The sequence below is a fragment of the Photorhabdus thracensis genome (assembly GCF_001010285.1).
Classification (GTDB): Bacteria; Pseudomonadota; Gammaproteobacteria; order Enterobacterales; family Enterobacteriaceae; genus Photorhabdus; species Photorhabdus temperata.
Window position 1 is genome coordinate 4,782,465 of the sequence record NZ_CP011104.1, and the last position, 230,686, is coordinate 5,013,150.

General features: G+C 44.1%; 189 protein-coding genes, 5 tRNA genes and 20 pseudogenes (1 of these 214 running past the window's edge). 92 read left to right on the forward strand and 122 right to left on the reverse strand.

The features are described 5' to 3' along the window. A protein-coding gene (locus VY86_RS20840) for an ISAs1-like element ISPlu17 family transposase (protein ID WP_046973755.1) crosses the window boundary here: on the forward strand, nucleotides 1-481 show its end. The gene continues 650 nt to the left of window position 1, outside the view; the window shows 481 of its 1,131 coding nt (coding positions 651-1,131); its start codon lies beyond the left edge, outside the window; it ends in the stop codon at nucleotides 479-481. Between the two features lie 21 nt (nucleotides 482-502). Here VY86_RS20840 and VY86_RS20845 read toward each other — a convergent pair. The 3 genes and pseudogenes from VY86_RS20845 to VY86_RS20855 form a co-directional block, all read right to left on the reverse strand. After that, a pseudogene (locus tag VY86_RS20845) lies at nucleotides 503-928 on the reverse strand (tail fiber protein); the annotation flags it as partial. A 355-nt stretch (nucleotides 929-1,283) separates the two neighbouring features. Continuing rightward, nucleotides 1,284-1,655 (reverse strand): DUF4431 domain-containing protein, encoded by a 372-nt coding sequence (locus VY86_RS20850; RefSeq protein ID WP_046976402.1) that lies wholly within the window; start codon nucleotides 1,653-1,655, stop codon nucleotides 1,284-1,286. 149 nt (nucleotides 1,656-1,804) lie between these two features. Further along, on the reverse strand, nucleotides 1,805-2,026 hold the full coding sequence (locus VY86_RS20855; RefSeq protein WP_046976403.1) for a type II toxin-antitoxin system Phd/YefM family antitoxin: 222 nt from the start codon (nucleotides 2,024-2,026) through the stop codon (nucleotides 1,805-1,807). Between the two features lie 447 nt (nucleotides 2,027-2,473). Here VY86_RS20855 and VY86_RS20860 point away from each other — a divergent pair, with 447 nt between their 5' ends. From VY86_RS20860 to VY86_RS20870, 4 genes and pseudogenes are all read left to right on the forward strand, one after another. Then, nucleotides 2,474-3,061 carry a LuxR C-terminal-related transcriptional regulator gene (locus tag VY86_RS20860; RefSeq protein ID WP_082111279.1) on the forward strand — a complete coding sequence of 196 codons (588 nt, stop codon included), beginning with the start codon at nucleotides 2,474-2,476 and terminating at the stop codon, nucleotides 3,059-3,061. Between the two features lie 42 nt (nucleotides 3,062-3,103). Continuing rightward, complete coding sequence (locus VY86_RS20865; protein ID WP_046976665.1) at nucleotides 3,104-4,135, forward strand: IS630 family transposase; 1,032 nt, start codon at nucleotides 3,104-3,106, stop codon at nucleotides 4,133-4,135. A 1-nt stretch (nucleotide 4,136) separates the two neighbouring features. Next, nucleotides 4,137-4,241, forward strand: a pseudogene (locus tag VY86_RS26090) (helix-turn-helix transcriptional regulator); the annotation flags it as partial. A gap of 132 nt (nucleotides 4,242-4,373) precedes the next feature. Next, nucleotides 4,374-5,069 carry a helix-turn-helix transcriptional regulator gene (locus VY86_RS20870; protein WP_046976404.1) on the forward strand — a complete coding sequence of 232 codons (696 nt, stop codon included), beginning with the start codon at nucleotides 4,374-4,376 and terminating at the stop codon, nucleotides 5,067-5,069. Nucleotides 5,070-5,400: 331 nt separating this feature from the next. Here VY86_RS20870 and VY86_RS20875 read toward each other — a convergent pair whose 3' ends face one another. Further along, nucleotides 5,401-6,978 carry a phage tail protein gene (locus VY86_RS20875; RefSeq protein ID WP_046976405.1) on the reverse strand — a complete coding sequence of 526 codons (1,578 nt, stop codon included), beginning with the start codon at nucleotides 6,976-6,978 and terminating at the stop codon, nucleotides 5,401-5,403. Between the two features lie 914 nt (nucleotides 6,979-7,892). Here VY86_RS20875 and VY86_RS26095 point away from each other — a divergent pair. Continuing rightward, a pseudogene (locus VY86_RS26095) lies at nucleotides 7,893-7,967 on the forward strand (helix-turn-helix transcriptional regulator); the annotation flags it as partial. Nucleotides 7,968-8,176: 209 nt separating this feature from the next. On the opposite strand, the gene VY86_RS20880 reads toward VY86_RS26095, so the two are convergent. From VY86_RS20880 to VY86_RS20915, 8 genes and pseudogenes are all read right to left on the reverse strand, one after another. Next, nucleotides 8,177-8,644 (reverse strand): DUF6392 family protein, encoded by a 468-nt coding sequence (locus tag VY86_RS20880; RefSeq protein ID WP_046976406.1) that lies wholly within the window; start codon nucleotides 8,642-8,644, stop codon nucleotides 8,177-8,179. Nucleotides 8,645-8,809: 165 nt separating this feature from the next. Then, a complete protein-coding gene (locus tag VY86_RS20885; protein ID WP_238591518.1) occupies nucleotides 8,810-9,154 on the reverse strand; it encodes an S-type pyocin domain-containing protein in 345 nt (114 codons plus the stop codon). A 355-nt stretch (nucleotides 9,155-9,509) separates the two neighbouring features. Further along, on the reverse strand, nucleotides 9,510-9,761 hold the full coding sequence (locus VY86_RS20895) for a hypothetical protein (protein WP_193386959.1): 252 nt from the start codon (nucleotides 9,759-9,761) through the stop codon (nucleotides 9,510-9,512). 96 nt (nucleotides 9,762-9,857) lie between these two features. Continuing rightward, nucleotides 9,858-10,316, reverse strand: a complete 459-nt coding sequence (locus VY86_RS20900; RefSeq protein WP_046976408.1) for a DUF6392 family protein — start codon at nucleotides 10,314-10,316, stop codon at nucleotides 9,858-9,860. Further along, the gene (locus VY86_RS20905; protein ID WP_046976409.1) at nucleotides 10,313-11,989 is read right to left on the reverse strand and encodes an S-type pyocin domain-containing protein; all 1,677 of its coding nucleotides are present in this window, start codon (nucleotides 11,987-11,989) and stop codon (nucleotides 10,313-10,315) included. Before VY86_RS20905 ends, VY86_RS20900 begins: the two co-directional genes overlap by 4 nt. A 720-nt stretch (nucleotides 11,990-12,709) precedes the next feature. Beyond that, nucleotides 12,710-12,856, reverse strand: a pseudogene (locus VY86_RS26630) (DUF6392 family protein); the annotation flags it as partial. A gap of 159 nt (nucleotides 12,857-13,015) precedes the next feature. After that, nucleotides 13,016-13,483 carry a DUF6392 family protein gene (locus tag VY86_RS20910; RefSeq protein ID WP_046976410.1) on the reverse strand — a complete coding sequence of 156 codons (468 nt, stop codon included), beginning with the start codon at nucleotides 13,481-13,483 and terminating at the stop codon, nucleotides 13,016-13,018. Then, nucleotides 13,483-15,159, reverse strand: a complete 1,677-nt coding sequence (locus VY86_RS20915) for an S-type pyocin domain-containing protein (RefSeq protein ID WP_046976411.1) — start codon at nucleotides 15,157-15,159, stop codon at nucleotides 13,483-13,485. The genes VY86_RS20910 and VY86_RS20915 overlap by 1 nt, the downstream gene beginning before the upstream one ends. A gap of 1,099 nt (nucleotides 15,160-16,258) precedes the next feature. Between VY86_RS20915 and VY86_RS20920 the strand changes: the two genes are divergently transcribed. The 4 genes from VY86_RS20920 (at nucleotide 16,259) to VY86_RS20935 (ending at nucleotide 19,238) form a co-directional block, all read left to right on the forward strand. Further along, complete coding sequence (locus tag VY86_RS20920) at nucleotides 16,259-16,957, forward strand: PAS domain-containing protein (protein ID WP_046976412.1); 699 nt, start codon at nucleotides 16,259-16,261, stop codon at nucleotides 16,955-16,957. A gap of 49 nt (nucleotides 16,958-17,006) precedes the next feature. Next, on the forward strand, nucleotides 17,007-17,690 hold the full coding sequence (locus VY86_RS20925) for a helix-turn-helix transcriptional regulator (protein ID WP_046976413.1): 684 nt from the start codon (nucleotides 17,007-17,009) through the stop codon (nucleotides 17,688-17,690). A 30-nt stretch (nucleotides 17,691-17,720) separates the two neighbouring features. Further along, nucleotides 17,721-18,392, forward strand: coding sequence for a helix-turn-helix transcriptional regulator (locus VY86_RS20930; RefSeq protein ID WP_046976414.1), 672 nt, complete (start codon nucleotides 17,721-17,723; stop codon nucleotides 18,390-18,392). Nucleotides 18,393-18,542: 150 nt separating this feature from the next. Further along, nucleotides 18,543-19,238, forward strand: a complete 696-nt coding sequence (locus VY86_RS20935) for a helix-turn-helix transcriptional regulator (RefSeq protein WP_046976415.1) — start codon at nucleotides 18,543-18,545, stop codon at nucleotides 19,236-19,238. A gap of 224 nt (nucleotides 19,239-19,462) precedes the next feature. Here VY86_RS20935 and VY86_RS20940 read toward each other — a convergent pair whose 3' ends face one another. From VY86_RS20940 to fruB, 9 genes are all read right to left on the reverse strand, one after another. Next, nucleotides 19,463-20,560, reverse strand: a complete 1,098-nt coding sequence (locus VY86_RS20940) for an aminotransferase class V-fold PLP-dependent enzyme (RefSeq protein WP_046976416.1) — start codon at nucleotides 20,558-20,560, stop codon at nucleotides 19,463-19,465. Nucleotides 20,561-20,624: 64 nt separating this feature from the next. Next, on the reverse strand, nucleotides 20,625-21,980 hold the full coding sequence (locus tag VY86_RS20945) for a YhfT family protein (protein ID WP_046976417.1): 1,356 nt from the start codon (nucleotides 21,978-21,980) through the stop codon (nucleotides 20,625-20,627). Nucleotides 21,981-21,990: 10 nt separating this feature from the next. Then, nucleotides 21,991-22,350, reverse strand: coding sequence for a DUF2620 domain-containing protein (locus tag VY86_RS20950; protein ID WP_046976418.1), 360 nt, complete (start codon nucleotides 22,348-22,350; stop codon nucleotides 21,991-21,993). 11 nt (nucleotides 22,351-22,361) lie between these two features. Further along, a complete protein-coding gene (locus tag VY86_RS20955; RefSeq protein ID WP_046976419.1) occupies nucleotides 22,362-23,252 on the reverse strand; it encodes a phosphotriesterase-related protein in 891 nt (296 codons plus the stop codon). Continuing rightward, the gene (locus tag VY86_RS20960) at nucleotides 23,245-24,426 is read right to left on the reverse strand and encodes a YhfX family PLP-dependent enzyme (protein WP_046976420.1); all 1,182 of its coding nucleotides are present in this window, start codon (nucleotides 24,424-24,426) and stop codon (nucleotides 23,245-23,247) included. The genes VY86_RS20955 and VY86_RS20960 overlap by 8 nt, the downstream gene beginning before the upstream one ends. A 103-nt stretch (nucleotides 24,427-24,529) precedes the next feature. Then, nucleotides 24,530-24,907 (reverse strand): hypothetical protein, encoded by a 378-nt coding sequence (locus VY86_RS20965; protein ID WP_046976421.1) that lies wholly within the window; start codon nucleotides 24,905-24,907, stop codon nucleotides 24,530-24,532. A gap of 24 nt (nucleotides 24,908-24,931) precedes the next feature. Then, nucleotides 24,932-25,837, reverse strand: coding sequence for a GntR family transcriptional regulator YhfZ (yhfZ, locus tag VY86_RS20970; protein ID WP_046976422.1), 906 nt, complete (start codon nucleotides 25,835-25,837; stop codon nucleotides 24,932-24,934). Nucleotides 25,838-25,984: 147 nt separating this feature from the next. Beyond that, complete coding sequence (gene fruA / locus VY86_RS20975; protein WP_046976423.1) at nucleotides 25,985-27,652, reverse strand: PTS fructose transporter subunit IIBC; 1,668 nt, start codon at nucleotides 27,650-27,652, stop codon at nucleotides 25,985-25,987. Next, nucleotides 27,652-28,779: a fused PTS fructose transporter subunit IIA/HPr protein gene (gene fruB / locus VY86_RS20980; protein ID WP_046976424.1), complete on the reverse strand. Its 1,128-nt coding sequence runs from the start codon at nucleotides 28,777-28,779 to the stop codon at nucleotides 27,652-27,654. The genes fruA and fruB overlap by 1 nt, the downstream gene beginning before the upstream one ends. A 1,135-nt stretch (nucleotides 28,780-29,914) precedes the next feature. Here fruB and VY86_RS20985 point away from each other — a divergent pair. The 15 genes and pseudogenes from VY86_RS20985 to VY86_RS21055 all read left to right on the forward strand — a co-directional run bounded on the left by VY86_RS20985 (nucleotide 29,915) and on the right by VY86_RS21055 (nucleotide 45,352). Continuing rightward, nucleotides 29,915-30,124 (forward strand): hypothetical protein, encoded by a 210-nt coding sequence (locus VY86_RS20985; protein ID WP_046976425.1) that lies wholly within the window; start codon nucleotides 29,915-29,917, stop codon nucleotides 30,122-30,124. A 22-nt stretch (nucleotides 30,125-30,146) separates the two neighbouring features. After that, nucleotides 30,147-30,770 (forward strand): annotated as a pseudogene (locus VY86_RS20990) (lipase family protein); the annotation flags it as partial. Nucleotides 30,771-30,930: 160 nt separating this feature from the next. Further along, nucleotides 30,931-31,683: a hypothetical protein gene (locus VY86_RS20995; protein ID WP_046976426.1), complete on the forward strand. Its 753-nt coding sequence runs from the start codon at nucleotides 30,931-30,933 to the stop codon at nucleotides 31,681-31,683. A 20-nt stretch (nucleotides 31,684-31,703) separates the two neighbouring features. Further along, a pseudogene (locus VY86_RS21000) lies at nucleotides 31,704-31,925 on the forward strand (hypothetical protein); the annotation flags it as partial. An 847-nt stretch (nucleotides 31,926-32,772) separates the two neighbouring features. Continuing rightward, a complete protein-coding gene (locus VY86_RS26335) occupies nucleotides 32,773-32,883 on the forward strand; it encodes a PAAR domain-containing protein (protein WP_324251575.1) in 111 nt (36 codons plus the stop codon). Between the two features lie 88 nt (nucleotides 32,884-32,971). Beyond that, entirely contained in the window at nucleotides 32,972-33,148 is a 177-nt protein-coding gene (locus tag VY86_RS23790; RefSeq protein WP_082111280.1) for a PAAR domain-containing protein, read from the forward strand. 12 nt (nucleotides 33,149-33,160) lie between these two features. Then, nucleotides 33,161-34,909, forward strand: coding sequence for a type VI secretion system baseplate subunit TssF (locus VY86_RS21015; protein WP_238591519.1), 1,749 nt, complete (start codon nucleotides 33,161-33,163; stop codon nucleotides 34,907-34,909). A 22-nt stretch (nucleotides 34,910-34,931) separates the two neighbouring features. Then, on the forward strand, nucleotides 34,932-36,845 hold the full coding sequence (locus VY86_RS21020) for a lipase family protein (RefSeq protein ID WP_046976430.1): 1,914 nt from the start codon (nucleotides 34,932-34,934) through the stop codon (nucleotides 36,843-36,845). Next, the gene (locus tag VY86_RS21025) at nucleotides 36,842-37,594 is read left to right on the forward strand and encodes a hypothetical protein (protein ID WP_046976431.1); all 753 of its coding nucleotides are present in this window, start codon (nucleotides 36,842-36,844) and stop codon (nucleotides 37,592-37,594) included. Before VY86_RS21020 ends, VY86_RS21025 begins: the two co-directional genes overlap by 4 nt. Before the next feature lie 198 nt (nucleotides 37,595-37,792). Beyond that, nucleotides 37,793-37,975, forward strand: a pseudogene (locus VY86_RS21030) (hypothetical protein); the annotation flags it as partial. A gap of 55 nt (nucleotides 37,976-38,030) precedes the next feature. Beyond that, a complete protein-coding gene (locus VY86_RS21035) occupies nucleotides 38,031-40,010 on the forward strand; it encodes a type VI secretion system Vgr family protein (protein WP_046976433.1) in 1,980 nt (659 codons plus the stop codon). Continuing rightward, nucleotides 40,007-40,786 carry a DUF4123 domain-containing protein gene (locus VY86_RS21040; protein WP_046976434.1) on the forward strand — a complete coding sequence of 260 codons (780 nt, stop codon included), beginning with the start codon at nucleotides 40,007-40,009 and terminating at the stop codon, nucleotides 40,784-40,786. The genes VY86_RS21035 and VY86_RS21040 overlap by 4 nt, the downstream gene beginning before the upstream one ends. A 1,903-nt stretch (nucleotides 40,787-42,689) precedes the next feature. Further along, nucleotides 42,690-43,499: a hypothetical protein gene (locus tag VY86_RS26340; protein ID WP_338012138.1), complete on the forward strand. Its 810-nt coding sequence runs from the start codon at nucleotides 42,690-42,692 to the stop codon at nucleotides 43,497-43,499. A 57-nt stretch (nucleotides 43,500-43,556) separates the two neighbouring features. Beyond that, complete coding sequence (locus VY86_RS26345) at nucleotides 43,557-44,606, forward strand: lipase family protein (protein WP_338012139.1); 1,050 nt, start codon at nucleotides 43,557-43,559, stop codon at nucleotides 44,604-44,606. Next, entirely contained in the window at nucleotides 44,603-45,352 is a 750-nt protein-coding gene (locus VY86_RS21055; protein ID WP_046976436.1) for a hypothetical protein, read from the forward strand. The genes VY86_RS26345 and VY86_RS21055 overlap by 4 nt, the downstream gene beginning before the upstream one ends. A gap of 186 nt (nucleotides 45,353-45,538) precedes the next feature. On the opposite strand, the gene VY86_RS21060 is transcribed toward VY86_RS21055, so the two are convergent. From VY86_RS21060 to VY86_RS24310, 3 genes are all read right to left on the reverse strand, one after another. Further along, on the reverse strand, nucleotides 45,539-46,159 hold the full coding sequence (locus VY86_RS21060; protein ID WP_046976437.1) for a tyrosine-type DNA invertase: 621 nt from the start codon (nucleotides 46,157-46,159) through the stop codon (nucleotides 45,539-45,541). After that, the gene (locus VY86_RS21065; protein WP_023046484.1) at nucleotides 46,159-46,353 is read right to left on the reverse strand and encodes a hypothetical protein; all 195 of its coding nucleotides are present in this window, start codon (nucleotides 46,351-46,353) and stop codon (nucleotides 46,159-46,161) included. Before VY86_RS21065 ends, VY86_RS21060 begins: the two co-directional genes overlap by 1 nt. 570 nt (nucleotides 46,354-46,923) lie before the next feature. Continuing rightward, nucleotides 46,924-48,525, reverse strand: a complete 1,602-nt coding sequence (locus VY86_RS24310; RefSeq protein WP_082111281.1) for a transposase — start codon at nucleotides 48,523-48,525, stop codon at nucleotides 46,924-46,926. A gap of 426 nt (nucleotides 48,526-48,951) precedes the next feature. On the opposite strand from VY86_RS24310, the gene VY86_RS21075 reads away from it, so the two are divergent. The 3 genes and pseudogenes from VY86_RS21075 to VY86_RS26105 form a co-directional block, all read left to right on the forward strand. Then, nucleotides 48,952-49,212 (forward strand): hypothetical protein, encoded by a 261-nt coding sequence (locus tag VY86_RS21075; RefSeq protein ID WP_046976438.1) that lies wholly within the window; start codon nucleotides 48,952-48,954, stop codon nucleotides 49,210-49,212. An 8-nt stretch (nucleotides 49,213-49,220) separates the two neighbouring features. Beyond that, a complete protein-coding gene (locus VY86_RS21080; RefSeq protein ID WP_046976439.1) occupies nucleotides 49,221-49,892 on the forward strand; it encodes a helix-turn-helix transcriptional regulator in 672 nt (223 codons plus the stop codon). A gap of 54 nt (nucleotides 49,893-49,946) precedes the next feature. Beyond that, nucleotides 49,947-50,078 (forward strand): annotated as a pseudogene (locus tag VY86_RS26105) (helix-turn-helix transcriptional regulator); the annotation flags it as partial. 170 nt (nucleotides 50,079-50,248) lie between these two features. On the opposite strand, the gene VY86_RS21085 reads toward VY86_RS26105, so the two are convergent. From VY86_RS21085 to VY86_RS21095, 3 genes are read right to left on the reverse strand one after another with little or no spacing between them, the layout of a single operon-like run. Then, the gene (locus VY86_RS21085) at nucleotides 50,249-51,505 is read right to left on the reverse strand and encodes a PTS ascorbate transporter subunit IIC (protein ID WP_046976440.1); all 1,257 of its coding nucleotides are present in this window, start codon (nucleotides 51,503-51,505) and stop codon (nucleotides 50,249-50,251) included. 12 nt (nucleotides 51,506-51,517) lie between these two features. Then, nucleotides 51,518-51,805, reverse strand: coding sequence for a PTS sugar transporter subunit IIB (locus tag VY86_RS21090; RefSeq protein WP_021324706.1), 288 nt, complete (start codon nucleotides 51,803-51,805; stop codon nucleotides 51,518-51,520). A 29-nt stretch (nucleotides 51,806-51,834) separates the two neighbouring features. After that, nucleotides 51,835-52,278, reverse strand: a complete 444-nt coding sequence (locus VY86_RS21095) for a PTS sugar transporter subunit IIA (protein WP_023046490.1) — start codon at nucleotides 52,276-52,278, stop codon at nucleotides 51,835-51,837. Nucleotides 52,279-52,520: 242 nt separating this feature from the next. On the opposite strand from VY86_RS21095, the gene VY86_RS21100 reads away from it, so the two are divergent. Together VY86_RS21100 and VY86_RS21105 are read left to right on the forward strand one after the other, a co-directional pair. Beyond that, entirely contained in the window at nucleotides 52,521-53,561 is a 1,041-nt protein-coding gene (locus VY86_RS21100) for a LacI family DNA-binding transcriptional regulator (RefSeq protein WP_046976441.1), read from the forward strand. A 224-nt stretch (nucleotides 53,562-53,785) separates the two neighbouring features. Further along, nucleotides 53,786-54,955 (forward strand): RNA-guided endonuclease InsQ/TnpB family protein, encoded by a 1,170-nt coding sequence (locus VY86_RS21105; RefSeq protein ID WP_046976442.1) that lies wholly within the window; start codon nucleotides 53,786-53,788, stop codon nucleotides 54,953-54,955. 23 nt (nucleotides 54,956-54,978) lie between these two features. Here VY86_RS21105 and VY86_RS21110 read toward each other — a convergent pair whose 3' ends face one another. From VY86_RS21110 to VY86_RS21120, 3 genes are all read right to left on the reverse strand, one after another. Continuing rightward, nucleotides 54,979-55,458 (reverse strand): Rrf2 family transcriptional regulator, encoded by a 480-nt coding sequence (locus tag VY86_RS21110; RefSeq protein ID WP_021325935.1) that lies wholly within the window; start codon nucleotides 55,456-55,458, stop codon nucleotides 54,979-54,981. A 204-nt stretch (nucleotides 55,459-55,662) separates the two neighbouring features. After that, nucleotides 55,663-56,058: a nuclear transport factor 2 family protein gene (locus VY86_RS21115; RefSeq protein WP_046976443.1), complete on the reverse strand. Its 396-nt coding sequence runs from the start codon at nucleotides 56,056-56,058 to the stop codon at nucleotides 55,663-55,665. A 180-nt stretch (nucleotides 56,059-56,238) separates the two neighbouring features. Beyond that, nucleotides 56,239-57,294 carry an alkene reductase gene (locus tag VY86_RS21120; protein WP_046976444.1) on the reverse strand — a complete coding sequence of 352 codons (1,056 nt, stop codon included), beginning with the start codon at nucleotides 57,292-57,294 and terminating at the stop codon, nucleotides 56,239-56,241. Between the two features lie 369 nt (nucleotides 57,295-57,663). On the opposite strand from VY86_RS21120, the gene VY86_RS21125 reads away from it, so the two are divergent. Then, on the forward strand, nucleotides 57,664-59,385 hold the full coding sequence (locus tag VY86_RS21125; RefSeq protein WP_046976445.1) for a phospholipase D-like domain-containing protein: 1,722 nt from the start codon (nucleotides 57,664-57,666) through the stop codon (nucleotides 59,383-59,385). Nucleotides 59,386-59,724: 339 nt separating this feature from the next. Here VY86_RS21125 and VY86_RS21130 read toward each other — a convergent pair whose 3' ends face one another. Together VY86_RS21130 and dsdX are read right to left on the reverse strand one after the other, a co-directional pair. Next, nucleotides 59,725-61,056, reverse strand: coding sequence for a D-serine ammonia-lyase (locus VY86_RS21130; protein ID WP_046976446.1), 1,332 nt, complete (start codon nucleotides 61,054-61,056; stop codon nucleotides 59,725-59,727). A 292-nt stretch (nucleotides 61,057-61,348) separates the two neighbouring features. After that, nucleotides 61,349-62,686 carry a D-serine transporter DsdX gene (gene dsdX, locus VY86_RS21135; protein ID WP_046976447.1) on the reverse strand — a complete coding sequence of 446 codons (1,338 nt, stop codon included), beginning with the start codon at nucleotides 62,684-62,686 and terminating at the stop codon, nucleotides 61,349-61,351. Between the two features lie 242 nt (nucleotides 62,687-62,928). On the opposite strand from dsdX, the gene dsdC reads away from it, so the two are divergent. After that, nucleotides 62,929-63,867, forward strand: coding sequence for a DNA-binding transcriptional regulator DsdC (gene dsdC / locus VY86_RS21140; protein ID WP_046976448.1), 939 nt, complete (start codon nucleotides 62,929-62,931; stop codon nucleotides 63,865-63,867). Nucleotides 63,868-64,616: 749 nt separating this feature from the next. After that, entirely contained in the window at nucleotides 64,617-65,156 is a 540-nt protein-coding gene (locus VY86_RS21145) for an Ail/Lom family outer membrane beta-barrel protein (protein ID WP_046976449.1), read from the forward strand. 262 nt (nucleotides 65,157-65,418) lie between these two features. On the opposite strand, the gene VY86_RS21150 is transcribed toward VY86_RS21145, so the two are convergent. Then, nucleotides 65,419-65,494 (reverse strand) — tRNA-Lys (locus VY86_RS21150). Nucleotides 65,495-65,745: 251 nt separating this feature from the next. Here VY86_RS21150 and cycA point away from each other — a divergent pair. Then, the gene (gene cycA, locus VY86_RS21155) at nucleotides 65,746-67,152 is read left to right on the forward strand and encodes a D-serine/D-alanine/glycine transporter (protein ID WP_046976450.1); all 1,407 of its coding nucleotides are present in this window, start codon (nucleotides 65,746-65,748) and stop codon (nucleotides 67,150-67,152) included. 65 nt (nucleotides 67,153-67,217) lie between these two features. Here the strand turns inward: cycA and putP are convergent, their stop codons facing one another. Then, nucleotides 67,218-68,702 (reverse strand): sodium/proline symporter PutP, encoded by a 1,485-nt coding sequence (gene putP, locus VY86_RS21160; RefSeq protein ID WP_046976451.1) that lies wholly within the window; start codon nucleotides 68,700-68,702, stop codon nucleotides 67,218-67,220. Nucleotides 68,703-69,188: 486 nt separating this feature from the next. Here putP and putA point away from each other — a divergent pair, with 486 nt between their 5' ends. Beyond that, nucleotides 69,189-73,169 (forward strand): trifunctional transcriptional regulator/proline dehydrogenase/L-glutamate gamma-semialdehyde dehydrogenase, encoded by a 3,981-nt coding sequence (putA, locus tag VY86_RS21165; RefSeq protein ID WP_046976452.1) that lies wholly within the window; start codon nucleotides 69,189-69,191, stop codon nucleotides 73,167-73,169. Between the two features lie 80 nt (nucleotides 73,170-73,249). Here the strand turns inward: putA and fliZ are convergent, their stop codons facing one another. The 3 genes from fliZ to VY86_RS21180 all read right to left on the reverse strand — a co-directional run bounded on the left by fliZ (nucleotide 73,250) and on the right by VY86_RS21180 (nucleotide 75,855). Further along, on the reverse strand, nucleotides 73,250-73,762 hold the full coding sequence (gene fliZ, locus VY86_RS21170; protein WP_021324063.1) for a flagella biosynthesis regulatory protein FliZ: 513 nt from the start codon (nucleotides 73,760-73,762) through the stop codon (nucleotides 73,250-73,252). Nucleotides 73,763-73,815: 53 nt separating this feature from the next. Further along, a complete protein-coding gene (locus VY86_RS21175) occupies nucleotides 73,816-74,538 on the reverse strand; it encodes an RNA polymerase sigma factor FliA (RefSeq protein WP_046976453.1) in 723 nt (240 codons plus the stop codon). A 246-nt stretch (nucleotides 74,539-74,784) separates the two neighbouring features. Then, nucleotides 74,785-75,855, reverse strand: coding sequence for a flagellin FliC (locus VY86_RS21180; protein ID WP_046976454.1), 1,071 nt, complete (start codon nucleotides 75,853-75,855; stop codon nucleotides 74,785-74,787). 270 nt (nucleotides 75,856-76,125) lie between these two features. On the opposite strand from VY86_RS21180, the gene fliD reads away from it, so the two are divergent. The 5 genes from fliD (at nucleotide 76,126) to VY86_RS21200 (ending at nucleotide 79,780) form a co-directional block, all read left to right on the forward strand. Then, nucleotides 76,126-77,559, forward strand: coding sequence for a flagellar filament capping protein FliD (gene fliD, locus VY86_RS21185; protein ID WP_046976455.1), 1,434 nt, complete (start codon nucleotides 76,126-76,128; stop codon nucleotides 77,557-77,559). 12 nt (nucleotides 77,560-77,571) lie between these two features. Beyond that, entirely contained in the window at nucleotides 77,572-77,982 is a 411-nt protein-coding gene (fliS, locus tag VY86_RS21190) for a flagellar export chaperone FliS (RefSeq protein ID WP_021324066.1), read from the forward strand. Continuing rightward, the gene (gene fliT, locus VY86_RS21195) at nucleotides 77,982-78,356 is read left to right on the forward strand and encodes a flagella biosynthesis regulatory protein FliT (RefSeq protein ID WP_046976456.1); all 375 of its coding nucleotides are present in this window, start codon (nucleotides 77,982-77,984) and stop codon (nucleotides 78,354-78,356) included. The genes fliS and fliT overlap by 1 nt, the downstream gene beginning before the upstream one ends. Before the next feature lie 1,047 nt (nucleotides 78,357-79,403). Beyond that, nucleotides 79,404-79,487, forward strand: coding sequence for a hypothetical protein (locus tag VY86_RS23800; protein ID WP_420800632.1), 84 nt, complete (start codon nucleotides 79,404-79,406; stop codon nucleotides 79,485-79,487). Nucleotides 79,488-79,498: 11 nt separating this feature from the next. Beyond that, nucleotides 79,499-79,780, forward strand: a complete 282-nt coding sequence (locus tag VY86_RS21200; RefSeq protein ID WP_046976457.1) for a HigA family addiction module antitoxin — start codon at nucleotides 79,499-79,501, stop codon at nucleotides 79,778-79,780. An 89-nt stretch (nucleotides 79,781-79,869) separates the two neighbouring features. On the opposite strand, the gene fliE is transcribed toward VY86_RS21200, so the two are convergent. Then, nucleotides 79,870-80,181 (reverse strand): flagellar hook-basal body complex protein FliE, encoded by a 312-nt coding sequence (fliE, locus tag VY86_RS21205; RefSeq protein ID WP_046976458.1) that lies wholly within the window; start codon nucleotides 80,179-80,181, stop codon nucleotides 79,870-79,872. A 284-nt stretch (nucleotides 80,182-80,465) separates the two neighbouring features. On the opposite strand from fliE, the gene fliF reads away from it, so the two are divergent. From fliF to fliR, 13 genes are all read left to right on the forward strand, one after another. Beyond that, nucleotides 80,466-82,169: a flagellar basal-body MS-ring/collar protein FliF gene (fliF, locus tag VY86_RS21210; protein WP_046976459.1), complete on the forward strand. Its 1,704-nt coding sequence runs from the start codon at nucleotides 80,466-80,468 to the stop codon at nucleotides 82,167-82,169. Then, nucleotides 82,166-83,158, forward strand: coding sequence for a flagellar motor switch protein FliG (gene fliG / locus VY86_RS21215; RefSeq protein WP_046976460.1), 993 nt, complete (start codon nucleotides 82,166-82,168; stop codon nucleotides 83,156-83,158). Before fliF ends, fliG begins: the two co-directional genes overlap by 4 nt. Next, nucleotides 83,151-83,855, forward strand: a complete 705-nt coding sequence (gene fliH, locus VY86_RS21220) for a flagellar assembly protein FliH (RefSeq protein WP_046976461.1) — start codon at nucleotides 83,151-83,153, stop codon at nucleotides 83,853-83,855. The genes fliG and fliH overlap by 8 nt, the downstream gene beginning before the upstream one ends. Next, nucleotides 83,855-85,219, forward strand: coding sequence for a flagellar protein export ATPase FliI (gene fliI / locus VY86_RS21225; RefSeq protein ID WP_046976462.1), 1,365 nt, complete (start codon nucleotides 83,855-83,857; stop codon nucleotides 85,217-85,219). The genes fliH and fliI overlap by 1 nt, the downstream gene beginning before the upstream one ends. 44 nt (nucleotides 85,220-85,263) lie before the next feature. Further along, nucleotides 85,264-85,710, forward strand: a complete 447-nt coding sequence (gene fliJ, locus VY86_RS21230) for a flagellar export protein FliJ (protein ID WP_046976463.1) — start codon at nucleotides 85,264-85,266, stop codon at nucleotides 85,708-85,710. Beyond that, nucleotides 85,707-87,011, forward strand: a complete 1,305-nt coding sequence (locus tag VY86_RS21235) for a flagellar hook-length control protein FliK (RefSeq protein ID WP_046976464.1) — start codon at nucleotides 85,707-85,709, stop codon at nucleotides 87,009-87,011. The genes fliJ and VY86_RS21235 overlap by 4 nt, the downstream gene beginning before the upstream one ends. Before the next feature lie 191 nt (nucleotides 87,012-87,202). Then, on the forward strand, nucleotides 87,203-87,679 hold the full coding sequence (fliL, locus tag VY86_RS21240) for a flagellar basal body-associated protein FliL (protein WP_046976465.1): 477 nt from the start codon (nucleotides 87,203-87,205) through the stop codon (nucleotides 87,677-87,679). Between the two features lie 5 nt (nucleotides 87,680-87,684). After that, complete coding sequence (gene fliM / locus VY86_RS21245) at nucleotides 87,685-88,689, forward strand: flagellar motor switch protein FliM (RefSeq protein WP_021324074.1); 1,005 nt, start codon at nucleotides 87,685-87,687, stop codon at nucleotides 88,687-88,689. Then, a complete protein-coding gene (fliN, locus tag VY86_RS21250; RefSeq protein ID WP_046976466.1) occupies nucleotides 88,682-89,101 on the forward strand; it encodes a flagellar motor switch protein FliN in 420 nt (139 codons plus the stop codon). Before fliM ends, fliN begins: the two co-directional genes overlap by 8 nt. Nucleotide 89,102: 1 nt before the next feature. Beyond that, nucleotides 89,103-89,555 carry a flagellar biosynthetic protein FliO gene (gene fliO, locus VY86_RS21255; RefSeq protein WP_046976467.1) on the forward strand — a complete coding sequence of 151 codons (453 nt, stop codon included), beginning with the start codon at nucleotides 89,103-89,105 and terminating at the stop codon, nucleotides 89,553-89,555. 49 nt (nucleotides 89,556-89,604) lie between these two features. Next, on the forward strand, nucleotides 89,605-90,321 hold the full coding sequence (fliP, locus tag VY86_RS21260) for a flagellar type III secretion system pore protein FliP (RefSeq protein ID WP_158020045.1): 717 nt from the start codon (nucleotides 89,605-89,607) through the stop codon (nucleotides 90,319-90,321). A 20-nt stretch (nucleotides 90,322-90,341) separates the two neighbouring features. Continuing rightward, a complete protein-coding gene (gene fliQ, locus VY86_RS21265) occupies nucleotides 90,342-90,611 on the forward strand; it encodes a flagellar biosynthesis protein FliQ (protein WP_021324077.1) in 270 nt (89 codons plus the stop codon). A 2-nt stretch (nucleotides 90,612-90,613) separates the two neighbouring features. Further along, entirely contained in the window at nucleotides 90,614-91,396 is a 783-nt protein-coding gene (gene fliR, locus VY86_RS21270; protein ID WP_046976468.1) for a flagellar biosynthetic protein FliR, read from the forward strand. Nucleotides 91,397-91,713: 317 nt separating this feature from the next. Here fliR and VY86_RS21275 read toward each other — a convergent pair whose 3' ends face one another. Next, nucleotides 91,714-92,823: an ISAs1 family transposase gene (locus VY86_RS21275; protein ID WP_046974065.1), complete on the reverse strand. Its 1,110-nt coding sequence runs from the start codon at nucleotides 92,821-92,823 to the stop codon at nucleotides 91,714-91,716. Between the two features lie 142 nt (nucleotides 92,824-92,965). On the opposite strand from VY86_RS21275, the gene VY86_RS26635 reads away from it, so the two are divergent. The 3 genes from VY86_RS26635 (at nucleotide 92,966) to VY86_RS21290 (ending at nucleotide 94,140) form a co-directional block, all read left to right on the forward strand. Then, on the forward strand, nucleotides 92,966-93,268 hold the full coding sequence (locus VY86_RS26635; protein ID WP_420800633.1) for a cytidine deaminase: 303 nt from the start codon (nucleotides 92,966-92,968) through the stop codon (nucleotides 93,266-93,268). 309 nt (nucleotides 93,269-93,577) lie between these two features. Further along, entirely contained in the window at nucleotides 93,578-93,862 is a 285-nt protein-coding gene (locus VY86_RS21285; protein ID WP_021324083.1) for a CopG family ribbon-helix-helix protein, read from the forward strand. Continuing rightward, the gene (locus VY86_RS21290; RefSeq protein ID WP_046976470.1) at nucleotides 93,862-94,140 is read left to right on the forward strand and encodes a type II toxin-antitoxin system RelE/ParE family toxin; all 279 of its coding nucleotides are present in this window, start codon (nucleotides 93,862-93,864) and stop codon (nucleotides 94,138-94,140) included. The genes VY86_RS21285 and VY86_RS21290 overlap by 1 nt, the downstream gene beginning before the upstream one ends. Nucleotides 94,141-94,232: 92 nt before the next feature. On the opposite strand, the gene VY86_RS21295 is transcribed toward VY86_RS21290, so the two are convergent. From VY86_RS21295 to VY86_RS21390, 20 genes are all read right to left on the reverse strand, one after another. Then, on the reverse strand, nucleotides 94,233-94,439 hold the full coding sequence (locus tag VY86_RS21295) for a hypothetical protein (protein WP_046976471.1): 207 nt from the start codon (nucleotides 94,437-94,439) through the stop codon (nucleotides 94,233-94,235). A 69-nt stretch (nucleotides 94,440-94,508) separates the two neighbouring features. After that, nucleotides 94,509-95,366 carry a hypothetical protein gene (locus VY86_RS21300; protein ID WP_238591520.1) on the reverse strand — a complete coding sequence of 286 codons (858 nt, stop codon included), beginning with the start codon at nucleotides 95,364-95,366 and terminating at the stop codon, nucleotides 94,509-94,511. 59 nt (nucleotides 95,367-95,425) lie between these two features. Beyond that, nucleotides 95,426-97,021, reverse strand: a complete 1,596-nt coding sequence (locus VY86_RS21305) for a hypothetical protein (RefSeq protein WP_046976473.1) — start codon at nucleotides 97,019-97,021, stop codon at nucleotides 95,426-95,428. A 70-nt stretch (nucleotides 97,022-97,091) separates the two neighbouring features. Next, nucleotides 97,092-98,015: a hypothetical protein gene (locus VY86_RS21310; protein ID WP_046976474.1), complete on the reverse strand. Its 924-nt coding sequence runs from the start codon at nucleotides 98,013-98,015 to the stop codon at nucleotides 97,092-97,094. Continuing rightward, entirely contained in the window at nucleotides 98,012-99,607 is a 1,596-nt protein-coding gene (locus tag VY86_RS21315; protein ID WP_046976475.1) for a hypothetical protein, read from the reverse strand. Before VY86_RS21315 ends, VY86_RS21310 begins: the two co-directional genes overlap by 4 nt. A gap of 69 nt (nucleotides 99,608-99,676) precedes the next feature. After that, nucleotides 99,677-100,600: a hypothetical protein gene (locus VY86_RS21320; protein WP_046976476.1), complete on the reverse strand. Its 924-nt coding sequence runs from the start codon at nucleotides 100,598-100,600 to the stop codon at nucleotides 99,677-99,679. Beyond that, nucleotides 100,597-102,192 carry a hypothetical protein gene (locus tag VY86_RS21325; protein WP_046976477.1) on the reverse strand — a complete coding sequence of 532 codons (1,596 nt, stop codon included), beginning with the start codon at nucleotides 102,190-102,192 and terminating at the stop codon, nucleotides 100,597-100,599. The genes VY86_RS21320 and VY86_RS21325 overlap by 4 nt, the downstream gene beginning before the upstream one ends. A gap of 70 nt (nucleotides 102,193-102,262) precedes the next feature. Then, complete coding sequence (locus VY86_RS21330) at nucleotides 102,263-103,123, reverse strand: hypothetical protein (protein WP_046976478.1); 861 nt, start codon at nucleotides 103,121-103,123, stop codon at nucleotides 102,263-102,265. Between the two features lie 59 nt (nucleotides 103,124-103,182). Then, nucleotides 103,183-104,778 carry a hypothetical protein gene (locus tag VY86_RS21335; protein ID WP_046976479.1) on the reverse strand — a complete coding sequence of 532 codons (1,596 nt, stop codon included), beginning with the start codon at nucleotides 104,776-104,778 and terminating at the stop codon, nucleotides 103,183-103,185. A gap of 70 nt (nucleotides 104,779-104,848) precedes the next feature. Next, nucleotides 104,849-105,772 (reverse strand): hypothetical protein, encoded by a 924-nt coding sequence (locus VY86_RS22715; RefSeq protein ID WP_052760884.1) that lies wholly within the window; start codon nucleotides 105,770-105,772, stop codon nucleotides 104,849-104,851. After that, a complete protein-coding gene (locus VY86_RS21345) occupies nucleotides 105,769-107,361 on the reverse strand; it encodes a hypothetical protein (protein WP_046976480.1) in 1,593 nt (530 codons plus the stop codon). Before VY86_RS21345 ends, VY86_RS22715 begins: the two co-directional genes overlap by 4 nt. Nucleotides 107,362-107,431: 70 nt before the next feature. Further along, nucleotides 107,432-108,352, reverse strand: coding sequence for a hypothetical protein (locus VY86_RS21350; RefSeq protein WP_046976481.1), 921 nt, complete (start codon nucleotides 108,350-108,352; stop codon nucleotides 107,432-107,434). Then, nucleotides 108,349-109,944 carry a hypothetical protein gene (locus VY86_RS21355; protein ID WP_046976482.1) on the reverse strand — a complete coding sequence of 532 codons (1,596 nt, stop codon included), beginning with the start codon at nucleotides 109,942-109,944 and terminating at the stop codon, nucleotides 108,349-108,351. The genes VY86_RS21350 and VY86_RS21355 overlap by 4 nt, the downstream gene beginning before the upstream one ends. A 70-nt stretch (nucleotides 109,945-110,014) precedes the next feature. Continuing rightward, a complete protein-coding gene (locus VY86_RS21360) occupies nucleotides 110,015-110,935 on the reverse strand; it encodes a hypothetical protein (RefSeq protein WP_046976483.1) in 921 nt (306 codons plus the stop codon). Further along, a complete protein-coding gene (locus tag VY86_RS21365) occupies nucleotides 110,932-112,527 on the reverse strand; it encodes a hypothetical protein (protein WP_046976484.1) in 1,596 nt (531 codons plus the stop codon). Before VY86_RS21365 ends, VY86_RS21360 begins: the two co-directional genes overlap by 4 nt. A 70-nt stretch (nucleotides 112,528-112,597) precedes the next feature. Next, nucleotides 112,598-113,518 carry a hypothetical protein gene (locus VY86_RS22720; protein ID WP_052760885.1) on the reverse strand — a complete coding sequence of 307 codons (921 nt, stop codon included), beginning with the start codon at nucleotides 113,516-113,518 and terminating at the stop codon, nucleotides 112,598-112,600. Further along, the gene (locus VY86_RS21375) at nucleotides 113,515-114,960 is read right to left on the reverse strand and encodes a hypothetical protein (RefSeq protein ID WP_082111283.1); all 1,446 of its coding nucleotides are present in this window, start codon (nucleotides 114,958-114,960) and stop codon (nucleotides 113,515-113,517) included. The genes VY86_RS22720 and VY86_RS21375 overlap by 4 nt, the downstream gene beginning before the upstream one ends. A gap of 9 nt (nucleotides 114,961-114,969) precedes the next feature. After that, the gene (locus tag VY86_RS21380; protein ID WP_046976486.1) at nucleotides 114,970-115,239 is read right to left on the reverse strand and encodes a type VI secretion system PAAR protein; all 270 of its coding nucleotides are present in this window, start codon (nucleotides 115,237-115,239) and stop codon (nucleotides 114,970-114,972) included. Nucleotides 115,240-115,272: 33 nt separating this feature from the next. Further along, complete coding sequence (locus VY86_RS21385) at nucleotides 115,273-116,106, reverse strand: DUF4123 domain-containing protein (RefSeq protein WP_046976487.1); 834 nt, start codon at nucleotides 116,104-116,106, stop codon at nucleotides 115,273-115,275. Continuing rightward, nucleotides 116,099-118,072, reverse strand: coding sequence for a type VI secretion system Vgr family protein (locus VY86_RS21390; protein WP_046976488.1), 1,974 nt, complete (start codon nucleotides 118,070-118,072; stop codon nucleotides 116,099-116,101). The genes VY86_RS21385 and VY86_RS21390 overlap by 8 nt, the downstream gene beginning before the upstream one ends. 733 nt (nucleotides 118,073-118,805) lie before the next feature. On the opposite strand from VY86_RS21390, the gene VY86_RS21395 reads away from it, so the two are divergent. Beyond that, entirely contained in the window at nucleotides 118,806-119,126 is a 321-nt protein-coding gene (locus VY86_RS21395) for a hypothetical protein (RefSeq protein ID WP_046976489.1), read from the forward strand. A gap of 221 nt (nucleotides 119,127-119,347) precedes the next feature. Here VY86_RS21395 and flgL read toward each other — a convergent pair whose 3' ends face one another. The 11 genes from flgL to flgB all read right to left on the reverse strand — a co-directional run bounded on the left by flgL (nucleotide 119,348) and on the right by flgB (nucleotide 129,401). Beyond that, nucleotides 119,348-120,313 carry a flagellar hook-associated protein FlgL gene (gene flgL / locus VY86_RS21400; protein ID WP_046976490.1) on the reverse strand — a complete coding sequence of 322 codons (966 nt, stop codon included), beginning with the start codon at nucleotides 120,311-120,313 and terminating at the stop codon, nucleotides 119,348-119,350. Between the two features lie 79 nt (nucleotides 120,314-120,392). After that, nucleotides 120,393-122,030, reverse strand: coding sequence for a flagellar hook-associated protein FlgK (gene flgK / locus VY86_RS21405; protein WP_046976491.1), 1,638 nt, complete (start codon nucleotides 122,028-122,030; stop codon nucleotides 120,393-120,395). A 131-nt stretch (nucleotides 122,031-122,161) separates the two neighbouring features. Then, on the reverse strand, nucleotides 122,162-123,103 hold the full coding sequence (flgJ, locus tag VY86_RS21410; protein ID WP_046976492.1) for a flagellar assembly peptidoglycan hydrolase FlgJ: 942 nt from the start codon (nucleotides 123,101-123,103) through the stop codon (nucleotides 122,162-122,164). Continuing rightward, nucleotides 123,103-124,212, reverse strand: coding sequence for a flagellar basal body P-ring protein FlgI (locus VY86_RS21415; RefSeq protein ID WP_046976493.1), 1,110 nt, complete (start codon nucleotides 124,210-124,212; stop codon nucleotides 123,103-123,105). Before VY86_RS21415 ends, flgJ begins: the two co-directional genes overlap by 1 nt. A 13-nt stretch (nucleotides 124,213-124,225) precedes the next feature. Then, nucleotides 124,226-124,978 carry a flagellar basal body L-ring protein FlgH gene (locus VY86_RS21420; RefSeq protein WP_046976494.1) on the reverse strand — a complete coding sequence of 251 codons (753 nt, stop codon included), beginning with the start codon at nucleotides 124,976-124,978 and terminating at the stop codon, nucleotides 124,226-124,228. Nucleotides 124,979-125,050: 72 nt separating this feature from the next. Beyond that, nucleotides 125,051-125,833: a flagellar basal-body rod protein FlgG gene (gene flgG / locus VY86_RS21425; protein ID WP_046976495.1), complete on the reverse strand. Its 783-nt coding sequence runs from the start codon at nucleotides 125,831-125,833 to the stop codon at nucleotides 125,051-125,053. Between the two features lie 23 nt (nucleotides 125,834-125,856). Continuing rightward, on the reverse strand, nucleotides 125,857-126,612 hold the full coding sequence (locus VY86_RS21430; RefSeq protein WP_046976496.1) for a flagellar basal body rod protein FlgF: 756 nt from the start codon (nucleotides 126,610-126,612) through the stop codon (nucleotides 125,857-125,859). 18 nt (nucleotides 126,613-126,630) lie between these two features. After that, nucleotides 126,631-127,845 (reverse strand): flagellar hook protein FlgE, encoded by a 1,215-nt coding sequence (gene flgE / locus VY86_RS21435; RefSeq protein WP_046976497.1) that lies wholly within the window; start codon nucleotides 127,843-127,845, stop codon nucleotides 126,631-126,633. Between the two features lie 27 nt (nucleotides 127,846-127,872). After that, nucleotides 127,873-128,565, reverse strand: coding sequence for a flagellar hook assembly protein FlgD (flgD, locus tag VY86_RS21440; protein ID WP_046976498.1), 693 nt, complete (start codon nucleotides 128,563-128,565; stop codon nucleotides 127,873-127,875). A 12-nt stretch (nucleotides 128,566-128,577) separates the two neighbouring features. Beyond that, nucleotides 128,578-128,982 (reverse strand): flagellar basal body rod protein FlgC, encoded by a 405-nt coding sequence (flgC, locus tag VY86_RS21445; protein WP_046976499.1) that lies wholly within the window; start codon nucleotides 128,980-128,982, stop codon nucleotides 128,578-128,580. A 5-nt stretch (nucleotides 128,983-128,987) separates the two neighbouring features. Continuing rightward, complete coding sequence (gene flgB / locus VY86_RS21450) at nucleotides 128,988-129,401, reverse strand: flagellar basal body rod protein FlgB (protein WP_046976500.1); 414 nt, start codon at nucleotides 129,399-129,401, stop codon at nucleotides 128,988-128,990. Nucleotides 129,402-129,632: 231 nt separating this feature from the next. On the opposite strand from flgB, the gene flgA reads away from it, so the two are divergent. The 4 genes from flgA to VY86_RS21470 all read left to right on the forward strand — a co-directional run bounded on the left by flgA (nucleotide 129,633) and on the right by VY86_RS21470 (nucleotide 132,638). Next, on the forward strand, nucleotides 129,633-130,292 hold the full coding sequence (gene flgA / locus VY86_RS21455) for a flagellar basal body P-ring formation chaperone FlgA (RefSeq protein WP_046976501.1): 660 nt from the start codon (nucleotides 129,633-129,635) through the stop codon (nucleotides 130,290-130,292). Nucleotides 130,293-130,417: 125 nt separating this feature from the next. Then, nucleotides 130,418-130,720 (forward strand): flagellar biosynthesis anti-sigma factor FlgM, encoded by a 303-nt coding sequence (flgM, locus tag VY86_RS21460; protein WP_046976502.1) that lies wholly within the window; start codon nucleotides 130,418-130,420, stop codon nucleotides 130,718-130,720. 11 nt (nucleotides 130,721-130,731) lie between these two features. After that, on the forward strand, nucleotides 130,732-131,172 hold the full coding sequence (locus VY86_RS21465; protein ID WP_046976503.1) for a flagella synthesis protein FlgN: 441 nt from the start codon (nucleotides 130,732-130,734) through the stop codon (nucleotides 131,170-131,172). A gap of 335 nt (nucleotides 131,173-131,507) precedes the next feature. After that, a complete protein-coding gene (locus tag VY86_RS21470; protein WP_046976504.1) occupies nucleotides 131,508-132,638 on the forward strand; it encodes a hypothetical protein in 1,131 nt (376 codons plus the stop codon). Between the two features lie 230 nt (nucleotides 132,639-132,868). Here the strand turns inward: VY86_RS21470 and VY86_RS21475 are convergent, their stop codons facing one another. The 4 genes from VY86_RS21475 to VY86_RS21490 all read right to left on the reverse strand — a co-directional run bounded on the left by VY86_RS21475 (nucleotide 132,869) and on the right by VY86_RS21490 (nucleotide 137,059). Continuing rightward, on the reverse strand, nucleotides 132,869-134,386 hold the full coding sequence (locus VY86_RS21475; protein ID WP_046976505.1) for a hypothetical protein: 1,518 nt from the start codon (nucleotides 134,384-134,386) through the stop codon (nucleotides 132,869-132,871). A 32-nt stretch (nucleotides 134,387-134,418) separates the two neighbouring features. Beyond that, the gene (locus VY86_RS21480; protein WP_046976506.1) at nucleotides 134,419-134,841 is read right to left on the reverse strand and encodes a hypothetical protein; all 423 of its coding nucleotides are present in this window, start codon (nucleotides 134,839-134,841) and stop codon (nucleotides 134,419-134,421) included. Nucleotides 134,842-134,859: 18 nt separating this feature from the next. After that, nucleotides 134,860-136,434 (reverse strand): WD40 repeat domain-containing protein, encoded by a 1,575-nt coding sequence (locus VY86_RS21485; RefSeq protein ID WP_046976507.1) that lies wholly within the window; start codon nucleotides 136,432-136,434, stop codon nucleotides 134,860-134,862. A 118-nt stretch (nucleotides 136,435-136,552) separates the two neighbouring features. Then, a complete protein-coding gene (locus VY86_RS21490; RefSeq protein WP_046976508.1) occupies nucleotides 136,553-137,059 on the reverse strand; it encodes a hypothetical protein in 507 nt (168 codons plus the stop codon). Between the two features lie 1,264 nt (nucleotides 137,060-138,323). Here VY86_RS21490 and VY86_RS21495 point away from each other — a divergent pair. From VY86_RS21495 to VY86_RS21505, 3 genes and pseudogenes are all read left to right on the forward strand, one after another. Beyond that, the gene (locus VY86_RS21495; RefSeq protein ID WP_228940640.1) at nucleotides 138,324-138,989 is read left to right on the forward strand and encodes a DUF4172 domain-containing protein; all 666 of its coding nucleotides are present in this window, start codon (nucleotides 138,324-138,326) and stop codon (nucleotides 138,987-138,989) included. A 59-nt stretch (nucleotides 138,990-139,048) separates the two neighbouring features. Beyond that, nucleotides 139,049-140,218, forward strand: coding sequence for an RNA-guided endonuclease InsQ/TnpB family protein (locus VY86_RS21500; RefSeq protein ID WP_046976509.1), 1,170 nt, complete (start codon nucleotides 139,049-139,051; stop codon nucleotides 140,216-140,218). Nucleotides 140,219-140,262: 44 nt separating this feature from the next. Next, nucleotides 140,263-140,787, forward strand: a pseudogene (locus VY86_RS21505) (Fic family protein); the annotation flags it as partial. Nucleotides 140,788-140,853: 66 nt separating this feature from the next. Here VY86_RS21505 and VY86_RS25020 read toward each other — a convergent pair. The 4 genes and pseudogenes from VY86_RS25020 to flhB all read right to left on the reverse strand — a co-directional run. Beyond that, nucleotides 140,854-140,970, reverse strand: a pseudogene (locus tag VY86_RS25020) (IS481 family transposase); the annotation flags it as partial. 122 nt (nucleotides 140,971-141,092) lie between these two features. After that, a complete protein-coding gene (locus VY86_RS21510; protein ID WP_046976510.1) occupies nucleotides 141,093-141,512 on the reverse strand; it encodes a hypothetical protein in 420 nt (139 codons plus the stop codon). Nucleotides 141,513-141,986: 474 nt separating this feature from the next. Then, nucleotides 141,987-144,068, reverse strand: coding sequence for a flagellar biosynthesis protein FlhA (flhA, locus tag VY86_RS21515; RefSeq protein WP_046976511.1), 2,082 nt, complete (start codon nucleotides 144,066-144,068; stop codon nucleotides 141,987-141,989). Then, on the reverse strand, nucleotides 144,061-145,212 hold the full coding sequence (gene flhB, locus VY86_RS21520; RefSeq protein WP_046976512.1) for a flagellar biosynthesis protein FlhB: 1,152 nt from the start codon (nucleotides 145,210-145,212) through the stop codon (nucleotides 144,061-144,063). The genes flhA and flhB overlap by 8 nt, the downstream gene beginning before the upstream one ends. Before the next feature lie 717 nt (nucleotides 145,213-145,929). On the opposite strand from flhB, the pseudogene VY86_RS26700 reads away from it, so the two are divergent. Together VY86_RS26700 and VY86_RS26705 are read left to right on the forward strand one after the other, a co-directional pair. Next, a pseudogene (locus VY86_RS26700) lies at nucleotides 145,930-146,082 on the forward strand (transposase); the annotation flags it as partial. Between the two features lie 165 nt (nucleotides 146,083-146,247). After that, a pseudogene (locus VY86_RS26705) lies at nucleotides 146,248-146,397 on the forward strand (IS5/IS1182 family transposase); the annotation flags it as partial. Nucleotides 146,398-146,454: 57 nt separating this feature from the next. Here the strand turns inward: VY86_RS26705 and VY86_RS25025 are convergent. Further along, nucleotides 146,455-146,619, reverse strand: coding sequence for a hypothetical protein (locus tag VY86_RS25025; protein ID WP_162200381.1), 165 nt, complete (start codon nucleotides 146,617-146,619; stop codon nucleotides 146,455-146,457). An 11-nt stretch (nucleotides 146,620-146,630) separates the two neighbouring features. Between VY86_RS25025 and VY86_RS25440 the strand changes: the two genes are divergently transcribed. After that, a complete protein-coding gene (locus VY86_RS25440) occupies nucleotides 146,631-146,963 on the forward strand; it encodes a Tn3 family transposase (RefSeq protein WP_046976514.1) in 333 nt (110 codons plus the stop codon). Nucleotides 146,964-147,213: 250 nt separating this feature from the next. On the opposite strand, the gene VY86_RS21535 is transcribed toward VY86_RS25440, so the two are convergent. Then, nucleotides 147,214-147,591 carry a type II toxin-antitoxin system VapC family toxin gene (locus VY86_RS21535; protein ID WP_046976515.1) on the reverse strand — a complete coding sequence of 126 codons (378 nt, stop codon included), beginning with the start codon at nucleotides 147,589-147,591 and terminating at the stop codon, nucleotides 147,214-147,216. After that, nucleotides 147,591-147,794, reverse strand: a complete 204-nt coding sequence (locus VY86_RS21540) for a type II toxin-antitoxin system VapB family antitoxin (RefSeq protein WP_046976516.1) — start codon at nucleotides 147,792-147,794, stop codon at nucleotides 147,591-147,593. Before VY86_RS21540 ends, VY86_RS21535 begins: the two co-directional genes overlap by 1 nt. A 106-nt stretch (nucleotides 147,795-147,900) precedes the next feature. Between VY86_RS21540 and VY86_RS21545 the strand changes: the two are divergent. Together VY86_RS21545 and VY86_RS23815 are read left to right on the forward strand one after the other, a co-directional pair. Next, a pseudogene (locus VY86_RS21545) lies at nucleotides 147,901-148,581 on the forward strand (ISKra4 family transposase); the annotation flags it as partial. Nucleotides 148,582-148,796: 215 nt separating this feature from the next. Then, nucleotides 148,797-150,190, forward strand: a pseudogene (locus VY86_RS23815) (IS5-like element ISPlu14 family transposase). A 330-nt stretch (nucleotides 150,191-150,520) separates the two neighbouring features. Here VY86_RS23815 and VY86_RS21560 read toward each other — a convergent pair. The 4 genes from VY86_RS21560 to VY86_RS21580 all read right to left on the reverse strand — a co-directional run bounded on the left by VY86_RS21560 (nucleotide 150,521) and on the right by VY86_RS21580 (nucleotide 153,487). Then, a complete protein-coding gene (locus tag VY86_RS21560; RefSeq protein WP_238591521.1) occupies nucleotides 150,521-150,904 on the reverse strand; it encodes a hypothetical protein in 384 nt (127 codons plus the stop codon). A gap of 139 nt (nucleotides 150,905-151,043) precedes the next feature. After that, a complete protein-coding gene (locus VY86_RS21565) occupies nucleotides 151,044-151,280 on the reverse strand; it encodes a hypothetical protein (RefSeq protein ID WP_046976517.1) in 237 nt (78 codons plus the stop codon). After that, the gene (locus VY86_RS21570; protein WP_238591523.1) at nucleotides 151,277-151,972 is read right to left on the reverse strand and encodes a hypothetical protein; all 696 of its coding nucleotides are present in this window, start codon (nucleotides 151,970-151,972) and stop codon (nucleotides 151,277-151,279) included. Before VY86_RS21570 ends, VY86_RS21565 begins: the two co-directional genes overlap by 4 nt. Nucleotides 151,973-152,293: 321 nt before the next feature. After that, nucleotides 152,294-153,487 (reverse strand): IS4 family transposase, encoded by a 1,194-nt coding sequence (locus tag VY86_RS21580; RefSeq protein WP_046975214.1) that lies wholly within the window; start codon nucleotides 153,485-153,487, stop codon nucleotides 152,294-152,296. Nucleotides 153,488-153,565: 78 nt separating this feature from the next. On the opposite strand from VY86_RS21580, the pseudogene VY86_RS21585 reads away from it, so the two are divergent. The 3 genes and pseudogenes from VY86_RS21585 to xerC form a co-directional block, all read left to right on the forward strand. Continuing rightward, nucleotides 153,566-155,905 (forward strand): annotated as a pseudogene (locus tag VY86_RS21585) (toprim domain-containing protein); the annotation flags it as partial. An 81-nt stretch (nucleotides 155,906-155,986) separates the two neighbouring features. After that, nucleotides 155,987-156,322 (forward strand): hypothetical protein, encoded by a 336-nt coding sequence (locus VY86_RS25035; protein ID WP_158019887.1) that lies wholly within the window; start codon nucleotides 155,987-155,989, stop codon nucleotides 156,320-156,322. Nucleotides 156,323-156,786: 464 nt separating this feature from the next. Beyond that, entirely contained in the window at nucleotides 156,787-157,815 is a 1,029-nt protein-coding gene (gene xerC, locus VY86_RS21595; protein ID WP_046977026.1) for a site-specific tyrosine recombinase XerC, read from the forward strand. Nucleotides 157,816-157,923: 108 nt separating this feature from the next. Here the strand turns inward: xerC and VY86_RS25040 are convergent, their stop codons facing one another. The 5 genes from VY86_RS25040 to VY86_RS25445 form a co-directional block, all read right to left on the reverse strand. Next, a complete protein-coding gene (locus VY86_RS25040; protein ID WP_158019912.1) occupies nucleotides 157,924-158,067 on the reverse strand; it encodes a hypothetical protein in 144 nt (47 codons plus the stop codon). Nucleotides 158,068-158,440: 373 nt separating this feature from the next. Then, nucleotides 158,441-159,823, reverse strand: a complete 1,383-nt coding sequence (locus tag VY86_RS21605; RefSeq protein ID WP_046973493.1) for an IS4 family transposase — start codon at nucleotides 159,821-159,823, stop codon at nucleotides 158,441-158,443. A 168-nt stretch (nucleotides 159,824-159,991) separates the two neighbouring features. Beyond that, complete coding sequence (locus VY86_RS25045) at nucleotides 159,992-160,135, reverse strand: hypothetical protein (RefSeq protein ID WP_158019888.1); 144 nt, start codon at nucleotides 160,133-160,135, stop codon at nucleotides 159,992-159,994. 47 nt (nucleotides 160,136-160,182) lie between these two features. Further along, the gene (locus tag VY86_RS21615) at nucleotides 160,183-160,443 is read right to left on the reverse strand and encodes a hypothetical protein (RefSeq protein WP_046976519.1); all 261 of its coding nucleotides are present in this window, start codon (nucleotides 160,441-160,443) and stop codon (nucleotides 160,183-160,185) included. Beyond that, entirely contained in the window at nucleotides 160,440-160,775 is a 336-nt protein-coding gene (locus VY86_RS25445) for a hypothetical protein (RefSeq protein WP_238591525.1), read from the reverse strand. Before VY86_RS25445 ends, VY86_RS21615 begins: the two co-directional genes overlap by 4 nt. Nucleotides 160,776-161,188: 413 nt before the next feature. On the opposite strand from VY86_RS25445, the gene VY86_RS21625 reads away from it, so the two are divergent. Next, nucleotides 161,189-161,440, forward strand: coding sequence for a plasmid stabilization protein (locus VY86_RS21625; RefSeq protein ID WP_021326740.1), 252 nt, complete (start codon nucleotides 161,189-161,191; stop codon nucleotides 161,438-161,440). Then, nucleotides 161,437-161,748, forward strand: a complete 312-nt coding sequence (locus VY86_RS21630; protein WP_046976520.1) for a type II toxin-antitoxin system RelE/ParE family toxin — start codon at nucleotides 161,437-161,439, stop codon at nucleotides 161,746-161,748. Before VY86_RS21625 ends, VY86_RS21630 begins: the two co-directional genes overlap by 4 nt. Before the next feature lie 281 nt (nucleotides 161,749-162,029). Here the strand turns inward: VY86_RS21630 and VY86_RS21640 are convergent. The 4 genes and pseudogenes from VY86_RS21640 to VY86_RS21655 all read right to left on the reverse strand — a co-directional run bounded on the left by VY86_RS21640 (nucleotide 162,030) and on the right by VY86_RS21655 (nucleotide 164,944). Next, a pseudogene (locus VY86_RS21640) lies at nucleotides 162,030-162,430 on the reverse strand (ester cyclase). Nucleotides 162,431-162,449: 19 nt separating this feature from the next. After that, entirely contained in the window at nucleotides 162,450-163,430 is a 981-nt protein-coding gene (locus VY86_RS21645; protein ID WP_046976522.1) for a GlxA family transcriptional regulator, read from the reverse strand. 27 nt (nucleotides 163,431-163,457) lie between these two features. Beyond that, nucleotides 163,458-164,234, reverse strand: coding sequence for an MBL fold metallo-hydrolase (locus VY86_RS21650; RefSeq protein WP_046976523.1), 777 nt, complete (start codon nucleotides 164,232-164,234; stop codon nucleotides 163,458-163,460). Between the two features lie 116 nt (nucleotides 164,235-164,350). Beyond that, nucleotides 164,351-164,944, reverse strand: a complete 594-nt coding sequence (locus VY86_RS21655) for a recombinase family protein (protein WP_046977027.1) — start codon at nucleotides 164,942-164,944, stop codon at nucleotides 164,351-164,353. 147 nt (nucleotides 164,945-165,091) lie between these two features. Here VY86_RS21655 and VY86_RS24315 point away from each other — a divergent pair. Further along, nucleotides 165,092-168,116 (forward strand): annotated as a pseudogene (locus VY86_RS24315) (Tn3 family transposase). Nucleotides 168,117-168,174: 58 nt separating this feature from the next. Here VY86_RS24315 and VY86_RS21685 read toward each other — a convergent pair. From VY86_RS21685 to tnpA, 4 genes and pseudogenes are all read right to left on the reverse strand, one after another. Continuing rightward, nucleotides 168,175-169,455 carry an IS4 family transposase gene (locus tag VY86_RS21685; RefSeq protein ID WP_046976527.1) on the reverse strand — a complete coding sequence of 427 codons (1,281 nt, stop codon included), beginning with the start codon at nucleotides 169,453-169,455 and terminating at the stop codon, nucleotides 168,175-168,177. Nucleotides 169,456-169,520: 65 nt separating this feature from the next. Next, a pseudogene (gene tnpC, locus VY86_RS21690) lies at nucleotides 169,521-170,381 on the reverse strand (IS66 family transposase); the annotation flags it as partial. An 82-nt stretch (nucleotides 170,382-170,463) separates the two neighbouring features. Beyond that, entirely contained in the window at nucleotides 170,464-170,730 is a 267-nt protein-coding gene (gene tnpB / locus VY86_RS26640) for an IS66 family insertion sequence element accessory protein TnpB (protein WP_420800617.1), read from the reverse strand. Next, complete coding sequence (gene tnpA, locus VY86_RS26645; RefSeq protein WP_046976528.1) at nucleotides 170,723-171,019, reverse strand: IS66 family insertion sequence element accessory protein TnpA; 297 nt, start codon at nucleotides 171,017-171,019, stop codon at nucleotides 170,723-170,725. The genes tnpB and tnpA overlap by 8 nt, the downstream gene beginning before the upstream one ends. A 921-nt stretch (nucleotides 171,020-171,940) precedes the next feature. On the opposite strand from tnpA, the gene VY86_RS22735 reads away from it, so the two are divergent. Together VY86_RS22735 and VY86_RS21710 are read left to right on the forward strand one after the other, a co-directional pair. Next, entirely contained in the window at nucleotides 171,941-172,366 is a 426-nt protein-coding gene (locus tag VY86_RS22735; protein WP_052760886.1) for a hypothetical protein, read from the forward strand. A 38-nt stretch (nucleotides 172,367-172,404) separates the two neighbouring features. Then, nucleotides 172,405-173,043, forward strand: a complete 639-nt coding sequence (locus VY86_RS21710; RefSeq protein WP_046976529.1) for a hypothetical protein — start codon at nucleotides 172,405-172,407, stop codon at nucleotides 173,041-173,043. Nucleotides 173,044-173,213: 170 nt separating this feature from the next. On the opposite strand, the gene ltrA is transcribed toward VY86_RS21710, so the two are convergent. From ltrA to VY86_RS21740, 6 genes and pseudogenes are all read right to left on the reverse strand, one after another. After that, nucleotides 173,214-174,254 carry a group II intron reverse transcriptase/maturase gene (gene ltrA, locus VY86_RS21715; protein ID WP_338012154.1) on the reverse strand — a complete coding sequence of 347 codons (1,041 nt, stop codon included), beginning with the start codon at nucleotides 174,252-174,254 and terminating at the stop codon, nucleotides 173,214-173,216. A 152-nt stretch (nucleotides 174,255-174,406) separates the two neighbouring features. Further along, complete coding sequence (locus VY86_RS25450) at nucleotides 174,407-174,742, reverse strand: hypothetical protein (RefSeq protein WP_238591525.1); 336 nt, start codon at nucleotides 174,740-174,742, stop codon at nucleotides 174,407-174,409. Nucleotides 174,743-175,164: 422 nt separating this feature from the next. Further along, entirely contained in the window at nucleotides 175,165-177,015 is a 1,851-nt protein-coding gene (locus VY86_RS21725; protein ID WP_046976531.1) for a type I polyketide synthase, read from the reverse strand. Beyond that, nucleotides 177,008-178,522: a biotin/lipoyl-containing protein gene (locus VY86_RS21730; RefSeq protein WP_046976532.1), complete on the reverse strand. Its 1,515-nt coding sequence runs from the start codon at nucleotides 178,520-178,522 to the stop codon at nucleotides 177,008-177,010. Before VY86_RS21730 ends, VY86_RS21725 begins: the two co-directional genes overlap by 8 nt. Before the next feature lie 9 nt (nucleotides 178,523-178,531). Beyond that, nucleotides 178,532-180,529, reverse strand: a complete 1,998-nt coding sequence (locus VY86_RS21735; protein ID WP_052760887.1) for a dehydrogenase E1 component subunit alpha/beta — start codon at nucleotides 180,527-180,529, stop codon at nucleotides 178,532-178,534. 1,278 nt (nucleotides 180,530-181,807) lie between these two features. Continuing rightward, nucleotides 181,808-182,017: pseudogene (locus VY86_RS21740) on the reverse strand (helix-turn-helix domain-containing protein); the annotation flags it as partial. Nucleotides 182,018-182,343: 326 nt separating this feature from the next. Between VY86_RS21740 and VY86_RS21745 the strand changes: the two are divergent. The 7 genes from VY86_RS21745 (at nucleotide 182,344) to VY86_RS21775 (ending at nucleotide 204,852) form a co-directional block, all read left to right on the forward strand. Then, on the forward strand, nucleotides 182,344-183,513 hold the full coding sequence (locus VY86_RS21745; protein ID WP_046976535.1) for an RNA-guided endonuclease InsQ/TnpB family protein: 1,170 nt from the start codon (nucleotides 182,344-182,346) through the stop codon (nucleotides 183,511-183,513). Nucleotides 183,514-183,619: 106 nt separating this feature from the next. Continuing rightward, complete coding sequence (locus VY86_RS21750; RefSeq protein WP_046976536.1) at nucleotides 183,620-185,029, forward strand: carbohydrate porin; 1,410 nt, start codon at nucleotides 183,620-183,622, stop codon at nucleotides 185,027-185,029. A gap of 1,511 nt (nucleotides 185,030-186,540) precedes the next feature. Further along, a complete protein-coding gene (locus tag VY86_RS21755; protein WP_052760888.1) occupies nucleotides 186,541-187,359 on the forward strand; it encodes a 2OG-Fe dioxygenase family protein in 819 nt (272 codons plus the stop codon). Nucleotides 187,360-187,461: 102 nt separating this feature from the next. Further along, nucleotides 187,462-199,953 (forward strand): hybrid non-ribosomal peptide synthetase/type I polyketide synthase, encoded by a 12,492-nt coding sequence (locus tag VY86_RS21760; protein WP_046977033.1) that lies wholly within the window; start codon nucleotides 187,462-187,464, stop codon nucleotides 199,951-199,953. Continuing rightward, nucleotides 199,950-201,215 (forward strand): MFS transporter, encoded by a 1,266-nt coding sequence (locus VY86_RS21765; protein WP_046976537.1) that lies wholly within the window; start codon nucleotides 199,950-199,952, stop codon nucleotides 201,213-201,215. The genes VY86_RS21760 and VY86_RS21765 overlap by 4 nt, the downstream gene beginning before the upstream one ends. 28 nt (nucleotides 201,216-201,243) lie before the next feature. Then, nucleotides 201,244-204,441: a non-ribosomal peptide synthetase gene (locus VY86_RS21770; RefSeq protein WP_046976538.1), complete on the forward strand. Its 3,198-nt coding sequence runs from the start codon at nucleotides 201,244-201,246 to the stop codon at nucleotides 204,439-204,441. Nucleotides 204,442-204,492: 51 nt separating this feature from the next. Then, on the forward strand, nucleotides 204,493-204,852 hold the full coding sequence (locus VY86_RS21775) for a nuclear transport factor 2 family protein (protein WP_046976539.1): 360 nt from the start codon (nucleotides 204,493-204,495) through the stop codon (nucleotides 204,850-204,852). A gap of 575 nt (nucleotides 204,853-205,427) precedes the next feature. Here the strand turns inward: VY86_RS21775 and VY86_RS26125 are convergent. The 16 genes and pseudogenes from VY86_RS26125 to cspE all read right to left on the reverse strand — a co-directional run bounded on the left by VY86_RS26125 (nucleotide 205,428) and on the right by cspE (nucleotide 223,191). After that, nucleotides 205,428-205,817: a class I SAM-dependent methyltransferase gene (locus VY86_RS26125; protein ID WP_338012155.1), complete on the reverse strand. Its 390-nt coding sequence runs from the start codon at nucleotides 205,815-205,817 to the stop codon at nucleotides 205,428-205,430. Further along, entirely contained in the window at nucleotides 205,757-205,981 is a 225-nt protein-coding gene (locus VY86_RS26130) for a class I SAM-dependent methyltransferase (protein ID WP_052760890.1), read from the reverse strand. The genes VY86_RS26125 and VY86_RS26130 overlap by 61 nt, the downstream gene beginning before the upstream one ends. Before the next feature lie 152 nt (nucleotides 205,982-206,133). Continuing rightward, nucleotides 206,134-206,784: a protein phosphatase CheZ gene (cheZ, locus tag VY86_RS21785; RefSeq protein ID WP_046976540.1), complete on the reverse strand. Its 651-nt coding sequence runs from the start codon at nucleotides 206,782-206,784 to the stop codon at nucleotides 206,134-206,136. A 9-nt stretch (nucleotides 206,785-206,793) separates the two neighbouring features. Continuing rightward, entirely contained in the window at nucleotides 206,794-207,183 is a 390-nt protein-coding gene (gene cheY, locus VY86_RS21790; RefSeq protein WP_036848977.1) for a chemotaxis response regulator CheY, read from the reverse strand. A gap of 69 nt (nucleotides 207,184-207,252) precedes the next feature. Continuing rightward, entirely contained in the window at nucleotides 207,253-208,305 is a 1,053-nt protein-coding gene (locus VY86_RS21795; RefSeq protein ID WP_046976541.1) for a protein-glutamate methylesterase/protein-glutamine glutaminase, read from the reverse strand. Continuing rightward, nucleotides 208,298-209,128 (reverse strand): protein-glutamate O-methyltransferase CheR, encoded by an 831-nt coding sequence (gene cheR, locus VY86_RS21800; RefSeq protein WP_193386996.1) that lies wholly within the window; start codon nucleotides 209,126-209,128, stop codon nucleotides 208,298-208,300. The genes VY86_RS21795 and cheR overlap by 8 nt, the downstream gene beginning before the upstream one ends. Nucleotides 209,129-209,191: 63 nt before the next feature. Next, nucleotides 209,192-210,826, reverse strand: a complete 1,635-nt coding sequence (locus VY86_RS21805; RefSeq protein ID WP_046976543.1) for a methyl-accepting chemotaxis protein — start codon at nucleotides 210,824-210,826, stop codon at nucleotides 209,192-209,194. 53 nt (nucleotides 210,827-210,879) lie between these two features. Then, nucleotides 210,880-212,571 (reverse strand): methyl-accepting chemotaxis protein, encoded by a 1,692-nt coding sequence (locus VY86_RS21810; RefSeq protein WP_046976544.1) that lies wholly within the window; start codon nucleotides 212,569-212,571, stop codon nucleotides 210,880-210,882. 180 nt (nucleotides 212,572-212,751) lie between these two features. Then, nucleotides 212,752-213,249 (reverse strand): chemotaxis protein CheW, encoded by a 498-nt coding sequence (gene cheW, locus VY86_RS21815; RefSeq protein ID WP_015834820.1) that lies wholly within the window; start codon nucleotides 213,247-213,249, stop codon nucleotides 212,752-212,754. 52 nt (nucleotides 213,250-213,301) lie between these two features. Continuing rightward, a complete protein-coding gene (gene cheA / locus VY86_RS21820) occupies nucleotides 213,302-215,335 on the reverse strand; it encodes a chemotaxis protein CheA (RefSeq protein ID WP_046976545.1) in 2,034 nt (677 codons plus the stop codon). Between the two features lie 123 nt (nucleotides 215,336-215,458). Then, nucleotides 215,459-216,334, reverse strand: a pseudogene (gene motB / locus VY86_RS21825) (flagellar motor protein MotB); the annotation flags it as partial. After that, nucleotides 216,331-217,218, reverse strand: a complete 888-nt coding sequence (gene motA / locus VY86_RS21830) for a flagellar motor stator protein MotA (protein ID WP_046977034.1) — start codon at nucleotides 217,216-217,218, stop codon at nucleotides 216,331-216,333. The pseudogene motB and the gene motA, both read right to left, overlap by 4 nt. Before the next feature lie 135 nt (nucleotides 217,219-217,353). Further along, complete coding sequence (gene flhC / locus VY86_RS21835) at nucleotides 217,354-217,935, reverse strand: flagellar transcriptional regulator FlhC (protein WP_046976547.1); 582 nt, start codon at nucleotides 217,933-217,935, stop codon at nucleotides 217,354-217,356. 3 nt (nucleotides 217,936-217,938) lie between these two features. Then, a complete protein-coding gene (flhD, locus tag VY86_RS21840) occupies nucleotides 217,939-218,289 on the reverse strand; it encodes a flagellar transcriptional regulator FlhD (protein WP_021326104.1) in 351 nt (116 codons plus the stop codon). Between the two features lie 3,543 nt (nucleotides 218,290-221,832). Continuing rightward, the gene (locus tag VY86_RS21845) at nucleotides 221,833-222,522 is read right to left on the reverse strand and encodes an MgtC family protein (RefSeq protein ID WP_046976548.1); all 690 of its coding nucleotides are present in this window, start codon (nucleotides 222,520-222,522) and stop codon (nucleotides 221,833-221,835) included. Between the two features lie 456 nt (nucleotides 222,523-222,978). Then, a complete protein-coding gene (cspE, locus tag VY86_RS21850) occupies nucleotides 222,979-223,191 on the reverse strand; it encodes a transcription antiterminator/RNA stability regulator CspE (RefSeq protein WP_010847246.1) in 213 nt (70 codons plus the stop codon). A gap of 479 nt (nucleotides 223,192-223,670) precedes the next feature. Between cspE and VY86_RS21855 the strand changes: the two genes are divergently transcribed. Beyond that, nucleotides 223,671-224,186, forward strand: a complete 516-nt coding sequence (locus VY86_RS21855) for a YlaC family protein (RefSeq protein WP_046976549.1) — start codon at nucleotides 223,671-223,673, stop codon at nucleotides 224,184-224,186. A gap of 121 nt (nucleotides 224,187-224,307) precedes the next feature. Beyond that, nucleotides 224,308-224,383, forward strand: a tRNA-Asn gene (locus tag VY86_RS21860). Between the two features lie 121 nt (nucleotides 224,384-224,504). Here the strand turns inward: VY86_RS21860 and VY86_RS21865 are convergent. Beyond that, the gene (locus VY86_RS21865; RefSeq protein ID WP_046976550.1) at nucleotides 224,505-225,575 is read right to left on the reverse strand and encodes a hypothetical protein; all 1,071 of its coding nucleotides are present in this window, start codon (nucleotides 225,573-225,575) and stop codon (nucleotides 224,505-224,507) included. Between the two features lie 727 nt (nucleotides 225,576-226,302). Between VY86_RS21865 and VY86_RS21870 the strand changes: the two genes are divergently transcribed. From VY86_RS21870 to VY86_RS21895, 6 genes are all read left to right on the forward strand, one after another. Then, nucleotides 226,303-226,378, forward strand: a tRNA-Asn gene (locus VY86_RS21870). Between the two features lie 240 nt (nucleotides 226,379-226,618). Continuing rightward, nucleotides 226,619-226,694: transfer RNA gene (locus VY86_RS21875), tRNA-Asn, on the forward strand. 247 nt (nucleotides 226,695-226,941) lie between these two features. Further along, nucleotides 226,942-227,017 (forward strand) — tRNA-Asn (locus VY86_RS21880). A gap of 217 nt (nucleotides 227,018-227,234) precedes the next feature. Beyond that, nucleotides 227,235-228,287: a dihydroorotase gene (gene pyrC, locus VY86_RS21885; protein WP_046976551.1), complete on the forward strand. Its 1,053-nt coding sequence runs from the start codon at nucleotides 227,235-227,237 to the stop codon at nucleotides 228,285-228,287. Nucleotides 228,288-228,488: 201 nt separating this feature from the next. Next, complete coding sequence (gene bssS, locus VY86_RS21890) at nucleotides 228,489-228,743, forward strand: biofilm formation regulator BssS (RefSeq protein ID WP_046976552.1); 255 nt, start codon at nucleotides 228,489-228,491, stop codon at nucleotides 228,741-228,743. 203 nt (nucleotides 228,744-228,946) lie between these two features. Further along, nucleotides 228,947-229,549 (forward strand): LuxR C-terminal-related transcriptional regulator, encoded by a 603-nt coding sequence (locus tag VY86_RS21895; protein WP_046977035.1) that lies wholly within the window; start codon nucleotides 228,947-228,949, stop codon nucleotides 229,547-229,549. 63 nt (nucleotides 229,550-229,612) lie between these two features. On the opposite strand, the gene trhO is transcribed toward VY86_RS21895, so the two are convergent. Further along, the gene (trhO, locus tag VY86_RS21900) at nucleotides 229,613-230,671 is read right to left on the reverse strand and encodes an oxygen-dependent tRNA uridine(34) hydroxylase TrhO (protein ID WP_046976553.1); all 1,059 of its coding nucleotides are present in this window, start codon (nucleotides 230,669-230,671) and stop codon (nucleotides 229,613-229,615) included. Between the last annotated feature and the right edge of the window lie 15 nt (nucleotides 230,672-230,686).

The following is a 230,686-nucleotide window of genomic DNA, read 5'->3' on the forward strand; positions in this document are numbered from 1 at the left end:
CTTAACAACCGAAAAAGCGTTGATAGAACAGGGTCATGGTCGTCTGGAAATCAGAGAAAGCCATGTGCTGAATGCCGATACATTCAAAACCGATTTTCCGGAATGGACGGGATTAAAAACACTGGGTGTCACAATCGGATACAGGCAAGAAAACGGCAAATTGCCCAGTCTGGAGTACCGTTACTACATCAGTTCAGCCAGACTGACAGAAGAACAATTTTCTCAGGCAGTACGCAGCCATTGGCAAATAGAGAATAATCTTCACTGGGTGCTTGATGTGACGTTTAAGGAAGATGATTGTCAAATTTACCGTGAAAATGCGGCGGAAAACATCGCGATATTACGACGTATTTCGTTAAACATGCTGAAAAAAGAAACGAGTCAATTAAGCATTAAAGCGAAGCGTAGACGAATATGGATGAAAACCCAATTTTTGGAGCGAGTATTACAGGCGGGTTTTGCTAATGTGAGTGATATTTAATCATTCATGCGGTTGCCCTGGGTTATCTATCTCTTCGCGGGTATATTCACGTAATGAATTTATTACTTCCTGAACAAGCTTTTGTGTAACCGCCAATGTGTCGCTATTGCCAATCTCATTTGTAAGTTGAACAACACCTTTTTGCGTTAATGAGGCACTGGGAATGTCTGTTGTAATTTTTTGCTCTAACGCTTTATTTAATTGAGCAGTGAGTTTGACTATGTTTCCATCATCCAGAACATCATTACCAGATCGTGTCGCAATAAAATCAGCTACGACAGATGATATTGTTGATGCTTGACGTAATACTTTATTTAACATATGAGTAGAAACATTATTTGGTGGAAACCCAGTCAGCAAACTCTCACTTTCTTCATATTTGCCCTGACTCACTACATTCGCGTTATCATTAATAGAAAAAGCCTTAAAATCATTCTTAGGATTCATATATCCTCCTCGAATTAAATAATATTATTTTATAATTAACATATTGAATTATTATATAGACAATTTCTCGCAATTCATGCTAATTAAAGTCTAGTTCAGAAAAAGGATAATAATATATTCCCATTATTTATAAGGTTAGTTGTTTTTTACATAATCACAGTAATAATAAATTCAACATGTTAGAATCAAAAAGACATCCAAAAATCTATATTTAATCTCTAGAAACTATTTTTCCTTCACCCTTTCCTGCAATTTAATAAATATCTATCATCAACTTCAATGAGTAAAAAAATAAGCCCCAAAGAGGCTTTATTTAATATTGTTCAACAGAACTTCCTGCGTTACCACCTCCAGATTATTTAACAGCTTCAATCCGCTGGGTTTCGAGCATGATTGGAGTATGGTGATGTCCGGAACGCGCATACATAATGGTTCCAGTTACGCTTACACGGTGCCCGACAAGGCTTCGATACTCGTTATAAAATTTGGACTGGACTACCAGCTGCATAAAATTACGCTCCCCCCATTCTGGTGCACCCTTAGCGCATCCTATTGTCTTATCCGGTTGCAACACCCAATAAGTCTCAGGGATATCCCCGTTTTCCACGTTTTCGTAATTTGGTGGGCCAGAATAGGTAATCCTTAATAACGTGCCATCAAGAGTCACTTTTTGCCCTTCTTCATGGCAGTGCTCTGTTGTTTTACCTGCTGCAATTCTTCTGTACATTTCTCACGAAGTTTCCAATTCTGTTTTACCAAAGCTTTAAAGTCCGCGCTGTTGGCCGTAGCCAATTTCGACCATACCCGCAACACCTGCATAGTGCAGCAAAAGATAATCATGCAGAGCGATGACTTCAGCCAAGGTAACGTGCTTAATCATTTATCGGTCAGTTGTTTGTTAGTTACATCAAATTGGCCGATAAGCTGTGAAAACTCCGCATTTAACATTGCCTTACAATACTCTTCAAAACTGGCTTTGCTGATCACAATAGCAGATTCATTGTTACGTCGGGTTATTTCTACTGGTTCGCCAGCAATAGCTTGATCGAGGACTACTCCAAGGTTTTCCCGAGCTCTGCTGTAAGTGACAGTGATCATAATTCAATTCCTTCTCTGGTTAGTTGCACTTATTTTTTGTACATATTTTGTGTACCTAATGCAATCTTTATACTCTATAATTGAACAAAAATAAAACAGCAAGCACAAAAAGACGAATTAGGCTGTCAAAATTTTCAGCGGTTTTAGGTGTACTTCCAAACAGTATTAGAAACGTTCTACTGATGTCGGATTTACGCCCCAAATAACCCGTATCGACCATTGTCCGCTAACGTTTATTTATTAAATAAATAGCTTAACTCCGCAACTAATTTAATAAAAATTTAATCTACAATGGCATATATAATTAAACAATCCTCGTAATAAAATAGCCATAATCATTATGTTCTCAAAAAATTTGTCTTTACTGGTAATAAAGTATTAAACTGACTACACAACTCAAACATACCACGATTAACGTCCGAAAGCTGTAGAAAAAGGAATTATAATATGAATCATCGCACCACCATATCACCTCAAATTATCAACACACTGGCAGCAAGTAATGATCCTTGGGGAGTCAAAGATAAAAATTCATGCTTTATTTACGGCAATCTGGCATTAAAATCTCTTCAGAATTTTTCAAATTCATTTGAATTTGAGGGGTTTTATGAGAACGAACTTCCTTGGGATAGTGCTAAATTTGCAGAAGAATTTATTAAGCATGATAAGAAAGTGATGGAAAAACAACAAAGAATATGTTCAGTTGAAACACATATATTTGGCAGAGAACAAGTTCTGTCATCTTATTTTTTCGAAAAATTCCATTTTTATCATGAAGATGGAAACTGTATAGGAGTCATATATCATGGCTGGAAAGCCCCAAATTATTCATTAACTCATCTGTATCAATATCATGATAAACTACCCGCCTCTATTATGCTCCAACCACCGATTGATCTTTTTACTCAACGTGAATGGGATATCATTTTCCTCTTTCTACAGAAAAATACCAGAAGACAGATCGGGCGGATATTGAATATTGCCTATCGTACTGTTGAATCTTATATAGCTCGGATATATACCCGTAATCATTGAAACTGCTTGATTTTCGCCCAAATGAGGTTCATGGTATCTGTCATGAAAATATTCATTACCGATGAACAAAAAGCCGAACTTGAACATCTCCATCACACCTGCCGTGATAAGAGAGAGTGTGATCGCATCAAAGCGGTCCTCCTGGCCTCTGAGGGCTGGAGTTCTGTCATGATCGCTCAGGCCCTGCGTCTTCATGAAACGACCGTTCATCGTCATATCAGCGATTACCTTAATCACCGTAAAATCAAGCCCGAAAATGGCGGCTCTCAGAGCCATCTCAGCGAAACACAGACTCAGGAACTTATCGCCTATCTGACCGCAAATCTTCTGCCCACCACACAGGCGGTTATCCGCCTTGTCAAAGAAGCGTGGGATATCCGTTACACCGTTCCCGGCATGAATAAATGGCTGCACCACAAGGGATTCAGTTATAAAAAGCCGACCGGCGTGCCACACAAGTTCAACGCGGAACAGCAGCGGGCCTTTATAGAAACCTACGGGAAACTCAAGCAGGAAGCCGGAGACCATGAGCCCATCCTGTTCATTGATGGCGTCCATCCCACGCAGGGGACGAAACTGGCTTATGGCTGGATGCGAAAAGGCCAGAAAACCGCGGTGAAAACCACGGGAAGCCGTACCCGTCTGAACCTGATGGGGGCCCTTAATCTGGCTGATATTAGTAAAACGGTAGTACGCGAGTATGACCGTATCGACAGTTATCACATCGCAGAGTTTTTCATTGCTCTGCGTGAAACCTATCCGGTCAGTCAGAAGGTTCATATTATCCTTGACGGAGCTGGTTACCACCGAAGCAGGCTGGTGAAAGACTGGGCTTATGTGATGAATATTGAGCTTCATTACCTGCCACCGTACAGCCCGAATCTGAACCCGATAGAAAGGCTGTGGAAGGTGATGAATGAACAAGTCAGGAATAACCATTATTTCGCCTCGACGACCTTGTTCAAGCAGGCAATACATCGCTTTTTTACGGAAATATTACCGGAACTGGCCGGGAACCTGTCGTGCCGTATTAATGACAACTTCCAGGTTATGAATACTGCATCTTCAAGTTAAGCGGGTATATAGCAAGATAGGTATTAACTCCAGTCAACAACTGGAAGAATATTGTCGGGCCAATAATTTTAATTACTATATACCGGAAAGATTTTTATTATCTTAAATTAAGTATTTATTCTCGGTTTCATATGTTGTCCTTATCCATAATTAATGGGACAAAATAACCAGTCTTGCTGGAATATATTTTTATTTGCAAATATTATAGTTATATTCAATAATTTTTTAAAGGTTATACATGAAAAAATTTGGATGTAAAAAAGTTCCTTTTATTACCACTCAGTTAACAAATACATGGGATAGAAGCACAGAATCATGGTTCGTAAAAGATAAAGAACTCCGCTTTATTTATGCAAATACTGCCTCTATTAAAGCCAATAAGTTACCTGAAGACTTTAATATTATTGGATATACTGACAAAGAATTACCTACACCATTCAATCATTTTGCTAACTTTTTTGAAGAATATGACCGAAAAGTCTTAGCATATATGCAGCGAATATCATCTATTGGCACTTACCCTCAAGGCAATGGTCAACAACTTAAATCCTATTTTTGTAATAAATATCCATTAATGGGTGCAGATAATCAATGTATTGGAATCATTTCTCACGCCAAAGAAATAGATCATTTCACAGTATCTCATTACATTATGAATAATATGTCTATATCCGTTAGACTTAGACCACCTAACAATATATTGACACAGAAAGAATGGATAATAATATTTTTATTCTGTCGAGGAATCAGTAATAAATGTATTGCTGATGAAATGAAAATCTCATACCATACCGTGGAAAAATATTTTGAAAGTATCTATCATAAACTATCAGTTCGATCATCGATTGAATTAAGGATATTTTGCAAAGAAAATGGCTATGACATATATACTCCACCAAGATATTTTCAACCTATAGGTCAATTTTTATTATAAGCAATCGATTTTATTATTATATATTTCCTCCTCTGATTTATTTAATTAATCTAATTAGCTAAGGAGATAAATATAAATTTTCAAAGTGATTCTATGTCAATAAATATCATTTATTGTGTATAAACCATACTGTTTTTTAGCGCCTTACTGAGCGCTTATTAAATTGATCGTAATAGTTAACTATTTAGTGCCCAGATGTATATTTTTTTGTATACTTTAGCATTAATCTCCCTATGATAAGTAAGCTATTAATTAGCACTTTGACATCAATTACCATTATTCATAATGAATTGCAGTAATACAGGGCTACATAGCCCTGATTACATTATTATTATGGTTTTTCAGGCAATTGCACGCGAACATTTATTACTCTTCCATCTGGAATATCGCATAGGTCACCATCGTTGTAATAAACGATTTCCCCTGTTGCAGTTACGCTTTTGACACGCTTATTTTGAGCAAATTTCGGAGCATCTGTATTTTGACGGTGGTAACATTCAATTGTTATATCACCGTTGGATGTGTCTACCGATTCATAAACCCAAATAAGATTTAACCCGTTGTTGTCTGCTGGGACAATAATACCACTATGGATTCCCCGCGCACCATCTTTAGCAAAACCGTTGCAGCCGCTGATACGATATTTCCCTGTATCTATGTGCTTAACAGTAACGCCTTCAGCTTCGCTAGTTAACTCGTAAGTTCCGTCAGGATGAATATCTACAATTGGGCTGGATACTCTGAGATTGCCATTAGCATCGGGACGCGCATTTTTATCTGTCCAAAGCCGGCTAACTTTTGTATCACCGCCCCCATCATGTCCGTGGATAAAGCTAATACCGGCATGCTCATACTGTGCGATAAATCCAGCCCATACGTCATGCATTCTTGTTACATAGCCGCCTGACCATGGATATCCAACGCCACCATGATTTCCACTAAATCTGAATGCATGGCCGCCCTGCGGCAATGATCTTATCCATGCGGTAAAATCACTTATATTTGCTTGAGTAACATATTTTGCCTGGATAAATTCAGATCCTTCGGATTTTGCATATGCCCCAATATCCGCCGCAGTCGGTTTATTTTTTGTTGTATAAACATCAACCCAATCCTCCTCAAAGCCATAATTATCACGGGCTGAACGATAAGCAATCCCTCCATTTCTGTACCGCACTTTCAACTGAAAAGCTGGACAACTCCCAACGCCATTATTGAAATGAGCAACATGCGCAGAATCTACTCCAGGGTTCAACAAATCATATAATCCTGTATCTGCATTCCAAGGGACTTGATTATTAACAGAGTATTTTCCTGTTAATCCGAGCCTAAATGCTCCCACATCCCCGGCATTCAGAATGACATCCCCGGTCAACACCTTCCCGTTAATTTTTCTACTATTCGGTACAGCATTAGCGGCCTGATTTACCGTCTCCAACAAACCGAGATTTTTCACAAACGCATTTTTATCAGGAATGTCTGCACCATTTTGGTTTTTTACTAATCTGCTGTTAGCATTATTATTGACATCAGAAACAAATTTCTGAGTTGCTGCCAGTGAATGACTATCGCCTGTTTTATCTGTGAGTTGAACTATTCCTTTTTGGGTTAATGAAGCATTTGAAACTGTTGCTGTGATTTTTTGTTCTAAAGCTTTGCTTAATTGTGTGATGAGTTTAGCTATGTCCCCATCATCCAGAACATCATCTCCACACTGTGTAGCAATAAAATTAGCCAGTACAGATGATATCGTTGACGACTGACGTAATACCTTATTGAGCAAATGAGTAGTAATATTCTCTGGTGGAAAACCCGTTTTTAAAGGTGGGCTTTCTTCATATCTCTCTTGACTCGCTACATTAGCATTATTACTAATAGAAAAAGCTTTAAAATCATTCTTAGGACTCATATACTTTCCTCAGATTAAATAATACTATTTTATAATCAATATATTGAATTATTGTAAAAATAATTCCCCCGAAACTTACGCCAATCACAGTCTAGTCCGAGGCAAGAATAATGAAATATTCTTATGACTTAGAAGGTTAACTATTTTTATATAATTGGCGAGAATAAATAGCCCGACAATTTTCAACTGAAAATATATCCAAACCATTTATATTTATCACATGAAATTTATTCTTTTATTTCTTTATTAAACTTTCCGCAATAATATTTACTGAATCTATTGAAATAATTAATACCAAAATACTAACGCATTCTGATTTATTTTTATAAAACCTATAGGCCATTGTTACAGAATATTCAGAAGTGAAGTAAGGCACTGGGTTGTTAAAAATATCTGAGTGGAACTTCAAATGCAACTTTATATCTCTAAATTATACCATTTTAAGTAATTTTTTATTTCATTATTCTTCAAAAAATAAATTAAGCAGAATTTACCTAACCTTAACTTTATTTAAGTTTAGTTATTCCAACAGCCAAAAAACTCAAACCCGGTATTTGGGTTAAAAAGTTCATATATTTGATTATGCTGATAATTCTTAAATATATATTATCGAATTACAATATCTCGCAGACTCTATTTAAGAAACATTCTTTAATTGATCGCACATTATTTCAATTAAATACTATTTTACTCGCATTATTCTGGCCCAGAGATAACACCTTTTCTTTCATCTTATTACAAGTCATCGTTATAAGAGTCGCTCTCTCCATCCTCAGTTTATAATAGAAAATTTTTAACATATGTCACTTAATTACTCATGACTGAAAAATCAAATTCATTAATTTATCTAATTAGTAATCACTCTAAGAATTTTTTCATATAAAATAGTATTATTCATTACATTTACCCACAATTATTGCCGAACAAATGATTATGATCTCTATGTACCAGAAAGATTTGTGCATCCAGAGAGTAAAATGTTTCTTTAAGCCATAGATTATAAAGGATTGCATATGGATATGAAGAAGAAATATACAATATCACCTCAGATTATTGACACAGTAGAAATAAGCAATAAACTGTGGGGATAAAATATAGTTCTTCAAATTTTATTTATTATGGATTGGCCTAAATAAGTTACTGACTCTAGGATATGAAAATAAATTAACTTTTAAAAAAACCTCCCATCTATTATTAATTACCAACCCACTTCTGATGTGGGTAAAAATGTCATATATTCTACACGATCAAGCAAATCATAAGATATCTGCATACTTGTAGGAATACGAAAATCAAGCAGTGTATATAATTCTTTCCAACCAAACTGGTGCTTCATAATCATCTCTGGAGGGTGTGATCTCTCAGGTTCACCAAAATGTTCATGAATCCATTGACGAGACATCATAGGAACTAATGGCGGTGGTAATTCATTACGGAATTGATATGATAATTTATCACTATCAAGCAAGATAATTGTTACAACAAATAAAGCCTTATTATCTCTTCTAAATGCTAGATATACACCTTCTTTGATCATATCTAATGATATATGGTCACTCCCCAAATATCCTTTTGGTTTAGTTTTGTAAGGAATTAATCCCTCATCAAAAATTTCCTGATAGGTTTTCCCTAAATTATTAATTAGGGCTTCAACGTTGATAGTCATTATTTATACAATCCCCGTTCTTAATTGAGTTTATGCATCTTCGATCTGGCTTTTTCAAGCTGCTCCTCTGTTGCACCATAGTTCTTCAACGCCGGCTTTATTGTATTAAAATCACGATCTACAGCGATTCTTAGATCCTTTGCATCCTGTTCTATTTGAGACGGGTTATTTCGTCCCCCAATAAGTTGCACTGAACTTCTGATGAATTTCTGCTGGGATGATAATAGCCGCAACATCTTTTGCCATATCTGCTAACTGACCTTCAGTAAGCCTCGGATTTAATTTTTTAAAATAAGCCTCAACAGCCGCTCCCAACGGCATATGATCCGCATGTGTTCCATTCCTCGGTCGCCCGGCAAAGTTTCTATACAAATCCACTTCGAACAATTTCACCGGCGGTTTACTCAAATACACATACACCGGCGGCATATTCGAGATCGGGAAGATCAGAATATAATCGCGGAAATCCTTCTCTTCCGGCATCGGCAACGATTCAATATCACTGCCCACTTTTTCCAGCACAAATCACAAGAGGTTACTCTTATTTCAGATTCTTTTGAAAGTCAGATTACTTACCCTTTGATCTGCCGAATACGCAAAGATTATTCGTGTATTTGGGTATAACTCTTTAATTTGGTTAATATAAGTATCCCATCCTCCAACCATTCCAATAATTGGTAATTTCACAGCTTCCTTTGCCTCTGACGGTTCCCCTAATATAGCTCTAACCTTCGCTTTATCCATTGCAGGAAAAAATGGTGGTGGTATAAATAACATTTCATAATTTTGCTACACATGGCCTTCTTCAACCCATTGTTATATATAGAATTATGAGTAGTATAAGATGTAGCGCTATTTTGGAATCTTATTTATCACCTCGATAAATCTTCATCTTTGGCCCAGATGCAATTAAAGTCATGCTAACTGATATTAATAACCTTGATTTATCTTCAAAAACCAACGTCAACCCATCTTCTGGTATACAGAGAAACTCATTATCCCCTTTAAACATATACTCAAACCTTCCGGCTGGGATAAGTTGTTTTTCAATTAATAAATCTACTGTCAGCCTCAAACTATTAATTAACTCCTTAATGTTTGTCGCCATTATTTGCATAACCCCGACTCTTGGTTGAGCCAATTCATCTGCGGTTTGGCTTTTCAAACCGCGAATGAAAAAGCTTTTAAGAAAAAATTGCCTCCTTTCTATTAACTACCAACGCACTTCTAAGGTGGGTAAAAAAGTCACTGAGCTAACCTGCTCACGTAAATTATAAGAAATCTGCATACTGATTTCGTCTGTGAAACGATATAAATCTTTCCAACCAAACTGCCTTCTTAAAATTTGCCTTGGTGGTATTGACTTAATCGGATCACCTAAATTTTCTTTAACCCATACCCTATCCATAGAGTGCTTCAATGGTGATGGCAATTCATTCGGGAATATAAATGAAGCTTTATCGTCCCTAAGCAACCTTAAAGTAATTTCGTTTAATATTTTACTACTCCGTTCAAACGATAAAAAAATCCCCTCTTTCACCATATCAATACCAATATTAAGTACACCAAGAGGACCACTTGGTTTACTTCTATAAGGAATTAGTCCTTCATCAAAAATTTCCTGATAAGACTTTCCCAAACTGTTTATTAGTGCATCTATGTTGACAGTCATTTGTATAACCCCTGTTCTTGGTTAAGCCTGTGTATTTTGGCTCTGGCGTCTTCAAGTTGTGCTTTTGTTGCCCCATAATTTCTCAATTCTGGCTCTATCGTACTGAAATCACGATCCACAGCTGCTCTTAAATCTTTAGAATCCTGTTCTATTTGCGTCTGAGAATTCCGGCCTCCATAGGTTGCACTGAACTTCTGGTGAACCTTTGCCGGGATAATGATTGCTGCAACATTTTTTTCAATAAGACTTAACTCATCCGTCTCCAAATCGGGATATAACATTTTTAATTTCGCTCGAACAGCCGCCGCAGAAGGCATATGATCAGCATGTGTCCCATTCCTTGGCCTGCCCGCAAAATTACTGTACAAATCCACCTCAAACAGCTTCACCGGCGGTTTACTCAAATACACATACACCGGCGGCATATTCGGGATCGGGAAGATCAGAATATAATCGCGGAAATCCTTCTCTTCCGGCATCGGCAACGATTCAGTATCGCTGCCCACTTTCTCCGGGATTGGCAATACGGTGATTTGCGACGGAATAAACGGCCGCTCTTCATTCCCGGTATGGACTGGAACCTGAAACTCCTGTTCGTTCGGCGTCCATAAAATTGTCGGCCGGGTTTCTCCCGGTTCCCAGAACTCGTAATTACCGGTGGTCCGATTCAGCGTCATCATACGAACCGGCACTTTATCCAGACCACTTTCCGGGCCGACGTGATACCCCTGAACCGTCATCCTGCCGCTTTTTTCATCTCTTATCCAGCGGAAACGCACACGAGTCGGGGCTTTGCCAAACTGCTCAGCAATCTCACTCAGGCGATAGCGGTTTAAGTAGTCCTCTTCGCCTTCATTCAGCTTCGGTGAATAAAACAATCCCATTAACCCGACCGTCAACGGATTCGGAGCCGCCAGCCAGCGCCCGGAGCTGGCAGCGCCACCGCCAATGTAACGCATCACCAGCGCTTCCCCATCCGCTGCCACGCTGCGGGTGGTGGCCGCCACTGCCGTAGCAGCGGCTTCAGCCTGCTCTTTTCCACCACGAAACCAGCGTTTATACCACGGTAATTTTTTATCCTGCGGTTTATCCGGCTCTGGCGGGTGTTTCTTGCCCTGAGGAGGCTGTTCAGGCTTTTGCGCCGCTACCGGAGCGGGAGATGACGGCACCTGATATATCCCCATTCGCCCGAAGTTATTCGCGGGTTCAGCTTCGGTTCCGGCATCGGTACAACCTTTGCCCCGCTGGCAGGATTTCGTAAACACTGGTATCGGCGGTGGGGGAGCCTGCGTCACTGACGGTGGACCGGGCTGAACGCTTCCCGCTGCCTTCATCGGCGAAGCGACATTCTGCGCCGCCATATTAGTGGGAGCAACAGCCCGATCAGCAGCTTCTTCCTGCTTCTCATAGCTGTCCATCACGGAATTAATCAACCGGGCCCGACAGGGACAGGTGCTGACACTATCTAATGTGCCCGCCAATCGCCGTCCCATGCTAAACATGCTGGGTACGCCCCCGACAATCATGTAAGTACCGGAATGTTTACCGCAGGTGACGTGGTCCCCTTCACGTGCGGTTGCCCGCCCGTTAAATGTGATGGTCTGGTCGCCGGTGATAATGACTCCACCACAGGTCGTTTTATCACCAACGAGCAGATAATAGCCTTTTGCCATTCTATTGACTTCCCCATTGGTTTACAGTGCAAAGAGTGGGTCTAACTAAAATGGTCATCATATTCTTACCACTTATAGGTTAATAGATGATCAATAGTGCAATGAATTTAACTTAAAAAGATATAGGAATATTCCGAAAATTGGAGAAATAAGCTTGATTGATTTTGGTAATTCATCATGTTAATTAACACATTGGATACAATTTTTTATCAAAAGTGGGCATCACAAATGAATCTAAAACCAATAGCGACATCGGTTTTACACACTACATGATGTTTGAGAAGGCATATCAAACTGACAGGATTGCACGGTAAGTTTTCTCAAGTGCTGACCAAAAGACCGGCACTTTGTCATTAATGTGAGATGTATTTGCTAGCTGTCCAGCATCACCATTAACACACATTAATGTTATCAAGTTCAAAGAACCAACACTGTCACCCATTTCTGTTTTTTCCGATAATCATCCCCCTTTTTTCAGGGCTTAAATCCTGCCACATTAACCGTTTTATCCCTTTTTTATTGGGTTATTTTTATAGTTTTCTTCGTAAAATAACCAACGAGAAAGCGCTTTAATACCCATCAGGTCGGATAGTATTATTTTACTCGCGGATTTCTTTTCAACTCTGTATTAATGGTTTATGATTCTCGATTAAACGCAATTCACTCTCCTTTTGGAAAATTGCATTTATTGAATTAAATCCGTCCTTAATATAAAAGCTTTAATAGGGTTAACGTAATTTCTTTTAAATTCCTCCCCTCACTATAAAACGCTAGCCCCCCCTATTTTACCATATCCAGGCATACCACCTCGTCACCAGGAAAACCTGCTGGCTTCGTTTTATAAGGAATTAGTCCTTTATCAAAAATTTCCTGCTAGGTTTTCCCCAAGCGATTAATCAATGCTTTAACATTGATCGCCATTATTTGTATAACCCCGACTCTTTGTTAATCCAATTCATCTGCGGTTTGACCTTTCAAACCGCGAATGAAAAAGCTTTTAAGAAAAAACTTCCTCCTTTTTATTGACTACCAACGCACTTCTGTAGTGGGTAAAAACGTTACTGATTTTACTCGTTCCATCATGTCATAAGAGATCTTCATACTGGTAGGAATGCGGAAATCAAGCAATGTGTATAACTCTTTCCATCCAAACTGACGTTTCATTATTATTTGTGGTTGCTGTAATTTCTCAGGCTTACCAAACTGTTCATGAACCCACTGTCGTGACATCTGAGACACCAAAGGAGATGGCAGCTCATTAGGAAATTGGTATAGAGGTTTCTTTTCATTTAGCAAGGTCAATGTAATCTCTTTTAAACGCTTTTCTTCTCGGTAAAACGCTAGAAATACCCCCTCTTTTACCATATCCAGGCATACCACCTCGTCACCAGAAAAGCCTGTTGGCTTGGTTTTATAAGGGATTAACCCTTCATCAAAAATCTCCTGATAAGATTTTCCTAGACTATTTATTAACACTTCAACATTGACTGTCATTATTTGTATAACCCCTGTTCTTGGTTCAGCTTATGCATTTTGGCTCTGGCATCTTCAAGTTGTGCTTCTGTTGCGCCATATTCCTTCAGTACTGGTTTTATTGTATTAAAGTCCCGATCAAGCGCTGCCCGTAAATTCTTCGAATCCTGTTCTATCTGGGTAGGCGTATTTCTCCCTCCATAGGTAGCACTGAGCTTTTGATGTACCTCTGCGGGTATAATGATAGAAGCGACATCCTCAGATAATTCCTTGAATTCACGTTCATCTAATAATGGATATAACCGTTTAAAATAAGCCTTAACAGCCGCCGCAGAAGGCATATGATCAGCATGTGCCCCATTCCTTGGCCTGCCCGCAAAATTACTGTACAAATCCACCTCAAACAGCTTCACCGGCGGTTTACTCAAATACACATACACCGGCGGCATATTCGGGATCGGGAAGATCAGAATATAATCGCGGAAATCCTTTTCTTCCGGCATCGGCAACGATTCAATATCGCTGCCCACTTTCTCCGGGATTGGCAATACGGTGATTTGCGATGGAATAAACGGGCGTTCTTCATTCCCGGTATGGGCCGGAACCTGAAACTCCTGTTCGTTCGGCGTCCATAAAATTGTCGGCCGGGTTTCTCCCGGTTCCCAGAACTCGTAATTACCGGTGGTCCGATTCAGCGTCATCATACGAACCGGCACTTTATCCAGACCACTTTCCGGGCCGACGTGATACCCCTGAACCGTCATCCTGCCGCTTTTTTCATCTCTTATCCAGCGGAAACGCACACGAGTCGGGGCTTTGCCAAACTGTTCGGCAATCTCACTAAGGCGATAGCGGTTTAAGTAGTCCTCTTCGCCTTCATTCAGCTTCGGTGAATAAAACAATCCCATTAACCCGACCGTCAACGGATTCGGAGCCGCCAGCCAGCGCCCGGAGCTGGCAGCGCCACCGCCAATGTAACGCATCACCAGCGCTTCCCCATCCGCTGCCACGCTGCGGGTGGTGGCCGCCACTGCCGTAGCAGCGGCTTCAGCCTTATCTTTTCCACCACGAAACCAGCGTTTATACCACGGTAATTTTTTATCCTGCGGTTTATCCGGCTCTGGCGGGTGTTTCTTGCCCTGAGGAGGCTGTTCAGGCTTTTGCGCCGCTACCGGAGCGGGAGATGACGACACCTGATATATCCCCATTCGCCCGAAGTTATTCGCGGGTTCAGCTTCGGTTCCCGCATCGGTACAGCCTTTGCCCCGCTGGCAGGATTTCGTAAACACTGGTATCGGCGGTGGGGGAGCCTGCGTCACTGACGGTGGACCGGGCTGAACGCTTCCCGCTGCCTTCATCGGCGAAGCGACATTCTGCGCCGCCATATTAGTGGGAGCAACAGCCCGATCAGCAGCTTCTTCCTGCTTCTCATAGCTGTCCATCACGGAATTAATCAACCGGGCCCGACAGGGACAGGTGCTGACACTATCTAATGTGCCCGCCAATCGCCGTCCCATGCTAAACATGCTGGGTACGCCCCCGACAATCATGTAAGTACCGGAATGTTTACCGCAGGTGACGTGGTCCCCTTCACGTGCGGTTGCCCGCCCGTTAAATGTGATGGTCTGGTCGCCGGTGATAATGACTCCACCACAGGTCGTTTTATCACCAACGAGCAGATAATAGCCTTTTGCCATTCTATTGACTTCCCCATTGGTTTACAGTGCAAAGAGTGGGTCTAACTAAAATGGTCATCATATTCTTACCACTTATAGGTTAATAGATGATCAATAGTGCAATGAATTTAACTTAAAAAGATATAGGAATATTCCGAAAATTAGAGAAATTAGCTTGATTGATTTTAGTAATTCATCATGTCTATTAACATACTAAATACAATTTCTTATCAAAAGTACCGGAATGTTTACCACAGGTGGCGTGATCCCCTTCACGCGCAGTTGCCCATCCGTTATAGGAATATTCTGAATCTTATGAAAATCAGGTTGATTTTTTTATCTCTAATGTTGGTCGCACCTGTTCCATCAAGATAAAAATTCATTGAGACAAATTTCGGCAAATAGGGTAAAGCTCCGGTTGTTACAAATATCTAAGTTGAACTTAAAACACAACTTTATATCTTGTAGCTCTACCATTTTAAGTAAGTTTTTTATTCCATTATTCTTCAAAAATTAAATTAAGCAGAATTTACCTAACCTTAATATTATTTAAGTTTAGTTATTCCAACAGCCAAAAAATTCAAACCCGGTTTTTGGGTTAAAAAGCTCATATAGTTTATTATGCTGATAATTCCTAAATATGTCTTATCGAATTACAATATCTCGCAGACTCTATTTAAGAAGCATTCTTTAATTGATCACACATTATTTCAATTAAATACTATTCTATTCGCATTATTCTGGCCCAGAGATAACACCTTTTCTTTCATCCTATTACAAGTTATCGTTATAAGAGTCGCTCTCTCCATCCCTGGTTTATGACAGAAAATTTTTAACACATGTCACTTAATTACTCATGACTGAAAAATTAAATTCATTAATTTATCTAATTAGTAATTATTCTAAAATGTTTTCATATATAATAGTATTTATTGTTACATTTACCCATAATTAAAGTCCCTATATAAAATAATAATAAGATTTAATTAATAAATATATGTATTTTGACGCGCAAGTTATTATATTCTATTATAAGACCAAGATATTCTAAGTATGGTGAAGGTATAATTAGCAGGCAGACCTTGCAGATAACGGCTGAAATAATCATTCGGGAGTCACAATGCAACAGATAAAAAACAAACCCAATAATATTACCCCACAATTAATTCACACGTGGGAAAGAAGCAGCGAACCTTGGGGAGCTAAAGATCGCCAATCAAGGTTTATCTATGCCAATTCCGCTTTTTATCAACTACTCAATCTACCAGAAGATTTCGATATTACTGGGCTTTCTACAGGTGAATTACCTTCTCCTGTTGCAGAATATGCAGAAGAGTTCCACCGTCAGGATCAGAAAGTTATTCAAACCATGCAACGAGTCACTTCATTGGAAACTCATCCATTTGAAGAACATAGGATTAAGCAAATCTATTTTTGTAATAAATATCCACTTTGTGATGAAGATGGCAATTGTATTGGTATTACTTTTCATATGTGCAAAACTGAAAATTTTTCCGTTGCCTATTATTATGAAAAAACATCGCCGTCGGCACTGCAATTCGTACCACCTAATGACACGCTAACGCAAACTGAATGGGAAGTTCTCTTTCTGGCCCTTCGTTCATTGGATGAAGAGAGTATCAGTGAGGAGTTAATGATAAGTACGGAAGATGTGGTTAATCATATTCAGTCAATTTACCGAAAATTTGATTTGCCGCTGCATGCAGAATTAAAAGATTTCTGCAAAGAAAACAAGTTTGACCTTTATATTCCAGAAAGATTTGTCACTATTGGTAGTATAGAGTTAGATCGGCTATAAACTTAAATATCAGTACCTTAGCCCTAAATTTAAAAAGAGGAATGATACTATGAATAGTAAATTAACCCTTTCATCCCAAGTAATTAATACATTAGAGCAAAGTGATGACCCGTGGGGAATAAAAGATGAAAATTCATGTTTTATTTATGGCAATTCAGCAACAAAAAGATTTATTCATGACTTTAAAAACTCATTTGATTACGAGGGGCTTTATGATGATGAACTCAACTGGGACGGAGCTGAGTTTGCAAAAGAGTTTATTGCTCATGATAAAAGTGTGATGGTAAACGGAAAAAGAGTATGTTCTCTTGAAACACATTTATTTGGTAAAGATAAATTTCTGTCATCTTATTTTTGTGAAAAAACACCTATTTACCATGATAATGGAAATTGTATAGGAATTATGTATCATATGTGGAAAGCTCAGGATTTCTCATTAACTCGTCTATATCATGGAAAACTCCCTGCATCTATTCTGTTCCAGCCACCGACTGATTTATTTACTCAGCGGGAATGGGATATTATTTTCCTTCTTTTACAAAAGTACACCAGTAAGCAAATGGGCAAAATGTTGGATATCTCCTATCGCACCGTTGAAACTCATATCGCACGGATATATAGAAAAATTGGTGTTAATTCCAGTTATCAGTTGGAAGAATATTGCCGGCTGAATGATTATGATCTCTATGTACCAGAAAGATTTGTGCATCCAGAAAGTAGAATGTTCCTTTAACCTTTAGATTAAAAAGGAGTTTTTCTTAACATGAAGAAGAACTATACAATATCACCGCAGATTATTAACACAATGGAAATAAGCAATGAGCCGTGGGGAATAAAAGATAGTTCTTCTAGCTTCATTTACGGTAATTCTGCAACAAAAAAATTCGTTCATAATTTTAAGGAATCATTTGATTACGAAGGACTTTATGATCATGAACTTCCCTGGGATGGAGCTGTTTTTTCAAAAGAATTTATTACCCACGATAGAAATGCAATGACAAAAAGACAAAGAGTATGTTCAATTGAGACTCATGTATTCGGACAAGAGCAAACTCTGTCATCCTATTTTTGTGAAAAATCACCGTTTTATCATGACAATGGTAATTGCATGGGTATTGTGTTTCATATGTGGAAAGTAAGAGAGTACTCATTGACCTACCTACATCAATATCATGAAAAACTACCATCATCCATCATACTCCAACCGCCGACTGATCTTTTTACTCAACATGAATGGGATATCATCTTTCTCTTTTTACAGAAACACTCCAAAAAACAGATTGGGAAAATACTAAATATTACCTATCGTACGGTTGAAACACATATGGCCCGGATATATCGTAAGATCGGCATTAATTCCAGTCGGCAACTGGAAGAATACTGTCTAGCCAACAATTTCAATCACTATATCCCAGAAAAATTTCTATTATCTTAGATTAAGTATTACTTCCCTGTTTCAACATACTACCTTTGTTAGTTATTTGTTGATAAAATGGATAGCCCTGCGGGAATATGGCTCTTATTCATAAATAGAATATACTTATATTCAATAGTTCAAAAATCAAAAACGCCTTAAAGGATATATATGAATAACACAGGATTAAGAAAAGTCCCTTTTATTACTTCCCAGTTAACAAATATGTGGGATAGAAGCTCTGATCCTTGGTTTGTAAAAGATAAAGAATCTCGTTTTATTTACGCAAATAGCGCGTTTATTAAAGCCAATAAGTTACCTGAAAACTCTAATGTTATAGGATATACTGATGAAGAATTACCAACACCGGTTAGTGGTTTCGCTCACCATTTTAAAGAACATGAGCGCAGAGTCTTAGCGTGTATGCAGCGAGTATCATCTATTGGTACTTATCCTCAAGGTAGTGGTCAGCTACCTAAATCCTATTTTTGCGAAAAATATCCACTGATGTGTGAGAATAATCAGTGTATCGGCATTATTTCTCATGCCAAAGAAATAGATCATTTTACCGTGTCTCATTATATTAAGAATAATATACCAATATCTATCTTCCCCAGGCCACCCAATAATTTATTGAAAGATAAAGAGTGGACAATTATTTTTTTATTTTGCTGTGGCATTAGTAATAAAGATATAGCCACTGAAATGAATATCTCATGCCGTACTGTAGAAAAACATTTTGAAAATATTTATGAGAAATTTTCCGTCACATCGGTTTTGGAGTTAAGGTTACTTTGCAAAGAAAATGGTTATGATCTCTATATCCCACCAAGATATTCTGAGTCTATAGGTCATTTCTTATTATAAATGGTCCATTTTACTATTAGCTGTTTCTCACTAAACTATTGATCATTGCAGTAATCATCAGGAATACAATAATGGCATCACAGATTTTTCTACTCCCTCAAACGATAAAGTTTTATGCCAACAAAACATATTGAAAACGTTTTGGATGACTGACGATATATACCGCCCATTGCGGCGGATGTTACTGTGTCCAGAATAATCTTCTGCTTACTTTAGCCTCTTACTTACAGCAAGGCGACGGCCTGCGCACAACTTTGATTCAGAATCCTCATTACCGTCTCCGCCCCACTTCGATTGGGATTTATCCTTATCATTCGTTTCTCTAATGTGGGATCAGACTGACGGAATGTACCGGACACCCGGTAAAACAAGGGCGGTATTTCAAATTTTGATTCGGCCCCTACCGGATAAGGCAGTGCACCGAGTTGATGGGCAAAACAAAGCACCTGTTCTGCAATCTCTTCATAAAATTCCACCAGCAATACTTTCGATTGTGCATTTGCGATAACCGCCTGTTTTACCTGCGGTATGACGCCCTGATTAAGCCAGATAACCAGCGTTTCATTAACCTGAGCCTGTACCGCATGCATCACTGGCGCAAATACCAGTCCACGCAATACTTCTAACGCCTGAAATCCCTGTATCTGACTTCCGCCGGAGTACATGCTACGCCGGATACTGTCTGTTAGCGCTTGTTGGCCGGCCACAACACCAACACCTTGCGGACCGAACAGTTTAAAGCTGGAAAAAGTCGATAATGCCGCACCACATTCACAACCAATATGTTCCACTTTCATAGCCGCATAATTATCGTCAACCAGAACCGGTAGTGACGCCGAGTTCAGCAGTGATATGACAGCTGCCAGCTCATAAGAATCATCAATTTTCTGCCGCGTGTGCTGTACCAGTCCAGCCACCGGACGATGTTGTAAAATCGCAGTCCGTATTTGCTCTGGTTGATTAAAATCCGCCCGAATAAGATGTAATCCCCTCTGTTCAGCAATCATCGCTGTCGTGGGATATAACGGCGCATCATGAATCAGCAGGCTATCGCCCGCGTTAAGTAATGCCGCTAACCCACAACGTATTGCGCCGGTTCCCGCCCCTTGCACCAACACGGCAGCCTCGGCTGAAAAGAAATCAGCAATGACCCGCTCAACCCGCAGTGTCATCTGTGGCTGGTTCAACCCCGGTACCAACCCTAAATCTCCCGTGGTAAGAAAGTCTGCGCCGGGAAAATGGCGGCAGATAATATCAACCAAACGAAACTGTTTTTGCTGTGCCTGCGCCATATTCAGACTATGTAATGGATAAGTGTTCAATATTTGCTCTCCGGCACTCCCCCTCTATTTTTTCATCGCAAAATAAGGGGGGAGATCTCTTCGATTAACCGATGCCTATCAGATGGATAATGTTAGCCAAAATACCAACAACAATCGTTGCAATAGGCCCAATAGCCATTTCAACCAAAGGACGTTTAGACGTACGGTTGAGCAGATAAATGCCCGCCACCACCATAAATCCCATTCCCGGCAGGATAGCGTTGGCAGCAATCATTCCCCCTACCAATAGCGCAACTTCCAGCATACGGGTAATGACAGTACGAATATGGTCGCCACATGCTTTTACGCCAGGGTATTTATCCAGCCAGATAGCAATTTTTGCCAGTAGTTTGATTTCCATAAACATAATCACACTGCCGGCAATGAAGGCGATCCACAGGTTATTCGTGACTAATCCAGCGACAAACACGAACTTCATACCGACCGGGCTATAAACCCCGGTAGCAATTGCCGTCATCCCCACTAACGGAACAAAACTGATCGCTCTGGCAAGCGCAACCAACATGGCGTTAGCCCCTTCTCCCTGTGCCATCAGTTGCAGTGATACAGGACCTTCCGCCAATAAACTGAGTGACATCGAGGCCGCTACCGCCGTTAAACCCCCACTGAGCACCAGTAACCAGAGGTTGTTTTGAATACGTTGGATCCGCGTGGAAAACAAGCCGACCAGCATCTCATTCGCGCCTTTAGCCGGGGCCGGCTCATCGCCTGCTTTGGGCGCACGCTCTTTCATGGCAAAGTAGAACATCACAATCATCGAAATCAGCAGCGCTATCCCGTTAGGATCCAGTTGTACCGGTTTATCCAGGGAACCGCCAAAACTCAGTGAACCGATTGCTTTCGTCGCAACATACCCCACCAATGTCGCAATCAGTACCCATATCCCTTTGCCATATCCGTATTGATAGGCCACCACAATGGCAGGAAACAATGCGAAGCAGGCAACAATGGGATCGCCAACTTTGCTCAGGTTATTCATGAAATTAACCGGCAAATGGGCAAAGATATCGACAACAGATCGTAAACCTGTCATCAAAGCGACGGCATACAGCGCCCCCAGGACACCAGAAAGTATGAAACCTTTTTTACTGTTTGCACACCAGGTACCAATGACGTCGGTTCCCAGCAACAGGCTATGCACCAGAATAATTGGCGCCGTCAGCGAAAACGGGATACCAAAACCGATAACCAGGCCAAAACTTAAAGCAAAACTGGTCGCAGCCAGGGTTTTACGATTCATCCGTCCTTCAAGATGTTCCGGGATTAAAGGGCGCAACCCGTCATGAAACACCGCAATACCACGGTTAGCCATCATGGTGGATATTCCACCAATAACTGCCAGCAAACCGGCTTTAAACGGATCAATTTCCATTAAACGTGTGAAAAACTCATATTCCATCTTCCTGTCCTCATGAAGAAAAAATAGCCCTGATAACCACCGGAATAACCGCGTCTATATCCTGACCGGTAAAACCAAACGCCGTTTTCCCAGCGTTAATATGGGCAATAATTTCTTCATCAGGCAGGATTTTACCTGGCATACTGATGGTAACGCATTGATCAATACCCACGATGGCAATCGCCATTGCCAAAGCGCCTCCACCGGTATTACAAGCACCCAGATAGTAATCCGCATTGCCGCTCTTGAGGGCCATAGCAGCATCAATGTCGCCCATTAAAGTAATGGATGAGACTTTATCCCCAGCCAGACGGCGTAAGGTTTCAGCAATTTTTTCTTTCTCAATTTGTCCTCCAATAACAAATCTCATATGTTTTTCCTTTATTTGAAAAATACAGCAGGGTTATCACGTAACATCAAATCAATTTCTATCTGCGTTAATCCGGCATTGCTCAACATCGGCACAAAAGTGCTGATTAAATATTCAAATCCATTGCCGCCATTGGCCTTCAAATGGGAACGGCGGGTAATATCCATTGATAACATGACGCGGTTAAGCAGGCCGCGTTGGGCCAGTGTCTGTAACGTGGCAATCCGTTTTTCATCCGGGTAGTAATCGTTTTTGCCAATTGTGTCGAACTGTATGTAAGCTCCCTGTTCAATCATGCGCAGGATGCTGTCCAGATTGTCTCTGAGATCACAATGACCAATAACCACCCGTTCAACATCTACGCCCCGCTTTTTCAGTAACGCCAATTGCTCAAGCCCCATCGTGCTTAATGAAGTATGGGTAGAGACAGGACGCCCGGTTTCCAAATGCGCGATAGCCGCGGCGTGAAATATTTTCTCTTCATCAGGCGTAATCACCCCTTTACTGGAACCAATTTCCCCAATGACCCCGGCTTTCAACGTCGTGCCATCAATACCCTGCTCAATCTCAGCGATCATTTCATCCGCCAGTTGCCGGGCTGTGGTGTGCGCCACATGCTGAGGAAAAAAAGCAGACTGGTAATAACCGGTTGAGGCTATTACGTTAATGCCGGAATCCTGCATCAAATCCAGCATAAACTGTGGGTTACGCCCCATGTAGCGATTGGTCATTTCTACAATATTGCGTACCCCCAAGCTGACCAATGTTCTCATCTCATCACAAATCAGGTCGTATTGATCCAGCCGGCAGTCAAGGTTGTTTTTAAATGACGATAAATCAATATGCAGATGCTCATGCGCATAGGTATAGCCCGATGCATCAAACCTGTTTTGCTTAGTCATGAGGGCGCTGCCCATTAGCAGGGATACGATTTCCCTGGCTATCATAAAGCCCTTCCAATACCGGATGTCCTGACTGGATGCCGCTGACCAACGCCACATCACTGCGGGTGGCAAATATCTGAGTGCGAAAACACAACACGACAGCACACCCAACCGGAAACTCACCGCTAAGGGACAAGTGGTAATCAATACTGCTGTCATCCATCGGTAACAGGTGAGTGGATATGATTTGGCCGTTTGGCATGAATATCAGCGCGTTATGAGCTCGCCCACGACGATAATAGCCGCCTCCATAGCAATAGCTGTTGCCGTTAAACCGATGGGATATTTCTGTCAGATACAACATAGCAATACGTTCGGGCTGTTCTCCCTGAAAATTGGCAAGAATTGTTCCGGTTAGTGCATGTCCGGGTTCTGTATGGGTAACACCATATTTTGCCAGTAACGGCAACGTGCTACAGCTTGACGCCGACGGTGCATTTATCTGTGTTACCTCAACCCCTGCCCGCTGTAAAATCTCTTTTGCTTTCAGCAAAGTAAATAAGTTCGGCGCCGGCAGTGTCTGTTGCAGCGCCTCTTGCCACAATAAGCAAGGAAAATGTGTTAATCCCATCAGTTTTACGCCGGGCATCGCCATAATGCGTCGCACAACAGTGTTCAATGCCGATAAATGAAAACCTGCTTCCTGTCCAGGATATAAATGATCATAATCATCATAGATCTTCAGCATAATGCATTGCACATTTCCTGCATGCTGTGCCAGACAAGAAATCTCTTCCGCTTTTTCCAAAGAAAATACCGTGATCACTTCCGGGTGTTGCTGTATCACTGAGGAGATCATGTTACGGGGGATCTGCACCAAATGACCGGCATGGATAACCGGGATCTTCCTGCTCATTAATATCCTGGCTTCTTTAAAATCCACCGCAGTGACACCCTGATAGCCCAGTACTATCAGCTTATGCGCCAACCAAGGGTTGCGCCCAACCTGTTTGGTCATCAGGTACAGCGCAATATCATGGTGCTCCGCTACTGCAAGCAATCGTCCGGCATTTTCCAAAACCTGATCAACGTCAATGACATAGGTATCGGGCAGTAAAGCGCCTTGCGCCCATAATGTATGGGCGGCCTCAATCAGTGCAGGATTTTGTTTTTTTAGTGCGTTAATAAACATGCTGTACCTCCGTGTACGCCTGACAGCGATCAATGCCAAAGCAAGAAATAAATAAATGTTTAAATAATTATTTTTTTGAATATTTGATGGAAAAAAAATTCCTTCACCTCTGTTGCCGTGCTACTCCTGATTCTTTTGCCGCCCAAAGGCTAAACAAGTTCGCCAGCAGATAACCCTCTTCACAGGGATGTAATTGCACGTCAAATTGTGCCAGCAATGAAACGTTAATCGCCTGCAAATATGCAAAAGCATCAGATTGACGTACTTCCATCAGCAGTTCAGCATCCATTGAACCGATTTGTTCTCCCCGGCGCGAGCGCATCAACGCATTTGCCATATGTGTTATTACCATTTCACCCAGCCCGTTCCTGACAGGGATTTCCCAATCATTCTCAAGCTGAGTCACTACTTGCAGCATGCCATCACAGATGTCCTGATCGATGACATTTCCCTGACAGAGCAGATTCAGTCGATTTTCCATTTCATTTACTCCGTCCATTTCAAACTAATAACTTGGATCCTGTTGACCTGTCAGTACACGTTGTTGATGAGCCAACAACTCTGTTTTATTCACTGTAGTACGTAAAAGTTGTTGAATCGGAATGTCATCAACTCTGGTTAAAATCACCGCCTCAGAAGCTTGTATAAAGAACGGATTTCCATGGAGCGGTATCGCGATAAGCTCCCGGGAACTCAGTTCATCCTCTCTGCTAACGTTCCAGATCACTGCATCAATGTCGCCTTTCGCCACCTTGTCCAGGCTTTCGTGGTAAGAGATATCCACCAGCGTGATATCCTGCCCGGCAAAGTACACGTCTGTCATGATCTTCTGGTCGGCAGAATGATTATCCAACCCAACACGACGGATGTTATGTTCACCTCCCTTGCGATAAATCAGTTGATGTGCCCCAACATAGGTATGTGGGCCTAATTCAAGTACAGCGCACACATCATGCTGTTTCAGATAAGTTTGTGCCGCCAGATGAGATACCACCGCCAGGTCATAAACGCCGTTACGCAGACATTCCACCCTGGCGTCTGAACCTCTCATATGAGCGAAATAAAACGGAATACCATTAAATTGCGCTTTCAGACCACTCGCCAGCCCTTCGTACAATCGGGTATAAGGCAGCGGCATTACACAAACCACGTTACCGATATCGGCATGTGCTAACAGCGCCTTGTGATCCAGACTGACCAGGTAACTGCCGTTACGCCCCCGCCGATCCACACAAATTGCACCAGAATTCTCCAATTTTTTTAATGAAAGTTGTACCAACCCAACAGACAACGCATAGTCAGACGACAGCTCTTCAATGGTCCTCAAGCGGTTACCATTGCACTCACCTAGCAGATAACGCGCCAGACATGCCTGAGCAACCCCCTCTTTTTTAAGCAGACCACGACTCATAATTATTCTTCATTTTTTTGAATGTATTTATATCCAATTTAAGGAGATAAATAACAATCTGAAAATAACAAAAATGCGAGTGAGGTCACGATAAAATGAGTTTTCTTTTGCAATTACCAAAAAATTCGGCTCTTCATTAAACTATTTTTATGCTTTGGCTGTGGCTGGCTCCGGACGTTTCAGCATGGCATAAGCTAACCCTCCCAGCAGTGTACCGACAATAATTGACATCAAATAACCCAGTACTGGTGTGATAGCACCTGGGATCAACAACACAAACAAGCCACCATGCGGTGCCATCAGTTGTGCACTCACTGCCATCGAAATCGCCCCGGTTACCGCACCACCGACGATACAGCATGGGAGCACACGCATCGGATCACGGACAGCAAAAGGGATCGCCCCTTCGGAAATAAAGCACAAACCTAACACCAATGCTGCCTTACCGCTTTCCCGCTGAACGCTATCGAATTTCTTCCGGGCAATCAGTGTCGCCACGCCCATGGCCAGCGGTGGGACCATTCCCGCCGCCATAATGGCCGCCATTGGCGCGTAGGTTTGTGAACTGAGCAAACCGACACCAAACGCATAGGCGGCTTTGTTTACCGCTCCTCCCATATCGGCACACATCATCCCGCCCAAAATAGCACCTAACAGTAGCGCGTTGGTTGTGCCCATATTTGAGAGCCAATGCGTTAAACCCGCCATGATGCCGGCGACCGGTTTACCAACAACGTAAATCATAATCAGACCGGTAATCAGGCTGGCGAATAGCGGGATGATCAAGATCGGTTTTAGCGCGGACATACTCTGCGGCAGCTTCACTTTTGCGCTGATCAACTTCGCCGTGTAACCGGCAAGGAAACCGGCAATAATCCCGCCGATAAAGCCCGCATTCGTGCTGGCTGCCAACATACCGCCAATCAGGCCGGGCGTCAGACCAGGGCGATCAGCAATTGAGAAAGCGATATAACCTGCCAGCACAGGTACCATCAAGGCGAAAGCTGAACCACCTCCGATCTGCATCAACGCCGCCGCCAATGTGCCCGGCTCTTTAAATGCGGTGATACCAAAAGCAAATGACAACGCGATACACAAACCACCCGCCACCACCATCGGCAACATATAAGAGACGCCGGTCAACAAGTGACGATAAACGCCGGTACTCTCTTCCCCTTGCCCAGCTTTAGCATCTTGCCTTTCCGGCTCGAAAAGCTTTGCGTCAACCAATGCTTTATCAAACTCTTGAGCCGTTTTCTTCAATACCAGACTGGTTGAGGTGCGGTACATCGGCTTTCCGGCAAATTTCGCCAGATCCACGTCAATATCCGCGACTATCAGCACCAGATCCGCATCTGCCACCTCTTCCGGCGTAATAACATTACCCGCCCCCACTGAACCGCGGGTTTCCACTTTCACCCACCAGCCACGCTTTTTGGCTTCGGTTTCGATGGCTTCGGCGGCCATAAAAGTATGCGCCACTCCTGTAGGACAGGCGGTAACCGCAACAATACGTTTTGTGTCACAACTCAGGTCAGTTGCCGGTATCTGATATGGCTTCGCGTCAGCTTTTGCTTGCCGAAAGAAGTCTTCCGGTGCATGCAATGCCTGTTCCGTGTTGCCAAGATAAACCCGTTTGCCATTCAGGGTGTTATCGGCAGGTATAGTATCGCCGGTCACAACCACCAAATCGGCTTCAGCCGGATTTTTTGTCAGTATCAGCCCATTTTCTGCCGCAGCGGCACTGAGGACGGTTTTCACCAGATAGCTTCCGGCCAGTCCCAACGAAGGATCAACGATAAGCAACGTTTTCATTACATCTCCCCCTCACCCAAACCGGAAGCAATCGCTTCACCAATGGCAGCTATCGCCTGCTGCGCATCGTCACCGTTGGCAGTTACGTGAAGCCGATGACCTTTTTTAACGCCCAGCGCCATGATTTTCATCAGGCTGCGGCCATTTACCGGTTGACCGGTACCATCAAGGTTGATCATGGTAATTTCGCTAGAGAATTGCCGGGCAACGTTGACCAACACAGTACCAGGACGGGCATGCAAACCATGGTCGTTATGCACGACGAATTCCCCGCTAAATATTTCACTTTGCTCTGGTACGTCACTGGTCAGCAACGCCAGCACAGTGGGCGCATCAGCTTGCAACAAACATTCCGCTTTTTGTGCTAATAGCAAGTTACTCAGGCGATTCAACACACTCAGCGGCTGGTCGTCGGTAACCGCAACGGTCAGCAACATCATCACCATCGGTTCATTGTCCCGCGTGAATAACCGGCTGACTGCCACCGCGCTGGTCAAGTTACCCTCGGGGCTGTCGCTCAACCAAATACCTTGTCCGAGATCCAGCGGCTTACTGTTAATCACTTTGCTGACAAAAGTAGCATCTACTGCACCCGCTTGCTGTAACCGCCCGGCATTCAGCGCCTGTAGTGTCATCAGATCGCTGGCATTAACATCCAGCGTAATCAAGCTGGTATCGAATTTAAACGCGACTTGCCGGCCTTCGCCCATTAGCAAGCTGCGTAGTGCCTTCGCTGAATCAATATCTTTTAACTGCCCGGCAATACGATCGTCGCTCAACAAGTGTGCTAACTGACGCAATAGTGACAAATGCTCATCGGAACACGCAGCGATACCGATGACCACATAACATATAGCGCCTTTATCCCATTCCACACCCTGTGGGAAGTGAAATACCTGCACGTCGGTTTCCAGCACCAAATCACGGGTATTGATCGTGCCATGCGGTATGGCGATACCGTTGCCAAGGTAAGTGGAGATTTGCCTTTCACGTTGCAACATACCATCAACATAGGCATCACTGACGTTACCGCTAGCGGCTAGCATGGCCGCCACCTGACGGATGGCATCCTCTTTACTGGTTGCAGTTGCACCAGTGTGGATATTTTGCAAAGCCAACTGGAACATAATTTTCCCCTCTCACTGAAGATAAAATCGTCTCAGTTATGCTGAGAAAAAAGCATTAACATCCACCGTGAAGGAAAAAGCGATAAAACTGAAACGTTTCAATCAGTGTGGGATACGATTGATTTTTATTCAATAGTTGTACTAAATAAGATTGTAATTTTTTGAGATTACGCACATTTTTCCCGGTATCGTTCTTTGAGTATTTCCAGTTCAAGGCATTAGCCAATAGATGACCACCAAGAATATCTACCCAATTGCAAAGAACCTTCAAGAGTTGAGTATCCTGATGGATGAATTGAAACCCGTACCCAAGAAGTCAATTATCAATACATAAAGTAACACCAGAAATAAAGAATCCATATGAACAATGGATGACATATTCTTCGAATCAACGGAGATGAACCATAAATGAAGTAATAATTCGATTGACTTCAAATACTGTTCCTCGTGTCCACGGGGATGAAAATTCATTGGCATTTTATTTTGGCTTATCCCTTCATCCATGACCTTTATTGAAAGCCGGTATTACCGGCCAACAACGGAATACAATCTATTGGGCTAAATGGTAATATCATTATCCCCGGTATTCAATGAAGAATGGGTCATTAGTGAAACAATTAAACAGATAGCGTTATTAGCTATCATAACAAATTGGGGTAAATATATTTTTTGGTTAAAAATCAATACATTATTATGTCGCAATGATAATTAGACGGGATTTAAGTGGATGGGAAGCTGTTTTATCTATCGTGGATTATTTTTCTGAAAAAATGGCATGTCACTATCCGTTTTATCGTTTATTAGATTGAAGATAATTGAATTTATACTGAGTCTGTAATGCTTTCTTACCGTTTGTAACAATTTCTTACAAATTTATATTTTTGTAAATTTATAAAAAACGCTTGCTATCTGATCAAAGTTTAATAATTATTACTTTAAGTTCCATCATATAAGCGGTATGAAAGGAATTTCAACTTCTGTTCCCTTTATTCAAAGGGATTAATCGATTGGGATACATTGCTGTCTTCCTGTCGTTCAATTTGTTATTACTCACTGCATAGCGCTGTGCTTTCTGTCTGTGGTAATCGGATTTTTGCTACCTTATTTTTAAGATCGCCTCGACAAGGGCGTTCCTGTGCGGGACCACCAGCTTATCCTGACCCTGAACCCGGATTGTTTTGCCAATCAGGGTGAGATGTATCAGTTCAGCCTGGTGGTGACACGCCTGCTGACGGTTTTCATCAGCATGGGCGCTTTTTTGATGATGAAAGTGATTGATGGTCAGACAGGAGAAGTCTTGTGGGACTTTCAAGAGATGATGTTCGGACTGCGTCCCTATATTTAATAACAAGCAGAGGAAAACACTGATGAGTAAAATAGATCCGCGTGAATGTCTTGATTGCAGGCGTTTGAAACACTGGGTGGAATTTCAGTTGGTGGATGAACAGGGAAAACCGCTAATCAATGCGCCTTATGGCTTGGTAAGCTGGGGATTACCGGATTATGTGCGCCGGGGGACAACGGATGGTTTCGGGGTGCTCAGGGAAGAAAACCTGTCAGCTCATCCCGTGATATTGTCCATCCATGCCCAATCGTTGGCCGATGAGATGGAACAACGCCCGTTGCGGGAAATACGTGGTGAAGAGGCTTCGGTGGTGAAGCCAAAAGCCGAAGCTGAAGGTCATCAATATCATTATGTGACTATCGGGCAAATTAGTGATGGTTTGCCGGTGATTAAGGATTGGTATGACCCTAAAAAAATTCCACCCCCCTATCATTTTCCAGACCCGGAGCCAAGTGGCTACACGGTTCATCCACTAAATCAACGGTATGTACTGGAAATATGCCCGTTTCGGGCCTGGGTCTTGCAGCTACATCATCAAAAAGAGTATTCCATTGTTAATGCGCATAACCAGTGTTTGATGAGTGTGTTGGCTTATGCCGGCGGGGATGTTGATACTGAAGGCTCGGTGACTCACTTTTTTAATCGGTAGATGGTGGATGTTTCAACGCTGCCCTATAAAGTTGAGGAATTATCGGCAACACCTGTGGAATGGATAAACAGTTAATAACATCATTGGCTGTTAGTCAGCAAACAGAAAAGGGAAAACTGGCTTTACAGCATTACTGCGATGGTAAGGAACTCCCAGTATGAAAATATTAAAAGTTTCGTTGTTATTGTTATTGCTGTCTTTTATTTATTGGGCGTTTGGTGATACCTTTTTTAACTGGCTTTTCCCCTTTTCATCTACTGGAAAGAGTCCGTGGATAACCGTGGAGGGTGTCGCGCCGAAATACACAAAACCACATGTGTCAGCAGAATATATTTCAAAAGATTGTCTTGAATATCGGCTTCATGCCGATATGTCTCCTTATAAGGTACCGACCTATAACGGATTGCGCCTGGATGTAAAGGCCGATCCAAAAACCGGCCATTTTCAGGCGAAATTACCCTTCAGTGGTGGAGGCTGGTGTAAATGGAAAATTGACCGGGCGTTTGTGTCCGTGAGTTATACCGATGTTAGCCACCTGGTGAAAGATGCTATACCCTATGGAGGAACAGGTCTAACCGCCTTTATCAACGATGCAGCGCGAACAAATTATTCTGAAGCCTCTGAGACTCGTGCATTGAATACGATAGATTTCAGCCCAACTATTTACCCTGTTTTGAAAGTAGTTGAGGGACGCCCAAACAGAATTTTCTTACAGGGTATAGTGGATTCATATCCTTTTCGGCTGAAATTAACACCAGGAGCAGAATGGAAAATTACCTTTAAGCCTAAACTGGATGAAACCAAAATGCCGAAGGTCACGGTGACTGACGGGAAGGGAGAATGGGTTGAATATCCCGATGGACACATTGAAACGGATACTCAAATGGTAGATACCCGTTACATAAAGTAATCTCATCAGGAAAACTGACCATGATAAATATCAAACAGTATTTATTGGTTTTGTTAATCACATTAATATCAGGCTGTGCTGACCCAAATGAACCGCTTTCACCCCCGAAAAATAACCAGTGGATCACCGTCGAAGGGGTGGCGCCGAAATACACAAAACCGCATGTGTCGGCAGAATATATCTCAACAGATTGTCTTAAATATCAGTTACATGCTGATATGTCGCCTTATAAGGTGCCAACCTGACCAAGGCCATATTACTCATTTACCTAAACACCAACACCAGAAATAAGGAATCCCTATGAGCGATGGATGACATATTCTTCGAACCAACGGAGATGAACCATAAATGAAGTAATAATTCGATTGACTTCAAATACTGTTCCTCGTACCACGGGGATGAGAATTCATTGGCATTTATTTTGGCTTCTCCCTTCATCCATGACCTTTCTTGAAAGCCGGCATTACCGGCCAACAACGGAATACCATCGATTGGGCTAAATGGTAATATCATTATCCCCGGTATTTAATGAAGAATGGGTCATTAGTGAAACAATTAAACAGATGGCGTTATTAGTTATCATAGCAAATTGGGATAAATATATTTTTTTATTAAAAATCAATACTTTATTATATTGCAATGATAATTAGACGGAATTTAAGTGAATGAGAAGCTGTTTTATCTATCGTGGATTATTTTTCTGAAAAAATGGTATGTCACTATCCGTTTTATCGTTTATTAGATTGAAGATAATTGAATTTATACTGCGCCTGTAATGCTTTCTTACCGTTTGTAACAATTTCTTACAAATTTATATTTTTGTAAATTTATAAAAAACGCTTGCTATCTGATCAAAGTTTAATAATTATTACTTTAAGTTCCATCATATAAGCGGTATGAAAGGAATTTCAACTTCTGTTCCCTTTATTCAAAGGGATTAATCGATTGGGATACATTGCTGTCTTCCTGTCGTTCAATTTGTTATTACTCACTGCATAGCGCTGTGCTTGCTGTCTGTGGTAATCGGATTTTTGCTACCTTATTTTTGGGGTGGTGGGATCAATTATTTCAATTCCTGACGGGATATTTATGCTGAAAAATATCATACGACAAGGGGATAAAACCTCTCATGGCGGCGCTGTTTTAGCGGGTGATGACAGTTTCCAGATTTTGGGTAAAGGGGTGGCACGGATTAAATAAGATTCCAAAATAGCGCTACATCTTATACTACTCATAATTCTATATATAACAATGGGTTGAAGAAGGCCATGTGTAGCAAAATTATGAAATGTTATTTAACGATCCGGTGTCCTGTCCAAAGTGCGGCGGGGAGCAAACTATTGCGGAAGGCACTTCGGCTGCAAGTGGGACTCATCAACAGGGGCTTGCTCTGGAGGGCATGAAAACCTCGTGTGGTGCCACGTTGATCGCCTCACAGACACTTTTTCAGGTAAAAAATAGATAAGGGTAGCGTGTGATGAATAGAAGAATGTCGCTTTTCCTGCAAGAGCTGAATTATATGCGGCAACTGGCGCAGGAAGCTGGAAAAGAACACCCTCATCTGGCCGGTTTTTTGTCCGAAGGGGCGGGTGATCCGGATGCTGAACGAGCAATACAGGTCTATGCCCTGTTAGCTTCCCGTCTTCGCTACAAAATTGAGGATGATTTTCCTGAGGTGACGCTAAATATGTTGACGCATATTTGGCCGCAAGCGTTGCGCCCGTTACCGCCAACGAGTCTCGTTCAATTTTCACCGCAAGAAGGTCATCACCTGGGGGTGGCAACGCTGCCGGCGGGGACGTCGGTTTTTACCGGCGAAGGCGAGCAGGAAATACGTTTTGAAACCTGTTGTCCCCTGCATATCGAACCGCTGACGGTGATCGACCGGCAATTGAGCGCCACCGCCGAGTACAGTGAGATAACGTTAACGCTGCGCTGTTCGGGTAATACCCTGGAATGGCGAAGTCAGCCGCTGCATTTCTTTTTGGGCCGTGACCGTGAGCAGGCGGCACAATTAGCTTTATGGCTTGATTTTCATCTCTGTGATATTCAGTTACGGACGCAGGGTAAAACCGTCACGCTGAATGACAGCTACCCGGTATCGGCGTTGTGGGGGACAGAGCGGCAGGTTGCTATTCTTCCGTCCGGGGAAAACTCACCGTTTTCCATTTTGCAACTGATGACGGAATATTACTATTTCCCGCATGTGCATGATTTTGTGACGATTGATATCACGGAGGGGTGTTCGTCAGTGGCGTTGAACGCGGACCGGACATTCGAGTTGATTTTGCAGTTTGAAAGCAGTCTGGAACTGACTGATATTGCCCAAACCTTTCTGCTGGATTGCGTGCCGGTCAGACAACTGGAGCCGATGACCAGTGCGGCAATCCCGGTGAATAGTGGCATCAGCGATTATGACATCCCATTAAATCCGACAGAACGGCTGTTCAATCTGGATCACGTTTACGTATCGACGGAGCCGAAGCTGGAACGCGGGCAACCCTACCGCTATCTGCCGGTTGAAAAATCTACTCTGACCTCTCATTTCCTGCCGAATGCAGAATTTCTTTATTATTATCAGTTGAATACGGAATGCGATATTTTGCAGCATACCCGCTATCAGCTGCGTTTCTTTGACTGTCATGGTAAAACGGCGGATAACCTGCCGTCGCAATCCATTTTTTGCCAGTTTACCGGCTATCAGTCGCAGGCCACTGACTTGGGTATCGGCGATATCAATCTGGCGGGCGAAAACGCCACGGGGTTGACGGTCAGCAATATCACTCCCGTTTCCGCCTGTTATCCCTCCATGATAGAGGAAAGATCAGCCTGGCCGTTGATTTCCTGCTTTGCCGGCTCGCCCTGGATAATATTTCAAACCCGCTCGTTACAAGAGTTTCTGAAAATATTTGATTTTTCCCCTGACCAGGCATTAAGCCGACGTATCCAGTCACATATTAGCGGTATCGTCCGGCTGGAGAACATCCCGATAGATAGGCTGGACAAGGGTGTTCCTGTGCGGGGTCACCAGCTTATCCTGACCCTGAACCCGGATTGTTTTGCCAATCAGGGGGAGATGTATCAGTTCAGCCTGGTGGTGACACGCCTGCTGACAGTTTTCATCAGCATGGGCGCTTTTTTGATGATGAAGGTGATTGATGGTCAGACGGGAGAAGTCTTGTGGGACTTTCAAGAGATGATGTTCGGACTGCGTCCCTATATTTAATAACAAGCAGAGGAAAACACTGATGAGTAAAATAGATCCGCGTGAATGTTTTGATTGCAGGCGTTTGAAACACTGGGTGGAATTTCAGTTGGTGGATGAACAGGGAAAACCGCTAATCAATGCGCCTTATGGCTTGGTAAGCTGGGGATTACCGGATCATGTGCGCCGGGGGACAACGGATGGTTTCGGGGTGCTCAGGGAAGAAAACCTGTCGGCTCATCCCGTGATATTGTCTATCCATGCCCAATCGTTGGCCGATGAGATGGAACAACGCCCGTTGCGGGAAATACGCGGTGAAGCGGCGTCGGTGGTGAAACCCAAAGCCGAAGCTGAAGGCCATCAATATCATTATGTGACTATCGGGCAGATTAGTGATGGTTTGCCGGTGATTAAGGATTGGTATGACCCTAAAAAAATTCCGCCGCCCTATCATTTTCCAGACCCGGAGCCAAGTGGCTACACGGTTCATCCACTAAATCAACGGTATGTACTGGAAATATGCCCGTTTCGGGCCTGGGTCTTGCAGCTACATCATCAAAAAGAGTATTCCATTGTTAATGCGCATAACCAGTGTTTGATGAGTGTGTTGGCTTATGCCGGCGGGGATGTTGATACTGAAGGCTCGGTGACTCACTTTTTTAATCGGCAGATGGTGGATGTTTCAACGCTGCCCTATAAAGTTGAGGAATTATCGGCAACACCTGTGGTTTACGATGTACCGTTTAGTGAACGTTATACTCAGGTGAAGTTTATTGATTCAAAAACGGCAGATAAACAGGGTGATACCCGGCTGTTTTATGTAGCCAGTAAAAGTGATGTTCTTGTCAGCTGGCGGGGTACCATTAGTCTGGAGAATTACCTGACTGATCTCACCTTTCAGCCGTTAAGTTTGAGTTGCGATGATGAGAAAGCCCTGTGCAGCGGGTTTATTCACAGTGGTAAAGTACATAAAGGGTTCTGGGAAGCGTTCAGTTTGGTTGGGAAGCTAAAAGTCCCCGGTGATAAAAATATAATAGTATTCAATGACATTCTGGACTTGGCTAAAGGAAAAAAGCTATTTATCTGTGGTCACAGCTTAGGCGGCGCTTTGGCATTACTGCACAGTGCACAATTGAAAGAACATAATCCTTGCCTCTACAGTTACGGGATGCCACGAACATTAACCCGTAGTGCAGTACAGGAATTGTCTTCCATTATCCACTATCGCCATGTGAATGAAGATGACGTCATTCCTGCTGTGCCCTTTGAGCAGGATATGGACAATGGGTTTTTCCATTACTGGGTGCCGGCGGGGTACGAGTGGGAAATAATAAAGCTGGTGTCTCCGTCACCGATTGTTAAAGCCATTAAACAAGCGACTGCCAGTCAAGAAATCTATTGGCATCATGGTAAAGTTGTCCATTTTTTTCAAGCCAACAGTTGCCCGGAATGGCTGATTTCCGCCAGGAATCTCTCCCCTATAACAAGCGTGGCTAAAGAAATATTGAATAACACCACAAAGCTCTATTTAATTCCTGAATTAAACCCGGAAACAGAAAAGGATTTTTCTCTGGCCGGTGAGCAGCAAAATGCGTTGTTTAATCAGTTAAGTCAACAAGAAAAAGATCAACTGTTTGTTGAAAACAGAAGTGCTGATTTAAAAGGGGGATTAGGCTTTCTTCATCATAGCTCGTATAAATATGCCGGTTATATTAATGCCCGTCTTAAAGAGCTATGCGAACCGGATAAAATGACGGTTTATCAGGACAGTCAACGTCAATTTAAGGAGAAAATGGATGTTTATAAGAGGCTAATCCCAGATGCTATTTACTACCGTAATCTCTGTTTTCTGGAAATGGATAAACAGTTAATAACATCATTGGCCGTCAGTCAGCAAACAGAAAAGGGGAAACTGGCTTTACAGCATTATTGCGATAGTAAGGAACTCCCAGTATGAAAATATTAAAGGTTTCGTTGTTATTGTTATTGCTGTCTTTTATTTATTGGGCGTTTAGTGATACCTTTTTTAACTGGCTTTTCCCCTTTTCATCTACTGGAAAGGGGCCGTGGATAACGGTGGAGGGTATTGTGCCGAAATACACCGAGCCGTATGTGTCGGCTATGTACAAATCAAAAACTTGTCTTGATTATGAGCTTGATGCGGGTATGTCCCCTCATAAGGTCCCGACCTATAATGTGCTTTACCCAGAGGTAAAAGCTGATCCGCAAACCGGTTATTTTCAAACAAAATTGCCTTTTAGTGGTGGAGGCTGGTGCAAATGGAAAATTGAGCGGGCTTATGTATCAGTGGATTATACCGATGTTAGCCACCTGGTGAAAGATGCTATACCCTATGGGGGAACGGGTCTAACCGCCTTTATCAACGATGCAGCGCGAACAAATTATTCTGAAGCCTCTGAGACTCGTGCATTGAATACGATAGACTTCAGCCCGGTTATTTACCCTGTGTTGAAAATAGTTGAAGGGCGGCCAAAAAGAATTTCTTTACAGGGTGTGGTGCATTTGTTTCCTTTTCGGCTGAAATTAACTCCAGGAGAGGAATGGAAAATCACCTTTAAACCTAAACTGGATGAAACCAAAATGCCAAAGATCACTGTGACTGACGGGAAGGGAGAATGGGTTGAATATCCCGATGGACACATTGAAACTGATACTCAAATGGTAGATACCCGTTACATAAAGTAATATCACCGGAATAGTTGCTTGTTTATTTACTTCAAGCAGAATAAATAGGATATATAGGCACACGCTATACAGATAACGTTGTAGGTATCGAGGAAAACTGACCATGATAAATATGAAATGCGATAGTCAGGAACTCTCAGTATGAAAATACTAAAGGTCTCGTTGTTATTGTTATTGCTGTCTTTTATTTACTGGTCAATGGGTGATACCTTTTTTAACTGGCTTTTTCCTTTTTCATCTACTGGAAAGGGGCCGTGGATAACGGTGGAGGGTGTCGCGCCGAAATACACCAAGCCGTATGTGTCGGCTGTGTATAAATCAAAAACTTGTCTTGATTATGAGCTTCATGCAGGTATGTCGCCTTATAAGGCTCCAACTTGGCTAAGGCCATATTACTCATTCACCTAAACACTAACACCAGAAATAAGGAGTCCCTATGAACGATGGATTACACTTTCTCTGTCAGATTACCGATTTGCCGGAGAAAATATTTGCGGTAGCTGAATTCTCTTTACAGGAGGAATTATCCGAACTGTTTACCCTCTCTTTAACCCTGGTCAGTAAACGGGCCGATATTGATCTGGAATCACTGTTATTACAGTCGGTGAAATTCCGGGTGGTTTTCAACGGCGTTGAGCAACGTCAGGTCAGCGGCATTATTGCACAGGCTGTACTGGGTGATACCCATACTCACCGCACGATTTATTATCTCACCGTCCGGCCTGCGCTCTGGCGGATGAACCTGAATCAGGACAGCCGGATTTATCATCGGCAAAGCGTACCGGAAATCCTCAAAAGTTTGTTGAAGAAACACTATATTCTAGCCGATTCCCAACTGAATGAGTTTCATTACACACGTGAGTATGTGACGCAAAAGCGCGAGTCCGATTATGACTTTTTTGCCCGGTTAGTCGCTGAAGAAGGGCTAAATTTCTGGTTTGAAAACGACAAACTGTTTTTCAGTGACAGCCACTTAGGCATGACGGCCAATTTACCGCTGGTTTACAATCCGCAGGTACAAGTCGCCACTGAAATGAATGTGATCAACCAAGTGCGTCTGGGTGTCTCCATGACCCCGCAACGGGTAATCTATAAGGACCGGAATCCGCAAAACCCCGCTTACCGCCTGACACACCGGGCCAATACCGATCCCCGTGTTGAGGGGCAAGAAACCCTGTTTTCGATCTTTGAAAGCTACGGCCGTTTTCAGAAAGACGCGGAGGCGAAACCGTTTGTCCAGCGCCGTCAGCAGGCCGTTCAGAATCAACGTCAGGCGGGCAGCGGGCAAAGCAACTGCTTTAAGCTGATGCCCGGTAAAATCTTTGACCTCAACGAGCATCCGATTGATGCCATGAACACCCGCTGGCAAATCGTGACCATTCATCATTACGGCAAATGCCCGCAAGTACTGGAAGAAGTCCGTGGCGGATCAGGAAGTTATCTGCATAACGAATTCAGTTTTATTTCCGGCTATAAGGACTGGCGAGCGCTATATCGCTACAAGCCACTGGCAGATGGTGATGAAGTGGCAACCGTGGTGGGCCCGGCAGGGGAAGAGATTTATGTCAACAAAGACGGTTGTATTCGCGTCCATTTTCACTGGGATCGTTATAATAAAGCCGATGAAAACGCGTCTTGTTGGGTACGGTTCGCACAGGGTTGGAATGGCAGCGGTTACGGTTTTATGGCGGTTCCTCGTATCGGTCAGGAAGTGATCGTCTCCTATCTGAACGGCGATATTGATCGGCCGATTGTCACCGGTTGCACCTACAACGGTTTAAACCGGCCACCGCTGAATTTACCCGCCGAGAAAACCCGCACCACGTTTAAAACCCGGACCCACAAAGGTGACGGTTTTAACGAATTGCGGTTTGAGGATGCCAAAGACCAGGAAGAGATTTACCTGCACGGACAGAAAGATCTGACCGCCCATATTCAGCATGATACCTACTGGCATATTAAACACGACCATAAACAGCGGATCGACAATAACCGTTACAGTGAAATCCGCGCTGATGACCACCGGAAAATCGCCGGCTCCGGTAAATACAGTACCGAGGGGGATGTATCGCACCGTATCACCGGCAGTCAGCATTTACAGACCGGGGAAGCGTTAGTCGCTGAAAGCGGTCAGGAAACGCACCTGAAAAGTGGCGGTAAAATTGTGTTGGAAGCGGCGTCAGAAATCACCTTGAAAATCGGCGGCCATTTTATCCGGTTAACTCCCGGCGGTATTCTAACTTCTCCAAACCTATTAGTCGGGCAAGGCTCTGCTGGTGCCGGGCGTGGTTTGTCTCTGCAACTGCCAGAGGGGGTAGAACCGCTGCCTGATGTAAAATCTCCAGTCAAACCGATTTGTGCCTTACAAGCCCAGAGGGATGTTAATTTAACTATTAATAACCAGGAGGATGAATGAACCCTTCCATCAACTGGCAACAATGGCTGACTACGCCTGATAAGCCGCCTGTTTTCTTTATGCTCAATTCATTGGCAGAACCTAACCCAATCGGTCGCTTTTACAAACACGACTGGGTAGAACAGGCTTTTCCGCTATACAGCAGTACACCAATGGATCACCTGCTGGCACAAAGCCCCTGGCTGGTTCAGCCCAGGTCAGGCTATCTGTCAGTAATCGGTCATCTGCTTGATAGCCAAACCCTGAGCGACAACAGTTGGGGCTGGGCTTACCGCAGTGAGGATTTATGGACCCAACAGCTTAATCACTGGCGTTCACGCCAGCAGGTGATATTGCGGGAAAGGCCGGTGATTTTGCGCAGTATGGATCCCCGAATTCTCAGCCAGTTATTACCGGCAATGATTGTCAGCGATTGGTCAGGATTTCTAACGCCGGTGAGTGAATTAATGATCGACGCACCTGATCCCCAGATTTATTCCCGCCCTGAAAATTGCGGAAAAGGTGGCAGTGAACAGCCCTTCGTTCTGGATAGTCATTTATTGTATGCCTGGCATCATTCCGATTATGCCCTGCAAGGGATGGCATCTGTGATTGGTGATAATTTATGGGAAAACCACGGTAAGCTGGCAATAAAGCTGGATAAGCCACGAGGGAAATTACAGGAACAGATTACTCATTGGCTGAAAACACATTTAGGAAACGGCGATGACATTAGCAACCTGACCAGTGCGGATTATTTGCAGATGCTCAATGAGCAATATCCGACCACTGGATAGCGCATGATGGCTAACATTGTCGTGAATTTCTAAACCTGTTATTGTTGCGGCTTGAAATAAAAAGAAATACGGTTAAGTTTTCGTTATTTTGCAATAAGATCAATTTCGTGTTGTAAAATATTAAATTGAAAATGATATTTTGTCTTTATTATAGCCGCTTGTTTTTCAGGTAATTATATTTCTCATAAATAGAAAATAAGATAACTGATCCTTTCATTAGCACTCTTTTATGTGCTGATTTCTTTTCAACTCTCTTTTACTGGTTAATGAATTTCGATTAAACGCAATTTACTATCCTTCTGAAAAGTACGTTTATTGAGTTAAATCCGCCTTTTATTTAAAGGCTTTAATCTCCCTGTATTCGTGCTTTTAAATGGTCATGGCAGGTTAGGTAAATGTGACAGATAGCTGAGTTAATCACCGATAAAAGGCGATTGAGAACACCTAAAAAATGAATGGTTTTCATTAAGCTTTTTTTGTAAATCTTATCGTTTTTTCCGTTTCTTTCTTCGTATTTAAACTTTTCCATTTTCATTAAATTGATATTCAGGTTTTTCCTTTTCCTACATTCGATTTTTCAGGTTTAAAACCAGAGAGGGTAATAAATGTGTCAATGGTATTAAAATCAAAGTTAATTTATTTAATTTAAAATCTGTTTTTCATGATGTTTTCTCTTCCAGTGTCAGTATAATATCGAATCTTTTACCCGCTTTAAAAAATCCTTAATCACTGTATTTTACCTTTGATGATTAAAGTTTTCACTCTTGGTAGTAAACCGGTTAACAACGGAGCGATAACTCAACCCTTATCGAGGTTGTAACACTTTCTTACCAATTTATTTTCGTAAATTAAAAAAATGAAAATTTTTCTTGCTATTTGGTGATTGTTTAATAATTATTGCTCAAGTTCTGTTATATGAGCAATATTAGGGGAAATTCCGAATCCCGTTCCCCTTATTCAAAGGGATTAATCGATTGACTTCAAATACTGTTCCTCGTGTCCACGGGGATAAGAATTCATTGGCATTTATTTTGGCTTCTCCCTTCATCCATGACCTTTCTTGAAAACCGGCTATTACTGTCGGTGTAAATTGTGCTCTGTACAGCAATCACTCGGCCATCGTTTGTCAGGATACATTAAGACGTTTTTACGCCTGACAGGAAACCAGCCAACAACGGAGTATAATCGATTGGGCAAAATAGTAATATCATTATCCCCGGTATTTCATGAAGAATGAGCTATTAGTGAAACAATTAAATTGATGGCGTTATTAGTTATCATAGAAAATTGTGGTAAATATATTTTTATTAAAAATCAATGTGTTATTCTGTCGCAATGATAATTGGACGGAATTTAAGTGAATGAGAAGCTGTCTATCGTGGACTATTTTTCTGAAAAAATGACATTTCACTATCCGCTTTGTAGTTTATTAGATTGAAGATAATTGAATCCATACCGAGTCTGTAATGCTTTCTTACCGTTTGTAACCATTTTTTACAAATTTATATTTTTGTAAATTTATAAAAAACGCTTGCTATCTGATGAAAGTTTAATAATTATTACTTTAAGTTCCGTCATACGGGCAGTATGAAAGGAATTTCAACTTCTGTTCCCTTTATTCAAAGGGATTAATTGATGGGGATACATTACTGTCTTCCTGTCGTTCAATTTGTTATTACTCACTGCATAGAGCTGTGCTTTCTGTCTGTGGTAATCGGATTTTTGCTACCTTATTTTTAGGGTGGTGAGATCAATTATTTCAATTCCCGGCGGGGATCAAACCATTGCGGAAGGCACTTCGGCTGCAATTGGGGCTAATCCCTCTGGAGGGCATGAAAACCTCGTGTGAGCCACTTTGATCGCTTACGTGTCTATATTTAATAACAAGCAGAGGAAAACACTGATGAGTAGAATAGATCCGCGTGAATGTTTTGATTGCAGGCGTTTGAAACACTGGGTGGAATTTCAGTTGGTGGATGAACAGGGAAAACCGCTAATCAATGCGCCTTATGGCTTGGTAAGCTGGGGATTACCGGATCATGTGCGCCGGGGGACAACGGATGGTTTCGGGGTACTCAGGGAAGAAAACCTGTCAGCTCATCCCGTGATATTGTCTATCCATGCCCAATCGTTGGCCGATGAGATGGAACAGCGCCCATTGCGGGAAATACGCGGTGAAGCGGCTTCGGTGGTGAAGCCAAAAGCCGAAGCTGAAGGTCATCAATATCATTATGTGACTATCGGGCAGATTAGTGATGGGTTGCCGGTGATTAAGGATTGGTATGACCCTAAAAAAATTCCGCCGCCCTATCATTTTCCAGACCCGGAGCCAAGTGGCTACACGGTTCATCCACTAAATCAACGGTATGTACTGGAAATATGCCCGTTTCGGGCCTGGGTCTTGCAGCTACATCATCAAAAAGAGTATTCCATTGTTAATGCGCATAACCAGTGTTTGATGAGTGTGTTGGCTTATGCCGGCGGGGATGTTGATACTGAAGGCTCGGTGACTCACTTTTTTAATCGGCAGATGGTGGATGTTTCGAAGCTGCCTTATAAGGTGGAAAAAATATCAGCCACTCCGGTGGCTTATGATGTGCCGTTCAGTGAACGTTATTCTCGGGTAGAGTTTATTGATTCAAAAACGGCAGATAAACAGGGTGATACCCGACTGTTTTATGTAGCCAGCAACAATGATGTTCTTGTCAGCTAGCGGGGTACAATTAGTCTGGAGAATGTCCTAACTGATCTCACCTTTCAGCCGTTAAGTTTGAGTTGCACCGATGAAAAAGCCCTGTGCAGCGGATTTACTCACAGTGGCAAAGTACATAAAGGGTTCTGGGAAGCATTCAGTTTGGTTGAGAAATTAAGCGTACCTAGTGATAAAACCACAGCAGTATTCCTTGATATCAATAACGTATCTAAAAATAAAAGGTTGTTTGTCTGTGGTCACAGCTTAGGCGGCGCTTTGGCATTACTGCACAGTGCACAATTGAAAGAACATAATCCTTGCCTCTACAGTTATGGGATGCCACGAACATTAACCCACAGTGCGGTAGAGGAATTATCTTCTATTACCCATTATCGTCATGTGAATGAAGATGACCCGGTTCCTTCTGTGCCATTTGAGAAAGATATGGATAATGGTTTTTTCAATTACTGGACACCTGCGGGATATGACTGGGAAATTATGAAACTCGTGTCACCGTCACCGATTGTTAAAGCCATTAAACAAGCAACAGCCAGTCAAGAAATTTATCTGCATCATGGCAAAGTGGTCCATTTTTTAAAAGCCAGTGCCTGCCCGGAATGGCTGATTACCGCCAGTAATGTATCGCAGATAACCAGATTAAGTGCAGAGGAAATATTAAGTAATACGACAAAACTGTATTTAATTCCTGAGCTGGATAAAGAAACAGAACACTTGTTCGCGCAGGCAGGTGAACAGCAAAACGCCCTGTTTAACCAGCTCACCCCACAGGAAAAGGGCAAACTGTTTGCTGAAAATAAAAATCCTGAGTTAAAAGACAAATTAAATATTCTTAACCACTTTTCATCTAGATATGCCGGTTATATTAATGCCCGTCTTAAAGAGCTATGCGAACCGGATAAAATGACGGTTTATCAGGACAGTCAGCGTCAATTTAAGGAGAAAATGGATGTTTATAAAAGACTGATCCCAGATGCTATTTACTACCGTAATCTCTGTTTTCTGGAAATGGATAAACAGTTAATAACATCATTGGCTGTTAGTCAGCAAACAGAAAAGGGAAAACTGGCTTTACAGCATTACTGCGATGGTAAGGAACTCCCAGTATGAAAATATTAAAGGTTTCGTTGTTATTGTTATTGCTGTCTTTTATTTACTGGTCGATGGGAGATACCTTTTTTAATTGGATTTTTCCTTCTTCATCTACTGGAAAGGGGCCGTGGATAACGGTGGAGGGTGTTGCGCCGAAATACACCGAGCCACATGTGTCGGCGGTGTATAAATCAAAAAATTGTCTTGATTATGAGGTTGATTCGCAGATGTCCCCTCATAAGGTACCGACCTATCACGGATTGAGTCTGGATGTAAAAGCTGATCCAAAAACCGGCCATTTTCAGGCGAAATTACCCTTCAGTGGTGGAGGGTGGTGTAAATGGAAAATTAACCAAGCCTTTGTATCAGTAAGTTATACCGATGTCAGCCATTTGGTGAAAGATGCTGTTAATGAGGGAGGAGATGGAACCGGTTTAACTGCATTTATCAACAATGCAGCTAAAACAGACGATAAAGAAACGGTAACATTGAATACCTTGGATTATAGACCGGTTATTTACCCTATTTTAGAAATGTCTGAGGGTTTTCCTAAACGCCTATTTGTTCGGGGTGAAGTAGGCACGCGTTTTTTTCAATTGAGATTAACGCCGGGAGCAGAATGGCGAATTATTTATAAGCCCAGGCTGGATGAAACTAAAATACCCAAAATCACTATTACGAACGGGAAAGGTGAGTGGGTTGAATATCCTGACGGGCGAATTGAAACCGGTACCCAAACAGTCGATTTTCGATACATAAAATAATGTTATTAGAGTTTCCAGTAAAATAAACAGGGCAATCTGGCCTTAACACGCTATACGGATAACGCGGTAGGAATCGAGGAAAACTGACCATGATAAACATGAAAACATACTCGCCAGTATTGTCGGCAATATTAATTAATATTGTTTTTATGTATGCGCCTTAACAGGCGCATACATCAGAGCCACTTATTCAACTGAACAGGCAGAAGCCCTTGGGACATAATCGAAGTGTAATTCCCGATGCCGGTTTCTTTTTATACTCCAAACGCCGTGAAAGCGCTCTGCATTACTGGCGGTATACCGCACTGTGTGGCGAATATTACTGTGTCCAAGATAATCTTGTATCAGCCGGGTATCCACCCCCCTATCTGCAAGAGCAAAACCGCAGGCATGCCGCAACATGTGCGGGTGCGAATTTATAGAAATATTAGCCCGTTGCCCTAACTGGCTAATAATTTGATAAATGCGCTGGCGAGTCAACGGGTTCCCGTAACGTGACAAAAATAACCAATCGCTGTCTGCACCCTGAAAGGTTTTACGCACTTTGAGCCAGGCCTTGATCGCCCGAATCTCATAGCCTAAGAGAGGATGATTTGTACAAAATCCACCTTTCAAACGCCGGATGTACAAACTTCCATCTTCCAAATCCAGATCGGATAACCGTAGATACCTAGCTTCACTAACACGTAAGCCATGAACAAAACTCATATATACCAGACAATAGTCGCGCTCCGGATTAGCGCTCTCTTTTGCTACTTCCAGCATACTTTCCACTTCGTGTTGCGTCAGATGTTTTCGTTGACCCATTATGGTCTATCCCAAATATTCTTTGCCTTAACGCATTGAACACACTGCGTTATCTGTAACTGATTAAGACCCGGAACCAACCCTAAATCCCCCATAGTAACTAAATCTGCACCAGGATGGCGGCAGATGACTGAACGAAACTGCTTTTGCTGTGCCTGATCCATGTTCAAGCTGTGTAATAGATAAGTTTTCAATGTCTTTCTCCGGTAGCCCTCCCCTATTCTTACCATCACACAATAAAAAGAAAAATAGTGATTCAATTAACCGTCCCTCAACAAATGCGTCATGCCAGCTTAAAATATCAACAAAAATCACTGCGATAGGCTCAACAACCATTTTAACAAAAAGATCTGTGCCAGATTGATTTTTGGTTCAAATCACAAGGAAGGATGTTGATGTAGTAATACATGTCAGCTGTCGATAAACGTTCCATCTCTCTATTTTTCTGCCGGAGAAATCCGGCAGGCAACAAAATGGCTGGCTGGCCACACTAACACATGCCCCTTTGTGCAAAACGATGCAGTACACCAGCCAGATACGAAATTCGATTTTTTAAATCGTTGTCCAATTTTTACCCATATCGCCATAATAATGCCCTTCACTGCCAAGTGGTGCCTTTGAAGCCCATACATTATGACTCATTATCCCCCTTTTCAGCTAATTATTTACGCAAAAATATGATTTGCGAGTGTACTCACACGTTTAAAGATTACATGTTATTCATTCTATTATTTTTCATTTAAAACAATAAGGTAGATATAATTTCATCTTCCCGTACGGCTATTCTTAATCTGTCTAATGATATCCATGCCAAGGAATAGGTTAGCAAAAACCACCGTAAACCCTCGTCCAGTGCGAGGGTGTCGCAAAAGGGTTGAGGTCACTTTTTCAAGCATCAAGTTAAATTCAATCACTGACTTTGGGCAGCCTGTTATTTGTATGGATAACAGGCTAAAAATAATCCCTAATATCAGAGCCACCGCTCTTGATAAGTTATAGGCCATTGCATGCAGGGAAAACTCCAGCTTTACCGCTGACAATCCCTTACGCCGAAAGCGTTCCAGTCTCTGAATTCCCCGTAATGCCGAAAATACCGGTTCTACCAGGCTCTTCCGTTGACTCAATATCTGTTTTGACTCCGGTCGGGCCATATGCAAACGAAGTGTCTCCCGCTCTTCATCTTCCGGATAACGTTTTATTTTTCTTCCTCCTTTAGCCTTTGTGCAGCCCGCTTTCTTCGGGCATCCGGCACAATTGTCAGCGCGATAAACCCGATAGGTCCGCGTTTTTTCAGTGGCTTTCACTGTACTTTGCAGGGACAATTGGTGATGAGCAGGACAAATATAGCAATCTTGCTCAGCATCATAAGTAAATAAGGATTTAGGATAGATTTTTCGGGCACGCTGTCGGTCTGAATTTTCTGCACAAAACAGCCAGATCTGATGTTTCTTCGCCTCAGCAATCACATCGTCATGGAAATAACCGGCATCCAATAACAGCTTTTCCGGGTGACCTCCCGAGATAGTGAGATTCTGCGCCAATAACGCGGCCATCACTTGGGTTTCACTGGAGGGGTCGACCGTTTGAGCGACGATAATTCGTCTGTTGTTAACTAAAACAGACGGTTTATAGGAAGTTGAAAATCCTCTTCCCCGCTTGAGTTTCTGGACGACGGCTTCGGGTTCTGTTGGATTGATACGCAGTTGGCTGGCATCCTTCCCTTTTTTTTCGCGATTTTCTTGTCGGCGCCGTAATACGTTGGCTCCCTGTTCCAATTGCTTTATGCGTTTTTCTGTCTGCGCTGTGGCAGGGGTAGCCGTGAGAGTATTTTTTTCACGTGAAATCGCTTCCTGAGTTAAAAGGTGGTAATGAGAACAGGCCGCCTCTATCACTGTCCCGTCACCGGCCAGGCACGAGCCGTCCGAACGACTGCGGTGCAAAATGGATAAGGTCAGTGCCTTAAAAAACGGTCCCGTCAGGACGGATTGGTGCTGATAAATAAAACGCCCAAGACTGGCATGATCGGGCGTAATTCCCTGGCTGACAAAAATACAGCCTAAATCTAAACGCGCAAGTCGTTCAAGTTCTCTGAGCGAGCAGTGTCCTTTCATGATCCCATAAAGCAGGATCCCCATCATGGAGCGTGGAGAATAAGGGGCTCTCCCTGTCGAAGCATAATGGCGTTCAAAGGGGCCCCAATCTTGCTCATCAAGAATGTCAGCAACAATAAATGCGCAACGCTCCCCCATTTGCCTGAGATAATCAGAAAGGGAAAGGGAGCCATCCAATACAGGTAAGTGCTGAGCTTTGACAAACTGACGTTTGGTGTAAGCAGACGGTTCCCGTTTTCGAATGAATAAGGTCATAAAAGATCTGCGCCTAAAGGAAGAGCGCAGATTTTAATGGATAACATGACCTTTTGCGACACCCTCTTTACGGCGGGGAGCAGTCACTGAAAAGAATCATTGATGTGTTGCAGAACCCCGGTAAATCTTCATACCGGTCCAGTGTTGATTTCAGCAAACCGAACAATTGATCTCCTGATCCGCCATTTCAGTATAGAGCAACCTGACATGAGTTTTTCCCGTCAAAAGTACCAATGGTTATATCCCCTGCATAAAAGTATTTTTACATCAAATAATAAATTATTTAATTAACACATACAGGTAAAAATAAAAAATCTTATTTTTTAACGAACTAACTGTTGCAATATGTTATATAATCAGGTTATTTTAGTTAGAATCATTAAAGACGCTTCCGATAATTACTTAAATGATAATTAAGGAGTTGCCATGTTAAATATAAGAAGCAAGCCAAATAATATCACCCCGCAATTAGTTTACATGTGGGAAAGAAGTAATGAAGCAGAATATGAAGAAGAATATTACCATCAGGATCAAAAAGTTATTCAAACTATGCAAAAAGTAACCTCAATGGAAACATTGACACAAACTGAGTGGGAAGTTCTTTTTCTCACCCTTCGCTCATCAGATGAAGAAAGCACCAGTGAAAAATTAATGCTGAGCACAGAATATTCAGAATACATTATATAAAAATAAATATGACTAGAAAAAATCCGACTATTTCGTCACAAATAATAAACACCTTGGAAATCAGTAACGAGCCGTGGGGAATAAAAAATAAGTCTTCCTGTTTTCTCTATGGTAATGATGCATTAATTAAACTTCAGAATATAAACAACAATTATAATTATGAAGGTAAATATGATAGTGATATTCCCTGGAAAGGCAATGAGTTTTCTGAAAATTTTATTAAACATGATTTGAAAGTAATGGAAAATGAAGAAAGTATTTTATCATTAGAAACACATGTATTTGGACGAGATAAAGTTCTATCATCCTATTTTCAAGAAAAATTTCCACTCTATGATAATAAAAACAAATGTATCGGCATCCTTTTCCATGCTTGGAAAATTCAGGATAACTCACTAACTCGGTTATTCCATAACAAACTACCCGCTTCTATTATGTTTCAATCGCCGACTCACCTCCTTACTGAGCGAGAGTGGGAGGTCGTCTTCCTTTTTCTGCAAAAATATAGCAGAAAACAAATCAGCCAATTACTTAATGTTGCTGATAAAACCATAGGTAGATACATAAGAAAGATTTATAATAAATTGGAAGTTAGTTCAGATTCACAACTGGAGGAATATTGCCGGCTAAATAGTTTTGATCTCTATGCACCAAAAAGGTTTTTATTGTCTTACTTATAAATGTCGTCTATTTATTCAAATTTTTATAAGGTAATAATGTTATAAAGGTCAAATATGAGTCAATCAGGATGTAAAAAAGTCCCTTTTATTACTCCTCAGTTAACTAATATGTGGGATAAAAGCTCAGAACCGTGGTTTGTAAAAGATAAGGAATTACGCTTTATTTATGCAAATGCAATGTTTATTTAAAATTCCCCCTAATCTGATATATGGAAAACAATAAGAAACCATTCGACCAGCATCAGCACTGATTGAATGCTTATTATGGTCAAATGGTTTGCATTAATATTTTAGTAAGAGAGATCGATACAGGGCATCTATAACCCTGTATTAACCCCAAAATCCCGATATTCCAATCAACGAACAATAACTCCCAACAGAATTCCCAATACGCCAAAATCAGCATCACTGAATGTCGTGTTAGCAATACCGATATCCCCCAGAACAGGTAGCAGGAATACAGGCAGAAAAGTTATCAGCAAACCCTGAGCAAAAGCACCGAGAATAGCACCTCTGCGGCCACCCGTCGCATTACCGAAAACCCCAGCCGCAGCTCCAACAAAGAAATGTGGTACAACACCGGGAATAATTACCGTCATACCCAATATATACAGTATAAACATACCAATGATACCGGCAATAAAACTGCTCAGGAAACCAACTAATACCGCATTAGGCGCGTAAGGGAATACAACCGGACAATCCAAAGCAGGTTTAGCATTCGGAACCAGTTTGTCAGAAATTCCTTTAAACGCGGGGACGATTTCTGCAATCACCATTCTCACACCTTGCAGTATGATATATACACCTGCGGCAAAGGTAATGGATTGCATTAGCGAGAACATAAACCCATTTCTTCCACCACTGACTTCTCTTACAAAATCACCACCGGCAAACAAGCAAGTGACTATGAAAATAATTGCCATCGTGAAAGAGATAGCAACCGGTGTATCACGCAGGAACAGCAAGCTTTTCGGTACATTCATCTCTTCCGTTGAGTGCTCTTTGTTACCCAGTTTACTGCCAATAAAACCGGATAAAACATAGGAGAGCGTGGAAAAATGCCCAATGGCAACGTCGTCAGAACCTGTCACTTTCTTCATATACTGATGAGCGATCGCCGGAAAGAAAACCATAGCAACCCCAACAACCACAGAACCAATAACCACCAGCATAGTTCCGTTGATCCCTGCGGTTGCCAGAATGACCGCGACCATCATAGACATAAACAGTGTGTGATGCCCCGTCAGGAAGATGAATTTCCACGGGGTAAAACGGGCAATCAAGATATTGATCACCATAGCAAAGAACATAATCATTGCCATTTCTTTGCCAAAACTTTTCTGCGCAATGGAAACAATCGCTTCGTTGTTTGGTACTACCCCCTGAATACCAAAAGCATGTTGGAAAATTGCAGCAAAGTCTCCCAATGAAGAGACGATTAATCCGGCCCCAGCCCCCAGGATCACAAAACCCATAATGGTTTTTATAGTGCCTTTGATACATTCAGTCACCGGCTTTTTTTGCGCGACCAGACCAATAAGCGCGATAAATCCCACTAAAATCGCAGGCTCTGACAACACATCACTCATCAGAAAATGGAAGAATTCCATGACAGCCTCCGGTCACAACGCACCAAGTTCGGCTAACGCCACGGACAGACGCGCTTTCATTGCAGCTTTATCCACCATATTGTCCAGCGCAACAATTTTGCCATCGACTGCCTGAGCAACCAGTTGTTCTGCAATATCTTTAGTACCAACAAAAATATCACTTTGAGTTGCTTTTGCTGAACCCAGATCAACATGATCAACGCTGGCATCTATCCCCATCTCTTTCAGAATATTTTTAATGCTCATTTCCATCATCAGGCTGGTACCTAGCCCATTTCCACAAACGACTGTGATTTTCATATGTTTTCCCATAGCAAAAAAATGACGAATTAATATTTGTTAATAACAGCAAGAATCTCTTCTTTACTTTTAGCCTCCATCAGCAACGCTGTATCTTGTTGATTATCAAATAGTGCAGCAAGTTGAGAAATCACTTCAATATGGCTATTGCTGTCAATCGCTGCCAAGACAATCAACAGTTTAACCGGATCATTTTCTTCAGAACCAAACTCAACGCCTTTACTAATAACGGTTAATGCTAAAGACAGCTTATTGACACCTTCCTCAGGTCTGGCATGTGGCATGGCAATTCCCGGTCCGACAACGTAATAGGGCCCAATGGCCTCATGAGAGCAATAAATAGCATCAATATAACGGAGTGAGATTGAATGATTTTCCACCAGAGGCTGGCAAGCAATAGCAATAGCTTCGCGCCAGTCTTTCGCGTCAGAGATAATTTGGATCACATCACTGGTGAGTAAAGTTTTTAGCATCGGCTTCTCCTGAAATTACATTCCGCTTTCTATCCCCTGTTCTCTACCCAGTGATATTAATCACAAATAGTAGCGCTATCTATCACTGCAATTCATTATTGTGATAGCGCTATCATTTGTTATCTGATCGATTTACCTGAATGCGAAAAACACGTCATGGTTTTTTTCCCACGACTTGCCTGAGATAAGGTAGAATCCCACCGTCAAATTCATAGCCGTTAGTTAAAAAAAGAAAAATATTGATGGAAAAGACACGAAAACGCCGTAATTCAGGGCGAGTAACATTACAAGATGTCGCTAAGTATGCTGGTGTCGGTTCAATGACGGTTTCTCGTGCATTGAGAACACCAGAAATGGTATCGGATAAATTACGGGAAAAAATTGAACGGGCCATACAGGAATTAGGCTATATCCCCAATGGCGCTGCCGGCGTACTTGCCTCAGGCCAAAGCAATATCATCGCGGTTCTTGTTCCATCTCTGACAGACAGAGCCAGCGCCACATTTATACAATCCCTGCAACAGGTGCTGAATAAACATTCCTTCCAGGTTTTACTCGGATGTCATGAATATAACCGTAATAAAGAAGCCGAAATTATCATGACATTGCTGCAAAGCAACGCAGCCGCATTGGTTATATTCGGTTCTCAACTGGCAGATAAAATCTATAACAACATTTCTCATATCAATATCCCGATTATCAATGTCGCGGGATCTCATCGACAACAAACAACAATCAATATAGAAACGGATTTTTCCGCAGCAGCTTATACCCTGACTGAACATATGCTGAGTAAAGGTCGGAAACATATTGGTTATATTGGCGCACAAATGGATAATCGTTTGCAAAATCAGCAAATTAATGGCTGGAATAAAGCCATGTTACATCACTATCAGAACGCAGACCAAAATATCACTACACCGGATGCTGCCAGTATGCAATTTGGTTGTCAGGCAATCGCTGAAATGTTATTACGTCAACCGGAATTGGAAGGCGTGATTTGCAGCCATGAAGTGATTGCCTTAGGAGTCATGTTTGAATGTCAACGTCGTCTGCTTAAAATACCGGCTGATCTGGCTGTTGCCTGCCTGGAAGGCTCTGATAACTGCGATCACACACAACCAACACTGACATCAATCCGCATTGACTACCCTAAAATAGGAAAGGACACAGGAAAATGGCTGGTAAAACTGCTTAATAAACAGGGTGAAGATGAGCCAGAATATCAAAATAATCAATATCACCTGTTTTCGTATAAGTTTGAGCCAAGACAAAGTATTTAACGGAGTTGAAAATCCCAGTAAGATGTCACAAACTGCCACAAGAGCCTATAAAAGCGCTAATTATTTAGCAAAAACCGCCGTAAACCCTCGTCCAGTGCGGACGGGGATATCAGGCGAAAAGCCCAGAGGGCTTTAGGGCTGGCGACTCCGACGTCTCCTGACTGAATTGATATCTGCCGGTAAAACAGGCTAAAATGAATGCACTTTATCAATGAGCGCTGAACATGTTAAGAGCGACCAAAGTCCGCCTCTACCCCACACCCGAACAGGCCGAGTATCTTAACGGCCAGTTCGGTGCGGTCCGTTTTGCGTACAACAAGGCGCTGTACATCAAAAAGCATACTTACAAACGTCACGGCGTAAGTTTAAATCCGCGCAAAGACCTCAAACCGTTACTGGCGGTCGCGAAGAAATCCCGCAAGTATGCCTGGCTCAAGACATATGACGCCATCGCGTTACAGCAGGCGGTGATCAATCTGCATACCGCATTTGATAATTTCTTCAATCCGAAGTTGCGCGCCCAATTTCCCACGTTCAAACGCAAACAGGGCAAGCAATCGAGCTATCACTGTGTTGGGGTGAAAGTGCTGGAGGGTGCGGTGAAGCTCCCGAAATTGTCACCGATAAAGGCGCGGATACACCGAGAAATTGAAGGGGAAGTGAAGAGCATTACGCTGTCCCGAACCGCCACGGGAAAATATTTCGCCGCTATCCTGTGTGACGATGGAAAAGATGCGCGGGAAAAGCCGGGCGTTATCACCCACGTGACCGGTTGCGATATGGGTTTGTCCCACTATCTTATCGAGTCGAACGGGGAGAAGGTCAATAACCCGCGTCACCTTATCAACGCCACCCGTAACCTGCGTCGAAAGCAGAAATCGCTGTCCCGCAAACAAAAGGGCAGCGCTAACCGTAGCAAGGCCCGATTACGTCTGGCGGCAGTCCATGAGCGGATAGCCAATGCCCGCGCCGATTTTCAACACAAACTCTCCCGAACAATGGTTGACGAAAACCAAGCGATAATTGTTGAGACGCTGAAATCGGCCAGCATGATGAAGAATCACCACCTTGCCCGCGCTATCGGGGATGCGGGCTGGAATAGTTTCCTGATGAAATTGGAATACAAAGCCGCAGCAGCGGGGGTCCACCTGGTGAAACTGGATCAGTGGTTCGCCAGTTCGAAAACCTGTCATTGTTGCGGTCACAAAGTGCCGGAAATGCCGCTGCATAAGCGGATCTGGTCATGCGCTTTCTGCCGAGTCGAACATGACCGCGATATCAATGCGGCGCTCAACATCCAGAGCAAGGGCACGAGAGAATTACAGGCGGCGGGGCTCGTCGTCTCTGCCCACGGAGGCCAGCGTAAATCCGTCATAAAGACGGTTGCGGCCTGAGAAGTGGGAAGCCTCGCCGTTTTTTACGGCGGGGAGCAGTCACTCTGCTGACAATTTAGATCATGTGGCTTAAAAGGAAAACCCGCGCAGTCTTCAACCCGATTTACTATGTCAGCAATTGTCGTTTCAGCCAGGGTAGCTTCCAATACACAGGTAATACGCGAGAACTCATCTTCCAAAACCGGAGTGATATTGTGTCCGATATAACATTTGGGATTGGGTTTGGAACGGTGCAACGTGAAATATAATGGATCTTCAACTGTACGATAAACATCCAGTAATGAGACCTGCTCCGGTGGCCGGGCCAGTAACGCTCCCCCACCCTGACCCATTTGCGAATAGGTCAACCCGGCCTCGGCAAGGGCTCCCAAAAGCCGGCGAACGACAGTCGGGTTAGTATTCACACTTTTTGCGATATCTTCGGAGCGTACAGCTTGGCCATGATGAAGCGCAATATCAGTGAGAATATGAATAGCCACGGCAAAACGAGTAGATGTCGGCACTGGAAGACCCTGTATATCTTAAGGATGTCATTGAGAATAGCAGAAAATAAGAAAAAAGTTATATGATATGTCACTAATTTCGCCGCATAGTAAATAGTGAAATTCAGGATGTCAATCTGTCTGATTAACATTCCTGCTCCTCCCGATCTGTTACCACATAATCATTATCTGGTTTAGCTAGTGTGGCGAGCTTGATATATCAGGTTAGATACGATCTGCATGGGCGCGTTCAATCTGAAGAGTATCGGCAACCTGCTGTAATTTAATTAACTGACCATCCCGTACTGTCCATATATGGACGAAACGAGAAATAAATCGTTTGCCTTTCTTTATTCGTCCCAAGTAATTACCCAACACAATAACATGATCACCTGACTCGAAATATTCAGAGCCATCTGCAACGAATTCATCAGTATCGTTAAAAAGTGGCACAAAAAAATTGTTTAATATATCTTCAATTCCTTCATAAACTCCACTATATCGGGAACCTTCGGTAATATCCCAAATAACGTCATTCCCCATGATCTGGCGAAGAATATCGACATCACCCATAGAATCGTAAAAACGACGAACAATAGATATATTTAATGAATCTGACATTGATACCTCTCCTTCAAATTACCTCGCGTTGATAATAGGGTCGACTCTGGTAAAACGAGCCGACCTGATATTCTGGGATGTTCAGTAAAAATTCAATAGAACTTTTAATTTACATCCCTGGAAAATAACCCGAACATCTTTCATCTTAGGCTATCCATTGCGGGTAAGATATCCCCTTACCTAGGTAAGCACAGGATAATCGGTATAGCCCACGGGCCCAGGCACCATAAAGGTTTCCGGTTGTTGTTCGTTAAATGGTCCTGCAACTAAAAGCCGGTAAGGTAAGTCTGGATTAGAGATGAACAAGTGACCGAAAGCCACCGCATCAGCCCTACCGTCAGCAAGCGCTTGTGCAGCACTCTCTCTTGTCAGTTCCTCATTGGCAATATAGGTTGACCCAAAGACTTCTTTTATCATCTTGCCCAAATCACCGTCAACAACAGGATCACGCGAGAAAATGAAAGCAATTCCACGTTTACCCAGTTCACGCGCGACGTATCCGAAAGTCACCATAGGATTGGAATCCGCCATGGAGTAATAACCACCACGTGGTGACAAATGCATACCAACACGAGATGCTCCCCAGACTGAAATGCAAGCATCTGTTACTTCAAGCATCAACCGGGCCCGGTTTTCTACTGAACCGCCGTACTGATCCGTGCGCAGATTAGCATTATCTTGCAAAAATTGATCGAGCAAATAGCCATTGGCGCCATGTATTTCCACGCCATCAAATCCTGCCGCTTTCGCATTTTCCGCTCCGCGTCTGAACATCTCAACAATGCCGGGAATTTCATCAGACTCCAGAGCCCGCGGAACGACAAAGGGGCGTTTTGGACGTAATAAGCTGATATGACCATCAACTGCAATCGCGCTTGGAGCCACTGGCTGTTCCCCATTAAGGAAAATGGGATCCGATACCCGCCCCACATGCCAAAGCTGCATAAAAATACGCCCACCGGCAGCATGTACCGCATCCGTAACTAACCGCCACCCAGCAACTTGTTCGTCTGACCAAATGCCAGGAGTATCAGCGTAACCCACGCCCTGTGGCGTTACTGAAGTCGCTTCACTGATAATCAAACCAGCAGATACGCGCTGAACATAGTATTCCACCATCAGAGCATTGGGAATACGTCCTTCTCCCACGGCACGGCTACGTGTCAGAGGAGCCATAATGATACGATTCGGCAAGTCGAGATCACCAATGCGAATTGGGTCAAAAAGTGTAGGCATATTTTTTTCTCTCATATGGACTAAATAAATGCACTTCGTTGCAAATCATCAATAGGTACATAATCAGGTAATACCACCAGCAAACAACATCGGTCAGGGAATGTATTCATTCGCAAACCTTCAGCAACGGGGGGATCCGCCGATATGAATTAATGTAACTTACACAGTTACATTAAACAAGAGGGATCTGATGTCAGATGTCAGGATATCTGCCAAATGATAATGCATGGATAGAAGTTGTATGCCAGCCCAATTTTATCTTTTTTAGCCCTCCCCCCTCAAAAATTAGCTATGATTACAAATGGCTTGCCTGATGCTGGCAGGCTGTTGATTGATATGTAAGAAAATTATTGCGAGGAGGATACCTATATGAATTTATTGGATGGTTTACAAAAAAAACTGGACGGTTACTTTAATAAAACAAGTGAAATCAACTATGTAAAAATATTTGATACTCCCAAAATATGGGGGCTTCCTTTTGGAAAAGAGATAATGCCACAGGCGGTTAAAAGAGCAGCGGAATTTGAAGATGCTATTGTAAACATTCTGGAAAACATGCGTTATCGCTGCGATATTTCTTCCTTAAATGCCCCGGATGCAGAGTGGAGAAAAGTTATCCTATCAGCTATTGATAGCGCATTTACCAAAAAAATAAACAGGAAGGATAGAACTCAGATAAGGTTCTTATTCGCTCAAACACCGACATCTTTGTTAAACGGTGTGAATTCATACTTTGAAGGTACCCCTGAATATCTGGCATTGAAGAGTGATATTATTAAATTAATTCAAGAAAGGAGAGATCATTGGGAGTGTATACCTGAAATATGGATTGGTCGGTTTTACAGGATAGTAGACGGACTTAAAGTATCATTAGAGAAGAAAGTACTACCAGAGGAAATGTTTCCAGAAGATGATACCAGAATGACATGGAATCATACAAAAATTATCGCAGTTGATGGAATTGAGTCATTTGTCGGCGGCCATAATTTAAATATGGATCTTTTTAAAAATTACCCTCCAGTTCATGATGTCTCTGTTAAAGTTATAGGAACGGCATCATTAAGCTCACAATTATTTTTAAATAACATGTGGGAGGCTAATACAGACCTCTTAACTAAAGAATTCTTTGATATAGATGAAAATAGATGGGTTAATGCAAATGGTCTTGTGGGAAGGCCGGAAGATCCATTAAAAAAAGAGCGCGTTACTGAATATATCGATAGAAAAAAAGAAGAGAGCCTAAAAAATCCACCTAAGGACCCAGAATATAAAAAAACAAGCAGGATATTATCCGTAGGTAAATATTGGTCTGGGCCTGATATGCGAACGGATTATAAAAAAGGCTCTGAAATAATGAAAGAGTTTATAATAAAGAATGCAAAGAAAAAAATCCGCATGTCCCAACAGGATCTTGTCAGTGCATGGAAAAAACAATGGCGAGATCACCATGTGTGCCGATGGTTGATCGAAGCATTACTCTCCAACCCCGAGCTAGAAGTTCAAATTGTTGTATCGCCACTTGATGCAGCAGCAGGTGCTGCCGGTGATCAATATTCTTTTGGTTCTGGAGCCAAAAGAACGTTTGAAATATTTAAATACTATTTGACACATGATGAACATACCGATAGGAAGCTCGAAGATCCAGATGGAATCAGGCAAGCCGCACTGAAAAGAATAGAGGTTGCCCCTTTTTTCTTTACAGACAAAGTCCCTGAAGATCTTTTGATTGAAGGTACTACATACAAATGGCCAACCCCAGATGAGAATTCTTATACTGCTACGCTAAAAGAACCATCTCTTTCTGAAAGACCTCCACAGATAGGTGCTATAGGACGCCCATTCCGATCCTTAATTAAAGCAAGTGGTCCGGTATATCCCAAAGTTCCCCCCGCTCCTGGGAATCATGCAAAAGTGACAATAATTGATGATGAACTTTACGTGGTTGGTTCTGATAATCTCTATCCGGGTTATCTTTCGGAGTTCAACTATCTTATTGAGGGAGAAGATGCGGTGAAAGCTTTCATAGAATCCTACTGGGAACCACTGTGGAAATACTCAAGAACACATGCATTTAATCACAAAAATACTTGATGTAAGTAACAAGTGTATTGATATATTCCCGCCAAATGCGGGCGGGAATATAACTGAAAAAACATTAAGGAGATGACTTTTCAGAGTGGGACACCAAATCAAAGCGTTTTTCAGCAATAGCCTAGAATACGGCAAGACATCGACCGGATTGCCCCTGTGAAAGATGCCATTTTCAAATAATTTGGGTTTGAAGCCCGATGAAAATCACTTAATGTGGATTGAAAACCGCTGTTGATTGCAGGTCATGACTAATACAGATAAAAAGACCCGATTTTGAACAGATTCACCAACGAATCACATTCATAATACAAACATCGGGTACTTTCAAATCATTTACGATTAGATTTTAGCTGCATCCAGGTATTTTATCATTTCATCATCAGGCACCATACCGCCGCCGGTTGCCCAGACCAGATGTGTAGCCTGTTTCATCTTGTCCACCGAAAGGTTTTTACTATTCAGGTAATCAAGGTTTTCACTAACACGAGCAGGACCAGCCATCCCAACTAACGCCGAAGGCTCCAACCGGATACCCTCATCACGATTAAGTAAGCCCAACAAGTTATACATTTCCTGATCATGAACGGTATAAAAACCATCCAGCAAGCGTTCCATAGCACGCCCAACAAAGCCGGAAGCCCTTCCTACCGCAAGACCATCAGCAGCAGTAATATTGTCGATGCCAATATCCTGTACACAAATACTGTCGTGCAGACCGGTATATACACCCAACAACATACAGGGGGAATGGGTGGGTTCAGCAAAAATGCAATGCACATGATCACCAAAAGCCAGCTTCAATCCGAACGCGACACCGCCAGGACCACCACCAACGCCACACGGCAGGTAAACGAATAATGGGTGATCTTCATCAACTACTCTATTCATTTGCTCAAGCTGTGCTTTTACCCGTGCACCCCCGACAGAATACCCCAAAAACAACGTTTGGGAGTTTTCATCGTCGATAAAGAAACAGTTGGGGTTAGATTCCGCTTCTTTACGGCCCTGGGCCACGGCCACCCCATAATCTTGTTTATATTCCACGACATTAACCCCATGTGAACGTAGCTTTTGCTTCTTCCATTCACGGGCATCGGCAGACATGTGCACACTGACATTAAAACCCAGCTTCGCACTGATAATACCTATGGATAACCCCAAATTACCGGTGGAGCCTACAGCAATGCTGTATTGATTAAAAAACTGCCTGAACTCTTCTGAAAACAGTTTGCTGTAATCATCGTTTTCAGAAAGCAAACCAGCTTGTAATGCTAATTTTTCCGCGTGAGTCAATACTTCATAAATTCCACCACGGGCTTTAATCGAACCAGAAATGGGCAAGTGGCTATCTTTTTTGAGCAAAACTTTTCCTGCGATATCCACACCATAATGTTGCTCCAGTGTTTTCTGCATCGCAGGAATAGCGACTATCTCTGATTCAATAATGCCATGTGTAGCTTCTATTTCTGGGAAAGCTTTACATAAATAAGGTGCAAAACGATTCAGGCGTGCTTCAGCATCCCCGACATCATTAGCATCCAAACCCACGAAAGGTAATCCCTCTTTAAAAGTAGTGTTACAAGGGTTAAACCAGAAGATTTCCTCCAATTCCATTAAATTTTTTACTAACGGATACTCATTTAGTAATTGTTGAATTTCAGTACTTTTCATTTATGTGTTAACCCAAGATTGGTGTTTCCCTGGTATATAAAAAAACAACTCTTACTTTTTTAATTATTAAAACTATTATATTCAATATGTTATGGTTACTACGATTTTCTACAAAACATCAGCACATCACAGTTTATCTATTTTTTATCTTCCCCTTATTTTGATTACTACGGTTACTGTTTATTTTTTATTATTTTAGCTATAAATCTGCCTATTTTATAGGCTTCCCTGGTACTGACACATTCGCACTTCTTATTCTTATTTTTCAAAACTGAGCTATTATTCCCTCTCATTACACGATGGTAGAAAGAAGAAATGTCCCAGCCAACGCAACAATAGATGCAACAAATGTTGCGGTTGTATAGTATTTAAAAGTTTCACTGAGCGTTGCGCCACAATACTGCTTAACCAACCAAAACAGCGAATCAGTTACAATAGTACAGCCAATAGCCCCGGAACCAATAGCTAACGCAATAATTTCAGGGCTGATATCCGGATATAACGGCAATATTGGTGAAACAATCGCTGTCGCACCCATCATTGCTACAGTTGCTGAACCAACCGCTGCATGCAAAATAATAGCAACCAACCAAGATAAAAGAATTGGATGCATATCCAGGCCCGACAAAACAACGGCCAGCGTATCACTAAGCCCACTTGCTTTCAGAATGCAATTGAATGCTCCGCCTGCGCCGATAATCAATAAGATATTAGCGATAGAGGCGAAACAATCTTCCGTCTTCGTCAACAGTGTACTCATGCCCATATTTTGCCTGATGCCCAAAGTATAATAGGCAACAAACGCGGCAATAAACATGGCTGTAATAGGGTTGCCGATAAATTCCAACATCGTATAAAACGTGGTGCCTTTTTCCATATTTAATTCGGCAGCGGTTTTAATCAGCATTAACCCAATTGGCAATAACACAGTAAATAATGTCATGCCTAAAGAGGGTAAATTTTCTTCCTTGTGAACTTTAATTTCAGAAAATTCAGCCGGAACCGATTTAAAAGGCAGACGGCTACCGAGAAATTTCTGGAATAATGAGCCGCTAATTAAAGCAGCAAACAGAGCAACGACCAGCCCATAAACAATGACTGAACCAATATCCGCACCCAGTTTATTCGTCACAAATAATGCGGCCGGGTGTGGAGGAACAATACAGTGAACCGCCATCAATGCTGTGCATAATGGGATCGCTAATTTCAACAGTGATGTGTTGGTTTTCCTGGCAATAGAAAACGCTAGTGGGATTAACAATACTACCCCCACTTCAACAAACAGCGTAATACCACAAACCAGACCAATCAGTACCATAATGATGTCTGGTGAAAGCCATCGGCATTTTTGCAATGTGATACCAATGCGCTCTGCTGCGCCGGATATCTCCATCATCTTACCAAGAATGGTTCCCAGACCAATCATCGCAGCCAAAAAACCCAGCGTACCACCAATCCCCTTCTCAATGGCACTTACCATCTCAACAGGGTTCATTCCCATCAATGCACCGACATAAAAACTTGCCAACAATAGCGCCAAAAAAGGGTGAATTTTTAATTTAATTATCGTAAATACAATTAACACAATACTTGTGAGTAAGGTACCTATCACCCAAGGTTGTGAATCCATTCAATCATTCCTCACAGTTAGCCTCTGCTCGTTACATGCATTTTTACTATTGAATATGAATATTCAATTTTTGACAAATGATTAATACATAGCCATGCATGAGCCAGATTGAGCCAATTCAGTGATGCAGATCAAATTTTTCACTTTATTTGAGATTTAAATCACTAAAACTATCTGAAACATGCCGCCTTAATGGTACGGTTGCATTATCCCGTCGTCGATGAAACAGAAACATTATAAATATGTACACAGATGATAATTTCATGGTTGTAAATAAGCTACTCAATGGAAACCAGTTATCAAAACTGCATACATTTGAAATAGCGGCCCGTCACTGCTCTTTTGCTCTGGCTGCTGATGAGCTAGCTATCAGTGCCAGTGCAGTCAGCCATCGAATCAGTTCACTGGAACAAGAACTGGGGTTCAAACTTTTCCAACGTTTTCACAGAAAGATTGAATTAACTTGTGAAGGAAAGCGTTTATTTTGGACAATTAAATCAACTCTGGAGCATTTGAATCAAGAAATTCTGGAAATAAAAAATCAGGAGTTATCGGGTAATCTGACGATTTACTCCCGTCCTACCTTTACTCAATGCTGGTTAGTTCCCAAATTAGCTGCTTTTAATCAGCTATATCCGTCCATTAATTTGAACATTCTGGTCGGTAACGAAAATGTGAATTTCCGCGGTTATGGTATCGATCTTGCGATTTACTTTGATGATATTATGTCTAATGAGCTATCACATCAATATCTGATGAGTGAATACATTACTCCAGTCTGTAGTCCACAATATGCAGAAAAGCATAACCTGATGGGAAATATCGATAATCTGCAATACTGTACACTATTGCATGATAAACAAGCATGGAGCTACGATTCTGATACCAAGGAATGGAACACTTGGACAGAACACTTTGGCATTACACTAGACCCATCACAAAAGTGTATAGTCTTCGATCGCTCTGACTTAGCTGCCGTCGCTGCAATGCACCACGCGGGTGTTGCAATGGGAAGAAAAAATATGATTTGGGAAAAAATTGAAAATAACGAATTAGTCGCACCCTTTCCCAACACCGAAGTGCTATGTAAACAGTATTACTATACCTGTACCCTACCCCAACAACAGAATGAGAAAGTCAATGCATTTATTCAATGGTTGAAATCAACCATAAACGAATAAAAATATAGCCAGCCATTAATAGATACATCAATTCATTCTGTTTTAAGTGGCGATTACTCATCGCCACAGAATTTAACAAGGAATTTCAAGCACAATGATAAAGGCTGAACTCCCTCTTCTGCAAAGTCCAGCCCTATTAACGTAAATTTAATCTTTGGTGATGATAATTAAAGCAGTCAGCAACTTGTCGTTCATAAGGTAACTATGAATCTTTATCACAACTTTCGGCTATAAAAATAGACATTCCTATATTATTAGACTATTTAGTTAGCTAACTCAGTAAAATTTATTCATTTTTAACTTGCTTACGTCTGGCAACCATTCTTATCGAATTATATAGAAATAGATCAAATTATTTTTCTGCTAATTGTAATAAACGACCCATATTTAATTTCATTTGTTACAATTGGAATAAAACACATAAATTAGTGTTTTTCTGAATATAGAAATAAGGAATCTTTAGTATGGATAACTTATTGGCAAGAAAAGAGGAAAAAATCCCCAACCAATAATTGATGAATATTACAACAATAAAGAAATTATTTATGTTAATTAAAGTCATCCTTCTCTGCTGCTATCCACTAGGAAAAAATAATAATAATAGTTAGTTAATCTCGTATAAAATATAAAATTCACCAAAAAATATATACTAATAGTCTAAGTTATGATATTTATTATAGTCGTTGGTAAGAAAGTCATTCAAATAGTTATAAATTAGTTTACTTAGAAATTATATAGAGTGTAATTAAATGCAAAAACTTTTATTAAGCTGTGGCGCTATTTTTTCTGTATTTGCAATAACTTTACCTGCTCAAGCTGAACAACATACAGCTTCTATCGGGTATGCCCATGTGAAACCACAAGACGTTAAAGCGCTAAATGGCGCGACACTGAGTTACCGATATGAATTGGATGATCAATGGGGAGTGTTATCATCGTTCACCTTTGCTAAAGGAGATGAAAAGGAAACAACAGAACGCCAAGAGATTGATATTAAATATTATTCTTTGATGACTGGCCCAACTTATAGAATTAACGATTATATCAGTTTATACAGTCAGATAGGATTATCCAGAATGAACCTGAAATGGTCCGATAGCGATGATAATACAAATGGAAAATCAGAAGAAAATGCCTTAGGTTGGGGAGCTGGCTTTATTATAAACCCAACAACGAATACATCGATTACAGCCGGTTACGAAGGCAGCCGCTTTGATATTAAAGACGGTGTAGATAAATATAAAATTTCCACCAATGGCTTTAACATAAGCGTCGGCTATCGTTTCTAATTTAAGCACTCAACAACCACCGACTAAAGTCGGTGGTTGTTGAGTTTGTGAAAAGAATAATTTTTGATATGAGCCTTGAGATTAAAAATGGAGCAATATTTAACCATTTTTAATCTCAAGGTTTTTTTGTTCTTGTATGCTGCTTGTTTTATACAGCAATTACATTAACTCGTTATACTTTCTATTACTTTGAAAGGGTATCCTATAGGTATCCTTGAAAAAGAAAAGGACTCACAATATTAGCGTAAGTCCTTGTTAAATCTGGTGGGTCGTGGGAGGCTCGAACTCCCGACCAATTGATTAAGAGTCAACTGCTCTGCCGACTGAGCTAACAACCCAATGTGAACGATTATTCTCCTATACAAAGCTACCGTCAATATCTTATTACTCTTTTTTGCTAAACGAATAATTCATATTCAATCCCAAGAGTATTAATAAGTTAAATTGTAACCAATTTGTTTTTAACGTGAGATCAAGCTGTTATTATTATAGTAATCTGTGTCACAATATTTTTCGCAAACATCATCACATATAAGGCCACTTAAAGAGCCGTAACAATTTACCTAAGAAAATATTGGACACTTCTATTATGGCAGAAAAAATACACTCTACGCTTTCCACTGAAACCGGGGAAACACAACTACAACGCAATCTAAGCAATCGGCATATACAACTTATTGCTATCGGTGGCGCCATTGGCACGGGCCTGTTTATGGGATCAGGGAAAACAATCTCTCTTGCCGGGCCATCGATTATATTCGTCTATATGATTATCGGCTTCATGCTGTTTTTCGTTATGCGCGCAATGGGCGAACTCCTGCTCTCGAACCTGCAATATAAATCATTCAGTGATTTTTCCGCAGATTTACTGGGGCCCTGGGCTGGTTTTTTTGTCGGCTGGACTTACTGGTTCTGTTGGGTCATTACCGGCATCGCCGATGTCGTCGCCATCACCTCATATATCAGCTATTGGCAACCCGATTTTCCGCAATGGATCACCTCCCTGCTCTGCGTTTCCCTATTACTGGCCCTAAATTTGGCAACAGTGAAATTATTCGGCGAAATGGAATTCTGGTTCGCCATGATAAAAATAGTTGCCATTGTCGCGTTAATTATGATAGGCGTGGTTTTGATTGGCATGCATTTTCAATCCCCTGCGGGTCATACCGCCTCACTGACAAATATATGGAATGATGGTGGATTATTTCCAACAGGGTTAAGTGGATTTTTCGCCGGGTTCCAGATAGCAATATTCGCCTTTGTGGGAATTGAATTAGTGGGTACCGCTGCCGCGGAAACTAAAGATCCAATGAAATCACTTCCCAGAGCAATTAATGCTATCCCGGTTCGTATTATCACCTTCTACGTGCTGGCACTGATAATTATCATGTCAGTCACACCGTGGCGTTCAATCATTGCAGACAAAAGCCCTTTTGTTGAGCTGTTCGTTCTGATTGGTTTACCCGCTGCCGCCAGTATCGTGAACTTCGTAGTATTAACTTCTGCCGCATCTTCAGCAAACAGTGGTGTTTTCTCCACCAGCCGTATGCTGTTTGGACTGGCAAAAGAAGGTGATGCACCACAGCAATTTAGCCGCCTTTCACGCCGTTCCGTGCCCGCGTCAGGATTAATTTTCACCTGTTTATGTTTATCCTGTGGTGTGGTGCTGATTTATTTAATTCCTGATGTAATGCATGTATTTACCTTGGTGACAACCGTTTCAGCCATTCTGTTTATGTTTGTCTGGAGTATGATCCTGTGTTCATATCTGGTTTACCGGAAACGTCGCCCTGCATTACATAAAGCTTCAATATATAAAATGCCGCTGGGGATTATTATGTCGTGGGTCTGTCTGGCATTTTTTGCATTTGTTCTGGTATTGCTCACATTACGGGATGATACTCGCCAGGCATTAATCATCACACCCGTTTGGTTTCTGGTATTAATTATTGGTTTTCAAATTGTAAAGAAACGTAAAACCCGCTTATATAGCTAACTTATTTAAAGGTTAAGGTTAATGTGAAGGCATTTCGCCTTCACAATTTCCGGTTTTACTTTAAATCACTTAGTTTTGTATTGCGCTTCAGCATCAATAAAACGCTGTTGTGTTTCTCTGCTTGGTGCTTTACCCAACAGACTCACAACGACAATCGCAATAGAGGCAAAGATAAAGCCAGGGATAATTTCATACAACGCAAACCACTGGTACTTCATCCACACCAATACGGTTATTGCACCCACCAACATACCCGCCAGTGCGCCATTGCGTGTCATACGCTTCCAGACAACAGAGATCAGTACCACCGGCCCGAACGCTGCGCCGAATCCGGCCCAGGCATTACTTACCAGTGCCAGCACTTTATTATCAGGATTAGTTGCTATTACCATAGCGACGGCTGCCACCAATAGCACCATAAAACGCCCCACCCATACCAGCTCTTTCTGGCTGGCAGATTTGCGGATAAAGGGCTTATAAAGATCTTCAGTCAATGCACTTGCACATACTAGCAACTGGCAACTAAGAGTACTCATCACCGCAGCCAGAATCGCCGACAATAAAATGCCCGCTATCCACGGATTAAACAAAACAACTGCCAGTTCCATAAAGATACGCTCACGATTTGCTGTAACTGGACCTGCCAGATCTGGATGCACTTCAAAATAAGCAATACCAAAGAAACCGACAGAAATCGTTCCTGCCAGGCATAACACCATCCAGGTCATACTGATGCGACGAGCTTTACGGACAGTGTGATGGGAATCTGCCGCCATAAAACGCGCCAAAATATGCGGCTGACCAAAATAACCTAATCCCCAACCCAATAGCGAGATAATAGCGACAAAATTCAACCCCTTAAACATATCCAGATAAGCGGGGTTTTTCGCTGCTATCAAAGCAATAGAAGTATCAATGCCGCCGATAGAGAAAATAACGATAACCGGGGTCAGGATAAGAGCGAAGATCATTAACGATGCCTGGACAGTATCCGTCCAGCTGACAGCCAGGAAGCCACCGAGGAATGTATAGGCAATCGTTGCCGCGGCGCCAAGCCACATGGCTTTCTGATAACTGATACCGAAAGTGCTTTCAAATAACAATCCTCCGGCAACAGCGCCAGAAGCACAATAAATAGTAAAGAAGATCAGGATAACCAGTGCGGAAATAATGCGCAGGATCTTACTGCTATCTTCAAAACGACTGGTGAAATAATCGGGTAGCGTCAGCGCATTGTTATTGACTTCCGTCTGGATCCGTAACCTGCCCGCAACTAATTTCCAGTTCAGGTAAGCGCCTAAAGCAAGGCCAATCGCTATCCAACTTTCTGAAACCCCAGCGAAATAAACTACGCCAGGCAAACCCATTAATAGCCAGCCACTCATATCCGAAGCACCGGCAGACAAAGCCGTTACCACGCTACCTAATCGCCTTCCTCCCAAGATATAGTCATCAAAATTTTTGGTTGAGCGATAAGCCAAAAAGCCTATCAACAACATTCCAGTAATGTAGACAATAAAGGTGATTAGCATTGGTGTATTTACTGTCATGCAGGTTCTCCATAGTGTTATCTGTGTTTTGCAAAGCCGCAGTTCTCCTGGGGACACAGAGTTTTCCCTGTCAGGTTCAGGAACGTTGCACCTGATTGCACCTAAAGATGGTTTATAATTTTAAATTGAAATAATTATTTTTGTAACAAATTAGAAAGTCACAATGAATCCTAGATTAGCATCAGGTAATTTAACAACTAATTAACGCCATTTTTTACAAGAAACGTTTGCTGAATCACATTTATTTGATTTAAAGGTTATACTTTTTAACCGTTTCATGGTTACCCCACTGGTATTAGCCATAAAATGCCGAACCAATATATATCAATTAGATAAAGTTACAAAAATAAATACCCTCTCTTAATTATAATAACTGGATTAATTCCACAAAAATCAAACAAGCAATACACATAAGGTTGCACAAAGTTGCAACATATCGGATATTATCATGTAACTTAGATAAACCTTACCTATTGAGGAGCGAGGATGGGTAGTACAACAATGGGCGTGAAGCTTGATGAAGCAACTCGTGATCGCATTAAAGCTGCTGCACTGCGGATTGACCGCACTCCACACTGGCTGATTAAACAAGCTATTTTCAATTACCTTGAGCGTCTTGAAAATGATGAGCAGATCACTGAGCTATCGACCAATCAGGATCTTAAAGAAGAGAAGATAACCACAGAAGAAACTGTCATAGACTCTTCTCATCAACCTTTCCTCGACTTTGCAGAACATATCCTGCCTCAATCAGTAAAACGTTCAGCAATCACCGCGGGTTATCGTCTGCCGGAAACACAGGCAGTGCCAATGTTGCTGCAACAGGCGCAATTACCGGAAGATCAGGCACAAGCAACGCATAAGCTGGCTTACAGCATTGCAGAAAAATTGCGTAACCAGAAAAACAGTATTGGGCGTTCTGGTTTGGTTCAAGGGTTGTTGCAGGAGTTTTCATTATCATCTCAGGAAGGCGTTGCCCTGATGTGTCTCGCGGAAGCCCTGCTTCGTATTCCAGATAAAGCCACCCGTGACGCGCTGATCCGCGATAAAATCAGCAATGGCAACTGGCATTCCCATTTGGGTCAAAGTTCATCCATGTTTGTCAACGCAGCAACATGGGGCCTGCTGTTTACCGGTAAACTGGTTTCTACCCACAACGAAGCCAAACTCTCTAATTCACTGAATCGCATTATCAGTAAAAGCGGTGAGCCATTAGTCCGTAAAGGCGTAGATATGGCGATGCGCCTGATGGGTGAGCAGTTTGTAACAGGTGAAACTATCGCTCAGGCATTGGCAAGCGCACGTAAGCTGGAAGAAAAAGGGTTTCGCTACTCCTATGATATGCTGGGTGAAGCCGCATTAACTGAGGAAGATGCTCAGAATTATATGGTTTCCTACCAACAAGCAATTCATGCTATCGGTAAGGCATCCAACGGCCGCGGTATCTATGAAGGACCTGGGATTTCCATCAAGCTCTCTGCCCTGCATCCACGTTATAGCCGTGCTCAATATGAACGCGTCATGAGCGAGCTGTATCCGCGCCTGCTTTCCCTGACATTACAAGCCCGCCAATATGATATCGGCATCAATATTGATGCCGAAGAAGCCGATCGTCTGGAAATCTCCCTCGACTTGCTGGAAAAACTCTGCTTCGAACCACAATTGGCTGGCTGGAATGGCATTGGTTTCGTTATTCAGGCTTATCAAAAACGCTGTCCATTTGTTATCGACGCGATAGTTGATTTAGCCCAGCGCAGCCGTCGTCGCCTAATGGTGCGACTGGTAAAAGGCGCTTATTGGGATAGTGAAATTAAACGTGCGCAAATAGATGGGCTGGAAGGCTATCCGGTTTACACCCGTAAAGTTTATACCGACGTTTCCTATCTGGCTTGTGCCCGCAAACTATTGTCAGTACCAAACCTGATCTACCCTCAGTTCGCGACTCATAACGCTCATACTTTATCTGCTGTTTATCATATGGCCGGTCAAAACTATTACCCTGGTCAATATGAGTTCCAATGCCTGCATGGCATGGGGGAACCACTGTATGAACAAGTGGTCGGGAAAATTGCTGAGGGTAAATTAAACCGCCCATGCCGTATTTACGCACCGGTAGGCACTCACGAAACACTGTTAGCCTATCTGGTCCGCCGTCTGCTGGAGAATGGTGCTAACACCTCCTTCGTCAACCGTATCGCCGATACCACGTTGCCACTGGATGAATTAGTTGCTGATCCGGTGAAAAAAGTTCAAAAGATGGCCGAAACCGAAGGGCAAATCGGTCTTCCACATCCGAAAATCCCTCTTCCTCATGACCTGTATGGCAAAGATCGCGCAAACTCAGCCGGTCTGGATCTTTCCAACGAACATCGGCTGGCTTCCCTTTCCTGTGCGTTATTAAGTTCTTCTACTGAAGGACGGTACAGTGAACCACTACTGGGTGGCAATTATTGCCATCAAGGTGAGCTGCCTGCTGCCAAGCCTGTCATTAACCCTGCCGCACCATTGGATATCGTCGGCCATGTTCGTGAAACCACTGAACAAGAAGTCGCTCATGCTCTGGATGCCGCAACAGAAGCCGGAGCAATCTGGTTTGCAACTCCCCCCTCAGAGCGGGCAGCAATTCTGGTTCGCGCTGCTGAATTGATGGAAAGCCAGATGCAACCGCTGTTGGGTATTCTGGCCCGGGAAGCTGGCAAAACCTTTAATAATGCGATTGCTGAGGTACGCGAAGCGGTAGATTTCCTCCATTATTATGCAGGACAGGTCCGCCATGATTTCGCCAATGACACCCACCGCCCACTGGGGCCCGTTGTGTGTATCAGCCCATGGAACTTCCCATTAGCCATTTTTACCGGGCAGATAGCGGCTGCGTTGGCTGCCGGTAACAGTGTGTTGGCGAAACCGGCGGAGCAGACCCCATTAATTGCCGCGACGGCGGTCAAAATATTGCATCAGGCCGGAATTCCCCATGATGTATTGCAACTATTACCTGGCCGGGGTGAAACCATTGGTTCGCTTCTGGTTGGTGATGAGAGAGTACGTGGTGTGATGTTTACTGGCTCCACTGAAGTGGCTGGCCTGTTACAACGTAACATTGCCGGACGGCTTGACGCACAAGGGCGTCCAACCCCGCTCATTGCAGAAACCGGTGGCCTGAACGCAATGATTGTCGACTCTTCCGCTCTCACAGAGCAAGTCGTTACTGATGTGGTCGCCTCTGCTTTTGACAGTGCAGGTCAACGCTGTTCAGCCTTGCGCATCCTCTGTATTCAGGATGATGTGGCAGAACGCACCATCACTATGTTGAAAGGCGCAATGTCTGAATGCCGGATGGGTAATCCTGAACGCCTTTCTACTGATATCGGCCCGGTCATTGACGCTGAAGCCAAAGCCGGTATTGATCGTCATATTCAGGCAATGCGCACCAAAGGACGCGCGATTTATCAAGCAGCGCAAGACAATGTGACTGACAGTAAAGAGTGGGAGCAAGGTACTTTCGTTAAACCGACACTGATTGAACTGGAAAGTTTTGATGAATTGAAACAAGAGATCTTCGGCCCGGTTCTGCATGTTATCCGTTTTAAACGCAATGAATTGGATAATTTGCTGGATCAGATAAACAATTCCAACTATGGCCTGACACTGGGCGTACATACCCGTATTGATGAAACTATCGTACAAGTCACCTCTAAAGCGAAAGTGGGTAACCTGTATGTTAACCGCAATATGGTAGGCGCGGTTGTTGGTGTGCAACCGTTCGGTGGTGAAGGCTTATCCGGTACAGGTCCAAAAGCGGGTGGTCCGCTCTATCTGTATCGCCTGCTCTCTTGTCGCCCTCAGAATGCCATTAATCAGACGCTGGAACGTCAGGATGTTGAATATCCGCTGGATGCCCATACCCGCTCAGTGCTGATGGCGCCATTCGACGCACTGGCAGAATGGGTTGCCACTCAGCACAATGAAGAGCTAAATCAGTTGGTTCAACAGTACAAATTGCTGGCACAAGGTGGCACAACCCGCCTGTTGCCTGGACCAACGGGTGAACGCAATACCTACACCCTGTTACCTCGTGGTCAGGTACTGTGTTTAGCGGATAATCAGCAAGATACATTGATCCAACTGGTAGCAACATTGTCTGTTGGCTGTCAGTTACTGTGGCAAAATGATGAAATACATCAACAACTGTTCCGTCAATTGCCGGAGTGTGTCCGTAAAACAATCACGCTGATCCGGGACTGGCAGAGTGAAGAGACAGAATTTGAAGCTGTTATTTACCACGGCGATTCTGATCAACTCCGTCAGGTTTGTGAACACGTCGCCCAACGTAAAGGAGCTATCATCTCCGTACAAGGTTTTGCCCGTGGAGAAACTAACCTGCTGTTAGAACGTCTGCTGCATGAACGTTCACTGAGCATTAACACTGCCGCGGCAGGGGGCAATGCCAGTCTGATGACTATTGGTTAATTCCAGATAAAGCGAAGGGGAACACACTGAAAATGTGTTCCCCTGAAATTGAACATCTCTTTGCTGTTTATACTTCCAGCTTAGTGGCCGCCCTGCTGCCAGCTCAAGTACTGCTCATACTTCCGCAAAGCAATGTTGTAGTTACTGAATGCTGACTGTGACAGTTTCTCACTCAGTTGTTCCTGAATTTTCTCTGTTGTGAACTCTTTTACAGGGTAATTGCTTGAAGTGAGCAATTCATCCAAACGTCGTAAACGAACCACATACTCACGAATAGTGCTATGACTCATTTCAGTTTGTTCAAACAGGTACTGTTTGAAAGACATGATGTCAAAATAATCTGTCTCGCTATTGCAATAAATCTCACTGCAAAAACGGCATAACGCGACAAATTTATCTTGCAGCTCATCCCAGGTTTTGTCATCAATCAACTCCGTCATTTCGGAGATAGACTCTTTGTTGATCACCTGGCCGTTAAAAACCAAAGAGATGCGGTCAAGAGCTTTGTGACAATGCAAGCAATGAGTTTGACTATGTTTGTAGTCTTTAATGTAACGGCTGAGCGGCCGTTTCTTTTGTGTTGTAACAGACATAAGAGATAAAGCCCTGTGTGTAGTCTTAAACAAAAAACAAAATAAGCAAAAAGTTACTTTTCCGGATTTAAGCGTGCCCGCAAGCATTTAATCGCCTGGCTGTGTAACTGACTTATACGGGACTCCCCGACCTCAAGTACTGCGCCAATCTCTTTCAGATTAAGTTCTTCCTGATAATATAGCGTCAGAACCATCTTTTCTCGCTCAGGTAACGAATCAATAGCATCAATTACCCGCTGACGAACGTCACTTTCCAGTAATTGTTGTAAGGGATTGGTTTCATGCCCTTCTTCAATAACAGGCTCACAGCTTTCACCATGCATTTCATGCCATTCGTCATACGAAAACAACTGACTGTTATTCGTATCTAACAGTATCTGCCGATATTCTACCAGATCAATCTTTAATTCTTTAGCAACTTCCTGCTCACTGGCTGGACGGCCTAAGTCTTGCTCAAGTTTACGGATGGTTTGCGTCACTTCGCGCGCATTACGTCGCACACTACGCGGAGCCCAATCGCGACTCCTTAACTCATCCAACATTGCACCTCTGATGCGCTGTACCGCATAAGTGGTAAACGCGGTTCCCTGTAAGGAATCAAAACGTTCCACCGCATTTAGTAAGCCGATCCCCCCGGCCTGAAGCAGATCATCGAGCTCCACACACGCGGGTAACCTAACTTGTAGCCTTAACGCTTCATGGCGAACTAATGGTACATAGCGCTTCCAGAGGCTGTTTTTGTCCATCACGCCTTCGGCGGTATACAAATCGCTCACAACAACAGACACCTTTGGAATAAGAGACTAACTACCATTATCCAATCCCCTAACAAGGGCAATCGTTTGAACAATGTAATAAAAGCACCTCTTTTTCACCTATGCGAAATTTATTGCCCGCCTAATAGTAACACAAATTTTAGGCTGTTCACGATAAACGACTAAAAAAGAAGGACCGGCGAGCCGATCCTTGATTTATTTGAATTTTTATGTGAATCAGGTTCACATATTGCCCTAGCTGAGAAATTAACGCAGCAGAGACAATACAGTCTGAGGCACTTGGTTAGCCTGAGCCAGAACCGCAGTACCAGCCTGTTGCAGAATTTGACCACGGCTCATGTTAGACACCTCGGTCGCATAGTCAGCATCTTGGATACGGCTACGAGCAGCGCTCAGGTTATTAACGGTGTTGTTCAGGTTGTTAACGGTAGATTCAAAACGGTTTTGGATAGCACCCAGAGAACTGCGCAGTTTGTCAACTTGTGACAGAGCATTGTCTAAATCGCCTAACGGCTTAGCGTTATCGTCAATCTTGGTTGTTTCACCGTGTGCCGTAACTTTACCCTTACCGTTAATAGTGGCTTTATAATATACGTCTTCACCGTCTTTTTGACCGATTACAACGTATTCGTCCTTAATTTTGTTACCTTCTTTATCGAGGGAGTAAACGACTTTGGCACCTTCAACACCCTCAGGAACATCAATTGCTGGGTCTATATTAACATCAGTTGTACCATCGGGACCTTTAACATTCTCAACTGGATCACCAACACGCACTCCAAATAATGAGTTAACATTAAATTTGCCCAGCCCCAGTGTGCCTTTGTCGATTTGTGCCAGATTGATGGTGATAGTTTCACCATCGTTAGCACCAACCTGGATGGTCAATTCGTTCTTTTTACTTAGGACATTAACACCATTAAATTGAGTTTGTTCAGAGATACGATTAATCTCGTCTAAACGCTGAGTCACTTCTTCCTTAATAGAGTTAATATCGCTTTCAGAGTTGCTGCCATTTTGCGCCTGTACCGTCAGCTCACGGATACGCTGCAAGTTGGTATTAATTTCGTTCAGAGCACCTTCGGTAGTCTGTGCAATAGAGATACCGTCGTTAGCGTTACGTGCTGCCTGAGACAAACCTTTAACGTTTGCCGTGAAACGGTTAGCGATCGCTTGACCAGCAGCGTCATCCTTCGCGCTGTTGATACGCAGACCAGAAGACAAACGCTCAATAGCGTTACCCAAAGCACTCTGGGATTTGTTCAGGTTATTCTGAGTCAGCAGGGACAGGCTGTTGGTGTTGATGACTTGTGCCATAGTTAGAGTTCCTTTTTAAATCAAGCAGATATAAGTTTGGGCCTTTGCCCACGGTGTTCATCACCGCCAACAGTTTTATCGGCGTTCCTCAAAGAACCTTTAATTTTTCTTGAAAAAACTTTTTCTTTTTTATCACATTTCCCTTATAAGCCAAACAGCGCCTGTTCTTGACGATTATTCTTACCATCAAAAAATTATTTTTATTAGTAAACTTTTTTCGAAACTTACCGATAACCGGTTCAACAAAGATTTACTAATAAAGGAGTCAATATGGCTAGCATTTCTTCATTAGGGGCCGGGTCGGGGATGGATCTGGGTTCTATACTGGATAAACTTCAGGCAGCAGAACAAAAACGTTTAGAACCACTGACACAACAACAAACCAGTTATAAAGGTAAGCTAACAGCTTTTGGTACGTTAAAAGGCAGCCTGGAAAAGCTGGAAACCGCATCTGAATCACTGAAAAAATTCGATAAACTCAATACAACCACCGCCAGTGAAAAACATGAGGCATTCACGGCCACGACGGATTCTAAAGCCAGCCCAGGTAACTACAGTATCCAAGTTGAACAATTGGCGCAGGCGCAGGCATTACAGACAGGAAAAGTCGATGATCTGAAAACGTATCAAGGAGAATCTCTAGGCGAAGGCAAAACCCGAACAATCACCATCACTCAGCCTGGCGAAAAAAAGCCAATGCAAATCAAGTTGACAGACGGACAAACGTCCATCATTGAGATCCGTGACGCGATTAATAAACAGGAAGGTAATGTCAACGCCAGTATTATTAAGGCAAAAGATGGCGAAAACTATTTAGTTCTGACGGCGAAAAAAGCCGGCACTAAATCAATCATGACCATCAAGGTTGAAGGTGACGAAAAACTGGGTAAGTTTCTGAACTACACTCCGGGTACAGATGGCGGTAAAGGCACCGGTGGGTTAACTCAAACAGTTGAAGCTAAAAATGCGCTCTTGAAAGTTAACAACATCGAAATTGAGCGTCAAACAAACCATATTACTGACGCGCCAGAAGGCGTTAAGCTGGATCTGAAAAAAACGACCCACGATAAAGATAAACCGGGGGAACATAAGCCTGAACTGCTGGTGGTCTCCCGTGATATTGAGCCGACGAAAGAGGCGATTAAAAACTGGGTTGATGCTTATAATGAACTGCAAACGACGTTTGATTCTCTGACCAAATTTAAACCGGTAAAACAGGGTGAAGAACCGTCGAAAGATAATGGTGCTTTATTAGGTGATAGCACCCTACGTGGAATACAGAACCAACTGAGAAGCCAGGTTTTCAGCTTTCAGGCCGTTAATGATATTTCGACCCTGAATAAATTGGGCATTAAACAAAAGCTTGATGGCAAACTGGAAATTGATAACGAAAAGCTGGAAAAAAATCTAAAAGAAAAACCCGCTAATGTGAAAGCCTTCTTTATGGGTGACGGTAAAGAAACAGGTTTTGCCACCCAGACACATAAACTATTAAAAGGCGCCCTGGATAGCCATGAAGGTACATTAGTCACCGCGACTAACGGCATTAATAAGCGTCTGAAAACACTTGAAAAACAAGTGGACAGAACACAAAGCAACATTAACGAAACGATTGAACGTTATAAGCACCAATTTTCACAACTGGATAAGATGGTCTCTTCCCTAAAACAGACCAGTAACTTCCTATTACAACAGATGAGATAATTAAAGGAAATTATGTATCAACGTTCGGCAAGTCAATTATATGCCCAGATAGATGTGGAAAGCGAAATTATGAATGCTTCCCCCTATCAGTTGATTCAGATTTTGTTCAACGGGGCGCTAAGCGCCCTGCGTCGAGCAATTATTCTGATGGAGCAAGGTAATATAGCGGAAAAAGGCGCCGCTATTTCCAAAGCGATCAATATCATTGATAATGGCCTCAAACAGGGGTTAGATAACGAGAAAGGCGGAGAGCTGGCACACAATCTTGCTTCCCTTTACGACTATATGACCCAACGTTTACTCCACGCTAATTTACGCAATGATGAGCCAGCCATTACCGAAGTTATAAAGTTACTCACCGAGATTTCAGAAGCTTGGCGGCAAATTGGCCCTCATTACAACGCCAGTCAGGATATTGTTTAATGGATAATGAAATGGATCTTTTGTCAGCTTACCAACGGATCCTAAGTTTAAGTGAGCAGATGCTTAATTTAGCTAAAAACGAAAAATGGGATGACCTTGTTGATATGGAAATCACCTACCTCAAAGCCGTAGAAGTGATCAGCCAATCTTCAATATCATCTGCCACCTCTGTTTCGTTACAGCAGAAAATGACCCACATTTTGCAGACAATCTTAGATAATGAAAATGAGATAAAAGAACTGCTACAGAGAAGACTTGATGAACTCAGCAAACTCATCAAACAAGCAGGCCGACAGCAACTATTAAATGATAGCTACGGCCAATTCCCTGTTGAACCCTATCATACCCTTATGAGCTCTACGGAACAGAAGTAATTGAGAAATAAAGGTGATGTATTTTCATCACCATTATTTACTCATTTTGTGAGCTTGGTTTAGAACGCGTAGAGCTCAATTCAAATCATAAGAAATAGATAAAAAAATCTTAGTGATAAAATGATACTCTGCTTTTCATTCTCAATATCTTATACGTCAATGAAAGGTATTTTACATCTCTGACGAAAATATAAATAAGATTCCAAAATAGCGCTACATCTTATACTACTCATAATTCTATGTATAACAATGGGTTGAAGAAGGCCATGTAGCAGAATTATGAAACGTTATTTATAGTATCCCGATCTACAAATCAGGATTGTTTTCATATTTCCTCCCATCGTGACCAATGGGTATGAAGGAGCTGTTTGATGTAGCCCTGTGGTTTAATTTGATTGTGAAAAATAAAAAGGCCACGCGGAGTGTAGCCTTAAGTTCAAGTGTCAGTTGTAATTAACGCCAGTTGTAGTAGAAGCGTTTGGTTTGGCCTACTTGTTTCAGAATATTAGCGCTAAAAATTATTAGGCAGCTCCATGCGGAAATTTCAATCTGTATCATTCTGTAAATATCTAACCCAGCGAAACAAGAGTAACCTTACTACCCAATTTCGCATATAAAAAGCTTAATTCAACCTATATTGAACTTCAACGCGCAACATCCAAAATTCATTGTTTGCTAAAACAAAAAAACCACTAATGTGAAGCCAATCTCATTTATTGGATATTTTATACCCAGCGGCTCTTCATCAGATACGGCAGGACCTTATTCGAAAAGCAGATATAGAAGATCATGATATTTATGGCGCGTGGATACCAGAGAATAACTAAGACCAGAATAATCCTTTATGAAAGAAAATTAGGCGGCCTTGCTCCACAGGTGCCCCATAACACCCGCTTATTTCTTATCTGGATGCCATTTACAAAGCGATACTGGATTTCTGCATGTCCACTATGACATCATTCAGGTATATTTTTTCGAAAACCCACTATAGTGAAGTGACCCCACAAATCAGCGCTAAAAGGAGCTGATTTAAAAGGTCATTGGGCTATATCGGTTAATGGCAATTGGCGATTGACATTTAAATTTGAAAATGAAGATGCCATTCTCGTCAACTACCAAGATTATCACTGAGGAATAACAAAATGGGCAGAATGTATAACCCTGCGCATCCCGGATTTGTTTTACGCGAATATCTCGGAGATATATCTGTAACCGACGCGGCAAAATCATTAAGTATCACTCGCGCCGCGTTATCCCGCATATTAAACGGCAATGCCGGTATATCCGCTGATATGGCATTACGTCTAGAGGCAGCATTGGGAACCAGCGCTGAAATGTGGACTGGAATGCAGTCCCAATATGAGCTATGGATTGTATCTCAACACAAAAGACCAGAAATAAAACCGATAGTTGCACATCCATAAAATTAAAAGCCACCTACAAATTCAGGCGGCTATCCCAAAACAGGAAATACAAAAGGTTTATCACAATATATATCAATAAGTTAATATACCTACACCTGCATACTCATAATTTCCTGATAAGAAGCCACCAGCTTATTTCTTACCTGAACGCCCATTTGCAAAGCGATACTGGATTTCTGCATATCCACCATCACATCATTCAACTCAATACCCGGTACATCCAGGGTAAAATCCTGAGTTTGTTTCGTGGCATGCAAACGTGTCTGATTAATTTTACCAACAGCCGCCGTGAGTTGACTGGCAAATCCCCCCTGCAATGGCATGGGTTTTGCAATGCTTGCCGCCTGTAACACCTGAGCCTGCATCTGTTGCAGTACCCCTTCAATTGCCTGAATTGACATAAAAACCTCGTGTTAAACCACCCTATACCTTACACAATTCAATGCCATATTAACCCAAGATTTATACGGCACATTTTCACGCTGCCACCCTAACATAGCCCCCTCAATCTAAAGCGGGTAATTAACGTAAAAAGTCAGGGCTTATTGTGCCATTAAAAGATGAGTAAACAGCGAATAATGACAAGACTGAAAATAGGAAAAATTTTTTCGCTTGCGTATGGGGAGTCTGTTTTGTTACGCCACGCTTTTAGTATTCATGTTGAACAGCAAGGCAAGGATCGTCTATGAGTGCCGCAACAACCGACGTTGAAAATCAAGCTAACGGTTTCAGTGCTATCATTAACCGGATAAAAGCTGATCCTAAAGTACCATTATTAGTTGCCGGCAGCGCAGCCGTCGCGATTGTCATTGCCCTTTTCTTGTGGTTACGCAGCCCAGATTATCGGGTGCTCTACAGTAATTTGAGCGATAAAGACGGCGGCGATATTGTCACGCAACTAACCCAATTAAATATTCCGTTCCGTTTTGCCGAAAACGGCTCTGCGATCATGATCCCTGCCGAGCAGGTCCATGAAACACGGCTAAGGCTGGCACAACAAGGGTTGCCTAAAGGGGGTGCCGCTGGATTTGAACTGCTTGATAAAGAGAAATTTGGTATCAGCCAGTTCAGTGAACAGGTTAACTACCAAAGAGCATTGGAAGGTGAGTTGTCACGGACCATTGAATCACTAGGACCGGTGCAGAATGCCCGTGTTCACCTGGCGTTACCCAAACCTTCCCTGTTTGTCCGCGAACAGAAGTCGCCTTCCGCATCGGTTACCGTCGGGTTACTACAAGGCCGTTCACTGGATGAAGGCCAGATTAACGCCATTGTCCATATGGTTTCCAGCAGTGTCGCCGGGTTGCCTCCCGGCAATGTCACCATTGTTGATCAGACCGGACGTCTTCTGACACAAGCAGATGCTACCGGGCGTGATCTGAATACCAGTCAGTTGAAATACATTCAGGAAGTGGAAAATCGCTTCCAGCATCGTATTGAAGCTATTCTGACCCCGGTTGTCGGTCGTGGTAACGTTCACGCACAAGTGACTGCCCAGGTGGATTTTTCCCGCCGTGAAGAGACCGCAGAGGAATATAAACCTAATCAGCCACCTAATCAGGCAGCCGTTCGCTCAAAACAGTTGAGTGAAAGCGAGCAAAGTGGTGGCTCTCAGGTTGGCGGCATTCCTGGCGCGCTTTCCAATCAACCCAGCCCACCCCCCAGTGCGCCGATTGATAAGCCGAATACCAAAGACGGTAATAAAAATGACAAGAGCGATAAAAAAGCACCCTCTGCCAGTAACAGTAACGAGCGCATAGCGAATAATAATCGCAATAACCGCCGTGACGAAACCACAAACTACGAAGTGGACCGGACTATTCGCCATGTACAGCAGCAAGCGGGCGGTGTTGAACGCTTATCGGTAGCCGTTGTTGTCAATTATGTCACTGTCGATGGCAAAAATGGCCCGGAAACTCAGGCGCTGACACCGGAACAATTGGCAAAAATAGAAGCACTGACCAGAGAAGCGATGGGCTTTTCCAAAGAACGTGGCGACAGTTTAAATGTGGTTAATACACCGTTTACTGAAAGCAAAGAAAATATCGAAGTGATTCCGGTATGGCAGAACCCTATTCTGCTGGAAAAAGCCTTTGATTTTGGTCGCTACCTTCTGTTGATACTGGTGGCTTGGCTCCTGTGGCGCAAAATGGTGGTTCCGCAACTCGCCAAAAAACGGGCCGCAGATAAAGCCGCGCTTAACGCACAGAAAGTTCAGAAAAGACAAGTGACTGAATCCAGTGCAGAAATGGATGAAAGAACCCGCCAGAAACTGACACGTCAACGGGTCAGTGCCGAAATTCAAAGCCAACGTATCCGCGAATTGGCAGAAAAAGATCCTCGCGTAGTGGCGCTGGTGATCCGTCAATGGATGAGTAACGAACAATGAGCCTGAACGGAACAGAAAAAAGCGCCGTCATGTTAATGACCCTGGGAGAAGATCAGGCGGCCGAGGTGTTTAAACACCTGAACTCCAGGGAAGTCCAGCAACTCAGTATCACCATGGCCGGTATGCGTCAGGTTTCCAACCAGCAACTGGTCGATGTATTGGCTGAGTTTGAAGAAGATTCCGGCCAGTATGCGGCACTGAGTATCAATGCCAGTGATTATCTGCGTTCAGTGTTAATCAAAGCGCTAGGTGAAGAACGCGCTTCCAGCCTGCTTGAGGATATTCTCGAATCCCGTGAAACCACTACCGGTATGGAGACCCTCAACTTCATGGAGCCACAAATGGCAGCCGATATGATCCGTGAGGAACATCCACAGATTATCGCTACCATTTTGGTTCACTTAAATCGTGGGCAGGCAGCCGATATTCTTGCGCTGTTTGATGACAAACTGCGTAACGACGTCATGCTGCGTATCGCCACTTTCGGGGGCGTACAACCGGCAGCGCTGGCTGAACTAACAGAAGTGCTTAATAACCTGTTAGACGGACAGCATCTTAAACGCAGCAAGATGGGCGGTATTCGTACCGCAGCTGAGATTATTAACCTGATGAAAAGTCAACAGGAAGAGAATGTTATCGAAGCCATGCGCGCCTACGATAATGAACTGGCACAAAAAATCATCGATGAAATGTTCCTGTTCGAAAACCTTGTCGATGTGGATGACCGCAGTATCCAGCGCCTGTTGCAGGAAATCAGCACCGATTCCCTGCTCATTGCACTGAAAGGCTGCAACCAGCAACTACGCGATCACTTCCTCAACAATATGTCTCAGCGTGCCGCAGAGATTATGCGTGACGACCTGGCAAACCGAGGTCCGGTACGTATGTCTCAAGTGGAAAGCGAACAGAAAGCCATTTTACTTATTGTTCGTCGTCTGGCAGAAAGCGGTGAGATTATCCTGAACGGTGGTGACGATAGCTATGTCTGATAAGTTGAACAATGCTGGCTGGCAACCCTGGAAACCTAATGAACTCACTCAGTGGGAAAAACTGCATGCTAAACCAGAGCCTACTGATGACTCACTGGAAACTTCCGGGCATGATGAAATCCTTCAACAAGCAGCAATGCTGGATAACCTGAAAGAACAGGCCCGGCAGGCAGGCCATGAACAAGGATTTGCCGAAGGCCAGACAGAAGGTTATGAAAAAGGATACCAAGCTGGCTTAGAAGCTGGCCTGGAGCAGGGATTAAAGGATGCCAGTCAGCAGCAACAACTTATCACGGAGCAGTGGCAAAATATGCTGGCTGATTTCCGGCATTCACTTGAAGGACTCGATACCATTATTGCATCCCGCTTGATGCAGTTATCGCTGACCGCCGCGAAACAGATCCTCGGACAACCCGCGATTTGTGATGGTACCGCCCTGCTCAATCAGATCCGTGAATTTATCCAGCAGGAACCGATGTTCAGCGGTAAACCGCAACTTCGGGTTCACCCACAGGATATTCCCATGGTTGAACAGCAGTTGGGCACCACGCTTTCACTCCACGGCTGGCGTTTACTGGCCGATAACAAACTGCATCCTGGTGGTTGCAAAATCAGTGCAGATGAGGGCGATTTGGATGCCAGCCTGGCAACACGCTGGCATGAATTATGCCGGCTGGCAGCACCGGGGGAATTGTAATGACGGCAAGACTCGGACGCTGGCTGGCGACACTGGATGCTTTTGAGCAGAAATTAGCGAAAACTTCGCCGGTTCGTCGTTATGGCCGTCTGACCAAGGCGACAGGTCTGGTCATGGAGGCAACGGGTTTACATCTGCCTCTGGGAGCAACCTGCCTGATTGAACGGCAAAATGGTAGCAATATTGAAGAGGTTGAAAGTGAAGTTGTTGGTTTTAATGGCGAAAAACTTTTACTGATGCCACTTGAAGATCTGGAAGGTATTGTACCCGGCGCCCGTGTTTATGCCCGCCCGTACAGTGAAGATTGCGGTAGTGGACGCCAGTTGCCTCTTGGCCCGGAACTATTAGGACGGGTTTTAGATGGCGCTGGCCGCCCACTAGATAACTTTCCGTCACCAGACACCGGCTATCGCGCCCCACTCACCACACCGCCAATCAATCCTCTGCAACGCACGCCGATCAGTGACGTATTGGACGTGGGAGTACGGGCGATTAACGCCTTACTCACGGTAGGACGCGGCCAGCGAATGGGGTTGTTTGCCGGTTCCGGGGTGGGTAAGAGTGTTCTTCTTGGCATGATGGCACGTTATACAGAGGCAGATGTGATTGTCGTTGGCTTGATCGGTGAACGTGGCCGCGAAGTTAAAGACTTTATTGAAAACATCCTTGGTACAGCTGGTTTAGCCCGCTCAGTGGTTGTCGCCGCGCCTGCCGATATTTCACCTTTATTGCGTATGCAAGGCGCCTCCTACGCGACCCGTATCGCCGAAGATTTTCGTGACCGGGGTAAGCATGTATTACTGATTATGGATTCATTGACCCGTTACTGTATGGCCCAACGTGAAATTGCCTTGGCCATTGGCGAGCCACCAGCGACCAAAGGCTATCCACCTTCGGTTTTCGCCAAACTTCCGGCACTGGTGGAACGGGCAGGAAACGGCGTGAACGGCGGTGGCTCGATTACCGCGTTCTACACCGTATTGACCGAAGGTGATGATCAACAGGATCCAATAGCTGATGCTGCCAGGGCCATTCTGGATGGTCACATCGTGCTCTCCCGATCTCTGGCGGAATCAGGACACTACCCGGCAATTGATATTGAAGCCTCTATCAGCCGCGCCATGACATCATTAATTGATAAACAGCACTATCGGCGGGTGCAGCAGTTTAAACAACTGCTCGCAAGCTATCAGCGTAACCGTGATCTGATTAACGTCGGTGCCTATGCTGCGGGCAATGATCCGCTATTGGACAAAGCAATTGAACTTTATCCCTATATGGCACAATTTTTACTCCAAGATATTGAAGAACGTAGTGAATATGAATCGGCCTGTATTCAACTACAACAGTTGTTACCGCTATAACGTAACGACTTTCTGTATGTTGCCATTAAAAAGCGAGGAATAAGATGCAGCAACAATCACCTCTCATGACCTTGCGTGAACTTGCACAACATGCGGTGGAGAAAGCCGCCACTCACCTTGCCCAAGTTCGTCAGAACCATCAACAAATGGAGCAACAACTTGCAACGCTGATGGGCTATCAGGATGAGTACCGGCTGCGCCTGAACGACACGCTCAGTAACGGTATGCCGTGTACGACCTGGCAAAACTACCAGCAATTCATGAAAACGCTGGAAAAAGCGATTGAACAACACAAATTGCAGCTCAATCAATGGCAACAGCGGCTTGAGACCGCTTTATCACAGTGGCAGGAAAAGCAACAACGTCTCAATGCTTTTGATACTTTGCAACAACGGGCAGATAACAACCGAAAATTACAACAGAACAGAACGGAGCAAAAACAGATGGATGAGTATGCCCAACGTAGTGCACAACGGAGAAATAGATTATGAATATCACTCTTTTGCCTGCTGACCTGAAACCGGCAGAAAATCAGCAAACGCGCAGTGATTCACTCACTGACGCTGATCAGCCTTCTGCCTTTGCTCAGTTTCTTAACCTGGAAACCGAGCCTGCACAAAAAGGTATGGTCAAACCGGGAAAAGTTTCATCCAAAGACGGAAAAGAGATTACGGATGAAACTGACAACGGGTTATCGCCATTATTATCTGTATCATCTGTCTCAAATGACATTCCGGCAAAATCTCTCACCTCCTCACTGATTCCTCTGAATGCAAAAGCAGAGACAGACAAACAACCGGTTCCTGTTGATGAAAAGCTCATGTCAGCAAAAGAGTTGGCGGCAAATTTACCCGTACAATTATCCAAATTAACCATCAGATCAGAAAATCAGCAAGATAATCCACAACCAACCGAACTGATTAAACATAGTGACAAAAATAGTGATAAAAACCGTCCGGTTATCGCTAAAGAATGGGTGATGACAGAATTGCCGACAGCGAAAAATCTTCTGACGGATATGCCGGAACAACCAAGACATGAAGAAAAAACGGAAAGTTTTGACAGTCTTTTTAAAACAAAACCTGAAAACGGATTAATACAGAATTCTCAGGTAAAACCAAAGATCCCCACCGTCGCTATTCAGCATGAAAGTGCACCTCAAAGTCATTCACGTGAATCTGCGTTGATCCAGACCACCGTTCAGACTGAAATTCAGCCCGCTACCGTAGCAGCCGAGCATCAGCAAGCCGGACAAGCTCCCTCAGTAACCGCATCTCCTCTGCTTTCCGCAGGGCACAACCAGACGGCCCAGTTTCAGTTATCCAGCGCCTCCACACCTTTGCTGAATGCGCAGTTGGGTAGTGAAGAGTGGCAGCAACAATTAAGCCAACAGATTATCTTATTCAACCGCAATGGCTTACAACAGGCAGAGCTGCGCCTGCATCCACAAGAGCTGGGCGCATTACAAATTCGTATGTCTGTTGAAGACAATCAGGCGCAATTACATCTGGCATCGGCTCACAGCCATGTTCGGGCAGCCCTAGAAGCTGCGTTACCTGGGCTTCGTCATGCATTAGCAGAAAGTGGAATTCAACTTACCCAAAGCAATGTCAGCAGTGACAACGCCAACCCGTGGCAACAAGAACAGCGTTCTGGTTCACAAAATTCAGGCGGAACTGACGGTCATAGCACGGACGCCACACCAGAAAATCATTCGGCTAACGAATCCACAATACGTTTAACACCTCACCAACTGGCGTCAGTCCGTGGAGGTGTGGATATTTTCGCCTGATAATAGAAAGGATTTATCCGTAGTAAACAAGACTCACAACAAACGAATGAGTTAGTGGTTTTTTCCCCGTTTGTTCCGGCTATTGCCAGCGAAAATACGCGGGATAATTATTATCGATATTGATGGATAAGCAGGTCCGCCACGGAATGAGTGGACACTTGTCCGCAACGAAAACAGGAACTTGTCTGTCCATGTCTGACTATAGCTACGAGCGTAAACGCAAAAATCCATTTTGGATGATACTGTTAGTACTGATTGCCGTTATCGGTGCCGCCATCGGAGGATACAGTTGGTGGACATTTAAGCAGGCAAAAGAGAGTAACTCTGAAGCACCCCGAATCATAGAAGTCCCTGTATTTATGACTCTGGAACCTTTCACCGTCAATCTGATTGACAATGAAGATCACTTTGACCGTGTGCTCTATATCGGCGTGACCTTACGTTTAACCGATGAAAAAACCCGCAAGCGTTTCCATGAGTATCTGCCGGAAGTTCGTAGCCGTATGCTGTTATTACTATCACGCCAGAAATCAGCGGATCTGGCTCATGACAGCGGCAAATTACGTCTGATGAACGATATCAAGCAAACGCTGCGCCCAACATTGGTACCAGGTGAGCCGGATCAGGTCATCACCGATGTGCTGTTTACCACGTTTATTCTGCGATAATCACCATGAGTGACAATATTCTTTCACAAGCCGAGATTGATGCTCTGCTCAATGGCGACAGTGCCATTGACGACGCAGAAAACACCGCGTCTGGGGAAAACGAGGTTCGCCCTTACGATCCCAATACCCAACGCCGTGTTGTTCGGGAACGTCTGCAAGCACTGGAAATTATTAACGAACGTTTTGCCCGTCATTTCAGGATGGGGTTGTTCAACATGCTCCGCCGTAGTCCTGACATTACCGTCGGAGCAATAAAAATTCAGCCTTATCACGAATTCGCCCGTAACCTGGCGGTGCCGACCAACCTTAACCTTGTTCACCTGAAACCGTTGAGAGGAACCGCACTGTTTGCATTTGCCCCCAGCCTGGTTTACATCGCGGTAGATAACCTGTTTGGTGGTGATGGACGTTTCCCGACCAAAGTGGAAGGCCGTGAATTCACCAATACTGAACAACGGGTGATTAACCGGATGTTACGTATGGCGCTGGATTCCTACCGTGATGCCTGGGATTCCATTTTCAAAATTGAAGTGGAATATATCCGCTCTGAAATGCAGGTGAAATTCACCAACATCACGACATCACCGAACGATATTGTAGTTACGACACCGTTTCAGGTGGAAATTGGCGCGTTGAGTGGTGAATTTAACATCTGTATTCCGTTTGCCATGATCGAACCACTGCGGGAACGCCTGACCAATCCACCATTGGAAAATGTCCGCCAAGAAGACAGTCTGTGGCGGGAAAGCTTGGTAAAACAAGTTCAGCATTCAGAACTGGAGCTGGTCGCCAACTTTGTTGACATCCCGCTGAGGCTATCAAAAATTCTGCAACTTCAGCCGGGCGATATATTACCTATTGATAAACCCGAACGCTTGATCGTTCACGTTGATGGTGTGCCAGTGCTCACCAGTCAATACGGAACATTAAACGGGCAATACGCCCTGCGTGTCGAACACCTTATTAACCCTGTTTTAAATGCTCTGGATGAGGAACAGCCCAATGAGTGACGCTAAACAACCCACAGATACCGCTTCAACCGGATCTGCCGAAGATATGTGGGCAGAAGCGCTGGAACAACAGGCCGCGCAACAACAAACCTCTGACAATAGCGCGGCAATATTTGAATCTCTGGAGCCTCAGGATGCCCTGGCTCATTTATCGGATATCGACCTGATTCTGGATATTCCGGTCAAATTATCCGTCGAACTGGGCCGGACAAAAATGACAATCAAACAACTGCTGAGATTATCTCAAGGCTCCGTCGTCTCTCTTGATGGCCTTGCCGGGGAACCGTTGGATATTTTAATCAACGGCTACCTGATTGCGCAGGGTGAAGTTGTGGTTGTATCGGATAAATACGGCATCCGTATCACCGATATCATCACCCCTTCCGAACGTATGCGTCGACTGAGTCGCTAATATGGCTTTCCAGCCTTCTCTTCATCATGGCGCGGCAGAATCTGTCGCGCAAACCCAGGCGGTTACACAGGTCGCCACTGCTGCGCCGCTTTCCGCAGGTCAGACATTGATACAGGTCAGCAGCGCGTTAGCCGGTGTTTTACTGTTAATTTTCACCCTCACCTGGTTGATACGCCGTATGGGGCTAGTTTCCGGCAAAGGAAAAACACAGCAACAACTGAGTATCAAAGCCAGTTGCTCACTTGGACAACGTGAACGTGTTGTCGTTGTGGAGATTGAAAATGACTGGTTAGTATTAGGCGTTACCGCCCAGCAGATTAATTTGTTACATCAGATGCCAATACCTGAATCCAGCGGTGATAACCCCGAAGGACAACCCATAAAACCGGCACTGTTTGGTCAGATTCTAAAAAATACCCTGATGCGACAAGGCAAGGCCGATGAAAAAAAGTAGTTCTTTCTTTATGACGAGCAGTAAATTCTCATTATCATGCCGCCTGGCAATGGCACTCACTGCGCTGATTTTACCCATGGATGTCGCAGCACAGTTGCCAGGGATTATCAGCCAACCACTGGCCAATGGCGGACAAAGCTGGTCCCTGCCGGTTCAGACTTTAGTTTTTATTACCGCGCTGGGTTTTATTCCCGCTGCTTTGCTCATGATGACCAGTTTTACCCGCATTATTATTGTGTTGGGTTTACTGCGTAATGCGTTAGGCACCCCATCGGCTCCGCCCAATCAGGTTTTACTGGGGCTGACGTTATTTATGACATTTTTTATTATGTCGCCGGTTTTCGATAAAGTTTATCAGGATGCTTACCTGCCTTTCAGTGAAGATAAAATCAGCCTGGAAACCGCTTTAGAAAATGGCGCCAAGCCATTACGGCAATTTATGTTACGTCAGACACGGGAAAACGATTTAGCGTTGTTTGCCCGTCTTGCTGACCAGCCCCCTTTTGAAACCGCAGACTCAGTTCCTATGCGGGTACTGATGCCGGCATTTATTACCAGTGAGCTAAAAACTGCATTCCAGATTGGTTTTACCCTATTCATCCCATTTCTGATTATTGACCTGGTCGTCGCCAGTGTTTTAATGGCGCTGGGGATGATGATGGTGCCACCCGCGACAATCTCGTTACCCTTTAAACTTATGTTGTTTGTATTGGTTGATGGCTGGCAATTATTGCTGGGTTCTTTGGCACAAAGTTTCTACGGTTGACCTGAAAAGAGACAAACATTATGACTCCTGAATCGGTAATGGCATTGGGCACAGAAGCAATGAAAGTCGCACTGGCGCTGGCTGCACCGCTGCTTTTATCTGCTTTATTATGCGGTTTAATTGTCAGCTTATTACAAGCCGCGACACAGGTTAACGAAATGACGCTGTCATTTATCCCCAAAATTCTAGCGGTATTTGTCACTACAGTTATCGCCGGTCCCTGGATGCTGAATCTATTTCTGGACTACATGCGTGAACTCTACAGCAGCATACCCGTGATAATCGGCTGATTATGATCTCTTTTGACAGTGAAATGCTGATTCAATTTATCAGTGAACTTTTCTGGCCGCTGGTCCGGATCCTTGCGCTGTTCAGTACCGCGCCATTATTCAGTGAAAAACAGGCCCCCAAGAAAGTTCGGATCGGGTTGGCAGTGATGGTAACGCTGCTCTTAATGCCAAACCTGCAACCCGCGCAAGTGCCTATTTTCTCTGTTGTCGGATTTTGGGTAACGGTCCAGCAAATCCTAATTGGCGCATCACTTGGCCTGACCATGCAAATAGCCTTTGCTGCGGTACGTCATGCCGGTGAAATCATTGGCTTACAGATGGGGCTTTCATTCGCCACCTTTTTTGATCCCTCCGGCGGCCCCAATATGCCCATTCTGGCGCGTATTTTTAACTTGCTGACTTTACTGCTATTTCTGGCTTTTGATGGTCATCTGTGGCTATTGTCCGTTCTGGCGGATACATTCCAGGTTATACCGGTACAACCATTGCAGCTCAGTGCTCAAGGATTTTGGCTCTTGTCACAAAGCGCTAGCATGATATTTATCAACGGCATGATGCTGGCACTGCCATTAATAACATTACTATTGACGCTTAATTTCTCATTGGGGATCTTAAACCGCATGACACCACAACTCTCCATCTTTGTGGTCGGTTTTCCGCTAACGCTCACTACCGGTATCCTGGTACTGACACTTTTAATCCCCATGTTGGCGCCATTTTCTGAGCGTATGTTCAGTGAATTGTTTAATCGGCTAGCGGTAATTATTAGTGGAATGGTTATTTAAAGATGATTTTCGAACCAAAATTGATCTAAAAAATCATAAGTGTTATATACTGTATAAATCGTACTGTTTAATACTGTAAAGTTTTATCGATAAATAAGAGAAAAGCGGATTTTAGGATTTTAGCTATATAATATATTATTAATAACAGTTAAGATTTTATTTTCAAAGATGTCATTAACACAGAGAAATAAAATAGGCTAATGGTGCAGGAGCAGTAAATTAATGAATATAGAACAAGAGTTATATAACGCCGCAGTTAACTTAATTGAAAAGCGATACCCCAAAGGATCAGGGCACGAGCATACTTTGACTGCTATTCATCCAAAGAAAACTCTTGCCCGATAATCATCGCACCAACCCGCTTTTTTAAGCTTGTTCCTTTGGCTCGGTGCCCCGCAATCGCATTGTTTGACCAGATTCAGGACGATACGACGGAATAAGGCCAGATTCTCAACTGCACCCTCCAGAACAATTCGTGAATCATCTTCTTTAAAGACCACATCAAGAATATAGTGCTGGGTATTTTCAATCCGCCAATGCTGGCGAATATAATATCCCAGTGATTTATGCTTGGGCGAAAGGGAACTCACATAATAAGACGTGTCCACCGTTCCTTTGCCATTTTGTGTCCGGTGACGTTCTACGGCGATAATGCTACGAATGGTCGGCCATTTCTCGATTAATTCTGCCGTAAATTGGGGCCTTAACTGAAACACATAACGCTCTTCACGCCGGCCATGGGCTTCTTGCTTAACTTCCGTGATAATTTTTTCTTTACCGGCATCAAACACCGCCTGAAATTGCGATTGGACGGCTTCCCACAGATGGGGTTGATTTTTTTTCACCTGAACCACGACATGGGCTTTCTTTTCGCTGATTTTTTCCAGCGTTTGGCGCTGACAATGCAAAGCATCCAGCGTGACGATGCTGCCTTTCAGGTCAAGGATATCCAACATCTGCCGCACGATACTGATTTCCCCGTTTTTCGTGGCAGTGGCTTTCTGGCTCAGGACTAATCCTTGTTCCGTATCATATGCCGTGACCAGTTGGACGGCGTTTTGCTTTTCATTACGGTAGGCGCGTCGCAGAACTTTTCCATCGAAGGCAATGACCGGTTTCCCTGCCTGTTCACGTTGTTCATTGATCCAGTTGAGCAAAGCCTCCAACAGCGAATCAAGTTCAATAGCGCGCACAATTCTGGCAACCGTGTGTCGGCATGGTATTCCACTGAGAAAGGGGCGATATTTTTTCAGCCACGTAATTTTGGCCCGACCATAAGTTTCAATATCTTGCCAACCTTCAGCGCCAGCGAGAATGGCGCTGATGACAAGAAAAATAACATCAATCAGCTCGTATTGACGATTGATGTCAGAACGAGTTTCTTTCACAACGGTTAAATGTTCAATCAGGGTCTGGTTCGGATTCATGGGCGAGTATTAAAAAGAAAAATAAGGAGAATGAGATCATATAATTACGGTTCATTCAAGGGGGGGAGGGGTAAAAAAGTATGCTCGCGCCCTGCCCAAAGGATGGGGTGGTGCAGCCGCAGTACGAACAGAATCGGGTAAGATCCTAACCAGCATTGCCCCTGATACCAAAAATGACGCATTATCCCTTTGTATGGAAGTCGGTGCCTATTTGGAGGCACATAAGCTTAATGAAGCGGTAACACACTCCTTATGTCTCTGTCGTGAAGATGCCGGTTGCAAATATATCATTTTGACACCCTGCGGAATATGCCAAGAACGTTTGGTGCATTGGGGTAGTTCAGTTAAGGCGGCCGTGACTAATGAAAAAAACGAGCTGTTATTTAAAACAATACGTGAATTACAACCTTATCATTGGTCAGCAGTTAATGGGGAAATCCTCTAATTTTGAGGGTTTACTTTAGTTTTGTTATTTCTCTTTATTTCTAAGTATTAATTATTACGAGTAATTAACACTTAGAAATATAAAATAAATGGCGATTTCGCATAGTAAGTAAATAAGGTTTCATAATTCCGCCACACGTGGTTTTCTTCAACCGTCTTCCTCCATACACTCCCCATCCTCTATGACAAATAAGCTAAAACTACCATAGCAGGGCCACATATTATATTTTACCATCCTGCCGGTAGTATTCTATTCATCTAAGTACTACACTATACTTACTTTGTAACACAATATGATGGAGCAATAGCTATGAGCGAAACTACTTTTACCTTTCGGGTTGATGATGCTCTAAAAAATGATTTCGCCGCAGCTGCGAAATCGCTTGATCGCAAAGGCGCACAGCTACTACGTGACTTCATGCGCGACTTTGTGCGCCAGCAACAAGAAGCGAGCGCTTATGATGCCTGGTACCGCAGACAAATAGAAATAGGTCAAGCTTCTGCCAATGCCGGTAATCTAGTGTCAGCTGATCAGGTTGAGGCTAAATTTTTGGCTCGTCGTGAAGCCACACTCCGCCGTTTTGAAGCCAAATAATGCAATTATTCTGGACACCGGAGGCCATTCAAGACCGTGAAGAAATCTATGACTATATTGAGATAAATAACCCTTTAGCAGCATTGGCTCTTGATGAACTCTTTTCAAAAAAAGCTAATTGTCTGACTGATCACCCCGATGCTGGTCGACCAGGCAGAGTTAACAGCACCCGCGAGTTAGTAATTCACCAAAATTACATCCTAATCTATGACATTGCTGGTGAAACAATACGTATTCTCCGTATCCTACATACCGCTAGGCAATGGCCCAAATCATAAATTCCGGCTCTCTAGAGCCGGCTCAGATTAATACCTGCATTTGGGCCCCCTTTGGAAACCCATAAACCAACTTACTATTACAACTGTAGAAACTAGAAATCAATATTTCTCCTGATGCCCATGATTCTGAGAAACTGTATGAAAACACCACCGGCTTCATCACCCCCCCAAATATCCCCTATCGGTTCAATCTGGTGATAAATAAAAACCCGTTTACCGACTTTTAAGGTTAATTTGTGAATACAGGGGTCCGGGATTTTACAATCGCAAACCGCACTTTTCATATTAACTGAGAGCATAGTTTTCCTCCCCTCTCACTATTAGCTGCCGGAAACAGTTAATACTGAGTGATTTTAAAAAGGTCATAGTTATCGTGAAATAACCACTTTTCCATTGATTAAAGAAAAATAGGGGCTAAATGTGCGGCCATTCTTACCATCCTTATCCCTAATTAATAATGGGGATGGTGATCCATGTGCAACTTCAAACCGAAATAATCGGCCCCCCATATAACGTACCAATTTGTATTTATTCCAGTCTATCGGTACTACCTGATAACCGTTATCAAAATCTTTCTTAAAGTCGAGAGAATCAAAATAACCTTGTTCTGTACTGTCATTAGCCTGCGCATGTTCATACAACATTAACTTGGCTGCCGATTGTAAAGCGACCAAATCTTTATTTTTCATTATTTGCCAGATATCTTCATAAGCTTTCTTAACCAACTCAGTACTTACTTCCGTTTCCGGCAAGGGAGTAGCCGTGGTCCAAGTCCAAACAGGCAGATCATTTAATGTTACTGTCCGCTCCGCATAATAAATACCTTCATCCTTGAGATTCTTTTCCGTAATTTTACTGGATTGTGCAGTATCAATATTAAAATTAACGGATTTCATACTATTAGGCTCTGCTATACCATTTTTATCTGCTACACTGGCGATAATATTCGTGATTTCATCGGACTGGTAAGGTGTCATCCTTACCAGCCGAACTTTACACTCGGCATCCTTATCTCTATAAATATATCCCTCTTCTGCATCGCGAAATGGAGCCATTTCAATATAGATGGTGTTTTTACCATTTTGCAATAATGGCGCAACATTATACCCGGTTGATATAGTGCCAGTCATTGAATTGAGGTTACTTAATGTATACATCCCATTGACCCTAAGGACACACCGTGCCCGATTGGTTTCCAAGTAAGTGATATATTTAACTTTATCCATTGTATTTTCCCCATAAGCTGATAATGAAAATAAGACCATAAAAAACAAAAAAGCTTTTTTCATTGCGATAACCTCAATTTATATGTCGACTTTTCTTTCGGCAACTTCGGATATATTTCCCATTTTTTTTGTTTCTTAGCATCCATTTTGCTCTTTTGTTTAGAGGATTCATCATTATTTTCAGGTGGTGAAATTCCTACCCCATACTCCACATAATAACTGGCAACAATCCCCTCATGGAAAAATACCAGATATAACCCGTTATCCTGCTTATTCAGCTCAAAGCACCCTTCCGCTTCAATATCCGCACCGGCTTTAAAATACCCTTCCACCAGATAATATTTAAAGCCCGCCTGAATATTCGTTTCCGCCCTAATCGCCAGCGTACCCCTGACCAGATCCCCCAACTGGAATTCCATTTCCCGCTCTTCATTGCTGGCATATTTAAACGACAAGTTTAACGCCCCTTCCAAAACCATATCCAATTGCGCCCCCAGATAAGCACCGTCCCGCCCGTCGTCTACCGCCGCTTTTCCTTTTAACCCCTGTTCACGAATAAGCGCAATTAATTTCTCAACACCGAACTCCGTGGCAAATGCCTGAATTAAATCCAGCCGCAATTTCACCCCAATCAATGGCGCTAATTCCACCGCAACCGCCTGTTCAAAATAAGCCTCATTGCCATGCGAGGCGTTGACCAGTTTACTGCCGCCGCTTAATTTTATTTCCGGCGTCTGGATTTCCATGTCCAGCAATTTTATTTCCTGACTGCCTTCACTGGAAAACAGTTTTTGTAACGTATCAACCGCCTGAAGCCCTTTATCCACTAACCCCAGTTTCCTGCGTTTGGTTTTCAACTCTTCTTCCAATTCATGCGTGAAGGTGTGGGAATACGGGCCTAACGTGTAAGCAAAACTCCCCTCAAGAGTTAACGTATCCGTTAATTCATAACCCGCCGTGCGTTTATGCCAGTTTTCGCCCGGCCTTTTCGCATGCGGATTGGCTTTTTTCCTTTCCTCAAGCGCCTCCGCTTTTCTTTCCGCCACACTTCTTTCCCGGACTTCCTGCTCTGCCCCTATCGTCACATCCAGCGTCCATTCATATTGCGGCAAAACATGGATTGTCGTGTAAAGCGCATCAACCGGCCCCAATAACAACGCCTTCACTTTATCGTCCGCCAACGGGAATGAACGTGTGATAAAAGGCTGGCCGTAACATTGCGTCAGCTCAAGAATATAATCAGTATGGGGTAAATGATTCAGAGCCCCCGGCTGAAACAGAGACGCTTCAATAAAGCCCAGCGGATCACTGGCTATCGGATCAACCGGTAAGGTGTGGTTGGAAAAATGGATTTTATCCTCGGTACCCGGGCCCTTTATGGGGTTTTTAGCCAATTCATGAAACTGAAACGCCGGATTATCCGGGCTATAAAAAATCGCTTTCGGGCACTGCGGATTGTCAGATATACACCGTTTTCCCACCAGAGAAATCGTCACGGGAATACCGTCGGCGTCATCAACCACCCAAATATCCCCTATCGGTTCAATCTGGTGATAAATAAAAACCCGTTTACCGACTTTTAAGGTTAATTTGTGAATACAGGGATCCGGGATTTTACAATCACACACAGCACTTTTCATGTTAACTGAGAGCATAGTTTTTCCTCCCCTCTCACTATTAGCTGCCGGAAACAGTTAATACTGAGTGATTTTAAAAAGGTCATAGTTATCGTGAAATAACCACTTTTCCATTGATTAAAGAAAAATAGGGGCTAAATGTAAATCCATCTTCGCTATTATTTTTATCCTCCATCAACAAAGGGGAGTTGTTACTTTTATCAACTTCAAACCGAAATAACCGGCCACCGAGATAACGCACCAGTTTATATTTACTCCAGTCTATCGGTACTGCCTGATAACCGTTATCAAAATCTTCCTTAAAGCCGTAAGAATCAAAATAACTCTGTTCTGTACTATCATTGGCCTGGGCATGTTCATACAACATTAATTTGGCTGCCGATTGTAAAGCGACCAAATCTTTATTTTTCATTATTTGCCAGATATCTTCATAAGCTTTTTTAACCAGCTCAGTACTTGTCGCAGTTTCCGGCAAAGGGGTCGCCATAGTCCAGGCCCAGACAGGCAGATCATTTAATGTCACTGTCCGCTCTGTATGATAATAAAACTCATCCGGATATTCTTTCGTCGTAATTCTACTGGATTGTGTAGTATCAATATTAAAATTAACGGACTGCGTACTATCAGGTTCTAATGTGCCATTTTTATCTGCCACGCTGGTAATAATATTAGTCACTTCATCAGACTCATAAGGAGTTACCCTTACCAATCTAACCTTACATTCCGCATTTTTTTCTTTATAAACATACTTATCATCCCGGGCACTTAATGGCCCCATATCAAGACTGATAACGTTTTTACCGTTTTGTAATATCACTGCAACATTATACCCGGTCGATATAGTACCTCTAATTGATCCAAAATTACTTAAAGTGTAGATCCCATTGACTTTAAGTCTACAAAGTACATTATTTGTTTCTAAATAAGTAATATATTTAACTTTGTCCATCATATTTTTCCCATAGACTGATAATGAAAATAAGGCTATAAAAAACAAAAAAACTTTTTTCATTGCGTTAACCTCAGTTTGTATGTCGACTTTTCTTTTGGTAGTTTCGGATATATCTCCCATTTTTTTTGTTTCTTTGTATCTGTTTTGCTTTTATGATTAAAAACAGCTTCTTCATTTTTAGATGGAGCAGTTCCTAACCCATACTCCACATAATAACTGGCAACGATCCCCTCATGAAAAAACACCAGACATAATCCTTTATCCTGCTTATCCAGTTCAAAACACCCTTCCGCTTCAATATCCGCACCGGCTTTAAAATACCCTTCCACCAGATAATATTTAAAGCCCGCCTGAATATTGGTTTCCGCCCTAATCGCCAGCGTACCCCTGACCAGATCCCCCAACTGGAATTCCATTTCCCGCTCTTCATTGCTGGCATATTTAAACGACAAGTTTAACGCCCCTTCCAAAACCATATCCAATTGCGCCCCCAGATAAGCACCGTCCCGCCCGTCGTCTACCGCCGCCTTTCCTTTTAACCCCTGCTCCCGAATTAAGGCAATTAATTTCTCAACACCGAACTCCGTGGCAAATGCCTGAATTAAATCCAGCCGTAATTTAATCCCCATCAGCGGTGCTAATTCCACCGCAACCGCCTGTTCAAAATAAGCCTCATTGCCCTGCGGGGCGTTGACCAGTTTACTGCCGCCGCTTAATTTTATTTCCGGCGTCTGGATTTCCATGTCCAGCAGTTTTATTTCCTGACTGCCTTCACTGGAAAACAGTTTTTGCAATGTATCAACCGCCTGAAGACCTTTATTTACTAACCCCAGTTTCTGGCGTTTGGTTTTAAACTCTTCTTCCAGTTCATGCGTGAAGGTGTGGGAATACGGGCCTAACGTGTAAGCAAAACTCCCCTCAAGAGTTAACGTATCCGTTAATTCATAACCCGCCGTGCGTTTATGCCAGTTTTCGCCCGGCCTTTTCGCATGCGGATTGGCTTTTTTCCTTTCCTCAAGCGCCTCCGCTTTTCTTTCCACCACACTTCTTTCCCGGACTTCCTGCTCTGCCCCTATCGTCACATCCAGCGTCCATTCATATTGCGGCAAAACATGGATTGTCGTGTAAAGCGCATCAACCGGCCCCAATAACAACGCCTTCACTTTATCGTCCGCCAACGGGAATGAACGCGTGACAAAAGGCTGGCCGTAGCATTGCGTCAACTCAAGAATATAATCGGTATGGGGCAAATGACTCAGCTCCCCTGGCTGAAACACAGACGCTTCAATAAAGCCCAGCGGATCACTGGCTATCGGATCGACCGGTAAGGTGTGGTTGGAAAAATGAATTTTATCCTCGGTACCCGGCCCTTTTATGGGGTTTTTAGCCAATTCATGAAACTGAAACGCCGGATTATCCGGGCTATAAAAAATCGCTTTCGGGCACTGCGGATTGTCAGATACACACCGTTTTCCCACCAGAGAAATCGCCACGGGGATGCCGTCAGATTCATCAACCACCCAAATATCCCCTATCGGTTCAATCTGGTGATAAATAAAAACCCGTTTACCGACTTTTAAGGTTAATTTGTGAATACAGGGATCCGGGATTTTACAATCGCAAACCGCACTTTTCATATTAACTGAGAGCATAGTTTTCCTCCCCTCTCACTATTAGCTGCCGGAAACAGTTAATACTGAGTGATTTTAAAAAGGTCATAGTTACCGTGAAATAACCACTTTTCCATTGATTAAAGAAAAAATCGGATTATATATAAATCCATTTTCGCTATTATTTTTATCCTCAATTAGCAACGGTGATTTTATACTATCATTAAGCTCATACCGAAATAACCGACCATCCATATAACGCACCAGTTTATATTTACTCCAATCTATCGGTACTGCCTGATAGCCTTTATCAAAGTAATGTTTAAAATCCAACGAATCAAAATGAATTTGTTCAGTACTGTCATTAGCCTGGGATTCCTCATGCAACGTTAACTGATAGGCTGTTTTCAGTGCCGCCAAATCCTGTTTTTTCAACATTTGCCAGATATCTTCATAGGCTTTCTTAACCAATTCAGTACTTGCTGCTGTTTCCGGCAAAGGGGTCGCCATAGTCCAGGCCCAGACAGGCAGATCATTTAATGTCACTGTCCTCTCCACATAATAAAAACCTTCATCTTTTAGGTTATTTTCCGTAATTTTGCTGTACTGCGCGGTATTGGTATTAAAATTAATGGATTTCATACTATTAGGCTCTGCTATGCCATTTTTATCTGCCACACTAGCGATAATATTCGTAATTTCATCAGACTGGTAAGGTGTCATCCTTACCAGTCGAACTTTACATTCCGCCTGCTTATCTTTATAAATATACCCCTCTTCTGCATCACTAAACGGGGCCATTTCGATATGGACAGTGTTTTTACCATTTTGCAATAATGGCGCAACATTGTACCCGGTCGATATAGTGCCAGTCATTGAATTGAGATTACTTAAAGTATAAATTCCATTTACCTTAAGCACACACCGTGCTCGATTAGTTTCTAAATAAGTAATATATTTAACTTTATCCATCGTATTTTTCCCATAAGCTGATAGTGAAAATAAAGCCATAAAAAACAAAAAAACTTTTTTCATTGCGATAACCTCAATTTGTATGTCGATTTTTCCTTCGGCAGTTTTAGATATATCTCCCATTTTTTTTGTTTCTTATCACCTAATTTGCTATTTTGCTTGATAGAATCATCATTATTTTTAGTTATACCTTTCCCCACCCCATACTCCACATAATAACTGGCAACGATCCCCTCATGGAAAAATACCAGATATAACCCGTTATCCTGCTTATCCAGTTCAAAACACCCTTCCGCTTCAATATCCGCACCGGCTTTAAAATACCCTTCCACCAGATAATATTTAAAGCCCGCCTGAATATTGGTTTCCGCCCTAATCGCCAGCGTACCCTTGACCATATCCCCCAACTGGAATTCCATCTCCCGCTCTTCATTGCTGGCATATTTAAACGACAAGTTTAACGCCCCTTCCAGCACCATATCCAATTGCGCCCCCAGATAAGCGCCGTCCCGCCCGTCGTCTACCGCCGCCTTTCCTTTTAACCCCTGCTCCCGAATTAAGGCAATTAATTTTTCAACACCGAACTCCGTGGCAAATGCCTGAATTAAATCCAGCCGTAATTTAATTCCCATCAGCGGTGCTAATTCCACCGCAACCGCCTGTTCAAAATAAGCCTCATTGCCCTGCGGGGCGTTGACCAGTTTACTGCCGCCGCTTAATTTTATTTCCGGCGTCTGGATTTCCATGTCCAGCAGTTTTATTTCCTGACTGCCTTCACTGGAAAACAGTTTTTGTAACGTATCAACCGCCTGAAGCCCTTTATCCACTAACCCCAGTTTCCTGCGTTTGGTTTTAAACTCTTCTTCCAATTCGCTCGTGAAGGTGTGGGAATAGGGGCCTAACGTGTAAGCAAAACTCCCGTCGACAGTTAACGTGTCCGTTAATTCATAGCCGGCGGTGCGTTTATGCCAGTTTTCGCCCGGCCTTTTCGCATGCGGATTGGCTTTTTTCCTTTCCTCAAGCGCCTCCGCTTTTCTTTCCGCCACACTTCTTTCCCGGACTTCCTGCTCTGCCCCTATCGTCACATCCAGCGTCCATTCATATTGCGGCAAAACATGGATTGTCGTGTAAAGCGCATCAACCGGCCCCAATAACAATGCCTTCACTTTATCGTCCGCCAACGGGAATGAACGCGTGATAAAAGGCTGGCCGTAACATTGCGTCAGCTCAAGAATATAATCGGTATGGGGCAAATGATTCAGAGCCCCCGGCTGAAACAGAGACACTTCAATAAAGCCCAGCGGATCATTTTCTATCGGATCGACCGGTAAGGTGTGGTTGGAAAAATGAATTTTATCCTCGGTACCCGGGCCCTTTATGGGGTTTTTAGCCAATTCATGAAACTGAAACGCCGGATTATCCGGGCTATAAAAAATCGCTTTCGGGCACTGCGGATTATCAGATATACACCGTTTTCCCACCAGGGAAATCGCCACGGGGATGCCGTCAGATTCATCAACCACCCAAATATCCCCTATCGGTTCAATCTGGTGATAAATAAAAACCCGTTTACCGACTTTTAAGGTTAATTTGTGAATACAGGGATCCGGGATTTTACAATCGCAAACCGCACTTTTCATATTAACTGAGAGCATAGTTTTTCCTCCCCTCTCACTATTAGCTGCCGGAAACAGTTAATACTGAGTGATTTTTAAAAGGTCATAGTTATCGTGAAATAACCACTTTTCCATTGATTAAAGAAAAATAGGGGCTAAATGTAAATCCATCTTCGCTATTATTTTTATCCTCCATCAACAAAGGGGAGTTGTTACTTTTATCAACTTCAAACCGAAATAACCGGCCACCGAGATAACGCACCAGTTTATATTTACTCCAGTCTATCGGTACTGCCTGATAACCGTTATCAAAATCTTGCTTAAAGCCGTAGGAATCAAAATAACTCTGTTCTGTACTATCATTGGCCTGGGCATGTTCATACAACATTAATTTGGCTGCCGATTGTAAAGCGACCAAATCTTTATTTTTCATTATTTGCCAGATATCTTCATAAGCTTTTTTAACCAGCTCAGTACTTGTCGCAGTTTCCGGCAAAGGGGTCGCCATAGTCCAGGCCCAGACAGGTAGATCATTGAATGTCACTGTCCGTTGCGCATAATAAAATCCCCTATCTTTAAGATTTTTTTCCGTGATTTTGCTGTACTGAGTGGTATCAATATTAAAATTAACGGATTTCATACTGGTGGGCTCCAACGTGCCATTTTTATCTGCTACACTGGCGATAATATTAGTCACTTCATCAGACTCATAAGGAGTTACCCTTACCAGTCTAACCTTACACTCCGTACCTTTTTCCTGATAAACATACCCCTCTTTTGCATTTCTGAATGGAGCTATTTCAATATAAATAGTATTCTTACCATTTTGCAATATCGGAGCAACATTATAACCCGTCGAGATGGTCCCAGTAATTGAACCCAAATTACTTAAAGTATAAATCCCATTGACTCTGAGAACACAATAAGCACGGTTTGTTTCTAAGTAAGCAATATATTTAACTTTATCCATTGTATTTCCTCCATAAGCTGATAATGAAAATAAGGCTATAAAAAATAAGAAAACTCTTTTCATTGCGCTAACCTCAGTTTGTACGTCGATTTTTCTTTCGGTAGTTTCGGGTATATCTCCCATTTTTTTTGCTTCTTGGTGGTCGAATTGGTTATATTTCCAACAAAACTACCTCTATCTTTAGTTGGTTTTGTTCCCACCCCATACTCCACATAATAACTGGCAACAATCCCCTCATGGAAAAATACCAGATATAACCCGTTATCCTGCTTATTCAGCTCAAAGCATCCTTCCGCTTCAATATCCGCACCGGCTTTAAAATACCCTTCCACCAGATAATATTTAAAGCCCGCCTGAATATTAGTTTCCGCACTGATTGCCAGCGTACCCTTGATCATATCCCCCAACTGGAATTCCATCTCCCGCTCTTCATTGCTGGCATATTTAAACGACAAGTTTAACGCCCCTTCCAGCACCATATCCAATTGCGCCCCCAGATAAGCGCCGTCCCGCCCGTCGTCTACCGCCGCCTTTCCTTTTAACCCCTGCTCCCGAATTAAGGCAATTAATTTCTCAACACCGAACTCCGTGGCAAATGCCTGAATTAAATCCAGCCGTAATTTAATCCCCATCAGCGGTGCTAATTCCACCGCAACCGCCTGTTCAAAATAAGCCTCATTGCCCTGCGGGGCGTTGACCAGTTTACTGCCGCCGCTTAATTTTATTTCCGGCGTCTGGATTTCCATGTCCAGCAGTTTTATTTCCTGACTGCCTTCACTGGAAAACAGTTTTTGTAACGTATCAACCGCCTGAAGCCCTTTATTCACTAACCCCAGTTTCCTGCGTTTGGTTTTAAACTCTTCTTCCAATTCGCTCGTGAAGGTGTGGGAATAGGGGCCTAACGTGTAAGCAAAACTCCCGTCGACAGTTAACGTGTCCGTTAATTCATAGCCGGCGGTGCGTTTATGCCAGTTTTCGCCCGGCCTTTTCGCATGCGGATTGGCTTTTTTCCTTTCCTCAAGCGCCTCCGCTTTTCTTTCCGCCACACTTCTTTCCCGGACTTCCTGCTCTGCCCCTATCGTCACATCCAGTGTCCATTCATATTGCGGCAAAACATGGATTGTCGTGTAAAGCGCATCAACCGGACCCAATAACAACGCCTTCACTTTATCGTCCGCCAACGGGAATGAACGCGTGACAAAAGGCTGGCCGTAGCATTGCGTCAGTTCAAGAATATAATCGGTATGGGGCAAATGACTCAGCTCCCCTGGCTGAAACACAGACGCTTCAATAAAGCCCAGCGGATCACTGGCTATCGGATCGACCGGTAAGGTGTGGTTGGAAAAATGAATTTTATCCTCGGTACCCGGCCCTTTTATGGGGTTTTTAGCCAATTCATGAAACTGAAACGCCGGATTATCCGGGCTATAAAAAATCGCTTTCGGGCACTGCGGATTGTCAGATACACACCGTTTTCCCACCAGAGAAATCGCCACGGGAATGCCGTCAGCGTCATCAACTACCCAAATATCCCCTATCGGTTCAATCTGGTGATAAATAAAAACCCGTTTACCGACTTTTAAAGTTAATTTGTGAATACAGGGATCCGGGATTTTACAATCACACACAGCACTTTTCATGTTAACTGAGAGCATAGTTTTTCCTCCCCTCTCACTATTAGCTGCCGGAAACAGTTAATACTGAGTGATTTTAAAAAGGTCATAGTTATCGTGAAATAATCACTTTTCCATTGATTAAAGAAAAATATGGACTGAATGTAAATCCATCTTCGCTATTATTTTTGTTTTCAAACAATAAGGGGGAATTATTACTATGCTCACGCTGGAATCGAAATAATCGGCCTCCCATATAACGCATTAATTTATACTTACTCCAATCAATCGGTACCGCCTGATAGCCATTATCAAAATCTTGCTTAAAGTCATAAGAATCAAAATAACTCTGCTCTGTACTATCATTGGCCTGGGCATGTTCATACAACGTTAATTTGGCTGCCGATTGTAAAGCGACCAAATCTTTATTTTTCATTATTTGCCAGATATCTTCATAAGCTTTCTTAACCAACTCAGTGCCTACTTCCGTTTCCGGCAAGGGAGTAGCCGTCGTCCAGGCCCAGACAGGCAGATCATTTAATGTCACTGTCCGCTCCGCATAATAAATACCTTCATCCTTGAGATTCTTTTCCGTAATTTTACTGGATTGTGCAGTATCAATATTAAAATTAACGGATTTCATACTATTAGGCTCTGCTATGCCATTTTTATCTGCCACACTGGCGATAATATTCGTAATTTCATCGGACTGGTAAGGTGTCATCCTTACCAGCCGAACTTTACACTCGGCATCCTTATCTCTATAAATATATCCCTCTTCTGCATCGCGAAATGGAGCCATTTCAATATAGATGGTGTTTTTACCGTTTTGCAATAATGGCGCAACATTATACCCGGTCGATATAGTGCCAGTCATTGAATTGAGGTTACTTAATGTATACATCCCATTGACCCTAAGGACACACCGTGCCCGATTGGTTTCCAAGTAAGTGATATATTTAACTTTATCCATCGTATTTTTCCCATAAGCTGATAGTGAAAATAAGGCCATAAAAAACAAAAAAGCTTTTTTCATTGCGATAACCTCAATTTGTATGTCGATTTTTCCTTCGGCAGTTTTGGATATATCTCCCATGTTTTTTGTTTCTTATTATCCATTTTGCTCTTTTGTTTGGAGGAATCATCATTATTTTTAGGTGGCTTACTCCCCACCCCATACTCCACATAATAACTGGCAACAATCCCCTCATGGAAAAATACCAGATATAACCCGTTATCCTGCTTATTCAGCTCAAAGCACCCTTCCGCTTCAATATCCGCACCGGCTTTAAAATACCCTTCCACCAGATAATATTTAAAGCCCGCCTGAATATTGGTTTCCGCACTGATTGCCAGCGTACCCTTGATCATATCCCCCAACTGGAATTCCATCTCCCGCTCTTCATTGCTGGCATATTTAAACGACAGATTTAACGCCCCCTCCAAAACCATATCCAATTGCGCCCCCAGATAAGCGCCGTCCCGCCCGTCGTCTACCGCCGCCTTTCCTTTTAACCCCTCCCGAATTAAGGCAATTAATTTCTCAACACCGAACTCCGTGGCAAATGCCTGAATTAAATCCAGCCGTAATTTAATCCCCATCAGCGGTGCTAATTCCACCGCAACCGCCTGTTCAAAATAAGCCTCATTGCCCTGCGGGGCGTTGACCAGTTTACTGCCGCCGCTTAATTTTATTTCCGGCGTCTGGATTTCCATGTCCAGCAATTTTATTTCCTGACTGCCTTCACTGGAAAACAGTTTTTGTAACGTATCAACCGCCTGAAGCCCTTTATTCACTAACCCCAGTTTCCTGCGTTTGGTTTTAAACTCTTCTTCCAATTCGCTCGTGAAGGTGTGGGAATAGGGGCCCAGGGTGTAAGCAAAACTCCCGTCGACAGTTAACGTGTCCGTTAATTCATAGCCGGCGGTGCGTTTATGCCAGTTTTCGCCCGGCCTTTTCGCATGCGGATTGGCTTTTTTCCTTTCCTCAAGCGCCTCCGCTTTTCTTTCCGTCACACTTCTTTCCCGGACTTCCTGCTCTGCCCCTATCGTCACATCCAGCGTCCATTCATATTGCGGCAAAACATGGATTGTCGTGTAAAGCGCATCAACCGGACCCAATAACAACGCCTTCACTTTATCGTCCGCCAACGGGAATGAACGCGTGACAAAAGGCTGGCCGTAGCATTGCGTCAGCTCAAGAATATAATCGGTATGGGGCAAATGACTCAGCTCCCCTGGCTGAAACAGAGACGATTCAATAAAGCCCAGCGGATCACTGGCTATCGGATCGACCGGTAAGGTGTGGTTGGAAAAATGAATTTTATCCTCGGTACCCGGCCCTTTTATGGGGTTTTTAGCCAATTCATGAAACTGAAACGCCGGATTATCCGGGCTATAAAAAATCGCTTTCGGGCACTGCGGATTGTCAGATACACACCGTTTTCCCACCAGAGAAATCGCCACGGGAATGCCGTCAGCGTCATCAACTACCCAAATATCCCCTATCGGTTCAATCTGGTGATAAATAAAAACCCGTTTACCGACTTTTAAAGTTAATTTGTGAATACAGGGATCCGGGATTTTACAATCACACACAGCACTTTTCATATTAACTGAGAGCATAGTTTTTCCTCCCCTCTCACTATTAGCTGCCGGAAACAGTTAATACTGAGTGATTTTAAAAAAGCCATAGTTACCGTGAAATAACCACTTTTCCATTGATTAAAGAAAAATAGGGGCTAAATGTACGACCGTTTTCACCATTTTTATCTCTAATTAATAATGGAGAATTATTACTATCTTCAATTTCAAACCGAAATAACCGGCCCCCCAGATAACGTACTAACTTATATTTCCTCCAGTCTATCGGTATAGCCTGATAACCGTCATCAAAATTTCTCCCAAAGTCTAAAGAATCAAAATAACTTTGTTCCGTACTGTCATTAGCCTGCGCATGTTCATACAACATTATTTTTGCAGCATGTTGTAAAGCCACCGGATCTTTATTTTTCATTATTTGCCAAATATCTTCATAGGCTTTTTTAACCAGCTCAGTACTTGCTGTTGTCTCCGGCAAAGGGGTAGCCGTCGTCCAGGCCCAGACAGGCAGATCATTTAATGTGACTGTTCGTTGCGCATAATAAAACCCTCTATCTTTAAGATCTTTTTCCGTAATTTTGCTATAGTTAGCGGTATCAATATTAAAATTAACGGATTTCATACTGGTGGGTTCTAACGTACCATTTTTATCTGCCACACTGGCGATAATATTAGTCACGTCATCAGATTCATAAGGAGTTACCCTTACCAGCCTAACCTTACACTCCGTACCTTTTTCTTGATAAAAATATTTCTCGTCTACATCAATAAACGGAGCCATTTCGATATAAATAGTATTTTTACCATTTTGCAATAATGGCGCAACATTGTAACCCGTTGATATGGTCCCGGTCCTTGACCCCAGATTACTTAAAATATAAACCCCATTGATTCTGAGAACACAATACGCGCGGTTTGTTTCTAAGTAAGTAATATATTTAACTCTATCCATCGTATTTTCCCCATAAGCTGATAATGAAAATAAGGCCATAAAAAATACAAAAAATTTTTTCATTGCGATAACCTCAGTTTGTATGTCGACTTTTCTTTCGGCAACTTCGGATATATCTCCCATTTTTTTTGTTCTTTATTATCCACCCGACTTCTTTTCTCAGTAGAGTTGCCGATATTTTCAGATGGCGCGACTCCTGCCCCATACTCCACATAATAACTGGCAACGATCCCCTCATGGAAAAACACCAGACATAATCCTTTATCCTGCTTATCCAGTTCAAAACACCCTTCCGCTTCAATATCCGCACCGGCTTTAAAATACCCTTCCACCAGATAATATTTAAAGCCCGCCTGAATATTGGTTTCCGCCCTAATCGCCAGCGTACCCTTGACCATATCCCCCAACTGGAATTCCATCTCCCGCTCTTCATTGCTGGCATATTTAAACGACAGATTTAACGCCCCTTCCAGCACCATATCCAATTGCGCCCCCAGATAAGCGCCGTCCCGCCCGTCGTCTACCGCCGCTTTTCCTTTTAACCCCTGTTCACGAATAAGCGCAATTAATTTCTCAACACCGAACTCCGTGGCAAATGCCTGAATTAAATCCAGCCTTAATTTAATCCCCATCAGCGGTGCTAATTCCACCGCAACCGCCTGTTCAAAATAAGCCTCATTGCCATGCGAGGCGTTGACCAGTTTACTGCCGCCGCTTAATTTTATTTCCGGCGTCTGGATTTCCATGTCCAGCAGTTTTATTTCCTGACTGCCTTCACTGGAAAACAGTTTTTGCAATGTATCAACCGCCTGAAGACCTTTATTTACTAACCCCAGTTTCTGGCGTTTGGTTTTAAACTCTTCTTCCAGTTCATGCGTGAAGGTGTGGGAATACGGGCCTAACGTGTAAGCAAAACTCCCCTCAAGAGTTAACGTATCCGTTAATTCATAACCCGCCGTGCGTTTATGCCAGTTTTCGCCCGGCCTTTTCGCATGCGGATTGGCTTTTTTCCTTTCCTCAAGCGCCTCCGCTTTTCTTTCCGCCACACTTCTTTCCCGGACTTCCTGCTCTGCCCCTATCGTCACATCCAGTGTCCATTCATATTGCGGCAAAACATGGATTGTCGTGTAAAGCGCATCAACCGGACCCAATAACAACGCCTTCACTTTATCGTCCGCCAACGGGAATGAACGCGTGACAAAAGGCTGGCCGTAGCATTGCGTCAGCTCAAGAATATAATCGGTATGGGGCAAATGACTCAGCTCCCCTGGCTGAAACAGAGACGATTCAATAAAGCCCAGCGGATCACTGGCTATCGGATCGACCGGTAAGGTGTGGTTGGAAAAATGAATTTTATCCTCGGTACCCGGCCCTTTTATGGGGTTTTTAGCCAATTCATGAAACTGAAACGCCGGATTATCCGGGCTATAAAAAATCGCTTTCGGGCACTGCGGATTGTCAGATACACACCGTTTTCCCACCAGAGAAATCGCCACGGGAATGCCGTCAGCGTCATCAACTACCCAAATATCCCCTATCGGTTCAATCTGGTGATAAATAAAAACCCGTTTACCGACTTTTAAAGTTAATTTGTGAATACAGGGATCCGGGATTTTACAATCACACACAGCACTTTTCATGTTAACTGAGAGCATAGTTTTTCCTCCCCTCTCACTATTAGCTGCCGGAAACAGTTAATACTGAGTGATTTTAAAAAGGTCATAGTTACCGTGAAATAACTACCTTTCCATTGATCAAAGAAAAGAATGGATTAAATGTTTGACCGTTCTCACCATTCCTATCCCTAATTAATAATGGAGACTGTATCCCATCTTTAACTTCAAATCGGAATAATCGGCTATCCATATAGCGCACCAGTTTATATTTACTCCAGTTTATCGGCACTGCCTGATAACCCTTATCAAAGTAATGCTTAAAATCCAACGAATCAAAATGAATTTGTTCAGTACTGTCATTAGCCTGGGATTCCTCATGCAACGTTAACTGATAGGCTGTTTTCAGTGCCGTCAAATCCTGTTTTTTCAACATTTGCCAAATATCTTCATAGGCTTTCTTAACCAATTCAGTGCTTGCTGTTGTCTCCGGCAAAGAGGTAGCCGTCGTCCAAGCCCAGACAGGCAAATCATTTAATGTCACTGTCCGCTCTGTATGATAATAAAACTCATCCGAATATTCTTTCGTCGTAATTCTACTAGATTGTGTAGTATCAATATTAAAATTAACGGACTGCGTACTATCAGGTTCTAATGTGCCATTTTTATCTGCCACGCTGGTAATAATATTAGTCACTTCATCAGACTCATAAGGAGTTACCCTTACCAATCTAACCTTACATTCCGCATCTTTTTCTTTATAAATATATTTATCATCCCGGGCACTTAATGGCCCCATATCAAGGCTAAGAGTGTTTTTACTGTTTTGCAATAGCGGTGCAATGTTATATCCGGTCGATATTGTACCCGATATAGAACTAAAATTATCTAAGGTAGTAATTCCATTCACTTTAAATCTACAAAGCACTTTATTCGACTCTAAGTAAGCAATATATTTAATTTTATCCATCGTATTTTCCCCATAAGCTGATAATGAAAATAAAACCATAAAAAACAAAATGAATTTTTTCATTGCGATAACCTCAGTTTATATGTCGACTTTTCTTTTGGCAGTTTTGGATATATTTCCCATTTTTTTTGCTTCTTGGTATCTACTTTGCTCTGTGGATTAAAGCTACTATTTTTATTTTCAGTTGTACTTTTCCCCACCCCATACTCCACATAATAACTGGCAACGATCCCCTCATGGAAAAATACCAGATATAACCCGTTATCCTGCTTATCCAGTTCAAAACCCCCTTCCGCTTCAATATCCGCACCGGCTTTAAAATACCCTTCCACCAGATAATATTTAAAGCCCGCCTGAATATTAGTTTCCGCCCTAATTGCTAACGTACCCTTGACCATATCCCCCAACTGGAATCCCATCTCCCGCTCTTCATTGCTGGCATATTTAAACGACAAGTTTAACGCCCCTTCCAGCACCATATCCAATTGCGCCCCCAGATAAGCGCCGTCCCGCCCGTCGTCTACCGCCGCCTTTCCTTTTAACCCCTGCTCCCGAATTAAGGCAATTAATTTTTCAACACCGAACTCCGTGGCAAATGCCTGAATTAAATCCAGCCGCAATTTAATCCCCATCAGCGGTGCTAATTCCACCGCAACCGCCTGTTCAAAATAAGCCTCATTGCCATGCGAGGCGTTGACTAGTTTACTGCCGCCGCTTAATTTTATTTCCGGCGTCTGGATTTCCATGTCCAGCAGTTTTATTTCCTGACTGCCCTCACTGGAAAACAGTTTTTGTAACGTATCAACCGCCTGAAGCCCTTTATTCACTAACCCCAGTTTCCTGCGTTTGGTTTTAAACTCTTCTTCCAATTCGCTCGTGAAGGTGTGGGAATAGGGGCCTAACGTGTAAGCAAAACTCCCGTCGACAGTTAACGTGTCCGTTAATTCATAGCCGGCGGTGCGTTTATGCCAGTTTTCGCCCGGCCTTTTCGCATGCGGATTGGCTTTTTTCCTTTCCTCAAGCGCCTCCGCTTTTCTTTCCACCACACTTCTTTCCCGGACTTCCTGCTCTGCCCCTATCGTCACATCCAGCGTCCATTCATATTGCGGCAAAACATGGATTGTCGTGTAAAGCGCATCAACCGGCCCCAATAACAACGCCTTCACTTTATCGTCCGCCAACGGGAATGAACGCGTGACAAAAGGCTGGCCGTAGCATTGCGTCAACTCAAGAATATAATCGGTATGGGGCAAATGACTCAGCTCCCCTGGCTGAAACACAGACGCTTCAATAAAGCCCAGCGGATCACTGGCTATCGGATCGACCGGTAAGGTGTGGTTGGAAAAATGAATTTTATCCTCGGTACCCGGCCCTTTTATGGGGTTTTTAGCCAATTCATGAAACTGAAACGCCGGATTATCCTGGCTATAAAAAATCGCTTTCGGGCATTGCGGATTATCAGATATACACCGTTTTCCCACCAGGGAAATCGCCACGGGGATGCCGTCAGATTCATCAACCACCCAAATATCCCCTATCGGTTCAATCTGGTGATAAATAAAAACCCGTTTACCGACTTTTAAGGTTAATTTGTGAATACAGGGATCCGGGATTTTACAATCGCAAACCGCACTTTTCATATTAACTGAGAGCATAGTTTTTCCTCCCCTCTCACTATTAGCTGCCGGAAACAGTTAATACTGAGTGATTTTAAAAAGGTCATAGTTACCGTGAAATAACTATCTTTCCATTAATTAAAGAAAAATAGGGGCTAAATGTGCGACCGTTTTCACCATTTTTATCTCTAATTAATAATGGAGAATTATTACTATCTTCAATTTCAAATCGGAATAACCTGCCCCCCAGATAACGTACTAACTTATATTTTCTCCAGTCTATCGGTATAGCCTGATAACCCTCATCAAAATTTCTCCCAAAATCTAAAGAATCAAAATAACTTTGTTCCGTACTGTCATTAGCCTGAGCATGTTCATACAACATTATCTTGGCGGCATGTTGTAAAGCCACCGGATCTTTATTCTTCATTATTTGCCAGATATCTTCATAAGCTTTTTTAACCAGCTCAGTACTTGTCGTAGTTTCCGGCAAAGGGGTCGCCATAGTCCAGGCCCAGACAGGCAGATCATTTAATGTGACTGTTCGTTCCGTATGATAATAAAATTCATCCGGGTATTCTTTCGTCGTAATTTTACTGGATTGATCAGTATCAATATTAAAATTAACAGACTGCATACTATTGGGTTTCAGTATCCCATCTTTATCTGCTACCTTGGTGATAATATTCGTAATTTCATCGGAATCATAGGGCGTCACCCTCACCAGTCGAACTTTGCACTTCGCATCTTTCTCTTTATAAACATACTTATCATCCCGGGCACTTAATGGCCCCATATCAAGGCTGATAACGTTCTTACCGTTTTGCAATATCACTGCAACATTGTAGCCAGTTGATACAGTACCGCTAATCGAACCCAGATTACTTAAAGTGTAGATCCCATTGACTGTAAGTACACAAAATGCCTGATTTGTTTCTAAATAAGCAATATATTTAACTTTATCCATCGTATTTCCCCCATAAGTTGATAATGAAAATAAGGCCATTAAAAATAAAACCACTTTCTTCATTGCGATAGCCTCAGTTTGTATGTTGACTTTTCTTTTGGCAACTTCGGATATATTTCCCATTTTTTTTGTTTCTTGTTATCCACATTGCTTCCTGATCTGATAGACTTACCATTATTATCAAATGGCGCAACTCCCACCCCATACTCCACATAATAACTGGCAACAATCCCCTCATGGAAAAACACCAGACATAATCCTTTATCCTGCTTATCCAGTTCAAAACACCCTTCCGCTTCAATATCCGCACCGGCTTTAAAATACCCTTCCACCAGATAATATTTAAAGCCCGCCTGAATATTAGTTTCCGCCCTAATTGCTAACGTACCCTTGACCATATCCCCCAACTGGAATCCCATCTCCCGCTCTTCATTGCTGGCATATTTAAACGACAGATTTAACGCCCCCTCCAAAACCATATCCAATTGCGCCCCCAGATAAGCGCCGTCCCGCCCGTCGTCTACCGCCGCCTTTCCTTTTAACCCCTGCTCCCGAATTAAGGCAATTAATTTCTCAACACCGAACTCCGTGGCAAATGCCTGAATTAAATCCAGCCGTAATTTAATCCCCATCAGCGGTGCTAATTCCACCGCAACCGCCTGAAGCCCTTTATTCACTAACCCCAGTTTCCTGCGTTTGGTTTTAAACTCTTCTTCCAATTCGCTCGTGAAGGTGTGGGAATAGGGGCCTAACGTGTAAGCAAAACTCCCGTCGACAGTTAACGTGTCCGTTAATTCATAGCCGGCGGTGCGTTTATGCCAGTTTTCGCCCGGCCTTTTCGCATGCGGATTGGCTTTTTTCCTTTCCTCAAGCGCCTCCGCTTTTCTTTCCGTCACACTTCTTTCCCGGACTTCCTGCTCTGCCCCTATCGTCACATCCAGCGTCCATTCATATTGCGGCAAAACATGGATTGTCGTGTAAAGCGCATCAACCGGCCCCAATAACAACGCCTTCACTTTATCGTCCGCCAACGGGAATGAACGCGTGACAAAAGGCTGGCCGTAGCATTGCGTCAGCTCAAGAATATAATCGGTATGGGGCAAATGACTCAGCTCCCCTGGCTGAAACAGAGACGATTCAATAAAGCCCAGCGGATCACTGGCTATCGGATCGACCGGTAAGGTGTGGTTGGAAAAATGAATTTTATCCTCGGTACCCGGCCCTTTTATGGGGTTTTTAGCCAATTCATGAAACTGAAACGCCGGATTATCCGGGCTATAAAAAATCGCTTTCGGGCACTGCGGATTGTCAGATACACACCGTTTTCCCACCAGAGAAATCGCCACGGGAATGCCGTCAGCGTCATCAACTACCCAAATATCCCCTATCGGTTCAATCTGGTGATAAATAAAAACCCGTTTACCGACTTTTAAAGTTAATTTGTGAATACAGGGATCCGGGATTTTACAATCGCAAACCGCACTTTTCATGTTAACTGAGAGCACGTTTTTTCCTTAGCCAATATTGACACTACCACCACCAATCACTATTCCGCCGCAACTCACCGCATCACCGGTTCTCGCAGCAGGTTTACCGTCAATAAAAACGGTGCTGGAACCACCGGCAATTATTCGTGAATGGGATGAATGAGGTGCCAAAATATCCCCCTGACGCGCCAGAGGAATATTATCGGCTTTTACACTAGCAGATCCCAAAATAACCGGCGTTGCTTGACAATCATCATGTGCCGTACCGATATCACCAATTTTTACCGCATTACCCATATTCCCTCCTCATCTCTCACAAGGTTAAAATAATTAGTCCTTAAACTGGAACCAAGGTGATGATGAACGCCTTAACTCCTGAAATAACAGTTTCTCAGCCCGAATATGCCCCGGCTCACCGATACTATTCAATATACGTTTATAATGGGCAGGCGATTCTTCAACAGACCGGTGTCTTTGTGAAAAGAATAATTTCAGTATTCCCCGGACACTGTGATCATCCGTGATACCGATATTTTTTAATTCGGTAACCAGTGCCCGGATATATCCAACGTAATCAAAACCCTCAATAATTTCCCATTCGATAACCGACGCCACCAATGTCTGTACATAACGTTCAGCAAAAGCAGCATCAATCTTTTCCAGTTGTTCTGACGTAATCGACAATAGCTTTCTTTTATTGCTAGCGCCTTGCGGATAGTGTTCTCTGGCAGCGAGAAAATCATGACTTTGAATATTGCCCTGATAGTTGGTGGCAATTTTATCTATCGGCCCCATAAAGCAGTGAATTTCCCAGTCACTGAGTACGTTGAGAAAATCCCAGATATTGCGCGGATCATAAAACCGAAAAAAGACCGGTTTATCCTGACCGGGCAACAATACTTGTAAATGCTTACGCAGATGCCGACGTAATGTTTTCATGTCCGCCTGAGTACTCAAGTAAATTCCCCAAGGCGTTTTCCACTCCTCCAGATAAAGTTTAAACCTTTCTGTGACCTCCACTAAATAAGGCGCAACCTTAAGCAATTCAGGCGGTAAAGATTCATCGTAAAGACAGGTGTAAGGGGGCTTAAAATGCCCTAATATAAGCAGCAACCTTGATTCTGTTGCAGCGTCAACGACGGCATAAAGTTTTTCTTTAATCATTGTGATTTTTCTCCATCGGACAATGTGCAACAAACATCGAACCGGCATGAGCGGCACTTTGCAAAATAGCCGGATTAACCGGTTGTAATAAGACGCCGGGATTGCCCCCCGAATTTAGGTTAATAGACGGACCTTTAATATCCACACCACCAGCATGAATGACGATAAAACTATTACCCACTTCTAGGGTAATTTTACCGCCGCTTTTCACTGTGATGTCATCATGGGTATCGATACTGAATACGCCCTGTATTTTCTGTATCACATCGCCTTTAACCTGCAAGGCTTTGTCACCGTCAACCTGAGCAATATAATCACCGGTAGTTTTATGATCCTGTTGTCCTTCAACTGTCACTTTACGGTTATTGGCAACCGCCAGTTCGTCATCATGTCCAATAACGGTTGTGCGGTTGTAATTAATTTTCTCATCCCGGGAATTACGCACCTGAATCGCCAGATTTTTCTGCGCATGAATAAACACCTCTTCCCGGTCTTTTTCATCCTCAAACCGCAGTTCATTAAACCCATCCCCTTTATGGGTTTTTGAACGAATTGACATCTGGGTTTTTGCTATCGGTAACGGGTTCGGCACAATATTGCTGGCATGATAGGTGCGCCCAATAATAATCGGCTGGTCCGGGTCACCATACAAAAAATCCACCAGCACTTCCTGACCCACGCGCGGGATGGCGATCATGCCCCAGCGCTTGCCGGCCCAAGCCTGGCTGACTCTAATCCAGCAGGAGCTGTGATCATTAAATTTGCCATATTCGTCCCAGGCAAACTGCACCCGTACCCGCCCATATTCATCACAAAAGATTTCTTCCCCTTCCGGACCAACAACGGTCGCAATTTGCAGACCATCAATGCGCGGTTTCGGGTAAGGTGAAGGACGCCATACCCGGTTACAGTCACCAAAGGTGAAGCTGTTGGTTAAAGTGGTCCCCCTCTCGCCAAAACGGGATCCATCCGCCTGCGGTTGTCTGCCGTGATGACTGATTTCAATCACTTGCCAGAGAGCATTAAATTTCTCTTTCGGATGATCGGTAAGCGTAAACCCCGAAGCTGCCGAAAGGACAAAACAGTCGCTTTCCCCGTGACCGAGCATCGCGTCACGGCGGAGGGCTTCCAGACGATATTGACTGATCCGCTGACCAGTCTCGTCTTTATAGCGCCCGGGAAAATCATAGTAATCGTAACTGTGCAGATCTGAGCGTTGATGGTTAAGCTGACGTTCATGATAGAAATACTCGGCGGCCCAGACGGGATTTTTAAAGGTACGATCGCGCAAAAAAACACGCGCAATGCCGACCTGCTCACGCCAGCGAAATTGATTGATACAGCATTGGCTTCCTGTCTCATCCCTTCCTGGATGGTAGGGCAGTGAATGGTTACCATTTATTCGATGAGAATCAAAAAAAACCACTAAGGGTTCACCCTGCTCTGGGTTGAATACAAAGTAATAAAATATCCCTTCATCCGCCAATAAGCGCTGGAGAAACGTCAGGTCGCTCTCATCATACTGAACACAAAATTCCCGCTCAGGATGTTCATAACGCAGGTGACAAACGAAGTTCCTGACTCCATTTTCTTTCAGCAATTTTCCGACAATATCGGCAACGGATTGGCGCTGAAAAATGCGGGAATTAACCCGTAATCCCGCACGCCATAAACCCGGATGCAGTGTCAGGGAATAATGACTGCGATGGCGACCTGTCGTGCTTTGTTCAAACTGAGTCACCATCCCGGTCACACTGCGTTCCAGTTGCCCGTCGCGATAAACGGTCAGTGTGGCGGCATTATCCAGCACATCGGCAAAATCAATATCCGGGTCAGCGCTGGTTAACGCGGCTTCCAGGCAAAATAATGTTGACAGCGCTTCATTAAGGGTGAATTCAACCACAGCAAAAGTTTGCTCCGGGAGATTACCTACGGTGAGGGTAAAAACCAGTCCTGAATCCGCCATTATATTCCTCCTGACAGAGCGAGGTTGACGCTCAGGAAATGAAAGAAATCGCTTAAAATAACCATAATCTCACCTTACATTGACTCAAAAGATTACCGAACCTGTTTTACCGGCAGGTTAATCAGCCCAGCTTTTATCCACCCTATTTCGACCGAGCGCTTACCCATTCCTACAGCCTAAAATTATCAACCGCCATCGGTTTGGTTAACTAACATACGAATGGGAGAATAGAAAAGGGAAGGAAAAATCGACTTATTTTTTCGAAAAAACAAGATTTTCTTCTGGCAAGAATAGGAATTCATGCAGGATATTAATAAATAACTCTAACGTATTGAATGAGTTACAATTAACGATATCGACTCAATTGAATTAACAAGAATCTCTGGCCTGAACCAGCAATAAAAACACAGTAGCAGATCTGTTTTCTCAGCCAATATTAACACTGCTACCATAACTATTTAGCTGGCTAACAATATTTTCAAAAATAAAATTCAAAAGTGATAATATCGGTGCCTTGAGATTCTAGCCATTTTTTGGATTCATGCTATTCCATTATTCCCTCTATCTATTGAATTAGAACTTAAACATGATGAATTCATTTATCTTATTTATTTTAAATCACTGACAAATTTCAATATTTAACTATTCAGAAGAAGTGTTAAGTTAAATTTCGCAAATAAGATTACCTGCACCACATGCAGAAAAACAACCAAAACCATAAGGAAAAAATAATATGCAAACACAACTTATAATTATAAACCCTGATCAAACCTTTGAGATTTATGTTAATGGAAATATATTAGTACCTTCTGGACAAGAGCCTAATTTCATTATAAAAAACAAAGGTCCAGCACCAATTAGAGCAGCAAATTATTGGGCATCACCATTCGGAAGTTACAACCTGTATACTTTTATAGATATCCAGCCCGGCGAAATTAAAGAATTATTAAGACCGCCTAACCCTATTTACTTCTATAAAGTGACAGCCATCAATCTCAGTAATATCGAACACGCAGAAGTTGAAGTTACTAAACTCATCACTCTCATCAGATAATAACAGCTAAATAGTTGTAATAATTAATAAGGAAACAATAGCATGAAAACACGACTCATCTTCATAAATCCTAATCAAGTCTTTGAGGTTTATACTGGTGGAAATATAATGAATACTCGAAATACTTAATGGATTTCAATTAAATACAAATCAATTAAATTGAAAATAATCGCTGGCCTAAACCAGCGATTATTTAGCAAGAGATAAGTAAGAAAACAGAATTAACGATAAATCTCAAACAGCGACATGCCTTTCATATCGGTAAATGTTTTATATGATGCCTGAAGCGCAGCTTGTTGCTGATAATAATTAGAAATCGTCGAGTTCCATTCCACATCGACCAGCTCACTCAAACGGCTTTTATTTGCCAGGCTACGTTCTGCACCCAGGCTGTTTAATTCTTCAATTTCTTTCAGTTGTAAACCAAGTACTGATTCCACAGAAGAAATATTATTCAGCGCATTACGGGCACCACGGTTTGCCTTATTCAGCAATTCCAACGCATCATCACGGGTTTCTTGATCTGCCCCTTGAAGTGGCGTTCTTAATGATCGAATCGCCATGTCAATGGTTTTGAAGATATCAGATTCACTGGGGCTACCATCCGGCTCTTTTACCGGGTTACTGGTAGAAGAGAGAAACACCTGCTCCCCAGTATGCCCGATAATCATAGAACGGTTGCTATCCACTTTCTGAGTCACTTCCTCATAACCACCGTTGTAACTGACGACACCGCTTTTACTCTCATCAAAAGGTTTTACATCCGTTTTATAGCCGGAAAAAATATAGCGGCCATTACCATCAGTCGAATTACCCAGATTAACCAGTTGTTCTTTAAAACCTTCCAGTTGGATAGCCAGCGAGTTACGGTCTTCATCACTCAATATACCGTTTACTGTGGCGACAAGGCTTTCACTAACATTTTGTACGACACCAACGGATTTGGATACGACGCTTAATTGCATAGAAACCGCGTTCTTGGCAAATGAACGAGCCGTCATATATTGCTGATTCTGAGATTCTGCCTGGGCTATCATCACTCCCTGAGACGCAGCCATAGGATCATCTGACGGGTTTATCACTCTCTGACCACTGGATAGCTGTGCTCCCTGCTGCATCCATTTTGACTGAGCCAAAGTGATGCCAATCATTTTCTGGTCGTACAATATATTGGTACTTACACGCACGATATCACTCCTTTCAAATATTCAGCTAAACGCCCAGGATATCTGACTATCCTCAGGCTATTTTTAATGAATGCCACGTTTATCGAAGATCTAAAATGGCATTAAACAGCGTTGAGGCGGTTTGGATCACTTGCGCGTTCGCCAGATAATATTGCTGCAAACCCTGCAACGCGCCGTACTCTTCATCCATGTTGACACCAGAAACAGATTGCTGTTCAGCATAAAGCTGCTTAGTAATATTGTTCTGAGTTTTTAAATCAACATTGGCGGTGTTGGTCTGGTTACCAATCGTACTGACCATCGAAGCATAAGCGCCGGAAAATGAGGCTTTACCATCGACCAGTTTTTTACTCTGCAATTCAGCGAGTTTTTTGACATTGACGTTATCACTTGGCCCGGAGTCTTTAGTACCGGCAGCAGCAAATTGTGACGCATCTTTAACATTAACTTCCATGTCGCCAATAACACCGCTGACCGCTCTCAGTGTGTATTGGTCATTCACTTGTGCATTAGTTGAATTAATTTCAACTTTCAATCCATCAAATTCCAGTGTATTACCCGTCACTTTGGCAGAAATATCGGCTTTATCAGAGGCACGTTGTATTTTCCAATTAGCACCATCGTAGCTGATATGGTAATCACTGGCTTTTACCGCCGTGGTATCTGCGTATTCCACTTTAAAATCGGCAGAACCTTTATTTTTGCTATTGGAAATAACATCCGGGTTATTAAATGTGAAGAAATCTTCACCCGGTTTGCCCTTCAAATCAAAACCAGCACGGTGAACCTGATTAAATTGATCGCCCAATACCAAGGCTAATTGGTTTAACTGATTACGGGAATTATCCAGCACTTCACTACGCGCCCGTAATGTGCCACTTAATTCACCTTGATTAATGAATTTTTCATTAATCTCAACCACGTCACCAAAACCACGATCATAACCCAACGTGATACGGCTACTATCCGCATTGGATGAAATAGGTTCTACTTTGTATGCGGTTGTCCCCTGAACCAGCGTCAACCCACCGGCAAAAGTCACATTATAAGAGCCATCCTGCTGAGTTACGCTCACACCAACCAGCTTATTCAGCCCATTGACCAATTGATCCCGCTGATCAAGCAATGCGTTTGGTTCAGCACTACTACCGCCCTTCATTCGGGTAATTTCACCATTCAGTTTGGCTATTTGCTCAGCATAGTTATTGATGGAATCAACACTATCCGTTATGCCCTTATTGATGTTGTTTTCCATATTACGCAGGAAGGTATCCGCACTTTTCAACTGGTTTACCAGCCCCTTTGCGTTACCGATAGTTGTTGTTCTGGCTGCGTCATCTTCAGCATTACTGATGACATTTCTTAAACTGGTAAAGAAGTCATCAATGGTGTTTGAAAGACTATTCGCTTTATCTGCAAGCAAATTATCAATCTGGGAAATTTGCTGGGAATATGTGGTCAATGCACCTTGTTTCGCCTGAGAGGCAGAAAGCTGATTATTAATGAATTCATTATATTGACGGTTAATACTGGTGACAGTAACACCATTTCCCATAAAGCCAATGGATGTCATCGTACCACCATTTTGATTTATAACTGTTGATTGCCGGTTATAACCGGGAACACGGGCGTTTGTGACGTTATTACTCACTGTTCCCAGAGCAATCTGAGCAGCCTGAAGGCCACTCATCGCGGTATTAATAAGACTGTTGGACATCAGTAGATCCTTTTGCGTTTTAGTTATGTCTCCGCTGGTGGCGGCAAATAACCCTTCAGATTAGGTAAAAACAGTGTCTGTACTGTTATAATTTATCGGCTAAACTCAATAAAACTTGAGCAAAATGTGGATCAGAACAGTTTACTCAAATCGTGGGTATACGCTTTTACCGCCTGTTCTCCTGCACCTTTCAGCTGTTGAATAACAGAGACCAGTTTTTTCGCATAGCCGGGATCGGTTGCATAGCCCGCCTGTTGCAGAGAATAAGCCCCCTGCTCCGGCGTAGCTGAACTGGCAACGTTGGCGTAACGGGGGCTTTCTGTCAGTAATTTGACGTAATCGGTAATCGCTTCTACGTAAGAACCATACACACGGAAGTTATCCTTCATTTTCTGTGGTTCGCCGTTAATATATTCCGTAGTCAAGATATTGGTTACCGGCCCTCTCCAGCCTTTACCCGCTTTAATACCAAACAAATTATGGCTTGGCTTACCGTCGGCAGTCAGGATTTCCCTTTGCCCCCAGCCCGACTCCAGCGCAGCCTGAGCGATAATCAGCAAATGAGGAATACCACTGCGTTGGCTAGCTATTTGAGCGGGAATAGAGAGCGTAGAAACAAAGTTGGTACTGTTCAGGGGGAGTGGCTTAGGTGCAGCAGCAGATTTTGGCACCGTCCGGCGGATAAATTGCTCAAGCGCCGGTCTTGGCAATGTTTGCAAAACTTCGTTATCCAGTGTCATGGGCATTTTCCCAGCCATTTCACTGGGCGCGGTATTGACGTTAGAAAGCTGCTTTAGCAGCATATCGGCAAAACCCAGCCCCTTCTGAGACATATTCTGAGCAATTTGTTGATCGTACATCGAAGTATAAAGACGTGTCTGTTCACTGCTCAGCAGGCCATCTTTAGGCAGAGCTGAACGCATACTTTTCAGCATTATCTCAACAAAGATGCCTTCCATTTGTTGGGCTACCTGCCGTAGCCCTTGCGGCGAATCTTTTGCCAAACTGGATTTCAGCGCGTTAACCGACTGTACATCATAAGCTGCACCGGACAGGGTTGAAAAATCACTCATCAGATGATCTCCAGTTTTGCCCGCAGACAACCCGCACTTTCCATTGCCTGTAAGATCGACATTAAATCATTCGGTGTAGCACCCAATGCATTCAGTGCCTGAATAACACTATTCAAACTCGCGCTGGCATTAACCTTCTGCAATGCCCCTCCCTGTTCACGGACAGCCACACTGGGATTACGGGTGACAACGGTCGCGCCACCTGCGAATGGGGTATTTGGCTGATTAACAACAACCTGATTATCAACAGTGACAGAAAGATTTCCCTGAGCAACGGCACAACTATCCAGCATAACATTACGATTCATCACCACCGAGCCGGTGCGGGAGTTAATAATCACTTTGGCATCACCCGCATCAACACGGATAGTCAGGTTCTGCACATGAGAAAGGAATTTAACCTGCTCGCTCTTATCCTTCGGCATACGTAATTGCACCGTGCGGGCATCCAGCGGCGTTGCTGTCCCCGTTCCGCGCATACGATTGATCACGTCGCTGATTTGCTGTGCCAGGGAGAAATCTTCGTTATTTAACTGCAAATTAAGTATGCCATTCTCACCAAACTGTGTTGGCAACTCACGCTCAATAACCGCACCGTTACTAATCCGGCCCCCCGCCAGCTGATTCACTTTCACACTGCTGCCACCAGAACTGGCACCCGCGCCGCCAACCAGAATATTGCCCTGAGCCAGAGCGTATATCTGATTATCAATACCTTTTAGTGGTGTCATCAGCAAAGTACCGCCACGCAAGCTTTTGGCATTGCCCAGAGAAGAAACCACCACATCAATATTCTGTCCGGCACGGCCAAATGGCGGTAATTTTGCCGTTACCATCACAGCCGCTACGTTTTTCAACTGCATGTTGGTTCCCGGAGGAACGGTAATCCCCAACTGGGATAACATATTGCTTAAACTCTGAGTGGTAAATGGCGTCTGTGTGGTCTGGTCACCGGTCCCATCCAATCCGACAACCAAACCATAACCGATCAACGCATTTTCCCTCACCCCTTGTACCGTAGTCAGATCACGGATACGTTCCGCCGATGCCGGGGTTGTCATCAGAGTCAGCAATGCAAGAAGAAGGCTGACAGCAAATTGTTTTATCATAACCATCCCCCTTTTAAAACGGTGAAACATTCAAGAAGAAACGCTGTAACCAGCCCATATTCTGCGCTTCATTAATATACCCATTCCCCACATATTCAATGCGGGCATCAGCCACCTGATTGGAACTGACGGTGTTATTCGCATTAATTGTCCGTGGGTTAACGACACCGGAGAAACGGATAAACTCTGTTCCCTGATTGATAGCGATCTGCTTTTCACCAATAACGTGTAAGTTGCCGTTTGCCAGTAATTTATCAACCGTAACAGTAATCGTACCTCTGAACGTGTTATTGGCATTAGCGCCACCTTTCCCGCCGAAAGTATTATCACCCTCCATGTCCAAATCGGTTTTATCTCCACCAATTAACCCCTTAAGGAAACGAGGAGTCAGTGTCGCAGAAAAAGCCGTTTTTCCGTTACGGCTGGCATTAGCAGAAGAACTTTTGCTGGCGCTGACATTTTCCTGCAAGGTAATCGTCAGAGTATCGCCAATATTTCGGGGGCGGCGATCTTCAAATAACGGCTGATAACCATAATAAACAGGCTGCATTGCCTGAAAAATGGCGCCATTCGGTACTGGCGCAGTTGCCGCGGAAGGTGCTGCGGTTGTGGCCCCCCCAACCAGAGGTTTTTGCGGGATATAGGCACAGCCCGTGAGTGACAATACCGCCAGTGCTATACTGCAACGCCATTTATTTGTCGCATTTTTCCGTAAATTGCGGGACTGACAAACAGCGCTGGTCTCGGCAACAGCCATTGTATCCATCTTCGATGCTCTTAATTTATCTCTGAATAACGGGGAAACTACGTTCCCCCGTGGTTCTGATTGATGATTAGGTTACAACTGAGTCAGCTTTTGCAGCATCTGATCAGAAGTTGACACAGCCTTACTGTTAACTTCATAAGCACGCTGAGTCTGAATCATATTGACCAATTCTTCAGCGATATTGACGTTAGATGTCTCTACATATTTATGCACGAGCAACCCAGCGCCATTTATTCCTGGTGTATTTTCAATCGGTACGCCAGAGCTGTTGGTCTCCAGATAAAGGTTTTCACCAATACTTTCCAACCCGCTGTCATTGATAAAAGTTGTCAGGGTAAATTGCCCAACTTGCTGAGGTGCCGATTGCCCCTGTACTTTCACACTGACAACACCATCACGGCTAATGGCGATATCCGTCGCGTTATCAGGAATGGTAATGGTAGGGAATATCAAAAAACCGCTAGCGGTAGTCAACTGCCCGTTTTGATCTTCCTGAAATGAACCGTCGCGAGTGTAAGCACTGGTACCATCAGGTAGCTGAACCTGAAAGAAACCCTTCCCTCTAATGGCAACATTACGAATGTTATTAGTTTCAGATAAGTTTCCCTGACTATGTATACGTTCTGTTGCTACCGGACGCACCCCGGTACCTATTTGTAAACCAGAAGGTAAGAGGGTTTGTTCCGATGACATCGCCCCTGGTTGACGAATGGTCTGGTAAAGCAGATCTTCAAAAACGGCACGCTGGCGTTTAAAACCATTGGTGCTGACGTTTGCCAGGTTATTGGCAATCACATCCATATTGGTTTGCTGGGCATCCAGCCCAGTTTTAGCAATCCATAATGATCGGATCATCGATTTTATCCTCTGTGTCTAAATCAACTCATTGATAACAGCTGATTAGCACGTTGTGCATTTTCATCTGAGCTATGGATGACTTTCATCTGCATTTCAAAACGACGGGCATTGGCAATCATATTCACCATACTTTCCATCGGGTTGACGTTACTTCCTTCAAGCGTACCAGGCATTAATTTCACCTCATCGCTGGCAGGTAAGACATCACCCTGTAACGCTTGTGCCTGTTCAGTCATATGGAAGAGACCATCATCACCACGGACAAGTTGATTGTTCTCTGGTTTCACCATTTTCAATCGACCAAGTTGCCCTGATAATGTTGGCGGATCACCGGAAACCAGTGCAGATAGCGAACCATCAGCTGCCAAGGTTAATTCAGCGTGCGGAGGAACCTCTATCGGGCCATTCTCACCCATCAACAAGTTACCTTGAACAGTTAACTGACCTTCCGCTGAAATCTGAATGCTGCCGTTACGCGTATAAGCCTCAGAACCATCTTCAAGCTGAACCGCCAGATATCCTCCCTGCCCAATCGCCACATCCAGCGGACGCGCGGTATAGTTCATCGGCCCCTGACGATGGTCAGCACCCGGTGTTGAAGCCACAACCAAAGTGCGGGTGTTATAGGCAGCCCCTTCAACAGGAACCGCTCGCAATGCAGCCAGTTGTGCCTTAAAACCCGGCGTTGACGCATTTGCCAGATTATTCGCCGTCACTGCCTGATGTTCCAGTGTCTGACGAGCACCGCCCATTGCGGTATAGATGACATGATCCATAATGCTATCCTGAAACTATCAGCGCAAACTGACCAGAGTTTGCAGGATCTGATCCTGAGTTTTAATGGTCTGAGCATTGGATTGATAGTTGCGCTGAGTCACGATCATATTGACCAGTTCCTGACCCATATCAACGTTGGATGATTCCAATGTACCACTGAGCAATTTACCAAAACTACCTGAGTCCGCAGTTCCCACCACCGGACTACCTGAAGCACCGGTTTCTGACCACACGTTGTCACCCTGCGCTGCCAGCCCTTCCGGGTTAGCAAAGTTAGTCAGTACAATCTGACCAAGCAGTTGAGATTGCTGATTGGAGTAGGTACCGATGACACGACCATCATTCTCAATACGGTAGCCACTAAACTGACCAGCGGCATAACCGTTCTGGGTGGGTTTGGTTACGCTGTCAGCATCAATTTTTTGTTGCCGGCTGTTATTAAAATTAATAGTAATATCCGAAGCCAAAGAACCATTCAGCGAAGGAACATTAAACGTGAACTGGTTATCATTACCAATGACTCTACCGTTACCATCAAATTTCAAGGTTCCAAGTGAAGCTTCTTTAGCACCGGCCACATCCCCATCCCGCGCATAAACTTGCCATTCGTTATCATTTGTTTTTACAAAGAAAACGTTAATACCATGCGGGTTGCCCAGACTGTCGAAAACCGTGATCGTGTTAGGGTAGTTATAAGAGTCTGGCTTGTCTGGCGAGAAAGCTTCCGTTGGTACTTTATGCATCGAATTAAGGTTCACTTGCATAGTCACCGCGGTTGTCGCTTTAGCCAGCAACATATCCTGAGATACAGTAATCGCTACCGGGTTAGCGCCCTTCTGAACCTGTGGTACCCCCCCATTGATACTCACTGCTGGATAGCCTGTCAGCTTCATGCCTTGCATGTTGATAATGTTACGGTTCTCGTCCATTTTGAACTGGCCGTTACGGGAGTAGAAGATCCCGCCATTATTATCTTGCATACGGAAAAAACCATTTTCCGTGATTGCCAAGTCGAGAGAGCGGTTGGTGGTAGTTGGCGTACCATCTTTAAAGTTCTGGTTAATACCCGACATTTTTACACCCAGCCCCACCTGAGAACCGGCAAAGATGTCAGCAAAAGCAGCAGTACTGGATTTAAAACCATATGTCGCTGCATTAGCGATATTATTACCTATAACATCCAGATTAGCTGACGCTGCATTCAAACCACTCACTGCTTGTGAAAAAGCCATATTACTCTCCGTTAAAATGCTTGTTTGTTAAAGAATCTGACGTACCTGATCCATCGTGACGGTACCAAACCGCCCTAAATCTAACTTAGCTCCGTCCGTGTCACGGGTAACGCCCTTCACAACAGCGAACATCAGTGGCTGAAACACTCTCTGCTCGCCTTTATAACTGGCTGCAATGGTAATTTCATAAGCGCCATCCGCAGCTGTAGTGCCATCTTCTTTTGTACCATTCCAAGTAAAGTTATGGGCCCCCGCGTCCAACGAACCGATATCAATTTGGCGTACCACAGCCCCTTGTTTATCCGTAATGGTCACTTTCACACTATCCGCCGGTCTTTCCAACTCAATACCAAATGGTGTGGTACTGATCCCCCCTTCCTCGCTAGACCCCACCAGAATAGTATCTCCGGGGATCATAACGCCCCGACCAATCAAAGCTGATGCCTGTAAAGACTGGCTATTATTAATTTGACCGACAATAGACCCCAGCGTGGTATTCAACTTTTCGATCCCTTCTAGCGTGTTAATCTGCGCCAAATGGGATGTCAACTCATTGTTCTGCATCGGGTTAGTTGGATCTTGGTTTCTTATTTGTGCAATCAGCAGTTGCATAAAGTTGCTGTTCAGCTCTTTGCTGTTCTTCTTTGTATCGCTGGACGATGCCAACTCCCCAACAGTGGTGTTATCCAGCGATTCATTCATTAAACTCGATATTCCCATGAGTCGCTCCTGTTACTGACCTAACGTTAATGTTTTCAACATGATCGATTTGGTTGTATTCAACACCTCAACGTTAGCTTGATAGCTGCGGGAAGCCGAAATGGTGTTGATCATTTCCCCGACCACATCAACGTTTGGCATACGCACATAGCCTTTTTCATCGGCCAATGGGTGACCTGGCTGATACTCAAGGCGGAAAGGGGTGGGATCATCAACAATTTCGCTGACCCGAACACCGCCTGTTTCCTGCCCTGCCGGAGCAGTGACACGAAAAACCACCTGTTTCGCCCGATATGGCTGACCATCAGGCCCCGAAACGCTATCGACATTCGCCATATTGCTGGCACTGACATTTAATCGTTGGGATTGAGCTGATAAAGCCGAACCGGCAATATCAAAAACACTGAGTAAAGACATAGCCTTTATCCTTGCTGTAAGACTGCCATCATGCTTTTAACCTGGGAGCTGGTCGCCGTCAGTTCAGCCTGATATTTCAGGCTGTTATCCATAAAATTACCGCGTTCCATATCCATATCCACTGTGTTGCCATCCATCGCCGCCTGATAAGGCACCCGATACAGCAAGTCCATCTCCATTCTCTTCTGAGGCTGAATTGGAATATGCCGATCCGATGTCAGCGTCAGCCCGATCCCGTTTCCGGTGACCCGACCGTGCGCAATGGTTTTTTTCAGTTGTGTGGCGAAATCAATATCCCGCGCCTGGTATCCTGGAGTATCCGCATTGGCGATATTCGCGGACAATATTTCCTGTCGCCGTGATCGCAATGACAAAGCTTCCTGCTGAAAATGAAAGGCTGCATCTAATTTATCGAGCATACTCCTCCCTCTTGATGTGACGTACCTGTGTTATGAACCTTAATAGCGCAGTTCGCGATCGCGAAATTCGCAGTAAACAGAATAAACGCAGAAGAAAAAGCCTATCGGATGAATAGACGCTAATTGAATTGCTATTTATCCCATTGACCGATATTCAATGCAGGTACACTGTGCGCCACCCAACAGCCGCGGATTTATCTACTTTATTGACAGAATAATGAGAACGAGAAAATGCAAGCTATAAAGATTATCGGGCTATTCGCGTTTTTCTTTATGACTCCGATGGTATGGGGAAATAATCTGCCTCAGACCATAACGCATTATTTTCAGCAGATACACAGGGATAATCATCAAAAAATTTCTGTTGAAATCAGAACACCGGAACAGCAATGGCCTCAGTGTGAATCACCGGAAATTCACCCCGCTGTTGGTGGTCAAAACTGGGGAAATATCTCTTTACCCATCGTTTGTCATCAAAAACGCAAATTTATTCAGGTCGCTGTCAGCGTTACAGGACATTATTGGGTTACCCGCCGAGCACTCTCCCGTAATGATGTTTTATCAGAGAAAGATTTTCAGATCAGAAGCGGATTGCTGGAAAAACTACCGAGCGATCTGATTGTTAACAAAAATGAAATAAAAAACAGTGTTGCTATACGCAACATTCCGGCAGGGCAGGCAATTACCCGCAACATGTTACGTCGCCCGTGGGCTGTACGGGCAGGTCAGAATGTGGGGGTGATTGTGCAGGGCAAGGGTTTTCAGATTCGCAATGAAGGGAAAGCTATTAATAACGCGGCAACTTCTGATAAAGTCAGGGTTCGAATGAATTCAGGGCACGTTATAACCGGCCAGGCATTAGAAAACGGCAGTGTAAAAATCATGTTATAAGTTGCTAAAGTTTTCTTTTACTGTGCCGATATAACCAGCAGAGCATGATTTGCAGGTATGCAAATGGCATGTAACCTGCTCCGATCCATAGGTGAACCTATGCCTGGCCATAAAGGATAATGATTATGAGTATCGAACGCACTCAACCCTTATTAGCTATCGCTGCTGTTCAACAGCGACCTACTAATGAAAGCGCCCAGGGCACCCGAAAAACCTCCGGCGTTACGTTAAAAAGCAGTGATGCGCAAGTAAAACTGAGCGAAGCACAAACAAAACTGGTTCAGCCGAGCAGCCAGGATATCAACATCCAAAAGGTGCAAAAGCTGAAAGAAGCTGTCGCTCAGGGAACCTTAAAAATGAACAGCGGTAAAATCGCAGACGCTCTGCTCAGAGAAGCCGCCGAAAACTTTCCGTATTATAAAAAGTAATTAAACCCATTATGGAAGAACTTCAGCAATTACTCGAACAGCAAGTTACCTATTTAACCTCGCTGACCCAAACAATGGCGGAAGAGCAACGTATTCTGTGCGAGGGTTTTATTGAAGCACGAGATTTACACCGGGTAACAGAACGAAAAAACTTTTTGTTATCCGCGTTTGGCCATTCAGAACAACAGCGTCTTAATTTAAGCAAAGAGTTAAAGACCATCGCGCCTTACGATAAGCAGCCTATGCTCGCCACATTGTGGCAACAGATCGACAAAGCAACTATCCAGGTTCGTGATTTAAACGCCCATAATGGTCTGTTGTTAGCCCAGCATCTTGAGTTAAATAGTAAAGCTATCGCTTTTCTAAAAAGCCACCACAGCCCCTCTCTTTATGGTTCTGACGGCCAGGCTACCCGTCACTCCATGTTTTCCGGCCATAAAGTCCAGGTTTGATTCAGCGCATTACCGCCCATCGCGGTAGTGCCGTTTTTTATTGTTTTGATAGTATTTATCAGCGCCACCTTCCTGTTCAACCCGAGCTTCGTAGCTGCTCACGGAGTCCTCAGGTATGAATAATTCAGACGAAAAGTATTGTGAAACTGTTATTGCAATCAGGGAAGAAAAGATTAGCAAAAATCACCATTTGTAAGTCAATGTAACAATTGCATAACTATAATGTTTTGCGTGTTACGAAAATATATTGCAGAATAGGAATAAACGACAACGGGTATTGACAATATAATTTTTAATTACTCAACGTACGAGTTTCAACTTCAGGAACAATATTGATGCACAAGCAACTAAAAAAAAGAAAATCGAGCGGACAACAGATACCAAAAACGCCTCAGCAACAATTCAAAGCTTACTGGAAGTCCATCGAAAAATACCAATTGAAGATCGCCAAGCTACAACAGCAACAAGACGACTTGTTCATGCGCTTTCAACAAGAGGTTTTACCGGTAGAGCATCAATATATACAGTCCAGATATGATAAAGCGGCACGGTTGCTTTCATTTGCCGATAAAAAATCGCTGGGGAAAAACCAACGGAGAGAATTATTTTTCTGGATAGAAGAGGAGCTTGCTGAGTTATGTGCTTACCCCTTTAACGAAAACCTTGATCTCAATAAGTTGACCGATTACTTTTCCAATCTTCATACGTTGAAAGAAGAGGAAGCTCCAACACCAGAACAGATGGCTGATATCCGGCAGACTTTGGATGAATATTTTGATTTTAATGAAGAAATATCTGATGAAGAATTACTTGATATGATGAAAAATCCTGAAAAAATGCGTGCCACCATAGAACAGCATTTTCAACGGGAATCAGAACATTTCTACGATGAATATGATGCAGAAGATACCGATGATTTCAACCCTGCGGAAGAAGACCAGAGAAAACTGGATGATTTATTTAAATCGCAGGAAGTAAGCCAAATGTATAGAAAAATAGCCAAGGTATTACATCCGGATCGTGAACAGGATTTAGATGAGAAAAAGAAAAAAAACCAGTTGATGGTACAGTTATCAAAAGCCAAGAAAGATAATGATGTCTGGACGATAATAAACATGTACTACGAATACATTGATCCAACTTTCAGTTTTAACAGTCGGGATATATCCGACATCAATAAGTTGCTAAAAGCACGTATAGATATACTAGCCAGTGAGCTTAATCAGCTAAAAAAATCTGATTCGTTACCAGGCATGATTTGGAGCACACTGGGAGGTGAAACATCGAAGGCAATAGAAAATAACCTCCGCGAACACTGCAAAAAATTGCGGCAAAATATAGAAAACGAAATCCAACTGCGCGAAAGCCTGCGTTCACTCACCGTACTAAAAAGCTACCTTGCGGAACGACGTGATGCCTTTGAACTTCAACAGGATATTATCGACTATCTTTTCAAACAATATTGAATCCGCTGAATCTGCCGGAAATTTCAGCGGCTCACACATCAGGCTCAAGGGTATCCCCTATGGATTTCAAGATGCATCGTGACGGCAAGGGAGCGAATCCCCGGGTGCATAGCGAACTATGTGACCGGGGTGAGGGATATATAAAGGGTACTACTACGCTGTAACAGCCCGCATCCATGCGTGGACAAAGTGCCGAGGATACAGGATAACGTCCAGTTTAGTGATTTTAGTCACCATTTGACATTCTCAAAAACATAAACTGCACCGGCTTCGGATTTAGAATCGACACTCTCTGACGCTGCACCAACTACCAAACTCGTCCCCACCTTATTCAGGCTGACAGATCCACCAAAAGTATCTAAATTGCCTGAATTGCCTGAAGGATCCAAAATCTCCATAGGTGTTTCCATATTCCACTCATCATTCAAACAGGTATACACATACACCCTTGAAGACGCCCCCACTACCAGGCGATCTCCCGCATCATTCAGTTCGAGAGAATCGCCAAAATATACATCACTTGCAGGGGCCGAAAACTTAATGGGATTTTCTCTATCCCAGATCCCATTTGTGCGCGTATACAGATAAACCGCCCTAACAATATCAGTGGATTTATAAAATCCCCCCACTGCCAGACGATCTCCCTCTGCATTCAGGCTAAAAACCTTGCCAAAACCGGATGAGCTATCTTCAGAGTCTTTGAGCTTAATGGGGTTTTCTCTATTCCAGATCCCATTCGTGCGTGTATACACATAAATAGTGCTTATTGTGAAATCATCGTAACCATGCACCGCCAGACAGTTTCCTGCGGCACTCAGGGCGACAGCCTTGCCAAACTCATAAGAACTCGAAGGGACCGGAAACTTAATGGGATTTTCTCTATTCCAGATCCCGTTCGTGCGTGTAAACATATAGAACGTAGAATGTAACGTAGGTGGTTTGTATTCGCACCCAGCCACCAGACAGTCTCCTGCTGCACTCAAGCTGATACCCAAGCCAAAGATTTCAGTGCGGCTCGGAGCCGGAAACCAAACGGGCTTTATTACATCCCAGACGCCATTTGTGCGCATATGTACACCAACCCTCTTTTCGGAACTATTGGCCCCACTAGCTGCCAACGCCAAGCAACCTCCCGCCGCATCCAGACAGACATCCCATGAAAATCCATAATGATCACTTTGATAAGACTCAAGCACAATAGGCGTGCTTGTATTCCACTCACCACTCTTCCGGCGCGTATATACACAGACTTTATTAATCATCCCAACCGCTAAACAGTCTCCCGCGGCATTCAGGCTAACAGAATGGCCAAAGCGCTCCTTCGCTTTAGAGGAAGGAGAAACAATACGCGTTATCATAGTACGTTTCAAACCCAACACCTGCGTGATCTCCATCCGCTCCCGACGCGATAAACTGAAAAAATCCGTAAACTGAATCTGCCGATCAGCATCCAATTTCAGATACCCTCCTCCATCAAAAGAGAGCCCACCTTCTGGCTTCAGTGATAGTGCCAAAGCCCCCTGTTCAAGGTTTAACCCACCAGAATGGTGAGTGTTGAGGGCCAATTTTCCTTGACCATCTCGTTTCAGTCCTGTAGTTGGGCCATCACCCTGAGCGCCGTCAATGATTTCATATACCTTATATGCCTCATCAATCAAATGGGAAAAGGCTTCAGGCATGAGCCGAACACCAGACTTAAAACTCGCTTTCAATGAGTCAACAGTACTAATTTCTTTATCAGTCATCATATTTCCTCAAAAGCCGTATTAGGCAGTCACCGTCATCTGTTTTCTGTTCCCTGTTTTCTGCCTTCTGTCTCAGCATTCAATAACAACTTGGCAATTTGTTCCCGCGTCTCCTCAGGAAGCAATTTAAAAGCTTGTGCCGAAACTGCTACAGTACCATCCGCTGACACTGCCCCAGATTTATCCAACATCAATCCCCCATTGGGCTGTAGCCTTAACGCAAGCCCCTCCGGTTTCACCGCGATGCCATCACCAGTCTTAACCACCAAACGGTTGTCGATAACCTGCAACCCAACTCCCGGATGATAAGCCTGATCACCATCCTGCCAACCAAAAAGCTGTCGCCACAACGTGGCCCAATCAATTAATGAATAAAATGCTGCCTCAGTCGGGATCTTGCCAGGGGCGAAGTGAGCACTAAGCTGGCTGACCGTTTCATCTGTTATCTCTTTCGCCATCGTTTTTTCCTCATTTAGCTAGTCGTAAAGGTAAACTTTCCCTTCTCCACTCTTCCAGCCACTGGAGCCAATCGCCAACGTATTGCCATCACCACTAAGGCAAACACCGGCGCCAAATTTATGGTTTGATTCCCCATCCAACTCCAGTAATTTGCCCTGCATAATCCATTGCTCATCCTGATAGATAAGCCACCATACCGCACCGGTTTGCACACCTGTGTCATTTTTACCAACAGGTGTTGACACCACCAGTACCTGGCCGTCGCCACTCAAAGACAACTCGCTGCCAAACCTTTCCCCGGCAGTCACCGCTTCTCTCAGTATCCCTATAACTTGCCATACATTACAGTGACGCTGGTATAAATAGACCGCACCAATATTGTTCTTCTCTCCGGGGCACCCCACCGCCAGAATATTGCCGCTATCGCTCAGGCTAAGACTGGCGCCAAAGCCGTCACTGCTGATGAGTAAAGGAGAAGTCAGCGAATTGAGTGGCGGTCGCGGCTGCCAGTATGCCGCCCCGTGACGATGAAATATCGTCACTTCACCGTTATTATCATTACGCCCAGTTGCCGCCACTGCCAAGGTTGAACCATCCGCACTCAAGCTTAGTTTGCCGCCAAACATATCGCCCTGTGCCGGAGAAGATAAGGTCAGACGCTCACCAAGTTGTGACCATTTCTTCCCGTCATACTGATAAAGATACACGGCGCCGCAGTTAGTCAATGAACCCGATCTCCAGCCATAAGAACCTACCGCTAATAGTGTGCCATCAGCGCTCAAGCCCACAGCGCAACCGAAATGCTGCTGAACGTTCGCCTCACTAAGCCAAAGTTTGGCAGATTTCTCCCACGTGCCATTTTCCAATTTGCGATAAACGAACACCGAACCATGCCCACCATCACTGTTTCGGTTATCAATACCCACCGCGAGAACATTACCATTTCGATTCAGACTTAACGCTCTGCCGCTATAACCACTAACGTAATCAGCGAATTGCTGCCGCCAACCGTTATCGGTATAAGAAAATAGATATACAGGTTCCTTTCCTTCTGCCCCACTAAGCGCGATAGTTTTCCCATCGCCGCTGACACTGACAACAGCGCCAAGGTTTTTATTGTTACCGTTGGCCGGCAAGTCAAACACGGGCAACTGCACTTTACTCGCTGCCATCTCCTCAGCATGAATCAGCCAACAGTAAAGTTCCCTTTTTTGTTCTTCTGTAAAACTCTCAAACAGTGCCAGCGACAATTTAAACTCGGGGCGTAATCCCAATTCGCCATTAATAAACTGTAAGCCGCTGCTCTTATCAATATTGACAGCAATTTCACGGTCTTCCCTGATATGCACCCCTTCACCGGGATTCACTAAGAGTAAATTCACCTCATCCAGATCCCGGTTCAATCCTGCCCCTGGATTATTGTCGGGCTGATCAAGATCCAGCCCGGCTAAACGCCGACCTTCCGCCGCTATTTGCACCAATTGAGTATAATTTTCACTTTTCGGCAGGGAATATAATTTAAACCAAGATTTAACCTCCTCTTTATTCAACAGATTATTCTCGCTGGATGTAGATGCCTTGTTGTGAGCCATTTAATACCTCCAATGCAGAATGACAGATAAATTAACGTTGCCACACGCCGTTCTATTCTTTTACTTTCCAAATAAACAATATTCTGGCTTTATCCCTCTCTCGATACTTTTCTTTATCCTAATTGGCCGCTTTATCGGTAAACTTTGCCGGATCGTCTGGCGTAGCAATATGTTTAACCCCCGAACCGGGCATTTCCTCTCTTGGTACAAACAGCACCTCTGCGGCTTTTAGTTGCTCGTACTCTTTCTTACTCCAGAAGAAGTCTTTATCGGCAAACTTCGCCAAATCATCGGGTGTAGCAACATGTTTAATACCCACACCGAGTATTTTTTCTGCTGGTATAAACAACACCCTCGCAGCTTCCATCTGTTCGTAGGTTTTCTCATTCCAGTAGTATTCTTCATCGACAAACTTCGCCAAATCATCGGGCGTAGCGACATGTTTAATACCCAGACCAGGTGGCGTTTCTCCTGCTGGCGTAAACAATACCTCTGCAATTTTCATCTGCTCATAGGTTTCTTTATTCCAGAAGAGGGCTTGATCGGCAAACTTCACCAAATCATCGGGCGTGGCAACATGTATCACGACAATACCTTCCTGATATAGCGGCGGTTCAATGGACATAATGTTTTCCTCATCAGAAACCCATTCTTAGTTACCCTGCGATTTGAAACGATTTAACTTCGCTTATTGCCTCAGGTACACTACCGCCCTCGAAAAATATGTTCCCGATAACACTTATTTAATATTTAACTTGACTATGTCACTGGTTTTTCGTAAGGCACAACCTGATATAATTAAGCATTGTGGAAAAGTGAATTTTTGCCAGTTATTTAATAAAAAATTAATTGCTTTTTTTTCATAAAATTTCACATGAAAAGATATCGCTTAAATAATATTTTCCTCACCACTATTATCGTAACAACAATAAATTTAATTAGTTTTAAATCGACTCATAAAAAACATATTGAGAAAACACAAAATAACCGATAACACACTAAAATAGCATCTTCTTCACATAACAATTTGATTTTTATAAAATAAAAAACTTCATTTTAATCATTAAGGAAAATCGCCAATATATTTAAATAATATCAAAATCATAATTACCCACATTAAATAATTTAGAATCTGAAAATGATAAAATAATAGTTAATAAAAACCGTTTTTTGTCTGTCAGCGTAGTCTTAAAACCTGGGAAAAAGGACAAACGCATCATGAAAAAACAGGTAAAAGTTTTAATCAATAAAGATAAAAAAAGTGATTAAAGCTTTTATATAAAAGGCGGATTTAACTCAATAAATACACTTTTAAAAGGGATAGTTAACTGCATTGAATCGAAGCCCATTAACCATTAACAGAGAGTTGAAAAGAAATAAGCACGCATAAATTATTATCTAAACAGGATCATACTCAGGTGTTTTCTCGCGGTTATTATACACAGAAAAATATAAAAATAACGCAATAAAAAAGGGATAAAACGGTTAATATGGCAGGATTTAAGCCATGAAAAAAGAATTGATTATCCGAAAAAACGTAAAGAGGTATCTTTACCATCAGGTTATTTACTGGCTGATTTATGAAGATAAAAAACAGGTATGATTAACGTTGGTTAAACGTGAAACACGATATCCCATGATGATTAAATCTAATAAAAAGCAAATGTTAAAAGCGGTAAAAACAATCGTTAAAACTTTATACCGATTAAATCCAGGAGTCAGGGCCGGTCTAAAAATGTGAGATCTCGCCCAGCCCGCTATCAAGATCAATAAGACCTTAATGGCCTTAAAAAAACCGCAAATGAGTCAAATAAAATTAACATTCGACTCATTTAGTGAGTAGAATAGAAGTCTTAATAGAAGTCTTATTTGACTCACAGGTGAAATCAATGTTGATATGGGAACAACATAATTGGCCTGAATTCCATTGGAATGCCGACGTTATTGCACCGTTACTACGAGGCGTGCATTTCAACCAAGGATTGTTATTAGGCAAATCTGAGTATGAAGACGCCAGGCAAGCAACGCTTGATAGCCTGCTATCCAGCATAATCTATTCCAGCGAAATTGAAGGCGAGAGATTGAACGCGGCTTCTGTACGCTCGTCATTGGCGAACAGGTTGGGCATCACGGAAGAAAAACCTTATCCAACAACAGAAAGAACTGACGGCATTACCGAGGTCGCCCTTGATGTGATAGAAAACAGTGACTCCGATCTGACCCTTGAGCATATCCTCAGGTGGCATCAGTTGATGTTCCCCGCAGGATATACCCTGTTCAATCCGATACAAGGAGGTCAGTTACGCGAAGGGGTGACAGAAGTGGTATCCGGTCGTCTGGATAAGCCGACTGTTCACCTTGAAGCGCCACCACCGGAAAAAGTCGTCGCCGAAGTACTTCAATTTATAAAATGGTTCAATAAATCCCGAACAGATGCCAGTCTCGATCCCATCGTTAGCAAAAACCGCCGTAAACCCTTGCCCAGTGCGAGCAGGGATATCAGGCGAAAAGCCCAAAGGGCTTTAAGGCGGGCTACTGCGACGTCTCCTGACTGAATTGATATCTGCCGGTAAAACAGGCTAAAATGAATGCACTTTATCAATGAGTGTTGAATATGTTAAGAGCGACCAAAGTCCGCCTCTACCCCACACCCGAACAGGCCGAGTATCTTAACGGCCAGTTCGGTGCGGTCCGTTTTGCGTACAACAAGGCGCTGTACATCAAAAAGCATACTTACAAACGTCACGGCGTAAGTTTAAATCCGCGCAAAGACCTCAAACCGTTACTGGCGGTCGCGAAGAAATCCCGCAAGTATGCCTGGCTCAAGGCATATGATGCTCTCGCGTTACAGCAGGCGGTGCTCAATCTGCATACTGCGTTTGATAATTTCTTCAATCCGAAGTTGCGCGCCCAATTTCCCACGTTCAAACGCAAACAGGGCAAGCAATCGAGTTATCACTGTGTTGGGGTGAAAGTGCTGGAGGGTGCGGTGAAGCTCCCGAAATTGTCACCGATAAAGGCGCGCATACACCGAGAAATTGAAGGGGAAGTGAAGAGCATTACGCTCTCTCGCACCGCCACGGGAAAATATTTCGCCGCTATCCTGTGTGACGATGGAAAAGATGCGCGGGAAAAGCCGGGCGTTATCACCCGCGTGACCGGTTGCGATATGGGTTTGTCCCACTATCTTATCGAGTCGAATGGGGAGAAGGTCAATAACCCGCGTCACCTTATCAACGCCACCCGTAACCTGCGTCGAAAGCAGAAATCGCTGTCCCGCAAACAAAAGGGCAGCGCTAACCGTAGCAAGGCCCGATTACGTCTGGCGGCAGTCCATGAGCGGATAGCCAATGCCCGCGCCGATTTTCAACACAAACTCTCCCGAACAATGGTTGACGAAAACCAAGCGATAATTGTTGAGACGCTGAAATCGGCCAACATGATGAAGAATCACCACCTTGCCCACGCTATCGGGGATGCGGGCTGGAATAGTTTCCTGATGAAATTGGAATACAAAGCCGCAGCAGCGGGGGTCCACCTGGTGAAACTGGATCAGTGGTTCGCCAGTTCGAAAACCTGTCATTGCTGCGGTCACAAAATGCCGGAAATGCCGCTGCATAAGCGGATCTGGCAATGCCCTTTCTGTCGAGTCGAACATGATCGCGATATCAATGCGGCGCTCAACATCCAGCGCAAGGGCATAACAGCATTACAGGCGGCGGGACTCGTCGTTTCTGCCCATGGAGGCCAGTGTAAATCCGTCATAAAGACGGTTGCGGCCTGAGAAGTGGGAAGCCTCACCGTTTTTTACGGCGGGGAGCAGTCACGGCGGCAATTGCTCATTTATGGTTTGTGACAATCCACCCCTTAGAAGACGGAAACGGGCGCGTTACCCGATTTTTGACAGACCTTGCACTTATCCAAGCCGAAAACCGCTCAATCCGTTTCTACGCAATGTCAATCAGTATTTGTGAGCATCGTAAGATGTATTACGAAATCCTTGAAAGCACTCAGAAAGGCAGCTTGGATATTACCGCCTGGATAGTTTGGTTTCTGAAAATACTGAATGAAACCTTAATAAACAAACTGAAAGAAATTAATCGGGTTGTGTTAAAAGCTAAGTTTTGGCGGCAGATAGATCAGACCCAATTGACTAAAGAACAGGCAAAAGTATTAAACCGTATGCTGGACGGTGATTTTGAGCAGGGTATTAACAGCAGCCAATATCAAAAAGTGGCGAAGGTAAGTCGCCCCACGGCAACAAGACATTTGGCACATTTGGTTGAACTAGGCTGTTTAGAAAGCACCGGAGCTGGCGGTCGTAGCACCCGTTACATTCTCAATTACATTTGAATTTATCCGGGATGATGTAATTGTAGCTAAACATAAGGAATATTATTAAATTCCGCTCATCATAATGAACATGTCATGCGAAATGCCCATGATTTTACAAGCTTTGGATATATTGTTAAGTTCTTCCGCCAGACTCAGCAAGCCAGCTTTATATTTGATGATGGGATTAATAGTATGGAACATGAGAGTTACCTCACGTTTTGTTTAAGATTTCAACATCTATATCAAAACCGGTAACTCTCAATCTTTCAAATTCCTGTATCAGATCAAGTCACGCCTAATACACATTAAACTAACTTAATCGATTATTTTCCAAATATCTTGGTCTTAGCCGGTATTCCGTTTGAGAATTTTGTACTACTCCAGTCTATCTGATTAGGTGGTATACCGAATTTTTTCCATGTTAAATTAATGGGTACTCCAAGTATGCATGCAGCAATAAATCGATGCTGACCATCCAATATATGGGTAAGCCCTGTCTGGTTATTACGCCAGACAACGATTGATATTGGATTTCCCTTTGTTTTAAAGCTTGCTATTTTTTCATCGACAACTTTTTGAAAAACTTCTGCCTGAGCGGGTAGTGGTGCTGAATTTCCAATATCATTTCGTCCTACAGGGCTGCCTTTTAATATTGATGTATCATATGTATCCTCATTTCCTTTTAGTTGAGTTCCGTTTTCTGTTTTTCCTGATGTTACGGGTTTTAACATATTTTTATACATATTTAACTCTCATCCTTTTGAATTGTTTAGGGCATCAGATATTACTGAATTTTCCTTTTTCGTCACCCAATTTTATGTATTATTTTTTATCTTTCCTTTATCATTATTATTCTTTAATTCAACATTCGACTCTTTAGTTTGTTATTTATTATCCTTGCCCAATATGATTTGATCTATTTTTGATCTATTTCGGAAATTTTTTATATTCAGATAATATTAAAATCAAAACTAACAACATTAAATAATTAACTGTCATGACAGAGAAAACAATTAAATCCAACCTACTCACAAGCTCACTAATGATTATTATTTAATAATGAAAAAACCGAAGTGAATAAAAACCACTTCGGCGGTACTTGTAAAGGAAAATATGATAAAAGAAAAATCTCACTTTTATCCTAAACGGGCAATTTTTTTTAAAAGAATATTAAGGGCCATTTCGAAAATAAATGGCCCATTATTTTATTGATATGATTATCCATTACCACCAATGGTTGCTGTCATACGGATTTGACGGTTATCACTGATTTCAAGATTAGATAAAACCACTAACTGAGGTAAAGTCCTTCGCAAGAAACGCGATAACAGCGGACGTAATGCATGATTAACCAACAGTACCGGAGGAGCACCCAACATTTCCTGACGTTGCAGTGCTTCCGTTGCCTGCCGTTGCAGATTATCCGCCAATCCTGGCTCCAAACCACCACCGTTTTGCAACGCCTGAATCAATAAGCGCTCAAGACCGGCATCTAAGCCGATAACCTGGATTTCCTGCGCTCCAGGGAACCACTGTTGAGCTATCGCCCGGCCAAGCGCGATTCTGACCACAGATGTCAGCTCATAAGGATCAGTTTGTCCTGGAGCATGTTCAGCCAGTGTCTCAATAATTGTCCGCATATCCCGGATCGGCACTTGTTCGGACAACAAGTTTTGCAGAACCTTATGCAAGGTTGTCAAACTGACGATATCGGGAATAAAGTCTTCCGTCAGTTTAGGCATCTCCTGACTGACGCGTTCAAACAGTTGTTGAGCTTCCTGACGGCCAAACAGTTCATTAGCATATTGCGTCAACAGATGATTCATATGAGTAGCCACAACCGTACTGGCAGCAACCACTGTATAACCCTGAACCTGCGCCTGTTCTCTGAGGCTGTCATCAATCCAAACCGCAGAGAGCCCAAAAGCCGGATCTTTGGTGATATCACCTTGCAATTCCCCCACTGCACCACCAGGGTTAATTGCCAGCCAGCGCCCCGGATGGGCTTCACCACGACCAATTTCTACCCCTTTCATTAGAATACGGTAGCCAGCCGGAGCCAGTTCAAGGTTGTCACGGATATGAACCACCGGTGGTAAATATCCCATCTCCTGAGCAAATTTCTTCCGAATGCCACTGATTCGCCCCAGTAATTCGCCATTTTGACGAAAATCAACCATCGGGATCAGGCGATATCCCACTTCCATCCCCAGCGGATCTTCAAGCTGAACATCAGACCATGAAGCTTCTGATGCCTGCTGTTGCTCTTCCACTTTTGGTTTTTCCGCATTCATCACCGGGCCATCAGCACGGCGATAGAGATACCAACCAAGACCTGCTAACGCCGCAGTGAACAGCAGGAAAACAAAATTGGGCATTCCCGGAACCATACCCAATAATCCGAGAACCCCCGCACTCAACATCAACACACGGGGATTATCGAACAGTTGAGTCACCATCTGCTGACCAACATCCTGATCCGTCGCCACGCGGGTAACAATCACACCTGCCGCGGTCGAAATAATCAGGGCAGGTAACTGCGCCACCAGGCCATCACCAATGGTTAACAGGGTATAAGCTTCCCCCGCATCCCCCAGACTCATACCATGCTGGGCCACACCAACAATTAAGCCGCCGACGACATTGATAACCAAGATCATTAATCCGGCAATCGCATCGCCACGCACAAACTTACTGGCGCCATCCATCGAACCATAGAAATCCGATTCCTGCGTCACTTCCGCACGGCGTTTCTTCGCTTCCTCTTCACCAATTAATCCGGCATTCAGGTCAGCGTCAATCGCCATCTGTTTACCTGGCATACCATCCAGCACAAAACGGGCACCAACTTCAGCAATACGCCCTGCACCTTTGGTAATCACCATAAAGTTAATCAATACCAAGATAACAAATACCACAATACCGATAGCAAAATTGCCGCCAACTAGAAAGTGACCGAATGCCTCTACAACGCGCCCTGCTGCCGCAGAGCCAGTATGCCCTTCCAATAAAATGATACGGGTTGAAGCCACGTTAAGAGACAAACGCAGTAAAGTGGAAAACAGCAATATTGTCGGAAATGCGGCAAAATCCAGAGTACGCCGGGTAAACATCGCCACCAGCAACACCATAATTGATAGCGCGATATTAAACGTAAACAGCAAATCCAACATGAATGGTGGCAACGGCAATACCATCATTGACAAGATCATGAGGATCAATACCGGCCCGGCAAGAATTTGCCATTGCGAGCCTTTCATATTGCCCGGTAAACGAAATATAGAGGCCAGATTAGCCATGACGATTATTTTCTCCAGCGAAATCCAGTGCTGGCGGCACTGGCAGATTTTCAGGTTTCTTCGGCTTCAAGCCGCCTTCCCGTTTCCAACGTTTCAATTGGTAGACCCAGGCAAGCACTTCCGCTACCGCCGCGTAAAGTGTCGCGGGGATATGCCCCCCAACTTCACTATGGCGATAAAGCGCCCTGGCAAGTGGCGGCGCCTCAAGTAATGGAATGCGGTTTTCTGTACCCATTTCTTTAATCCGCAATGCAATGATCCCAGCCCCTTTCGCCAATACCCTTGGCGCACTCATCGCTTTTTCGTCATATTTCAGGGCGACGGCATAGTGAGTTGGGTTGGTGACAATCACATCCGCTTTCGGTACATCCGCCATCATCCGCTGACGGGCGGCTGCCCGTTGTTGTTGACGGATACGCGCTTTAACATGTGGATCCCCCTCTTGTTCTTTAAATTCATCCTTTATTTCCTGTCGGGTCATTCTCAGTTTTTTCAGATGGCTGTATATCTGGTAAACGACATCGAAAGCCACCATCGGTATCAACATGAAAACCACCACATAACCGGCAAATACCAGCATTTGCATTGCATCATCCAGCGCCAGCAGAGGTGGTTGCGCGATCAGCCGTAACATGGCAGGCCAGTTCATCCAAAGAAATAAAGCAGCGCCAATTCCGACAAACCCTGCTTTAAGCAACGCTTTGAATAATTCAGCTAACGCATTCATTGAAAAAATACGTTTCAGACCAGAAATAGGATTCAATTTTTTCGCATCAAATTTGATGGATTTTGTACTGAATACTAATCCACCCAATAGCGCCGGAGCGCTTAACGCAACGAACACTAATCCAGCAAAAACCGGCAACAAAGCCCAAACAGCTTGCCGGAGCAACCTGCCAATTTGCTGAACCATCTGCTTATCATTGCTGACCATGCTGTGATCGAAGTTAAAACCTTCAAACACCATCAGCGACAATTCATGAGTAATTGATTGACCGCTCATCCAGAGCAAACTCAGGCCACTGGTCAGCATCAATATAGAACTCAGCTCTCTGGAGCGGGCTATCTGCCCCTCTTTCCGGGCTTTTTCCCGTTTATGGGGCGTAGGTTCTTCTGTTTTCTCAAGATCGCTATCTTCAGCCACAGCTTTCCTTGTCAGCGTCTAAAACGTTGTTGGTCAGAAAATATGGAATTAAATAGCTGCTAGCATGACAAAAGAGAAAAAATTCGATGGCTGGAACAATGAGAAATTTGGCGGGGTATTTGTGGGATCAAGGCGAATGACAAGGCTGGTGCAAAACAATGACGACCTAATTTGGATAAAGCATTTCGTACCTTCGCTCCGGTAATAAGATCCTGTTTGCGGTGATGCTCTTAATGAAGCCGTTTCTATTTATCAACTATACAAAAAAGACAGGCCAGAGCCACTTTTAACTGTTCTTCGCCACTTAAATATTTTACCGGTTTTAATGCCTCTTCCCCACGAATACGCAACTGTGCAAGACGTGTCCGGTATTGATCTTCCCGCCATCCCGGTGCCTGTATTTAAAAGTTATACAGCGCCGACTGTAATTTATCGAGAATTGAGCGGCCAGATTCGGGCGATAAAGGTCTTGGATCCCACTTAGTACTACAGCCGTAGATACCAGAAAGTTGCATTTTCCTTGATGCTCACCACTCTGAGAAACCGCATGAATTAAGCTTTTCTATGAGTGTCTTTTCTGTTGAAAAAAGTAAGTACGGCTGTAGTATTAGAACCTATCCCAATAAGGAATTGTCATATTCTATAACGGATAATTTTGAAGGCATAGAGAATATGGCAAACAACAAATGGCGGCTCAGTGATGAACTTTGGGGAAAAATGGCGCCACTTATTCCCGAACATAAAACTCAGCATCCGCTGGGCACACATCGTAAACGTGTTGATAACCGTGCCGCTATGGATGCCATCTTCTTTGTGCTCAGAACGGGCTGCCAATGGAACGCCCTGAATGCAACAGGAATATGCTCGTCAAGTTCGGCTCACCGTCGTTTTCAGGAATGGCGTGACGCAGGCGTTTTTGAACGCTTCTGGCAGAACGGTTTACTGGCCTGCAAGCATCTCGCGATCATCGACAAAGTCGGCACTACGAGCTGCACATCCAGTCTCGCAAGGAAGAGCCAAAATACGGACTTTAAAGCTCAAAGATGGGTTGTCGAGAGGACTCATATCTGGATGAATCGCTTTCGCCGGATACTGACCCGATGGGAAAAGAAGGTCGAAAACTATGAAACTATGTTACATTTTGCATGCGGGATTATAGTCTGGAACAAAACCCTATTGGGATAGGCTCTTAGTACACCTGTATTAACAGTTAATACAATAAGTATACCTCAAGCCAACAGATCAGGCCACATCATCACCCGCATTTGACTGCATCAGCACCAGAAAGAAATCGGACTGCGTCTGCGTATCATCCAGCGCGGGAAAGTCTGCCTGGGAAAAACTGGTGGCGTCCCGGGCCGAAACTACGCGCTCATCCTCAATAAAGGTTTTCCTCACGCCATTCACTTTCTTGCTGTATGAGTGCCGGAAGACTGCCGAATATCGCCCGTCCTCATCCAGAAAGACGCAGGTATCCCAGCGATGGTTTCCTTTTTTTCGGAAATGGTGGTAGACCTGACGGCCGTGCCTTTGGGTTTGGTGCCTTGAAAATGGCCGATATGTCAGATTTGGAACTCAACCAGCTTCGCGCAATACGGGAGGATTTTATTCGGGTTGATACGCTTTGTGCTGCCAATGAAATAGTCAGTAATCATATTCATTCACTGGCGAATGGAACCTCATGGATGACAAAATATCGGCCTGAACGAGTACGAAGGCCATTCGCTGTACGACATGATTTACAACAATAAAACGGATATTGATATCCATATGGTGGCAGGAGATAACCACTCATTGAAGGGGTCTAACGGTACGAAAAGTCACTCTAAGACCGAATTTCGTCTTTTTATTTCCTGATGAGAAAATGAAGAATCACTTTCTCTCTTCAGTGGTAGTGTCTACCCCGCAGTAAAGTTATCGGGTCGCGCAGGGGGAAAGTTCCCTTGCGCGACCCGATAACCCCTGATAAATCCCGCTGAAAAAATAATTATAAGTTTCCGGTCAATGAATCGGCTGATAACTCACATTAAGACGTTTAGCCAATCTCTCAAGTCGCTTATCCAATGTCCAAAGTCTTGCTCCTGGCGTTATTAAGGTTGATGCCAGCAACGTAATATCAATAAAACCACATCCAAGCCCGTACAGTTTTTCGTTTTCAATAAATGCCATCACTTCGGCAATACTGGCCTGATGGCTCGGTGGTAAGAAACCTAGATCACCAAGTGTTCGCAGTCTTGGAGCCGGAGGGGTACCACATGCTATCTCTGCCAATACCATTGGATGAATCAGAACCAGATCCCGGCTCAGCAACTGAATCAACCCGTCATTCCGGTTCTTGAAATGGTCAACCCAGACGGATGTATCAACCAAAATAGTCATTATGAGGATGACTCCTCGCGGCGGCGGGGAATCATCTGCATTTCAGGCGATGTACCTCCGAGCGAAGCGAGCCGCTTTGCCGCCTGCACCTGAACAAACGTTTTTACCGCTTCCCGGAAAATATCAGCTTTGTCCATGCTAGGATCGGCCATTTCCAGCGCTTGTGCATACAGCACATCATCAATCGTGACAGTAGTTCGCATTTGATTACCTCATTGATTCAAATATTGATGCAATATTGCATCAATATCTGAATCAATGCAAGAGCATAAATCATTGGGGCAATTGCGTTAACCTGTCACCATTTAGTGTCTGGAAAATCACCCCAGAAGAAAACTGCTGGCCCAATTATCCTCGCAAGGGATGCAGGCTAATCAACAAATTACCTTCTTATCAGATGGCGCTGATAATCTCAGGGATCTGCAATTTAATTTGTACCCTGAATCCCAGTATGTGCTCGACTGGTTTCATATCACAATGCGCCTGACAGTCTTAAAACAATATGCCAAAGGGGTATCAAAAGACGCCCCTGAACTCGGAGCAGAATTATCAGACGTTTTAACCAGCACAAAATGGTCTATCTGGCATGGGAATGTCGATAAGGCATTAGAATATTTGGATCATTGTGCCTTGATATGTGATGACGATACATTGCATTATGAAAACCATAAATCGCTGTTAAAACATATCGATGAAATGTATACCTATATTGAAAATAACCGCATGATGATCCCGAATTATGGTGAAATGTACCGATATGGCGAACCGATTTCTTCATCATTTGTTGAATCGACGATCAATGAAGTCATCGCTAAACGGATGGTGAAAAAGCAGAAAATGCAATGGAGTCAACAAGGAGCGCATTACTTACTTCAGACACGCACAGCGGTACTTAATGATGATTTGAAAACCCAATTTGAGCATTGGTATCCGGGCATAAAATTAGGTGACGAAACGGAGCATTATTGGACAGAAACGGTTGCTGCATAAATGCCCCAAGGTTTTTTATGCTCTCCAAATTAGCTTAATGAGGAAAATGGATGGCATTATGATTCACAATGAAAGGAACAAACCCCGTTATTTTCAACGAGGTTTGTCAGCGGTCTGAAGCCGCTGGCGCGGCTTCAGATTATTGACAAAGTGCTGGTTTTTTATCCGGCATTTTGTTTTAATTAAGTTCCGTTCACTCAACGGAGCTTGCCACCATGTTAAGACCCCCCCCTCTCCAGACTTTCCCGCCAGAAACGCTCTCGCTTGACGAGCTGGTCCCTAAAAATCATTTGGTCCGTCAAGTCGATGCTGCCATTGATTTCGAATTTATCCGCGAATTAGTCGCCCCGTTGTATTGCCACAATAATGGCCGTCCTGCTATCGATCCGGTCATGCTGATTAAAATGATGTGACTCGGCTACTTGTTTGGCGTCCCCAGTGAACGCCGTCTGGTACAGGAAATTCAGGTTAATGTGGCTTACCGCTGGTTTCTGCGCCTCGGACTGACAGAAAAGGTCCCTGATGCCTCAACCCTGAGCCAGAACCGCCGCCGCCGTTTCAATCATACCGCGGTCTTCCAACAGATTTTTGACCACATTGTTGAACAGGCGATAGCCAAAGGATTTGTGGGCGGACACGTACTCTATACCGACAGCACCCACCTGAAAGCCAGTGCCAATCCGCATAAATCGGAGAATGTCATGCGGTCGGTTCCCCCCGGCGCCTATGTTGACGCACTGGATAAAGCCGTCACTCAAGACCGGGCGGCAGCTGGAAAAAAAGCCTGAAGCCAGCCCTAAAGGAACGGCAGAGAAAGACGAAGGTCAGTACCGTCGATCCGGAAAGCGGGTTTATGCACCGGACCAACAAACCCAGGGGGTTCTTTTACCTTGACCACCGTACCGTGGATGGGCAAGTCGGTATTATCACCGATACCTACGCCACACCGGGTAATGTCCACGACAGCCAGCCTTTTATCAAGCGTTTGACGCGTCAGTTAGAGCGTTTTGCTCTCAATCCCCTCGCGGTTGGGTTGGATGCGGGCTATTTTACGGCCCCGGTTTGTTATCTGACGGAACAGTTAGGCATTATCCCCATCATAGGTTATCGCCGGCCGAATAAGGGACCAAATACCTTTCAGAAGAAACATTTCACCTATGACCAGCTACAGGATTGTTATGTCTGCCCGCAGGGAGAAAAACTGATTTATACCACAACCGACCGTCAGGGATACCGGCATTATCAGGCCCCGGCGGCTATCTGCCAGTGTTGCCCGCAGCGTGATGCCTGCACGCACGCGAAAGGCGGAAAAACGATAACCCGTCATATCTGGGAGGCCAGTAAAGAGCAGGCCAGAGAAAACCGGCTAACGGAATGGGGTAAAAAAGTTTACAAGCGACGAAAGGAAACAATAGAGCGCAGTTTTGCGGATGCGAAGCAACATCACGGGCACCGTTATGCCCATTTTCGCGGGTTGCAGAAGGTGCAAATACAGTGTCTTTTGGCGGCAACTGCCCAAAATATCAAGAAGATAGCCTTGCTGGTCGCGATGCTTTGTTGTTTTTATCTCTGGAGGGCGAGCCAGTCAATGCCCGCGAAGCGAAAATAACGCCCTGACGGGCGATTGAATCGGGTCAATGAGGAAAATGAGTTGTATTATGATTCGTAATGAAAGGAACAAACCCCATTATTTTCAATGGGGTTTGTCAGCGGCTTTTGTCTTGACAGAATAACGTTAGTAAAGCAGAAGAGATCTGACATACGGCTCCTTCTCCATCATTCAAAAATCCTCACTAATATTTTTGGTGGTTTATCACACCTAACTCACTGTAAAACAACAAATCACCAAAACGCCGGCGACAGGTTACGGCAGTTGATCAATGCCATCATGATAAATAGTTGCAACAGATAGGGGGTTTGGGTGACCGGATAGGTCTACTCACCCAACCCCCCATAAAGGATCTTTCCCTTGCAATTTAGCGCCTGCATACGCACCAGTAATACTCGCTATTTCTGTAAACCAAAACCCTTTGCCTTGCGTTAATGCCCCTGTTCCTGTGGCTATCAGTACATCAGTAATGTTCACAGGACCATTTGTCAGTTGATTACTGACATTAGCTGTTTCACTGATTACACCTCCAGCAAAAATACTGCCTACCGTTGCTCCCGATGGCAGCAACACCGGTGCCACCACTGTGGAAATCCCCGCGCCCCATGCTGTTATCAATCCTCTTACCGGATCTTGTCCTTCCGGGTGATCGCCTTTGGCATGCTTTGACAATGCCGCTGAAATCTCTTGAGAGGATTTACCTTCATTTGACATAGCGGTCGCCAAGCTGGATGCCGATCGACCGTAATCTGCCATTCCTTTTGGCAAACTAAGTGCATTATTGTCCGTAACAATGTAAAAACCCTTGTACAATAGCCAAGGTTGGTCCGGTCGTCGATCAGATAGTGGTATCTTAATTCTCACGATTTCCTTTCAAACGGGATAAGATCCAGATTCCCACTCCTAATGGTAATCCTATTGCTCCTCCTCTTCTTACTGAATCTAAAGTATTATTTGCCCATTCAAAATAAAAATGTCCATCTCTTAAGAAAAAAATAACAGCGACTCCAAGTCTAATAAAAAGCAAAGCAAATGTTATAAGGAAAAAAAATGAAATAGCTAGTTTTATCATAAGCCTAATATCTTTCATTTTTTTCCTTCCCTTGTTTCCAATTGTTTCTGAACTTCCGAGCCGGCTATTTCCGATGCTCCAGCTCCCAAAATAGCTCCTGTCAAATTAGATGTTTTATTCAATATTATTGGTTTCAGTTGATTTCCGGCAGTAATAATTTTACTTCCGGTCGAACCAACTATATTACCAATAGCTGCCCCCGCCACTGGTGCAAGAGGGTTTTTATCCTGTAGTTTTGCCCCAACATAAGCACCTGTTATACTCGCCACTTCTGTAAACCAAAACCCTTTGCCTTGCGTTACCGCCCCCGTTCCCGTGGCTATCAGTGCATCAGTCATGTTCACAGAACCATTTGTAAGCTGATTACTAATGTTGGCTGTTCCACTGATTAGACCTCCAGCAAAAATACTGCCTACCGTTGCTCCCGATGGCAGCACCACCGGTGCCACTACTGTGGACATCCCCGCGCCCCATGCTGTTATCAATCCTCTTACCGGATCTTGTCCTTCCGGGTGATCGCCTTTGGCATGTTTTGACAATGCCGCTGAAATCTCTAAAGGAGATTTACCTTCATTTAACATCGCGGTAGCCAGACTGGATGCTAATCGACCGTAATCCGCCATGCCTTTGGGTAAGCTCAGTGCATTATTGTCAGTAACAACCCATTCCATTGCGAAGTGAGCCAGAGAACAGCGATTTTCCCTGTTCATTCAGTCAGTTACAACCCGTTTTTTCCGATGTGCGTTCACCGCCGAACCCAAAACCCCCTGACGCGCTTTTCGCCCCCGAAGGCCGGTTTTTCCCGCCGCGCTCTGGTCAGGGTAGCGCCTTTTTCGGCAACGGGCGAACGTCGCCCAACTGGCTTGGGCGGCGGGCGCCCGTTCTGCGGGCGCGGGCGGCATAGAGCCCGCAAGCGGCGCCCCTGCGACGCTCTGAGGCACGGGCGTTTCAGACCGGGCACGGCTTTGCATGACCACGCGATTTTGTTCAGGGAAGCCCTCGGGGGGCTGAGGGATCCCCACAAATCGGTGCTAATAAACCAGCACCATATTTCGGTAGACTCTTGTTAAGTGGTTAAGAGCATCATTCAGTGATATTTGTTTTAAAATCAGTGGGGAGTGTCGTAAGACGTTCTCCGCTAACGTCAGATATGAGATGACCCGCCGTGATTTGATACTGTTGGCCTGATATCTCAGATGTAATCCCTTATTCTCCACGTGATAACCAATCAGCCACAGGACGATTGTGCTCAGGGTTGCCAGTAAGCTCAGTACCCGCATTCTACCCGCAGAGCGACTGTGGCTGGCACGAAGACCAAATCCGAAACGCTCACTTTTTTCATCGCGGAAGTTTTGCTCTATCTGCATGCGACGACTGTATAACTTGATGATCTCCCGTGGCTTTAAATCATCTATACTACTGAAAATAAGCCAGGCTTCTTTTGCTGACTGCCGATACTCGTTGTCTGTTTTAGTATACATTGGCCTGCCTTTTGAACGTTTACTTTTCCGCCCTTTAGGTAATTTCTTGTATGTATAAAAATGACCATTAATACGGTTTTTCTTTTCTTTGACCAGCGTTCCCGCCCCCATGTATTTCGGCGTTATTGTTCCGGGACAGTCAGAGATTTTCAGCCATATTTCAGGACTATCTGCTAGGTGAAATTGAACGTTATTCCTGATCCGCCCAATAAAATCCCAGCCTAATGAGGTAATATGTCGAAACCATGGACTCTTAAATCCTGCGTCTGTGACGATGATGACTCTGGCATCGGAAGAGACGGCTTTAGCGAGGGAATCAAGAAACTGATTTTGTATTAAGGTGTTATTTTGTTTTTCCGAGGATACAACCCAACTCAATAACGGCATTGCCCGACCGTCGCAAAGAAGGCTGGCACGAAGCACATGATACTCCTGCGATGGATAACCGCTCCAGTCCACAGCAATAACGCAAAGAGGCAACTGACGAGTTATCATGGCAGTAATATTATTAAAAATCGCAGGAATATCGTTGTGAAGAGCGGTGTTTCCTAACAGGCGATCAACCCTTTTTATCTTGTTTTTGACCTGAGCCTGTCCGGGCAAAAAACGTCCAATACTGGTTAGCGTAAGAGAAGCGCCATTAATCAAAGCCATAGTGGCATCGATTAATGCATTCTGGCGATATTTATGAAACGGTGCTAAGGCATCTTTGAAGAAGTTGTGACATACTTTACGTGCAGGCATAGCAGTGACCTTATTGACTTGGTGGAACAATCAGTAGATCACACAACGCTATGCTTGTCTATTTTCTGGGGATTCCTCAGCCCCGAAGCCCTGGCTTATCTGGAAAAACGCCGGCTCAACCACCCGGAATTAGTCGCCCAGTTTAAACTGGGCTTTGCCAACCGCACGTTAGCCTATCGCCTGCCCATCAAGGCGGTGCAGGCCGGCGCACAGATCCGCGCCCGTCTTCGGGCCGTGGGGCTGATGCGCGACAGCGGGCACGAGCACTTTACCGGTTCGCTGGTGATACCGGTTATCGACCCGAACGGCCAGATCCGCGAGATCTACGGGCGCAAAATCACCGACCGTTTACGTAAAGGAACGCCGCTGCATCTGTACCTTCCCGGCGCACATGGCGGGATATGGAATGAGCCGGCGCTGATCAGTTCAGGGACGGTCATCCTCTGTGAATCCCTGATCGACGCCCTGTCGTTCTGGGTGGCCGGTCACCGCCATGTCACCGCCGCCTATGGGGTGAACGGCTTCACCGATGAGATGCGGCAGGCGTTTCGGCGGCATGGCGTTAAGCAGGTCTTGATCGCCTACGACAATGATCCGGCAGGCAATGAAGCGGCGGTAAAACTGGCCGCCGAACTCACCGCCGTCGGTATCACCGTGTTCCGGGTGGTGTTCCCCGAGGGCATGGATGCCAACGGCTATCTGTGTCAGGTCGCTGAGCCGGAACGGGCCTTCGGGTTGTTGCTCGACAGTGCCGTGCCGATGCAGGAAGCGGCAGAGGTACAGGCCACCACTGCAACAGAGCGGGCCGCACTGGCTGAACATCAGCCGGTTCCGGTGCCGGAAACAGTCAGCACATTAGCCGCCGGTATAGCCGCGTTGCCGTCAATGCCGAATGTGGTCTGGGAAACCGGCGCTAACGGCGAGATATCCCTGACGCTGGGCACACAACAGTGGGGTATCCGGGGCCTGTCACAGGTGAAAGCCGGGGCGGCGGTGATGAAAGTGAATGTTCAGGTCGTTGATACCGACAGCGGCGTGATGTTTGCCGACAGCGTGGACATGATGAGCGCCCGCAGCCGGGGCGGGTATGCGCGGCTGGCCGCCACCGAACTCGGGCTGGCCGAAGGTGACCTGCGCCGGGCACTGGGGCAGGTGTTGCTGGTACTGGAACAGTGTCAACAGGCCGGCGTCAGTGAACAAACCGAACCCCCACCGGTTCCCGAACTGAGCGAGGACCAGCGGGCTGCGGCGCTGGCGCTGCTGCAAGACCCGAAACTGAGTGAACGCATCACCGCTGACTTAGCCGCCTGTGGCGTGGTGGGCGAATCCACTAACCTGCTGGCCGGTTACTTAGCCGCCGTCAGTCGCAAGCTGGACCGTCCGCTGGCCGTGCTGATACAAAGCAGTTCGGCGGCAGGGAAAAGCAGCTTAATGGATGCGGTACTCAATCTGATACCGGAAGAAGAACGGCTGCAATACAGCGCCATGACCGGCCAGAGTCTGTTCTATCTGGGGGAAACCAATCTCCAGCATAAAATCTTAGCCATTGCCGAAGAGGAAGGCGTCAGGCAGGCCGCCTATGCGCTCAAACTGTTGCAAAGCGACGGCGAACTGACCATTGCCAGCACCGGTAAAGATGACGCCAGCGGGAATCTGGTGACCAAACAGTACACGGTAAAAGGGCCGGTGATGCTGATGCTCACCACCACCGCGATAGATGTGGATGAAGAGCTGTTAAACCGCTGTCTGGTGCTGACGGTAAACGAATCGCGGGAGCAGACCGAAGCTATCCACGCCTTGCAGCGCCATAAACAAACGCTGGAAGGTCTACTGGCCGAGAATGAAAAGGCATATATCACCGAACTGCATCAAAACGCCCAGCGGCTGTTGCGCCCGCTGAATGTGGTTAACCCTTATGCCTCACAGTTAACGTTCATGAGCGATAAAACCCGCACCCGACGCGACCACATGAAATATCTCACCCTGATACAAAGTATCGCCCTGCTGCATCAGCACCAGCGCGAGGTGAAGACAGCGGAACACCGGGGCAAACGGCTTGAATATATCGAAGTCACCAAAGAAGATATCCGCCTGGCGAACCGGCTGGCCCACGAGATATTAGGCCGCACGCTGGATGAGATGTCGCCCCAGACCCGAAAACTGTTACTGTTGATACAAGCGATGGTGAAAGAGACGGCGACAGCGCAGCAACGCCCGATGAACGCGGTCCGCTTTACCCGCCGGGATATCCGCAGTTACACCCAATGGAGCGATAACCAGTTAAAAGTCCATTGTCAGCGACTGGCCGACATGGAATACCTGTTAGTCCACGGCGGCAGCCGGGGCCATCTGTTGCAGTATGAACTGCTGTGGAACGGCGACAACGCAGAAGAAGCCCACCTGTGCGGCCTGATTGACCTGACAGCGCCGGAAAAACCGGTAAAACCCTGAATATGACTCACGCAAGTTGGACTGACTGAACCGCAAGTTGCCTTCAAGTTGGGATCAAGTTGGGCCCAAGTTGGAGGGCGGGAAACCGGCGTCAGACCGCAGCAATACTGGGAGGAACGGCTCGCAAGTTGGGGACGGTTGAAAAACACTGTTCCGGCAATAATAAGAAAAAGCCGTCGTATCGTACTGCCAGTACATCATAGAACCCGAAAACCCGGAATACGACCGACGCAAGTTGGACTGACTGAACCGCAAGTTGCCCTCAAGTTGGGGTCAAGTTGGGCCCAAGTTGGAGGCCGGGAAATGGACGCCAGACCGCAGCAATACCGGGCTGAGCGGTCCGCAAGTTGGGGCAGACAGAAAAGGACTGTTCCGGCCACCTAAGAATCAAGCCATCGTACCGTCGTGATGTATCACACACCGATAACCATTAACCGCTGTTCCCTACAGGAAATCCCATCATGTCATCACCCGTTAAACATCAATCCAACCCCCGCTCGCTGACCCTGCGCCAGCATCTGGACGCGTATCTGGATAACCTGCTGTTGCAGGGGGCGAGTCAAAAGAGCCAGTCCGCCCGTCATGAACGGCTGTCACCGTTCGTCAACTGGTGTGAGGAACAGGGCGTAATATCCGCCGCTCAGGTCACCGAACCGTTACTGGAAAACTGGCAGCAGTATCTGGCCCGGTACCGCAAGGCCAACGGCCAGCTTTATACGCAGGACAGTCAGCGCCGACGCCTGCGGTCCTTACGCCTGTGGTTCGACTGGTTGCAGCAACAGCACGCTATCCCAACCAGCCCGGCAACAACCCTCGCCTCGCCAGACAGAAAAAAACGCCCCTCTGTCATGGAGACCCACGGTCAACCCGACGCCATCCCGGCCCGCTTCGCCACCTTACGCCAGCATCTGGCGGCCTGGCTGGAAGCCGTGCAGGGACAGGGCTTAAGCGAACGGACCCAAGAGTCCTATGAAGAACGGCTGTTGCCGTTCGTCAACTGGTGCGAAGCGCGTGGGGTGATGACCGCACCGCAGGTCAGCCTGCCGTTGCTGGAAAGTTACCAGCGCTGGCTGAGAAGCCACCGTAAAGCGGACGGCCAGCCCTACACGCCGGGCAGTCAGCGGGACCGCCTGAGTGTCTTACGTCAGTGGTTCCGCTGGCTGTTGCAACGTCACCATATCCTGTATAACCCGGTGGACAGTCTGGTGTTGCCGAAGGAAGAAAAACGGCTGCCGGCACAGGTAATGAATGAAGAGGAAACCCACACGGTCTTAGCCGCAACGGATATCAACACCCCAACCGGGCTGAGAAATCGCGCTATCCTTGAAGTACTGTGGAGTACCGGTATCCGGCGGATGGAAGTAGCCAGCCTGCTGTTAAGCGAGGTGGACTTCGGGCGCGGGGTGGTGCTGGTCAGACAGGGTAAAGGCCGTAAAGATAGGGTGGTGCCCATCGGCGAACAGGCGCTGCACTGGTTAAGCCGCTGGCTCAGCGTCCGGCCCGAGTTAACGCGGCGGGGTGACAGTGGACACCTGTTTATCACCAGGAAAGGCCGGGGACTGGCAAAGGGCACGTTAACCTGGATAGCCGCCGACAGCATCCGTAAACAGGCGCAACTGACTAAACCGGGGGCCTGTCATCTGTTCCGCCACTCAATGGCAACCCAGATGCTGGAGAACGGCGCGGACACCCGGCACATCCAGGCGATACTGGGGCATGAGAAACTGGAGACGACGCAAATCTATACGCGGGTGGCCATCGGTCACTTAAAGCAAGTGCATGAGCAGACCCACCCGGCAGAACGGCAGTCAAAGCAGGCCACGCCAGACGACAAGCAGGCGGAGAGTGACAAGCCGGACAGCCCGAAGCCGGTCTGAACGTGCTGTGTTGCCGGACAATCTTAATGTTAGCCGGTTCCCTGTGAGCGCGTGGGGTGCAGTGAAAGGCAGACTGCGCGCGTCCCTGCGCACAGACTGCCTCCCTACCTACGGCGTGCCCGGCGGTAAATGACGTCCGCCCGGCGCTAAACTCCGGCGTTCGCGGTGACAATCGTTGCCGGTCAGCCGCCATTCAACATAATGTGGCATTAAGCGAAATGGGCCTACACGGCCCACAACGCTTAACGGCACATTATGTCGGCACCGCCCACCCATGGGCGCTGCGCGGTTACCTTGGCCCCGGTGCGCGGCTGGCCGCCGGGTTGAGCTTCTCAGCCCCAGAGGCGCACCGGGCTGCGCCCGCTGCTGTCAGCCGCGGTGCCCAAACCCGCCGCCGCAGTCGCCGCCGTCCGTGGCGGCTCCGGGGCGAAAATCCGCCTTAAACCGTTGTCGGTCAGTCCGTCAAGGTCAACCGCCCTGAAGGCAGGCCAGCAAGCTGGCGCAATTTATGGCCCCCGCCCAACCCTGCTGCACTGGCTGCGTCCGGCTCGCAGTCGCAGGCTCCTCGCTCGTTCCCGTACTCGCCATCTCCGCCCCGTCCGCCCCCGCGAGCGCTGTCTCTTGATCAGATCTCCAAATCAACTGATTTAGCCAGCAAATAGCCGTCTATCAGGGTTTGCAGCCGAAACCAACCTTCCCAAAGTCGTTCCCATCCGACTCGACCCGTGCGTTTGGAATCGTACCAGCCGGCCAGTTTTCCCAGATTGATGAAGGCCCAATGCAAGCTCGGGGCTTTTTTCGGCACACGGCATTTTTCTTGTTTTGACCACAGTAATTTCCACGCCAGGGGGCTTAATACTGTCTCACAGCTCTCTTTCTCTGCTTCTTCTTTGTTCAGACCCTTAAAACGCAGCTGGTGTATCCGTACCGCAATAAAGGCCAGCAGCACTATCATCCGCTCCAGATTATCTTTGCTTTGCATACGCAGCGCTTCTACCTGCGTGCCGCCCGTTTTCCACGCTTTGTGAAATTCTTCTATCAGCCAGCGGCGCTCGTAATAACTGAATATTTTATGGGCGTCTTCCTGACTGTTGACGGGTTCGGAGGTCAGAAGATGCCAGCAAAGCCCATCCTCCGGACCTTTTTCGTAGCAACCGACATAAAATATCCGCACCGCTTCACCGCTTTTTCCTTCGGGGATTTTCAACGTCACTTCGGCATAACGGATATCACAATGCGCGACACGCGCCTGACGCCCGCCTTTCTGTCTGATCTGAACTAATCGTTCTCCAGCACTCTGTAACTGGCTGATAAAGTCATAAAGTTTATCCTGACTTTCCTCAATACGCCGGTTTTGCATCGAACGGATGACGAAACGGTGTTTTTGGCTCGTTTTATAACGCAGATATTCAATGATATCGGCTTCACGGTCACAGACAGAAATCACGTTGGCCATCTGCTCCCCTAACCGGCTGTCGACGGCTTGTGAGGCCCGTTCCCACTTATAACTCTCTTTCCCTTCATAAGGGCGTGTGTCGCGTTGTCGGCTTTTGCCATAATCACTGACATCTCGACACCAGCGCTGTTGCTCTATCAACCCCACGACCTGTTGTTCTTCAGGCGCAAATAACAACACCGAGTGTACCTGCATGCCCCGGGATTTTTCCGTCGAGGTGGTATAGCCGAGTTCATCGGCGACCGACGCGTGGGAAAATGACAGGGTTGTCGTGTCTTCCAGCGCTAACAGGCAACGATAACGTTGAGCGTGAGCGACGGTGGCGGTAAATCCGGCTTCGGCGATGGCCTGAGGCGCAATGGCGGAATTTCGGGTCAGTCGGTAGGCCGCTTCAACATCGGCAGGAGAGTCAAGAGATTGCACGAGCGATTGTCCTATATGGTTAGCCAACGAACAGGCCACTTTCACCAGGCGGTTGGTACGGCGTTTATCACCTAATTCCGCATGTTGAAACGTGTCATTTGCCCATTGTTCAGCGCAGGTTGAAAACATAAAGATTACCTCAAGTCGTGTTTGTTATTGAGATCAATCTATGAGGAAAAAGTTCAATAACGAGGGGGCAGGTTAAAATATTTGTGTAGGAAAGACAGCGCGAGCGGGGGCTCCCCGCTGAAAAGCTTCACCTGCGGGCTTCGCCAGCCCGCACCCGGCCAACCCGCGTCAGCGGCGCAGACAAGCTGCACCGCCGCCACGGGTTCCCAATAAAACCCGGTTCCGGCAGGCAAAGCGGGGCGAAACCCGGCGCTGACGTCGGGGAAAAAATGCGCTAACATCGGGAAAGTGCCCGTCGGGGCCAGTTGGCATGTTCTTTAACAGGGTGGGAAAAAGCGGCGGAGAAAAAGGCTGCTAAATCAGGGGGAAAGGTCCGCTAAACTGTATGATGGCGTCGGGATAGTCCCTAAGACCACCATCTGCGCGATGCGAACCGCTGGCGGCATATAACTGCCCGAGGCCATTCTGTTCCAGAGTTTGTACAAGTTCCCCGCGAGGTTCTTCTCAAATTCCTCAATCGATTGACCATCGATTCCAGCGCTGCCTTTGTTGGCTTTTACCTTCTTGTACGCTCTCCAGACAGCCTGTCTGGATAACGCAAACGGTTTGGACTGGCTCACAGGTTCCTCCCACTTGTGCAGTTGACCCGTAATACAACCCCAACGACTGGCCCCCTTCGCTCCACGTCCATTACAGACGCTTCATCACTACTACGGAGCCATCTGCCCCTGTGACCCGCATCGGTACTCAGGCGCTTGCCGGTTTTCTGCTTGACGCCGCTCCCTTCACATCGGGACGACAGGTTCCCACGTTCCATGCCAGAGCCTGTGTTGTGCTCATGCTGTCTATATGCCGGATGCCGCCCAGCCAGTAACCAGATAACCGCTGGACTTATCACACGCCGCTTAGAAAGCGCGTTTTTGACATCATCTTGTTCCTTTCGACACTGCATCTACAGTTCACTCTCGTTCATCTTCACAACACATACATGGCGCATCTGACTGCGCCTTTTCCCTGACGCTCACCACCACCGCTCTTAACGGCAGCAGCTCAGGGTAGTTTGAAGGCTGCGTCTGGACACCGCCTCCGAGGGGCCGACCCTCATCTCTCGCACAGCATTGCACCCTTTATTTGCCACAGGGTGCATTCGTGGCACACCTACGCCGGAATCCCAGAAAATTCTGTCACTCTGATTTTACCCTCCAGACCAGTGAAGTTATCATCACCATTCTTTTCAGAAGATCACTGAGTTGTCCGACAAACGAATGTTTTCCGACAACCTGCGCCAATGTTGTCATGTACAACTGTTTGCTCCATTAGCACATATGTGCTAATGTGGGAATGTGTAATTTTGGAGATTATCCCATGAGTCGCCTAACCATCGACATAACAGACCAGCAGCACCAAAGCCTGAAAGCGCTGGCTGCCTTGCAGGGCAAGACCATCAAGCAATATGCGCTGGAAAGGCTGTTTCCCGGCGATGTTGATGCCAATCAGGCATGGAAGGAGCTGAAAACCCTGCTCGGTACCCGCATCCACGAGGGACTTGCTGGCAATGTGTCTACCAAGAGCATCAGCGAAATTCTCGATGAAGAACTGACCGAGGGCCGGGCTTGACTGGCTACGTTCTCACTGCGGCGGCAGAATCCGACCTGCGCGGCATCATCCGCTACACCCGCAAGCAATGGGGCGATGCTCAGGTGCGCCGCTACATTGCTATGTTGGAACAAGGTATCGCCAGCCTCGCCGATGGCCGGGGTGTGTTCAAAGACATGAGTGCGCTTTTTCCGGGTCTACGGATGAGGCGGTACGAACATCATTACGTCTTCTGTCTACCGCGTGAGGGAGCGCCTGCTCTGATAGTGGCTATTTTCCATGAACGCATGGACCTGATGACACGACTGGCTGACCGGCTCAAAGAGTGATGGCTTGGGCAGCCATGATCGAAATGGCGGCTGGTGACACGATTGTTGGGTCTACCCCTACTTGGGGTTCTACGCCAGAACCGCCGAAATTTCCGGCCTGTAAAAGTACGCTCTCTATCCGGAGGAAACACGCATACTCCCGGATACCTGCGTTATTATGGGGTTATTCAGACATTGTAATATGGGACTACGATAATGAGCCATTCTTGTAATGAAAAGAAAAAAATCACCAGAAGAATTATACATTCCTGCATTATTCCATCTGGTGATATACGAGCATGTTATTTTTTTAGTTGTCTTATGATGTCAGCCGTATCATAATGTGCATGTTTTTCCATAAATAACCCATCCTTCAGTGTTATCATGAACATCAAAGAGAACCGGACTTTTTTACCACTTCCCGGGTGACCATGAAATTCTTTTTCGTGACCCCTTCAAATATAAGATAGCATGCAACCTTGTCTTCTTTCGCGAATGCCTCGTGTATCCGCATGGTAAAACCCGGAAATGCATCCATGTTCCCTTTTTCCTGAGTGATAAACTGTTCTCTGTTCAGGGAAGTATCTACCTGTGAAAAGAATTTAAAATCAGGATGACAGAGAGCCAGAACTTCATCGTATTTATTATCTTCTATCAGTTGATAGAATTTTTGTACGGTTTTAATATTTTCTTCTGTTTTCATTCATCACCTCATTTCTGGTTTATATTCCTGCCGGAATACCTCCCTCCGGCACAGGATCACTAAATGTTTTTCTCCATTCTGTGGGGCTTACCCCCATTCTCTGACGAAATACTTGCCTGAACGTAATAACGGACTGAAAACCAGACAGCTCAGCCACTTTTTCAACTGAAATTCCGGTGGCCTCAAGTAATTCCAGACTGCGGCGGAGACGTTCTGACGTTATCCACTCCACAATTGTCATACCCGTTGCGGTATGAAAGTGCCGTGTCAGCGTTCTCCGGCTCATTGATGTCATTCGCGCCAGCATATCAATATCATGTGGTTTATCCAGATTTCCGGCGAGATAATCCAGTAGCATATTAATTCTGTTGTCAGGGGTATTACGGGGAATATCCGGATTCCTGTACTGCGCCTGTCCCCCATCTCTGTATGGCGGGATAATCATCCTGCGGGCAATCTGATTGGTTATATGTGTTCCGAAGCGCTGGCGAATAATATACAAACAGCAATCCAGAGCTGCGGCAGTTCCGGCAGATGTGACAATTCCTCCATCCTCGGCATAGAGTACGTTTACATCCAGCCTGACAGACGGAAAAAGAGACTGAAAATCTTTTTCTGCTTCCCAGTGTGTCGCTGCGCGCCTGCCATTCAGCAGGCCTGCATACGCCAGAACAAAAGTGCCCAGGCATAAACCAACCAGCTGGCTGCCATTATTATGTGCACAGACGAGGGCATTCAGAAGCGCCTCCGGTGGGCGTTCATGAATATGCCCCCAGAAAGGGATAATGACAATATCAGCATGTGTTATTGCATCAAGCCCGTATTCTGCCTGTACAGCCGTTCCTTCAGACGACCAGATTAATCCGGGGTGCTCTGCGCATAACCGACGGTCAAAGAGCTTTTTTCCTTTCAGTATTTCCCCGAACAAAATAAACGGGACAGAAAAATGAAAAGTACTGAATCCTTCCGTTACCAGTATTGCAACAGTAACAACCGACATTTCTGATATCCCGGAAAAGTAGTGGCGTCAGAAAGACACGGAATCTCCATCTGCCGGAGCGGAAACATAATCCTGAATCTGATTATCACGGGCATATGTCATTAATTCATCCCGGGCCAGCAGACAATGATTAACAGCCTCCATATGCGTGGCTACAATTTGTGCTTCAGGTAATACCCGGTGTGCCTTAAGAATATCTTCCCTTCCAAAAATAATCTGTCCGAACCCGAGTACATGTGCCCAGCCTGTATTCATAATAATAACGCCGGGGCTGAATTTTCTCATATTGGCTGCAACGGCATCGATCCAGATGGAATCTCCAACAAGATACAGTGTTTTTTCATCCGGATGACTGAATACCACACCAGAGGCTTCACCAAGAAGTTCTGCCATCTGTGGATTAGCGTATGCCTCATCCGTACCATGCTGGCAGACTGTTCTGATAAGGGATATATCGTCCAGCCTGCTGTTGTCAGATAAAACAATCAGGTTTGTAAACCCCTGAGCGCTCAGAATATTTGCATCACTTTCATTCTGAACATAAATCAGTTTATTTTTGGGGATCAGATTTACTGCTGCTTCATCCCAGTGATCAGGATGAGTGTGTGTAACGATGATGGCATCCACATCCAGCAGGATATCCAGGCTGAAAGGCAAATCAACCATAGGAATGCGGATTTCTGAACGGGCGGTACCTTCAAATCCAGGGTATGCCTCTTTTTTCGCCAGCATGGGATCGACAAGAAATTTCCTGCCCGCAAACGTAATAATCTGTGTGGCGTTACGTACCTGAGTGATTTTCATCCTGATGCCTCCTGAAATTTAAAAACGGGCGGTTGAATATCTGAGTGGCCCGATGAGGTAATGATAATGCAATCAGGCATTTTCTGGTGATGGTAACGGGTCATATTTCGATGTATTCAGGTCATTTCCTGAATCAATCCCCCCCGACGGGCAAGTGTCCGGTAAACCGTTGGTCGTGAGACTGAAAATAATTCTGCCAGATCGCTGATCGAATACTGCCCTGTGTCATGCATCCGGCACAGCTCTTTTTGTTGTTTATCAGACAACTTTGGCTGCTTCCCCCGCAGTTTTCCCTCTGCCCGGGCGATGGCCATTCCTTCACGTGCTCGCAACCGTATCAGGTCACCTTCAAACTCAGCAAAGGTGGCCAGTACGTTAAAGAACATTTTCCCCATCGGGTCGGCAGGATCGTAGAGAGAGGTTCCCAGCGCCAGCTTCACACCTCTGGCCAGCAGGGCATCGGCAATCTCGCACGCGTCAGGGACCGAACGTGCCAGTCGGTCAAGTTTTGGAACAACCAGCGTGTCACCGCTGCGCACAGCGGCCAGTGCCTGATCCAGACCGGGTCTCTGCCGGTTTGACCCTGTCAGGCCTTTATCAATGTAAATCCGCTCCGGGGAGACGCCGAGTTTCACCAGCGCTTCCTGCTGAGCGGTCAGATCCTGCCTGTCGGTGGAGCAACGGGCATAACCAATCCGTATTTCAGTCATAAAGTGTACGTTTAAGGGGCCATGAAAGAGATTGATACCGTACCAGTTATATGAGACAACGTCAGCAGTGATTTTCTCTGAAGCGCAAAAATGCATTTTTACTGTCCGCAGAGCGATCCTCTTACGGACATTGTTTTCGGAGTCAGGATGACAACTCGTGGTAAAGCAACTGGCAAAAGTGAACGACTGGCGGTTTTAAACAGTGCCGAGCAGGAAGCGCTGTATGGCCTCCCTGATTTCGATGATGCACAGCGGCTGGAATTCCTGGCTCTGGATGAACCCGAACTGGCGCTGGCCTGTAGTCGTCAGGGACTTCACGCTCAGATTTATTGCATCCTCCAGATCGCTTACTTTAAAGCCAAACACCTGTTTTTCCGCTTCGGGTGGAGTGATGTTAAGGATGACTGAGACTTTATCCTGAGCCGTTATTTTCATGGTGAGTCACTTCCGGACCAGTCCCCCACTAAGCATGAACGCTATACTCAGCGGGAAAAAATCTGCGCCCTGTATGGTTACCGGCCGTGGTCATCTTCGCTGTCTTCACAACTTGAGCAGCAGGCCGCCCACATTGTTCACCGCGATGTGACTCCCGGTTTTGTCGCCACTGAGCTGATTATCTGGCTCAACACACATAAAATTATCCGCCCCGGTTACACCACGCTTCAGGAGCTGGTAAGGAAGGCTCTTTCTGATGAAAGGCAACGACTGGGTCGTATTCTGACAGAACAGCTTGACGACGCTACTATTGCCGGGCTGGACAAACTGATTGAACGCGATGATACCCTTTCCCGGCTGGCAGTCCTCAGACAGGATGCACGTGACTTTGGCTGGCGCCAGATGGTCCACGAACGTGAAAAGCGGGCCATACTGGAGCCATTGCACCGAAAAGCCTGCGACATTTTACCGGCTCTGAATATTTCTCAGCAAAATTTGCTGTACTACGCCAGCCTGGCAAATTTCTATACCGTTTACGATCTCCGCAATCTGAAGCCTGACGCAATCTGAAGCCTGAGCAGACCCGTCTTTACCTGTTGTGTTATGCCTGGATCCGTTATCGCCAGTTCAGTGACAACCTTGTGGATGCGATGTTTTTCCATATGAAACAGCTTGAGGATGAGAGCCGCAGCGTGGCTAAACAGTTTATGGCTGACGTGCAGGAAAAACACCGGCGTGAAACCTCTAAAATCGGGTGTCTGCTGTCGCTTTATGTTGACGACAGCGTTCCGGACCCCACCACCTTTGGCGAAGTCCGTCGGCGTGCCTGGAAAATCATGCCACGGGAGGTGCTGAAAACACCGCACAACGCATGAGCGTGAAACCCGTCAGTAAACTGGCTCTACAGTGGCAGGTCGTGGACAATATGACGGCATTAATCCGGCGTCACCTGCGACCATTATATCTGTCACTCGATCTCACCAGTGTGATTCAGGACAGTCCGTGGGCTGAGGCGCTGAGCTGGCTCAGAATGGTGTTCAGTAAAAAGCAGACGCTTTCGCAGCGACCGCTTGAGGAATGTCCTCAGGAAACGTTACCGGAACGGCTGCGCCCGTACCTGCTGGAATCCGGTGAGGATGGCGAACCCGCAGGCCTGAATGCCGGGCGCTATGAGTTCTGGCTCTACCAGCAGATTAAGAAAACGCTTTCAGTCTGGAGAGTTCTATCTCAATGACAGTCTCCGGCACAGGCATCTTTCTGATGAACTGGTCCCTGAAGGGGAGCAGGCTGCTGTGCTGGCTGAGATGAACATCCCCTTTCTGCAGAAGCCGATTAAAATGCAGCGTTCAACCGGGAGCTGAAGCAGGGGAAGCTGAAACATCTGGAATATGATAAAGAAACACAGAAACTGACCTGGCATAAATCCGTGGTCAGTCATCATAAGGCACAGGAAAAGCGTTTTTATGAACAGTTGCCATTCTGCGATGTAACCGATGTCTTCCGCTTTGTTAATGAGCAGTGCCGGTTCCTCCCCGCCATGAAGCCGCTGCAACCCCGTTATGCAAAAAAACACGCTGATGCAGACAGCCTGATGGCGGTCATTGTTGCTCAGGCGATGAATCATGGTAATCATGTGATGGCGCGAACCAGCGACATTCCATTCCATGTGCTGGAAACCACGTACGAGCAGTACCTTCGTCTGGCGTCACTACTCACTGCCAATGACCGCATCACCGATGCCATAGAAGCGCTGCCGGTTTTCCCCCCTCTATTCGCTTGATCCTGAAACGCTTTATGGTGCCGTTGACGGGCAAAAATTTGGTGTTGAGCGACCAACAGTAAAGGCCCGACATTCACGTAAATACTTCGGACGCGGCAAAGGTATAGTGGCCTATACGCTGCTGTGTAATCACATCCCGATCTATGGATATCTGATTGGTACAAACGAGTATGAAGGCCACCATGTCTTTGATATCTGGTACCGCAACACCTCTGAGGTGAAACCCACTGCCATTACCGGAGACATGCACAGTATCAATAAAGCCAACTTTGCGATCCTTCACTGGTTTGGCCTTCGCTTTGAACCTCGTTTTACTGACCTTAATAAACAACTACAGGAGCTGTACTGCGTCAGAGACCCATCAGCATATAAAAAATGCCTGATTCAGCCCGCCGGGCAAATTGACCTGGACCTTATCATCCGCGAGAAAAGCAATCTCGATCGCATTGTCGCCACTCTGGGGCTGAAAGAAATGACGCAGGGAACGCTGATCCGCAAATTGTGTACGTACCAGCAACCAACCCGACAAGACAGGCAGTATTTGAATATGACCGGCTGGTCCGCAGCATTTACACGCTGAAGTATCTGCGGGATCCGCAGCTGGAACGCAATGTCCGTCGCTCCCAGAACCGGATTGAATCTTATCACCAGCTTCGCGCCGCAGTCGCCAAAGTAGGTGGAAAAAAGGAGCTAACCGGGAAAAATGACATTGAAACGGAAATCAGTAATCAGTGCGGGCGATTGATCTCCAACGCGATTGTTTATTACAACTCCGCGATCCTGTCGCGACTGCTGGAGCGACTGGAAGCGGAGGGTAACACCAAAGGCATTGAGGCTCTGACTCGGATATCACCGATAGCCTGGCAGCACATTTTGTTGAACGGTCATTATACCTTCCAGAGTAGCAATGAAATTATTGACATGGACACACTGGTTGCCGGGCTGAAACTGGGGTAACGTAAATTTCGGCGGTTCCGGCGTAGCAATGGCATTCGGTTAACCTCTTGCTGGGGCATCAAAAGAGTTCCATCGGGTTCTGGGACGCATAGATTTTCGTGGATAGTGCCTCCCACACCCGTTGAGTCATTCCGGCAAGTCCCTCTGAAAGAGCACAATAAAATGATTTTAAATGTTTTTTTATCCCCTGCATCAGCAAAGACAAGTGTTTTACAACGAGAAACAAACAGTTTTTGAAATTCAATTTCTGTTTATTTTCTCTACTATCAATGCAGTCGCTATCGTTACCTCTGTGATTAATATCATTTTCCGATATCCTTGCCAGGTTTAGTAATAATATATGCGCTTGGATTTCTTGTCTGACACCTTTCTCACTCTGTGAATGGAAATCCTCAATGCAAAGGATTGACTTTGACAATTTATATAACTCTTCTATATTCCATCGATGATGATATAAATCATGAAAGGCTTCAGCTTCATAATATCCTTGTTCAACAAGAGTAGTGGCAAGAATATATTCACCATTTCGGTCAGTATGCTTTATTAGTCTTAATGTTAAGCATGGGAATTCTGAAAGAAGTTTTCTCTTTCTAAGATCTGACTTTACTGCTTCCGATGGCGTATAACTAACAATAAGATCATCTGAATTACTGTCAGAAAAATCTCTAATAGCCTTATTCCTGTTTCCCTCCTGTACTCTGAATACGGCATTCAGATTGTTTTGCATTACTTGATATAGCAAGTAATAGCTAAAGTATCCCCGATCGAAGATCACGATAGCATTGCTATCTAAACACTGGAGATGCTTTTCGACACAAGCCCTCTCATTATTATGGTTAACAAAATCAACGTCATATATGATCGAATTCAATACATCATAGAGACAACTCATCATTGCATAGGGATAATGTCGTGATGTGTTTTTGGGTGTTTTATATCCATTTTCCAGCAACCCTCTGGGAATGTTTAATTTTGAGCCATCTATAGCAAACAGTCGATGTCCTTTCCATGTTTCGGGATGGGTATTATCTTCCCATACAGAAACGATATTTTTGTTTATGGTTTTTATTGCATCATCAGGTAATTTCATTCTGGCTTCGCACATTGATGAAGCCGAGACGGGCTTATGCTGAGGTAACGGTATTTTTTCACGAATGCACTCAGCCCATATTTCATTAATAATATAATAGTATCCGTGGTTATTTTTCCCTGATATGATTTTTATGAGAAATAGAACAATCAATTTTGTGTCTATTGACCTTTTTCTTTTTCGCCAGGATTTGTCAATTTTTGAGCATGAATCAAAAAAAGTTTTGTTCAGAAAATGATATATATCCATCAGCATACTCTCCGAGGAAACTTAGATTTTTATAGCATAGTTGTTATCTTAACCGAATGCCATTGGCCCGCATAAACCCCTAAAAAGTCAGCAACACAGCGCCCGCTACGGCTCGGCTGGTAGTCGAAAATCACCGCCGGATGAGCCACAAATTCGCCGCTGCGATAGATCCACATGTAGGATTTGCTCTGCGCCGGGCGATCCGCTTCGTGGAGTACCTGTACCGGCGTTTCATCCGCACAAATCAGGGGTTCATTGAGCAAGTGTGTCCGCATTTGTTCGACCAGTACATGTACTTTACGGCCGAGCTGCACACACCCGTTCGCCAGCGTACTGCGGCTTATCTCGATACCGGAACACGCTAAAATATCTGCCTGACGGTACAGCGGCAGTGCATCGACATATTTGGCGGTCACTATCGCAGCCTGGGTGGCCGGGCTGGCAATCGTCCGGGGCAACAGACTGGGCGGCGCGGGTGCCGTGATAATTTTGCTGTGCGTCTGCGTCTTTTCACACTGCCGGCAGGCATATTTCGTGCGCTCGTGACGAATAACGCTGACTTTCTGCGGCACGATTTTCAGGGTTTCAGAGGTTTCGACTCCGCAGGCATGCAACGGTTCACCGCAACAGTCACAGTGCGGCGCATTCAGGGTATAGCGCTGAGCTTCCCGCTCCAGCCCGGCGGGCAAAGGCTGGCGGCCTTTTTTGTGATGCGCGGGTGCGGGTTTAGGCAGGCTATCCTGCTGTTCAGCCTCATTAAAAGTGCCTTTGTCGGCTTTCTCGCTCTGTTTGCCGAAACGTTTCGATTTGCTGAGGCTGAGCTGTTCAAGCAACAGTGCGATCTGCCGATCTTTGCCCTGAATATCGGCCTGAAGTTGGTAAACGAGCGCTTTCAGTTGGTCAATATCATCGGGCAGGTCAGTCATCACTCAGGCTCTCAGGGGAAAAGCCTGAGTGTGACAGCGCAACGGGATCGTGCAAGTCCAAAAACAGGATCAGTGTCACCGATCACATTTTTAATCCCCGTAAGGGCTGATGTGCGCGGGGATGTGCTAACGCCAGCCCCGATAACAGCCAGTTCAGTTGCTGGCGTGTAATGTGTACCGTGCCGTCTGACACCGGAGCGGGCCACTGAAAGCGGCCTTTTTCCAGCCGGCGGGAGTAGAGCCAGAAGCCATTGGTGTCCCATAACAGGATCTTAAGTTTGTCGCGATGACGGTTACAAAAAATAAACCCGACGTCACTGAGCGGATCCAGACCCAGCGCGTCAACCACACTCGCCAGCCCGTCGATGGATTTGCGCAGTGGATAACCTGGCCGGCAACTCAGCCCGGAGTCCGTTGGGCAGAAAGAGCGTGACGGTGTGTCCGGCCTTGGAATGTTCCTCAACCACAACGGGATGCAGGCGTTGGGGCTCGTGCTGTTGCCGGAGCTTTTTTGTCCAATAGTAAAATGTGGCCAGATTAATCTCATGGTGCTGGCAAAACGCCGTCACCGTTAGCCCGCTCTGCTTCTGGGAAGCAATGACTGCCGCCCAGTGTTGCTGTTTTTCAGTGAGTGTCATAGTGGTTTGTCTCCTGAATAAAAAAGAAAAAACACTATGACAAAAGATTAATCAGTCGGGTATGTGGGGTTAATTAGGCGTTTACGTTTGAACTCTATGAAGAGATTACAATTTTGTCAAAGTACATAGAGTCAGCAAAAATTAAGGAAAACAAAGTCATATTTTCCGATGAGATAGCAAAGATGTTATACGAAGTATGGTTCGATTTTAATAGAAGATTAACGTTATAAAAGAGAAACAAACTGTAAATTAATTAATGTCCTGAATGAAGTATATTATTATGGTATAAAATAATAAGGCAGTTAAAGAGAATTTGTGTTCAAAAAATGAGTACACCTGAGTTTTGGTTGCGTCTCCAGAGCGCTTATGACCTACATCAGTTGGAAAATCAAATCGACACGTCCGGGATCGTTTTATATGACGAACAGGACGAAATGTCGCAAATCATCTCAAAGCATTAAGCAATAGTAAATGCGGGGCTACGCCAGCCCTGCATTTGTTGGCAGTTATCGCAGCTACCCGGTCACTACCTCAATACGCATATGGATTAATCTCGTCCGCTCCGAATGAACTCAAACGTCGCACTGTTCAATGGAGCATCTCTGACACGAACCAATATCGGACGTTTTTAGCAAAGATAATTTCTTTGATTTAGCCTGGTTGATACTCTTAATCTATCTTTTGGTTTCTTATTAGTTTTTTATTTTTTTATATTTGGTGGTATTTATTACCACCATTAAAATTATGATAGCATAATGATCTAAATAAGAAATACTAGATTGATAAGTGTATATTTATTGATACATGTCAATACCTTAAAACAAACGTATGGTTACAAATAGCTTTCCATAACATTATTATCACATGGTTGACTATTAGAAATATAGAATATTTCTATTCTAAAACGGAGGTTAGTATATAATGCCCATTAAAAATGGTAATGTTGATTTTAAAAATGACTGGGGTGAAGATATTGTATCCATGACAATTCGTCATCGTCGTAGTAATGACCCCGAAAAACAAGAGCAGGTGACGAGATATAATATTGCTTCTGGTGAAGTACATACTAATATACTCTCATTTACTTACGAAACAGGACCTTCTTCTCCATTTGACTATTGGTGGATTAAATTTATTACTAATAGTAATCGTATATACACAATAAAAGACAATTTCTACTGTTCTGTAAGCGATGGGGATGACGGAAAAGTTAAGTTAAGGATTGATGGAAGTACGAACCAAATGTATGTAGACTTTTCTGATTCTAGTGGCTGTACGGAGTCAATTTATCCAGCTTCACTGATCTTTATTGATGAGCAACAAAAAATCCATACAGTGAATGATTAATTATTCATATTTTTCAAATAATTAGAAGGATATTATATATGAATACGGTGCACCTTGATGGTCATGGAGTTGGTTATATCTCTTCATCTTCACGACGTGACGCTAGTAGAATGATTTCAGACTACATCGGACATGATAATAATAGTTCTAAATTCCAACTCGGACAATACAATATGCAGTATTGGAACCAAGACAGCTGGATCAGAGTGAATAACTGTTATGCTTATGCGTGTAATATAAGAGTTGACAATACATTTCCTCATCCAGGGTACAATAAATTTGGGCAACCACCTATAAATACAGAAGAGTTTCTGGAAGGTGTGAAACTCGATGGTTTAGTAGAAATCAATGAAAATGATTGGCAACCAGAGAAACGAGTAAGAGGAGATATCGATAATCCTGCATGGATTGTTGCTCTATGTGATGGCTATACTGAGGACACTAATGAGTACTGGTATCACTTTTACCGAAAAGTCTGGTCAGGAAATGGCAATGACTGTGGCGGTGGTGAGGAATGTTACTGGGCTCATAAGAATGGAACAGATCCCGTAACGAATAAAATAAAAGGAGGCTCATCATATATCACTGATCCAAGAGATGATATGAGAAAATATGGCCTAACATACAGAGGGCTCTTTTTAGTTTCCCCGAATATCGTAATTTACGCCCCATCTTAATCGTAGAGTCTTAAACGTATTCTGATGCTAGCCAATCCTCGGGTCTGTAAGGCACTTATCCATGTACAGGCTCGGGATAACTCCTTGGGGTATCCCAAGTAGGGGTTATCGGGTCGCGCAAGGGAACTTCCCCCCTGCGCTCCCACGGAACCGGACGTGACAGTCTCCCGTCATCCGGCTCTTGTCGTTGACCGTTCGCGCCGCGTACAAATTTCCCAGTGTGCAAACAGACCGGGTTTAACGCTCCGTATCCTGCCTAACCATTCATACGCCTGAGCCAGACTACCGTGTACCCGCTTATATTTGCGGGTAACCCATTTAGCAAGGTGCAGATCTACATGACTGGCTATACAGTCCATTGCTGACCGATAAAAGTGCCCATAGTACTTAACCCAGCCTCGTAACATGGGATTGAGCCATCGTGCCATTACTTCCAGCGACAACGGGGTTTTGTGACTTAAATCCCAGCCCCGTACTGTCTGCCGGATTGCCTTCGCAGCTCTGGCACTCATTGCTGGCAGGAAATTCACCGATAACTCTCCTTCTTTCGAGACCGACTTTCTTGGCCTGAACGTGTAGCCCAGAAAGTCAAAGCGCGTCTCTGCGTAATTCCCCCGTCTATCGGCATCCTTGCAATAAACTACCCGGGTCTTCTGAGGATGCAACTCCAGTCCACATTGCGCAAACCGCTGGCCTAGTTCACTTATTAGTGCTTCGGTCTGCAACTGACTTTGACAGTGGCATACCACATCATCCACGTATCTTTCGAAGGGGACGCTGGGAAACTGACGTTGCATCCACATGTCAAAGACATAGTGCAGGAACAAATTCGAGATCAGGGGGGAAATCACACCGCCCTGCGACGTTCCACCCTCCCTTGACTGCATTGTTCCATCCGGCATGTACACCGACGCGGTTAGCCATCGCTCAATGTAGAGCAACACCCCTCTGCAATCCGTATGCCTGCGCACCGCTCTCATCAGGAGTTCATGATCGATGTTATCGAAGAACCCCTTGATGTCCACGTCCAGCAACCAGTCAGTGCGCCAGCATCGTTGCCGGGCTACTCTCAGGGCATCGTGCGCAGATTTGTGCGGGCGGTCGCCATAGGAGTCAACGTGGAATTGTGGCTCCAGAATCGGCTCCAGCATGTCTTTGACCACCATCTGCGCGATGCGAACCGCTGGCGGCATATAACTGCCCGAGGCCATTCTGTTCCAGAGTTTGTACAAGTTCCCCGCGAGGTTCTTCTCAAATTCCTCAATCGATTGACCATCGATTCCAGCGCTGCCTTTGTTGGCTTTTACCTTCTTGTACGCTCTCCAGACAGCCTGTCTGGATAACGCAAACGGTTTGGACTGGCTCACAGGTTCCTCCCACTTGTGCAGTTGACCCGTAATACAACCCCAACGACTGGCCCCCTTCGCTCCACGTCCATTACAGACGCTTCATCACTACTACGGAGCCATCTGCCCCTGTGACCCGCATCGGTACTCAGGCGCTTGCCGGTTTTCTGCTTGACGCCGCTCCCTTCACATCGGGACGACAGGTTCCCACGTTCCATGCCAGAGCCTGTGTTGTGCTCATGCTGTCTATATGCCGGATGCCGCCCAGCCAGTAACCAGATAACCGCTGGACTTATCACACGCCGCTTAGAAAGCGCGTTTTTGACATCATCTTGTTCCTTTCGACACTGCATCTACAGTTCACTCTCGTTCATCTTCACAACACATACATGGCGCATCTGACTGCGCCTTTTCCCTGACGCTCACCACCACCGCTCTTTCTAATTTACTGTCCGGAATTAGTTGACACGACACATGCCCTTAATGTAATACCATGCGAAAATCAATTTTGTTATTTTTCTAAACTATTTTCGCCATTTATTAACGATTAAATACCGGTCTAATCTTTCTGATTGATTAATCCGTTAGACTTTTTATCATCGTTAATTTAATTAAAACGTTATTAAGCACGAGAGAAAGCCAATCAACCGACAATACGTTATTTAAAATTTTCGATAAAGAGAAAACATTTCTCATTCTTTAAACGGATTGGTTAATAGACTGATAAATTCCCTGTTGTAAAACAGGGAATTTATACATAAAAGAGAGGCCCCAACTACGGTTTTTCAACCACGGATTCGTTGTTAGGTAACCAGTAACGCCGATGTTCAAAAGCATATTTGGGCAGCCGAATACGTAACGGTTTCTGCCCAGAAGGCCAGCAAGTGCGCCAATCTATATCCTGACCTTGTAACCATAAGAATCGAGAATCGTCCTCTGCCATATGAAGCCATTGATCTTCTTTGGTTACAGCAGACGAAGCAAAATCACGTAGTTGGCTCAGGAGATCCTGCCGTGATGTTGCAACAAACAGTGCCCGATGGGGAAGCGCCGCCCTGCCAAACTGTAATGTCCAGCTAACCGCTTGCAGATCGATGTTTTCATCGTTCTCAATAAAATCTCCCAGCATAACCACCATTTTTTGCAACGATGCCTGGCTATTAGCCGCGATGGGATAATAATATCTCTCCGAACTGGCTTTAATCTGTTGCTGAACTTTGGTCGGCGCCTCCTCCAAAATAACATGTGCGTTGCTTCCACCCAATCCGAAAGAGCTGAGTCCAGCAAAACGTTTTTGCCCTGCATCCACCTGCCAAGCATTTTCCTCTGTAGCCAGTTGTAAGCGCGTGTCAGCGCTATCAATTTCAGGGTTCAGACGCTGAAATGCCGCGCAAGGCACAATGGATTTATGCTGCAACATCAATAAAACTTTAACAATACCCGCTAACCCCGCAGCCCCCTCTAAATGCCCGATATTGGCTTTTACTGAGCCAATATAGCAAGGTTGCCGCATGTTTCCTGACCGATCATGGTTAAAGATTTCATTAAGCGCATTAAATTCAATTGGATCGCCCAGCGAAGTTCCCGTACCATGCGCCTCCAGGTAACTGATTTGCTCCGCAGAGATTCCAGCCTGTTGCAAACAATCATTGACTAATGCAATCTGCTGTTCAGGGTTAGGTGAAGTCAATGAGTTAGCACGCCCACCATGATTTACCGCCGATGCCCGAACGTATCCATAAATAGGATCCTGATCCGCCAATGCCTGTTTTTGCGTTTTCAGAAACAGACACACAGCGCCTTCACCACGGACAAAGCCATTCGCGTCCGCGTCAAAAACCCGGCAACAACCATCTTTAGATAACATTCCCGCCCGGTAATAAGCGGCCATGTTAAATGTGTTGCTCAACAAATTAATACTGCCAACTATCGCCTGTTGGCATTCCCCAGAACGCAATGAATTTACCGCTTGAGTCAGCGCCGTTAATCCGCTTGAACACGCGGTATCAATTTGCAAGCTGGGACCAACAAAGTTGTAATAAAATGACAATCTGTTTGCCAGCAGGCAATTCAGGGTTCCCGTCGTTGCATAAGCATTTGCCATTGCCATATCAGCCGCGACAAGTTCACGATAATCATTACTGCACGAGCCAATAAAAACACCGGTTTTTGATCCCGAATAACTCAGCGGATTAGTCCCGCTATCTTCCATCGCTTGCCAGGTCAGTTCCAATAGTATTCTCTGCTGCGGATCCATCATGGCAGCCACTCGCGGAGAAATACCAAAGAATGGCGCATCAAAACCATCAATATTATTCAGCATCCCAGCTTTTAATGCTTTTTTAGGCAGCGGAATAATGTAAGGTTTTCCAGACGCAAGCCGCTGCTCTGGGATCTCTTCTATCACACTGCGTCCGGATCTTATGATCTCCCACATTTGCTCTGGAGAATCTTCCGCGCCAGGTAGTCGGAAAGCCATGCCCACAATCGCAATAGGCATCTGTTTCGTACCACCTAAATCGCTTACTGATGGAGCCATAGAGCTTAAATGCTCCAGCAAGGCGGATTTAGCTATCCGCTGTTCCTCCGGGCTGAGTGAATGGTATATGTGATACAGATTATCCATGCTTACCTCCCTCTATGAGGCGCTGCAATCCTAATGCGGCTTCACCATCAAGACAACGCACCGCATTAATAAAGTCATCTAAGGAATGTTTCTTTTCGGCCACTTCGGTTCTGGAAATGTCAAGATACTCAATCAACCGATGCGGTGAGCTATAACGCCAAAACAGCGTAGGCGATAATTTCCGGCGAAAATGTACTGACATCAGTTCCGCAAGTTTTACCGCTTTTAGCGAATCAATGCCCAAATCAGCCCAGGTGCGTTGCATCATGGATTCAGTAAAATCCTCGTCCCAATTCAGGAAGTCAGCCAGGAGCGTGCGTAACTGCCCGGCAACCGGTTTAGCGGATTGACCTTCCATCTGATGTGCGACAGATTGCGGCCCGGACAGAACGCGAACTTCAGCAGCAATCTCTGTAAGAAATTCAGCCGCTTCTACCCCATTCAGCAAATAGTGATTGAATGCCAGAACGAGGTTCATTTCTTTGTTGTGCGGAGCACCGATGAACAATGTTGACTGAGATGGCGGCACGATAAGCGGCACAGCCGAAGTGGCGCCATCGCTGCCGGTATACGAGATCATCATGGGAACATCTATATCGACGGGCATTCTTTCAGCATCGGGATCAAGTACACTATTCAGATGTTGCCTGAACTCAAAAAAGTCCATGGTCTGTGTTCCAGGCACTTTTAATGAACTCAAATCACCTTTTTCATCCAGAAAAGCAATACCCAGATTGATATCGGTATAAGTATGATAACGCTCTTGATCCAGCGGCCTTGAGCGCAGCATCGGGAATTTTTTCAGCGCCTGAGAAACTGCGTAAGTGATTACCTGAAACGGTGTTATCCACTCTTGCTGCCCGGAGTTCTCGGTTAGATGACGAATGGCGTTATCAACCAGCTCAATCGACAGTGGTTTAGCTGCCCAACAAGGTTGCACCGTACCGCTATTCAGCCGTAACGCACGATTAAGGCGCTGCTGATCTTTTGACAGGAAACCAATATTGTCATCTTTGGCATGGCCATTTTCCGGCAATTTGGTTTCGCTGTGCTTCAGGTAGTCATCAATGTGGCTGGGCAATAATGTCCCGTATTTTTCCGCCAGTTGATTAAGAATGTGCGGCTCAATTTGGTGTTCTTGTGCATACAGACGGGTTTTGGGCGGAATACGCGCAGGAGGAGCAGATACCTCAGGAGCAACCTCCACTTTCTCCACACTAACCGGCAGAGGCGTCAACTCTTCACTAACAGGGGAAGGCTCCGCCAACTCACCGGCGGCTCTGATGACCGCAATAGCCGACCCAACAGGGATAATATCATTTTCCGCAGCCAGCCATTTTTCCAGGATCCCCTCAACATCAGATTCAATGGTAAAAGCGGCCTTATCCGTCTCCATTTCATAAACAGGTTCATCACGCTTGACATGATCTCCCACCTGCTTAAGTAGCTGGGTGATGACGACTTCAGTGGTTCCTTCTCCCATCGGGGGAATAAGCAACTGTGCCATAAGTTCTCCTTAGCTCATTACCGCATATACGGAGGCCAAAATGTCATCCGTGCCGGGCAAAACAGCTTTCTCTAAACAAGGATTAAAAGGAATATGAATATCTTCACGCGTTACCAAGCGCGGAGGCGCCAGTAAAGAGAAGAAATTGTCATTCTCATCCAAAAGATCAGCAACAATGGATGCGCCAACACTGGCCGTCCGGGTATCCTCTTGTACAACGATAAGCCGCCCGGTTTTGCGTAAAGATTCCGCAATCCGTTGTTTATCCCAAGGTACCAGACTACGTAATTCAATCACTTCAATGTCAATATTGTTTTTTTCCGCCTGAAGAGCAGCCATAGTCGCAAGTTGAACGGTGTTTCCCCAGGCAACCAGCGTAATATCCTTTCCTGACCTGACGATATTTGCCTGGCCGAGAGGCACTGGACTCACCTGCCGGCGCTCATGACGCTCTCTCATAAGGTGTTTAGGGATCAGGATCAGACTCGGCATATCCAGACTTAACGCTGTACGGAACAACCCAATAGTGTCGGCTGGTGTCGTTGGAACAAGAACATTAATACCGGGAATATGCGCTAAGATACCATCCGAGCTCTGGCTGTGCCATATACCGCCTCCTGGGAGATAAGCACCATAAGGAGCATATATCACCACCGGACAGCGCCATTTCCCCACCGTTCTCCAACTTAAAGTGCCAAGTTGTGACTGTAACTGGTTGAGGCCCAGCCCAACAAAGTCGATAAATTGCAGTTCAACAATCGGACGCCAGCCACAAGCGGATAAACCAACAGATGAGCCGATAATCGTGGCTTCAGAAAGGGGAGCATTAATAACGCGATCAGGATAGCGGGTGGATAAGCCACGGGTGAAACCAAAAACACCCCCTTTAGGATCCTCAATATCCTCGCCAAATAACAGTACATTCGGATTCTGACTCAATGCTTCGTCTAAAACCTGATTTACCGCTTTAAACTGTGTCTCTTCAGCTTCCATTTCAATATGTACAACAGGAGCGCTTTCACGATTATACAAATAGGTACTGACACTTGCAGGATCAGGCTCTGCCTCGTGATAAACACGCTCAAATATTTCCATGACATCATCTTTAATGCGCTCTTTTTGTTCAGTCAACGCCTGTTCAGTAATCGCCCCCTTTTCCTTTAAATAGGCGACATAATTTTCAATAGGATCCTGTAGTGCCTCCAGCTCATCTTGGGTACGGTACAGTTTGTGAGAATCTGAGTTGGAATGAGAATCTAACCGGTCCACACGACAAACTAAGATGCAAGGTGTTCGCTCAAATCGCGCCTTATTGAATACCTCCTGTGCAACAGGAAATACAGTTTCCGGCTTGCGGGCATCAACACGGCGGATCAAACATTCGTTAAATATTCCCAATCGATACGGAGCCATCTTTTCCGTTGATGTACTAATACCCAATTTATTATCGGAAACCACAAAGACTACTGGCAAACGCCTTTCAACCGCAAAGCTGACTGCTTCATAAAATTCTCCCTGCCGGGTTGCCGCATCGCCGACACCACACACAACAAGCCCATTTTTATTGTCCAATACGCTTGCCCAAGCGGCTCCTGTCGCAGGAATACATTGGGTTCCGGTTAAGCTGACTACCGAGAAGATATTATGCTCTTTGGAGCAAAAATGATTCGACATGGTTCGGCCAGCTGAGTGAGAAGTGGCCTTGCCCATCAGTTCCCTTGTCATTTCAACAATAGACATACCACGCGCTAATACTAATGCCCGATCACGATAGTAAGGAACCAACACATCATTCTTTTCCATAAGCTGTGGCAACACTGCCAGCCCTTCATGTCCAGCAGCCGACACATGAAACCAAGCTCTGCCTTGTCGGGTAACTAACGCACTACGATTATCAAATTCCCGTGACAGCAGCATGTCATAAAGTAACTTTTGCTCATCCAAACAATTATCCATTGAAGGGCTGTGTTCCTTAAGAGGTACTTCATTGATCTGTACGTCTATCACTCTCTTTTTCCTCACAAATAGTTAACGTGGTAGTTGTCGTTATTGCGCCTAATGCCTGATAAAGAAGCAAACACGGGGTAGTCCCCTGTCGTAACTGCCTGAGAGACTATCGATCCCGATAAAGAAGTGAACACGGGTAATCCCGCCACATGGATTACATAAAGATGGCGATATACGGTCACAATTCTTAATAACGTTTATGCGCCTGACGTGGTGGGCAAAATTATCTCCATTACCATGAATAGCTTTGATTGTCGCGGTGTTTCCCGAATTTTGAGCATTGTCCTGAACACAATGTGACGCCATTTAAAAAACTCCAACCGTTGAACAATAGCCATCGCTAAAAGCGGAGCCAATAAACACCGGCATTTCCATGATTACGTTACGATTAAAAAACAGGTTTTTACCTATGCCTTTGAATCCTACAATGGTTAAGATACTGGAACCATTCATTACTTTGCTAAATTATTTTAGTGATCAGATTTCCCCGACAAACCATTCATTAGATATTTTTATGCTTAACCAAGGCATGACTCCAATAATAGCATCTATTATATCAATCGAACTTAAGACTTTATGCTCACATCAAAACTCATTCTATTCTGTGATGAATGTCAATAATAACCTCACTGTATCGAGTAACACATTAAATTGAGTTGATAAAATCACACAGTATTAATATTAATAACGATATTTTACAAAAATTTATCTTATTATCTCCTATGTTTTATCATAAAAGAATCTGTCGTAATGAGGGAGTGATCACAAAAAGGAGCTGATATAAATAACATTTCATAATTTTGCTACACATGGCCTTCTTCAACCCATTGTTATATATAGAATTATGAGTAGTATAAGATGTAGCACTATTTTGGAATCTTATTTATATAACCACATGATTAAATTAAATTTATTACATCTCACCCAGTTGACATCATAGTGCAATAAATAGCATATCAATATATAAAAACATATTCCTCAACTATTTGAATATACTATCAATCATTTAAATATTAAATTTAGAAAATAATAAGATAAAATATAATTTCCGTAAGGTTTATTTAAATAAATTTATATCTATGACAGATATAGATTATTACTATAATAATAGAACCAAATACCTCTCTCTTCATTCTATAGCAAATAGAACCACGACGTGATTAATTCATACAGTTATTTACACTTCAGATATTTTTTCCTATTCTTTTCTTCTACTGGTGCTTCCAACCTTTTTTCAGGTTATAAAACCTTTTGTTGTCCTGTTTGTCTCGTCCGGCGTTACATTTTTAGCTGACTGCTTGAAGCTGCTCCCGGCGTTCTCCCCGTCAGACGATGAAACATGGCGATAAAGGCAGAAGCGCTGCTGTAGCCCATCTCAAAAGCCACACTTTCCACTTTTTCCCCTTGTTCCAATAACTGCATTGCCCTGACGATCTTCAGACGTTGACGCCATTCGTTAAGTGGCATACCAAGCGCTTCCTGGCTTCTCAGCTTGGTGTACTTTCCTTTATGACACCGGTATCCTCCTCATTCTCACTGGCATCATTATTGTCAGCAGCTACCCGTGGTTCAGAAAAATGGTACGGCGTCCCCGGCCATAGGCTTCAGGAAGGCGGCAAACATATTAGGGACCCCTTAATATCGTCAGCGCTCATTGAAAGAGTGAGAGTATGTTAACGCGACCCAAATACACTTGATTAATATCTTAAAGCCCAAAGGGCTTTAAGGCGGGCTACTGCGACGTCTCCTGACTGAATTGATATCTGCCGGTAAAACAGGCTAAAATGAATGCACTTTATCAATGAGTGTTGAATATGTTAAGAGCGACCAAAGTCCGCCTCTACCCCACACCCGAACAGGCCGAGTATCTTAATGGCCAGTTCGGTGCGGTCCGTTTTGCGTACAACAAGGCGCTGCACATTAAAAAGCAGGCTTACAAACGTCACGGCGTGAGTTTAAATCCGCGCAAAGACCTCAAACCGCTCCTGGCGGTCGCGAAGAAATCCCGCAAGTACGCCTGGCTCAAGGCATATGATGCTATCGCGTTACAGCAGGCGGTGCTCAATCTGCATACTGCGTTTGATAATTTCTTCAATCCGAAGTTGCGCGCCCAATTTCCCACGTTCAAACGCAAACAGGGCAAGCAATCGAGCTATCACTGTGTTGGGGTGAAAGTGCTGGAGGGTGCGGTGAAGCTCCCGAAATTGTCACCGATAAAGGCGCTCATACACCGAGAAATTGAAGGGGAAGTGAAGAGCATTACGCTGTCCCGAACCGCCACGGGAAAATATTTCGCCGCTATCCTGTGTGACGATGGAAAAGATGCGCGGGAAAAGCCGGGCGTTATCACCCGCGTGACCGGTTGCGATATGGGTTTGTCCCACTATCTTATCGAGTCGAATGGGGAGAAGGTCAATAACCCGCGTCACCTTATCAACGCCACCCGTAACCTGCGTCGAAAGCAGAAATCGCTGTCCCGCAAACAAAAGGGCAGTGCTAACCGCGGCAAGGCCCGATTACGTCTGGCGGCAGTCCATGAGCGGGTAGCCAATGCCCGCGCCGATTTTCAACACAAACTCTCTCGGACAATGGTTGACGAAAACCAAGCGCTCATTGTTGAGACACTAAAATCGGCCAACATGATGAAGAATCACCGCATTGCTCGCGCTATCGGGGATGCGGGCTGGCATGGTTTCATCAAGAAACGGGAATACAAAGCCGCAGCAGCGGGCGTCCATCTGGTCAAACGGGATCAGTGGTTCGGCAGTTCGAAAACCTGTCATTGCTGCGGTCACAAAATGCCGGAAATGCCGCTGCATAAGCGGCTCTGGCAATGCCCTTTCTGTCGAGTCGAACATGATCGCGATATCAATGCGGCGCTCAACATCCAGCGCAAGGGCATAACAGCATTACAGGCGGCGGGACTCGTCGTTTCTGCCCACGGAGGCCAGTGTAAATCCGTCATAAAGACGGTTGCGGCCTGAGAAGTGGGAAGCCTCGCCGTTTTTTACGGCGGGGAGCAGTCACCCTGAAAACCAGTTTGATGATGTAATAAAGCACAATAACTAATATCCCAAAGGGTAGAGTACCATGAAAAACCTTTACTATCTGATTATCGCGCCAGGATTAATATTTTCAGCCTCTTCCCTTGCATCGCCTGCTAATAGCATCGAAGCACGCCTCGATGCACTCGAACAGCGACTACAACAAGCAGAACAACGAGCCGCTCAAGCGGAAGCACGGGCTACAGCCGCTGAGCAACGCGCACAGCGACTGGAACAGCACGCTATCGAAACCAAACAACAGACCACACAAGTAGCACAAAGCACGACTTCTTCGCTGGAAAATAGTGCCTCATCACCCAGTAATTTGAAACTGAATGATTTTGGCGATCTAAAACTGTACGGTGATGTAGAATTCAATCTCGACGGCACCAGCCGAAGCGGTCAGCTTACTTCACTTAAAACCAGCGATAATAAAGACTGGAAACCTGGCGATAAAGAACGTTGGAATATTAATGGCCGCATCTTGATTGGACTGGACGGCTACCGTCGCAATCAGAACGGCGACTTTGCGGGTTTCAGTGTGCAACCATTGGCAGACATGACCGGCAAAATGAATCTCGACGACGCCGCTTTCTTCTTCGGTAACGAGAAAAACTGGCAGGCCAAAATTGGGCGTTTCGAAGCCTACGATATGTTTCCACTCAACCAGGACACCTTTATTCAATATTCTGGTAATACCGCCAACGATTTGTATGCCGATGGTTTCGGTTATATCTACATGATGAAAGAAGGACGTGGCCGCAGTAACAACGGCGGTAACCTGATGTTAAGCAAATACGCCGGCAACTGGTATTTCGAACTCAACACGCTGCTCGAAGATGGCACTTCGCTATTCCAGGATAAAACCTACCATGGCAATACACTGGATAATAAGAAAAATGTGGCTTATCTGCGCCCAGTGGCGGCCTGGAAAAAAGACCAATTTAGAGCAGCAATAGCGATGGAGAGTAATGTGGTCAACAACGCTTACGGCTACCAGAATGCCCAAGGGCAATGGATTGATCAATCCAAACGCAATGGCTACGGCATGACACTGAGTTGGAACAGTCTGGCAACCAACCCAGATGATGGCATTGTCGCCAACCTGAACACCGCCTATCTGGATGCCTCAGGCGAACAGAACTTCACCGCCGGAATCAATGTAACTTGGCATCGCTTCGAACTAGGCTATATCTATGCCCACAACAATATCGAAACGTTCAATACCGACGATATGACCGCACGTATCGATCACCCATTCAGTGAACCGGGTAAATACGATATAAATACCATCCATATGTCATATCTGATTCCTGACCTCATGAATATGCAGAATTTTAATCTCTATCTTGGCGCCTATGTCTCTATGCTGGAGGCCGATGCTAACAATAAAATTGCCAACAGTAATAATGACCGGCGCTACGGCGCACGCGCCAGATTTAAATATCTCTTCTGATGCAGGTTAATTGATTTTCGTTGTACCTTACCCACAGCGATATTTTTGCTTACTAGTAAGGGCATGGATATAATCGCCCACGCGGCAGTTAACCCCTCTGCAACACACTCTGCTATCAAACACCCTCTATCGACATCAATGACGAAATTAGAGGGCTGTATGAATTTATAATAGCTGACGCATTGGAATATAAAGGCAGAGTGAAAAGGTTTGCGTCCGAAAACAAGAATCTAATATTACAGCCGTAAAAACCCAAAATCCGTGTTTTTTCTGATGTTCATGACGCAAAAAGATCGCATGGTTTGAAGCTTTCCTATGAACATTGCTTTTGTTGAAAAGAGGAAATATGGCTTTAGTACTAAACATAAATTAATTAATTTATTTAACAAATAATAATTATAGATCCTGAAAAACCATCGGTATTTTCTGAACGTTCAACATCATTACCCTAATTCTTATTATAATATCCATACTTATATTATGGGATATAGCCCACTTTTGATCTACACTGAGTACCAGAAGTAGAATTAAGATTATCTAAAACCCACAAAATAGATAAATATTTAATAAGTACTCGTATCGTTCCTACAAGAATAATCAGACAAAGATCGTATTAATAAAAGATTAGCACGAGAAGTTAAATCCACGTTTTCTTCCGAAGATAGTAAGAATTGATGGATATTTGAAAAATTGGCAATCTATTTATATTCAAACAATATAAATGGCAGAATTTTATTACTGACAAGCCTTTACTAACTAAACTGGCACTAGATAGTCCATTAATTTCTTGAGTTGATGATATACCAGATTTAAAATCAATTAAAAATAATATAATATTCTAACACCCCTTTATATGTAAATTTTTTTTGCCAAATAAAAAATAAAAACCCAAGTTGACATTGTATACTCTGCGATCTATTTTCTAATTAAATTTTAGTGAAAATATTTTTATTGTTAGACGATTTATGTGATTGGCGGAAGCTACAGTGAAGGCGTTGCTCCCATTAAAAAAGGGTTAAAACAATGACGTTTGACAATGGGTTAGAATTCGCGAGTCATGCAATGATCAGCGAAGAACTTAGATACAAAAATTGACTTTGCTAATCCTTATGCGCTGCCAGCTAAGGATGATAAAGGAAAGATGGATGTCAAAGTATTGTCGGAGGATGCTATTGGGGTCATTAACTCACTCAAAAAACGGTTGTTATAATATAGTAGGTTTGTCTAATGGCCTATTTACTTAAAATTATCTCTCTCATTTATCTAACAATATTCTTTACTATCTGATTTGTCAGAAATTGATTGACTTAGTAGATCGACCAAAAAGCATGACAATGTTGTTACACTTACTATGCGAAACCTCAATATTCTTATTTATAGGTGTTTTTTCAAATCATAAAATATAACTAAATAATTTTTTGATTTAACTAGTATTAACTGGATTTTCCTAAGATATCGTAATTAATTTAATACGATGTCATTGTAGTTCACCCTAATAAAGAGATATTACAATGGGCTGGAATATATTTATTAACGCACCAAATAGTTACCGTCTTACTACCGCACATATCCACAACAGCTTGCAGCAACAAGGGTTTGCCACTTTCAATGCCACCGATCTTGACCTTTCTGACAGTGAAAAAATCGATCTTATCTCTCTGTGTGAATTATCGAAGTCACTGCCGTTAGATCGATTTGGTGAAGATGGTCGTCACCGCAGTTATTGTGAAGGAGTATGGAGCCGTGAAACAGAAACTATTCATTGGAAAACAGGTTATCCGCAGCCCGATGATAGCATAGAGATTGATTATCATCAGGGAAGTGAATATCAACCTGAATTTGGTGGTGTAGTACGCAAATTCCTGCGCATGTCTGATGAGATACTTAATAAAGGGCTACTTAATAAACTCATTTGGCACGATCTGAGTCTAACCGGCATGGCGGAGCATTATTCCCGTTTGCTGTGTGGGGTGCATCTAATCCGAATGCAGGCACTACCGGGTAAACCGGCAAAAATTACGCCTAACTGTTTTCATCGTGACGGTCAGCCGTTCACCGCTGTACATTTGATTGAACGTTATAATGTCGAAGGCGGTGCAACACATATCGCACCGCCTTCTTATGCAAATTGCCAGCTTGAAGAAGTCCCTGCTCATGAGATAACTCGTTTTCTCCTTAATGATCCCCTTGATAGCTACATCATCGATGATGCAGCGATTTGTCATTATATCAATCCCGTAACTTGCGATGAAAATGCCAGCGTTGGCGTTCGCACTATCATTCTGATTGATTTCACCCCGCTAGAACAGAGTGATAGGCGTTCCCAGTAGCGCTTTTGCCATGAAAGTGGCTGACAACCAGGAGTGCCAGAAATGATAGTTGTTACGGCAATCACTAAGCTGCAAAAATCTTTTTATCTTAGGAAAAATTTTGTGAGTAATTATTCAAACACCTTATCGAATGTTCCATTCTTATTGCCAACGCCTGCTCAACGCAGGCTATGGTTCATCAGCCAAGGAAATATGGACTTAGCATTATATAACGTGCCATTTTCGTTACGTTTGCATGGTTTGTTAAATGAGGAAGCGCTTGAACAAGCTATTATTTTTATGATTGAGCGCCATCCGGTGTTGCGTTCACAATTTCATGTTCTCAATGGAGAATTGCAGATAGCATTGAATCCGCAGTGGCCTGAATTACGTATCAGTGATCTCAGCGATTATTCCCCGGAGGAACGCGAAACCAAAGTACAGTCTATCTGTGATAACGAAGCCAGATATTGTTTTAATCTCAATAACGATTTGCCTTTTCGTTATTTACTGCTTCGCCGGCAAGAGAACGATCATCAGTTGATATTTACACTTCACCATATTGTATTTGATGATTGGTCGACTCACGTTTTTCTTAATGATTTTAGCCATGCCTATAACCAGTATAAAGTAGGCCAACAGCCTAAGTTGGCGACAATTACCTACCCGCATGCCAGTGACTCTGTAATAGATATTCATACGAATAGCACTCGTCGGCAACGCTTACGCGATTATTGGGGAAAACAGCTGGCGGAATTGCCTGAACTACATAAATTACCCACCGATCGACCACGGCTATTAGAACAACGGGGACGTGGCGCGGTATATCAGAAGTCACTTCCTTTATCTCTCGTTGGACGTATTTCTAAAATCTGCCAACGTTATGGATTGACACCTTATATGGTGGCAATTTCCGCTTTTGCAGTATTGCTGAATCGTTATTCACATGATGACGACATCGTTATTGGCAGTCCATTTGCGAATCGTCACAATATTGATGAACATGTCCGCCTTGGCTTTTTTATCAATTTATTACCGTTGCGTTTTCGCTTTAACAAAGGGATAAGTTTCAGTGATCTATTGGTTCAAGCGCGCGATATATTGCTTGATGCATATGAAAATGCTGATTTGCCGTTTGATGAGATTGTCAATGTGGTACAACCCCTGCGTTCTCTGAGTCATCCCCCTGTTTTTCAGATTATGTTTGATTATTTGAAGAGTCCGGGACAAGCATTACAACTGGATGGGTTAGCAGCAGAAGTACAATTTATCCATTCTGGTACTGCTAAATATGATTTGACGTTATCGATAGAAGAATCCCCGAATTCACTACTCTGTCTGGTTGAATTTGATACCGATTTGTTTGATAACCTCACCATTACTCGCATGGTGAATCACTATGAGAAATTGTTGGATGCATTGTTAAGTGAACCTGAGCGTTCTGTCGCCAAATGTAGCATGTTGCCACCAGAAGAGCTGGAAACACTGGCTCGCTTCTCCCGGCCAGCAGAACCTCTGCCGGTATTGGCGTTTATTTCAGTAGCTGAGCGCATCAAGTCACAAGTGCATAATAATCCAGATGCACGAGCTATTGTTTGGCGTAATCAACGTTTCACCTATGCTCAACTGGATGAGTACGCACAATGCCTGCTCGCGAAGATGCGCCAGTGTGGCGTTGGGCCGGGTAGCCGGGTTGCCGTATTGATGAGCTACCGGCCAGAAATTGTCATCTCTTTTTACGCTATTCTCTCTGCCGGTGCGGTTTATGTGCCGTTGTCCCCCTCTGATCCTCGCTTCGCCGATAAGATAAATGATGCACAGCCAGTACTGATCCTCACCAGTGAACAGGATGCTGTTGGTTTGCTTGATTTTCATGCCATTGTGCTGGAAGTTGATAGGCTGTTTCGTCAACCAGCGCCGCCGGATGTGCCGCCAATCTGGTCAGTTCAGGAGAGTGACTCAGCCTATGTTATTTACACTTCTGGTTCAACCGGTAATCCAAAAGGAGTAGAGGTAAGCCACGGTAGTCTGCATGCATCGTTCCATGCCTGGTGCCATGACTATCGTTTCACCCAACCCGGGGAGCCGGTATCACTACAACTTGCTGCACCGATTTTCGATCTCAGTATAGGGGATTTCAGTCGTACTCTGGGCTGTGGTGGATGCTTGGTTATGTGTCCGCGTGAGTGGTTGCTAGATGCAGCTGAAATGCACCGCTTAATGATGAGCGAAGGCGTGACCTTCGGTGATTTTCCTCCTGTGGTACTGCGTCAATTAATTCAGTTCTGTCAGGATAATGGGAAACGTCTGGATGGATTATCAACACTGGTATGTGGGGCTGATGTCTGGTTTGGTCATGAGCTGCACGCAGCACAAGCGCTGTGCCGCCCAGACGCGCGTATTCTGGGTTCTTACGGTGTAACTGAAGCAACCATTGATAGCACTGTTTTTGATCCGGAAACACATCCATTGGAGGCCGGGCGAGTAATTCCATTAGGTAGGCCGCTGGCTAGCTGTGAGCTATTCATTGTTGATAAACACCTGCAACAAGTGCCGATTGGCATTAGTGGTGAATTGTTGATTGCAGGTGTTACCGTAGCAAAAGGATATCTCAATAATCCTCAACTCACGGCAGAGAAATTTATTACCGGCAAATTCGATAACCAAGGCCGTTTTGTGGCAGACAGTTTTGTGGCAGACAATAACAATAATAGTAGTACGCGATTCTATCGCACCTCGGACATTTGTTGTTTCCTGGCTGACGGCACTATTGATTTCATGGGACGCAGTGATCATCAGGTTAAAATTCGCGGTTTTCGCGTCGAGTTAGGCGAGGTGGAGAGTGCGCTATTGGAACACGCAGATGTGCGCCAGTGCGCGGTTGTCGCCTGTAATGACAGTACAAATAATAAAGTGTTGGTCGCCTATGTTGTGTCATCGGCTGATACTGACAAGTTACGTGGTTATTTGTCCCTGCGGCTACCCGAACATATGATGCCGCGTGCTTTCGTGTTTCTCGATAAATTACCAACTACCCCCAATGGGAAGGTTGATCGCAAGCGCTTGCAGGTTCCAGATTTTTCGCTACCAGAAAATCAGGAATCTATGATAGAACCGGCTAACGCTCGTGAAGAACAATTGCTGGCATTATGGAGAACGGCATTAGGGGTTCAGGTTATCGGTACGGAAGATAATTTCTTCTATTGTGGTGGCAATTCATTAATTGCTGCCAATCTGATTACGCAGATCAATAAGACATTTGGTGTTCAGCTTAAACTTTCCGCTATTTTCAATCATCCAACTATCGCCGGGTTGGCCTCGTTACTGGACGGTATTGAAAAGGACAGCGTTGAAAAGAGCAGTACGAAACAGAGTGTTGCTGTGCATCACGTTTCGCAGGCCAGTGATTTACTCTCATTCGGCCAGCGCAGTTTGTGGTTGATTGCCATGCAACGGCCGGATGATTGCAGTTACAACGTACCTGTCACATGGCGTCTGCATGGTAATCTGCATTTTAATGCGTTAATGCAGGCGCTGAATGATGTAGTGCAACGTCATGATGTATTGCGTACCACATTCTCCAGTCAAGTCAGCAAAGTAAACAAGCCGGATGGAACATCCAGTTTTGAACCCAGTTATCAGGTTGCGCCTGAATTAACGCTAACCCTGCGCCAACAGAATATCTCCGGCGGCGAATCTGCGCTGGCATCGAAGTTGCGAGAAGAAATGATGGCAAGTTTCGATCTCGCCAATGGGCCACTCATCCGTGCGGTACTGTTTACATTGTCTCCGCAAGAGCATGTGCTTTGTATTACTCTGCATCACATTATTTCCGATGGCCGCTCGCTGGCAATACTTTTTGATGAGTTACGGCACTGCTATCAGGCACGTCTGGCCGGTAAAGCACCCATGCTACCCGTGTTGGCAGCAAACTATGGGCATTTCATTACCTGGCAGCGCACTCGACTGACTGAACCGGCGGTACAGCAACAGATTCATTTCTGGCGTCAACAATTGGCGGATGCGCCAGCTACTCTGATACTGAATGAGATGGCTGCACCAACTGACGAAGCGGCTGCAATAAGTTGTGTTGTTCCCCAAGTGTATGTTGAAGGTGTAGAGAAATTGGCTCGCGAGCAAAACTGTACACCGTTTATGGTCTGGTTGAGTTTATTTGCACTCCTGCTGCGCCAGCAAAGTAATGAGCAGGATCTTATAGTCGGAACACCGGTGTCGCTGCGCACCATACCTGCATGGGATGCGCTGATTGGCTACTTTGCTAACACTTTACCGGTACGTATCAATAGCCGTGAGTTACACACTTTTCAGCAACTCTTAATGCATACGCGACAGGTTAGTCTCGACATCCTTGAAAATCGTGATTTACCGTTCGATTATTTGGTACAAACACTTAATTTGCCACGTGTGGCGGGTAAAAATCCTGCTTTCCAAACTATTTTCTCCTGTGAACTGGATCAACCAAACGATGCAACATTAGGAGACATGAAGGTTTCAGACGTTGAGTTGGGGGACTATCGCGCCAAAATTGATTTGGAGCTGGCTATTAATCGTGTAAATGGTCAGGTTTACGCTCATTTTATGGCAATGCCGGGGGGATTATCTGCCGCCACTCTAGGACGGATGAGTGAGTATTTACTGGCTATGTTGCCACAACTCATTGAAAAACCAGATATTGCATTGGCGGATTTGTTGACGGTTAATGCTGGCCGTAGTACTCAACCAGAACTCATGGCTGATAAGCCACAGGGATTGTTTCAGTTGTTTCAACAGAACCTGTCCCGGTATGGCGGACATGTGGCGCTGGAAAGTGATGAATTAAGTCTGAGTTATCAGCAGCTTGATACATTGACCGCATATGTGGCTCAGCAACTCCAACAAGTAGATGTAAGCCGAGGTGATCGAGTTGGCATTCTGATGGGGCACCATCCACATAATGTCACGGCAATGCTGGCAATTAACCGGATTGGTGCGGTGTTTGTGCCATTGGCTCCTGATAACGCCGAACCAGCAAATCGGTATGTGATTGATAATGCGGAAGTAAAAGCGATATTGTGCCGAAATGAAACAGCGCCTCTGTGCCAGCGTCTTGGTCTGGCGGCAATTAATATCGATGAGTTAGATATAGCCAATGCACCCTATATGACTATGGCGGCGATCTGTCAGCCGGATGATTGTGCTTACGTTATTTACACTTCTGGCTCAACGGGTAAACCGAAAGGTGTTGCTGTCACCCACCGCAGTGTCTGCCATAACATTCTGGCAATCCGCGATGAGCTGAGGCTTGAACCTTCTTCTCGCATAGTGCAGTACTCCTCGCCCGTGTTTGATGTGATGTTGGGAGAAATTTTTCCAGCGCTTGTAGCGGGTGCTTGCGTGGTCTTCGGTAAGAAACAGCAACTGTTGCCTGGCAGTGATCTGACAGAGTGGCTGGCACATAAACAGATTACGCATATGTGGATTGTACCTTCCGCGTTGACGATAGTGCCGTTAGTACCGCTGCCTAATCTCCAGGTGCTTATCGTAACCGGTGAACCTTGTATGCCCGAAGTCGCCCAACGCTGGTCTGTAGGGCGTAGGCTGATGAATGGATACGGCCCTACTGAATGTGCGATTGTGGTATCCCTTACCGATTATCATGCCGAAGGACAAAATCTAGTGCTGCGTCCAATGGGCGATATTCGCTTCCATCTGCTTGATGAACAGAGAAAGCCCGTGGCACCGGGGGAAATGGGTGAACTTTATTTAGCGGGAACCTGTGTTGCACAGGGCTATCTGGGTATGGATGAAAAAACCGCTGAGGTGTTTTTACCCGATAGCTTTGCACCACAATTAAAAGCTCGTATGTACCGTACCGGCGACATGGTGCGCCAACGCATGGATGGCGCACTGGAGTTTGTTGGTCGGGTTGACCGTCAGGTAAAAATCCGTGGTCACCGAATTGAACTGAATGCTGTGCGTGCCGCCCTAAGTGCGTTACCGGGTGTACGTCAGGCCGAAGCGCTGGCGATCACCGATAGCAAAGGGAATAAAGAGTTGGCGGGATACATTGTCGGCGAAACCAGCCGCAGTGAGATCCTGAGCGAATTACGCCAACAGGTTAATGAAGTGATGGTGCCGACAGCGCTGTTCTTCCTTGATGCTCTGCCTACCGGTATTACGGGAAAAATCGATCTGAAAGCGTTGGCTGAAATGAAACTGACACGTGCCGGTCAGCATCAATCTTCTCCTTTGCCAGCCAAAGTTGTGTCATCACTCAGTCGCGTTGAAGCTATCTGGCGTGAACTACTGGAGAGGGATGAGATCGGTTATGACGAAAACTTTTTCGATGCTGGCGGCCACTCACTACGGGTTATGGCGCTATTCCAGCAATTGAATGAGGCGTTTGGTGGAGGCTTGTCTGTGACCGATATTTTCGCTCATCCCACCATTCGACAACAGGCTCAACTACTGGATGCGCTGTCGCAGCAAAAAACACCTGTTGCAGCCACACCGCTGATAGTCACTGAAAAGAGAGCAAGACCAACGTTGGATATTTCGACTCTGGATAGCAATGCTATTGCAATTATTGGTATGACGGGCCGCTTCCCACAAGCGCCAGATCTCGACACTTTTTGGCAGAGGTTGTTGGCGGGTTACGATGCTAGTGTGGAGTTGTCTGACGAGGAATTGTTACAACGTGGCGTCGATCCAGCGCTGTTAAGTCACCCACAGTTTGTCAGACGCGCACGTTTGCTGGAGAGGTGTGCGGAGTTTGATGCACGTTTCTTTGGTTATTCATCACGTGAAGCGCAGGTGATGGACCCGCAACAGCGGTTGTTTCTTGAAATGGCATGGGAAACGCTGGAACTATCTGGCTATGGCAATGATAGTACACCGCGCTCAGTGGGAGTCTTTGGTAGCAGCGGCTTCAATTATTACCTGCTGGAAAACATCATGCCAAATAAAGACCGGATGCACCTCGATCCCGGTCAGTGGCAAATAGGTAATGACAAGGATTTTATCGCTACACGTACTGCCTACAAGCTGAACCTTAGCGGACCGGCTGTCAGTATTGGCACCGCCTGTTCGTCATCACTCACCGCTATTCACTTTGCCTGCGAAAGCCTACGGCGTGGTGAATGTGGTATGGCATTGGCAGGTGCTGTAGCGCTGGACCCGCAACAGGTTGGCTTTGTCCATGTCAGTGGTGGAATTATGTCTCCAGATGGCCTTTGCCGACCATTTGATGCGGCGGCCAACGGTACAGCCAGCGGCAGCGGCGGTGGGATGATATTACTAAAACGTCTGTCCGCTGCTTTGGAGGATGGCGATACCATCCATGCGGTAATTAAAGGTTCTGCTGTCAATAATGATGGTGCACAGAAGGTGAGTTACACGGCACCAAGTATTGACGGTCAATCTTCAGTGATCAAAGACGCGCTGCGTAATGCCGGGGTATCGCCTGCCAGCATCAGTTATATCGAAGCACATGGTACGGCGACCTCTTTAGGCGATCCAGTAGAAATACGTGCGCTGACTCAGGCTTTCCTGGAGCAATCTGATGGTGAAGTGTTACCTGTAGGGAGTTGTGCAATAGGTTCTGTGAAAGGAAATATAGGACATATTGATGCGGCTGCCGGTATAGCCGGTGTAATCAAAACCGTGTTGGCGCTACGTCACCAGACTTTGCCGCCAAGTATTCACTATCATCAAGCCAATCCTGCAATCCACTTCGAACAGACCCCGTTTTCTGTAATCAATACAGCATGCCCGTGGCCGCAAACAAGTAAGCCACGTCGTGCCGGTGTAAGTTCTTTCGGCATTGGTGGCACTAACGCGCACCTTATTCTGGAAGAAGCTCCGCGCCAGCAAGATGTCCGTATATTAGATGACGAGCTCTGGCATCTGCTGCCGATTTCAGCGAAAACGCCACAAGCGTTAATTCAGCAAGTGGAACGCTTGGCAGTCGCACTGACTACCGGTAATGAGCCATTGGCGGATATTGCCGGGACTTTGCAACAAGGACGCAGCGCTTTCAGTGAGCGTGCTTTTGTTGTGGGAAGAGATCGGGAGCAATTAATTAATCAACTACGCCGACTATCACCACAGACTAAGACTATGAGTCGCAAACAACAGCCTCGATCGGTGATTTTTATGTTTCCGGGACAAGGCAGTCAGTCTATTGAAATGGGTCAATCGCTCTATCTGCGTGATGGTGTATTCCGCCAGCAATTTGATCGCTGTGCCGAACTGCTACAGCCACACATCAAACTGGATATCAGGCAGTTAATTTATCCGCAATCGGAACGCGACAATGCTGTCAGCCGGTTAAATGCTACACGTTATACTCAGCCTGCGCTGTTCACTGTTGAGTATGCACTGGCCTGCCAGCTACAAGCTTGGGGTATTACCCCCCAAGCAATGATTGGTCATAGCCTCGGTGAACTGGTTGCGGCCTGTGTAGGGGGTATGCTTGAACTGGAAGATACACTGGCATTGGTAGCAAATCGAGCTGCAATCATGCAGCGCCAGCCCACAGGGGCAATGCTGGTGGTACAGGCATCATCTGAACGTATGGTTTCGCTGGCACCAGAGTGTGAATTTGCAGCGCTCAACGGGCCTGAACAGTGCGTGATAACTGGCAGCCATGACAATATTGCGATACTGGAAGAGCAATGCAACAAGGCAGGTATTTCTTGCCGGCGACTAACGACATCACATGCATTTCATAGTTCATTGATGGATGCTGCCGCACAACAGATGCGGGAATTCAGCGCAGGCTTCACGCTACAATCCAGTACCATTCCGATAATATCCAATATCAGTGGTAGTTGGTTCAGTGAACAAGATCGCGATAATTCTGGTTATTGGGGAGATCATCTGCGTCGGCCAGTACGCTTTTATGATGGTATTCTTACGTTGCTGAACCATTATGACAATCCAATCCTGCTTGAAGTCGGTCCAGGGCGTGCACTGAGCAGCATGCTGAAAGATCTACAGCAGAAAGGCCAGGCTCAGATACTAACCACGATGCGCCATACTCACCAGCAGAAACTGGATGAAGAGGTATTGTTCAATACTGTCGGGCAGTTATGGCAGCAAGGTGTCGCTATCGATTGGGCTGCATTTAGTCATTCACACAAATTACATCGGGTTATGCTGCCAGTGCATCCCCTCCAACGCCAACATCTCTGGTTGGAACATCCTGTCACTACATCAGCCACGGTTATAAGTACACAACAGAGAAAACTACCGATTTTCACACAGTTATCGGATAGAGAGGGGGTCACACAATTTACTTGTAAGCTAGATGATAATGTCTGGTTTATTGATGAACATCGCATTTTCGCAGGGCAAGGTGTATTACCGGGCACAGGTTGTCTGGAATTAGTGCGTCGTACTTTTAACGAATTACAACCCGGTGGCACAGCTACTTTCAGTGAAGTTTACTTCCCCTCACCATTGGTACTATCGTCAGGTGTTGAGCGTCAGATACGCATCAGCTTGACCGCCATTGATCGCAGCTTTGCCTTTACGCTGGAGTCTCGCGACGATGGTAATGACATGTGGCAACTCCATGCAAACGGCAATATTACTGCCATATGCTCTCCACCAGCAGAGATTGTTTCACCTTATGAGCTACGTCGGAATTTGCAGCTTGAAGAAGTTGCAGAGGCGCCGGAGCGTTTCAATCAGGCATTTGCTGACTATGGACCGCGTTGGCAATGCATTGCAGGTGTGTGGATGGGTGATCGCTGTGCGTTGGCGCAGTTGCGACTCAACCAGGCATTTATCGATGATTTGCCTGATATTGCATTACACCCGGCTTTACTCGACTTGGGCACGGTGTTCCTACATGCCTGTCTGTTGCCGGGTGATGCTTCAATACCATTCCATTACGGTTCGCTGACGCTGCACCAGCCATTATGTGCCGAATTTTACAGTCTGGCGGTTGAAACGGCTCCACGGACTTATGACATAACGCTATTTAGTTGGGACGAGAGCCAGAATTGCAAGCAGGTGCTGGTTGAAATCCACGGTTACAATTTACGTCAGTTCAATTCCTTACCATTCCAGCCAGCAAGCGAGTCGAATGTAGTACGGTGGTGTCGTTACCCTCGATGGTTGCCGAAGCCTCTAGGCGAAGCAAAACAGAATCGTGCACCGTGGTTGATTTTTGGTGCCCAAGCCGCTGAACTGAGTGATTTATGGCAAGCAGCAGCGCCCGGCAGTATCGTTGTTGAAGATGCTGATGAATTTCTGCAACAGAGTACCTACCGCTTTCGTTTGCGTAAGGATCAGCCCGAAGATTATCAACGGCTGATAGATTGCCTGATACAGCAACAAATGCTACCAGAACGTATCATCTGGTGCTGGACTGCGGCAGGGATTTCTCAACCAGAGGCCGCGTTTGAACAACTGGCGGCTGCAATTAAAGCGCTTACCGGTCATCACAGGGTTTTTAATATTACCCTAATTTCCCGTGGGTTACAGGCAGCCAGAGTGTTGGAAGCCTGTAATGCCGCACCCGCGCTTGGTTTGCTCGGAATATTGGCGGCCGAGTATCCGGGGTGTTCTGCACGTCATATCGATCTGGATGATGACACTTTTGCTACATATCAATCGCTGATTGCGGAACTGTATACGGATATGCAACCGGAAGAAGCAGCAGAAGGAATACCGGTTACCAGCATTACGCTTAAGCAAGGTGAGCGTGAATTGCAGACATTGACTGAACTTGATGAGATCCCGCACCAGCAAATTCTGCGTGATGGCGGTGTTTATCTAATTACTGGTGGGCTGGGAGGTATCGGTCAGTCACTGGCGCGTCACATCAGCAATAAATGCAGTAAGGTTAAACTCGGTATTTTGAGCCGCCGGGGAACTAATGCGGCAAGTGAAGCTTTACTCGATGTGTTACAGAAATCTGGTGCTGAAGTCATGATGTTGCGCGCTGATGTTGCTGACGGTGTGGCATTAAATGAAGCACTGGCACAGATGCGAGCAAGATTTGGTGCTATCAACGGTGTGATTCATTCAGCGGGTATTGAAGCCAGTGGATTGCTGGAGCATGGCACGTCGCAGGACTGGCGGCATGTGATGGCGGCAAAAGTCAGTGGTACACAGCAACTGATGACGGCGATGAGTCAGGACTCTGTCGACTTTGTTCTGTTGTGCTCTTCACTTGCCTCATTGGTAGGTGGAATGGGTCAGGCAGACTATGCGGCGGCGAACCGTTATCTTGATGCCGTGGCACACTACTGGCGACAGCAGGCTATACCGGTAACGTCAGTTAATTGGGATACCTGGGCAGAAGTGGGAATGGCCGTGGATTATGCTGCACGCCATCAAGAAAGTGTGATTGGTCTCAGTAATCAAGAGGGCTGCGCTATTTTCGATCTGGCTATCGCCGGAATGGAAGCACAGATCGTTGTCAGTAAATTTACTCCTGTTCGGCGCACACAATTACAGGATTTATCAGTGATATCTGATTCCGCCAGCCCAGAGGAAGCAGTTCGTCAATTGTGGTATGAGTTACTAGGTGAAGAGACGATTAACCTGGAAGATGATTTCTTCGAACTGGGCGGTCATTCACTGTTGGCAACACAGATGATCTCCCGTTTGCGTGACCATTTCCAGTACTGTCTGACGCTGGCGGAGTTTCTCGAACAGCCGACAATGGCACGTGTTGTCCGTTCACTATCTGACGATAAAAAGAGCCTGGCTCCTGAGAATGCCCATATCCGCTACTGCCTGGTGCCAATTAATCACGGCGGTAATGGTAATTATTCACCCTTCTTTTGTGTGCCGGGTATGGGCGGCAATGTTACCCAATTTATGCCCCTGGCCGCGGCATTACCACGAGAACTGCCATTTATCGGTATGCAATATTTGGGGCTTGATGGAAAAACTGCGCCGCACCAATCGGTGGAAGAGATAGCAACACATTATATTACCTGTTTGCGCTCGGTTCAGAAGCAGGGACCATATCATATCGGCGGTCATTCATTAGGTGGAAAAGTGGCTTATGAAATGGCACGGCAGCTTCATGCTGAGGGAGAAAGCATCGGTTCTCTAGTGCTACTCGACTCTGCCGCGCCACCCTATGCACCAGTTCCGTATCAGGAAGATGCTGATATTGCCAAAGTTATTCTTGGTATTTTTGCCTACTACACTGACCGGCTGGAAATGATCGACAGCTTGGATGACGATGAAATGCGTGCATTACCCCGCGAGGCGTTACTAAGCTATATCAAAGAGCAGCTAAAACGTTTCTCGTTGATTCAGGCGCAGAATGATATGGGCTCAATTAACGGATTGTTCAATGTCTATCGGGCTGCGTCGGATATGTCACCGAAATATCGTCCAATACCCGTACAGTTGCCAATTCCTATGCTGTTAGTAAAAGCGGTAGAACCCTTACCGAAAGGGGTTGTTGTGCCGGAGATCCGGGAGACCAATGCCTGGGGTTGGGAGAAGTTCTCCAGCCTTCCCATTCGTATCGCAGAAGTGCCGGGGAATCATTATAGCTGTCTGATGGAAGAGCACGTAGCACATGTATCGCAGGCGATAATCCATCACTTTCCGTCAATAATAAAAGGAGGACAGGTATGAGTGATTCTTCCCCAACGGTTCACCTTCCTGAAAACCGCCAGCATAAACACCGATTAGCCGTGATCCTAATGACATTGGCTGTGGATGCTTTGGGTATCGGGATTGTACTCCCAGTTTTACCCGATCTGTTGCGGGAGATTGCCCCTCAACCACCGGAAGCGGGTGTGCCGTTAATCGGGTTATTTGTCTCACTATATGCTTTTGCACAGTTCCTTTTCGCCCCGTTGTTAGGGGCGCTTAGCGACGCTTGGGGAAGGCGGCCGGTATTACTTTCAACACTGTTTGGCACAGCGCTGAGCTATACGCTGGTGGCGACAGCACCGTCATTAGGATGGCTGGTGGCCGGTATATTTCTTTCAGGCTCCACTGCCGCCAGTACTTCCGCTGCATCAGCTTACGTAGCAGATGTGACACCAGAAGCACAGCGGGCAGCGCGTTTCGGTCTGGTCAGCGGTGTTCTTGGCTTCGGCATGGTTGCCGGACCAGCCTTCGGAGGGTTATTGGGCATGATTGCACCGCGCCTTCCGTTTGTGATTGCTGGCTCACTGGCAGCCGTGAACGCTATTGCCGCTATGTTCGTTCTGAACGAAAGTCTGACCAAGGAGAACCGGCGTTCGTTCGACTGGCGCCGTGCCAACCCTTTGGGCAGCCTGAAACTACTGGCGACGGATGGGGTACTGAGACGACTGGTTTATGCTTCGGCTCTTGGCATGGTGGCTTATGGCATTTTTCTGGCCTGTTTTGTCTTACTCAATGAAATGCGTTTGGGCTGGGGACCACGTGAAAACGGTCTGGCTCTCACCGGGCTCGGCGTCGGGATCATCATAACGCAAACTTGGTTGCTAAAAATGTTCGTGGCGCGCTGTAACGAATACCGCACAGCGATCATCGGTTACGGACTCTATATGTTGGCGTTTATCGCTTATAGCCTGGCGATATCACCACTTATTGTTGCTGGTGCAATTGCTTTGCATGCACTGGCGTTGATCAGCGATTCAACGCTTCGTGCTTTGATTTCATTGCGTGCAGGCAATGAGCGACAAGGGGAATATCTGGGAGCACAGAACTGTATGTTGGGTCTGGCTATCACTGCTTCACCGCTATTGGGGGCGTTATTGCTGCATTTTTCATCTCGCCAGGGACAATCTCTCTATTTTCAAGGGCTTCCCTTTGTTATTGCTGTCGTTGTTTGCTTCTGCGCCATATTGATTTTACTGCGTGGTTCTCAGGCAGACATCACATTACGCAATTTATATAAATAAAAATATCACCAGCCTGTGAGGATTAATTATGAAACAACATCAAGGGAGCTATTACCCCCTGACCGCAGCACAGCAGGAAATTTGGCTGGCTGAACAATTAAATGTAAGCGCAGGAATTTATAACACTGGTTGTTATATTGATATTTCAGGCGCTATCGATATTGAGACACTTAACTCGGCATTGTCCCAGTTGATAGATGAAGCTGAATGTTTACGAGTGGTGGTTGTACCGCACCCACAAGGACTACAACAACAGATTGTTACCAACCTGCAATGGAAATGTCCGCTTATTGATTTATCTAACCATGTGAATGCGGTAACAGAAGCTGAAATCTGGATGAAGGCTGAATTGGTGCAGCCGATGGAGTTAACACAGGGGCCGTTGTTTGGTTTTGCGCTGCTAAAAATCAGTGATGACCACTATTTTTTGTTTATCCGTGTCCATCATCTGGCTAGTGATGCTTTTGGCACTACGTTGCTGATTCAGCGGCTTGCTGAACTGTATACCCAGAAATTGACTGGCACTGCTGAGCTGGAAAATCCTTTCGGGCCTCTTAGCGATCTGTTGGCTTTTGATGAAGAGTACCGCCGCTCGGAAAATTTTCAACATGACCGTCAGTGGTGGTCACAGTATATGGCAGGCCGAAGTGAGCCACAGAGCCTTGCCATAGGGGCGAAACCCGGTCAGTTTGCCGACTTGGGTTCGTTCAGTTGCACTCAGTGTGAAATCCCGGCAAAGGTCAATGATATTCTGCGTACTCTGAGTGAAGAGAGTGGAAGTAGTATGGCTCAAATTATTATTGCAATCGTTGCTTCCTGGATTTCTCGTATGACCGATAAGCAGGATATTACTTTGGGTATGCCAGTAACTGCGCGTTCAGGGCGTATGTTACGTAGTATTCCAGGTATGGTATCCAATGTATTACCTCTGCGTCTGACAATAGATCCTGCTCATTCCATAGGTGACATTAGTAAGCAGGTCAGCCAAGAAATCCGCCAGTTACTCAAACATCAGCAGTATCGTTCTGAAGATATCTATCGTGATTTACAGCGAAATGGTTCTGCCCCCCGCTTGTTTGCCCAGAATATCAATGTGATGCTGTTTAACAGCAATGTGAGCTTTGCGGGTAATTTTGGGCGTACCAAAAATTTGTCCAGTGGACCGGTAGAGGACCTCACTGTGACCATTTATTATCATGGCAAAGGCGACAGTTTGCAGTTTACGCTCGATACCAATGATAACCTCTACACTCCCCACGATATTAACCTTCAAAAATCTCTTTTTCAGTATTTCATCACTGAATTGCTGGCGGATATATCACGCCCCATTGGTGAACTGACATTGCCAGGTTGGCACATAGGAGGCAGCCTATTACCTGCACGGCGCACAGTATTAAATGAAGAAACTCTGACCTCGCGCTTTGAACAACAAACAATTGCAATGCCAGATAGTGTGGCGCTGACTTATCAGCAGGAGAATATTAGTTATACGGTATTGAACCAACGTGCTAACCAACTGGCGCGCTATCTGGTATCACGGCAAATAGGCCCGGAACAGCGTGTTATGGTCTGCTTACCTCGTTCTATTGAGATGATGGTGACACTGCTAGCTATCATCAAGGCTGGTGCTGCTTACCTGCCAGTGGAGGCGGATTATCCGCAAAGTCGTCTTGATTTTATGATTGACGATGCTGAACCTGCTTGTGTGATCACCACCAGTGAAATTGCGCAACGCCTGACAACCAATACCCCCATGGTATTGCTAGATGATCCCGAATTGATCACCCATCTGGAAATGCAGAGTGTTGCTGATCTGTCTGACAAAGAGCGCTTGCAACCGCTGATTTCAGCACATCCTGCCTATATCATTTACACTTCTGGTTCCACCGGTGTGCCCAAAGGCGTAGTAGTGACTCATCATAATGTGATGCGTTTGCTACAAAGTACTCAGCGCTGGTTTAATTTCTCTGAAACTGATTGTTGGACAATGTTTCACTCTTATGCTTTTGATTTTGCTGTCTGGGAGTGTTGGGGAGCATTGTTGAATGGCGGAAGACTGGTGATTGTTCCCTGGGAAGTGAGTCGTTCACCTACAGATTTTTTGCAGCTTTTGGTTAGCGAAAAAGTGACGGTGTTAAATCAGACACCTTCAGCGTTTCAGGCGCTGATCCATGCTGATCGCGAAGCCCCTAAGCTTGGGCAGAGTTTGGTGCTACGCACGGTGATTTTTGGCGGAGAAGCGCTGAATGCGCATATTCTGGAGGAGTGGTATCAAAGGCACGATGACAACACACCTCAGTTGATCAACATGTATGGTATTACTGAAACCACTGTACATGTGACCTATTTCCCTCTTTCACGTGAAGTCGTTGCTCAGCCTGCTTCAAGTCTTATTGGTGAACCTATTGATGATCTCGGTATTTATATTCTTGATGAGGTTCAGTGCCCGGTTCCGGTAGGTTTTGTGGGTGAGATATATGTGGGCGGCGCAGGGGTAGCGCGTGGTTATCTGAATCGTCCTGAACTCACTGCTGAACGCTTTATTGCTGATCCTTTTATCGGCACAGATGCGCGTATGTATCGCACGGGTGACCTGGCAAGATTGCGTCGGGATGGGGTATTGGACTTCCTTGGCCGTACTGACGATCAGGTTAAAATCCGCGGTTTCCGTATTGAATTGGGCGAGGTGGCGGCAGCGTTAAATGCACACCCTGATATCGTGCAGTCTGAGGTCATTGTGCGTGAAGATGAAGGTCAACAAAAGCGGTTGGTGGGTTATGTCATTGCTCATAAAGGTATTACGCTTGAACCACAGTTAATACGGTCCAGTCTGACCACATGCTTGCCGGAAGCGATGATTCCAGCGGCAATAGTGCAACTTGATCACTTCCCGTTGACCATTAACGGAAAGTTAGATCGTAAAGCGTTACCGAAACCCACGTGGAACAGTGTAGTAGTCAATGAAAGTGGCGCCTCCAGCCCACAGGAACTCTCGCTTTGTCGTCTGTTTGCCGAGTTATTGGGATTAGAAAATATCTCTCCAGAGGATAATTTCTTTGAGCTTGGCGGTGAATCTTTAGTTGCAATGCGGGTAATAGCAAGAGTGCGTAGTGACTTCGGCGTTGAAATAACGTTACGCGATCTATTTAACGCACCGAGGGTCAGTCAACTGGCGCAACGATTAAACGTTTTGCAGCAGGAAAATGAAGTCATCAGCCAGACCTAAATTTTTAACGCGATTATGCTGGCAAGTAAATAAAACAGAGGACAAAACATAATGAACCGAATAGATGAGTTAACCGCAGAACTTCTTAGCTCAATGAATCAGTATGACCTTAAACGACTGGATAATATTTTTTCTGAAGATATTTCACTTTATTATCCGGGCCTTCCACCAATGGTAGGTAAAAAGATGTCGATTATTTTTCTCAAGAAACTTTTCTCAAATTTTGAATATTTACATTTTAGGAAAACTGGTTTCATTGCTAGTAATAGCCAAGCTTGCGTTATTTGGGAAAATGAAGGGCGTCGTAAAAATAGTGATATTTATAGCAATATGGGCGTAACATTAATCGAAATTATGGACGACAAAATAGTTCTCCTCAGCGATTACTTTAAATTTGAAGTGCCTCATTAAGTAGGATATCGCTGTAATAAAAATTTGGAGCACTCTGGATATTGTATTTGGTTTAGATATTATCGCTACGCTCTTGTTTTATTAGTCTGGCTTGCAAGGAGAAGGTGAAACAGCGGCTATAAGCTGTTTCACCTTTAGTAACAGTTACCATATGTAACAACATGGATGATTGGGTATAACCGTTTCATGCAAAGATAACCACAACTGTTCTATTTTGTTTCGTCAGGGAGAATAAGATTAATATCGATCAATACCGCTGCATCTTTGTATAATTATCATAAACATATACATTTTCCCACTGATGTGTATCTTCAAGTTGATATTCATTAAGTTTTCGGCTTTGTGCATGAGTTAATAAATTCAATAACCAGGGGTGTTCCTGAAAAGCCTGCAAAATAATATTCCTTGATATCTTCCTCAGTTGGTATAGAGAAGCTGATCGCTATTTCTGACATTATTCGTTTCCAAAATTAACCTGCTTAACAACCATAAACAGTTGGCTTTCATATAAAATTGCCAATTTCCCCTCAAATTGATATTTATCCACCAGCATTTTTAATCTTTCGATAAATAACTCACCGTGGACAGCTAAAGCACGTTGCACTTGAGTCGATGAACGACTCATCCCGATAGTGACGGCTATAGTTAGGGCTTAATTCTTCCAGCAGATTTTCATACTCATTCAGAAATTCACTATACCGGTAATCTCGGTTATTTTGCAGGATCGCTATGATGCCATTATCTGCCAAACTGTTTCTGACCAGATTTAATACCGTTGCCCGATCCATCCATTGAAAAGATTGTGCTGCCATGATCAGGTCAGGATTACCCACATTGGCGAGATGCTGTTCAGCACTGCCATGTAACCAACTGACCCATGGCAGTTTCTGTTTACCGGTGTCGATCATATCCTGCGAAATATCAATGGCAGTGTAATGGTGTTGCTGACCAAGCAGATTTGCCAGCCCCCGAGAGCAATACCGGTTCCAGCACCAATATCGACAACAGACAGTGCCCTGTCTTTAGGCAGCCAGTGGCAAATTTCACGGAAAAGTGCCTGCGGGTAACGAGGGCGGTAGCGATCATAACCTTTAGCCAAACCATCAAATTTTTCTTTATGCTGTGTCATATTATCCTCTGCTCCTCCTCTTTGAGTGATGGAGTTTCGGGCAATTGATTAAAAATGTAATTGAGACAAACTCAGTAAACCGGTTTTCAAACTGAAGAGCCAGTTGAGCTGGCTCAGTGTACATGTGTTCAGCGGCCTCTTGCCACGTTTATTCAGAAACCTAAGCTATCCAGTAGATCATCAACCTGAGCCTGATTAGCAATAACGCCCACGCCGTTTTGGTTCACCTGCGGACCATTTAGTAAGCTGTCAGCCTCTTTCTTAGTTTTCGCCATCTGATCAGCCGGCATGTTTTCCATTAATACCATCACCAACTGTTTTTCTATTTCCTGAATAACATCCATCATCCGCTTGATAACCTGACCGGTAAGATCCTGAAAGTCTTGTGCCATCATGATCTCCAGCAGTTGAGCGTTAGTGAAAGCAGTATGTTCAGGTACCGAATTGAGGTAATTCCGGGTATCGGTAACCAATGAGCGTGCCACAGGCAATTCAACCGGATTTTCAAACCACTCATCCCAACGTTTGGTCAGTGAAATTGCCGATGATTCCAACTCATTCTGACGAGGTTGCGCCGCCTCAACACAGTTAAGCGCCCTTTCAGCTGCCTGTGCTGTCATCTGCACAACATAGTCCAAACGTTCTCTCGCATCGGGTATTGCCTCGGCGGCCTGAGCGATCGTTTGATCTAATCCCAGCTCACGTAAACTATCACGCAACATACGCGTAAGCTGGCCGATCCGGCTGATAATTTCACTGGCACTAATGGTCTCATCCCTCGGCATGATTGGATTTACACTCATTATGTCTCCTTAGAGGCCCAGTTTTTCAAATATTTTATTGAGCTTTTCTTCCAGAGTAGCAGCGGTAAAAGGTTTAACAACATAACCACTTGCCCCGGCCTGCGCCGCAGCAATGATATTTTCTTTCTTCGCTTCCGCTGTCACCATCAAAACGGGTATCTTAGCCAATTGCGCATCTTCACGAATGACTTTTAACAACTCCAAACCATCCATATTAGGCATATTCCAATCAGAGATAATAAAGTCAAATTGTGATGAGCGAATCTTAGTCAGGGCTTCCGTCCCATCCTGAGCTTCTTCTACATTATTAAAACCCAACTCTTTCAAAAGGTTACGAACAATGCGACGCATGGTTGAAAAATCATCAACCACCAGAAATTTAAGATCCTTATTCGCCATAAAAACTCCTTGAAATTATTTACCAACCAGCACAGAGCTGCTTAAAAAATTAAATTTATCCGGCAACCGTTAAATACGGACAGACTGCCCCAAGCTTATTTTTGCCAGCATTTTCTTGCTCATTTTGAGGATATCCATGACTTCATCCACAGCCCCCATTTGTATTGCAGCTCTTGGCATACCAAACACCACGCAACTCGCCTCATCCTGTACCAATGTGTACGCTCCAGCTTGCTTCATCTCCAGCAAACCCGCCGCGCCGTCATTGCCCATTCCTGTGAGTAATACACCAACAGCATTTCTTCCGGCAAATTTAGCTACCGACCGAAACAACACATCCACAGACGGACGATGGCGATTAACAGCCGGTGCATCAGTTATCAGAACCTGATAATCAGCACCATTACGGCACAGTTCCATATGGCGATCACCTGGAGCAATGTAGGCGTGCCCTGGCAAAATCCGTTCACCGTTTTCGGCCTCTTTTACTGTAATTTGGCTAAGTTTATTCAGTCGTTCAGCAAAGGAACGGGTAAAACCCGGAGGCATATGTTGCGTAATCAGTAGTGCCGGGCTGGTTACCGGCAACGGTTGCAACAAATTCTTTATCGCTTCCGTTCCGCCAGTAGAAGCACCGACTGCAATCAGTTTTTCGCTGGATAGCAGAGGCTTAAAACTTAAAGGGACAGAGTTTACCGGTGTAGTTGTTTGCACAGATAATTTAGCCTGTGCCGCCGTCCGCACTTTCTCCGCAATAAGTTCACTGTAAGCCAGCATGCCTTCACGAATACCTAATTGAGGTTTGGTGACAAAATCAACGGCACCAAGCTCCAGTGCCCTTAATGTGATTTCAGAACCTTTGGCTGTCAGAGAAGAGATCATCACCACAGGCATTGGCCGCAGACGCATTAATTTCTCCAAAAAATCAATGCCATCCATGCGTGGCATTTCAACATCCAGCGTGAGTACTTGTGGATTATGTTTTTTAATCAGATCACGTGCCACCAGTGGATCGGGGGCGCAAGCCACTACCTCCATATCTGGGTGGCTATTGATGATCTCTCGCATGATTTGGCGCATAAGCGCTGAATCATCAACACAAAGGACAGTTATCTTATTCATGACCTCTCCTTGCCCGACCTACACCGTAAACAGTCTGTCCTTGCAAGTAGAATTCCCGGCTTATTTGAGTGACATTTTCGGAATGCCCGGCAAAGAGCAATCCATCGGGTTTTAACAAAGTAACAAAATGGCGCAGTATCCGTTCCTGCGTCTTTTTATCAAAATAGATCATTACATTACGGCAAAAGATGGCATCAAACTTACCTTCAAGCGGCCAATTGGGATCTAACAGGTTTAAATGCTGGAATGTCACCATGTCAGCAAGTTGAGGCCGGACACGGGCGTAACCTTCATAAGCTCCAACGCCTTTAAAAAAGTAACGTTTTCTCTGCTGATCTGTCAGTTGGCGCAACTCATCCAGCCGATAAACACCTTTACGTGCTTTTTCCAATACATGGGTATCGATATCACTGGCAATAATTTTTACCTGCTGAAAACGATGCCCTAATACATCACTCAGCGTCATAGCAATTGAATACGGCTCTTCCCCTGTAGATGCCGCCGCACTCCACACCCGGTACGAGCCATTCTTCTTACTTGCATGTTTAGCTAACAAAGGGAAATGATGCGCTTCCCTGAAAAAAGCCGTCAGATTAGTCGTCAATGCATTGATAAATTCCTGCCACTCCTCACTGTCAGTATCATTCTCAAGAATAAACAGGTATTGCCCAAAATCACGTATTCCAAGCGCCCGTAAACGCCGAATTAAACGGTTGTAGACCATCTCCCGTTTATGGGCAGCAAGCACAATACCAGCACGTTGATATATAAACTGGCAGATGCGCTCAAAATGCGCATCTGCCAAGGTATAACGCTGAATCATGTGGTTCAGTGGCAAAGACGGTAAACTTGTCGCTGAAGCAATTAAATTTGATTTCATCTGGCCTCAGCGAGTCTGACTGACCGCCCCTTCGCTGTCCGCAGATCTCAGCGTAAGTGAAAGTTCATTCTCAAGTTTATTTTCTGAATTATCCGGTAATTCAAACTGTGCTACTGTTTTCACCAGAATATCGGCCTGATCTTCAAGTGCCGCCGCTGCCGCGGCTGACTGCTCAACCAATGCAGCGTTCTGCTGAGTAACCTGATCCATCTGCGTAACCGCTTGTGCCACCTGATGAATACCGCGACTTTGTTCATCAGATGCCGCAGCAATTTCGGCCATCAGATCCGTGACCCGGTTTACCGAAGCGACCAATTCATTCATGGTCTTCCCTGCATCACTGACCAGTTCAGAACCTTGACTCACCCGCTGAACGGATTCACTAATTAACATTTTAATCTCTTTTGCCGCTTCGGCGCTTCGTTGAGCGAGATCCCTGACTTCACCAGCAACAACGGAGAAACCGCGGCCTTGCTCACCTGCCCGTGCAGCTTCTACTGCCGCATTAAGCGCCAGAATGTTAGTCTGAAATGCAATGCCATCAATAACGCTGATAATAGCACTGATTTTCTGTGAGCTATTGGCAATTGCATCCATCGTCTCCACGACGCTGATTGTCAACTCGCCGCCTTTAGAAGCTGTTTTTGATGCAGACACTGCCAATTCACTGGCCTGACGGGCATTTTCCGCATTCTGTTTTACCGTTGCTGTCAGTTGTTCCATACTTGCAGCTGTTTCTTCCAGTGACGCCGCCTGCTCTTCCGTGCGGGAAGAGAGATCAGTGTTACCCTGAGTAATTTCCTGAATACCGCTATACATCAAGTTAGTATTCTCTTTCACCGAAGCAATGGAACTCACCAGTGAACGTTGCATTTCACGCAATTTGGAGAAAACTTCACCGATCTCATCATGAGTGAAAACAGAAACTTCTTTATTCAATTTTCCTTCCGCAACATTCTGGAAATGACTGCGCATATTAGCGAATGGTTTGAGCAAATTTCTTTTTAACCACCAATGAGCTGCCCAGGCAACCACCAATACCATCAAGATCGCTCCTGCAAACATGGCAGTTGCAATCTGATAATAAAAGCGACCATCTTGAACGGCGGTTTTAATCTCCTCTCCGATATACTGCATATATTGGTTGAAATCAGATTCCAGCTGCTGCTGATACTTTTCTGTTGGCTGGTTTAAAAATGCATCATAGTTCCCCTGCTCCAAGAAAGCAGAGAGCTCCCTGAGTGCATTGATATATTCTTTGTAGCTGGTTTCCACGGATGCCAGCAATACACTACTGCCATCCTCGTCATTTAATTTAGGCAGTGCGATAAACTCCGCAAAATGCATCTCAGCCTTATCCAACGTCTCCTTAACATTAGCAACCATGCTGCCAATATGAGCTTCAGATTGTTGCAGCGTTTTTCCTACAGCAATTCTATTCAGTGTATTACGCGATTGCAGCAAAGCCGCCCAACTCAATCCTAAAGTGTCTCTTTTCTGTGTGCCCAGATCAATCCGCTCAATATAAGTCTGGTCTGTGTGAATGATCCCAAGTGATAAGCCACTTGAGATTATCTGCATTACACAAAACATCATCAGTAACAGATATAAACTGGTTGATATACGAAGCCGGCCTAACATGTAATCACCTCGGTTAACGGCTGCATATGCAGCCGTGGTTATCACTTAGTGTTTTAAAATGTTTCCCAATTAGATTGTTCTTCCACATTGCTGACTTTCTTCAACACAGGTGGATTCGATTTAGCAGGAAGAGTCTTAACCGCAGGTAAATGCTCAGTTTTTGTTTCTGGTTGAGACTTATCGTCAAGACTTGGTAACTGGAACAGAGAAACAAGTTTCTTCAATCCAGCCGCCTGATCTTCCAGCGCGGCCGCAGCCGCAGCTGATTGTTCTACCAAAGAAGCATTTTGCTGTGTTACACGATCCATTTCGGAGATAGCCAGGCCAACCTGAGTTATCCCTCTGCTTTGTTCATCAGATGCGGATGCAATTTCACCCATAATGTCAGTTACACGGGTGACTGAACTGACAATGTCGTTCATTGTTTCACCGGCACTTTCAACCAGAACAGAACCGGTATCCGCGCGGCTGACTGAATCTTCTATTAATGCTTTGATCTCTTTTGCTGCCTCAGCACTACGCTGTGCAAGATTACGGACTTCTCCTGCTACAACAGCAAAACCACGCCCATGTTCACCGGCACGTGCGGCTTCTACCGCGGCATTAAGCGCCAGAATGTTAGTCTGGAACGCAATAGCATCAATAACACTGGTAATATCGGAAATCTTCTGAGAACTGCCGGCAATTTCATGCATTGTCTGTACAACATTCGCCACGACTTTCCCACCCTGACGGGCAATTTCAGAGGCGCTGTCAGCCAGGTTACTAGCCTGACGGGCATTTTCCGCATTCTGTTTTACCGTTGCCGTCAGTTGTTCCATACTTGCGGCTGTTTCTTCCAAAGAAGCAACCTGTTCTTCAGTGCGTGAAGAGAGATCATTATTCCCGGCAGCAATTTCGCTGGTTCCGTTATAAATATTTTCACTGCTGTGACGGACACTACTAACAGTATTGATAAATTCTTTCTGCATATGTTTCAAGCCAACAGCTAACATACTCATCTCATTTCTGCCTGAAACAGTAATCTTCTGTGTCAAATCACCAGTAGAAAACGCCTTAATATTCTCCAATAATTTATTTAGTGGATTCAGCAAACTATGCTTAATACTAACCCAACTGAAAATCATGGCTGAAACCAGAATCAGCATGACAATAACCAGCATAATCACGGCATTTCTGTAGGATATACCCGCGTCAAATACAACATCGGAATAAAGATGATCGTTTTGAGTCAAATAGAAGTTATATTCTTCCTCAAAAGCACTCTGGTATTTGCCGGTTGGCTGATTAAAGAATTCCACCGACCGATTATGTTCAATCAGGACGATGAGCTCATGAAGCGCCGAAATATAAACATCATAGGATTTTTTAAGGCGATTAAGGCTTTCTGATTCATGAATAGGCAATTTCGCCGTTTGTTCATATTGTTCAAAGCGCTGCTCTGCTATAGACAGATTACTTCTGGCATCAGTCAGCAGCTGTTCCATCGTGTAATAATTATCAACGCCTTCATCCTTCATCATGTACCGAATGCCAGCGCGGTTTAGATTGTTACGAGCCTGTAGCAAGTTAACCCAGGTGTCATTCAAAAATGTCTGCTGCTCACGCATCTTATCCAGTATTTCCAGGTTTTCTTTATTACCTTTCAACTCATGGAAGAAAAGTCCCCCAGATATAAATTGCAGAGCACCAAATAATATGATGACCGCCATCAACCCGGTCACTATTTTCATTCGGTTAAACATGTTTTCCCTTTTTTACAATAGATCAGCATGGCTTTGTTATCGGCATAGCTAAAAGAAACTTTACTGGTCAAAGAAAAGAAATTTGAATATTTTTTCTGATTGGGATCAGCAGAGAATGGACAAAAAAATAGCTGCCATCTATTAGTCATGGCAGCTATTTTTAATGACTATTTTTTATGATTAGTTTTTAGCCACTGAATCTACCAGAGCCATCTCTTCACTATTAAGTAGCTTCTCAATATCCACCAGAATCAACATGCGATCATCAAGTGAACCCAAACCAGTCAGATATTCAGTAGACAATGTCACTGCAAATTCCGGAGCCGGGCAAATTTGTTCAGCTTTGAGCGATAAAACATCTGAAACACCATCAACAACGATACCAACCACCCGGTTCAGCAAATTCAGAACAATAACCACAGTATTATCATTATAAGTAACAGTTTCCTGAGCGAACTTAATTCTCAGGTCAATAATAGGAACAATGACACCACGCAGATTGGTTATCCCTTTAATGAACGCAGGAGTATTTGCAATACGGGTGACCTGATCATAGCCACGGATCTCCTGTACTTTAAGTATTTCGATACCATATTCTTCATCACCCAGGGTAAAAACCAGATACCCTTCCCCGGCAGTTTCTCCTGACAATTTATTAAAAGCTTCTATGGCCGACATAATCTTACCTTTTGCTGTGATATTGACGATTTTCTATAGGGATAATCCCCATTTAATGCTTATTTCTTTCTAATAACTCAGCTTTGCTGAGTGCCAATTGATCATGATTGAGTTGCTGCAACGCAGAGACATCAATAATCAATGCCACACTGCCATCACCCATAATTGTGGCAGCGGATATTCCCGGCACTTTGCGGTAGTTACTTTCGATATTTTTCACGACCACCTGATGCTGCCCAACTAACTGATCAACCAACAAGGCATAACGACGACCGGCACTCTGTACAATCACAACAATCCCTTTAGTCGGATCTGTTTTCGCCTCAGGAATATCAAAAACCCGATATAACTTAATCAGTGGCAAATATTCGCCTCTGACATGCAGTAATTTTTCATCGCCGGCCAGTGGATAAATATCTTCTTCCTGCGGCTGAAGGGAACTGACTACCGCACTTAATGGCAAAATAAACACTTCATTATTCACTTTCACTGACATACCGTCGAGGATTGCCAGCGTCAGAGGTAACAAAATCCGGGTAACTGTCCCTTTACCTGCCTGGAAGTTAATCTGGATTTGTCCTCCCATTTCCTGAATATTTCGCTTAACCACATCCATGCCAACACCGCGGCCAGATACATCTGTCACCACTTCAGCCGTGGAAAAACCAGGGGCGAAAATCAACATAGCAACCTCTTCGTTACTCATGTTTTCACTGACTGATAACCCTTGTGATATCGCTTTGACCAGAATTTTTTCACGATTCAGCCCAGCGCCATCATCCACAACTTCAATGCAGATATTGCCACCCTGATGTTCAGCAGAAAGTGTCAGGTTACCCGTTTCAGGCTTACCTGAAGCGAGTCGAACTTCCGGTTCTTCAATACCATGATCAAGGCTGTTACGGACCAGATGAGTCAATGGATCAATAATGCGCTCAATTAAACTCTTATCCAGTTCAGTGGAGCTGCCAACCAAAGTCAGATCCACTTTTTTATTCAGTTTGCTAGCAAGATCCCTGACTAAACGTGGATAACGGCTGAACACATATTCCATTGGCATCATGCGGATAGACATTACAGACTCTTGTAAGTCTCTGGAATTTCGTTGTAACTGAACCATGCAATTCAGTAAATCGCCATGTGAATTAGGTTCAAGATCATTACAATGCTGTGCCAGCATAGATTGTGTGATAACCAATTCACCCACCAGGTTTATCAGTTGATCAACCTTCTCAACCGCAACCCGAATACTGGAAGATTCCGCACGCTGACGTGGCGATCCAGCCGGTGGCACAGGTGCGGGACGCCCGGCAGGCGGTATGGCACTTTTTTCTGACACAGTCGTTTTGACGGCTTTATCTGTATCCCGGTTTTTAACTTCATCTTTTGATTCAGCTACCGGCAAAAAAGTGATCTGTTCCGGCTCAATCACAAAACAGAGTACAGCGGTAATATCATCCTCTGTGGCTGATGTTACCAATGAGGCTTCCACACTATCCCGGGTCTGTTCAGCATCATAAACCTCCCCCAGATTAGCCAGTTCATCAAGCATCAAAGAAACTTCGCGCTCTTTCAGACCAGACAGATGAACCCGAACTCTGCCTTGCTGGTTTTTAGTCACAACAGGTTCTGGTTCGGATTCAGGCAATCCTGGTGCTACCTCAGCGATGACAGGCTCAACCTCACCTTCATTTTCTTCCTGTACTTCCAATGCAAGCTGGCGCAAAGTCTCACAGATGTAGATAAACGCACTTTCATCCGGCTCCTGAGAACTTTTATAGGCATCCAACTGTTGTTGCATAATATCTTTCGCTTCTAAAAACAGGTTGATAATGTCAGTCGTCAGACTCATTTCATCTCGTCTGGCGCTGTCGAGCAAATTTTCCAGAACATGCGTAGTTTGCTGTAGCTTGATAAAACCAAAAGTCGCAGCCCCCCCTTTTATTGAGTGAGCACTACGAAAAATAGCATTCAACTGTTCCTGATCTGGCGCATCGGGATCGAGCTGCAATAAATGCTGCTCCATATCCTCCAGCAATTCGTCTGCTTCATCAAAAAAAGTCTGATAAAACGCGGTAATATCCATTGTTACTTTGTCACCTTAGTCGGTACCACGATTGGGCTCAGTATTCAGTAATGCTGATTGAGCCGATACTGTGATTTCATTGGATTACTGTGTTGACCCACTTTCAGCCGAATCCTTTCTAATCACCTCGTGAATTTCCTTACTATCGTTAATAATCAGGGAATTGCTGCCGGTGTTTTGCTGTTCAATCCTCTCTTCCGCTTGCTTATTGAGCACTAAAATACTGATACGACGGTTAACCGGAGAACTGGCATCTTCCTGCTTCAAGCGGACCGTTGAAGCCATACCGACAACCCGCAATATCTTGCTTTCATCCAACCCGCCTATCAGCAGCTCTCTCCTTGACGCGTTAGCCCGATCTGCGGATAGCTCCCAGTTACTGTAACCACGCTCACCATTGGCATATTTCAAGTCGTCAGTATGACCGGACAGGCTGATTTTATTTGGAATATCGTTCAGGATTGGTGCAATAGCCCGCAAGATATCACTCATGTAACTTTCGACTTTTGCACTGCCAACCATAAACATTGGCCGATTTTCCCGGTCAATAATCTGGATACGTAACCCTTCATCCATCATATCAATCAACAGATGTGGACGTAATGCTTTAAGGCGGGGATCAGTAATAATCAACTGATCGAGTTGCTCACGCAGCCTATTTAACCTGCGGGATTCATCATTATCTTCAACGACTTCAACCTGACGCAGAATATCACCTTCCTGATAAAGCACATCCTGCCCTCCCCCTGGGATAGGATTAGAGCTATCACTGCTGCGTTCCCCTTTATTTATCGCAACTTGCAACGGGGTACGGAAATATTCTGCAATTCGGGTCAATTCCTGCGGGCTGGAAATTGCCAGCAGCCACATAACCAGAAAAAATGCCATCATAGCGGTCATAAAGTCAGCATAGGCAATTTTCCATGAACCACCATGATATCTGGTGTCATTTCTTTTACGTCTTTTTACCCTAATGACCGAGACGTTACGCGCCTTCATACTTGTTCTTCAGTTTCTTGCTGAACAGGCGCTTTCACCCGGCGAACATGTTCTTCCAACTCAGTGAAAGAGGGACGATCCGAGAGGTACAATGTCTTACGGCCGAATTCAACAGCAATTTGCGGGGCATAACCATTCAGGCTGGATAATAATGTCACTTTAATGCATTGCATCATTTTAATATGTTCGCCACTGCGCTGACGCAACAAAGTCGCAAGTGGAGAGATAAAGCCATATGCCAGCAAAATACCGAGGAATGTCCCAACCATAGCATGAGCAATCAGCACGCCAAGCTCTCCTGCCGGACGATCTGCCGAACCCAAGGCATTAACCACCCCCATAACAGCAGCCACAATACCAAAAGCAGGAAGTGAATCTCCAACCATCATCAGGCTGGTCGCCGGGATCTCGCTTTCCTGTTCATAAGTTTCAATTTCTTCATCCATCAAAGCCTCAATTTCATGAGGGTTCATATTGCCACTCACAATCAACCGCATGTAGTCGGTGATAAAATCCATCAAATGCTTATCCTTAAGCAAACGTGGATATTGGGTGAAAATATCACTCTGCTGCGGATTTTCAATATCCCGCTCTAATGCCAAAACACCATGCATACGGGATTTTGCTAACAACCGGAAAAGCAAAGCCATCAGATCCATATACATCGTTTTGTTATATTTAGATCTGCGCATTACCTTTGGCAAAACACGCAATGTTGCCTTAATCGCTTTTCCGTTGTTACCAACAATAAAAGCACCGATGCCAGCACCAGTGATAATTAAAAATTCAGCGGGTTGATAAAGTGCGCCCAAATGACCACCTACAATCAGGTAACCACCGATTACCGCACCAAAAACTACAATATATCCTAAAAGTACTAACACGCGATATCCTTTAGCTAAGTTGGTGAGCGGATGGGAAGTTGAACAGTCTGAATCCAGAATGGTTGCAATTTCAACACAGGTTACAGGAAAAAAGTGCAAATCCGTAACCTGTAGGAATGATTTTCCCATTTAAATTCACATTGCGCGCTGAGCAAATCCATCCAGCAGTTGTGAATTACTATCGGCAGGCTGAGAGGAAAGTTTACGTTTTTTTACGGCGCGTGATGGTGGTTGACAAAGACTACAAACAAAGCTATTGACAGGTTGATGGGCATGAGTAATAAAAGTTCCGCCACAAGTGCGGCACTGTGAAGGTTGCAACATGCCACTGTCTACAAAACGTACCAGAGTCCAGGCACGAGTCAGCGCCAGAATAGGGGCGTCCTCTCCAACAGGAGGGCATTGTTCAAGATAGAGCCGATAAGCTTTAACAACCGCCTCCACACCATCGCAATAACCGCTTTTAAGTAAGAAACGATAGGCATTATAGAACATTGATGAATGAATATTCTGTTCCCAAGTCATAAACCAATCTGTTGAAAAAGGCAGCATCCCTTTAGGAGGAGGGCTTCCCCTCAACTCTTTATAAAGCTTAATTAGCCGTCCTCTGCTTAATTGCGTTTCACTTTCAAGCATTTGTAACCGTGCGCCTAAAGTGATGAGTTCCATCGCAAGATGTATATCCTTAGCTTCTTGAACTATACTTTTCTCGGCCATCTCTTATGCTCTTTTTTTCACTGAAGTATCATCTTTCGAAGATAACTGCTGAAACAGATGAGTCGATAACAAAATGCCTGTGTGTATTTGTTGTAAATCATCCACTCGAGATTCCCTGGTAAGCTGCTGAATAGTTTCACTGTCTTCGAACCGAAAATTACAGACTAATTGATTAGTCTCGGCGAGCTTTACCAACTGAGGTAATGTCAATTCAGACAACGTATCAGCCATAGAATCGCTAATACCTAAACGGAACATCGCTGATGCTTTTTCATGGTTAATTAACCGCTGAGCTAAAAGCAGATACGATAAATTTATGTCATAAATATGTTTGAGCAATTCAACCGTACTCATTTCTCTATCCCGTCCGATTACATTAAAAAATCAGTTAAGTGTTCGAAAAACCACTCGTGACAAAATTCCTAAAATAGCTTAGGGATTAATAATCTCTTACATAACTAAAATATACAGGCTTAGTCAGAGCAGTAACCATCCCTTGTATTACTTTTGATTCGTCCAACGTCAAAAATATTACGGTAATGAGCTGCAAAAGTATTATTGCGTTACCTGATATAACATTTTTACTACCGATTAAGAATATTCTTAATGCAGAACAACTTTACTCCTGAATCATCAAATTATACAACGGAAAGAGAACGCAATTTTAAATACTATGTGACATGACTCACAAAAACAAAGGCTTTTAATATGTGTTTAATCGATGAATTGATCATTAATTATTCAAACAATTAAATAAAATCCGAATTCCCAATTTTAATAAGTTAAATTATCTAAATAAAAATATTAGGTATATTTTTTGATTTTATACGATCTATTAAACTTATAAACTCAAAATAACGATAAAAAATCCTACCTTTAGTAAAATGTCAACTATAAAATCAGCTATATACCTGAGTAATTGGTGTAAACAATAATCTTATTCTAAGATCTGACATCTCCATTTGTACGATAAAATAGATTAATTTTATGTAAAATTTGGTTGCAAAAAAGATACTGGTATGATCACTTTTAGTTTAGATTTGTACTTTCTTTAACCATAAGACTTAACTAAAAGCACATACCACCGTGCACAAATAACACCAACCATACAAAAATAGCATAAAATACAGTAAGATAATGAATAAAAAAACAACTACAACAGAATTTTATTGCTCAAATAACAGACAATACACAGCATGAAGATAATAGAAAAAACCAGCCAATTTTGACCCCAGGCAACCAAACAAATGGCAAAAATCATTAAAAAAACTTATCAAAATATCATTTTTCATAATATAATAAAAACGCAAGGCCATCCTATTGATTACTTTATTTTTTCACCTTTAGTTTTCATGTTCAAAATTATTAATTAATCAAACTTACACATAGTCAATATATATTCCTTAGAAACATTAGATATTTTAAATAAACAATAGGTTATTTATTAATCTAATTTTCCACTTTAAAGATTTATAATAGATATAATTACAAATATAAAATCTTCAATCAACATAAATATATAACCAAATCAAATGCCAATCACCATTTATTATATAATTCACAAATTAATATTTAGACAAATAAAATACACTATTTCAATGTTCATGAACTTATAATACAAATCAAATATTAAAATAACTTTTTATTATCATCCACTACTTCATATGAAATTTACAACCCCCATCCCAAAAATATTACTTTCATATGCAAAAAAAATACAAATATGATTGTCATTGATTCACATTATAGATACCATTATTCGAATGATAATCATGGATAAAATAATTAATTCCACAAGAAAAAAACAATTGATTAAAGTTTATCGCAAGAATAATTAATAACAATAGAGCAGTAAAATAAAAGCCATTTCTTACCAAAAGAATATCATTAATCACTATTGATGGTGAAAATATCATAATATTTTTATATCAAAGACGAAAAAGATATTATTTTGATGAACAATTTTTTTCCCCACATAAATAGTAGTTATACTTTTTCAAGTAACCATAACCACTTACCAAGCATGGAAAATAATGCAACAACTGATTACAGTCTCATCTAACCACAGAAAATATTCTTAGGGCAAAGACTCTAAACCCATTAGCTGATTAAATGAGAAAAGAATAAAATGGATATCGAGAATCATTATCAATTATGCAATCAATAATACTGAAAATACCGTTGTGATTTGGATATTGGATAAAAGATATCCTCCATGAGAGCAAAATACAAACAAACCGCATCTGCCATTTAATACACCAATTATGATAAAATAAAACCCAACATACAATACTTTTTACTGTAAAAAATCCCATTCCAACATATATATCTAAATAGAAAAAAGAGAACAAACCAGTTCTGCCAATACAATAAAATATCCAATATTTTTATTGCCTCATTGATAAGGTTTTTTCTGAAACTCTTTATTCATTTTATCTCAACGTAAAGAAAGCTACGAAATATCACATATCAAATCTTGTACTAGTAAATGAATATCTTTCATCAGCAAAAATGGAATAAAAGTGCTGACAATTAACATTGAAAAAACATTACTAACGACTGAACTTACCGTTATATTCAAGCACTTGATGATATTCCCTCGTGCCTATCTCCTTTAACTATCCTTTGTCTAACGCCCGCAGATTTTTCTCAAGCCAAGTAAAATATCCATCACTTTTTTTGTATATCTGTACCTGTTGCAACACCAACGTATCTCAATACCACGACCTTATTAACGTCATTGCCAGGTAAACCTTCTGTATACCGGTTCTTTTTAACATGGGATTTTTACAACGCCTCAGTTTACTAAATACCGATCTTTATTCCATTTCCCAGGATTCCAACACCTACCAGCTCAGTTTGTTGAGCTATTAAAATAACTTCGGAATCTAATCCTACATCATGACAAACCATGACAGTAATAACAGAATTATCTTCGGTAAGAACTTTTACTGTCCCACCATCCTCTCTTAATACAGAAATAGCAAAAGTGGCTCTCTTCTCTGCGGGAGCAAAAAAAGTTAGTCATTCTTGTAATATCACGACTCTTTCACCATCAAAAGGCAGCAAGTGTTTTTACTTTATCATCGGATAAATATCGAACTGCTAAATTAATACACTGAAATTTTGCCTGATGGTAACCATTAGCTACTACCATTATTTTTTCACGGCATACTTCATCAAGCAGAATTATTCTCTATTTTACTCTTATATAAGAACAAACTTAGATCATTCTTCTACCTCACTTTTGCAAGTGAAATGATATTTCCACTGAGAGTTCTGAACAGTAATAGGCAACCGATGCCGAACAAAATAAAATGGCAACTCATCAATTTTTCTGTACCCGTGTACGATACCTATATCAGCTTTATCCGATCAAGCTTAATGTTAGAATGACAATCATCAGCAACACCTGAATAGTTAATTAGATGATAATTACTATGGTAAAAAATACCAAATTTAACTATTTCCCTGTAATAAAACCATCAATAGATAATACCCCAAAAAAACTATTATCCATATAAAGCGAATTTGTAACCAATTCATCTCAAGAAAAAAATAGCAGGAACACAATATCGCTTGGCACAAGATATTTGATCACTAAATCTTAAACAGGGATTTGCAAAACTACGACGTCATGTTGTCCCCTTGTACTGATCACAGATTTATCGATTTTGTTTATAATTTATCCTTTTCAAGATCACCAATATATAAACAAAAGTATCATTGGTGAAATATCCACCATACGATTCGAAAAGTAGTTTATTAATGACGCGTTACCTGGCTGAAAAAACATGCTACAGGCAACGCTCTATTTGTTTTACATGATGAAAAGTCAGCCATAACTCTTTATCGAACAAAATTATTGTTGTTTTATACAAATAATTTTTAGACTTATCACTCAGAAGCAATTTTCCAATTTATTGAGCTAACGCTTTTTTCTAAACTCATACGACAAACAATCGCTTCTATCTCTTTTTGCTCAGTGGGTGTTGCTAATACTTCAGCACATACCTCAAGTTTTCCAGGTTGGATCATATCAGTGAAACTCAGTGATTGTAGCCTCACGGCTACTCCATTGAGAGCCTGTAACACTAATGTTCTTACCAGAATTCCATCATTACTATCACACACTACATGAATTTTATAACTCTGTACCTGATCAATGGCCTGCAACCTGGGTTGTAAATTAATACGTTGTGCAGCCTCACGTAACAATATGTTTGCGCAAAGAATAATCGCGGTGGCTATCGCAGCCAGCCAATACTGCCCAAGACCACATAACACACCAATTCCCGCGGAACACCACAAAGTTGCTGCGGTATTTAATCCACGAATATTCATTCCTTCTCGCATAATGACACCGGCACCAAGGAAACCAATTCCTGAAACAACCTGTGCAGCAATACGACCAGCACTATCCGGTGAAGTTGTTATTGAACTGAGTATAAAAACAGCTGCACCGGTCGCAACTAATGCATTAGTTCTTAAACCCGCCATACGTTGACGCCATTGACGCTCAGCACCAATTAACGCACCAAAGCACATAGCTGATAATAAATGAAAGACAAAAGGAGTTATTAACATGACATTCTCCATACAGCTAAATGGATAAATAATCATGTGCATTTATTTTGCACACAGAAATTTGTGCCGAATGTTTAATTCAGCGTTATTTTCTGTACATGCCTGGAGGTAACAAAATGTAAATATATAACAGCATAATAGAAAACCCAATATACTATCCTCAGCAATTCCACTGAGTACCGGATAGTACCGTCTTTGAGTAAGTACAGCTCAGATATTTTGAGTGGTACCGCCCGCCCTGTTCAGCAAGCAGCAAATCGGAAGGAAATGAACAGCTTGCCGTCTTATTTTTTATTTAACCAAAAACTTTGACTGTCCAATGACGCTAATCTCCCCAATAAAATTGGTACGAAGTGTAATCAAAAGCAATTAATAAGTAAACAAGGATATTACTCTAACAAAGAAAAAGTCCGCCACTATATAAAACAATGACGGACTTAAAAATCATTCAGGCAATCAGATAGCAGTTACGTTTGCTGCTGCTGGGCCTTTAGCACCATTTTCAATGGTGAATTCTACGTTCTGGCCTTCTGCCAAAGTTTTGAAACCGTTACCCTGAATGGCAGAGAAGTGAACGAATACGTCTTTGCTACCATCAGCTGGGGTGATGAAACCGAAGCCTTTAGACTCGTTGAACCACTTCACTTGACCTTTCATTTTGTCAGACATTGTGACTTTCCTATATATCAAAAAAATTTTGCCAACATGGGCATGTACTGGCCAGTTATCAGCTATTACTTATGGAGGCACTAAGAAGGAAACGGTCAACAAAGGCTATCTGAGGATAACACTTACACATAACTCATTAACTCAAGATGTCGTACATAAAGTAGGTCTGTTTATCAGGCCGGCTGCATTAACTCATGATAGAAAAAGAATAGCAACCTTTTTATGCATTCGTGTTTTAAAAAAAATGCTTACGCTCATTATTAGAGCAATAATATAAAAAATAAAGTCATTAATTATAAATTTTTTTGATTTATTCAACCTTTATCTTAATGAAAGCATTAAGATTAATCTCAATCAATAACAGTTGGCAAATTAAAATAAAACAACTGCTCTACGTCAGATCGTCTCTCTCATGCTAGCCTTAAGGACCGATAGCTATGAAAATATTTCACTTTCTCTTCATTTAATCAGGTCAACATATGAATATCATTAAGCAGATACTGATTCAGGATCTTGAACGAATCAACATTGAAGAACAGCGTGATGGCAAACTTCGTTTCAACAGCCAGTTTATCAGCAACCATCCTTACCTTTGCCTGGCTATGCTCGTATCCTACCTGACGCTCACTGCGCTTATCTGGTACGCCCCATACTTTGGTTTACTTTCACTACTAGCCTTCACCGTACTATTCATTGTTATGGCGGCTATTTTATTATTCGAAATTAAACCCGTATATCGATTTGATGATATCGGTGTGCTTGATCTACGGGTATGTTACAACGGCGAATGGTTCGTCAGCGAAAGAATCTCAGACCAAGCAATCAAAGAGCTCCATCTCCACCCTCGTGTTCCGTTGGCAATAAAGGATGAAATCAAACGTATTATAAAAATGAAAGGTGAAATACATTTTTATGATGTTTATATCATGGCGTTCCCTGAGCAATCGCATGCAGCAACATCATTGCCGATGATGAATAAAAGTACTCAGCTTTAACAAAATAGCGCAGTTATAACACAATACGCCTGCATAGCGAGCAAACAACAAACCTGTAAGAATTTTTGCGTTGACAGGGTTTCAGTTCATCGCTAATATTCGCCCCGTTCTCAGGAACGATTCCTCCATAGTTCAGTCGGTAGAACGGCGGACTGTTAATCCGTATGTCACTGGTTCAAGTCCAGTTGGAGGAGCCAAATTCAAGTCTGGAGATATTGCAAAAAATCTCCGACGTTTGTCAGATAAAGAATCTGCGAAAAGCCCAATGAAAATTGGGCTTTTTTGTATGCAACAGCATATCTAGGAATACCCGTCTGATTAATCCAGAACTACTTTATAAACTCTTTCTTTAGATTTATGCAGTATGTTTACTTCACCAACAAATGATAATTCGTAATGAATTCTTACCCGACCATTACCTATATAATTGAAGAAATCAATACCACCCGGCTGACCATCAGCATTTCCTTCAGGATTAATTACAGCTAAACGGAAAATATTATTTTCATCACCACTTAAAGACTCTATCTTTAATAATATCTCTCCTGCATCCTGATTATCAGCAGAATACCCTTTAATGTGAACTGTACCTTCTTTCAATACCTTATCTTTAAGTTTAACATCGTTGACCATAATATTGATATCATAATCAATAATACTCTCACCAATTGGCCGGCCCCTGCTCTCATCATATTCATCAATATAAGGCACTTCCAGATCACGACGAACCTGAATTGTTCCAGAGCCTTCATCAAGCTCTACAAGCACACGTTGAACAGTAGAGAATTTAGCACTGCCGCTTTCGCTAATAGTATAATAAACACTATCGTGTTTACCGGCAGTAAGAAGAGAATTCTTTACAGATAAGCTACGGATATCATTACTATCTTGTACACTTGGAACAACTTCAACATTACCATCAAAAATAAATTTCAGTTCATGCTTGTTTAAAATATTCGAATCAGCAAACAGTACTTTAACGCCTGCTCTTATATCACCACTGTCAATGACATTATCATAATTTGCCGGATATATAGGTGCTGCCAACCCTGCTGATTTCAGCTTAAATCGATCCAGAACAGCTTCTGCAACTACACTGCCACTAGCATCTGTTACTTCAGCAACAAATTTGACTGTGGCATTAACTTTTTGATCTGTTTTAATTTTTACCAATATTTCAGATGCTCTACTGATAGGATTAAATATGTTATTGTTATTTACAATTTCATATTCGTCCTCATTCAAACCATTCACTACAATTTTACATTTGTAATCACTTAATGATGTCGAGCTATCATCCTTTGGAACTACAAATAATCGTAATGGAACGTTAAACCAATCTTTGTGTGAAACCCAGTTAGTTACATCAGTATTAATTAAAAACTTCATGACTTTTCCTCATTTGTTTTATAGAAATCACCAGAAAATTAGCCACTCTTTTCGGGAGAAATATTATCTACTGACTTTATATTTAGAATTATTTTCACCTCCTTAATAATAGCTTGATTTTATAGACTCAATTTTTATTTATTCAATTCTGTAATGTTTTTTATGAAATGGCTTTTATTTTTTCCATTGCATTTTGTATATTAATGTTAATCTATTACTAAATTGAAAATATCTTAGCATGTTAGCAGTGAATAAAATTTCATTATCAATGGCGAGCTCTTTTATATCTGTTTCAGCCTCGATTAATACCCTATTTTACAAATTGGAGGCCAGAGAATAAATTACTTTTTCAATTAAGAATTATAGACAAGTAAATTCACTAATAAATATCAAAAGACAATAAGTGATCTGTTAAAATAAATAAAATAGGAAAAATATCATTAAATATAAAAATTCTATAAAAAACATTAAAATAAAGTTACTAAATATATATTTCCCTATATTTTTAATACTCATAATCAATTATTTTATAAATAAAAAAACAGATAATATTTCCACTATTCAATTATCGTAGGTAGATATTAGTTAATTCTTGTATTTCCTGAACTGGAAAATAGCAAAAAACATCATTTTGAACACCAGTTAATCAATCAAACTCAATTTTTACTTTTCCCCTTTGACAAGCCCCAAATACCCAGCTATTATTCGCCTCGTTCTCAGGAACAATTCCTCCATAGTTCAGTCGGTAGAACGGCGGACTGTTAATCCGTATGTCACTGGTTCGAGTCCAGTTGGAGGAGCCAAATTAGAAAAGCCCGCTTAACGCGGGCTTTTTGCGTTTCTGATTCCACTCTCCACTTACAACGTAACATTTATAATCCGAATCAACCGACTTCCACAGTATACAGTTCCAGCAAACAACCCTCATTCAGCATAAATACAGAGCAATAAGTTCAGTTTGCCAGCAAACAAATCTTATTTGTTGTTTTCTGCTTTGACAAAGCAAAAGTGTACCGCTAACATGCTCCTCGTTGTGAAGCAATTCCTCCATAGTTCAGTCGGTAGAACGGCGGACTGTTAATCCGTATGTCACTGGTTCAAGTCCAGTTGGAGGAGCCAAATTAAGAAAAACCCGCTTGATGCGGGTTTTTTGCTTTTCCGATTTCGCTAATTACCTGACACCGTTACACCAACACAATAACGCTATCCAACCCACTCTCATAGCATATAATTCCATCAAATAACCATTATTTAGAATAAAAACAAACCAACAAGTTCAGTTTACCAGCAAACAATCACGATTTGTTGTTTTCTACTTTGACAAAGCAAAAGTGTACCGCTAATATGCGCCCCGTTGTGAAGGAGTTCCTCCATAGTTCAGTCGGTAGAACGGCGGACTGTTAATCCGTATGTCACTGGTTCGAGTCCAGTTGGAGGAGCCAACTTCATCTCTTGTTTTACCCTCATATTTCATTTTTTCCTTATTGATAAGAAAATCCACCTCTGATTACCCTGAGCTTATTGATTTAGCTAAATTTTTTACTAAATATTACATTCATTAATAGCTATTTAACTGTTTTAGCTTTATTATCCATTCCCGGCTTGAATATGCTGAACTCAGCATATTTCCTTCCTATCATATATACTGGAGCCGGTTTCATGACCACTAAATCATATACAATAAAAATCCGCCGCCCTGATGACTGGCACATTCATTTCCGTGATGGTGAAATGCTAAAAACTGTCGTTCCTTATACCAGTCGCTATTTCGGGCGGGCTATCGTCATGCCTAATCTACTTCCGCCGATTACAGAAGTGGCTAGTGCCAGAACCTATCGAAACAGAATACTAGCAGCCATCCCCGAAGGAGATAATTTCCAGCCTCTTATGACTTGTTATCTTACTGATTCTACTGATAGTTCTCAGATAGAAATTGGTTATAAAGAAGGCATTTTTACCGCTTGTAAGCTCTACCCTGCCAATGCCACAACCAATTCAAGTCACGGTGTCTCTGATGTAAAGAATATTTATCCATTATTAGAAATAATGGAAAAACTGGGGATGCCTCTGCTTGTACACGGTGAAGTTACTGCTTCTCATATTGATATTTTTGATCGAGAAGCCCGCTTTATTGAACAGGTAATGGAACCATTGCGTAATCAGTTCCCGGCACTGAAAGTTGTGTTTGAACACATAACAACCAAAGAAGCTGCACAATATGTACTGGAAGGCGGTAATAATCTGGGAGCAACATTGACTCCACAGCATCTCATGTTTAACCGTAACCATATGCTGGTTGGTGGGATACGCCCACACCTGTACTGTCTGCCTATTCTGAAACGCAATATTCACCAGGATGCTTTGCGGGCAGCCGTCGCCAGTGGCTGTAATCGCTTTTTCTTAGGTACAGACTCTGCACCCCACGCGCTGCACAAAAAAGAGTCATCCTGTGGTTGTGCTGGTGTATTTAACGCACCATCCGCGTTACCTGCTTACGCAACAGTGTTTGAAGAGATGAATGCATTACAACATTTTGAAGCCTTCTGTTCACTTAATGGCCCTGGATTTTACGGACTGCCCGTCAACGAAGGCTTTGTCGAATTGACCCGCAAATCTTCCACGGTCATTGAACACATTGATTGCAACAATGAAAAACTTATTCCATTTCTGGCTGGCGAAGATGCCCGCTGGGAAGTAAAAATAGCAGACTGACATACACATGGGGATAGTCATCGTCCCCATTAATTTACATGGCCTATCAACCCACCAGCGAATGAACCAATAATTCCTAACAAAAAACCTTCTTACTTTCACTAAAAAGCATATACTAATAATGACTCATTCAAGAATGAGGTAGTTTGCTCTTAGTCAATGATATTAATAAATAATGCAGTGATCTGATTAGGAGGTTTTATGGGCAGTAAAAATGAAGTTATTCAAACGCATCCTGTTGTAGGTTGGGATGTCAGTACCGTTGATACGTATGATGCTGTGATGCTACGCCTTCACTATTTGTCCTCCCAAGATCAAACACCAGAACATGTCATGGTAGATCGAACCTTATGGTTGACAACTGACATTGCAAAGCAATTGATATACATCCTCCAGGCAGGAATTGAAAAGATCGAATCCTCAGAATACAGCGATCTGAACCATACTAAGCATTAATAATCTCAAGCCCGGACACCCCTATAACTGGGTGTCCGGCCTGGAGGCACATTGATTCACCCCAACGATTTTGTCTGTAATACCATATAATTAGATAATAATTTCGGATTAAGCTGGCTTAACTATCGCAATTGCCGAGTTGACTATCAATAGATAAGGCGTTTATTGTGAGTTCGGCCAAACAAGAACAGGGACGTACAATAATGAAAATCTTAGTCGTTGAAGAGTGCTATTACACCCGTTCAGGTATCAGTGAATTTTTAAAGAAAAATGACAATGTTGAAGATATTGAAATTGTTGACTCATCTTCAATTAACGAAGCTATAGATATTGTAGCTCATTTTTCTCCTGATATTGTTTTAGCTAATTTGACTCATTATTGTCGCCATTCTAGTTATTGTTCTAATTTACAGAAATTTATTACTCTTATAGATAACACACGTATCTACATATATCTTAATAACGCCTACCCTTACTGTGAAAATTATATTGCACTGAAAAGCAATACTTTTATTTTAGCAAAGAAAAGCCTTCCCTATTTACTTAATAAATTGAGTAAAATAACATTACAGGAAATTCAGAAACATCAAATGACAATTGATGAGTACTGTTCTATTTTTAGTCCACAAGAGCATAAAATCATCGATTACTGGATGAAAGAAATTCCAAATTACCAGATATCTCAAAAATTAAACATCAGTAATAGTACAGTATATTCTCATAAAAGGCATATTACTGAAAAAATAAAAGTACATAATAGAATTGAACTCTGTTTTATTTACAATGTATTTAAATATCTCTACTGAAAAAATTATTATCTTAAAATAAATAGACTGGCACAACAATCTCTGTGCCAGCTATTAATAACACTATTTAGTCAACTGTAATGAGGTAATATTCAATCCATCCTGTAGACGATGCCGGGATTTATTAAATATTTTTGCTCCATTTTCTCGACCAGCCCGACGAACACGCTGTTCCGTTTCTGGTAGCCTGACTTCTTCCCCGCATGCTTCACTGCAACAACCTTCAAATTTAGCGGCACATTCCGGACACTGAATAAACAACAGGTGGCAGCCATCATTCTTACAATTAGTATGGCTATCACAAGACACACCACATTGATGGCAATGAGCAATGACATCATCTGAAATACGTTCTCCCATCCGCTCATCAAATACAAAGTTTTTACCCATAAAACGCACTGGTAATCCCTGCTCCCTGGCTTTACGGGCATATTCGATAACACCGCCTTCTACGTGATATACGTTTTTAAAACCATTGTGCAACATATAGGCACTGGCTTTTTCACACCGAATACCACCGGTGCAATACATCACAATGTTTTTATCCTTATTATCCTGCAACATTTCCACTGCCATTGGCAATTGTTCGCGGAAGGTATCAGAAGGAATTTCAATTGCATTTTCAAAATGCCCGACTTCATATTCATAGTGATTACGCATATCGACAAATAGCGTCTCAGGATCATCCAACATCTGGTTGACCTGCTCTGCTTTAAGATATTCACCGGTTTTTGATGAATCAAAAGTTTCATCTTCAATACCGTCAGCCACTACACGATCACGCACTTTCATACGCAAAACCCAGAAAGACTTTCCATCATCATCAAGTGCAATATTCAACCTCAGATTATCCAACGCAGGATCAACGCCATACAATAAAGCTTTGAATGCTTCCAGATGATGAGTTGGTAAACTTATCTGTGCATTAATCCCTTCCTTGGCAATATAAACCCGGCCAAATACTGAAAGCTCAGTAAATTGTTGATACAGGCTGTTACGGAAAGCCAGAGGATCTAAGATATTAAAATATTTATAAAAAGAGATGGTAGTACGAGGCTGGGTCTCCGCCAGCATGCGTGCTTTCAACTCCTTATTAGAAATGCGGTTATGTAACACTGGCATGGTGTACTTTCCTGA

Excerpts from the sequence above, each read along its gene's own strand:
- VY86_RS20850 (WP_046976402.1), bottom strand. The coding sequence starts at position 1,655 with ATGTACAGAAGAATTGCAGCAGGTAAAACAACAGAGCACTGCCATGAA.
- VY86_RS20855 (WP_046976403.1), bottom strand. The coding sequence starts at position 2,026 with ATGATCACTGTCACTTACAGCAGAGCTCGGGAAAACCTTGGAGTAGTC.
- VY86_RS20860 (WP_082111279.1), top strand. The coding sequence starts at position 2,474 with ATGAATCATCGCACCACCATATCACCTCAAATTATCAACACACTGGCA.
- VY86_RS20865 (WP_046976665.1), top strand. The coding sequence starts at position 3,104 with ATGAAAATATTCATTACCGATGAACAAAAAGCCGAACTTGAACATCTC.
- VY86_RS20870 (WP_046976404.1), top strand. The coding sequence starts at position 4,374 with ATGAAAAAATTTGGATGTAAAAAAGTTCCTTTTATTACCACTCAGTTA.
- VY86_RS20875 (WP_046976405.1), bottom strand. The coding sequence starts at position 6,978 with ATGAGTCCTAAGAATGATTTTAAAGCTTTTTCTATTAGTAATAATGCT.
- VY86_RS20880 (WP_046976406.1), bottom strand. The coding sequence starts at position 8,644 with ATGACTATCAACGTTGAAGCCCTAATTAATAATTTAGGGAAAACCTAT.
- VY86_RS20895 (WP_193386959.1), bottom strand. The coding sequence starts at position 9,761 with ATGCAAATAATGGCGACAAACATTAAGGAGTTAATTAATAGTTTGAGG.
- VY86_RS20900 (WP_046976408.1), bottom strand. The coding sequence starts at position 10,316 with ATGACTGTCAACATAGATGCACTAATAAACAGTTTGGGAAAGTCTTAT.
- VY86_RS20905 (WP_046976409.1), bottom strand. The coding sequence starts at position 11,989 with ATGGCAAAAGGCTATTATCTGCTCGTTGGTGATAAAACGACCTGTGGT.
- VY86_RS20910 (WP_046976410.1), bottom strand. The coding sequence starts at position 13,483 with ATGACAGTCAATGTTGAAGTGTTAATAAATAGTCTAGGAAAATCTTAT.
- VY86_RS20915 (WP_046976411.1), bottom strand. The coding sequence starts at position 15,159 with ATGGCAAAAGGCTATTATCTGCTCGTTGGTGATAAAACGACCTGTGGT.
- VY86_RS20920 (WP_046976412.1), top strand. The coding sequence starts at position 16,259 with ATGCAACAGATAAAAAACAAACCCAATAATATTACCCCACAATTAATT.
- VY86_RS20925 (WP_046976413.1), top strand. The coding sequence starts at position 17,007 with ATGAATAGTAAATTAACCCTTTCATCCCAAGTAATTAATACATTAGAG.
- VY86_RS20930 (WP_046976414.1), top strand. The coding sequence starts at position 17,721 with ATGAAGAAGAACTATACAATATCACCGCAGATTATTAACACAATGGAA.
- VY86_RS20935 (WP_046976415.1), top strand. The coding sequence starts at position 18,543 with ATGAATAACACAGGATTAAGAAAAGTCCCTTTTATTACTTCCCAGTTA.
- VY86_RS20945 (WP_046976417.1), bottom strand. The coding sequence starts at position 21,980 with ATGGAATATGAGTTTTTCACACGTTTAATGGAAATTGATCCGTTTAAA.
- VY86_RS20950 (WP_046976418.1), bottom strand. The coding sequence starts at position 22,350 with ATGAGATTTGTTATTGGAGGACAAATTGAGAAAGAAAAAATTGCTGAA.
- VY86_RS20955 (WP_046976419.1), bottom strand. The coding sequence starts at position 23,252 with ATGACTAAGCAAAACAGGTTTGATGCATCGGGCTATACCTATGCGCAT.
- VY86_RS20960 (WP_046976420.1), bottom strand. The coding sequence starts at position 24,426 with ATGTTTATTAACGCACTAAAAAAACAAAATCCTGCACTGATTGAGGCC.
- VY86_RS20965 (WP_046976421.1), bottom strand. The coding sequence starts at position 24,907 with ATGGAAAATCGACTGAATCTGCTCTGTCAGGGAAATGTCATCGATCAG.
- yhfZ (WP_046976422.1), bottom strand. The coding sequence starts at position 25,837 with ATGAGTCGTGGTCTGCTTAAAAAAGAGGGGGTTGCTCAGGCATGTCTG.
- fruA (WP_046976423.1), bottom strand. The coding sequence starts at position 27,652 with ATGAAAACGTTGCTTATCGTTGATCCTTCGTTGGGACTGGCCGGAAGC.
- fruB (WP_046976424.1), bottom strand. The coding sequence starts at position 28,779 with ATGTTCCAGTTGGCTTTGCAAAATATCCACACTGGTGCAACTGCAACC.
- VY86_RS20995 (WP_046976426.1), top strand. The coding sequence starts at position 30,931 with ATGAAAATATTAAAAGTTTCGTTGTTATTGTTATTGCTGTCTTTTATT.
- VY86_RS26335 (WP_324251575.1), top strand. The coding sequence starts at position 32,773 with ATGCTGAAAAATATCATACGACAAGGGGATAAAACCTCTCATGGCGGC.
- VY86_RS23790 (WP_082111280.1), top strand. The coding sequence starts at position 32,972 with ATGTTATTTAACGATCCGGTGTCCTGTCCAAAGTGCGGCGGGGAGCAA.
- VY86_RS21015 (WP_238591519.1), top strand. The coding sequence starts at position 33,161 with ATGAATAGAAGAATGTCGCTTTTCCTGCAAGAGCTGAATTATATGCGG.
- VY86_RS21020 (WP_046976430.1), top strand. The coding sequence starts at position 34,932 with ATGAGTAAAATAGATCCGCGTGAATGTTTTGATTGCAGGCGTTTGAAA.
- VY86_RS21025 (WP_046976431.1), top strand. The coding sequence starts at position 36,842 with ATGAAAATATTAAAGGTTTCGTTGTTATTGTTATTGCTGTCTTTTATT.
- VY86_RS21035 (WP_046976433.1), top strand. The coding sequence starts at position 38,031 with ATGAACGATGGATTACACTTTCTCTGTCAGATTACCGATTTGCCGGAG.
- VY86_RS21040 (WP_046976434.1), top strand. The coding sequence starts at position 40,007 with ATGAACCCTTCCATCAACTGGCAACAATGGCTGACTACGCCTGATAAG.
- VY86_RS26340 (WP_338012138.1), top strand. The coding sequence starts at position 42,690 with ATGAGTAGAATAGATCCGCGTGAATGTTTTGATTGCAGGCGTTTGAAA.
- VY86_RS21055 (WP_046976436.1), top strand. The coding sequence starts at position 44,603 with ATGAAAATATTAAAGGTTTCGTTGTTATTGTTATTGCTGTCTTTTATT.
- VY86_RS21060 (WP_046976437.1), bottom strand. The coding sequence starts at position 46,159 with ATGGGTCAACGAAAACATCTGACGCAACACGAAGTGGAAAGTATGCTG.
- VY86_RS24310 (WP_082111281.1), bottom strand. The coding sequence starts at position 48,525 with ATGACCTTATTCATTCGAAAACGGGAACCGTCTGCTTACACCAAACGT.
- VY86_RS21075 (WP_046976438.1), top strand. The coding sequence starts at position 48,952 with ATGTTAAATATAAGAAGCAAGCCAAATAATATCACCCCGCAATTAGTT.
- VY86_RS21080 (WP_046976439.1), top strand. The coding sequence starts at position 49,221 with ATGACTAGAAAAAATCCGACTATTTCGTCACAAATAATAAACACCTTG.
- VY86_RS21085 (WP_046976440.1), bottom strand. The coding sequence starts at position 51,505 with ATGGAATTCTTCCATTTTCTGATGAGTGATGTGTTGTCAGAGCCTGCG.
- VY86_RS21090 (WP_021324706.1), bottom strand. The coding sequence starts at position 51,805 with ATGAAAATCACAGTCGTTTGTGGAAATGGGCTAGGTACCAGCCTGATG.
- VY86_RS21095 (WP_023046490.1), bottom strand. The coding sequence starts at position 52,278 with ATGCTAAAAACTTTACTCACCAGTGATGTGATCCAAATTATCTCTGAC.
- VY86_RS21100 (WP_046976441.1), top strand. The coding sequence starts at position 52,521 with ATGGAAAAGACACGAAAACGCCGTAATTCAGGGCGAGTAACATTACAA.
- VY86_RS21105 (WP_046976442.1), top strand. The coding sequence starts at position 53,786 with ATGTTAAGAGCGACCAAAGTCCGCCTCTACCCCACACCCGAACAGGCC.
- VY86_RS21115 (WP_046976443.1), bottom strand. The coding sequence starts at position 56,058 with ATGTCAGATTCATTAAATATATCTATTGTTCGTCGTTTTTACGATTCT.
- VY86_RS21120 (WP_046976444.1), bottom strand. The coding sequence starts at position 57,294 with ATGCCTACACTTTTTGACCCAATTCGCATTGGTGATCTCGACTTGCCG.
- VY86_RS21125 (WP_046976445.1), top strand. The coding sequence starts at position 57,664 with ATGAATTTATTGGATGGTTTACAAAAAAAACTGGACGGTTACTTTAAT.
- VY86_RS21130 (WP_046976446.1), bottom strand. The coding sequence starts at position 61,056 with ATGAAAAGTACTGAAATTCAACAATTACTAAATGAGTATCCGTTAGTA.
- dsdX (WP_046976447.1), bottom strand. The coding sequence starts at position 62,686 with ATGGATTCACAACCTTGGGTGATAGGTACCTTACTCACAAGTATTGTG.
- dsdC (WP_046976448.1), top strand. The coding sequence starts at position 62,929 with ATGTACACAGATGATAATTTCATGGTTGTAAATAAGCTACTCAATGGA.
- VY86_RS21145 (WP_046976449.1), top strand. The coding sequence starts at position 64,617 with ATGCAAAAACTTTTATTAAGCTGTGGCGCTATTTTTTCTGTATTTGCA.
- cycA (WP_046976450.1), top strand. The coding sequence starts at position 65,746 with ATGGCAGAAAAAATACACTCTACGCTTTCCACTGAAACCGGGGAAACA.
- putP (WP_046976451.1), bottom strand. The coding sequence starts at position 68,702 with ATGACAGTAAATACACCAATGCTAATCACCTTTATTGTCTACATTACT.
- putA (WP_046976452.1), top strand. The coding sequence starts at position 69,189 with ATGGGTAGTACAACAATGGGCGTGAAGCTTGATGAAGCAACTCGTGAT.
- fliZ (WP_021324063.1), bottom strand. The coding sequence starts at position 73,762 with ATGTCTGTTACAACACAAAAGAAACGGCCGCTCAGCCGTTACATTAAA.
- VY86_RS21180 (WP_046976454.1), bottom strand. The coding sequence starts at position 75,855 with ATGGCACAAGTCATCAACACCAACAGCCTGTCCCTGCTGACTCAGAAT.
- fliD (WP_046976455.1), top strand. The coding sequence starts at position 76,126 with ATGGCTAGCATTTCTTCATTAGGGGCCGGGTCGGGGATGGATCTGGGT.
- fliS (WP_021324066.1), top strand. The coding sequence starts at position 77,572 with ATGTATCAACGTTCGGCAAGTCAATTATATGCCCAGATAGATGTGGAA.
- fliT (WP_046976456.1), top strand. The coding sequence starts at position 77,982 with ATGGATAATGAAATGGATCTTTTGTCAGCTTACCAACGGATCCTAAGT.
- VY86_RS21200 (WP_046976457.1), top strand. The coding sequence starts at position 79,499 with ATGGGCAGAATGTATAACCCTGCGCATCCCGGATTTGTTTTACGCGAA.
- fliE (WP_046976458.1), bottom strand. The coding sequence starts at position 80,181 with ATGTCAATTCAGGCAATTGAAGGGGTACTGCAACAGATGCAGGCTCAG.
- fliF (WP_046976459.1), top strand. The coding sequence starts at position 80,466 with ATGAGTGCCGCAACAACCGACGTTGAAAATCAAGCTAACGGTTTCAGT.
- fliG (WP_046976460.1), top strand. The coding sequence starts at position 82,166 with ATGAGCCTGAACGGAACAGAAAAAAGCGCCGTCATGTTAATGACCCTG.
- fliH (WP_046976461.1), top strand. The coding sequence starts at position 83,151 with ATGTCTGATAAGTTGAACAATGCTGGCTGGCAACCCTGGAAACCTAAT.
- fliI (WP_046976462.1), top strand. The coding sequence starts at position 83,855 with ATGACGGCAAGACTCGGACGCTGGCTGGCGACACTGGATGCTTTTGAG.
- fliJ (WP_046976463.1), top strand. The coding sequence starts at position 85,264 with ATGCAGCAACAATCACCTCTCATGACCTTGCGTGAACTTGCACAACAT.
- VY86_RS21235 (WP_046976464.1), top strand. The coding sequence starts at position 85,707 with ATGAATATCACTCTTTTGCCTGCTGACCTGAAACCGGCAGAAAATCAG.
- fliL (WP_046976465.1), top strand. The coding sequence starts at position 87,203 with ATGTCTGACTATAGCTACGAGCGTAAACGCAAAAATCCATTTTGGATG.
- fliM (WP_021324074.1), top strand. The coding sequence starts at position 87,685 with ATGAGTGACAATATTCTTTCACAAGCCGAGATTGATGCTCTGCTCAAT.
- fliN (WP_046976466.1), top strand. The coding sequence starts at position 88,682 with ATGAGTGACGCTAAACAACCCACAGATACCGCTTCAACCGGATCTGCC.
- fliO (WP_046976467.1), top strand. The coding sequence starts at position 89,103 with ATGGCTTTCCAGCCTTCTCTTCATCATGGCGCGGCAGAATCTGTCGCG.
- fliP (WP_158020045.1), top strand. The coding sequence starts at position 89,605 with ATGGCACTCACTGCGCTGATTTTACCCATGGATGTCGCAGCACAGTTG.
- fliQ (WP_021324077.1), top strand. The coding sequence starts at position 90,342 with ATGACTCCTGAATCGGTAATGGCATTGGGCACAGAAGCAATGAAAGTC.
- fliR (WP_046976468.1), top strand. The coding sequence starts at position 90,614 with ATGATCTCTTTTGACAGTGAAATGCTGATTCAATTTATCAGTGAACTT.
- VY86_RS21275 (WP_046974065.1), bottom strand. The coding sequence starts at position 92,823 with ATGAATCCGAACCAGACCCTGATTGAACATTTAACCGTTGTGAAAGAA.
- VY86_RS21285 (WP_021324083.1), top strand. The coding sequence starts at position 93,578 with ATGAGCGAAACTACTTTTACCTTTCGGGTTGATGATGCTCTAAAAAAT.
- VY86_RS21290 (WP_046976470.1), top strand. The coding sequence starts at position 93,862 with ATGCAATTATTCTGGACACCGGAGGCCATTCAAGACCGTGAAGAAATC.
- VY86_RS21295 (WP_046976471.1), bottom strand. The coding sequence starts at position 94,439 with ATGCTCTCAGTTAATATGAAAAGTGCGGTTTGCGATTGTAAAATCCCG.
- VY86_RS21300 (WP_238591520.1), bottom strand. The coding sequence starts at position 95,366 with ATGGATAAAGTTAAATATATCACTTACTTGGAAACCAATCGGGCACGG.
- VY86_RS21305 (WP_046976473.1), bottom strand. The coding sequence starts at position 97,021 with ATGCTCTCAGTTAACATGAAAAGTGCTGTGTGTGATTGTAAAATCCCG.
- VY86_RS21310 (WP_046976474.1), bottom strand. The coding sequence starts at position 98,015 with ATGAAAAAAGTTTTTTTGTTTTTTATAGCCTTATTTTCATTATCAGTC.
- VY86_RS21315 (WP_046976475.1), bottom strand. The coding sequence starts at position 99,607 with ATGCTCTCAGTTAATATGAAAAGTGCGGTTTGCGATTGTAAAATCCCG.
- VY86_RS21320 (WP_046976476.1), bottom strand. The coding sequence starts at position 100,600 with ATGAAAAAAGTTTTTTTGTTTTTTATGGCTTTATTTTCACTATCAGCT.
- VY86_RS21325 (WP_046976477.1), bottom strand. The coding sequence starts at position 102,192 with ATGCTCTCAGTTAATATGAAAAGTGCGGTTTGCGATTGTAAAATCCCG.
- VY86_RS21330 (WP_046976478.1), bottom strand. The coding sequence starts at position 103,123 with ATGGATAAAGTTAAATATATTGCTTACTTAGAAACAAACCGTGCTTAT.
- VY86_RS21335 (WP_046976479.1), bottom strand. The coding sequence starts at position 104,778 with ATGCTCTCAGTTAACATGAAAAGTGCTGTGTGTGATTGTAAAATCCCG.
- VY86_RS22715 (WP_052760884.1), bottom strand. The coding sequence starts at position 105,772 with ATGAAAAAAGCTTTTTTGTTTTTTATGGCCTTATTTTCACTATCAGCT.
- VY86_RS21345 (WP_046976480.1), bottom strand. The coding sequence starts at position 107,361 with ATGCTCTCAGTTAATATGAAAAGTGCTGTGTGTGATTGTAAAATCCCG.
- VY86_RS21350 (WP_046976481.1), bottom strand. The coding sequence starts at position 108,352 with ATGAAAAAATTTTTTGTATTTTTTATGGCCTTATTTTCATTATCAGCT.
- VY86_RS21355 (WP_046976482.1), bottom strand. The coding sequence starts at position 109,944 with ATGCTCTCAGTTAACATGAAAAGTGCTGTGTGTGATTGTAAAATCCCG.
- VY86_RS21360 (WP_046976483.1), bottom strand. The coding sequence starts at position 110,935 with ATGAAAAAATTCATTTTGTTTTTTATGGTTTTATTTTCATTATCAGCT.
- VY86_RS21365 (WP_046976484.1), bottom strand. The coding sequence starts at position 112,527 with ATGCTCTCAGTTAATATGAAAAGTGCGGTTTGCGATTGTAAAATCCCG.
- VY86_RS22720 (WP_052760885.1), bottom strand. The coding sequence starts at position 113,518 with ATGAAGAAAGTGGTTTTATTTTTAATGGCCTTATTTTCATTATCAACT.
- VY86_RS21380 (WP_046976486.1), bottom strand. The coding sequence starts at position 115,239 with ATGGGTAATGCGGTAAAAATTGGTGATATCGGTACGGCACATGATGAT.
- VY86_RS21385 (WP_046976487.1), bottom strand. The coding sequence starts at position 116,106 with ATGATTAAAGAAAAACTTTATGCCGTCGTTGACGCTGCAACAGAATCA.
- VY86_RS21390 (WP_046976488.1), bottom strand. The coding sequence starts at position 118,072 with ATGGCGGATTCAGGACTGGTTTTTACCCTCACCGTAGGTAATCTCCCG.
- VY86_RS21395 (WP_046976489.1), top strand. The coding sequence starts at position 118,806 with ATGCAAACACAACTTATAATTATAAACCCTGATCAAACCTTTGAGATT.
- flgK (WP_046976491.1), bottom strand. The coding sequence starts at position 122,030 with ATGTCCAACAGTCTTATTAATACCGCGATGAGTGGCCTTCAGGCTGCT.
- flgJ (WP_046976492.1), bottom strand. The coding sequence starts at position 123,103 with ATGAGTGATTTTTCAACCCTGTCCGGTGCAGCTTATGATGTACAGTCG.
- VY86_RS21415 (WP_046976493.1), bottom strand. The coding sequence starts at position 124,212 with ATGATAAAACAATTTGCTGTCAGCCTTCTTCTTGCATTGCTGACTCTG.
- VY86_RS21420 (WP_046976494.1), bottom strand. The coding sequence starts at position 124,978 with ATGGATACAATGGCTGTTGCCGAGACCAGCGCTGTTTGTCAGTCCCGC.
- flgG (WP_046976495.1), bottom strand. The coding sequence starts at position 125,833 with ATGATCCGATCATTATGGATTGCTAAAACTGGGCTGGATGCCCAGCAA.
- VY86_RS21430 (WP_046976496.1), bottom strand. The coding sequence starts at position 126,612 with ATGGATCATGTCATCTATACCGCAATGGGCGGTGCTCGTCAGACACTG.
- flgE (WP_046976497.1), bottom strand. The coding sequence starts at position 127,845 with ATGGCTTTTTCACAAGCAGTGAGTGGTTTGAATGCAGCGTCAGCTAAT.
- flgD (WP_046976498.1), bottom strand. The coding sequence starts at position 128,565 with ATGGGAATATCGAGTTTAATGAATGAATCGCTGGATAACACCACTGTT.
- flgC (WP_046976499.1), bottom strand. The coding sequence starts at position 128,982 with ATGTCTTTACTCAGTGTTTTTGATATTGCCGGTTCGGCTTTATCAGCT.
- flgB (WP_046976500.1), bottom strand. The coding sequence starts at position 129,401 with ATGCTCGATAAATTAGATGCAGCCTTTCATTTTCAGCAGGAAGCTTTG.
- flgA (WP_046976501.1), top strand. The coding sequence starts at position 129,633 with ATGCAAGCTATAAAGATTATCGGGCTATTCGCGTTTTTCTTTATGACT.
- flgM (WP_046976502.1), top strand. The coding sequence starts at position 130,418 with ATGAGTATCGAACGCACTCAACCCTTATTAGCTATCGCTGCTGTTCAA.
- VY86_RS21465 (WP_046976503.1), top strand. The coding sequence starts at position 130,732 with ATGGAAGAACTTCAGCAATTACTCGAACAGCAAGTTACCTATTTAACC.
- VY86_RS21470 (WP_046976504.1), top strand. The coding sequence starts at position 131,508 with ATGCACAAGCAACTAAAAAAAAGAAAATCGAGCGGACAACAGATACCA.
- VY86_RS21475 (WP_046976505.1), bottom strand. The coding sequence starts at position 134,386 with ATGATGACTGATAAAGAAATTAGTACTGTTGACTCATTGAAAGCGAGT.
- VY86_RS21480 (WP_046976506.1), bottom strand. The coding sequence starts at position 134,841 with ATGGCGAAAGAGATAACAGATGAAACGGTCAGCCAGCTTAGTGCTCAC.
- VY86_RS21485 (WP_046976507.1), bottom strand. The coding sequence starts at position 136,434 with ATGGCTCACAACAAGGCATCTACATCCAGCGAGAATAATCTGTTGAAT.
- VY86_RS21490 (WP_046976508.1), bottom strand. The coding sequence starts at position 137,059 with ATGTCCATTGAACCGCCGCTATATCAGGAAGGTATTGTCGTGATACAT.
- VY86_RS21495 (WP_228940640.1), top strand. The coding sequence starts at position 138,324 with ATGTTGATATGGGAACAACATAATTGGCCTGAATTCCATTGGAATGCC.
- VY86_RS21500 (WP_046976509.1), top strand. The coding sequence starts at position 139,049 with ATGTTAAGAGCGACCAAAGTCCGCCTCTACCCCACACCCGAACAGGCC.
- VY86_RS21510 (WP_046976510.1), bottom strand. The coding sequence starts at position 141,512 with ATGTATAAAAATATGTTAAAACCCGTAACATCAGGAAAAACAGAAAAC.
- flhA (WP_046976511.1), bottom strand. The coding sequence starts at position 144,068 with ATGGCTAATCTGGCCTCTATATTTCGTTTACCGGGCAATATGAAAGGC.
- VY86_RS25440 (WP_046976514.1), top strand. The coding sequence starts at position 146,631 with ATGAGTGCCGGAAGACTGCCGAATATCGCCCGTCCTCATCCAGAAAGA.
- VY86_RS21535 (WP_046976515.1), bottom strand. The coding sequence starts at position 147,591 with ATGACTATTTTGGTTGATACATCCGTCTGGGTTGACCATTTCAAGAAC.
- VY86_RS21540 (WP_046976516.1), bottom strand. The coding sequence starts at position 147,794 with ATGCGAACTACTGTCACGATTGATGATGTGCTGTATGCACAAGCGCTG.
- VY86_RS21560 (WP_238591521.1), bottom strand. The coding sequence starts at position 150,904 with ATGTCAAATGAAGGTAAATCCTCTCAAGAGATTTCAGCGGCATTGTCA.
- VY86_RS21565 (WP_046976517.1), bottom strand. The coding sequence starts at position 151,280 with ATGAAAGATATTAGGCTTATGATAAAACTAGCTATTTCATTTTTTTTC.
- VY86_RS21570 (WP_238591523.1), bottom strand. The coding sequence starts at position 151,972 with ATGAACAGGGAAAATCGCTGTTCTCTGGCTCACTTCGCAATGGAATGG.
- VY86_RS21580 (WP_046975214.1), bottom strand. The coding sequence starts at position 153,487 with ATGCCTGCACGTAAAGTATGTCACAACTTCTTCAAAGATGCCTTAGCA.
- xerC (WP_046977026.1), top strand. The coding sequence starts at position 156,787 with ATGGAGACCCACGGTCAACCCGACGCCATCCCGGCCCGCTTCGCCACC.
- VY86_RS21605 (WP_046973493.1), bottom strand. The coding sequence starts at position 159,823 with ATGTTTTCAACCTGCGCTGAACAATGGGCAAATGACACGTTTCAACAT.
- VY86_RS25045 (WP_158019888.1), bottom strand. The coding sequence starts at position 160,135 with ATGCCAACTGGCCCCGACGGGCACTTTCCCGATGTTAGCGCATTTTTT.
- VY86_RS25445 (WP_238591525.1), bottom strand. The coding sequence starts at position 160,775 with ATGCAGTGTCGAAAGGAACAAGATGATGTCAAAAACGCGCTTTCTAAG.
- VY86_RS21625 (WP_021326740.1), top strand. The coding sequence starts at position 161,189 with ATGAGTCGCCTAACCATCGACATAACAGACCAGCAGCACCAAAGCCTG.
- VY86_RS21645 (WP_046976522.1), bottom strand. The coding sequence starts at position 163,430 with ATGTCGGTTGTTACTGTTGCAATACTGGTAACGGAAGGATTCAGTACT.
- VY86_RS21650 (WP_046976523.1), bottom strand. The coding sequence starts at position 164,234 with ATGAAAATCACTCAGGTACGTAACGCCACACAGATTATTACGTTTGCG.
- VY86_RS21655 (WP_046977027.1), bottom strand. The coding sequence starts at position 164,944 with ATGACTGAAATACGGATTGGTTATGCCCGTTGCTCCACCGACAGGCAG.
- VY86_RS21685 (WP_046976527.1), bottom strand. The coding sequence starts at position 169,455 with ATGGATATATATCATTTTCTGAACAAAACTTTTTTTGATTCATGCTCA.
- tnpA (WP_046976528.1), bottom strand. The coding sequence starts at position 171,019 with ATGACACTCACTGAAAAACAGCAACACTGGGCGGCAGTCATTGCTTCC.
- VY86_RS22735 (WP_052760886.1), top strand. The coding sequence starts at position 171,941 with ATGCCCATTAAAAATGGTAATGTTGATTTTAAAAATGACTGGGGTGAA.
- VY86_RS21710 (WP_046976529.1), top strand. The coding sequence starts at position 172,405 with ATGAATACGGTGCACCTTGATGGTCATGGAGTTGGTTATATCTCTTCA.
- ltrA (WP_338012154.1), bottom strand. The coding sequence starts at position 174,254 with ATGGCCTCGGGCAGTTATATGCCGCCAGCGGTTCGCATCGCGCAGATG.
- VY86_RS25450 (WP_238591525.1), bottom strand. The coding sequence starts at position 174,742 with ATGCAGTGTCGAAAGGAACAAGATGATGTCAAAAACGCGCTTTCTAAG.
- VY86_RS21725 (WP_046976531.1), bottom strand. The coding sequence starts at position 177,015 with ATGGATAATCTGTATCACATATACCATTCACTCAGCCCGGAGGAACAG.
- VY86_RS21730 (WP_046976532.1), bottom strand. The coding sequence starts at position 178,522 with ATGGCACAGTTGCTTATTCCCCCGATGGGAGAAGGAACCACTGAAGTC.
- VY86_RS21745 (WP_046976535.1), top strand. The coding sequence starts at position 182,344 with ATGTTAAGAGCGACCAAAGTCCGCCTCTACCCCACACCCGAACAGGCC.
- VY86_RS21750 (WP_046976536.1), top strand. The coding sequence starts at position 183,620 with ATGAAAAACCTTTACTATCTGATTATCGCGCCAGGATTAATATTTTCA.
- VY86_RS21755 (WP_052760888.1), top strand. The coding sequence starts at position 186,541 with ATGGGCTGGAATATATTTATTAACGCACCAAATAGTTACCGTCTTACT.
- VY86_RS21765 (WP_046976537.1), top strand. The coding sequence starts at position 199,950 with ATGAGTGATTCTTCCCCAACGGTTCACCTTCCTGAAAACCGCCAGCAT.
- VY86_RS21770 (WP_046976538.1), top strand. The coding sequence starts at position 201,244 with ATGAAACAACATCAAGGGAGCTATTACCCCCTGACCGCAGCACAGCAG.
- VY86_RS21775 (WP_046976539.1), top strand. The coding sequence starts at position 204,493 with ATGAACCGAATAGATGAGTTAACCGCAGAACTTCTTAGCTCAATGAAT.
- VY86_RS26130 (WP_052760890.1), bottom strand. The coding sequence starts at position 205,981 with ATGACACAGCATAAAGAAAAATTTGATGGTTTGGCTAAAGGTTATGAT.
- cheZ (WP_046976540.1), bottom strand. The coding sequence starts at position 206,784 with ATGAGTGTAAATCCAATCATGCCGAGGGATGAGACCATTAGTGCCAGT.
- cheY (WP_036848977.1), bottom strand. The coding sequence starts at position 207,183 with ATGGCGAATAAGGATCTTAAATTTCTGGTGGTTGATGATTTTTCAACC.
- VY86_RS21795 (WP_046976541.1), bottom strand. The coding sequence starts at position 208,305 with ATGAATAAGATAACTGTCCTTTGTGTTGATGATTCAGCGCTTATGCGC.
- cheR (WP_193386996.1), bottom strand. The coding sequence starts at position 209,128 with ATGATTCAGCGTTATACCTTGGCAGATGCGCATTTTGAGCGCATCTGC.
- VY86_RS21805 (WP_046976543.1), bottom strand. The coding sequence starts at position 210,826 with ATGTTAGGCCGGCTTCGTATATCAACCAGTTTATATCTGTTACTGATG.
- VY86_RS21810 (WP_046976544.1), bottom strand. The coding sequence starts at position 212,571 with ATGTTTAACCGAATGAAAATAGTGACCGGGTTGATGGCGGTCATCATA.
- cheW (WP_015834820.1), bottom strand. The coding sequence starts at position 213,249 with ATGTCGGCCATAGAAGCTTTTAATAAATTGTCAGGAGAAACTGCCGGG.
- cheA (WP_046976545.1), bottom strand. The coding sequence starts at position 215,335 with ATGGATATTACCGCGTTTTATCAGACTTTTTTTGATGAAGCAGACGAA.
- flhC (WP_046976547.1), bottom strand. The coding sequence starts at position 217,935 with ATGGCCGAGAAAAGTATAGTTCAAGAAGCTAAGGATATACATCTTGCG.
- flhD (WP_021326104.1), bottom strand. The coding sequence starts at position 218,289 with ATGAGTACGGTTGAATTGCTCAAACATATTTATGACATAAATTTATCG.
- VY86_RS21845 (WP_046976548.1), bottom strand. The coding sequence starts at position 222,522 with ATGTTAATAACTCCTTTTGTCTTTCATTTATTATCAGCTATGTGCTTT.
- cspE (WP_010847246.1), bottom strand. The coding sequence starts at position 223,191 with ATGTCTGACAAAATGAAAGGTCAAGTGAAGTGGTTCAACGAGTCTAAA.
- VY86_RS21855 (WP_046976549.1), top strand. The coding sequence starts at position 223,671 with ATGAATATCATTAAGCAGATACTGATTCAGGATCTTGAACGAATCAAC.
- VY86_RS21865 (WP_046976550.1), bottom strand. The coding sequence starts at position 225,575 with ATGAAGTTTTTAATTAATACTGATGTAACTAACTGGGTTTCACACAAA.
- pyrC (WP_046976551.1), top strand. The coding sequence starts at position 227,235 with ATGACCACTAAATCATATACAATAAAAATCCGCCGCCCTGATGACTGG.
- bssS (WP_046976552.1), top strand. The coding sequence starts at position 228,489 with ATGGGCAGTAAAAATGAAGTTATTCAAACGCATCCTGTTGTAGGTTGG.
- VY86_RS21895 (WP_046977035.1), top strand. The coding sequence starts at position 228,947 with ATGAAAATCTTAGTCGTTGAAGAGTGCTATTACACCCGTTCAGGTATC.
- trhO (WP_046976553.1), bottom strand. The coding sequence starts at position 230,671 with ATGCCAGTGTTACATAACCGCATTTCTAATAAGGAGTTGAAAGCACGC.